Annotated in this window: 209 protein-coding genes, 3 tRNA genes, 1 other RNA gene and 5 pseudogenes (2 of these 218 only partly in view); 91 read left to right on the forward strand and 127 right to left on the reverse strand. The window is 69.4% G+C overall.

Going from position 1 to position 225,463, the window contains the following annotated elements; genetic code table 11:
• The 6 genes in view from glgB to glgA are tightly spaced (each overlapping or abutting the next) and all read left to right on the forward strand, a layout consistent with a single transcriptional unit that may run on beyond the window.
• Positions 1–244, forward strand: the final stretch of a protein-coding gene (gene glgB, locus ACPWT1_RS17150; protein WP_427912352.1) for a 1,4-alpha-glucan branching protein GlgB. It extends 1,715 nt beyond the left edge of the window; 244 of the gene's 1,959 nt are visible here — the last part of the coding sequence; its start codon lies off the left edge, out of view; the stop codon is at positions 242–244.
• Entirely contained in the window at positions 231–1,520 is a 1,290-nt protein-coding gene (locus tag ACPWT1_RS17155; protein ID WP_427912353.1) for a glucose-1-phosphate adenylyltransferase, read from the forward strand. The genes glgB and ACPWT1_RS17155 overlap by 14 nt, the downstream gene beginning before the upstream one ends.
• Positions 1,517–3,679 carry a glycogen debranching protein GlgX gene (gene glgX / locus ACPWT1_RS17160; protein ID WP_427912354.1) on the forward strand — a complete coding sequence of 721 codons (2,163 nt, stop codon included), beginning with the start codon at positions 1,517–1,519 and terminating at the stop codon, positions 3,677–3,679. The genes ACPWT1_RS17155 and glgX overlap by 4 nt, the downstream gene beginning before the upstream one ends.
• Complete coding sequence (treZ, locus tag ACPWT1_RS17165; protein ID WP_427912355.1) at positions 3,676–5,532, forward strand: malto-oligosyltrehalose trehalohydrolase; 1,857 nt, start codon at positions 3,676–3,678, stop codon at positions 5,530–5,532. The genes glgX and treZ overlap by 4 nt, the downstream gene beginning before the upstream one ends.
• Positions 5,529–10,580, forward strand: coding sequence for a malto-oligosyltrehalose synthase (locus tag ACPWT1_RS17170; RefSeq protein ID WP_427912356.1), 5,052 nt, complete (start codon positions 5,529–5,531; stop codon positions 10,578–10,580). The genes treZ and ACPWT1_RS17170 overlap by 4 nt, the downstream gene beginning before the upstream one ends.
• Positions 10,577–12,037 (forward strand): glycogen synthase GlgA, encoded by a 1,461-nt coding sequence (gene glgA / locus ACPWT1_RS17175; protein ID WP_427912357.1) that lies wholly within the window; start codon positions 10,577–10,579, stop codon positions 12,035–12,037. The genes ACPWT1_RS17170 and glgA overlap by 4 nt, the downstream gene beginning before the upstream one ends.
• Positions 12,038–12,054: 17 nt before the next feature.
• Here glgA and ACPWT1_RS17180 read toward each other — a convergent pair whose 3' ends face one another.
• On the reverse strand, positions 12,055–12,972 hold the full coding sequence (locus tag ACPWT1_RS17180) for a LysR substrate-binding domain-containing protein (RefSeq protein WP_427912358.1): 918 nt from the start codon (positions 12,970–12,972) through the stop codon (positions 12,055–12,057).
• A gap of 113 nt (positions 12,973–13,085) precedes the next feature.
• On the opposite strand from ACPWT1_RS17180, the gene ACPWT1_RS17185 reads away from it, so the two are divergent.
• Positions 13,086–13,721: an FMN-dependent NADH-azoreductase gene (locus ACPWT1_RS17185; RefSeq protein ID WP_427912359.1), complete on the forward strand. Its 636-nt coding sequence runs from the start codon at positions 13,086–13,088 to the stop codon at positions 13,719–13,721.
• Between the two features lie 97 nt (positions 13,722–13,818).
• Here the strand turns inward: ACPWT1_RS17185 and ACPWT1_RS17190 are convergent, their stop codons facing one another.
• Positions 13,819–14,376 carry an NADPH-dependent FMN reductase gene (locus ACPWT1_RS17190; RefSeq protein WP_427912360.1) on the reverse strand — a complete coding sequence of 186 codons (558 nt, stop codon included), beginning with the start codon at positions 14,374–14,376 and terminating at the stop codon, positions 13,819–13,821.
• Positions 14,377–14,559: 183 nt separating this feature from the next.
• Between ACPWT1_RS17190 and ACPWT1_RS17195 the strand changes: the two genes are divergently transcribed.
• Both ACPWT1_RS17195 and ACPWT1_RS17200 read left to right on the forward strand, forming a co-directional pair.
• On the forward strand, positions 14,560–15,435 hold the full coding sequence (locus tag ACPWT1_RS17195) for an EamA family transporter (protein ID WP_427912361.1): 876 nt from the start codon (positions 14,560–14,562) through the stop codon (positions 15,433–15,435).
• Complete coding sequence (locus tag ACPWT1_RS17200; RefSeq protein ID WP_427912362.1) at positions 15,432–16,166, forward strand: TSUP family transporter; 735 nt, start codon at positions 15,432–15,434, stop codon at positions 16,164–16,166. Before ACPWT1_RS17195 ends, ACPWT1_RS17200 begins: the two co-directional genes overlap by 4 nt.
• A 70-nt stretch (positions 16,167–16,236) precedes the next feature.
• On the opposite strand, the gene ACPWT1_RS17205 is transcribed toward ACPWT1_RS17200, so the two are convergent.
• Entirely contained in the window at positions 16,237–17,004 is a 768-nt protein-coding gene (locus tag ACPWT1_RS17205; RefSeq protein WP_427912363.1) for a class I SAM-dependent methyltransferase, read from the reverse strand.
• A gap of 251 nt (positions 17,005–17,255) precedes the next feature.
• Positions 17,256–18,275: a sulfate ABC transporter substrate-binding protein gene (locus tag ACPWT1_RS17210; RefSeq protein WP_427912364.1), complete on the reverse strand. Its 1,020-nt coding sequence runs from the start codon at positions 18,273–18,275 to the stop codon at positions 17,256–17,258.
• Between the two features lie 112 nt (positions 18,276–18,387).
• Here ACPWT1_RS17210 and ACPWT1_RS17215 point away from each other — a divergent pair, with 112 nt between their 5' ends.
• Both ACPWT1_RS17215 and mnmD read left to right on the forward strand, forming a co-directional pair.
• Positions 18,388–18,660, forward strand: a complete 273-nt coding sequence (locus ACPWT1_RS17215; RefSeq protein ID WP_427912365.1) for an oxidative damage protection protein — start codon at positions 18,388–18,390, stop codon at positions 18,658–18,660.
• A gap of 15 nt (positions 18,661–18,675) precedes the next feature.
• Positions 18,676–20,466 carry a tRNA (5-methylaminomethyl-2-thiouridine)(34)-methyltransferase MnmD gene (gene mnmD / locus ACPWT1_RS17220; RefSeq protein ID WP_427912366.1) on the forward strand — a complete coding sequence of 597 codons (1,791 nt, stop codon included), beginning with the start codon at positions 18,676–18,678 and terminating at the stop codon, positions 20,464–20,466.
• Positions 20,467–20,473: 7 nt separating this feature from the next.
• Here mnmD and ACPWT1_RS17225 read toward each other — a convergent pair whose 3' ends face one another.
• Positions 20,474–21,205 carry a response regulator gene (locus ACPWT1_RS17225; protein ID WP_427912367.1) on the reverse strand — a complete coding sequence of 244 codons (732 nt, stop codon included), beginning with the start codon at positions 21,203–21,205 and terminating at the stop codon, positions 20,474–20,476.
• Positions 21,206–21,386: 181 nt separating this feature from the next.
• Here ACPWT1_RS17225 and ACPWT1_RS17230 point away from each other — a divergent pair, with 181 nt between their 5' ends.
• The 10 genes from ACPWT1_RS17230 to ACPWT1_RS17275 all read left to right on the forward strand — a co-directional run bounded on the left by ACPWT1_RS17230 (position 21,387) and on the right by ACPWT1_RS17275 (position 29,411).
• On the forward strand, positions 21,387–21,713 hold the full coding sequence (locus ACPWT1_RS17230) for a hypothetical protein (RefSeq protein WP_427912368.1): 327 nt from the start codon (positions 21,387–21,389) through the stop codon (positions 21,711–21,713).
• On the forward strand, positions 21,680–23,215 hold the full coding sequence (locus ACPWT1_RS17235) for a nitrite/sulfite reductase (protein ID WP_427912369.1): 1,536 nt from the start codon (positions 21,680–21,682) through the stop codon (positions 23,213–23,215). Before ACPWT1_RS17230 ends, ACPWT1_RS17235 begins: the two co-directional genes overlap by 34 nt.
• Positions 23,215–23,601: a DUF934 domain-containing protein gene (locus ACPWT1_RS17240; protein WP_427912370.1), complete on the forward strand. Its 387-nt coding sequence runs from the start codon at positions 23,215–23,217 to the stop codon at positions 23,599–23,601. Before ACPWT1_RS17235 ends, ACPWT1_RS17240 begins: the two co-directional genes overlap by 1 nt.
• A 1-nt stretch (position 23,602) precedes the next feature.
• Positions 23,603–24,328 (forward strand): phosphoadenylyl-sulfate reductase, encoded by a 726-nt coding sequence (locus tag ACPWT1_RS17245; RefSeq protein WP_427912371.1) that lies wholly within the window; start codon positions 23,603–23,605, stop codon positions 24,326–24,328.
• Entirely contained in the window at positions 24,325–25,254 is a 930-nt protein-coding gene (cysD, locus tag ACPWT1_RS17250) for a sulfate adenylyltransferase subunit CysD (RefSeq protein WP_427912372.1), read from the forward strand. The genes ACPWT1_RS17245 and cysD overlap by 4 nt, the downstream gene beginning before the upstream one ends.
• A complete protein-coding gene (locus ACPWT1_RS17255; protein ID WP_427912373.1) occupies positions 25,254–26,570 on the forward strand; it encodes a sulfate adenylyltransferase subunit 1 in 1,317 nt (438 codons plus the stop codon). Before cysD ends, ACPWT1_RS17255 begins: the two co-directional genes overlap by 1 nt.
• Positions 26,571–26,662: 92 nt before the next feature.
• Positions 26,663–26,992 (forward strand): ferredoxin FdxA, encoded by a 330-nt coding sequence (gene fdxA / locus ACPWT1_RS17260; protein ID WP_427912374.1) that lies wholly within the window; start codon positions 26,663–26,665, stop codon positions 26,990–26,992.
• A gap of 15 nt (positions 26,993–27,007) precedes the next feature.
• On the forward strand, positions 27,008–28,111 hold the full coding sequence (locus tag ACPWT1_RS17265; RefSeq protein ID WP_427912375.1) for an NAD(P)/FAD-dependent oxidoreductase: 1,104 nt from the start codon (positions 27,008–27,010) through the stop codon (positions 28,109–28,111).
• Between the two features lie 78 nt (positions 28,112–28,189).
• Positions 28,190–28,265: transfer RNA gene (locus ACPWT1_RS17270), tRNA-Asn, on the forward strand.
• Between the two features lie 162 nt (positions 28,266–28,427).
• The gene (locus ACPWT1_RS17275; RefSeq protein WP_427912376.1) at positions 28,428–29,411 is read left to right on the forward strand and encodes a Bug family tripartite tricarboxylate transporter substrate binding protein; all 984 of its coding nucleotides are present in this window, start codon (positions 28,428–28,430) and stop codon (positions 29,409–29,411) included.
• 66 nt (positions 29,412–29,477) lie between these two features.
• Here ACPWT1_RS17275 and ACPWT1_RS17280 read toward each other — a convergent pair whose 3' ends face one another.
• The 4 genes from ACPWT1_RS17280 to ACPWT1_RS17295 form a co-directional block, all read right to left on the reverse strand.
• Entirely contained in the window at positions 29,478–29,639 is a 162-nt protein-coding gene (locus ACPWT1_RS17280) for a DUF1328 domain-containing protein (RefSeq protein ID WP_427912377.1), read from the reverse strand.
• Between the two features lie 129 nt (positions 29,640–29,768).
• On the reverse strand, positions 29,769–30,749 hold the full coding sequence (locus ACPWT1_RS17285) for an NAD(P)H-dependent flavin oxidoreductase (RefSeq protein ID WP_427912378.1): 981 nt from the start codon (positions 30,747–30,749) through the stop codon (positions 29,769–29,771).
• Positions 30,750–30,777: 28 nt separating this feature from the next.
• Positions 30,778–31,227: a PAS domain-containing protein gene (locus ACPWT1_RS17290; RefSeq protein WP_427912379.1), complete on the reverse strand. Its 450-nt coding sequence runs from the start codon at positions 31,225–31,227 to the stop codon at positions 30,778–30,780.
• Positions 31,224–31,646: a MarR family winged helix-turn-helix transcriptional regulator gene (locus ACPWT1_RS17295; RefSeq protein ID WP_427912380.1), complete on the reverse strand. Its 423-nt coding sequence runs from the start codon at positions 31,644–31,646 to the stop codon at positions 31,224–31,226. The genes ACPWT1_RS17290 and ACPWT1_RS17295 overlap by 4 nt, the downstream gene beginning before the upstream one ends.
• A 139-nt stretch (positions 31,647–31,785) precedes the next feature.
• Here ACPWT1_RS17295 and ACPWT1_RS17300 point away from each other — a divergent pair, with 139 nt between their 5' ends.
• On the forward strand, positions 31,786–32,850 hold the full coding sequence (locus ACPWT1_RS17300) for a tellurite resistance/C4-dicarboxylate transporter family protein (RefSeq protein WP_427912381.1): 1,065 nt from the start codon (positions 31,786–31,788) through the stop codon (positions 32,848–32,850).
• 61 nt (positions 32,851–32,911) lie between these two features.
• On the forward strand, positions 32,912–34,105 hold the full coding sequence (locus ACPWT1_RS17305) for an NnrS family protein (protein WP_427912382.1): 1,194 nt from the start codon (positions 32,912–32,914) through the stop codon (positions 34,103–34,105).
• Here the strand turns inward: ACPWT1_RS17305 and ACPWT1_RS17310 are convergent.
• The 7 genes from ACPWT1_RS17310 to ACPWT1_RS17340 all read right to left on the reverse strand — a co-directional run bounded on the left by ACPWT1_RS17310 (position 34,057) and on the right by ACPWT1_RS17340 (position 38,403).
• A complete protein-coding gene (locus tag ACPWT1_RS17310; protein ID WP_427912383.1) occupies positions 34,057–34,947 on the reverse strand; it encodes a 5'-3' exonuclease in 891 nt (296 codons plus the stop codon). The two genes, ACPWT1_RS17305 and ACPWT1_RS17310, sit on opposite strands and share 49 nt — an antisense overlap.
• Before the next feature lie 14 nt (positions 34,948–34,961).
• On the reverse strand, positions 34,962–35,660 hold the full coding sequence (locus ACPWT1_RS17315) for an RNA polymerase sigma factor (RefSeq protein ID WP_427912384.1): 699 nt from the start codon (positions 35,658–35,660) through the stop codon (positions 34,962–34,964).
• Positions 35,657–36,040, reverse strand: coding sequence for a cupredoxin domain-containing protein (locus tag ACPWT1_RS17320; RefSeq protein ID WP_427912385.1), 384 nt, complete (start codon positions 36,038–36,040; stop codon positions 35,657–35,659). The genes ACPWT1_RS17315 and ACPWT1_RS17320 overlap by 4 nt, the downstream gene beginning before the upstream one ends.
• A 1-nt stretch (position 36,041) precedes the next feature.
• Complete coding sequence (locus ACPWT1_RS17325) at positions 36,042–36,563, reverse strand: DUF4142 domain-containing protein (protein WP_427912386.1); 522 nt, start codon at positions 36,561–36,563, stop codon at positions 36,042–36,044.
• Positions 36,564–36,651: 88 nt separating this feature from the next.
• Positions 36,652–37,755, reverse strand: a complete 1,104-nt coding sequence (locus tag ACPWT1_RS17330) for a Rieske 2Fe-2S domain-containing protein (RefSeq protein WP_427912387.1) — start codon at positions 37,753–37,755, stop codon at positions 36,652–36,654.
• Positions 37,756–37,825: 70 nt separating this feature from the next.
• Positions 37,826–38,035 (reverse strand): hypothetical protein, encoded by a 210-nt coding sequence (locus ACPWT1_RS17335; protein WP_427912388.1) that lies wholly within the window; start codon positions 38,033–38,035, stop codon positions 37,826–37,828.
• Between the two features lie 101 nt (positions 38,036–38,136).
• Positions 38,137–38,403: a hypothetical protein gene (locus ACPWT1_RS17340; RefSeq protein ID WP_427912389.1), complete on the reverse strand. Its 267-nt coding sequence runs from the start codon at positions 38,401–38,403 to the stop codon at positions 38,137–38,139.
• A gap of 197 nt (positions 38,404–38,600) precedes the next feature.
• On the opposite strand from ACPWT1_RS17340, the gene ACPWT1_RS17345 reads away from it, so the two are divergent.
• The 4 genes from ACPWT1_RS17345 to ACPWT1_RS17360 all read left to right on the forward strand — a co-directional run bounded on the left by ACPWT1_RS17345 (position 38,601) and on the right by ACPWT1_RS17360 (position 41,688).
• The gene (locus ACPWT1_RS17345; protein ID WP_427912390.1) at positions 38,601–39,284 is read left to right on the forward strand and encodes an aspartate/glutamate racemase family protein; all 684 of its coding nucleotides are present in this window, start codon (positions 38,601–38,603) and stop codon (positions 39,282–39,284) included.
• Positions 39,277–40,332, forward strand: a complete 1,056-nt coding sequence (locus ACPWT1_RS17350; RefSeq protein ID WP_427912391.1) for an Ldh family oxidoreductase — start codon at positions 39,277–39,279, stop codon at positions 40,330–40,332. Before ACPWT1_RS17345 ends, ACPWT1_RS17350 begins: the two co-directional genes overlap by 8 nt.
• Positions 40,333–40,346: 14 nt before the next feature.
• On the forward strand, positions 40,347–41,327 hold the full coding sequence (locus ACPWT1_RS17355; RefSeq protein ID WP_427912392.1) for a Bug family tripartite tricarboxylate transporter substrate binding protein: 981 nt from the start codon (positions 40,347–40,349) through the stop codon (positions 41,325–41,327).
• Positions 41,328–41,439: 112 nt separating this feature from the next.
• Complete coding sequence (locus tag ACPWT1_RS17360) at positions 41,440–41,688, forward strand: hypothetical protein (protein ID WP_427912393.1); 249 nt, start codon at positions 41,440–41,442, stop codon at positions 41,686–41,688.
• Between the two features lie 24 nt (positions 41,689–41,712).
• Here ACPWT1_RS17360 and ACPWT1_RS17365 read toward each other — a convergent pair whose 3' ends face one another.
• Genes ACPWT1_RS17365 through ACPWT1_RS17400 form a run of 8 tightly spaced genes read right to left on the reverse strand, consistent with a single transcriptional unit; the run spans position 41,713 to position 50,225 of the window.
• Positions 41,713–43,533, reverse strand: a complete 1,821-nt coding sequence (locus ACPWT1_RS17365; protein WP_427912394.1) for an ATP-binding protein — start codon at positions 43,531–43,533, stop codon at positions 41,713–41,715.
• Positions 43,534–43,542: 9 nt separating this feature from the next.
• A complete protein-coding gene (locus tag ACPWT1_RS17370) occupies positions 43,543–44,751 on the reverse strand; it encodes an MFS transporter (protein WP_427912395.1) in 1,209 nt (402 codons plus the stop codon).
• A gap of 31 nt (positions 44,752–44,782) precedes the next feature.
• Complete coding sequence (locus tag ACPWT1_RS17375) at positions 44,783–46,756, reverse strand: response regulator (RefSeq protein ID WP_427912396.1); 1,974 nt, start codon at positions 46,754–46,756, stop codon at positions 44,783–44,785.
• Positions 46,753–47,592, reverse strand: a complete 840-nt coding sequence (locus ACPWT1_RS17380) for a sensor histidine kinase (RefSeq protein ID WP_427912397.1) — start codon at positions 47,590–47,592, stop codon at positions 46,753–46,755. Before ACPWT1_RS17380 ends, ACPWT1_RS17375 begins: the two co-directional genes overlap by 4 nt.
• A gap of 1 nt (position 47,593) precedes the next feature.
• Positions 47,594–48,610, reverse strand: coding sequence for an ATP-binding protein (locus ACPWT1_RS17385; protein ID WP_427912398.1), 1,017 nt, complete (start codon positions 48,608–48,610; stop codon positions 47,594–47,596).
• On the reverse strand, positions 48,601–49,005 hold the full coding sequence (locus ACPWT1_RS17390) for an anti-sigma regulatory factor (RefSeq protein ID WP_427912399.1): 405 nt from the start codon (positions 49,003–49,005) through the stop codon (positions 48,601–48,603). Before ACPWT1_RS17390 ends, ACPWT1_RS17385 begins: the two co-directional genes overlap by 10 nt.
• Entirely contained in the window at positions 48,995–49,369 is a 375-nt protein-coding gene (locus tag ACPWT1_RS17395; protein WP_427912400.1) for an STAS domain-containing protein, read from the reverse strand. Before ACPWT1_RS17395 ends, ACPWT1_RS17390 begins: the two co-directional genes overlap by 11 nt.
• 7 nt (positions 49,370–49,376) lie before the next feature.
• Positions 49,377–50,225 (reverse strand): STAS domain-containing protein, encoded by an 849-nt coding sequence (locus ACPWT1_RS17400; RefSeq protein ID WP_427912401.1) that lies wholly within the window; start codon positions 50,223–50,225, stop codon positions 49,377–49,379.
• Between the two features lie 206 nt (positions 50,226–50,431).
• On the opposite strand from ACPWT1_RS17400, the gene ACPWT1_RS17405 reads away from it, so the two are divergent.
• The 9 genes from ACPWT1_RS17405 (at position 50,432) to ACPWT1_RS17445 (ending at position 58,894) form a co-directional block, all read left to right on the forward strand.
• Positions 50,432–50,857, forward strand: coding sequence for a response regulator (locus ACPWT1_RS17405; RefSeq protein ID WP_427912402.1), 426 nt, complete (start codon positions 50,432–50,434; stop codon positions 50,855–50,857).
• A 97-nt stretch (positions 50,858–50,954) separates the two neighbouring features.
• Positions 50,955–51,359 carry a hypothetical protein gene (locus tag ACPWT1_RS17410; protein WP_427912403.1) on the forward strand — a complete coding sequence of 135 codons (405 nt, stop codon included), beginning with the start codon at positions 50,955–50,957 and terminating at the stop codon, positions 51,357–51,359.
• A 78-nt stretch (positions 51,360–51,437) separates the two neighbouring features.
• Positions 51,438–52,376, forward strand: a complete 939-nt coding sequence (locus tag ACPWT1_RS17415; protein ID WP_427912404.1) for a LysR family transcriptional regulator — start codon at positions 51,438–51,440, stop codon at positions 52,374–52,376.
• A gap of 57 nt (positions 52,377–52,433) precedes the next feature.
• Positions 52,434–53,837 carry an FAD-dependent tricarballylate dehydrogenase TcuA gene (gene tcuA / locus ACPWT1_RS17420; RefSeq protein ID WP_427912405.1) on the forward strand — a complete coding sequence of 468 codons (1,404 nt, stop codon included), beginning with the start codon at positions 52,434–52,436 and terminating at the stop codon, positions 53,835–53,837.
• Positions 53,824–55,020: a tricarballylate utilization 4Fe-4S protein TcuB gene (gene tcuB, locus ACPWT1_RS17425; protein ID WP_427912406.1), complete on the forward strand. Its 1,197-nt coding sequence runs from the start codon at positions 53,824–53,826 to the stop codon at positions 55,018–55,020. Before tcuA ends, tcuB begins: the two co-directional genes overlap by 14 nt.
• Positions 55,021–55,063: 43 nt before the next feature.
• The gene (locus ACPWT1_RS17430) at positions 55,064–56,050 is read left to right on the forward strand and encodes a Bug family tripartite tricarboxylate transporter substrate binding protein (RefSeq protein ID WP_427912407.1); all 987 of its coding nucleotides are present in this window, start codon (positions 55,064–55,066) and stop codon (positions 56,048–56,050) included.
• Positions 56,051–56,077: 27 nt separating this feature from the next.
• Positions 56,078–56,863, forward strand: coding sequence for a class II aldolase/adducin family protein (locus ACPWT1_RS17435; RefSeq protein WP_427912408.1), 786 nt, complete (start codon positions 56,078–56,080; stop codon positions 56,861–56,863).
• A gap of 49 nt (positions 56,864–56,912) precedes the next feature.
• Positions 56,913–57,890 (forward strand): Bug family tripartite tricarboxylate transporter substrate binding protein, encoded by a 978-nt coding sequence (locus ACPWT1_RS17440; RefSeq protein ID WP_427912409.1) that lies wholly within the window; start codon positions 56,913–56,915, stop codon positions 57,888–57,890.
• A complete protein-coding gene (locus ACPWT1_RS17445) occupies positions 57,887–58,894 on the forward strand; it encodes a D-2-hydroxyacid dehydrogenase (RefSeq protein ID WP_427912410.1) in 1,008 nt (335 codons plus the stop codon). Before ACPWT1_RS17440 ends, ACPWT1_RS17445 begins: the two co-directional genes overlap by 4 nt.
• Positions 58,895–58,970: 76 nt before the next feature.
• On the opposite strand, the gene ACPWT1_RS17450 is transcribed toward ACPWT1_RS17445, so the two are convergent.
• From ACPWT1_RS17450 to ACPWT1_RS17490, 9 genes are all read right to left on the reverse strand, one after another.
• Positions 58,971–59,711 (reverse strand): ABC transporter ATP-binding protein, encoded by a 741-nt coding sequence (locus tag ACPWT1_RS17450; protein WP_427912411.1) that lies wholly within the window; start codon positions 59,709–59,711, stop codon positions 58,971–58,973.
• Positions 59,708–60,460: an ABC transporter ATP-binding protein gene (locus tag ACPWT1_RS17455; RefSeq protein ID WP_427912412.1), complete on the reverse strand. Its 753-nt coding sequence runs from the start codon at positions 60,458–60,460 to the stop codon at positions 59,708–59,710. The genes ACPWT1_RS17450 and ACPWT1_RS17455 overlap by 4 nt, the downstream gene beginning before the upstream one ends.
• Complete coding sequence (locus tag ACPWT1_RS17460; protein ID WP_427912413.1) at positions 60,457–61,404, reverse strand: branched-chain amino acid ABC transporter permease; 948 nt, start codon at positions 61,402–61,404, stop codon at positions 60,457–60,459. The genes ACPWT1_RS17455 and ACPWT1_RS17460 overlap by 4 nt, the downstream gene beginning before the upstream one ends.
• On the reverse strand, positions 61,401–62,294 hold the full coding sequence (locus ACPWT1_RS17465; protein ID WP_427912414.1) for a branched-chain amino acid ABC transporter permease: 894 nt from the start codon (positions 62,292–62,294) through the stop codon (positions 61,401–61,403). Before ACPWT1_RS17465 ends, ACPWT1_RS17460 begins: the two co-directional genes overlap by 4 nt.
• Before the next feature lie 13 nt (positions 62,295–62,307).
• Positions 62,308–63,585 carry an ABC transporter substrate-binding protein gene (locus ACPWT1_RS17470; protein ID WP_427912415.1) on the reverse strand — a complete coding sequence of 426 codons (1,278 nt, stop codon included), beginning with the start codon at positions 63,583–63,585 and terminating at the stop codon, positions 62,308–62,310.
• A gap of 132 nt (positions 63,586–63,717) precedes the next feature.
• Entirely contained in the window at positions 63,718–64,086 is a 369-nt protein-coding gene (locus ACPWT1_RS17475) for a hypothetical protein (RefSeq protein ID WP_427912416.1), read from the reverse strand.
• Between the two features lie 79 nt (positions 64,087–64,165).
• Positions 64,166–65,497, reverse strand: a complete 1,332-nt coding sequence (locus ACPWT1_RS17480; RefSeq protein WP_427912417.1) for an ATP-binding protein — start codon at positions 65,495–65,497, stop codon at positions 64,166–64,168.
• Positions 65,494–66,165, reverse strand: a complete 672-nt coding sequence (locus ACPWT1_RS17485; protein WP_427912418.1) for a response regulator transcription factor — start codon at positions 66,163–66,165, stop codon at positions 65,494–65,496. The genes ACPWT1_RS17480 and ACPWT1_RS17485 overlap by 4 nt, the downstream gene beginning before the upstream one ends.
• A gap of 7 nt (positions 66,166–66,172) precedes the next feature.
• A complete protein-coding gene (locus ACPWT1_RS17490) occupies positions 66,173–66,409 on the reverse strand; it encodes a PepSY domain-containing protein (protein ID WP_427912419.1) in 237 nt (78 codons plus the stop codon).
• Between the two features lie 169 nt (positions 66,410–66,578).
• Here ACPWT1_RS17490 and aat point away from each other — a divergent pair, with 169 nt between their 5' ends.
• The 3 genes from aat to ACPWT1_RS17505 are packed head-to-tail and all read left to right on the forward strand — an operon-like array spanning position 66,579 to position 68,915.
• Positions 66,579–67,328 (forward strand): leucyl/phenylalanyl-tRNA--protein transferase, encoded by a 750-nt coding sequence (gene aat / locus ACPWT1_RS17495; RefSeq protein WP_427912420.1) that lies wholly within the window; start codon positions 66,579–66,581, stop codon positions 67,326–67,328.
• Complete coding sequence (locus ACPWT1_RS17500) at positions 67,325–68,077, forward strand: arginyltransferase (RefSeq protein ID WP_427912421.1); 753 nt, start codon at positions 67,325–67,327, stop codon at positions 68,075–68,077. Before aat ends, ACPWT1_RS17500 begins: the two co-directional genes overlap by 4 nt.
• A gap of 40 nt (positions 68,078–68,117) precedes the next feature.
• Complete coding sequence (locus ACPWT1_RS17505) at positions 68,118–68,915, forward strand: IclR family transcriptional regulator (protein ID WP_427912422.1); 798 nt, start codon at positions 68,118–68,120, stop codon at positions 68,913–68,915.
• Between the two features lie 69 nt (positions 68,916–68,984).
• Here the strand turns inward: ACPWT1_RS17505 and ACPWT1_RS17510 are convergent, their stop codons facing one another.
• From ACPWT1_RS17510 to ACPWT1_RS17540, 7 genes are all read right to left on the reverse strand, one after another.
• Positions 68,985–70,019, reverse strand: a complete 1,035-nt coding sequence (locus ACPWT1_RS17510; protein ID WP_427912423.1) for a serine hydrolase — start codon at positions 70,017–70,019, stop codon at positions 68,985–68,987.
• A 111-nt stretch (positions 70,020–70,130) separates the two neighbouring features.
• Positions 70,131–71,669 (reverse strand): 2-isopropylmalate synthase, encoded by a 1,539-nt coding sequence (locus ACPWT1_RS17515; protein WP_427912424.1) that lies wholly within the window; start codon positions 71,667–71,669, stop codon positions 70,131–70,133.
• Between the two features lie 10 nt (positions 71,670–71,679).
• Positions 71,680–73,362 carry a 2-isopropylmalate synthase gene (leuA, locus tag ACPWT1_RS17520; protein WP_427915581.1) on the reverse strand — a complete coding sequence of 561 codons (1,683 nt, stop codon included), beginning with the start codon at positions 73,360–73,362 and terminating at the stop codon, positions 71,680–71,682.
• A gap of 198 nt (positions 73,363–73,560) precedes the next feature.
• Positions 73,561–74,379 carry a CDP-diacylglycerol--serine O-phosphatidyltransferase gene (gene pssA, locus ACPWT1_RS17525; protein WP_427912425.1) on the reverse strand — a complete coding sequence of 273 codons (819 nt, stop codon included), beginning with the start codon at positions 74,377–74,379 and terminating at the stop codon, positions 73,561–73,563.
• 137 nt (positions 74,380–74,516) lie between these two features.
• Positions 74,517–75,533: a ketol-acid reductoisomerase gene (gene ilvC / locus ACPWT1_RS17530; RefSeq protein WP_427912426.1), complete on the reverse strand. Its 1,017-nt coding sequence runs from the start codon at positions 75,531–75,533 to the stop codon at positions 74,517–74,519.
• A gap of 137 nt (positions 75,534–75,670) precedes the next feature.
• Positions 75,671–76,162, reverse strand: coding sequence for an acetolactate synthase small subunit (gene ilvN / locus ACPWT1_RS17535; RefSeq protein WP_324999626.1), 492 nt, complete (start codon positions 76,160–76,162; stop codon positions 75,671–75,673).
• Positions 76,163–76,279: 117 nt separating this feature from the next.
• On the reverse strand, positions 76,280–78,070 hold the full coding sequence (locus ACPWT1_RS17540) for an acetolactate synthase 3 catalytic subunit (protein WP_427912427.1): 1,791 nt from the start codon (positions 78,068–78,070) through the stop codon (positions 76,280–76,282).
• Between the two features lie 270 nt (positions 78,071–78,340).
• Between ACPWT1_RS17540 and ACPWT1_RS17545 the strand changes: the two genes are divergently transcribed.
• Genes ACPWT1_RS17545 through ACPWT1_RS17570 form a run of 6 tightly spaced genes read left to right on the forward strand, consistent with a single transcriptional unit; the run spans position 78,341 to position 81,693 of the window.
• Positions 78,341–78,907: an RNA polymerase sigma factor gene (locus ACPWT1_RS17545; RefSeq protein WP_427912428.1), complete on the forward strand. Its 567-nt coding sequence runs from the start codon at positions 78,341–78,343 to the stop codon at positions 78,905–78,907.
• The gene (locus tag ACPWT1_RS17550) at positions 78,904–79,332 is read left to right on the forward strand and encodes a DUF3619 family protein (protein ID WP_427912429.1); all 429 of its coding nucleotides are present in this window, start codon (positions 78,904–78,906) and stop codon (positions 79,330–79,332) included. The genes ACPWT1_RS17545 and ACPWT1_RS17550 overlap by 4 nt, the downstream gene beginning before the upstream one ends.
• 12 nt (positions 79,333–79,344) lie before the next feature.
• Positions 79,345–80,127 (forward strand): DUF3106 domain-containing protein, encoded by a 783-nt coding sequence (locus ACPWT1_RS17555; RefSeq protein ID WP_427912430.1) that lies wholly within the window; start codon positions 79,345–79,347, stop codon positions 80,125–80,127.
• A gap of 57 nt (positions 80,128–80,184) precedes the next feature.
• Positions 80,185–80,673 carry an RDD family protein gene (locus tag ACPWT1_RS17560; protein WP_427915582.1) on the forward strand — a complete coding sequence of 163 codons (489 nt, stop codon included), beginning with the start codon at positions 80,185–80,187 and terminating at the stop codon, positions 80,671–80,673.
• Between the two features lie 31 nt (positions 80,674–80,704).
• On the forward strand, positions 80,705–81,112 hold the full coding sequence (locus ACPWT1_RS17565) for a diacylglycerol kinase (protein ID WP_427912431.1): 408 nt from the start codon (positions 80,705–80,707) through the stop codon (positions 81,110–81,112).
• Complete coding sequence (locus ACPWT1_RS17570) at positions 81,109–81,693, forward strand: TIGR00730 family Rossman fold protein (protein WP_427912432.1); 585 nt, start codon at positions 81,109–81,111, stop codon at positions 81,691–81,693. The genes ACPWT1_RS17565 and ACPWT1_RS17570 overlap by 4 nt, the downstream gene beginning before the upstream one ends.
• 19 nt (positions 81,694–81,712) lie before the next feature.
• Here the strand turns inward: ACPWT1_RS17570 and ACPWT1_RS17575 are convergent, their stop codons facing one another.
• Together ACPWT1_RS17575 and ACPWT1_RS17580 are read right to left on the reverse strand one after the other, a co-directional pair.
• Positions 81,713–82,051, reverse strand: a complete 339-nt coding sequence (locus tag ACPWT1_RS17575) for a P-II family nitrogen regulator (protein ID WP_427912433.1) — start codon at positions 82,049–82,051, stop codon at positions 81,713–81,715.
• A gap of 15 nt (positions 82,052–82,066) precedes the next feature.
• Positions 82,067–83,731 (reverse strand): NAD+ synthase, encoded by a 1,665-nt coding sequence (locus ACPWT1_RS17580; RefSeq protein ID WP_427912434.1) that lies wholly within the window; start codon positions 83,729–83,731, stop codon positions 82,067–82,069.
• A gap of 16 nt (positions 83,732–83,747) precedes the next feature.
• Between ACPWT1_RS17580 and ACPWT1_RS17585 the strand changes: the two genes are divergently transcribed.
• Positions 83,748–84,932: a GNAT family N-acetyltransferase gene (locus ACPWT1_RS17585; RefSeq protein ID WP_427912435.1), complete on the forward strand. Its 1,185-nt coding sequence runs from the start codon at positions 83,748–83,750 to the stop codon at positions 84,930–84,932.
• 46 nt (positions 84,933–84,978) lie between these two features.
• On the opposite strand, the gene ppa is transcribed toward ACPWT1_RS17585, so the two are convergent.
• Positions 84,979–85,521, reverse strand: coding sequence for an inorganic diphosphatase (gene ppa / locus ACPWT1_RS17590; protein WP_427912436.1), 543 nt, complete (start codon positions 85,519–85,521; stop codon positions 84,979–84,981).
• A gap of 232 nt (positions 85,522–85,753) precedes the next feature.
• On the opposite strand from ppa, the gene ACPWT1_RS17595 reads away from it, so the two are divergent.
• The gene (locus ACPWT1_RS17595; protein ID WP_427912437.1) at positions 85,754–87,916 is read left to right on the forward strand and encodes a sodium-translocating pyrophosphatase; all 2,163 of its coding nucleotides are present in this window, start codon (positions 85,754–85,756) and stop codon (positions 87,914–87,916) included.
• Between the two features lie 42 nt (positions 87,917–87,958).
• Here the strand turns inward: ACPWT1_RS17595 and ACPWT1_RS17600 are convergent, their stop codons facing one another.
• Positions 87,959–88,552 (reverse strand): TetR/AcrR family transcriptional regulator, encoded by a 594-nt coding sequence (locus tag ACPWT1_RS17600; protein WP_427912438.1) that lies wholly within the window; start codon positions 88,550–88,552, stop codon positions 87,959–87,961.
• Positions 88,553–88,667: 115 nt separating this feature from the next.
• Between ACPWT1_RS17600 and ACPWT1_RS17605 the strand changes: the two genes are divergently transcribed.
• Genes ACPWT1_RS17605 through ACPWT1_RS17640 form a run of 8 tightly spaced genes read left to right on the forward strand, consistent with a single transcriptional unit; the run spans position 88,668 to position 97,509 of the window.
• Entirely contained in the window at positions 88,668–89,486 is an 819-nt protein-coding gene (locus tag ACPWT1_RS17605; protein WP_427912439.1) for a metal-dependent hydrolase, read from the forward strand.
• A 45-nt stretch (positions 89,487–89,531) separates the two neighbouring features.
• Complete coding sequence (locus tag ACPWT1_RS17610; RefSeq protein WP_427912440.1) at positions 89,532–90,965, forward strand: aldehyde dehydrogenase family protein; 1,434 nt, start codon at positions 89,532–89,534, stop codon at positions 90,963–90,965.
• Positions 90,966–90,977: 12 nt separating this feature from the next.
• Positions 90,978–91,739, forward strand: a complete 762-nt coding sequence (locus tag ACPWT1_RS17615; protein WP_427912441.1) for an SDR family oxidoreductase — start codon at positions 90,978–90,980, stop codon at positions 91,737–91,739.
• A 7-nt stretch (positions 91,740–91,746) separates the two neighbouring features.
• Positions 91,747–92,295 (forward strand): hemerythrin domain-containing protein, encoded by a 549-nt coding sequence (locus tag ACPWT1_RS17620; RefSeq protein WP_427912442.1) that lies wholly within the window; start codon positions 91,747–91,749, stop codon positions 92,293–92,295.
• A 43-nt stretch (positions 92,296–92,338) separates the two neighbouring features.
• Positions 92,339–93,454, forward strand: coding sequence for a GTP 3',8-cyclase MoaA (gene moaA, locus ACPWT1_RS17625; protein ID WP_427912443.1), 1,116 nt, complete (start codon positions 92,339–92,341; stop codon positions 93,452–93,454).
• Positions 93,455–93,459: 5 nt separating this feature from the next.
• Positions 93,460–94,059, forward strand: a complete 600-nt coding sequence (gene mobA, locus ACPWT1_RS17630) for a molybdenum cofactor guanylyltransferase MobA (RefSeq protein WP_427912444.1) — start codon at positions 93,460–93,462, stop codon at positions 94,057–94,059.
• Positions 94,056–95,339 carry a molybdopterin molybdotransferase MoeA gene (gene moeA, locus ACPWT1_RS17635; RefSeq protein WP_427912445.1) on the forward strand — a complete coding sequence of 428 codons (1,284 nt, stop codon included), beginning with the start codon at positions 94,056–94,058 and terminating at the stop codon, positions 95,337–95,339. Before mobA ends, moeA begins: the two co-directional genes overlap by 4 nt.
• Before the next feature lie 7 nt (positions 95,340–95,346).
• Entirely contained in the window at positions 95,347–97,509 is a 2,163-nt protein-coding gene (locus tag ACPWT1_RS17640) for an FUSC family protein (RefSeq protein ID WP_427912446.1), read from the forward strand.
• Here the strand turns inward: ACPWT1_RS17640 and ACPWT1_RS17645 are convergent, their stop codons facing one another.
• The 10 genes from ACPWT1_RS17645 to ACPWT1_RS17690 form a co-directional block, all read right to left on the reverse strand.
• Entirely contained in the window at positions 97,510–99,183 is a 1,674-nt protein-coding gene (locus ACPWT1_RS17645) for an FAD-dependent oxidoreductase (RefSeq protein WP_427912447.1), read from the reverse strand.
• Positions 99,180–100,139: a Bug family tripartite tricarboxylate transporter substrate binding protein gene (locus tag ACPWT1_RS17650; RefSeq protein WP_427915583.1), complete on the reverse strand. Its 960-nt coding sequence runs from the start codon at positions 100,137–100,139 to the stop codon at positions 99,180–99,182. The genes ACPWT1_RS17645 and ACPWT1_RS17650 overlap by 4 nt, the downstream gene beginning before the upstream one ends.
• Complete coding sequence (locus ACPWT1_RS17655; protein WP_427912448.1) at positions 100,049–101,269, reverse strand: c-type cytochrome; 1,221 nt, start codon at positions 101,267–101,269, stop codon at positions 100,049–100,051. The genes ACPWT1_RS17650 and ACPWT1_RS17655 overlap by 91 nt, the downstream gene beginning before the upstream one ends.
• Positions 101,266–103,032, reverse strand: a complete 1,767-nt coding sequence (locus ACPWT1_RS17660; protein ID WP_427912449.1) for a GMC family oxidoreductase — start codon at positions 103,030–103,032, stop codon at positions 101,266–101,268. Before ACPWT1_RS17660 ends, ACPWT1_RS17655 begins: the two co-directional genes overlap by 4 nt.
• Positions 103,032–103,805: a gluconate 2-dehydrogenase subunit 3 family protein gene (locus ACPWT1_RS17665; protein WP_427912450.1), complete on the reverse strand. Its 774-nt coding sequence runs from the start codon at positions 103,803–103,805 to the stop codon at positions 103,032–103,034. Before ACPWT1_RS17665 ends, ACPWT1_RS17660 begins: the two co-directional genes overlap by 1 nt.
• 62 nt (positions 103,806–103,867) lie before the next feature.
• Complete coding sequence (locus tag ACPWT1_RS17670; protein ID WP_427912451.1) at positions 103,868–104,017, reverse strand: hypothetical protein; 150 nt, start codon at positions 104,015–104,017, stop codon at positions 103,868–103,870.
• A gap of 142 nt (positions 104,018–104,159) precedes the next feature.
• A complete protein-coding gene (locus ACPWT1_RS17675) occupies positions 104,160–107,291 on the reverse strand; it encodes an efflux RND transporter permease subunit (RefSeq protein ID WP_427912452.1) in 3,132 nt (1,043 codons plus the stop codon).
• An 18-nt stretch (positions 107,292–107,309) separates the two neighbouring features.
• Complete coding sequence (locus tag ACPWT1_RS17680; RefSeq protein ID WP_427912453.1) at positions 107,310–108,623, reverse strand: efflux RND transporter periplasmic adaptor subunit; 1,314 nt, start codon at positions 108,621–108,623, stop codon at positions 107,310–107,312.
• Positions 108,624–108,763: 140 nt separating this feature from the next.
• Positions 108,764–109,237, reverse strand: coding sequence for a ribonuclease HI (gene rnhA / locus ACPWT1_RS17685; RefSeq protein ID WP_427912454.1), 474 nt, complete (start codon positions 109,235–109,237; stop codon positions 108,764–108,766).
• The gene (locus ACPWT1_RS17690; RefSeq protein ID WP_427912455.1) at positions 109,234–109,998 is read right to left on the reverse strand and encodes a class I SAM-dependent methyltransferase; all 765 of its coding nucleotides are present in this window, start codon (positions 109,996–109,998) and stop codon (positions 109,234–109,236) included. The genes rnhA and ACPWT1_RS17690 overlap by 4 nt, the downstream gene beginning before the upstream one ends.
• A gap of 19 nt (positions 109,999–110,017) precedes the next feature.
• Here ACPWT1_RS17690 and gloB point away from each other — a divergent pair, with 19 nt between their 5' ends.
• Together gloB and ACPWT1_RS17700 are read left to right on the forward strand one after the other, a co-directional pair.
• Entirely contained in the window at positions 110,018–110,791 is a 774-nt protein-coding gene (gloB, locus tag ACPWT1_RS17695) for a hydroxyacylglutathione hydrolase (protein ID WP_427912456.1), read from the forward strand.
• Positions 110,788–112,323, forward strand: a complete 1,536-nt coding sequence (locus ACPWT1_RS17700; RefSeq protein WP_427912457.1) for a transglycosylase SLT domain-containing protein — start codon at positions 110,788–110,790, stop codon at positions 112,321–112,323. The genes gloB and ACPWT1_RS17700 overlap by 4 nt, the downstream gene beginning before the upstream one ends.
• On the opposite strand, the gene ACPWT1_RS17705 is transcribed toward ACPWT1_RS17700, so the two are convergent.
• The 5 genes from ACPWT1_RS17705 to ACPWT1_RS17725 all read right to left on the reverse strand — a co-directional run bounded on the left by ACPWT1_RS17705 (position 112,320) and on the right by ACPWT1_RS17725 (position 116,588).
• Positions 112,320–113,783, reverse strand: a complete 1,464-nt coding sequence (locus tag ACPWT1_RS17705) for an MFS transporter (RefSeq protein ID WP_427912458.1) — start codon at positions 113,781–113,783, stop codon at positions 112,320–112,322. The genes ACPWT1_RS17700 and ACPWT1_RS17705 overlap by 4 nt on opposite strands.
• A gap of 75 nt (positions 113,784–113,858) precedes the next feature.
• Positions 113,859–114,359: an NAD-dependent epimerase/dehydratase family protein gene (locus tag ACPWT1_RS17710; protein ID WP_427912459.1), complete on the reverse strand. Its 501-nt coding sequence runs from the start codon at positions 114,357–114,359 to the stop codon at positions 113,859–113,861.
• Positions 114,338–114,895 (reverse strand): NAD-dependent epimerase/dehydratase family protein, encoded by a 558-nt coding sequence (locus ACPWT1_RS17715; RefSeq protein WP_427912460.1) that lies wholly within the window; start codon positions 114,893–114,895, stop codon positions 114,338–114,340. The genes ACPWT1_RS17710 and ACPWT1_RS17715 overlap by 22 nt, the downstream gene beginning before the upstream one ends.
• Positions 114,892–115,458 (reverse strand): dTDP-4-dehydrorhamnose 3,5-epimerase, encoded by a 567-nt coding sequence (gene rfbC, locus ACPWT1_RS17720; protein ID WP_427912461.1) that lies wholly within the window; start codon positions 115,456–115,458, stop codon positions 114,892–114,894. Before rfbC ends, ACPWT1_RS17715 begins: the two co-directional genes overlap by 4 nt.
• Positions 115,455–116,588, reverse strand: coding sequence for a hypothetical protein (locus tag ACPWT1_RS17725; RefSeq protein ID WP_427912462.1), 1,134 nt, complete (start codon positions 116,586–116,588; stop codon positions 115,455–115,457). Before ACPWT1_RS17725 ends, rfbC begins: the two co-directional genes overlap by 4 nt.
• Positions 116,589–116,796: 208 nt before the next feature.
• On the opposite strand from ACPWT1_RS17725, the gene ACPWT1_RS17730 reads away from it, so the two are divergent.
• The 3 genes from ACPWT1_RS17730 to ACPWT1_RS17740 all read left to right on the forward strand — a co-directional run bounded on the left by ACPWT1_RS17730 (position 116,797) and on the right by ACPWT1_RS17740 (position 120,247).
• Positions 116,797–117,522 carry an SDR family NAD(P)-dependent oxidoreductase gene (locus ACPWT1_RS17730; RefSeq protein ID WP_427912463.1) on the forward strand — a complete coding sequence of 242 codons (726 nt, stop codon included), beginning with the start codon at positions 116,797–116,799 and terminating at the stop codon, positions 117,520–117,522.
• Positions 117,523–117,653: 131 nt separating this feature from the next.
• Positions 117,654–118,934 carry a methyltransferase domain-containing protein gene (locus tag ACPWT1_RS17735; protein WP_427912464.1) on the forward strand — a complete coding sequence of 427 codons (1,281 nt, stop codon included), beginning with the start codon at positions 117,654–117,656 and terminating at the stop codon, positions 118,932–118,934.
• Positions 118,931–120,247, forward strand: a complete 1,317-nt coding sequence (locus ACPWT1_RS17740; protein ID WP_427912465.1) for a DUF4910 domain-containing protein — start codon at positions 118,931–118,933, stop codon at positions 120,245–120,247. Before ACPWT1_RS17735 ends, ACPWT1_RS17740 begins: the two co-directional genes overlap by 4 nt.
• On the opposite strand, the gene ACPWT1_RS17745 is transcribed toward ACPWT1_RS17740, so the two are convergent.
• The 9 genes from ACPWT1_RS17745 to dnaX all read right to left on the reverse strand — a co-directional run bounded on the left by ACPWT1_RS17745 (position 120,244) and on the right by dnaX (position 127,964).
• The gene (locus ACPWT1_RS17745; RefSeq protein ID WP_427912466.1) at positions 120,244–120,930 is read right to left on the reverse strand and encodes a PIG-L deacetylase family protein; all 687 of its coding nucleotides are present in this window, start codon (positions 120,928–120,930) and stop codon (positions 120,244–120,246) included. The genes ACPWT1_RS17740 and ACPWT1_RS17745 overlap by 4 nt on opposite strands.
• Positions 120,920–121,702, reverse strand: coding sequence for a glucose-1-phosphate cytidylyltransferase (locus tag ACPWT1_RS17750; RefSeq protein WP_427912467.1), 783 nt, complete (start codon positions 121,700–121,702; stop codon positions 120,920–120,922). Before ACPWT1_RS17750 ends, ACPWT1_RS17745 begins: the two co-directional genes overlap by 11 nt.
• Positions 121,703–121,897: 195 nt before the next feature.
• On the reverse strand, positions 121,898–122,737 hold the full coding sequence (locus tag ACPWT1_RS17755; RefSeq protein ID WP_427912468.1) for an ABC transporter permease: 840 nt from the start codon (positions 122,735–122,737) through the stop codon (positions 121,898–121,900).
• Between the two features lie 2 nt (positions 122,738–122,739).
• The gene (locus ACPWT1_RS17760; protein WP_427912469.1) at positions 122,740–123,555 is read right to left on the reverse strand and encodes an ABC transporter ATP-binding protein; all 816 of its coding nucleotides are present in this window, start codon (positions 123,553–123,555) and stop codon (positions 122,740–122,742) included.
• Positions 123,552–124,598, reverse strand: coding sequence for an ABC transporter substrate-binding protein (locus tag ACPWT1_RS17765; protein WP_427912470.1), 1,047 nt, complete (start codon positions 124,596–124,598; stop codon positions 123,552–123,554). The genes ACPWT1_RS17760 and ACPWT1_RS17765 overlap by 4 nt, the downstream gene beginning before the upstream one ends.
• A 115-nt stretch (positions 124,599–124,713) precedes the next feature.
• The gene (locus tag ACPWT1_RS17770; RefSeq protein WP_427912471.1) at positions 124,714–125,130 is read right to left on the reverse strand and encodes an MAPEG family protein; all 417 of its coding nucleotides are present in this window, start codon (positions 125,128–125,130) and stop codon (positions 124,714–124,716) included.
• A gap of 34 nt (positions 125,131–125,164) precedes the next feature.
• Positions 125,165–125,752, reverse strand: a complete 588-nt coding sequence (recR, locus tag ACPWT1_RS17775; protein WP_427912472.1) for a recombination mediator RecR — start codon at positions 125,750–125,752, stop codon at positions 125,165–125,167.
• Positions 125,752–126,084: a YbaB/EbfC family nucleoid-associated protein gene (locus ACPWT1_RS17780; protein WP_427912473.1), complete on the reverse strand. Its 333-nt coding sequence runs from the start codon at positions 126,082–126,084 to the stop codon at positions 125,752–125,754. The genes recR and ACPWT1_RS17780 overlap by 1 nt, the downstream gene beginning before the upstream one ends.
• A gap of 62 nt (positions 126,085–126,146) precedes the next feature.
• Complete coding sequence (dnaX, locus tag ACPWT1_RS17785; RefSeq protein ID WP_427912474.1) at positions 126,147–127,964, reverse strand: DNA polymerase III subunit gamma/tau; 1,818 nt, start codon at positions 127,962–127,964, stop codon at positions 126,147–126,149.
• A 63-nt stretch (positions 127,965–128,027) separates the two neighbouring features.
• On the opposite strand from dnaX, the gene ffs reads away from it, so the two are divergent.
• Positions 128,028–128,124: signal recognition particle sRNA small type (ffs, locus tag ACPWT1_RS17790), an RNA gene on the forward strand.
• 149 nt (positions 128,125–128,273) lie between these two features.
• On the forward strand, positions 128,274–129,542 hold the full coding sequence (locus ACPWT1_RS17795) for an SGNH/GDSL hydrolase family protein (RefSeq protein ID WP_427912475.1): 1,269 nt from the start codon (positions 128,274–128,276) through the stop codon (positions 129,540–129,542).
• 22 nt (positions 129,543–129,564) lie between these two features.
• Here the strand turns inward: ACPWT1_RS17795 and ACPWT1_RS17800 are convergent, their stop codons facing one another.
• Complete coding sequence (locus ACPWT1_RS17800; RefSeq protein WP_427912476.1) at positions 129,565–131,859, reverse strand: ATP-binding protein; 2,295 nt, start codon at positions 131,857–131,859, stop codon at positions 129,565–129,567.
• A 152-nt stretch (positions 131,860–132,011) separates the two neighbouring features.
• Here ACPWT1_RS17800 and ACPWT1_RS17805 point away from each other — a divergent pair, with 152 nt between their 5' ends.
• Positions 132,012–132,509 carry a hypothetical protein gene (locus ACPWT1_RS17805; RefSeq protein WP_427912477.1) on the forward strand — a complete coding sequence of 166 codons (498 nt, stop codon included), beginning with the start codon at positions 132,012–132,014 and terminating at the stop codon, positions 132,507–132,509.
• Positions 132,510–132,533: 24 nt separating this feature from the next.
• Here the strand turns inward: ACPWT1_RS17805 and ACPWT1_RS17810 are convergent, their stop codons facing one another.
• Positions 132,534–135,779 carry a UvrD-helicase domain-containing protein gene (locus ACPWT1_RS17810; protein ID WP_427912478.1) on the reverse strand — a complete coding sequence of 1,082 codons (3,246 nt, stop codon included), beginning with the start codon at positions 135,777–135,779 and terminating at the stop codon, positions 132,534–132,536.
• Complete coding sequence (locus tag ACPWT1_RS17815) at positions 135,772–138,177, reverse strand: PD-(D/E)XK nuclease family protein (RefSeq protein ID WP_427912479.1); 2,406 nt, start codon at positions 138,175–138,177, stop codon at positions 135,772–135,774. Before ACPWT1_RS17815 ends, ACPWT1_RS17810 begins: the two co-directional genes overlap by 8 nt.
• A 204-nt stretch (positions 138,178–138,381) precedes the next feature.
• On the opposite strand from ACPWT1_RS17815, the gene trxA reads away from it, so the two are divergent.
• The 5 genes and pseudogenes from trxA to ACPWT1_RS17840 all read left to right on the forward strand — a co-directional run bounded on the left by trxA (position 138,382) and on the right by ACPWT1_RS17840 (position 143,821).
• A complete protein-coding gene (trxA, locus tag ACPWT1_RS17820) occupies positions 138,382–138,717 on the forward strand; it encodes a thioredoxin TrxA (RefSeq protein WP_427912480.1) in 336 nt (111 codons plus the stop codon).
• A 230-nt stretch (positions 138,718–138,947) separates the two neighbouring features.
• Positions 138,948–140,212, forward strand: a pseudogene (gene rho / locus ACPWT1_RS17825) (transcription termination factor Rho).
• Positions 140,213–140,437: 225 nt separating this feature from the next.
• Entirely contained in the window at positions 140,438–140,698 is a 261-nt protein-coding gene (locus ACPWT1_RS17830) for a type B 50S ribosomal protein L31 (protein WP_324999556.1), read from the forward strand.
• 85 nt (positions 140,699–140,783) lie between these two features.
• The gene (locus ACPWT1_RS17835) at positions 140,784–142,469 is read left to right on the forward strand and encodes a hypothetical protein (protein ID WP_427912481.1); all 1,686 of its coding nucleotides are present in this window, start codon (positions 140,784–140,786) and stop codon (positions 142,467–142,469) included.
• Entirely contained in the window at positions 142,469–143,821 is a 1,353-nt protein-coding gene (locus tag ACPWT1_RS17840) for an MATE family efflux transporter (RefSeq protein ID WP_427912482.1), read from the forward strand. The genes ACPWT1_RS17835 and ACPWT1_RS17840 overlap by 1 nt, the downstream gene beginning before the upstream one ends.
• Here the strand turns inward: ACPWT1_RS17840 and phoR are convergent.
• The 7 genes from phoR to pstS form a co-directional block, all read right to left on the reverse strand.
• Positions 143,769–145,124 (reverse strand): phosphate regulon sensor histidine kinase PhoR, encoded by a 1,356-nt coding sequence (phoR, locus tag ACPWT1_RS17845; RefSeq protein WP_427912483.1) that lies wholly within the window; start codon positions 145,122–145,124, stop codon positions 143,769–143,771. The genes ACPWT1_RS17840 and phoR overlap by 53 nt on opposite strands.
• Positions 145,125–145,156: 32 nt before the next feature.
• The gene (phoB, locus tag ACPWT1_RS17850) at positions 145,157–145,864 is read right to left on the reverse strand and encodes a phosphate regulon transcriptional regulator PhoB (protein ID WP_427912484.1); all 708 of its coding nucleotides are present in this window, start codon (positions 145,862–145,864) and stop codon (positions 145,157–145,159) included.
• Between the two features lie 4 nt (positions 145,865–145,868).
• On the reverse strand, positions 145,869–146,573 hold the full coding sequence (gene phoU / locus ACPWT1_RS17855) for a phosphate signaling complex protein PhoU (RefSeq protein WP_427912485.1): 705 nt from the start codon (positions 146,571–146,573) through the stop codon (positions 145,869–145,871).
• A gap of 16 nt (positions 146,574–146,589) precedes the next feature.
• Positions 146,590–147,363: a phosphate ABC transporter ATP-binding protein PstB gene (gene pstB, locus ACPWT1_RS17860; protein ID WP_427912486.1), complete on the reverse strand. Its 774-nt coding sequence runs from the start codon at positions 147,361–147,363 to the stop codon at positions 146,590–146,592.
• Between the two features lie 13 nt (positions 147,364–147,376).
• Positions 147,377–148,240, reverse strand: coding sequence for a phosphate ABC transporter permease PstA (pstA, locus tag ACPWT1_RS17865; RefSeq protein ID WP_427915584.1), 864 nt, complete (start codon positions 148,238–148,240; stop codon positions 147,377–147,379).
• 32 nt (positions 148,241–148,272) lie between these two features.
• Positions 148,273–149,238, reverse strand: coding sequence for a phosphate ABC transporter permease subunit PstC (gene pstC / locus ACPWT1_RS17870; protein ID WP_427915585.1), 966 nt, complete (start codon positions 149,236–149,238; stop codon positions 148,273–148,275).
• Between the two features lie 97 nt (positions 149,239–149,335).
• Complete coding sequence (gene pstS, locus ACPWT1_RS17875; RefSeq protein WP_427912487.1) at positions 149,336–150,373, reverse strand: phosphate ABC transporter substrate-binding protein PstS; 1,038 nt, start codon at positions 150,371–150,373, stop codon at positions 149,336–149,338.
• Between the two features lie 144 nt (positions 150,374–150,517).
• On the opposite strand from pstS, the gene ACPWT1_RS17880 reads away from it, so the two are divergent.
• Together ACPWT1_RS17880 and ACPWT1_RS17885 are read left to right on the forward strand one after the other, a co-directional pair.
• A complete protein-coding gene (locus ACPWT1_RS17880; RefSeq protein WP_427912488.1) occupies positions 150,518–152,005 on the forward strand; it encodes an exopolyphosphatase in 1,488 nt (495 codons plus the stop codon).
• A gap of 40 nt (positions 152,006–152,045) precedes the next feature.
• On the forward strand, positions 152,046–152,531 hold the full coding sequence (locus ACPWT1_RS17885) for a hypothetical protein (RefSeq protein WP_427912489.1): 486 nt from the start codon (positions 152,046–152,048) through the stop codon (positions 152,529–152,531).
• Between the two features lie 9 nt (positions 152,532–152,540).
• On the opposite strand, the gene ACPWT1_RS17890 is transcribed toward ACPWT1_RS17885, so the two are convergent.
• The 7 genes and pseudogenes from ACPWT1_RS17890 to ACPWT1_RS17920 all read right to left on the reverse strand — a co-directional run bounded on the left by ACPWT1_RS17890 (position 152,541) and on the right by ACPWT1_RS17920 (position 160,706).
• Positions 152,541–153,002, reverse strand: coding sequence for a SixA phosphatase family protein (locus tag ACPWT1_RS17890; protein WP_427912490.1), 462 nt, complete (start codon positions 153,000–153,002; stop codon positions 152,541–152,543).
• Positions 152,993–155,106: pseudogene (gene ppk1, locus ACPWT1_RS17895) on the reverse strand (polyphosphate kinase 1). The gene ACPWT1_RS17890 and the pseudogene ppk1 overlap by 10 nt, the downstream one beginning before the upstream one ends.
• A gap of 92 nt (positions 155,107–155,198) precedes the next feature.
• Positions 155,199–155,741, reverse strand: coding sequence for an MOSC domain-containing protein (locus tag ACPWT1_RS17900; protein ID WP_427912491.1), 543 nt, complete (start codon positions 155,739–155,741; stop codon positions 155,199–155,201).
• A complete protein-coding gene (glmM, locus tag ACPWT1_RS17905) occupies positions 155,741–157,075 on the reverse strand; it encodes a phosphoglucosamine mutase (RefSeq protein ID WP_427912492.1) in 1,335 nt (444 codons plus the stop codon). The genes ACPWT1_RS17900 and glmM overlap by 1 nt, the downstream gene beginning before the upstream one ends.
• Positions 157,072–157,929: a dihydropteroate synthase gene (gene folP, locus ACPWT1_RS17910; RefSeq protein ID WP_427912493.1), complete on the reverse strand. Its 858-nt coding sequence runs from the start codon at positions 157,927–157,929 to the stop codon at positions 157,072–157,074. The genes glmM and folP overlap by 4 nt, the downstream gene beginning before the upstream one ends.
• Positions 157,930–158,006: 77 nt before the next feature.
• Complete coding sequence (gene ftsH, locus ACPWT1_RS17915) at positions 158,007–159,917, reverse strand: ATP-dependent zinc metalloprotease FtsH (RefSeq protein ID WP_427912494.1); 1,911 nt, start codon at positions 159,915–159,917, stop codon at positions 158,007–158,009.
• A gap of 129 nt (positions 159,918–160,046) precedes the next feature.
• Complete coding sequence (locus ACPWT1_RS17920) at positions 160,047–160,706, reverse strand: RlmE family RNA methyltransferase (RefSeq protein ID WP_427912495.1); 660 nt, start codon at positions 160,704–160,706, stop codon at positions 160,047–160,049.
• A gap of 36 nt (positions 160,707–160,742) precedes the next feature.
• Between ACPWT1_RS17920 and ACPWT1_RS17925 the strand changes: the two genes are divergently transcribed.
• Positions 160,743–161,216: a YhbY family RNA-binding protein gene (locus ACPWT1_RS17925; RefSeq protein ID WP_427912496.1), complete on the forward strand. Its 474-nt coding sequence runs from the start codon at positions 160,743–160,745 to the stop codon at positions 161,214–161,216.
• Positions 161,217–161,304: 88 nt separating this feature from the next.
• Here the strand turns inward: ACPWT1_RS17925 and ACPWT1_RS17930 are convergent.
• The 21 genes and pseudogenes from ACPWT1_RS17930 to rpsB form a co-directional block, all read right to left on the reverse strand.
• Positions 161,305–161,697 (reverse strand): annotated as a pseudogene (locus ACPWT1_RS17930) (DUF4149 domain-containing protein); the annotation flags it as partial.
• A gap of 2 nt (positions 161,698–161,699) precedes the next feature.
• Positions 161,700–162,179 carry a transcription elongation factor GreA gene (greA, locus tag ACPWT1_RS17935; RefSeq protein WP_427912497.1) on the reverse strand — a complete coding sequence of 160 codons (480 nt, stop codon included), beginning with the start codon at positions 162,177–162,179 and terminating at the stop codon, positions 161,700–161,702.
• Between the two features lie 88 nt (positions 162,180–162,267).
• Positions 162,268–163,164 (reverse strand): Kdo hydroxylase family protein, encoded by an 897-nt coding sequence (locus ACPWT1_RS17940; protein ID WP_427912498.1) that lies wholly within the window; start codon positions 163,162–163,164, stop codon positions 162,268–162,270.
• A gap of 11 nt (positions 163,165–163,175) precedes the next feature.
• Complete coding sequence (carB, locus tag ACPWT1_RS17945) at positions 163,176–166,433, reverse strand: carbamoyl-phosphate synthase large subunit (RefSeq protein WP_427912499.1); 3,258 nt, start codon at positions 166,431–166,433, stop codon at positions 163,176–163,178.
• Between the two features lie 3 nt (positions 166,434–166,436).
• Positions 166,437–167,606, reverse strand: a complete 1,170-nt coding sequence (carA, locus tag ACPWT1_RS17950) for a glutamine-hydrolyzing carbamoyl-phosphate synthase small subunit (RefSeq protein WP_427912500.1) — start codon at positions 167,604–167,606, stop codon at positions 166,437–166,439.
• A 176-nt stretch (positions 167,607–167,782) separates the two neighbouring features.
• On the reverse strand, positions 167,783–168,547 hold the full coding sequence (locus ACPWT1_RS17955) for a TrmH family RNA methyltransferase (RefSeq protein ID WP_427912501.1): 765 nt from the start codon (positions 168,545–168,547) through the stop codon (positions 167,783–167,785).
• Entirely contained in the window at positions 168,544–169,197 is a 654-nt protein-coding gene (rnhB, locus tag ACPWT1_RS17960; protein ID WP_427912502.1) for a ribonuclease HII, read from the reverse strand. Before rnhB ends, ACPWT1_RS17955 begins: the two co-directional genes overlap by 4 nt.
• Positions 169,169–170,287: a lipid-A-disaccharide synthase gene (lpxB, locus tag ACPWT1_RS17965; RefSeq protein WP_427915586.1), complete on the reverse strand. Its 1,119-nt coding sequence runs from the start codon at positions 170,285–170,287 to the stop codon at positions 169,169–169,171. Before lpxB ends, rnhB begins: the two co-directional genes overlap by 29 nt.
• A gap of 29 nt (positions 170,288–170,316) precedes the next feature.
• Positions 170,317–171,102: an acyl-ACP--UDP-N-acetylglucosamine O-acyltransferase gene (gene lpxA, locus ACPWT1_RS17970; protein ID WP_427912503.1), complete on the reverse strand. Its 786-nt coding sequence runs from the start codon at positions 171,100–171,102 to the stop codon at positions 170,317–170,319.
• Between the two features lie 2 nt (positions 171,103–171,104).
• On the reverse strand, positions 171,105–171,545 hold the full coding sequence (gene fabZ / locus ACPWT1_RS17975; RefSeq protein ID WP_427912504.1) for a 3-hydroxyacyl-ACP dehydratase FabZ: 441 nt from the start codon (positions 171,543–171,545) through the stop codon (positions 171,105–171,107).
• On the reverse strand, positions 171,542–172,516 hold the full coding sequence (gene lpxD, locus ACPWT1_RS17980) for a UDP-3-O-(3-hydroxymyristoyl)glucosamine N-acyltransferase (RefSeq protein ID WP_427912505.1): 975 nt from the start codon (positions 172,514–172,516) through the stop codon (positions 171,542–171,544). Before lpxD ends, fabZ begins: the two co-directional genes overlap by 4 nt.
• Before the next feature lie 7 nt (positions 172,517–172,523).
• Positions 172,524–173,033, reverse strand: a complete 510-nt coding sequence (locus ACPWT1_RS17985) for an OmpH family outer membrane protein (RefSeq protein WP_427912506.1) — start codon at positions 173,031–173,033, stop codon at positions 172,524–172,526.
• Positions 173,033–175,326: pseudogene (gene bamA / locus ACPWT1_RS17990) on the reverse strand (outer membrane protein assembly factor BamA). The gene ACPWT1_RS17985 and the pseudogene bamA overlap by 1 nt, the downstream one beginning before the upstream one ends.
• Positions 175,327–175,384: 58 nt before the next feature.
• Positions 175,385–176,746, reverse strand: coding sequence for an RIP metalloprotease RseP (gene rseP / locus ACPWT1_RS17995; RefSeq protein WP_427912507.1), 1,362 nt, complete (start codon positions 176,744–176,746; stop codon positions 175,385–175,387).
• A 16-nt stretch (positions 176,747–176,762) separates the two neighbouring features.
• Positions 176,763–177,949: pseudogene (locus tag ACPWT1_RS18000) on the reverse strand (1-deoxy-D-xylulose-5-phosphate reductoisomerase).
• Complete coding sequence (locus tag ACPWT1_RS18005) at positions 177,946–178,800, reverse strand: phosphatidate cytidylyltransferase (RefSeq protein WP_427912508.1); 855 nt, start codon at positions 178,798–178,800, stop codon at positions 177,946–177,948. Before ACPWT1_RS18005 ends, ACPWT1_RS18000 begins: the two are co-directional and overlap by 4 nt.
• Before the next feature lie 29 nt (positions 178,801–178,829).
• Entirely contained in the window at positions 178,830–179,582 is a 753-nt protein-coding gene (uppS, locus tag ACPWT1_RS18010) for a polyprenyl diphosphate synthase (protein ID WP_427912509.1), read from the reverse strand.
• Positions 179,582–180,142 carry a ribosome recycling factor gene (gene frr / locus ACPWT1_RS18015; RefSeq protein WP_427912510.1) on the reverse strand — a complete coding sequence of 187 codons (561 nt, stop codon included), beginning with the start codon at positions 180,140–180,142 and terminating at the stop codon, positions 179,582–179,584. The genes uppS and frr overlap by 1 nt, the downstream gene beginning before the upstream one ends.
• 21 nt (positions 180,143–180,163) lie before the next feature.
• A complete protein-coding gene (pyrH, locus tag ACPWT1_RS18020) occupies positions 180,164–180,886 on the reverse strand; it encodes a UMP kinase (protein ID WP_427912511.1) in 723 nt (240 codons plus the stop codon).
• 88 nt (positions 180,887–180,974) lie between these two features.
• Complete coding sequence (tsf, locus tag ACPWT1_RS18025; RefSeq protein WP_427912512.1) at positions 180,975–181,895, reverse strand: translation elongation factor Ts; 921 nt, start codon at positions 181,893–181,895, stop codon at positions 180,975–180,977.
• Positions 181,896–182,012: 117 nt separating this feature from the next.
• Positions 182,013–182,765, reverse strand: a complete 753-nt coding sequence (gene rpsB / locus ACPWT1_RS18030) for a 30S ribosomal protein S2 (RefSeq protein ID WP_427912513.1) — start codon at positions 182,763–182,765, stop codon at positions 182,013–182,015.
• A 182-nt stretch (positions 182,766–182,947) separates the two neighbouring features.
• Here rpsB and ACPWT1_RS18035 point away from each other — a divergent pair, with 182 nt between their 5' ends.
• Genes ACPWT1_RS18035 through ACPWT1_RS18045 form a run of 3 tightly spaced genes read left to right on the forward strand, consistent with a single transcriptional unit; the run spans position 182,948 to position 187,071 of the window.
• Complete coding sequence (locus tag ACPWT1_RS18035; RefSeq protein WP_427912514.1) at positions 182,948–184,285, forward strand: amidase; 1,338 nt, start codon at positions 182,948–182,950, stop codon at positions 184,283–184,285.
• A gap of 28 nt (positions 184,286–184,313) precedes the next feature.
• The gene (locus tag ACPWT1_RS18040) at positions 184,314–185,585 is read left to right on the forward strand and encodes a D-amino acid dehydrogenase (protein ID WP_427912515.1); all 1,272 of its coding nucleotides are present in this window, start codon (positions 184,314–184,316) and stop codon (positions 185,583–185,585) included.
• Between the two features lie 16 nt (positions 185,586–185,601).
• Positions 185,602–187,071 carry an NAD(P)H-hydrate dehydratase gene (locus ACPWT1_RS18045; protein WP_427912516.1) on the forward strand — a complete coding sequence of 490 codons (1,470 nt, stop codon included), beginning with the start codon at positions 185,602–185,604 and terminating at the stop codon, positions 187,069–187,071.
• On the opposite strand, the gene ACPWT1_RS18050 is transcribed toward ACPWT1_RS18045, so the two are convergent.
• Together ACPWT1_RS18050 and rnr are read right to left on the reverse strand one after the other, a co-directional pair.
• Entirely contained in the window at positions 187,068–187,826 is a 759-nt protein-coding gene (locus ACPWT1_RS18050; protein WP_427912517.1) for an SDR family oxidoreductase, read from the reverse strand. The two genes, ACPWT1_RS18045 and ACPWT1_RS18050, sit on opposite strands and share 4 nt — an antisense overlap.
• Before the next feature lie 33 nt (positions 187,827–187,859).
• Positions 187,860–190,100, reverse strand: coding sequence for a ribonuclease R (gene rnr, locus ACPWT1_RS18055; RefSeq protein ID WP_427915587.1), 2,241 nt, complete (start codon positions 190,098–190,100; stop codon positions 187,860–187,862).
• 26 nt (positions 190,101–190,126) lie between these two features.
• On the opposite strand from rnr, the gene ACPWT1_RS18060 reads away from it, so the two are divergent.
• Positions 190,127–190,211, forward strand: a tRNA-Leu gene (locus tag ACPWT1_RS18060).
• Positions 190,212–190,354: 143 nt separating this feature from the next.
• On the opposite strand, the gene rimO is transcribed toward ACPWT1_RS18060, so the two are convergent.
• The 5 genes from rimO to ACPWT1_RS18085 form a co-directional block, all read right to left on the reverse strand.
• A complete protein-coding gene (gene rimO / locus ACPWT1_RS18065) occupies positions 190,355–191,731 on the reverse strand; it encodes a 30S ribosomal protein S12 methylthiotransferase RimO (RefSeq protein ID WP_427912518.1) in 1,377 nt (458 codons plus the stop codon).
• Positions 191,732–191,801: 70 nt separating this feature from the next.
• The gene (gene phaR / locus ACPWT1_RS18070; protein WP_427912519.1) at positions 191,802–192,317 is read right to left on the reverse strand and encodes a polyhydroxyalkanoate synthesis repressor PhaR; all 516 of its coding nucleotides are present in this window, start codon (positions 192,315–192,317) and stop codon (positions 191,802–191,804) included.
• A 123-nt stretch (positions 192,318–192,440) separates the two neighbouring features.
• Positions 192,441–192,517 (reverse strand) — tRNA-Val (locus tag ACPWT1_RS18075).
• 52 nt (positions 192,518–192,569) lie between these two features.
• Positions 192,570–194,765 carry a RelA/SpoT family protein gene (locus tag ACPWT1_RS18080; RefSeq protein ID WP_427912520.1) on the reverse strand — a complete coding sequence of 732 codons (2,196 nt, stop codon included), beginning with the start codon at positions 194,763–194,765 and terminating at the stop codon, positions 192,570–192,572.
• Positions 194,762–195,664, reverse strand: a complete 903-nt coding sequence (locus ACPWT1_RS18085) for an alpha/beta fold hydrolase (protein ID WP_427912521.1) — start codon at positions 195,662–195,664, stop codon at positions 194,762–194,764. The genes ACPWT1_RS18080 and ACPWT1_RS18085 overlap by 4 nt, the downstream gene beginning before the upstream one ends.
• An 81-nt stretch (positions 195,665–195,745) precedes the next feature.
• Between ACPWT1_RS18085 and ACPWT1_RS18090 the strand changes: the two genes are divergently transcribed.
• The gene (locus tag ACPWT1_RS18090) at positions 195,746–196,516 is read left to right on the forward strand and encodes a 3-hydroxybutyrate dehydrogenase (RefSeq protein WP_427912522.1); all 771 of its coding nucleotides are present in this window, start codon (positions 195,746–195,748) and stop codon (positions 196,514–196,516) included.
• A 12-nt stretch (positions 196,517–196,528) separates the two neighbouring features.
• Here ACPWT1_RS18090 and ACPWT1_RS18095 read toward each other — a convergent pair whose 3' ends face one another.
• Both ACPWT1_RS18095 and ACPWT1_RS18100 read right to left on the reverse strand, forming a co-directional pair.
• On the reverse strand, positions 196,529–197,341 hold the full coding sequence (locus tag ACPWT1_RS18095; protein ID WP_427912523.1) for a metallophosphoesterase family protein: 813 nt from the start codon (positions 197,339–197,341) through the stop codon (positions 196,529–196,531).
• A 47-nt stretch (positions 197,342–197,388) separates the two neighbouring features.
• Positions 197,389–198,084: an SIMPL domain-containing protein gene (locus ACPWT1_RS18100; RefSeq protein ID WP_427912524.1), complete on the reverse strand. Its 696-nt coding sequence runs from the start codon at positions 198,082–198,084 to the stop codon at positions 197,389–197,391.
• Positions 198,085–198,262: 178 nt separating this feature from the next.
• On the opposite strand from ACPWT1_RS18100, the gene ompR reads away from it, so the two are divergent.
• The 3 genes from ompR to ACPWT1_RS18115 all read left to right on the forward strand — a co-directional run bounded on the left by ompR (position 198,263) and on the right by ACPWT1_RS18115 (position 201,141).
• Positions 198,263–198,994 (forward strand): two-component system response regulator OmpR, encoded by a 732-nt coding sequence (gene ompR / locus ACPWT1_RS18105; protein ID WP_427912525.1) that lies wholly within the window; start codon positions 198,263–198,265, stop codon positions 198,992–198,994.
• A 116-nt stretch (positions 198,995–199,110) separates the two neighbouring features.
• Positions 199,111–200,571, forward strand: coding sequence for an ATP-binding protein (locus tag ACPWT1_RS18110; protein ID WP_427912526.1), 1,461 nt, complete (start codon positions 199,111–199,113; stop codon positions 200,569–200,571).
• 90 nt (positions 200,572–200,661) lie between these two features.
• Positions 200,662–201,141 carry a DUF6328 family protein gene (locus ACPWT1_RS18115; RefSeq protein WP_427912527.1) on the forward strand — a complete coding sequence of 160 codons (480 nt, stop codon included), beginning with the start codon at positions 200,662–200,664 and terminating at the stop codon, positions 201,139–201,141.
• Here the strand turns inward: ACPWT1_RS18115 and ispF are convergent.
• Positions 201,124–201,609, reverse strand: coding sequence for a 2-C-methyl-D-erythritol 2,4-cyclodiphosphate synthase (ispF, locus tag ACPWT1_RS18120; RefSeq protein WP_427912528.1), 486 nt, complete (start codon positions 201,607–201,609; stop codon positions 201,124–201,126). The two genes, ACPWT1_RS18115 and ispF, sit on opposite strands and share 18 nt — an antisense overlap.
• Complete coding sequence (gene ispD / locus ACPWT1_RS18125; protein ID WP_427912529.1) at positions 201,606–202,316, reverse strand: 2-C-methyl-D-erythritol 4-phosphate cytidylyltransferase; 711 nt, start codon at positions 202,314–202,316, stop codon at positions 201,606–201,608. The genes ispF and ispD overlap by 4 nt, the downstream gene beginning before the upstream one ends.
• A gap of 61 nt (positions 202,317–202,377) precedes the next feature.
• Here ispD and mfd point away from each other — a divergent pair, with 61 nt between their 5' ends.
• The gene (mfd, locus tag ACPWT1_RS18130) at positions 202,378–205,824 is read left to right on the forward strand and encodes a transcription-repair coupling factor (protein ID WP_427912530.1); all 3,447 of its coding nucleotides are present in this window, start codon (positions 202,378–202,380) and stop codon (positions 205,822–205,824) included.
• Positions 205,825–205,943: 119 nt separating this feature from the next.
• Positions 205,944–206,672, forward strand: coding sequence for a phosphoserine phosphatase SerB (serB, locus tag ACPWT1_RS18135; RefSeq protein WP_427912531.1), 729 nt, complete (start codon positions 205,944–205,946; stop codon positions 206,670–206,672).
• A gap of 12 nt (positions 206,673–206,684) precedes the next feature.
• Here the strand turns inward: serB and ACPWT1_RS18140 are convergent, their stop codons facing one another.
• The gene (locus tag ACPWT1_RS18140; protein ID WP_427912532.1) at positions 206,685–207,974 is read right to left on the reverse strand and encodes an MFS transporter; all 1,290 of its coding nucleotides are present in this window, start codon (positions 207,972–207,974) and stop codon (positions 206,685–206,687) included.
• A 111-nt stretch (positions 207,975–208,085) separates the two neighbouring features.
• Between ACPWT1_RS18140 and ACPWT1_RS18145 the strand changes: the two genes are divergently transcribed.
• The 4 genes from ACPWT1_RS18145 to ACPWT1_RS18160 all read left to right on the forward strand — a co-directional run bounded on the left by ACPWT1_RS18145 (position 208,086) and on the right by ACPWT1_RS18160 (position 211,535).
• Positions 208,086–208,712 (forward strand): CDP-alcohol phosphatidyltransferase family protein, encoded by a 627-nt coding sequence (locus ACPWT1_RS18145; RefSeq protein ID WP_427915588.1) that lies wholly within the window; start codon positions 208,086–208,088, stop codon positions 208,710–208,712.
• Entirely contained in the window at positions 208,709–209,251 is a 543-nt protein-coding gene (gene thpR, locus ACPWT1_RS18150; protein ID WP_427912533.1) for an RNA 2',3'-cyclic phosphodiesterase, read from the forward strand. The genes ACPWT1_RS18145 and thpR overlap by 4 nt, the downstream gene beginning before the upstream one ends.
• A 143-nt stretch (positions 209,252–209,394) precedes the next feature.
• On the forward strand, positions 209,395–210,201 hold the full coding sequence (locus tag ACPWT1_RS18155; RefSeq protein ID WP_427912534.1) for a DUF6502 family protein: 807 nt from the start codon (positions 209,395–209,397) through the stop codon (positions 210,199–210,201).
• The gene (locus ACPWT1_RS18160; protein WP_427912535.1) at positions 210,198–211,535 is read left to right on the forward strand and encodes a DUF5666 domain-containing protein; all 1,338 of its coding nucleotides are present in this window, start codon (positions 210,198–210,200) and stop codon (positions 211,533–211,535) included. The genes ACPWT1_RS18155 and ACPWT1_RS18160 overlap by 4 nt, the downstream gene beginning before the upstream one ends.
• 9 nt (positions 211,536–211,544) lie before the next feature.
• Here the strand turns inward: ACPWT1_RS18160 and ACPWT1_RS18165 are convergent, their stop codons facing one another.
• The 4 genes from ACPWT1_RS18165 to ACPWT1_RS18180 form a co-directional block, all read right to left on the reverse strand.
• Positions 211,545–212,210, reverse strand: a complete 666-nt coding sequence (locus ACPWT1_RS18165; RefSeq protein ID WP_427912536.1) for a hypothetical protein — start codon at positions 212,208–212,210, stop codon at positions 211,545–211,547.
• Between the two features lie 35 nt (positions 212,211–212,245).
• Entirely contained in the window at positions 212,246–212,563 is a 318-nt protein-coding gene (locus ACPWT1_RS18170; protein WP_427912537.1) for a PilZ domain-containing protein, read from the reverse strand.
• Positions 212,564–212,595: 32 nt separating this feature from the next.
• A complete protein-coding gene (locus ACPWT1_RS18175; RefSeq protein WP_427912538.1) occupies positions 212,596–212,910 on the reverse strand; it encodes a PilZ domain-containing protein in 315 nt (104 codons plus the stop codon).
• 150 nt (positions 212,911–213,060) lie between these two features.
• Positions 213,061–213,678 carry a YidB family protein gene (locus ACPWT1_RS18180; RefSeq protein WP_427912539.1) on the reverse strand — a complete coding sequence of 206 codons (618 nt, stop codon included), beginning with the start codon at positions 213,676–213,678 and terminating at the stop codon, positions 213,061–213,063.
• A gap of 537 nt (positions 213,679–214,215) precedes the next feature.
• Between ACPWT1_RS18180 and ACPWT1_RS18185 the strand changes: the two genes are divergently transcribed.
• From ACPWT1_RS18185 to ACPWT1_RS18195, 3 genes are all read left to right on the forward strand, one after another.
• The gene (locus ACPWT1_RS18185) at positions 214,216–215,553 is read left to right on the forward strand and encodes a WD40/YVTN/BNR-like repeat-containing protein (RefSeq protein ID WP_427912540.1); all 1,338 of its coding nucleotides are present in this window, start codon (positions 214,216–214,218) and stop codon (positions 215,551–215,553) included.
• 629 nt (positions 215,554–216,182) lie between these two features.
• Complete coding sequence (locus tag ACPWT1_RS18190) at positions 216,183–217,424, forward strand: hypothetical protein (protein WP_427912541.1); 1,242 nt, start codon at positions 216,183–216,185, stop codon at positions 217,422–217,424.
• 93 nt (positions 217,425–217,517) lie between these two features.
• Positions 217,518–217,802 carry a DUF4389 domain-containing protein gene (locus ACPWT1_RS18195; RefSeq protein WP_427912542.1) on the forward strand — a complete coding sequence of 95 codons (285 nt, stop codon included), beginning with the start codon at positions 217,518–217,520 and terminating at the stop codon, positions 217,800–217,802.
• A 4-nt stretch (positions 217,803–217,806) separates the two neighbouring features.
• Here ACPWT1_RS18195 and ACPWT1_RS18200 read toward each other — a convergent pair whose 3' ends face one another.
• Positions 217,807–219,831, reverse strand: coding sequence for a penicillin-binding protein 1A (locus ACPWT1_RS18200; RefSeq protein WP_427912543.1), 2,025 nt, complete (start codon positions 219,829–219,831; stop codon positions 217,807–217,809).
• A 160-nt stretch (positions 219,832–219,991) separates the two neighbouring features.
• On the opposite strand from ACPWT1_RS18200, the gene ACPWT1_RS18205 reads away from it, so the two are divergent.
• Complete coding sequence (locus ACPWT1_RS18205) at positions 219,992–220,648, forward strand: class I SAM-dependent methyltransferase (RefSeq protein ID WP_427912544.1); 657 nt, start codon at positions 219,992–219,994, stop codon at positions 220,646–220,648.
• Here ACPWT1_RS18205 and ACPWT1_RS18210 read toward each other — a convergent pair.
• The 3 genes from ACPWT1_RS18210 to ACPWT1_RS18220 form a co-directional block, all read right to left on the reverse strand.
• Entirely contained in the window at positions 220,608–221,213 is a 606-nt protein-coding gene (locus tag ACPWT1_RS18210; RefSeq protein ID WP_427912545.1) for a DUF2889 domain-containing protein, read from the reverse strand. The genes ACPWT1_RS18205 and ACPWT1_RS18210 overlap by 41 nt on opposite strands.
• Positions 221,214–221,259: 46 nt before the next feature.
• Entirely contained in the window at positions 221,260–221,694 is a 435-nt protein-coding gene (locus ACPWT1_RS18215) for a helix-turn-helix domain-containing protein (protein WP_427912546.1), read from the reverse strand.
• Positions 221,695–222,234: 540 nt separating this feature from the next.
• Positions 222,235–222,852 (reverse strand): DedA family protein, encoded by a 618-nt coding sequence (locus tag ACPWT1_RS18220; RefSeq protein WP_427912547.1) that lies wholly within the window; start codon positions 222,850–222,852, stop codon positions 222,235–222,237.
• A 73-nt stretch (positions 222,853–222,925) separates the two neighbouring features.
• Here ACPWT1_RS18220 and ACPWT1_RS18225 point away from each other — a divergent pair, with 73 nt between their 5' ends.
• Together ACPWT1_RS18225 and ACPWT1_RS18230 are read left to right on the forward strand one after the other, a co-directional pair.
• Positions 222,926–223,717, forward strand: coding sequence for a dioxygenase family protein (locus tag ACPWT1_RS18225; RefSeq protein WP_427912548.1), 792 nt, complete (start codon positions 222,926–222,928; stop codon positions 223,715–223,717).
• A 164-nt stretch (positions 223,718–223,881) separates the two neighbouring features.
• Positions 223,882–224,943, forward strand: a complete 1,062-nt coding sequence (locus tag ACPWT1_RS18230) for an extracellular catalytic domain type 1 short-chain-length polyhydroxyalkanoate depolymerase (protein ID WP_427912549.1) — start codon at positions 223,882–223,884, stop codon at positions 224,941–224,943.
• Positions 224,944–224,956: 13 nt separating this feature from the next.
• Here ACPWT1_RS18230 and ACPWT1_RS18235 read toward each other — a convergent pair whose 3' ends face one another.
• Positions 224,957–225,463, reverse strand: the 3' portion of a protein-coding gene (locus ACPWT1_RS18235; protein ID WP_427912550.1) for a cupredoxin domain-containing protein. Its footprint extends 153 nt past the window's final position; 507 of the gene's 660 nt are visible here — the last part of the coding sequence; its start codon lies beyond the right edge, outside the window; its stop codon occupies positions 224,957–224,959.

A 225,463-nucleotide genomic window follows, 5' to 3' on the forward strand; every position in this document is an offset into this window, starting at 1 on the left:
GCGCATCGCGCTGCGTGTCGGCCTGCCGCATGCCGGCAGCTGGCACGAACTGCTCAACAGCGATGCCACGTACTACGGCGGCAGCGGCATGGGCAACCTCGGACGCGTGCACGCGCACGACCAACCGCTGGCGGGACAGCCTGCCAGCGCCACGATCACATTGCCGCCCCTGGCAACCCTGGTGCTCATCGACCGGCCGATGGACGCACCGAATCAAGGAGGAGAAGCTGATGCCCGCTCATAGGAATGTCCTGGCTTTCGTCATGGCTGGTGGTGAAGGCGCGCGCCTCGGACCGCTGACCGCCAACCGATGCAAGCCTGCGGTGCCGTTCAACGGCAAGCACCGCATCGTGGACTTCGTGCTGTCGAACCTGGTGAACTCGGAGATCTACTCGATCTACATGCTGGTGCAGTACAAGTCGCAGTCGCTGATCGAGCACGTGCGGCAGACCTGGACCATGGCGCGCTTCATGCCGCAGCACTTCATCACCTGCGTGCCGCCGCAGATGACCAACGGGCCGCAGTGGTTCCAGGGCACCGCCGACGCGGTGTTCCAGAACATCCACCTGATCGAGAGCATGAAGCCCGACATCGTGGCCGTGTTCGGCGCCGACCACATCTACCGCATGGACGTGCAGCAGATGATCGACTTCCACATCCAGAGCGGTGCCGCCGCCAGCGTGGCCACCCTGCCCGTGCGTCTCTCGCAGTGCGACCAGTTCGGCATCGTCGACATCGACGACAGCAACCGCATCACCGAGTTCCAGGAGAAGCCGAAGACAGCGAAGCCGATGCCGGGCAGCACCACGCATGCGCTGGCCTCGATGGGCAACTACATCTTCAATGCCGACGTCCTGCTCGAGCAGCTGAAGAAGATGAAGGAAGACGGCACCAGCGACTTCGGCAAGCACATCCTGCCGGCGATGGTGAAGAGCCACAAGCTGGTGGCCTACGACTTCGACACCAACCACATCCCGGGCACCGAGCCGTACGAGGAGAACGGCTACTGGCGCGACGTGGGCACCATCGACGCCTACTTCGAGGCCCACTTCGACACGCTGGGCGCGGCGCCCAAGTTCCGCATGACCAACGAGAAGTGGCCGATCTACGCCAGCCCCGACCAGGCCGAGTCGGCCCAGATCGAGAACGGCGTCATCAACCGCTCGGTCGTCGGCTCGGGCAGCATCGTCGACGGCGCCGCCCTCGACCACGCCATGCTGCGCCGGTCGGTGCACGTGGACCGCGGCGCGCGCCTGGAGCACTGCATCGTGATGGAGCGCACGCGCATCGGCCGCGGCGCCCAGGTGCACCGCGCCATCATCGACCAGGACAACGACGTGCCCGCCGGCGAGCGCATCGGCCTGGACCTGGAGCACGACCGCCGCCGCTTCCACGTCACGCCCACGGGCATCGTGGTGGTGCCGGCCGGCTACTTCCATTCGGGCTCGCGCCACATGCCGCAATCCGCCTCGCGTCCCGCCCTGCGCACCGGTCGCGGCCGGCTGGAGGTGGTTGCATGACGGCGGCGGCCGTCGCCGAACTCGCCCCCGCCTCCAACGACGCCCAGCTGCCGGACCGCTGCGAGCCCGGCCGACCCTGGCCGCTCGGCGCCACGCTGGCCGAGGGCGGGGTCAACTTCGCGGTGTTCTCCAGCATCGCGGAGAAGGTCGAGATCTGCGTCTTCGACCGCAGCGGCACGCGCGAAGTCCGTCGCTACGAACTGCCCTGCCGCACCGATGACGTGTGGCACGGCTTCGTGCGCGGGCTGCCCGCAGGCACTCGCTACGGCCTGCGCGTGCACGGCCCCTACCATCCGCAGGACGGGCTCCGCTGCAATCCGAACAAGCTGCTCCTGGATCCGTATGCGAAGGCGCTCGACCGGCCGCTGCGCGGTGGCGCCTGGCAGTACGCGTACACGCTCGGCGGTCCAGCCCGCGATCTCGCCATGGACGCGAGCGACAACGCAGCGTCCGCAGCCAAGTGCGTGGTGCTGGACCCCACGTTCGACTGGGGCGACGACCGCCGGCCCGACGTTCCGCTGGAAGACACGGTCTTCTACGAAGTCCACGTGCGCGGCTTCACGAAGCAGATGGACGACGTGCCGCAGGCGCAGCGCGGCACCTTCGCCGGTCTTGGAAGCGACGCCGCCATCGCGCACTTCAAGCGGCTGGGGGTCACCTCGGTCGAGCTGCTTCCGGTGCACGCGTTCAACGACGAGCGCCGCCTGATCGACCTGGGCCTGGCCAACTACTGGGGCTACAACACGGTCGCGTTCTTCGCGCCGGAACCGCGCTACTGCGCGGGCAACGACCCCGACGACTTCAAGCGCATGGTCAAGGCGCTTCACGCGGCCGGCCTCGAGGTGATCCTCGACGTGGTCTACAACCACAGCTGCGAGGGCAACCACCTCGGGCCCACGCTGTTCCTCAAGGGCATCGACAACCCCGCGTACTACCGCCTCGTGCAGGAGGAGCGCCGCTACTACGCCGACGTCACCGGCACCGGCAACACGCTGGACATCAGCCATCCCGCCACGCTGCGGCTGATGATGGACAGCCTGCGGTACTGGGTCGAGGAGATGCACGTCGACGGCTTCCGGTTCGACCTCGCACCCGCCGTGGCGCGCAACGGCCAGTACGAGTTCGACCATCGCTCGCCGTTCCTCGCCGCCGTGGCGCAGGACCCGGTGCTGCGTCGCGTGAAGCTGGTCGCCGAGCCCTGGGACATCGGCGACAACGGCTACCAGGTCGGCGGCTTCCCGCCGGGCTGGTCGGAATGGAACGGCCGCTACCGCGACTCGGTGCGCGATTTCTGGCGTGGCACCGACGGCGCGGTGCAGGAGTTCGCCGCACGCCTGGCCGGCTCGGCCGACATCTTCGGCCCCTCGCGCCGCCGGCCTTCGGCCAGCATCAACCTGGTGACCGTGCACGACGGCTTCACGCTCAACGACCTGGTGAGCTTCAACGACAAGCACAACGAGGCCAACGCCGAGGACAACCGCGACGGCGAGAGCCACAACCGCAGCTGGAACTGCGGCGCCGAGGGCGACACCGACGACGAGGACATCCTGCAGCTGCGCGAGCGGCAGAAACGCAACTTCCTCACCACGCTCTTCGTGTCGCGCGGCGTGCCGCTGCTGCTGGGCGGCGACGAGATGAGCCGCACGCAGGGCGGCAACAACAACGCCTACTGCCAGGACAACCCGGTCAGCTGGTTCGACTGGGGGCCGGACCGCCGCAACGACCCGCTGATCGAATTCACCCACCACGTGATCGCGCTGCGGCGCGAGCTGCCGGTGCTGCGCGACAACCGCTGGCCCACGGGCCAGCCCGATGCCGACGGCCGCATCGATCTCGCGTGGTTCAGCGTCTGGGGCCTGCCGATGACTGAGGAGGAATGGACCAATCCCTCGGTGCGCTGCATCGCCGCGCTCTTCGATGGCCGCTTCACGCCGGTGGATGGCCAGCCCAGCCCGAGCGTGCTGCTGTTGTTCAATGCGTCGGATGAAGCGACGATCTTCACGCTGCCGGAAGCAGCGGGCGTGGCCGAATGGCGCGTGCGTATCGACACCGGCCAGGGCCACTTCGCGCACGACACGGCCGAGGCCGTGCAGCCGCAGGCCAAGATCGAGCTCGAATCGCACGCCATGGCGGTGCTGGTGGAAGGACGGAGCGCGTGAAGGTGGCCCATGAGATGCCGTTCGGCGCCACCGTGCGCCCGGGCGGCGGCACGGAGTTCAGGCTCTGGGCGCCCGGCGCGAAGCAGGTCGCGCTCGCGCTTTATGACGCGCCCGATGCGGCGCCACGCATGGTCTCGGCGACAAGCGACGCCGATGGCTGGTGGTCCTGTGTCGACGCCAAGGCCGGCGACGGACAGCTGTACCACTGGCGCATCGACGACGAGCTGATGGTCCCGGACCCGGCGTCGCGCCACAACCCGCATGGCGTGCACCAGCCCAGCCGCGTGGTCGACCCGCGTTCCTTCACCTGGGACGACGGCTGGACCGGCCGCCCCTGGCACGACGTGGTGCTCTACGAACTGCACGTGGGCGCGTTCACGCCCGAAGGCACGTTCGCGGCGGCCGCGCAGCGCCTGCAGGAGCTGAAGGACGTCGGCATCACCGCGGTGGAGCTGATGCCGCTGGCCGACTTCCCGGGCCGCTTCGGCTGGGGCTACGACGGCGTGCTGCCGTTCGCGCCACATGCGGCCTACGGCACGCCCGACGACCTGAAGCGCTTCATCCAGCAGGCGCACCGGCTCGGGCTGATGGTGTTCCTCGACGTGGTCTACAACCACTTCGGGCCGGAAGGCAACTACCTGCACCGGTACGCGCCGCAGTTCTTCTCGAAGACCCGCAGCAGCCCGTGGGGCGCGGCGATCAACTTCGACGGCGACGGCAGCCGGTGGGTGCGCGAGTTCTTCATCCAAAACGCCGTGTACTGGACCACCGAGTACCGCTTCGACGGGCTGCGCCTGGACGCCGTGCACGCCATCGCCGACGACAGCCGCCCGCACGTGCTGGAGGAACTCTCGCATCGCGTGCGCGAAGCCACCGCCGGCCGCCACGTGCACCTGGTGCTGGAGAACGAGAACAACAACCACGAGCGGCTGGCGACGGAGCCCGAGCCCGGCAGGTTCGACGCGCAGTGGAACGACGACTTCCACCACGCGCTGCACGTGGCGCTCACCGGCGAGACCGGCACCTACTACCACGACTACGGGCACGCGCCTGGCGAGACGCCGCTCGACCTGCTCGGGCGCTGCCTCACGCACGGCATGCTGTTCGAGGACAGCGCGCGCAAGCCCGGCGGCGCGCGCGAGACGCCCAGGGCGACGCCGCAGATCCCGCTGTCCGAGCTGGTGAACTTCGCGCACAACCACGACCAGGTGGGCAACCGCGCGTTCGGCGAACGGCTGGCAGTGCTCGCCGGACCGGATGCCGCGCCGCTCGCCACCCTGCTCGCCCTGCTCACGCCCGCCGTGCCCATGCTGTTCCTCGGCGAGGAGTTCGGCAGCACGCATCCCTGGCTCTACTTCGCCGACTGGGAAGGCGACCTGAAGAAGGCGGTGCAGGAAGGCCGCAAGCGCGAGTTCGGCCACGTCACCAAGACGGTGGACGGCAAGGCCCTCGAGCTGCCCGACCCGTGCAGTGCCGCCACCTTCGACGCCAGCCGTCCCGACGCCGCCGAGCGCGCGAGCGCCAATGGCCAGCGCTGGCTGGCGATGGTGCGCTCGGCCCTGGCAGCGCGCCGCCAGTTCATCGTGCCGCGCCACCACCAGCTGCTCACCGGCCAGCACACCTTCCAGCGCGTGGGCGACCGCGGGCTGTCCGTGCAATGGCGCTATGCCGACGGCCAGGTGCTGGAGCTCGACATCAACCTGGGATCGCAGCCCGTGGCAGCGGCCCCGCAACGCAGCGGCCCGGTGGAAACGCAGGACGTGTTCCGCCACCGCTGGCCCGACGACACCCCTGCCGATCACTGGCCCGCCTGGGCGGCCCGCTGGCGCATCGGCCCCGAAATCACTTTATGAGCGACGAGCGCGACCACGACGACCTGGTGCGGCAGGCCGAACGCCACGGCGTGGCGCTGCGGTACCACAGCTTCTGGGGCGAGGACAAGGAAGTCCCGCCCGCCGTTCTCGAACAGGCCCTCACCAGCATGCGGCTGCGCGAGTCGCCTCCCGCCGCCACCGGACTGCCGCCAGTGCACGTGGTGACGCAGGGCGAGCCGGTGCGCATCGCGTGGCGCGGCACGCCTTCCGCCGGACGCTGGCGGCTCACGCCGGAACCTCCCATGCCCGCCGAGGCGGGGCACCGCGGCACGATCGAGCGACAGGGCGAGGAAGCCGTGATCGCCCTGCCCCCGCAACTGGCGACCGGCTACTGGCAACTCACGCTCGAGGACGACCCCGCGACGACCTGCACGCTGGTCGTCGCGCCGCGCCGCTGCTGGGCGCCCGCCGCGCTGCTCGAAGGCCAGCGCTGGTGGGGCTGCACGATCCAGCTCTATGCGCTGCGCTCTGGCCGCAACTGGGGCATCGGCGACTTCGGCGACCTGCGGCGGCTGGTCGACACCGCCGCGCGCCAGGGCGCATCGTTCATCGGCCTGTCGCCGCTGCACGCGCTCTTTCCGCACCGGCCCGAGGTGGCGAGCCCCTACAGCCCGTCCAGCCGCACGGCGATGAACCCGATCTACCTCGACGTGCAGGCGCTGGCCGAGCTGTCGGGCTGCGACGAGGCACGGCGCAAGCTGCACAGCGAGGATTTCCAGGATCGCCTCCGCCGGCTGCGCGATGGGGAGCTGGTCGACTACCCGGCCGTCGCCGCTGCGAAGGACGAGATGCTGGCCATCCTGTGGCGGCATTTCGAGCAGCACGAGCTGCATCCCAACCGCTCGCAGGGCGCGCACTTCGCGAAGTTCATGCAGGAGCGCGAAGCCACGCTCGGCCGGCACGCGCTGTTCGAGGCGCTGCAGGGCCACCTGCATGCGCAGGACGCCAACGTGTGGGGCTGGCCGGCGTGGCCCGAGGCCTACAAGGATCCCGAAGGCGATGCGGTGCGCGAGTTCCGGCGCACGCACGCGTCGCTGATCCAGTTCCGCTTCTGGCTGCAGTGGCTGGCCGAGGTGCAGCTCGAGTCGGTGCAGCGCTATGCGAAATCGCGCGGGATGGGGCTGGGCCTGTACTGCGACCTCGCCGTCGGCGTCAACGAAGGCGGCGCCGAGACCTGGGTGCAGCCCTCGCTCTACGCGCTGGGAATGCACGTGGGTGCGCCGCCCGACCCGCTCAATGCCCTGGGCCAGGACTGGGGCCTGCCGCCGCTGAACCCCGTGCAGCTGAAAGCCGCGCGCTACCAGCCCTTCATCGAGACGCTGCGCGCCAACATGCGCCACAGCGGCGCGCTGCGCATGGACCACGTCATGGCGCTGATGCGCCTGTTCTGGATCGGCGCGCAGGGCGGCACCTACGTCACCTATCCCCTGCAGGACCTGCTGGGCATCCTGGCGCTGGAGAGCCACCGCCACCAGTGCCTCGTGATCGGCGAGGACCTGGGCAACGTGGCGCCCGCGATGCGCGACGCGATGCGCGACCGCTGCCTGCTCTCGTACCGGCCGCTGCTGTTCGAGCGCACCCAGGACGGCAGCTTCCGCCCGCCCGCCGAGTGGCAGCCGCAGGCGCTGGCCGTGGTCAGCACGCACGACCTGCCCACCCTGCGCGGCTTCTGGCTCGGCGAAGACCTGGAGCTGCTGGGCAAGCTCGGCCTCTTCCCCGACGACAACGCCCGCAGCCAGGCGGTGATCAACCGCTCGCAGGACCGCGCGCGGCTGCTGCTCGCATTGCAGCACCAGAACCTGCTGCCGCCCGAAGCCAACGTGCAGCCCACGTCGGTGCCGGATGCGACACCGGCCCTGGTGTCGGCCGTGTATTCGTATCTCGCCCGCACGCCATCCTGGCTGGTGGGCGTGCAGCTGGAAGACGTCACCGCACAGCTTCTGCAGGTGAACGTGCCCGGCACCACGGAGGACCGCTTTCCCAACTGGCGCCGCAAGCTGTCCGTGGCGGTGGAAGACCTCGCGGCGGATGAACGCTTCGCGGCCGTCGCCGCGGCCCTGCGCGCCGAACGCAGCGGCCCGGCGCCGGAGACCGCGCCGACCGAACTGCCGGACCTGGAGACCGCGCGCATCCCCGCGGCCACCTACCGCGTGCAGTTCCACGAAGGCTGCCGGTTCGCCGACGTGACCGAGGCGGTGCCGTACCTGCACGCACTCGGGATCAGCCACCTGTACAGCAGCCCGTTCCTGCGGGCGAGGCCGGGCAGCACGCACGGCTACGACATCATCGACCACACGGCGCTCAACCCCGAGGTCGGCGACGACCGCGACTTCGAGCGCATGTGCCGCGCACTGCGCCGCCACGGCATGGGCCAGATGCTGGACCTGGTGCCCAACCACATGGGCGTCCTGGAGGCCGACAACGCCTGGTGGCTGGAAGTGCTGGAACACGGACAGGCCTCGGCCCATGCGCAGACCTTCGACATCGAATGGTCGCCTGCTGCGCCCGAGATGGCCGGCCGCGTGCTGCTGCCGGTGCTGGGCGACCACTATGGGCGCGTGCTGGAGTCGGGCGAGCTGCAGCTGCACTTCTCCGCGGAAAGCGGCGAGTTCGGCCTGCGCTACTGGGACCACCGCTTCCCGATCGACCCGGCGACCTACCCCGACATCCTCGCCGTGCTGCCCGCGCCGCCGGCGCAGGACGAGAGCGAGAGCGACAGCCATGCGGTGGTCGAGTCGGTGCTGGCCTCGTTCCAGCGGCTGCCTGCGCGCGACAGCACCGACGACGAGCAGCGCCGCGCCCGGGTGCGCGATGCCGCGATCTACAAGCGCAACCTGGCACGGCTGGTTTCGCGCAACGACTGGCTCGCGCACTGGATCGACAACTGCGTGCAGCGCTTCAACGGCACGCCGGGCGAGCCGGCCAGCTTCGACCTGCTGGACAAGCTGGTGGCACGCCAGGCGTATCGCCTGGCCGACTGGCACACGGCCAGCGACGACGTCAACTACCGGCGCTTCTTCGACGTCAACACGCTGGCGGCGCTGCGCATGGAACGGCCCGAGGTGTTCGAGGCCACGCATGCACGCGTGCTCGACTGGCTGCAGGACGGCCACCTGGACGCGCTGCGCATCGACCATCCCGACGGCCTGTCGGATCCGCAGCAGTACTTCCAGCGCCTGCAATCGCGCTTCGCGCGGCAGGCGGAAGTCGCGGGCCGCGAACCGCGGGCGCTGTACCTCGTCGTCGAGAAGATCCTCGCCGAGCACGAGCCGCTGTCGCACCTGTGGCCGGTGCACGGCGACACGGGCTACCGCTTCGCGACGATGGTCAACAGCCTGTTCGTCGACACGCGGCAGGTCGGCGCGCTGGACCGGCAGTACCGCGCCTTCACCGACGAACACGAGGACTTCGCCGAGATCGCCTACCAGTGCAAGCGGCTGATCATCGGCACCTCGCTGTTCTCCGAACTGAACTGGCTGGTGGAGGCGATCTACCGCATCACGCGCACCAACCGCCGTCGCTGCGACTTCACGCGCAACCGGTTGCGCCTCGCGCTGGCCGAGATCGCGGCCGGCTTTCCGGTCTATCGCACCTACCTGCGGGTCGGTGAGCCGGCGAGTCCGGCCGACCGCCGCCACATCGACTGGGCCGTGGCGTCGGCCAAGCGCCGCCTGGGCGGCTCCGAGTCCGGCGTGCTGGACCACGTGCGCGAGGTGCTGCTGGGCGAAGGCGAGGCGTCCGATGTGCCGCCCGAACAGCGCGCGCGTTTCCTCGCCCGCTGGCAGCAGTTCACGGCACCGGTGATGGCCAAGGCCGTGGAGGACACGGCGTTCTACCGCTACGTGCGCCTCACGTCGCTCAACGACGTCGGCGGCGAGCCCGCGGGCTTCGGCATCTCGGTCGCGGCCTTCCACGGCGCCAACCAGGCGCGCGCGCGGCATCGCCCGCATTGCCTCCTGGCGACCTCCACCCATGACAGCAAGCGCGGCGAAGACCTGCGTGCGCGCATCGACGTGCTGTCGGAAGTGCCGCAGCTGTGGTTCGAATCCCTGATGCGCTGGGCCGGCTGGGCCGAGCTGTACCTGGGCGAGACCGAGAGCGGCCCGGCGCCGACGCGCAACGACATCTGGCTGCTGTTCCAGACCCTGGTCGGCCTGTGGCCCGCGCAGCAGCCGCATGCGCAGGAACGCGAGACGCTGCGCCAGCGGGTGCAGGACTACATGCGCAAGGCGGTGCGCGAGGCCAAGCAGAACACCAGCTGGGTGTGCCCCGAGCAGGCGTACGAGGATGCCCTCGCCCGCTACATCGATGCGGTGCTGCGGCCCGGCCAGCCCAATCCCTTCGTCGACGAGCTGCAGCGGTTCACCGGCCGCATCGCGTCCTGGGGCTTTCGCAACAGCCTGTCGCAGGTGGCGCTCAAGTTCACGGTGCCCGGCGTGCCCGACATCTACCAGGGCTGCGAGGAGTGGAACTTCAGCCTGGTCGATCCGGACAACCGCCGGCCCGTGGACTTCGGCCAGCTGGCGCGCTCGCTGGCCGACCTGCAGGCGCGCTGCCCCGACGGCCTTCCGCCGCCGCAGTTCTGGCAGACGCTCCACGCCAATGCCGCCGACGGTCGCATCAAGCAGCTGGTGACCTGGCGGTTGCTGCAGCTTCGCCAGCACTGGCCGACGCTGTTCCGCGACGGCAGCTACCAGGCGCTGCCGGTGGAAGGCCGCGCGGCCGACCATGCGCTCGCGTTCGCGCGGGTGCTCGACGGCCGGGCCGTGGTCGTGATCGCGGCGCGCCTCACCTGGACGCTGTGCAACGGCGAGGAATCGCGCTGGACGCCGGCGGCCTGGGAAGGCACCCGGCTGCGCGCCAGCGAAGGCGCCGCGCTGCGGCGCTGGCGCACCTGGCGCAACTGGCTCACGGGCGCCGAGCTGCAGCTGGGCGAGGACGATCCCATGGACCTGAGGGATGTGTTCGCGGGCGCGGCCGGCCTGCCCTTCGCGGTGCTCATCGCCGACGGCGAGGCGGGCGCATGAACATCCTCTTCGCCACGCCCGAGTGCGCGCCGTACGTGAAGACCGGCGGCCTGGGCGACGTCAGCGGCGCACTGCCCGCGGCGCTGGCCGCGCTCGGCCACGACGTGCGCGTGCTGCTGCCCGCGTACAAGGGCATGAAGGTCGCCGGCGACATCGGCGAGGGCATCGAGATCCCGGCGTATGGCCACTGGCCGGCCGCGCAGCTGCTGCCGGTGCGCGTGTCCTCCGGAGTCACCATGCTGCTGCTGGCCTGCCCGTCGCTGTACCAGCGCGATGGCGGCCCCTACGTCGACGCGAACGGCCGCGACTACGAGGACAACGTGGTGCGCTTCGGCCTGCTGTCGCGCGTGGCCGCGGACCTGGGCACGCGCGACTCGCCGATCCCGGGCTGGCGCGCCGACGTCGTGCATGCCAACGACTGGCCCACGGCGCTGGCGCCGATGAACCTGGCCCGCGCCCGCATGGGCGACCCGCAGCATCACGTCGCGGCCAGCGTGGTCACGATCCACAACATGGCGTTCCAGGGCGTGTTCCCCATGCACGACGCCGAGATGCTGGGCGTGCCGCATCACTGGCGCGGCATCGACGGCGTGGAGTTCTGGGGCCAGCTGTCGATGCTCAAGGCCGGGCTGCAGTTCGCGCAAGCGATCACCACCGTCAGCCCCACGTACGCACGCGAGATCCAGACACCCGAGTTCGGCGCGGGCCTCGACGGCGTGCTGCGCGCCCGGGCCGACCGGCTGAGCGGCATCCTCAACGGCATCGACGACCAGGTCTGGAACCCGGCGCACGACACGCAGCTGCTGCATCCCTACACGGTGACCGATCTCGCGGGCAAGGCGCGCAACAAGGCGGCGCTGCAGAAGCAGCTGGGCCTCAAGGTCAGTGCGAAGGCCATGCTGTTCGGCGTGGTGAGCCGCCTGACGCCGCAGAAGGGCATCGACCTGGTGCTGCAGCACCTGGACGCCCTGCTGGCCGATGGCGGCCAGCTGGTCGTCCTGGGCATGGGCGAGCCGGGGCTGCAGGAAGCGCTGGTCGACGCAGCCCAGCGCACGCCGAAGCAGGTGCATGTCACCGTGGGCTTCAACGAGCAGCTCGCGCACCGCATCGAGGCCGGCGCCGACTGTTTCCTCATGCCTTCGCGCTTCGAGCCCTGCGGCCTGAACCAGATGTACAGCCAGGCCTACGGCACGCCCCCGCTGGTGGCGCCCACCGGAGGTCTGGCCGATTCCGTCGTCGATGCGACCGCTGATGCTCGAAACGGCAGCGGCTTCGTGATGCGCGAGCCGGGCGCGAGCGGGTTCGCGGAAGCAGTGGCGCGGGCGCGGCAGGCCTTCGCCGACACCGCGGCGTGGCGCCGCATCCAGGCCAACGGCATGGCGCGCCCGTTCGGGTGGGCCGCCAGTGCAGCGCGCTACGTCGAGGTGTACGAGCGCGCCGTCGCTCTCGCCCGCTAGTCGCGCCGTCGCGATGCCTACGGGCAGCCGATCGCCAGCCCTTCGCTCTTCACCCGCTCGCCGAGGAAATCGAGCAGGCGCCGCACGGCGGGCACCATGCCGCGCCGCGACGAGAACACTGCATGCACGACGCCGGTCCGCGGCGCCCAGCCGGGCAGCGCGTCCACCAGCCGGCCGTCGCCCACCTCCCGCGCGCACAGGTAGTCCGGCAGCACGCCGATGCCGGTGCCTTCGAGCACCGCGAACTTCAGCGTGAGCATGTCGTCGGCGGTGTAGACCGGGTGGTGCTGCAGCTCGTACTCGCGACCGCCGGGGCCGCGCAGTCCCCAGCTCGCGCGGCCGTCGGCGGCCGACATCGCCACCGTGCTCAGGCGCGCCAGGTCCTCCACCGACTTCGGCTTGCCTTGCCGCTGCAGCAACGCGGGACTGGCCAGCAGCAGCGCCGACGTCGGCCCGAGGTTCTTGACGACCAGGCTGCCGCTGTCGTCCAGCGTGGGTCGAACGCGCAGCGCAATGTCCACGCCTTCCTGCACCACGTCGACCACGCGGTTGCTCACCTGCATGTCGATCCGCACCTCGGGATGCTGGCGCAGGAACAGCGGCAGCAAGGGACCGATGGTGCTCTGCGCCAGCGTCACCGGGCAGGTGATGCGCACGGTGCCGCGCGGCTCGCCGTGGACCAGCGCGACGGCCTCCTCGGCCGCATCGGCCTGCTCGCGCATCGCGACGCAGTGGCGGTGGTACTGCTGTCCCGCTTCGGTCAGCGACAGCTTGCGGGTCGTGCGCTGGAGCAGCCGCACGCCCAGCCGGGCTTCCAGCTCGGCGATGCGGCGCGACAGGCGCGACTTGGGAATGCCGAGCGAGCGGCCGGCCGCGGCGAAGCCGCCTTGGTCGACGACCTCGGCGAAATAGAGCATGTCGTTGAGGTCACGCATGAAGATCGTCCCAGTGATGGAACAATCTATCCCGGATTTGCTGGCTTATCAAACGATTGGGCAAGTTTCAGAATCAATCCCCACGGCACCTGGTGCCGGTCAGGAGAACGACCATGAAACTGCTTCACATCGATTCCAGCCCGCTCGCGGCCAACTCGGTCTCGCGCCAACTCACCCGTGCCATCGTGGCCCAGTGGGTGGCCTCGCATCCCGGCACCGCGGTCGAGCATCTCGACCTGGCCGTGAACGCCCCCAGCCACCTGGACCTGCAGTCGCTGGGCTTCAGGCTCGGCCCCAATCCCGCCGGGCTGGATGAAGCGCAGCAGCGCGAGAACCTCATCTCGGAACAGCTGGTGTCGCAGTTCCTCGCCGCCGACGTCGTGGTGGTGGGCGCGCCCATGTACAACTTCTCGGTGCCCACGCAGCTGAAGGCCTGGATCGACCGCATCGCGCAGGCCGGCCGCACCTTCCGCTACACCGCCACCGGCCCCGAGGGCCTGGCCAGGGGCAAGACCGTGATCATCGCGTCGACGCGTGGCGGCCTGTACGGGGACGAGGCCGTGGCCGACCACCAGGAAAGCTACCTGCTCACGGTGTTCGGCTTCCTGGGCGTGACCGACGTGCGCATCGTGCGCGCCGAGGGCCTGGCGATGGGCGACGCGCCGCGTGCCAAGGCAATTGCCGATGCGCAGCGCGCGATCGCGGAGCACACGTCGGCCGATGACACGGATGCCGTGCTGGTGAACTGAGGGACGCGCTCGGCCGACGTCCAGGGGCCGCCTTCGGGCGGCTTTGTCCTGTCCGGACTGCGCTCGGTTGCGGGTCGAGCCCGCAACGACAGGTCCCTCACATCTTCGAGTGCGCCTTCACCCATGCGGCGTACTTGTCCATCCACGTGCCGAGGAACTTGCGCGTGTCCTCCGGCCCGATGTGCCCCTTGGCGTCGAACAACCCCTCGCGGTTGGCGATGAAGGCCTCGGGCTGGCCCAGCGTGGGCATGTCGAGGTAGGCCAGCATGTTGCGCAAGTGCTGCTGCGCCAGCGCCGTGCCGATCGCGCCGACCGAGATGCCGATCACGCCCGCCGGCTTGCCGGCCCACGCGCTCTGCCCGTAGGGGCGCGAGGCATGGTCGATGGCGTTCTTCAGCACGCCGGGAATCGAGCGGTTGTATTCGGGCGTCACGAACAGGACGCCCTGGGCCCGCGCGATCTCCGTCTTCAGCCGCTTCACCGATTCGGGCGGCTGGCCCTCCAGGTCCTGGTTGTAGAGCGGAAGGTCATCGATGCGCACGTGCTCGAAGGTGAAGTCCTTCGGTCCCAGCGCGGCCAGCGCCAGTGCGAGCTTGCGATTGAGCGAATCCTTCCTGAGGCTGCCGATCACGACGGCGATGCGGTACGTGTCCACGGGGCTCTCCATGTCTGCGACTTGAAACGGCGATGATTCCAGACGCCCACCGGGCCATGTGGCCCGGCGGGGCCAACCATCAAGGCCGGCCTACAGAGGCCGCGGCTGCTGCGCTTGCTACAGTGCAGCCCAGCCTCCCATGCCGAGCCACGCCGTTCGCCCCACCCGACCGCCGCACCGCGAATGAGCGCCGGCTCCCTCGCCCTCGTCGTGCTGGCCGCGCTGATCCACGCGACGTGGAACCTCATCGCCAAGCGCGCCGCCAACGTCGGCGCACCCTTCGTCTTCGCGAACACGCTGCTCAGCGCCGTGCTGTATGCGCCCTGGGTGGGCTGGATCCTCTGGCACGAAGGCATGGCCTGGAGCTGGGCCATCGCGGCCTGCCTGTTGCTCACCGGGGGCCTGCACCTGGCCTACAGCCTGTGCCTGCAGAAGGGCTATCGCGTCGCCGACCTGTCGGTGGTCTATCCCGTTGCCCGCGGATCGGGACCTGCCTTGTCGTCGCTGGGGGCGTTGCTGCTGCTGCACGAAGTGCCGAGCCTGCAGGGCCTGGGCGGGCTCGCGCTGGTGGTCGGTGGCATCGGGCTGATCGCCGCCGGCGCCCCGAAGAAGGCGCCGTCGACCGCGCATGCCCCGGTGGCCACGGGTGTGCGCTGGGGTCTTGCGACGGGCGCGCTGATCGCCTGCTACACGGTGGTGGACGCCTGGGGCGTGAAGGTGCTGGCCCTCGCGCCGGTGCTGCTGGACTGGTTCGCGAACGCGGCGCGGGTCGGGATGATCACCCCGTGGGTGGTGCGCGACCGCCAGTGGCTGCGCGCGATGCGGGGCCACTGGCTGCTGGCCGCGGCGGTGGGTGCGCTGGCCCCCATGTCGTACATCCTCGTGCTGTCGGCCTACCGTGCCGGCGCGCCGGTCACGCTGGTGGCACCGGCGCGCGAGCTGTCGATGATGGTGGCCGCCGTGCTGGGCGTGCTGGTGCTGCGCGAGCCCGCGGGCCCGGCGCGCATCGCCGGCTGCGTGCTGCTCACCGTGGGCGTCGTGCTGCTGGGGCTGTCATGACCTTCGGCCTGGACTACCTGCTCGTGTTCGCCGTCGGCCTCGTCGCGGGCACCGTCGGTGGCGTCGTCGGCACGGGCTCCTCGATCATCCTGATGCCCGTGCTGATCCTGGCCTACGGCCCGCTGGAGGCGGTGCCGGTCATGGCCATCGCGTCCTTCATGGGCAACCTGGGACGCGTGGTCGCCTGGCGGCCGATGATCAACTGGCGGGCGGCCGGCGCGTACTGCCTGACGGCCATTCCCGGCGCAGCGCTGGGCGTGCGAACGCTGCTGGCCGTGCCGCCTGGCGTGATCGAGTCGGCGCTGGGCGTGTTCTTCCTCTCGATGATTCCGCTGCGCCGCTGGCTGGCGCGCAGGTCGATCCGCCTCAGCACGACACAGGTGATGCTGCTCGGCGCGCCGATGGGATTCCTCACCGGCATCGTCGTCTCGACGGGGCCGCTCACCGTGCCGCTGTTCACCGCCTACGGCCTGGACCAGGGCGGCCTGCTCGGCACCGAGGCCCTCGGCTCACTGGCGATCTACGGCACCAAGGTGCTCACGTTCCGCGGCTTCGGCGCCCTGCCCGCCAAGGTGCTGGTCGAAGGACTGATCGCCGGCGCGTCGCTGATGGCCGGCTCGTTCATCGGCAAGCTCGTCGTGTTGCGGCTCGCGCCGTCGACCTTCCGGCTGCTGATCGACGGGCTGATGGCGGTGTCGGGCTGCACGCTGTTGTGGGCGGCTGCACGATAAAGGGGGGCCAGCCGCCACGCGATCAGCCGCAGGACCGCGCCGGCAGTGCCGGGTCGACGACCCGGCAGGGTCACCGGCCGGCGGCGCCCTCGGCGACCGACTTGCGGCGGCCCACGACGATCATCGTCTGGGCGAAGCGGCCCGCGATCTTGGAAGCGACGGAGCCCACGCGATTCTTGAGCGAGTGTGCTTCCTCGTTCTCGGTGTAGTACGTGTGGATGTGGCGCAGGCCCGCCTTGTCCATGCAGGAAATGATTTCCGAAGGCAGGTACTCGCGTCTGTGGACGCCCTCGTTCTCGTAGCAGACGTCCCCGAACACGCGGCTCGCAGGCGGCATGATCGGCCGCATCATGGCCAGCTTGACGATGTTGCGCACGTTGCCGAAATTGGGCGTCGTCACCACCATGTACCCGCGCGGCGACGCTGGCGCGAGAAACCCGGCGAGCAACGAGATGTGCAACTGCGGATCGCGCGGGATGTGCTCGATGATCTCGCAGCTGAGCGCCAGGTCGAAGCGCGGGGGAATGTCCAGGGGGCGCGTGAGGTCAGCGGCCACGGTCCTGAACTCGCTGCGCGCGTACTCCTTCGCATGAGCCTGGATCGCTTCCGGGAAGTCGACCACGGTGACCTGCACCTTCTTCGCGCGATGCAGGGCGTGCTCGACGTAGGCGCTGCCCGCGCCGACCGAGATGATCGAATCGCCGGGCTGGAGCAGTTCCTCGCAGACCTTGAACGTGCTCCAGAGCCGCATGCGGTGCTCGTCGAGGTAGTCCCCGCCCTGGCGGCTGGCCTGGGGAACGCAGGTCGTGCACACCTCGAAGAATTCGGTCTTGTTCACGGATCCACCTTGCTCGGGCGTTGCGGGCGCATCCACTCTAGCGCCGCGGGCCGGCCCCGCTCATAGTCGAAGTGTCCCGACCTGCCTGGGAGGGCCCTCTCCCGTGCAACGGCGGTCGAGTTCCACGCCCGCCCTTCGCTCATCCGGAACAGCGGCCTCGGCGGCGCGCTGAGGCGGGGCCAGGCGCCACGCCAGCGCCGTGAGGCGCAGCACCCCGCCTGCCGCGTCGGTGGTCGGGCGCATGGCGGCGGTCACTTGCTGCGCGCGTAGATCTGGTCGAAGCTGCCGCCGTCGGCGAAGTGCTCCTTGTCCGCTTTGGTCCAGCCGCCGAAGCCCTGGTCGATGGTGAACAGCTGGATCTTCGGGAACTGCTTCGCGTACTTCGCCTGCGCCTTCTGCGAGACCGCGGGACGGTAGAAGTTCTTGCCGATGATGTCCTGCCCTTCCTCGGTGTACAGGTACTGCAGGTAGGCCTCGGCGACGGCGCGCGTGCCCTTGCGGTCGACGTTCCTGTCGACCACTGCGACAGCAGGCTCGGCCAGGATCGACAGCGACGGCGCGACCACGTCGAATTTCGCGCCGAACTCCTTCTCCAGCAGGAAGGCCTCGTTCTCCCACGCGATCAGCACGTCGCCCTGGCCGCGCTGGGCGAAGGTGATGGTGGACCCGCGCGCGCCGGTGTCCAGCACGGGCACGTTGCCATACAGCTTCGCGACGAACTCCTTGGCCTTCGCGTCGCCGCCGTACTTGCGCTTGGCGAATTCCCACGCCGCGAGGTAGTTCCAGCGCGCGCCGCCCGAGGTCTTCGGGTTGGGCGTGATCACGCTGACGCCCGGCTTCACGAGGTCATCCCAGTCCTTGATGCCCTTGGGATTGCCCTGGCGCACCACGAGCACGATGGTCGACGTGTACGGGGACGAGTTGTTCGGCAGGCGCTTTTGCCAGCCTTCCTTGACCCAGCCGCCGTGCTGCACCAGCGCGTCGGTGTCGCCGCCCAGGCCCAGCGTGGCCACGTCGGCATCGAGGCCGTCGATGATGGAGCGGGCCTGCTTGCCCGAGCCGCCGTGCGACTGCTTCACCGTGACGTCCTGCCCGGTCTTCGCCTTCCATGCCTTCGCGAACGCCTGGTTGAACTCGACGTAAAGCTCGCGCGTCGGGTCGTACGACACGTTGAGCAACGTCACGGCAGGACCCTGCGCGAAAGCGTTCGACAGGCCGCCCGCGAGGGCGAGGGCCAGGGGAATCTTGATAAAGTCGCGGCGAAGGCTCATGGAGATCGGCTCCCGTCTGTTGTGTGTGGAGCGCATTCTTCGAGGCCTTCCCGAAAACTGGAACGACCGAGTTCTCAGTTGTTTATCCGCATAAGCTAATCAGGAGCCGTTCGTGGCCCGCACCGTCCATTGCATCAAGCTCGGCCGCGACGCCGAGGGCCTCGACTTCCCGCCCTACCCCGGCGAGCTGGGCAAGCGCCTGTACGAGAACGTCAGCAAGGAAGCCTGGGCCGGGTGGCTGAAGCACCAGACCATGCTGGTGAACGAGAACCGCCTCAACCTCGCGGACCAGCGCGCGCGCGAGTACCTCAAGCGCCAGATGGAGCAGCACTTCTTCGGCACCGGCGCGGACGTCGCGCAGGGCTACGTGCCGCCCACCTCCTGATCGCGCGCCACCCCCGTGTCCGAGCCGGTCGCGTGGTCGCCTGAGGGCACGCCCCGCAGTTCACGCTTCGACGACATCTACCGCTCCGCCAGTGGTGGCCTCGCGCAGGCCCGCCACGTGTTCCTCGGCGGCTGCGGCCTTCCGCAGGCATGGGCGGGCCAGCGCTGCTGGCGCATCCTCGAGACGGGCTTCGGCCTCGGCCTGAACTTCCTCGCCGCGTGGCGCGCGTGGAAGGACGACGCGCAGCGGCCCGGCCTGCTGCACTTCGTTTCCGCCGAAGCGTTCCCCGTTGCAGCGGCCGACCTGGTGCGCAGCGCGCAGGCGCATCCCGAACTGCAGGAGCTCGCGGCAGACCTGGCCGCGCAATGGTGGGGACTCGTGCCCGGCGTGCATCGCCTGTCCTTCGACAGCGGCCGCGTCCTGCTGACGCTGTGCATCGGCGATGCACGCGCCATGTTGTCCGAGCAGGCGTTCGCCGCGGACGCGGTGTTCCTCGACGGCTTCGATCCCGCACGCAATCCGCAGATGTGGGAGCTGCCGTTGTTCAAGGCCGTTGCCCGCCTGTGCCGCCGCGGCACCGCGATCGCGACGTGGACCGTCGCCGGGCAAGTGCGGCGGGACCTGCAGCAGTGCGGGTTCGAGGTGGACAGGGTGCCGGGCCTTTCGCCCAAGCGCGAGTGCCTGGCCGGCCGCTTCGCGCCCGCATGGGCTTCCCGCGGCGATCCCGTCGCAACCCCGCTCACCCCCGGCCGCGCCATCGTCATCGGTGCGGGCCTTGCAGGCAGTGCTGCCGCGGCGTCGCTGGCGCAGCGTAGCTGGCAGGTGCAGGTGCTCGACGCCGCCGCGCAGCCCGCGACCGGAGCCTCGGGCCTGCCCGCAGGCTTGCTTGCACCGCACACGTCGTCGGACGATTCGCTGCTGTCGCGGCTGTCGCGCGCCGGCGTGCGCATGACGCTGCAGCAGGCGACACGGCACCTGCGCGCAGGCACCGATTGGGACTTCACCGGCGTGCTCGAGCGCCGCGCCCCCGATGCACGCGCGCCTGCGGATCTCGGTGACGAAGGTCGCGCCTGGCAGGAGCCGCGAGCCGACGGTGTGTGGCACTCGGCCGGTGGGTGGATCAAGCCAGCGGCGCTGGTGCAAGCGTGGTTGTCGACGCCCGGTGTGCAGTTCCGGGGGTCCGTCCGCATCGAGCGGATGCAGCGGACCGGGATCCATTGGCAGGCGCTCGATGTGCGCGGGCAGCTCGTGGCCGAAGCCGACCTCGTCGTCGTGGCTGCCGCACTTGGCAGCGGCACCCTGCTGCCGGACCTCGCGCTCATGCCCGTACGCGGCCAGGTCAGCTGGGCCACGCGCGACGACACCACGTCGATGCCCTCAGGGCCTGTGAATGGCAATGGCCACTTCCTGCCTTCGGTGCCGCTTGCGGAAGGTCCCGCGTGGCTCACCGGCTCGACTTATGGCCGCGGGGACACCTCGCTCGAGCCGCGCGACGCGGACCAGCTCGCCAACCTGGACCGCTTGCGAACGCTGGCCCCCGAAGTGGCTGCGGCGCTGGCGCCGGCGTTTGTCGATCGTGCGGTGCAGGCCTGGTGCGGCGTGCGCTGTGCTTCATCGGACCGTCGGCCACTGGTGGGCGAACTCGCGCCGGGACTGTGGGTCAGCACCGCGATGGGCTCACGCGGCCTGACCTTCGCGTGGCTCGCGGCCGAGTTGCTGGCCGCTCGCCTGCATGGCGAGCCGTTGCCGCTGCCGATGCGGCTCGCGTCGGCGTTGGACGTGGCGCGGCAGCGCGCCGCTGGGTGAACAGGCCCTAGACGCGCTGCAGCAGCGCGTGCAGCTGGACTGGGTCGATGCGATCGCCGGGCAGGTTGTGCGCCCCGGCGCGCCACGCCTGCATGCGATCGGCCGCCGTCGCACGGCCATTGGTGGCGATCAGGTGGGTGATCTTCGGACGGGCGGCCCCCAGCTGCCGCACGAATTTCCAGCCCTCGGCATCGGGCAGGTCCAGGTCGACCAGCGCGATGTCGTAGCGGTTGTGGCGCGCGTACTCCAGCGCCTCGGCCGGCGTCTGCGCTTCGTCGGCCTGCGTGATGTCGGCGAGGGCGAGCCGCGCCCGCAGGTAGAGCCGGTGGTCGCGATCGGCGCTGGCGATCAGCGCGCGCCGGCCGGGGAGGAGAAGATCGAGGGAGGCCGGCGCCGTGAGGTCGAAATCGACGTTGCTGGGCGGCTCGATCAGCTCGTCCATCGCCAGCACCACCTCGGCCCAGCGCACCGGACGGTCGAAGCAGCGGCGCGCCTGCGGCGGATTGCCCGGCCCGATCCACACCATCTTGAGCCCGGCGTTGCTGGGCGATTCGAGTTCCAGCACGGCCTCGTACGACTGGCTGTCGATCAGTACCAGGTCGGGCCGGGGCGCCGTGCCGCCGCCCTGCCACAGCTCGTAGGTGACCGCGCGGCCTTCCGAGAGACGCAGCAGGGTGTTGAGCGAATGCCGCTCTTCATCGGCGAAGCCGATCACCCATACCGAAGCCGTTCTCGTCATGCCAGGTCCATCCTCAGCAGCCGATGATAGTGCCCACTGCCGGGCTGTCGGCCCTTATCCGGCCTGACGTGTTTTCCCGGCGCAACGCCGCGCCGCGCTTGCGGAATATGCATATCCGCATAAGGCGAGAACAAGAAAATCGTTGGTGGCCATAAGGAGCGTCCGTAGAGTCGCGGCCCTTATGTACCAGTACACCGAGTTCGACAAGACTTTCGTTCGCGCGCGTGCGGCCCAGTTCCGCGACCAGCTGCAGCGCTGGCAGGCCGGCACGCTGAGCGATGAGGAGTTGCGGCCGCTGCGTCTGCAGAACGGCTGGTATATCCAGCGCTACGCGCCGATGGCCCGCATCTCGGTGCCCTATGGCGAACTGTCCAGCAAGCAGCTGCGCACGCTGGGCCAGGTGGCCCGCGAGTTCGACCGACCCGATCCGGCCCTGCTGCAGGACGCACAGGAGAAGCAACTCGCACTGGTCCCGTGCCGGTGCCCGGCACCAACCGCCAGGTGGTGACGAACCTGAAGTACGGCTACGGCCACTTCACCACGCGCACCAACGTGCAGTTCAACTGGATCCCGATCACGCGCGCCGCCGACGTGATGGAACTGCTGGCCAGCGTGAACATGCATGGCATCCAGACCAGCGGCAACGCCATCCGCAACATCACGACCGAGGCGCTCGCGGGCATTGCCGTCGACGAGATCGCCGATCCGCGGCCGTTCGCCGAAATCATCCGGCAGTGGGCGGCGCTCCATCCGGAGTTCGTCTTCCTGCCGCGCAAGTTCAAGATCGCGCTCAATGGCGCGACCGAAGATCGCGCCGCGCTGGGCTGGTACGACATCAGCCTGCAGGCGCTGAAGAACGAGGCCGGCGAGCTTGGCTTCAAGGTGCTGGTGGGCGGCGGCATGGGTCGCACGCCGGTGATCGGCACGGTGGTGCGCCAGTTCGTGCCGTGGCAGCACGTGCTGAGCTACCTGGAGGCCTGCATCCGCGTCTACAACCAGTACGGCCGCCGCGACAACATCTGGAAGGCACGCATCAAGATCCTCGTGAAGTCCGAGGGCCAGAAGTACATCGACAAGGTGGAAGAGGAATTCCGCCAGATCGTCGAGATCGACGGCGCCCCGCACACCATCACGCAGGCCGAGCTGGACCGCGTGGCCGGGCAGTTCGTCGCGCCCGAGATCAGGCGTTCGCACCGCGCGTCCGCCGACCAGCGCGTGCACGAGATCATCCGCGCCGACGCCGAGGCCGATCCGCTGTACGACCGCTGGCTGCAGCGCAACGTCCTTCCGCACCGCAACCCCGAGCTGCGCGCCGTGGTGCTGTCGTTCAAGCGCCTGGGCCAGAACCCCGGTGACTGCACGGCCGACCAGTTCGACGCCTGCGCCGAACTGGCCGAGCGTTTTTCCGCCGGCGAGGCACGCGTCACGCACGAGCAGAACCTGCTGCTGCCCTGGGTGCACCAGGACGACCTGCCGGAGCTGTGGGCAGCGGCCCGCAAGCTGGGCCTCGCGCGTCCCAACATCGGCCTGATCACGGACATGATCGCCTGCCCCGGCGGCGACTTCTGCTCGCTGGCCAACGCGCGCTCGCTGCCGATCGCCGAGGCGATCACCGAGCGCTTCCAGGACCTCGACGAGGAATACGACATCGGCGAGATCGACCTGAACTTCTCGGGCTGCATCAACTCGTGCGGCCACCACCATGCGGGCCACATCGGGATCCTCGGCGTCGACAAGGACGGCAAGGAGTGGTACCAGATCACGCTGGGTGGCTCCAACGGCTCTGACCTGTCGGGCCCCGCCACGCCGGGCAAGATCGTCGGCCCGTCCTTCGCGAAGGAAGAAGTGCCGGGCGTCATCGAGGCCCTGATCGACGCCTACCGCCAGCTGCGCCAGCCTGCCGGCGACGGCAAGTCCGAGACCTTCATCGCCACGCTGCGCCGCGTGGGTCACGACCCGTTCAAGGCCGCGGCCAACGCTGCCCGCTTCGTGGAAAGGGAGGTCGCCTGATGCAGCGCCTGATCGACATCCTGCCGGCCGCCGACGTGCAGCCCGAGCCGAACGTCAGCGTGCTGGCCGTCGCGAACGACGCCGACATCGCCGAGCTCTCGCTCGAGGGCGTGGACCGCATCGAGCTGAACTTCCCGAAGTTCACCGACGGCCGTGCCTACAGCCAGGCCTACCTGCTGCGCCGCCGCCGCAAGTTCACGGGCGACATCCGCGCCACGGGGGACGTCCTGATCGACCAGCTGGTGCAGATGCAGCGCACCGGTTTCTCGAGCGCCGTGCTCAAGGAAGGCAAGGACGTCGCCGAAGCCCAGCGCCAGTTCGACCGCTTCGCGGCCTTCTACCAGGCCGACCTCGTCGAGCAGAAGCCGCTGTTCGCCCGGAGCTGACATGGGCGCCATCGACCTCCACGCGCGGGCTTCCGCGGACTTCGAGCGCAAGCTCGCCGACACCCAGCAGTTGCTGATCCGCGCGGCCGCCGAGTTCTCGCCGCTGACCCAGGCCAACAGCCTCGGCGCGGAGGACATGGTGATCACGCACCTGATCAACGCGCTGGTGCTGGACATCCCTGTGTTCGTGCTCGAGACCGGCATGCTGCACGCCGAGACGCTGCAACTGCTGGATCGCCTGAAGGCGACCTCGCGCGCGCCCGTGCGCGTGTTCGAGCCGGTGGACGAGTCCGTGGTCCAGTTTGTCGGCCGCGAAGGCAAGGACGCGATGTACCGCAGCATCGAGCTGCGCAAGGCCTGCTGCCACATCCGCAAGGTGGAACCGCTGCAGCGTGCGCTCGAGGGCCACAAGGCCTGGATCACCGGCCTGCGCCGCGAGCAGTCGGCCGCGCGCGCCGAGGTGCCGCTGATCGATCGGACCGAGGCGCGTACGAAGTTCAACCCGCTGGCCGAGTGGACCTGGGGCGACGTCTGGCATTACATCGCGAGCAACGGCATGGACTACCACCCGCTGCACGACCAGTTCTATCCCAGCATTGGCTGCGCGCCCTGCACGCGCGCCATCAGCCTCGGCGAGGACTTCCGCGCCGGTCGCTGGTGGTGGGAGGACGAGAACGCCAAGGAGTGCGGATTGCACGTCAAGACCAACGAGGGAGTCGCCGCATGAACGCGCGCGTGGAACCGCAGCTGCTGTCGCAGCTGTCCAACCGTCACCTGGATGCGCTGGAGGAAGAGGCGATCTTCGTGCTGCGCGAAGTGGCCGGCGCCTTCGAGCGCCCCACCCTGCTGTTCTCGGGCGGCAAGGATTCGCTGGTGCTGCTCAAGTGCGCCGAGAAGGCGTTCGGCGGGCGGCTGCCGTACCCCCTGCTGATGATCGACACCGGGCACAACTTCCCCGAGGTGACGGCCTTCCGCGACTACCGCGCGAAGCAACTGGGCGCCGAGCTGGTGGTGCGCAGTGTCGAGGACTCGATGAAGCGCGGCACAGTCCGCCTGTCCCATCCGGGCGAGTCGCGCAACGTGCACCAGTCGGTGACGCTGCTGGAGGCGATCGAGGAATTCCGCTTCGACGCGTTGATCGGCGGCGCCCGCCGCGACGAGGAGAAGGCCCGCGCCAAGGAGCGCATCTTCTCACACCGCGACACCTTCGGGCAGTGGCAGCCGAAGGCCCAGCGGCCCGAGCTGTGGACGCTGTTCAACTCGCGCCTGCAGCCGGGCGAGCATTTCCGCGTGTTCCCGATCTCCAACTGGACCGAGCTGGACGTGTGGCAGTACATCGAGCGCGAGCGCATCGAGCTGCCCTCGATCTACTACGCGCATCGCCGCCAGGTGGTCGAGCGCAAGGGCCTGCTGGTGCCGGTGACCGAGCTCACCCCGCCGCGTGACGGCGAGACGCCGGTCACGCGCACCGTGCGCTTCCGCACCGTCGGCGACATCACCTGCACCTGCCCGGTGGCCAGCACGGCTTCGAATGCGAGCGAGGTGGTGGCCGAGACCGTGGTGGCCGACGTCAGCGAGCGCGGCGCCACCCGCATGGACGACAAGACCTCCGACGCCTCGATGGAGAAGCGCAAGAAGGACGGGTATTTCTGATGGACGTTGCAACCCTCACCAACGCCACGCTGGAAGCGGGAATCCGCCGTGACGACGACATCGACCGCGGCGCTGCCCTGCGCTTCATCACCTGCGGTTCCGTCGACGACGGCAAGAGCACGCTGATCGGCCGCCTGCTGGTGGACACCCAGGCCGTGCTGCAGGACCAGCTGGCGGGCGTGCAGCGCGCCGGCGCCACCGACCTGGCGCTGCTCACCGACGGCCTGACCGCCGAGCGCGAACAGGGCATCACGATCGACGTGGCGTACCGCTACTTCGCCACGCCCACCCGCAAGTTCATCATCGGCGACGCGCCGGGCCACGAGCAGTACACCCGCAACATGGTGACCGCCGCCTCCAGCGCCGACGCCGCCGTGGTGCTCGTCGACGCCACCAAGCTGCGCTGGGCCGATGCCGACCTGGACCTGCTGCCGCAGACCCGCCGCCATGCGCTGCTGGTGCACCTGCTGCGTGTGCCCTCCGTGGTGTTCGCCATCAACAAGCTGGACGCGATCGAGGATCCGGCACTGGCCTATCGCCACATCGCGGGCGCGCTGGCCGCGTTCTGCAAGGCCGCCGGCATCACGGCGCGCGCCGTGGTCCCGATGTCGGCGCTGCAGGGCCTGAACGTGGTCGAACAGTCCATCGGCTGGGCCGGCTATGTCGGCCCTTCGCTGCTGCAGTTGCTGGAGACCCTGCCTGTCACGCACGCCGAGACGGACGAGGCCCTCGCCTTCCCGGTGCAGTGGGTCGAGAAGTTCTCCGGCTCCGCCGACACGTCGCAGGGACGCCGGGTGTTCTGGGGCCGAGTGGCCACCGGCCACGTGCAGGCCGGCGACAGCGTGCGCGTGATGCCTTCGGGCCAGACCGCGGTCGTGGCGCAGGTGCTGGACGCCGTTCGCCGGCCACGCGCGATCGGCGCCGGCCACAGCGCGGGCCTGGTGCTCGATCGCGAGGTCGACGTTTCGCGCGGCGACTGGCTTCTCGCAGCCGACGCACCCGAGGCGACGCGCGAGATCACCGGCACCGTGGCGTGGCTCGATGACGAGCCGCTGGTGGCCGGCCGCCTCTACTGGGCGCTGCACGGACACCGCTGGGTGAAGGCGCGCATCAAGCGCATCGTGCACCGGCTCGACGTGCACACGCTGGCCGAGCAGGAGGCTTCGCAGCTGGAGCCCAACGCCATCGGCGTGGTGGAACTCGCACTGCAGGAGCCGCTGGCCACTCGGCCGTTCGCGCGCGCCCGCGTGCCCGGTTCGCTGGTGCTCGTGGATACCGCGACGCACAGGACTTCGGGGGCCGTGCTGGTGCGCTGAACGTTGACGGCAGGGCCATCCACCACCGCGCGGTGGACTGCGTGGCCCGCTGGCTAAAATTGGGGGTTTCCCCCAGCGCTCCTTCCTACAACATGACCCACGTCGTCACCGAACAATGTATCCGCTGCAAGTACACCGACTGCGTGGATGTCTGCCCCGTCGATTGCTTCCGGGAAGGCCCCAACATGCTGGTGATCGACCCGGATGAGTGCATCGACTGCGCGGTGTGCATCCCGGAGTGCCCGGTGAACGCGATCTACGCCGAGGAAGACGTGCCCGCCGACCAGGTGCAGTTCACCAAGATCAACGCCGAGCTGGCCCGCGCTCCGGGCTGGAAGAGCATCACCAAGCGCAAGCCCGCGCTGCCCGATGCCGAGGAATGGAAGGACAAGCCGGGCAAGCTCGGCGAACTGGTCCGCTGAAGACCGACAAAAGCAATGGAACCCAGACTCAGCCAAGAAGTGATCAAGACCGCCGCCGCGCATGACGGCCCGATCGAGACCGATGCCGTCATCGTGGGCGCAGGCCCCGTGGGCCTGTTCCAGGTGTTCGAGCTCGGCCTGCTGGAGATCAAGGCCCACGTGATCGATTCGCTCGCCTACCCCGGCGGGCAGCCGATCGAGCTGTACCCGGACAAGCCGATCTACGACATCCCGGCCATCCCGGTGTGCACCGGCAAGGAACTGACCGACGCACTGCTCAAGCAGATCGAGCCGTTCGGCGCCACCTTCCACCTGGGCCAGACCGTCACCGAAGTGACGAAGCAGGACGACGGCCGCTTCTTCGTGGCCACGTCCAAGGGCACGCAGTTCCTCACCAAGACCATCTTCATCGCGGCCGGCGTGGGCGCCTTCGAGCCGCGCGCGCTGAAGGTCGACGGCCTGGACAAGTTCACCGGGTCGCAGCTGCACTACCGCGTGCGCAACCCGGCCGACTTCGCGGGCAAGAACCTGGTCATCGTGGGTGGCGGCGATTCCGCGCTCGACTGGACGCTGAACTTCGTGGCCGAGGGCCCGAACAAGGCCGAGAGCGTGATCCTCGTGCACCGGCGCGACGGCTTCAAGGCCGCGCCTGCGTCGGTCGCCAAGATGCACGAGCTGTGCGAGCAGTACGAGATGCAGTTCATCGTCGGCCAGGTCACCGGCTACGACGAGAAGGACGGCCGACTCACCGGCGCCAAGGTCACCGGCTCCGACGGCGTCACGCGCGTGGTGCCGCTTGACATGCTGCTGGTGTTCTTCGGCCTGTCGCCCAAGCTCGGCCCGATCGCCGACTGGGGCCTGGACATCGAGCGGAAGCAGCTCGTGGTGGACACCGAGAAGTTCTCCACCAGCGTGCCCGGCATCTTCGCGGTGGGCGACATCAACACCTACCCCGGCAAGAAGAAGCTGATCCTCTCGGGCTTCCACGAGTGCGCGCTGGCGGCATTCGCCGCGGCACCGATCATCTTCCCCGAGAAGGGCAAGATCCACCTGCAGTACACGACCACGTCGCCGAAGCTGCACAAGGTGCTGGGCGTCGAGACGCCCGTGTTCGACTGAACGCGAGGGCGTCGTTTGCACGCCGTCACCGCAGAGGTGCGGAAAGCGGCTGAAATGACGCTATACTCGTGGGCTCATTCCCCGATAGCTCAGTCGGTAGAGCGCCGGACTGTTAATCCGTAGGTCCCTGGTTCGAGCCCAGGTCGGGGAGCCAAACACTGAAGGACCTAGCCGCAAGGCTAGGTCCTTTTCTTTGCCCACGCGAGCCACAGCGGTGGGCTCGTAGCGCTGTGCTGGCGTAAACCCCGACGCGATTCGACAGCCACTTGAAAGCGAGGCAGCCCACGATACGCAGCGGAACAACAGGAATCCCACCATGAAGACCTTCCCCGCACCTCGCCTCCTTGCGACGGCGTTCCTGGCGCTTGCCGCCGTTGGCGCGCATGCCCAGGACACGGCGAACTGGCCGAACAAGCCGCTGACCTTCGTCGTTCCCTACGCGCCCGGCGGCAGCTCCGACACGCGCGCCCGCATGCTGGCCGCCAAGATGACGGGGTATCTGGGCCAGCCCATCGTCGTCGAGAACAAGGCGGGTGCGGGCGGCAACATCGGAACGGACATGATCGCCAAGGCCGCGCCGGACGGCTACACGTTCGGCATCGGCAACTTCGCGCCGCTGTCGGTGAACAAGGCCATGATGGCCAAGGTCCCGTTCGATCCGGCCAAGGACCTGGCGCCGATCGTCCTCATCGAGCGCGGTCCGCTCGTGATGGTGGTCCCCGAGAAGTCGCAGTTCAAGACCTTCCAGGACCTGGTGAGCTATGGCAAGGCGCATCCGGACAAGATCACCTTCGCCTCCGCCGGGGTGGGCGGCGCCTACCACCTCGCGGGCGAACTGCTGTCGGAAGCCACGGGCGTGCCGATGGTGCACGTGCCCTACAAGGGCGGCGGCCCCGCCACCACGGACCTGCTCGGCGGCCAGGTGAGCTTCATGTTCGACATGGCGCCCGCAGTGCTGCCCCACATCAAGGAGCACAAGATGCGCGCGCTGGCCGTCGCGACCGACAAGCGCCTGCCGCAGCTGCCTGACGTTCCGACGCTGAGCGAGCTGGGACTGAAGGACATGAGCATGTCGAACTGGTTCGGCCTCGTGGCGCCGGCCAAGACACCCAAGGCCATCATCGCGAAGCTCAACGACGCGGCCAACCGCGCGCTGAAGGATCCGGTGGTCGTCGAGGCGATCCAGGGCCCCGGGAACATCATCGGCGGCGGCACCCCCGAGCAGTTCTCGACCTTCGTGGCCGGCGAAACCGCTCGCTGGTCGAAGGTGGTGAAGGACAAGCAGATCAAGGCCGACTGATCCGCGCGTCGCATGCGGGCACCCTGCCCGCATGCGACCGTTGCTTGCCGCTGGCTGCGCGGCCGCTCAGGGCCTGCGATTGCCGAGCACGAAGCCGATGAGTGCCAGGACGATGAAGACGAAGAAGAGGATCTTCGCGATCCCGACCGCGCTGGCGGCGATGCCGCCAAAGCCGAACACGGCGGCGATCAGCGCGATGACAAGACAGATGACGGCGTAGTGCAGCATGTTGACTCCTTGATGAGTGACGCATCCGGCAAGGGGATGGCCTGGGTCAACGTTAGGCTGGCCCGGCTGCACGGATGATCAGCCGCGGTTGTCTCTGCTTGTCCGTGGCATCGCGCGCGGTTTGTAGGATCAGGCCAGCCGCGCCCCACCCTGCGTGCGCAGCCGCGCGACCGCCTCGGTCGCCATGCGGTCGATGATGTCCGCGGCGGGCTCGATCGCGTGCACCAGGCCAGCCGCCTCTCCGAACCACACGGCAGTCTCTTCAGGATCGCCCGCCTCGAAGGCACGGACATAGCGCGGACCTTCCTCGGCCACCGCAGCCTTCAGCGCCTCCTCACGCCCGTGCCAGCGCTCGGTGAAAGCATTGCGGCGGATGCGCGCCGTGAACCCCGCCGGCCACGGCAGGCCACGCGCGATGTCCGGGATGCGCGTTCGCAGCGTCCCGTCGCCTGCCGTGGCCAGGATGGCGCGGTGATGTCCCTCCTTGACCAGCGCTTCGCGCGAGGCCCACAGGCGCGTGCCCACGAGCACGCCATCCGCGCCGAGCATCAGCGCGGCGGCGAGGCCGCGGCCATCGGCGATGCCGCCTGCAGCCAGCAGCACCGTGTCGGGCGCATGCCTAGCGAGATGGTCCGCCACTTCGGGCACCAGGCTCAGCGTGCCCCGTAGCGCCCCATGACCGCCCGCCTCGGACCCTTGGGCGACGATGACCCCCGCGCCCGCGGAGATCGCATCGCCCACGTGGCCGAGATCCTGGCACTGGCAGACCAGCACGGCGCCGGCGCGACGGATCTCGTCGCCGAACGGCCGCGGATCGCCGAAGGACAGCATCACCGCGGCGGGCTTGTGCCGCAGCACCTGCGTCAGGAGCGAAGGCGATTTCTGCAGCGACCAGGTGATGAAGCCCACGCCGACGCGCTCGCCGCCGGCGGCCGCGAACTCGCGCTCGAGCCACGCCGCATTGCCATAGCCGCCACCGATCAGTCCGAGTCCGCCCGCGCGGCTCACCGCAGCCGCAAGGGCACCTCCGGCGGCGAAGGCCATCGGTGCGGAGACGATGGGATAGCGCAGGTTGAGGGCGCCCGTCAGACGCGTCACGAGCGTGCTCATCGCATCCCCCTGCGAGAGGTATCGCCGCTCACGTCGCGCACAGCTGGGCCTCGCGCACCTTCTTCGCGATTTCCTCGAAATGCTCGGCCGTCACGTCGCGGCCGACGGCGATCACGCCCTGTACAGTGCCCCGCGCATCCTTGAGCAGACCGTACGAGAACGAGACGTACAGCCGGCAGCCGAACTTGTGGTTGCAGCGCGTGGTCACCGCCTGGCCCTCGTGGCGCAGGTACCCGCTGGCGATGGTGCGGCGATAGCCATCGGCGTGCGCACGGCGGAACCGCTCGGGCACGATCAGGTCGAGGCTGGAGCCGAGCGCTTCCTCGGGCGTGAAGCCGAACAGCACGCCCGCGCCGCGATTCCAGACGCGGATGATGCCTTCGCGGTCGGCCACCACGACGGCTTCGGACATGCCCTGCACGAGCGCCTGATAGAGGTCGGTGCCCAGCGGCATCGACGATGTCGGGAGCGGATTCATGCCGGTGCGAGCTCCGTGTTGTCGCCTTCCAGGCCGTGCAGCAGCTGCGAGAGGGCCTGGACCTCGTCACGATGCAGCAGGGCCAGCGCCTCCAGGAGCCGTTCGCCGGCGGCGGTGAGATGCACCTCCACGGAACGCAGGTCGCGTTCGCTGGCGCGCCGCCGCACCAGGTCCAGCTCCTCGCAGCGGCTCACCAGTGCCACCACGCCGTGGTGCTTGGATTGCAGGCGGTCCGCCAGCTCGGTGATGCTGGCGTGCGAGCGCCCCGGGAAGCCCTTGATCTGCAGCATCAGCTGGTACTGCAGCGGCGTGATGCCGTGCTCCTGCGCCACGTCCTCGCTGAAGCGCAGGAACTTGCGCAGGTGGTGGCGAAACCGGGCCATGGCCTCGTACTCGCCCTTCTTCATCGATCGACCCATGCCTGCTCCAACTGCAAGACTCCCATCCAGCGCGACCTGGTCGCACTCCGGTCTCGCGTCGGATCAATATATCATGGCATGACATACCGCCAAACGTGACCCCGGGCGCCCCGGGGTTGCAGGCCCCAGACCCGTCCGCATGCACCAGCACCGCCTCGCCGCCATCACAGACCGCTGTCCGCCCCCGATGTTCGCGCTGGTGATGGCGACCGGCATCGTGGGCATCGCCACGGGCCACGCCGGCCTGCGCGAGGTGGCGCTCGCGCTGCAGCTCCTGGCGACGGCGGCCCTGGCCTTCTGCTGGGCCGTTCTCGCCACCCGCGTTGCGATGCAGCCGCGCGCGCTGCTGGCCGACTTCGCGGACCATGCCCGCGCCCCGGGGCATTTCACCGCGGTCGCGGGCACCGCCGTGGTGGGCTCGGGCGCCATGGCCTTCCCCGGCACGCTGTCGTTCTCGATCGCGATGCTGTCCATCGCCACGACCGCCTGGCTGGTGCTGACATACGCGATCTTCGGTGCGCTCGTGATCGCGAGGGACAAGCCGCCACTCGCCCAATGCCTGCACGGAGGGTGGCTGCTGGCCGTCGTTGCCATCCAGTCGCTGTGCGTGCTCGCCACCCTGCTCGCGCCGGACCTCGACCCCGCCGCGCGCGCCCACCTGGAGTTGTTCGCCTTGTGCGCCTGGCTGGTCGGCATCGGCCTGTATGCGTGCCTCGCCACCCTGCTCCTGTACCGCGCCGTGTTCCTGCCCTTCGCGCCGGGGGATCTCACACCGGGTTGGTGGATCACCATGGGCGCGATGGCGATCTCCACGCTGGCCGGTGCCGGGCTCGTGGGCGCGGCCGGCAGCGTGCCGCTGCTGGCCGACATGCTCCCGGCCCTGCGCGCCGGCTCGCTCCTGTGCTGGGCCATCGGCACGTGGTGGATCCCGTTGCTGCTGGTGCTGCATGTATGGCGGCACGTGGTGCGCGGCATGCCGCTGCACTACGACTTCGGCCAGTGGAGCGCGGTGTTCCCGCTGGGCATGTACAGCGTGGCATCGGGGACGCTGGGTAGTGCGCTTCAGCTCGGCTTTCTGATGAAAGTTGCGACCGCATTCGCATGGATCGCATTGACTGCATGGTCGGCCACGGCCATCGGCTGGCTGCGCCGGCTGGTCGCCACGCAAGGTGCCGTGCGAACCACCGCCGAGGGTGGCCGCTGATGTGCGTCCCGGTTGATGCAGCTCAAGCGCGGCGGGCTGCCCGGTGCGAGCATCGGTCGCCATGACATCGATCCCTCGGCGCCAGGTCCCCCTTGCCACGGTCGCGCCGGCGGGCTCTGCGCTGCTCGCGCTGGGATTCCGCCCGTTCTACCTGCTGGCCAGCCTGTTCGCGGCGGTCTCGATCGGGCTGTGGGCGCTGCAGTTCAGCGGGCTGCTGCCGTTCGCGTACCTGCAGGGCCCGCTGTGGCATGCGCACGAGATGCTGTTCGGCTTCGCGCTTGCGGTGGTGGTCGGCTTCCTGTTCACGGCAGGCCGCAACTGGACCAACCAGCCGACGCCCACCGGGCCGCTGCTCGCAGCACTCGCGCTGCTCTGGCTCGCGGGCCGCGTGCTGGTGCTGACGCCGTTCGGCTGGGCCGCGGCCTGCGCCAACACGGCCTTTCCGCTCGCGGCGGCCGTGTCGCTCGGGGTGCCCTTCGTACGCGCGGGGAACCGCCGCAACTACTTCTTCATCGCCTTGCTGGTCCTGCTGGCGGGCGCAACGGCGGCGGTGCACCTGGCGCAGTTGCGGGTGCTGGAGTTGCCAGCCTGGGCCGGCATCCAGCTCGCACTCGACGTGCTGCTGTTCATCGTGTCGGTCATGGCGGGACGCGTGATCCCGATGTTCACCAACAACGGCGTGCCGGGCGCGCAGGCCCGCCGCGAGCCGGTGGTCGAGAAGGCGGCGCTGGGTGCCGTGCTGGCCCTGCTCGTGGCCGATGCGCTTCGGCTGCCGGCCAACGTCATCGGCGTCGTGTGTGCCGTGGCCGCAATCGCCCATCTCGCGCGCTGGCTGCTCTGGACGCCGTGGACCACGCGCCGCGTGCCCCTGGTCTGGGTGCTGCACGCGGCCTACGCGTGGATCCCGCTGCACCTGCTGCTGCGTGCACTGGCGGCCTGGGGCTGGGTGGCGCCCTCGATCGCCACGCATGCCCTCACGGCCGGCGCCATCGGCGGACTGGTGATCGGCATGATGACGCGCACGGCGCGCGGCCACACCGCCCGGCCGGTGCGCGCCGACGCGCGCGATGTGGCCTGCTACGTGCTGGTCCTCCTGGCGGGCGTCGTCCGCGTGGCCGTGCCCCTGCTGTGGCCGGAGCGCATGATGGCCGCGATCCTCGCCTCGGCCACGCTGTGGTCGGCCGGCTTCGGGCTGTACGCCGTGTGCTACTGGCCCGTTCTCACCCGGCCACGCCTGGACGGCAAACCGGGCTGAACGTCCGCCTCCGCCTGCACCTTCGCGTGCGCGGCGAGAGCCCGCTCGAGCAGCCGGGGCGCATCGATCCTGTGGGTCCACGCGGCGAACGCCTCCGTGGGACCGCGCCAGCGCAGCGCCTCGACGTCGGCGAACAGCGCCGCATCCGTCCTCAGCGTCGCCAGGTGCTTGAACAGCAGCGCACGTTCCCTCGCCTCGCCCAGCACGGCGGGAGGGAACGCCTCGATCGGTCCATGCCGGTTCAGGAGCTTGGCCGCGCCGACGGCGCCGATGCCTTCGATGCCCGGATAGCCGTCAGCGGTGTCGCCGACCAGCGCGAGGAAGTCCGGGATCAACCCGGGCTCGACGCCGAACTTCTCGCGCACGCCGGCCGCGGAGCGGATGGCCTTGGCGCGGCGATCGACCTGCAGCACGCGGTCGCCGCGCACGCACTGCGCCAGGTCCTTGTCCGGCGTCCACAGCAGCACCTTGTCGACACGCTCGTCCCGCTCGGCCAGGCAAGCCGCGGATGCCAGCGCGTCGTCCGCCTCCAGCTCGGTCATCGGCCAGACCACGACGCCCATCGCGGCCAGGCCCTCCTCCAGCGGATGGAACTGCGCCCACAGCGCGGGCTCGATGCCCTCGCCCGTCTTGTAGCCGGGCCACAGGCCGTTGCGGAACGACTCGATGACGTGGTCCGTCGCCACGCCGACGTGCGTGGTGCCGCGCTCGATCATCTCCAGCAGGCCGTTCAGCACGCCGGCCACGGCACCGAACGGACGGTCCTGCCCCTTGGTGAAGCGGCGCAGTCCGTGGAAGTGCCGGAACAGCTCGTAGGTGCCGTCGACGAGGTCGATGACCATGCAGCCGGCGATCCTCAACGCGCCTTCAGCACCTGCGCCACGATGCGGTCGCAGCGTTCGCCGTCGAAGTCGAACACGTCGCGCTCGGCGATCTCCAGGTCCTGCGCGATCGACTCGCGCAGCAGGCTGCGGGCACGGAAGTGGCGGGTGCGCACGGTGGCCTCCGCGATGCCGAGCGAGAGCGCGGTCTCCTCCACGCTCAGCTCCTCGACCGACCGCAGCACGAACACGGCGCGGAAGTCCTCGGGCAGGCCGTCGATGCGGCGTTCGAGCAGCGCGCGCAGTTCGGCGCGCGCCAGCGAACGCTCGGGGGTGTCCTGGTCACGGGGAGGAGGTGCCTGGTCCACGGTGTCGCTCTCCCCGAAGTCCGTGTCGCGCCCGGCGGCGATCGGCAGGATGTTGTTGCGGCGTGACTGGCGACGCAGGCGGGCCATGCACTCGTTGACCACGATGCGGGTGAGCCAGGTCGCCAGCGACGCATCGCCGCGGAATGCCGCGAGCGAGCGGTACGCGGCAAGGTAGGCCTCCTGCACGGCGTCCTCGGCTTCGGCCGCATCTCGCAGCAGCGACCGCGCCGCCCGGTACAGCCGTCGGTTGTGCCGCCGCATCAGGGTTTCGAACGCGGCGGGGTCGCCGCTTCGCACGCGCTCGACCAGGCCGGCCTCGTCGAGGGGCGGCAGCACCGGATCGCGGGCGAGCTGCACCTGCGTCATTGCACGACCACCGTTCCCTGCATGCCCGGATGGTAGGTGCAGACATAGGGCTGGCGGCCGGGCTTGCGCGCCGTCCACGACCACTGCTTGCCGGGGCCGATCTCCTTGGAGTCGAAAGTGCCGGCCGCGGTGGCCGTGTGCGGCACCAGGTCCTTGTTGTGCCAGACCACGGTGTCGCCAGCCCGCACCGTGACCTCCGCCGGCTCGAATTTCATGCCTTCGATCGTGACGTCGTGCGTTGCGGCCCAGCCGGCGCAGGGCGCTGCAGCCAAAGCAACGACGAAGAGCCCGGCGCGGGCCACCGCGGAACCGGCTTTGCCGGGCCGCTGGTGGCGCCCCCTTGAGGTGGAGGCGCCGAAGGCGCTTCGGGGAGCTTTCACTTCAGCTGCCCAGTTGCGACTGGAGATGCTTCGCGTGCTCCAGGTGCTGCTCCAGCGCGGGCCGCACCTTCTCCAGCAGCGCCTTCAGGTCGGCGTTCTTCGCCGACGGGATCAGCGTCTTGTCGACCGCGTCGATCACGGCCTGGTGGTAGGTGACCTCGTTGTCGACGTAGGCCTTGTCGAACGCGGCGCCCTTGAGCTTCTTCAGCTTCGCCATGTTCTCGTCGCCGCCCTTCTTCAGCGACTTGCTGGTGTCGCTCGGCTCGGGCTTGACGTGCAGCTTCGTGACCAGCTCGGTCGCGGACTTGTTGACGGCCGTGTGGTCCGTGACCATCTGCTTGCCGAATGCGCGCACGTCCTTGGACTTCGCCTGCTTCTCGGCCAGCTTGCCGGCGTCGATGTCGACCTGGTTGGCGGTGACGACGATCTGGGCGATCTGCGGATCGCTGGGACCGGACTGGGCCTGGGCGAGGCAGGTGCAGGTGGCGGCCAGCACGGCAATGAGGGTGGGAACGACGCGCATCGAGGTCTCCTTGGGTGGGTGGAGGCATGGATGTCGCGAGCCGTGCCGGCGTTCCCGCGGCCGACGGCTGGTGCGCGGGACCGGACGCTCAGGCGCTCAGGCCGGCCTGGTGCGGCTTGACCGCAACCGGCGTAGCGGCCTTGGTGGTCGCCTCGTCCGCGCGCTCGGCCGCCACCCGCTGCGAGAAGATGCGCCGGAAGTGCGACAGCGCCGCATCCGAGGCGATGGCCTGCAGCTCGAAGTCCGGGTCGGCGTCGATCACGACCTGCTGGGCCTCGATCAGGTGCTTGTCTTCCATGAAGCCTTCGATCAGGCTCTGGTGCAGCGAGCGCGACACGTTGTGGTCGCTGCCCTCCCAGTTGTTCAGGTAGGTCCAGAAGAAGTGCGTGGTGCGACGCGTCTCGGGCGTCATGAACTGGCAGTTGCGGTATTCGCGCGTGCCCTCGCGGTTGCCCTTCTCGCTGCCGCTGCCCGCCGGCGAGAACATCGACTCGAGGAAGAAGATGCCGGGAATGTGCATGTGGCCGATGTTGCGGCGGTCGACATGCTGGTCCTTCTCCGCGGCCGGCAGCACCTTGCGGTGGAATGGCGGCGGCGCTGCGTCCATGTGCCAGCGCTCGACGCGGAAGCCGTCTGGCAGCCGCTCGATCGCGACCGGCCTGGTCTTGTAGGCGTACTCCTCCGAGCCGCCCAGCGTCTTCGTGTGCACGAACGCCAGGTGCGCGAAATCGGACAGGTTGTCGACGATCAGCAGCCAGTTGGCGTCGTAGTGCATGTAGTCGGGGATGCCCTTCCACTGCGCATCGCGCAGGTAAGGGAAGTCGATGATCTGCGCCGGGTCGGCCCTGGCCGCATCGCCCGTCCAGATCCACACGAGGCCGTCCTTCTCCACGACCGGATAGCTCTTCACGCCCAGCTTCGCTGGAATGACGTCCTGGCCGGGAATCTGGATGCACTTGCCGCCGGGGTCGAACTTCAGGCCGTGGTACATGCAGCGCACGCAGTCACCTTCGCGGCGCCCCAGGTGCAGCGGCACGCCGCGATGGCAGCAGCGATCGCGCAGCGCGACCACCTTGCCGGTCTCGCTCTTGTAGAGCAGCACCGCCTCCTCGAGGATGGTGCGCGCCAGCATCTTCCCGTCGATGAGTTCGTGGGCCCAAGCGGCCACGTACCAGCAGTTCCGGAGGAACATCGTGCGTCTCCTGGCCCGGCGGCCACGTGCAGCCGGGATGAGACCATCGTACGACCAAAGCCGGCGGCGGCTAGGCTTTCTCGCGGTGGTGCAGCTCCCGGTACAGGAAGGTCACGCGCGAATGGCAGGCATCTGCCTCGCGCATCGCATGCTTCACGTCCTCGTAGGAGGCGGCGCGGGCCCTCAGGTTGCAGGCGCGCCGCAGTGCTTCGGCTTCTTCGGCACGGGCCAGTGTCAGCTCGTACTTCAGGCTGTTGTCTTGACCATGTTCATCTCGCATGGCGCGGGATGTTCTTCGTGAACGCCCGGTCAAGTCTGTACACGCGCGATGGGAAGGGTGACACATTGCAAGGTCATCGGTCGCCAGCCGGCTGTGCGACGTCAGCCGCCTCTCACGTGGCGTGGGGCTGTCGCTGAAGACGCTGGCATGGACGCCGCCGGTATGGCGATCGCGGCGAAGAAGACGATGTTGCGGTCCTCCAGGTCCGGCCGCGTCACGTAGCCGGCCTGCCAGTGCTTCACGCCGGGGTTGCCGAGCGGGTTGAACCGGATGCCTTCCAGTTCACCCGAGGCCGGCACCCCGGCCGCGCCGCCCTGCACGTCCAGGGGCTTGCTTACCGCGTCTTCGGGGGTCTTGCCGCTGGCCACGTCGAACTCCTAGCTCAAAGCGCAGCACCGATGGCGGTGCTGCCCAAGCCGTACCGGCAGGGCGAGCTGGCCGAGCGGGAGAAGCAGGCGCTGGCAGGCACGGGCCAGGCAGCGGCGCACTTCCATCGCGAGGGCTGAGCGGGCGTCAGCGGATACCCGCAGCGCCTTCGCGGCGCCCGCGCGTAGCATGGGCGCCCATGACCTCCCCCGGGCCGCGCATCGCGTTGATCCATGCCACGCCCCTCGCGGTCGAACCGATCCAGGCCGCGTTCCAGAGGCACTGGCCGGCGGCCGTGCGGATGAACCTGCTGGATGACAGCCTCTCGGCGGACCGCGCCGCGGCAGGCCGCCTCACGCAGCAGATGGTCGATCGGTTCCTCGCCCTCACGCGCTATGCCGTCGCCACCGGGTGCGAAGGCATCCTGTTCACGTGCTCCGCCTTCGGTCCGGCCATCGAGGCGGCTGCGCGCCTGGCGGGCCGTCCCACGCTGAAACCGAACGAGGCGATGTTCGAGCAGGCGCTCGCCCTGACGCCGCGCACCGGCACCTTGAAGGCCGGCCTGCTCGCCACCTTCGAGGCCTCCTTGCCGTCGATGTCGCACGAGCTGCAGGCGATGGCCGCGGCGCGCGGCGCGATCGTGGACCTGCACAGCGTGTTCGTGCCGGACGCGATGCGCGACCTGGCGCAGGGACGCGCGGCCGAGCACCATCGCAAGGTCGCCGAGTCCGCGCAGGCGCTGCAGGACTGCGACGTCGTGATGCTGGCCCAGTTCTCGATGGCGTCGGCGCGCGAGGAGGTGCAGCGACAGCTGCCCTGCCCCGTGCTGGCCAGCCCGGATTGCGCGGTGCTCGCGCTGCACGAAAGGATCCTGCATGCCTGACCGCATCGCGCCGGCGCGCCTCTGCGGCTTCATTACGCTGGCGCTGCAGCGCCTGGGGCTGCCGCCGGCCGATGCAGCCATCGTTGCAGGGCTCATGACCGAGGCCGAAGCGCAGGGTTCGGACGGCCATGGCGCGATCCGCCTCGCGCCCTATGCGCGCCGCATCCGCGAGGGCGGCTACAACCTGCGGCCGGACATCCGCGTGATCCAGGAGCGCCCCGCGATGGCGCTGCTCGATGGCGACAACGGGTTCGGCCACCTGGTGATGCACAAGGCCGCGCAGCTGGCGATCGACAAGGCACGCACATGCGGCGTGGGCTGGGTCGGCGCGCGGCTGTCCAACCACGCGGGACCAGCCTCGCTGTATGCGCGCATGCCGCTGGCGCACGACATGGTGGGCCTCTACTTCGCGGTCGGCAACGCCAACCACCTGCCGCCCTGGGGCGGGCTGGACATGCTGCTGTCGACGAACCCGGTGGCCGTCGCCGTGCCTGCCGGAGAAGAGCCGCCCGTGGTGCTGGACATGGCCACCACCGTGGCGGCCTACGGCAAGGTGAAGGCCAAGGCGCAGCGCGGCGAGCAGATGCCGGTGGGCTGGATGATCGATCGGCTCGGCCAGCCGCTCACCGACCCGAAGCGCGCGGACGAAGGCTTCCTGATGCCCATCGGCGGCTACAAGGGCTACGGGCTCGCGCTGGTCGTCGGCCTGCTGGCCGGCACGCTGAATGGCGCGGCGATGGGCCGCGAGGTGCTGGACTTCAACAAGGACTTCCGCAGCACGACGAACACAGGCCAGGCCATCCTCGCCATCGACCCTGCCGCCATCGGCGACGTGGCCGCGTTCAAGACGCGCGTCGACACGGTGATCCGCGAAATGCGGGGCAGCGAGCGCATGCCGGGCGTGGATCGCATCTGGCTGCCCGGCGAGCAGAGCCACCTGCGCCGGCAGCAGAGCGAGCGCGAAGGCCTCGCATTGCCGCCCGCGCTGCTCGCGCAGCTGGACACGGTGGCGCGCGAGCTGGACATCCCCACCCTGCAATCCGCCTGATTCCGGAGACCCGCATGCGCCTCACCCGACGCTCCCTCCTGCTCGCCGCGCCCGGCGGCACGCTGGCCCTCGCGGGCCTCGCGCACGCGCAGGCCGCGTGGCCCACCAAGCCGATCCGCATCATCGTGCCGCTCGCCGCGGGCAGCGCGGTGGACGCGGCCGCGCGCATCGTCGCGCAGCGCATGGGCCAGGAGCTCGGGCAGTCGCTGGTGATCGAGAACCAGCCCGGCGCCGCCGGCTTGGTCGGTGCAGGCAACGTCGCCAAGGCGGCCGCCGACGGCTACACGCTGGGCGGTTTCAACGACAGCATCATGACCATGGTGCCCCACCTGCACGCGACGATGCCGTGGGACATCCTGAAGGACTTCGAGCCGGTGTCGCTGGTCGCGACCGTCGAATGGGGCCTGGTGGTGCCGACGGAGTCCCCGGTGAAATCGGCCGCCGACCTGATCGCGGCGGCGAAGCGAACGCCCGGCGAGCTCACCTACGGCTCCGGCGGCAACGGCAGCCCGCAGCACATCGCGATGGCGCTGTTCGCGTCGCAGGCGGGCGTGCAGATGAAGCACGTGCCGTACAAGGGCGCGACGCAGGCGGCCATGGGCGTGGCGGGCCAGGAAGTGCAGGCCGCGTTCCAGGGCATCGCCACCGTGACCTCGCTGATCCGGGCCGGCAAGCTGCGGCTGGTCGGCGTGACCACGCCGAGGCGCATGCCGCAGTTTCCGGACGTGCCGACCGTGGCCGAATCGGGCCTGCCGGGCTTCGAGTTCAACTCATGGTTCACGCTCGTCGCACCGGCGGGCACGCCGAAGCCGATCGTGCAGTCCCTCCATGCCGCCGTGCAGAAGTCCCTGGCGGATCCCGACGTCCGCGACAAGCTCAATGCGCAGGGGCTGACGCCGCGCGGCTCCACGCCGGAAGAGCTCGGCGCGGCGATGCGCACGCAACTGGCCCGCTACGGCGCCCTCATCCGCCAGAACGGCATCACATCGGACTAGCTCGGCAGCGTGCCGACGCCGAGCTGGCGCGTTGTCCTACAGCGGCTGAGGCTGGGAGGAATGACCATCTCCCCATGAGCCTGGACCGGCCAACTGCAAGGGGAGCGACGACGTGAATTCGACCAGGATGGCTTACAGCGAATGGCTTGCCGCCCACGACGAACTGCACGCCGCGAATTCGCGCTTCGCCGACGGCGTGGCCGCGCAGCTGCCCGAGGGCCAGCTGCTCGACCTGGCGCACCGCGTCGCCGTGCTGCAGGAAAAGGAGCGCGACAGCCTCACGGTCCTGAGCCGGTTGCACATCTGGGCCCGTCGCGACGCCGTCGCACGTCCCTTCGTGGCCAGCTCGGTCGCTTCCTGACGCGCAGGCGGTCTTCCCGCTCCCTCAGCTTCCGTTGACCTCTGCCGCGGGCGCCCGCGGCAGGATGACTTCGAAGGCGCTTCCCTGTCCCAGTCCCTCGCTACGTGCCGCCACGCGGCCGCCGTGCGACTGCACGATGCTGCGCACGATCGACAGGCCCAGGCCCAGGCTGCCGCGCAACTCGTTCTGGTTGTCGCGCGACTGGTAGAACGGCGAGAACACCTTGCCCAGCGTGGCGTCGTCCATGCCGGTGCCGAAGTCGCGCACGGTGAGCCGCACTTCCGAGTCGCTGGCCGCCAGGTCCACGGACACCGGGCGGCCGTTCGCATGGCGGGCCGCGTTGCCCAGCAGGTTGTTGATGGCCTGCGTCATGCGGGCCTCGTCGCACAGCACCCACAGCGGCCCGTCCTCGTGCGCCGTGAACCCGATCTGCACCGGCTGCCGCGAGGCTTCGAGGCCCAGGCGCGCCTCGCCCACCACGCGTTCGGCCAGCTCGCGAAAGTCGAGCCGCCGCGGCGTGATGGCCATCTGGCCGCGGGTGAGCCGCGACACGTCGAGCAGGTCGTCCACCAGGCGGCTCAGCTGGTTGACCTGCCGGTGCATGATCCCGCGCTCCATCTGCGTCGAGCCATCCGACTTCATGTCCAGGATGTGCAGCGCCGCGACGATCGGCGACAGCGGATTGCGCAGCTCGTGGCTGGTGACCGCGATGAATTCGTCCTTCGCCTTGCCGGCCGCCTGCGCCTGGTCGACGGCGTCGCGCAACTGGTCCACCAGCACCACCAGCCTCGCGGACGTGTCCTCCATGGCATGGCCGATCTGGTCGACCTCGGTGATCACGCTGCCCGGCGCGGCCACGCGCTGCTCGCGGCCCATGTCGGTGGCGAGTTCGCGCACCCGGTGGATGTCGCGGCTGATCAGCCGCGAGAGCCAGGTGGCCAGCAGCACGCAGGCCGCCAGGGTGATGAGGGCGCCAGCGGTGTAGAAGCCCACGCCGCGCAGGAGCACACTGCGCACCGGCAGGGTCGACGCGCCGACGGCGACCACCCAGCCGTAGGTGGGCAGCCGCGCGAATCCGGTCACGACCTCGTCGCCTTCGAGCGTGCTCGTGCGCGTGACGCCTTCGGCGGGATAGCGCAGCAAGGCTTCGCGCAACGTCGGTGACGGCGATCCGCCGATGGTGCCGGCGTGGTCCCTGGACCGCGCCACGCGCGCGAGGTTGGCGTCGAACACGGCGATCACCCAGTTCTCCGGCACCTTCTGCATCCGGAAGATGCGCACGAAGCTCTCGGGCTTGATGGTCACCGTCAGCACGGCCACCACTTCGCCGCCGCGCAGCAGCGGCACGCGGACCGGGATGGCGGGACGGCCTCGCGGTCCCGTGCTCAGCTGGCCGACGACCGGGCGACGCGTGCGGATGGCGTCGTCGAGGCTGGCCCTGTCCACCACCTCGCTGCGCGTGCCGAACGGAACGGCCGTGCTGAACAGGATGTTCCTGGACGGGTCGGCCAGGATGATGTTGGCCCAGTCGGGTCGCTCCCGCAGGATGTGCTGCGCGATGTCGCGGAGGCGGTGGAAGTCGGCGGAGTCGGCATCGGCCGATTCGGCGTACACGCGCATGGCGGCCACCGCCGCATCGAGCTCGCCCTGGATCGCGATCGCGAGCGCGCGCGACAGGTCGAGAGTGGAGCGGCGGATCTCGTCTTCCTGCCGGTCGGCGGCATCCATCGCGGCCAGGGCGGCGAACAGGACGAAGGGCACGAGGCCCAGCCCGATGATGGCGAACAGCAGCTGCCCGATCGACCAGGACCGTTGCCGCAGCTTGGAGAGCCACCCGTTCGCCACGGCGTCGGTTCAGCCGGCGGCCCGGCCGGCTCGCGTGCGCAATGCCACGCTGAAGGCCCACCCGGCCAGCGGCAGCGCCAGCGCGGGACCCAGCAGCATCGGCACGCGTCCGAGGTGGTCGAACGCGAAGCCCGCCAGGCTGACGCCCAGCGCCTGGCCGAAGAACAGGCAGAAGGCGAACAGCGCCACGGCCGTGCCGCGCGCGCTGGGGGCCATCTGCGTGGCGTTGGTCTGCAGGGTGTTGTGGTACAGGTAGGTGCCGAAGCCGATCGCCAGCGCGACCGGGGCCACGGTCCAAGGCACTGGCGACACCAGCCAGAGCAGCTCGCCCAGGCCCATGATCCAGCCGCCCGCGAGCACCATGCGGCGCTCGCCCCAGGTGGTGACGATGCGGCGGGCGCAGATCGCATAGACCAGCCCGCCACCCGCGTACAGCGCGATCATGGCCGACGCTGCAGACAGCGAGACGCCGAAGCGCTGCTGCAGCAGCGAGGGCATGTAGGCCAGCGGCCCGAGCAGGAAGATGCCCTCGACCAGTGCGGCGGCCAGCACCTTGCGGCTCCACGGCGAGCCCAGCACCAGCTGCCACTGCCGCAGGATGTGCCGGCGCTCGGTGGCGACGTGTGCCGCCGCCGTCATCGTGCGCAGGCGCACCAGCAGCAGCGCGAACAGCGCGGTATAGCCGGATCCGAGGGTGGCGAACGCGCCGCGCCAGCCGGCGGCGCCCTCGCCGAAGAAGCCGCCGGCCAGCTGGCCCGCCATCATTCCCGACAGCGTGCCCGTGAGCAGGCGCGCGAGCGTCGCCTGCCGCTCCTCGTACGGCACGGCATCGCCGATCCACGCCATCGCGAGCGGTATCACGCCCGCTGCGGCCATGCCCCAGCCAACACGCGCAGCCAGCAGGGCGTCGAACCCCGGCGCCGCGGCCGCGGCGAACGAGAGCGCGGCACAGCCGAACAGCGCCGCCGCGATCAGGCGCACCTTGCCGAAGCGGTCGCCGAGCGGACCGAACACCAGCTGCATCACGCTGTAGGCGATGGAGAACACGATGACCACGCGCCCCGCCGCGCCGGTGGTCAGCGAGAAGTCGCGCGCGAGCCGCGGAATCAGGCCGTCGCAGATGCGCAGCGCGGCCCCGCTGAGGAAGGAAGCGCCCGACAGGATCAGCACGGCCGCGCGCACCCCGCGGACTGCATCGGGAGAGGCGGCCGTGGTCAAGAAGGGATGGCGGGCAGTGCCCTGCGAGCCGTCACGCACGGCTCCGGAGGGAGCGGATGGAGGCCACCAGGGCCAGCGCATCCAGCGGCTTTGGCAGGTGGTCGTCGAAGCCGGCCTCCAGCGCGTTGGCCTTGTCCTCGGGCCGTGCGAACGCCGTGAGGGCCACGGCGGCCAGCCGGTCGGCGGTGGCCGGCTGCAGCCTGCGCACCTCGCGGATCAACTCGTAGCCGTCGCGCATCGGCAGGCCGATGTCGCTGACCAGGATGTCGGGCCACTGGTCGCCCAGCGCGCGCAGCGCGGTGTCGTAGTCGACGGCCGTGCGGACCAGGGCGCCGCGGTCGCGCAGGATCACCGAGAGCATCTCGCTGGCGTCGGCGTCGTCCTCCACGACCAGCACCGACAGCCCCTCGAGCGGGCTCGCGTCGTGCAGTTCGTCGGCGGCGGACAGGCCGCCGAGCGTGGAGTCCTCTGCCTCTTCCCCGCCGGCGTGCTCGACCTCGAACTCCACCTCCATGGTGGTGCCGGTCCCGATGCCGTCGCTGGCCGCACGGGCCGTGCCGCCGTGCAGCTCGGCGATGTGGCGCACGATGGAGAGGCCCAGCCCGAGGCCGCCGTGGGTGCGCTCGCCCGGCGGGCTGCCCTGCGAGAAGCGCTCGAACAGCAGCGGCAGGAACTCGGGGGCGATGCCGCGGCCCACGTCCTGCACGCGCAGCAGCAGGCGCGAACCCGTGCGCGCCAGCGACACGCGGATCAGGCCGCCGTGCTCGGAGAACTTGACGGCGTTGGTCACCAGGTTCCACAGCACCTGCTGGAAGCGCGCCGGATCCAGCCATGCCGGCTGGTGCGCGCTGTCGACGTCCAGCGCCACGTGCAGGCCCTTCTCGTCGATGGCCGTGCGCAGCGAACCCAGCGCGCTCACGGCCAGCGCCACGGGATCGACCTCCTCGCGCTCGAGGCGCAGCTTGCCCGAGTTGATGCGCGAGACGTCCAGGATGTCCGAGATGATCCGCGCCTGCGTCTTCACGTTGCGCTCGATGGCCTTCAGGCCCAGCATGGCCTGCGGCGTCGGGTCGCGCCGCATCAGCACCGCGACCCAGCCGACGATGGCGTTCAGCGGCGTGCGCAACTCGTGCGACAGGACCGCGATGAAGTCGTCCTTGGTGCGGCTGTGCCGCTCGGCCACCGCGCGGGCCGCCTGCTCGCGCGCCAGCATCTCGCGCCGCTGCTGCTCCAGCTGCAGCCGTTCGGTGACGTCCGTGGCGATGGCGATGCGCACGCCGGGATCGACGTGGCTGGAGATGTGCCAGTCCAGGTGGATCTGGCGCCCGTCCGCATGCGCGAGTGGGAAGGCCCCGTGCCAGGGCCGGTCGCCGCCGCCCTGCGACTTGGCCTGCACCACCGCGCGCGCATCCTGCGGCGCCAGGTCGGCCAGCACGCGGCCCACGATCGCCTCTCGCGGAAGTCCGAGCAGCGCCGTCATGGCGGGATTGGCATCCACCACGACGCCGTCGCGATCGAGCAGCACGATGCTGCTGGGCGCATGGTCGTAGATCGCGCGGAACCGCAGTTCGCTGCGCCGCAGCTGGTCCTCGGCCGTGCGGGCGCGGATCAGCGCCTGCAGCGTGGCCACCAGGATGGCCGGCTCGACTGGATGAATCAGGTAGGCGTCGGCACCGGCGTCGAGGCCGGCCACGCGGTCCTCGTTGCGGGTGAACTCGGCCGACAGGTGCACCACCGGCATGGTGGCGGTGGCGCGCGCCGCGCGGAGCTGGCGGCAGACATCGAAGCCGCTCATGTCGGGCAGGTGCACGTCCAGCACCACGGCCGATACGCCCCGCTGTGCGTGGGCCAGCGCTTCGCTGCCGCTGCCCGCTTCGGCCGTGCGGAACCCCGCGGCGCGCAGGATGCGCGTGGTCGAGTACCGCGTGGCCGAGTTGTCGTCGACCACCAGCACGGTGTGCTGGCCGCGTTCGATCGTCGCGCTGATGGCCGAGCTGTCGATCATGGCCGGGGACGGTCCTCCGGCAGTTCCGCGGGAATCGTGACGGAGAAGGTGGAGCCCTTGCCGGGCTCGCTCTGCAGGGCGACCGTGCCGCCGAGCAGTTCCGCCAGGCGCTTGCTCAGCGACAGGCCGAGGCCGGTGCCGCGCAGGCGTTTCTGCAGCGCCGACTGCACCTGCGAGAAGTCCTGGAAGATGCTCTGGTGGTACTCGGGCGCGATGCCGATGCCGGTGTCGACCACGCTGAACTGGATCAGGCCGCTGTCCAGCCGCCGTGCGGCGACGCGCACCTCGCCCTTGGGCGTGAACTTGAGCGCGTTGGACACGAAGTTGCGCAGGATCTGCGACAGCTTGCGGTCGTCGGTGTACAGCTTGGGGATGTCGTGCGGCTCCTCGAACACCAGCACCACGTCGGGATTGGTGAGCACCGGCTTGAACATCCCGCGCAGCGCCGAGAAGAGGTCAACCATCTCGAACCAGGCCGGCGAGATCTCGACCCGGCCGGCTTCCACCTTCGCCAGGTCCAGCAGGTCGTCCACCATGTCGGCGAACTCGGCCGCCTGCTGCTGGATGAAGCCGACCTGGCGCTCCTGTTCCTCCGTGAGCGGGCCGTCCACGCGATCCATCAGCAGCCGCGCGATGCTGCGGATGGAGCTGATCGGGGTGCGGAACTCGTGGCTCATGTAGGCGAGGAAGCGGCTCTTGAGCTCGGTGGCTTCGCGCAGCTTCTCGGCCTGCGCGTCCAGCTCGGCGTACAGCGCGACCACGCCGCGGTTGGTCTCCTCCAGCTCCGCTCGCAGCGCGGCGATCTCGGTGGCGGCGTTGTTGTCGGTATCGGCCATGTCAGTGGGCGCGGCGGGCGACGACCACGGTGGCGTCGTCGCGTCCGCGGCTGTGGTCGCGCAGCAGCACGGCTGCCGCAAGCATGGGATCGCGCTGGAGCAGCGGCATCAGCCGCTGTGGCGTCCAGCGGCTCTCGAGGCCATCGCTGTGCACCGCCAGCAGCGCGTGCGGTGGCCACTCGAGCACCTGTTCGTCCGGCGAGCGCATCTGCAGCCCCACCGTGCCGTGCTGCGTGAGCACGGTCTTGTCCCTGTCGCCCGACACGATGCGCGCCGCCACGTTGCCCGCCCCGGAGGAGCGGATTGTGGACGCAGCGGCATCCAGCTGCAGCAGCGTGGCCGCGGCGCCGCGGGTGGAGCGCAGCCGGGCGTGCATGGCGCCCAGCATCGTGCGCGGGGCCGCGCGGGGGTCAGCGGCGAACACGTCCACCGCGGCTCGCGAGGCCTCGTGCGCGTCCGGCCCATGGCCCAGGCCGTCGGCGACCAGCACCGAGGCCGCATTGCCGTCGAAGGCCACGGCCCAGGCATCGCCGCACACGAGTTCGCCAGCCAGCGCCACCGACAGCCCGGCGGCCACGATCGGCCGCTCCTGCCGGTCCGGCGCAGCGTCCGCAGCCCGCACGCGCGCGACGACGATGGTGCCGTCCGGCACGGCCGAATGCAGGTGGAAGTCGGTGGCCAGGCGGCGCACCGCGCCCAGGCCCGTTCCGGGCGTGCCGCCGGTGGAAAAGCCGTCGCTGAGGCTGCGGCCCACGTCGGCGATGCCGGGCCCGCGGTCGATCGAGACGATCTCGACCTCGCGGCGCTCCTCGTACACCGCCAGGAGCAGCAAGCCGCGGGTGGCATGGCGCACCAGGTTGTTGCCCAGCTCGGTGACGATGATGGCCACCCGGCCAGCCTGCACCTCGTCCAGCTGGGCGCACGGCGACAGCAAGGCGGCGTGCCGGCGGGCCTCGCCGACGCGCGTGCCGTCGTCCATGGTGAACGCGACGTGCTGGGGCGCGCGGATCACTTCCATCGCGTGATGGTGACGCAAGTGCCCTGTCCGGGCGCGGAACGAAGGTCGAATTCGTGCACCAGCCGCTTGCTGCCCGGCAGCCCCAGGCCCATGCCGCCGCCGGAGGTCCAGCCATCGGTGAGCGCCAGGTTGAGATCGGGGATGCCCGGGCCCTCGTCCTGGAACTGCAGCTTCAGGCCGCGCTTGAGGCCGTCCTCGATGACGCTCCAGCGCATCTCGCCGCCGCCGCCGTGGACCAGGGTGTTGCGCGAGAGCTCGCTGGCCGCCGTGATCATCTTGGTCTGGTCGACCAGCGAGAACTTCAGCGACACGGCGAGCTGCCGCACCACCTGCCGGCTGGCCACGATGTCGGCTTCGCTGCGGAGGGGGACCGCGCCCTGCGATTCAGCGGCCAAGTAGCTGCCCCTTGCGCGTGCCCTGCAGCAGCTGCATGCCGCGCTCGACGTTCAGCGCCGTGCGCACACCTTCCAGCGACAGCCCGAGTTCCACGAGCGTGATGGCGACGGCGGGCTGCATGCCCACCACCACCGTCGTGGCATCGAGGATGCGCGCGATGCCGGAGATGCCGGCCAGCATGCGGCCGACGAACGAGTCGACGATCTCGAGCGCCGAGATGTCGATCAGCACGCCCTTCGCGCCGGAGCGCGAGATCTTCTCGGCGAGGTCGTCCTGCAGCGCCAGCGCGGTCTGGTCCTGCATGTCGACCTGGATGGTGACGAGCAGGTAGTTGCCCATCTGGAGGATCGGAATCCGGTACATGCGATCCTCAGGCTGCCGCGCGCTCGATGCGGAAGCCGGTCTGCTGCAGCGCCATCGCCAGCGCGTCGGCCAGGTTGGCCTTGGAGGCGATGCCCTGCAGGTCGATGCCCAGGTGCACGATGGTCTGCGCGATCTGCGGCCGGATGCCGCTGATGATGCATTCGGCGCCCATGAGGCGAATGGCGCTGACGGTCTTGAGCAGGTGCTGCGCCACCAGCGTGTCGACGGTCGGCACGCCGGTGATGTCGATGATGGCCAGCTGCGCGCCAGCCTCGACGATGCGCTGCAGCAGCGTCTCCATGACCAGCTGCGTGCGCGCCGAATCGAGGGTGCCGATCATGGGCACGGCGAGCACGCCTTCCCAGAGCTTGATCACCGGCGTCGAGAGCTCCAGCAGCTCCTGCTGCTGCCGGTTGATGACTTCCTCGCGCGTGCGCTGGTAGGACGACACGGTCCACTGCGCCATGCGGTCGACCAGCAGCGTGATGGCCCACATGGCGCTCATCGTCGCCTGGGGATCGGACGCCAACTTCTGCTGAAGCCCGTTGAACAGCGGACGCTTGAGGCCCAGCACGAACGCGCTGGTGTCCGCCGCGGTCTGGCCCTGCGCCACGCGGGAGCGCGAGAGCCCCTCGAGCGCGTCGCGCAGCGAGGCCCATGCGGGCGCGTCCAGCGCGTCGACATCGCCGCCCTGCTCCAGGCCGTGCCGCAGCGCCTGCAGCAGTTCCCCGGCCTCCGTCTCCATGGCACGCCGGGCGCCATCGCTCGCGGTGCCGCCGCTCTCCTTCACCCAGTCGCGTGCGACCGTGGGCTCCAGCAGCATGAGCATCGCGCTCGAGTTCTGGTTCGTTGCCATGGGTTCTCTCCTCCAGCCTTGTCGAAAGCAAAACCCGCGATTGTCCCGGTGCGCTCAGCATGCGTCTGTAGGACATATCCCACGAAGGGAAGGGACGCATGCCGGCGCAGCCGGTAAAATCAAAGTGATCGGACACGAGCAGGACGGGCATGGCGGATCAACCACGGGGCAGATCGGGCAGCGGCTCGGCAAGCATCCTGCAGCACATGGCACAGGAACGTGCGGCTGCGTCCAGCACCGATGCTGCTGCGCGGTCGGCACGCTCGCAGCACACCATCCTGGTGGTCGAAGACGACGCCGCCACGCGCTATGCCGCCGTGCGGCTGCTGCAGGCCGCGGGCTTCCGCACCATCGAGACCGCCTCCGGCTACGAGGCGCTGACGATGGCCGACAGGGCGTCCGCCGTGCTGCTGGACGTGAACCTGCCCGACGTGCACGGCATCGAGGTCTGCTCGCTGCTCAGGGCGCGCGAGACCACGGCCCGGCTGCCGGTGGTGCTGACCTCCGCCGTGTACGTGGACGAGCTGCACCGGGAAGCGGGCCTGTCCTGCGGTGCCCATGCGTACCTCGTGCCGCCGCTTGACCCGGTCTTCGTCACCACGACGCTCGACCGCCTGATCGCGGCCGGTTAGCCCTTTCAGGCTGTGCCGCGCCCCCCTGTGGCGCGATCGCTTGCGACGGCCTAGAGTGGGCGCGGGGCGGCAACGCTCGCCGCCCAGGAGGTCGCGAATGAAAGCGTTCCATCTCGAGCCCAGGATGATGTCCCTGATGGGGGACTTCTATCCCACGGGACACGTCTTCATGATGTTCCCGACCGAGGACCATGCGCGCAAGGCCGAAGCCCTGCTCTCGCAGGACGGCATCGACTGCGAGAGCATCTGCTTCCTCACGCCGAAGGACATCCTGGACCTGGTGCACATGTTCGACCTGCACGACGTGAAGCTGCCCACCGTGGGCTACGAGGAAAACACCGCGCGGCATTTCGGCGAACTGGCTCGCGAGGGCCATTACGCCCTGCTCGTGCCCTGCCGCAATGCGAAGGTCTGCGACCGGCTGATGGCGGACCTGCGCGAGGCCGGCATGTCCTGCGCGGTGCGCTACCGGCACTTCGTGATCGAGGACCTGGTCACCTGAGACGCGGGCGCCAGGCGCCCACGCGCGGTGCCCGCAGCAGCGGGCAAGTTGCTGCACGCACCGTGTACCCTCGGCCGCATGGAACTGCGGCAGATGCGCTACTTCGTGCGGGTGGTCGAACTTGGCAGCATGAGCCGGGCGGCGGTCGACCTCGACGTCGTCCAGTCGGCCCTGAGCCAGCAGATCGGCCGCCTCGAAGGCGAACTGGCCACGCGCCTGCTGCAGCGCAGTTCCAAGGGCGTGACGCCGACCGAGGCCGGCCTCGCCTTCTTCCAGCAGGCACAGCTCGCGCTGCGCCATGCCCAGGAGGCGGCACGCGCGGCGCAGCAGTCGCGGCTCTCCGGCACCGTGAGCGTGGGCCTCGCGCCCACCACCGCGTCGGTGCTGGGCCTTCCGTTGATGCAGGCGGTGCGCGAACGCTATCCCGACGTGCGGCTGCACATGGTGGAGAGCCTGTCGGGCCACCTGGGCGCCATGCTCAATGCGCGCCAGCTGGACCTGGCCGTGCTGTTCGACACCGACCCGGGCCGGCGCTGGAGCGTGACGCCGCTGCTGGAGGAGAAGCTGTTCCTGATCGGCGCTCGCGCCGAAGGTGCCAAGGCAATGCCGGCGAAGGTGAACCTGTCGGACGTGCGCTCCCTGCCCCTGATCCTGCCCAGCGGCTCGCATGGCCTGCGCCGCACGCTGGACGCCGCACTGGCCGGCAACCGGTTGCGGCGGCTGTCGCCGATCGAGATCGATTCCCTGTCCATGCTGATGGACGCCGTGCGGGCAGGCCTCGGCTACACGATCCAGCCTGGTGCCGCCCTCGCCCGCTTCGCCCATGCACCCGAGGCGTTCCAGCTCTCCGAGATCGCCGATCGGGGCGTGCGCCGCCTCAACTCGCTGTGCAGCCTGTCGGACGACGAGCTGTCGCCGGCCGCGCTCGCGGTGCGGGTGGTGCTGGCCGACTGCGCCCGCGCGCTGGTGGCAGAGCGCCGCTGGGCCGGCGCACGAGCCAGCCATCACGAACCGTGATACCCCCCTGAGGTTGCCAGCGTGGTCGTGGCGGCGCCCAGCCGCTACAGTCGACCGGTGCATGACGTTCTCGTGATCGGCGGCGGCAATGCCGCACTCTGCGCCGCGCTGATGGCGCGCGAGGCGGGCGCCTCGGTGCTCCTGCTGGAAGCGTCCCCGCGCGAGTGGCGCGGCGGCAATTCGCAGCACACGCGCAACCTGCGCTGCATGCACGACGAACCGCAGGACGTCTTGCTGGACGCCTATCCCGAAGAGGAGTTCTGGCAGGACCTGCTCAAGGTCACCGGCGGCAACACCGACGAACAGCTGGCGCGCCTCGTGATCCGCGCGTCCTCCAGCTGCCGGCCCTGGATGCGCAAGCACGGCGTGCGGTTCCAGCCGTCGCTGGCGGGCACCCTGCACCTGTCGCGCACCAACGCGTTCTTCATGGGCGGCGGCAAGGCGCTCGTCAATGCGTACTTCCGCAGCGCCGAGCGCCTGGGTGTCGAGGTGCGCTACGACGCACCGGTCGACCGCCTCGAACTGCGCGACGGCCGCTTCGTGGCCGCGTTCGTCAAGGGCCAGCGCATCGAGGCCCGCGCCTGCGTGCTGGCGGCCGGCGGCTTCGAATCCAACCGCGAGTGGCTGCGCGAGGCCTGGGGGCAGAACGAGCGCGGCGAGTGGCCGGCCGACAACTTCCTGATCCGCGGCACGCGCTTCAACCAGGGCGTGCTGATCCGGCACATGATGGACCAGGGCGCCGACATCATCGGCGACCCGACGCAGGCGCACTGCGTGGCCATCGACGCCCGCGCGCCCCTGTACGACGGCGGCATCGTCACACGCGTCGACGCGGTGTCGCTGGGCGTGATGGTCAACCGCGAGGGCCGCCGCTTCTACGACGAGGGCGAGGACTTCTGGCCCAAGCGCTACGCCATCTGGGGCCGCCTCGTCGCCATGCAGCCAGGCCAGATCGGGTACTGCATCATCGACAGCCAGGCCATCGGCCGCTTCATGCCGCCGGTGTTCCCCGCCGTCACGGCCGCCACGCTGCCCGAGCTGGCGCGCGCGCTGGGCCTGCCCGAATCCACCTTCATGGACACCTTGAACGCCTACAACGCGGCCTGCCGGCCGGGCACCTTCGACCACACCGTCCTGGACGACTGCCGCACAGAAGGCCTCACGCCCCCCAAGACGCACTGGGCGCGCCCGATCGCGCAGGGACCTTTCCACGGCTATGCGCTGCGACCCGGCGTGACCTTCACCTACCTGGGCCTGAAGTCGGACGCGCAGGCACGCGTGCATTTCGGCGGCGCGCCCAGCGAGAACCTGTTCGCCGCCGGCGAGATGATGGCCGGCAACGTGCTGGGCAAGGGCTACACCGCGGGCGTCGGCATGAGCATCGGCACGGCTTTCGGCCGCATCGCCGGCACGCAGGCCGCCGCCGCAGCCGGCAAGGGGGCGCCGCATGCAATCGCTTGAGGCGCTGGCCAGCGAAGCGATCGCGCTGGCGAACGGAGCGTTGCCGCTCACGGCGAACGAGGTCGAAGCCGCGCGCCAGCTGCAGATCTGCAACGCCTGCCGCTACTGCGAGGGCTTCTGTGCCGTGTTCCCGGCGATGACCCGGCGGCTGGAGTTCGGCCGGGCCGACCTGCACTACCTGGCCAACCTGTGCCACAACTGCGGGGCTTGCCTGCACGCCTGCCAGTACGCGCCGCCGCACGAATTCGCGGTGGCCTTCCCGCAGGCCATGGCCAGGGTGCGCGGCGAGAGCTACGAGTACTACGCCTGGCCTACGGCTTTCGGCGCGCTGTACCGCCGCAACGGCACGGTGGTGGCGCTCGCGCTCGCCGCGGCCCTCGCCCTGTTCCTGGTGCTGGCCGCGCGCATGGCGGGGCCAGCGTTCGGGCAGCCGCTGGCCGGCAACCTCTATGCGGTGCTCCCGCACAATTTCCTCGCCGCAGTGTTCGGGCTCGCCTTCGCGTTCGCGGTCTTCGCCCTGGGCATGGGCGTGCGGCGCTTCTGGCGCGACATCACGCCGGCCGCAGAGCTGCCGCGCGGACAGGAGCCGCTGCTGGCGCGAGCCCGTGCGCCAGCAGCAGCGGAGGCCACGCGCAGCGCCGCGACGCTGAAGTATCTCGATGGCGGCCACGGCGACGGCTGCACCAACGAGAGCGACCGCTACACGCTGGCCCGGCGGCGCTTCCACCACCTCACCTTCTACGGCTTCCTGCTGTGCTTCGCGGCGACCTGCGTGGCCACGGTCTACCACTACGTGCTGCACTGGGAGGCGCCCTATCCGCTCGGCAGCCTGCCCGTGGTGCTGGGCACCCTCGGCGGCCTGGGCCTTCTGGCCGGCCCGGCGGGCCTGCTGTGGCTGGGCGTGCGTCGCCACCCGCTGCAGGGCAACACCGCCCAGCGGCCCATGGACCGCGCGTTCATCGCGTTGCTGCTGCTGGTGAGCGCCACCGGCCTCGCGCTGCTCGCCGCGCGCGACAGCGCAGCCATGGGCAGCCTGCTGGCCGTGCACCTGGGTGTCGTCCTGGCCCTGTTCCTCACGCTACCCTACGGCAAGTTCGCGCACGGCGTGTTCCGCAGCGCGGCCCTGTTCAGGCACGCCATCGAGCGGCGCCTTCCCAGCCGCCTGCAGCTGGGCGCCGACTGAGCCGCAGCCTTCCGACCCGGTCCACCAAGCAGGAGACAAGACCATGACCATCTTTTCCCGAACCCGCCGCGTCCTCGTGGCCACGCTGGCAGCGGCCGGGCTCCTGGCCGGCGTCGGTGCGCAAGCGGCCGACGCCTGGCCGGCCAAGCCGATCACCCTGATCGTCCCCTTCGCCGCCGGCGGCACCACGGACATCCTGGGCCGCATCGTCGGCCAGAGGCTGTCCGAGGCGCTGAAGCAGCCGGTGGTGGTCGACAACCGCGCAGGCGCGGGGGGCACCCTGGGCGCCGGCGTGGCCGCGCGCGCGCCGGCCGACGGGTACACCTTCTTCCTGGCCACCATCGCCCACGCGATCGCCCCCGGCCTCTACAAGAGCCTGCCCTACGATTTCGAGAAGGACCTCGACCCTGTGGGCCTGGTCGCGACCACGCCCAACGTGCTGATCGTGCATCCCTCCGTGCCGGCAAAGAACGTGGCGGAACTGGTCGCGTACATCAAGGCGCATCCTGGCCAGGTGAACTACGGCTCGGCCGGCCCCGGAAGCACCGAGCACCTGGCGGGCGAGCTGTTCCGCTCCATGACCGGCACCCAGATGACGCACGTGCCTTACAAGGGCGGCGCGCCCATGATGACCGACCTCATTGCCGGCCAGATCCAGATGGCGCTCGAGACCAGTCCCTCGGCATCGCAGTACGTGCGCGCCGGCAAGGTGCGTGCGCTCGCCGTCACCAGTGCGAAGCCATCCCCGGCCTATCCCGGCGTGCCGACGCTGTCGGACGCCGGCGTCAACGGCTACGAGATGACCACCTGGTTTGCGCTGATGGCGCCGCACGGCACGCCCGCGCCCATCGTCCAGCGCGTTCACGCGGAACTGCAGAAGGCGCTGAAGCAGCCCGACGTGCAGGCCAGCTTCGAGAAGCTGGGCGTGGGCGCGGGCGACATGGCGCAGCCGCAGCTGGCCAGCTTCATCCGCAGCGAGACGGCCCGCTGGGGGCGGATCGTGAAGGAGTCCGGCGCGAAGGCCGAATGAGCCGGGGTCAGCGAGGGAGATGAAACGATGACACGACCCGGGGTGCTGCAAATCACTTCCATGCAGGACCGCTGCTCCCCCGAGGAGTGGCAGGCGCGCGTGGATTGCGCCGCGGTCTACCGCCTGGTGGACCTGTACGGCATGTCGGACATGATGGCCAACCACATCTCCGTGCGCGTGCCCGGCGAGGAGAGCTTCCTGATCAACCCGTACGGGATGATGTACGAGGAGATCACGGCCTCGTCGCTGATCAAGGTCGACCTCGCCGGCAACATCCTGGCCAAGCCGGACTTCGGCGCCCTGAACTACGGCATCAACAAGGCCGGGTACGTGATCCACAGCGCGGTGCACGAGGCGCGGCCCGAGGTCGGCTGCGTGATCCACACGCACAGCTGGGCGTCGATGGCCGTGTCGGCGCTCGACTGCGGCCTGCTCCCCATCACGCAGACCGCGATGCGGTTCCTCAAGATCGGCTACCACGAATACGAAGGCGTGGTGCTGAACGACAGCGAGAAGGCCTCGCTGGTGCGCGACCTGGGCCAGGGCGAAGCGGTGATCCTGCGCAACCACGGCGCGCTGGTGGTCGGCCGCACGCCGGGCGAGTGCTTCAACTGGACCCACCGCCTCGAGCTGGCCTGCCGCTCGCAGATCGGCGCGATGTCCTGCAACACGAAGCTGCGGCCAGTGCCGCAGAACGTGCTGGAGGAAACCTGGAACAACTACCAGCCCGGCACGCGGAGGCCCTACGGCCTGATGGAGTGGCCGGCGCTGCTGCGCAAGCTGGAACGGTTGGACCCGACGTTCCGCACCTGATCGCACCTGGCGCTTCGCATCCCGCAGAACAACGACACGGAGACAAACGATGACAAGCATGCAAGGCCTCACCCGCCGCACCCTCCTGCTGGCCGCAGGCGCGGCGGCGTCGCCGCTCGCGCTGGCCCAGGCGAGCGACTATCCGAACAAGGCGGTGAAGGTGATCGTCGCCTTCACCGCTGGCGGCACCACCGACATCCTCACGCGCGCGGTGAGCCAGAAGCTGTCGGAGCAGCTGAAGCAGCCCTTCATCGTCGACAACAAGCCCGGGGCCGGCGGCAACCTGGGCACGGAAGTGGCGGCGCGGTCGGCGCCCGACGGCTACACGCTGATCGTGAACTCGGTGGGCCCGATCGCGGTCAACCCCACGCTGTACAAGAAGCTGGCGGTCAATCCGCTCACGGACCTGGTGCCGATCGTGCAGATCGCCGACGTGCCCAACGTGCTGGTGGTCAACCCCGCCGTGCCCGCGAAGACCTTGAAGGAGTTCGTCGCCTTCGCGAAAGCCAATCCCGGCAAGCTGAATTACGGCTCCACCGGCATCGGCACGTCGTCGCACCTCTCAGGCTACATGCTGGGCAAGCGCACGGGCGCCGAGTACACGCACATCCCGTACAAGGGCGCCGAGGCGCTGAAAGACCTGCTGGCCGGCCGCATCGAGTTCATGTTCGCGACCATCCCGTCGGTCATCCAGCACATCAAGGCGGGTGGACTGCGCGCGCTGGCTGTCACGAGTGCGAAGCGCTCGCGCTCGCTGCCCGACGTCCCCACCGTGATCGAGAGCGGCTTCCCCAACTTCGAGGCCGGCTCGTGGTTCGGCTTCTTCGCCCCCAAGGGCACGCCGGAGGCGGTCATCGCCACCATCAACAAGGCGGTCAACGACGCGCTCCCCAGCCTCGAGACGCAGCTCGTGCGCGAAGGCGCGGACCCGGTGGGCGGATCGCCCGAGCAGTTCGCGAAGTTCATCCAGAAGGAATACGAGAAGTGGCGCGTCGTCGTGCGTGAGTCCGGCGCGGTCGCCGAGTGACGACGCAGGAGCCGCTGCGGGTGCTGGTGTCGCGCCAGGCGCGCGACAAGCTGGCTGCCGACATCGCTCGCGTGCTCGACACGCGCCCGCATGCGCTGCTCACGCCCGACGATCCGCGGGCCATCGACGCCGACGTCGCCTTCGTCTCGCGCGACATCACCGGGCTCTCGACCAAGCACCAGGTGCTGCCCGCCACGCAGCAGGTCTACGACCTGCTGCGCGCGGCACCTCGCCTGCGGTGGGTGCACATCCACTCGGCAGGCGCTGACCGGCCCGTGTACGTGGAGCTGCGCCAGCGCGGCGTGCAGGTCACCACGTCATCGGGCGCCAATGCGCCGGTGGTGGCGCAGACCGCGCTGCTCGGCCTGCTGGCGCTGGCGCGCCAATGGCCGCGGCTCATGGTGGCGCAGCGCGAGCGTCGCTGGGCGCCCCTCATCGCCACGGGCTTGCCGCGCGACCTGCAAGGCCAGACAGCGGTCATCGTCGGCTGGGGACCCGTGGGCCAGGAGATCGGACGGCTGCTGGGCGCGCTCGGGCTGAACGTCGTCGTGGTCCGGCGCCAGGCTGGAACCTCGGGACCCTCGGGCCTGCGCACCATCGCCACCGCGCAGCTGCCCGAGGTGCTGCCGGATGCGGACTGGCTGGTGCTGGCGTGTCCCCTCACGCAAGAGACGCGTGGCCTGGTGGACGCCAGGCTGCTGTCGCTGCTGCCCGCGCATGCCGGCCTGGTGAACGTCGCACGGGGCGAGGTCGTCGACGAGCAAGCGTTGATCGCCGCCCTGCAGCAGCATCGCCTGGGCGGTGCCTGTCTCGACGTCTTCGCCACCGAGCCGCTCGCCGCCGACTCGGCGCTGTGGGACCTGCCGAACGTGATCGTCACGCCGCACAGCGCGGGCTTTTCCGACGGCAACGAGGCGCGCGTGGCGGGCATGTTTCTCGACAACCTGGCGCGCTGGACCGCGGGCCAGCCGCTGCAGAACGTGGTGCCGCGCTCGCCGGCCTGAAGCGCGATCCTGTCATCCCCGCGAAGGCGGGAACGACAGATGTGGCAGCCGGGCGATGCCGCCCATCACCATCGGGTCAGAAGTGCAGCCCCAGCCACTGCTGCACCTGCTGGTGCAGGTCGCCCTGGAACTCGGAGGACGCGCCCTCGGCCGTGATCTTGCCCAGGCTGAGCACGCAGACGCGGTCGGACATGCGCACGACGCGCCGCACGTTGTGGTCGATCAGCAGGATGCCCATCTTCATCGCCGCGAAGCGCTCGATCCAGACGAACACTTCCTCGGAGATGCGCGGCGACAGGCCGATGCTGGGCTCGTCCACCAGGCACAGCCGCGGCTGCTGCAGCCACGCCTTGGCGAACTCCAGCTGCTTCTGCTGGCCACCGGACAGGCTGCCGGCCGCCTGCGAGCGCTTCTCGCGCAGCGCGGGGAAGACCTCGAACGCCTCCTGCAGGCGGTCGCGCGCGTCCTTGCCGAAGCGCCGCGGCCGGCCCAGCAGCGGGAGCATCAGGTTCTCCTGCACCGACAGGTGCGGGAACAGGCTGGACTCCTGCGGGATGCAGCAGATGCCCAGGTCGATCAGCTTGTGCGGCGCGATGCCGCCGATGTCCTGGCCATCGAACAGCACCTGGCCCGTCTTGGGCGGCAGGAAGCCGCAGATCGTCTTCACCAGCGTGGACTTGCCGGCGCCGTTCAGGCCGATCAGGCCGGTGATCTGGCCGGTGTCCACGCGCAGGCGGATGTCGCGCAGCACGTCGATGTCCTGCGCATAGCCGGCCGTGACGTCGCGCAGCTCGAGCAGCGGTTGCGGCTCGCTCATGACGGCACCTCCAGCGAGGCGGGCTCGTCGCCGGCGTGCGATTCGCCGAGGTAGGCCTCGATCACCTGGTGGTCCTTCAGCACCGTGTGGATGTCCCCCGCCGCGATCACCTTGCCGGCGTTCATGCAGACGGCGCGCTGGCACAGGTCGACGACGATGGGCATGTCGTGGCTCACGAGCAGGAAGGTGGCGCCCGCGGCATGGCGGCTGCGGATGAAACGCACCATCACCTCGCGCATGACGGGGTGCACGGCGGCGAAGGGTTCGTCGAGCATCGCCAGCGCGGGCGGCTCGATGAAGCACATGCCGAACTCCAGCAGCTTGCGCTGGCCGCCCGAGAGCTGGCTGGCATCGAGGTACTGCACGGGCCCGAGCGTGAGCTCCTCCACCAGCGCCGTGGCGCGGCGCCCGGCCTCTGCTTCAGCGAGTCCGCGCGCCATGCCGGCGGTCAGCAGGTTGTCGAACGCGGACATGCGGCCGAAGACGCGCGTCATCTGGAACATGCGCAGCACGCCGCGGCGCACCAGCTGCGCCGGTGGCATGCCGGTGATGTCCTGGCCGGACAGCCGCACGGTGCCCGCATGCGGCGCGATGAATCCCGACAGCAGGTTCAGCGCCGTGGTCTTGCCCGACCCGTTGGGGCCGATCAGGCCGAGGATTTCGCCTTGGCGCACCTCGAAGCCGACATCGTCGACGGCGGCCAGGCCGCCGAACCGCACCGACAGGTGCTCGATGGACAGCAGCGTCATGGCCGGCTCCTGCGCAGCCGTGCGGCGAGCGCGCCCCACAAGCCGCCCGGCACGTAGCGCGCGAACAGGATCACCAGCAGCGCGAACACGATCACCTGGATGTTGCCGAAGCCGCGCAGCCACTCGGAGCCGAGGTAGACCAGCACCGCACCGACGATCGCGCCCGTGAGCGAGCTCATGCCGCCGATGACGACCATCGAGAGCACCAGGCCGGTCTGCTGCAGCAGCCCCAGCTCGGGACTCACCAGCTGGCTGAAGGTGCCGTAGAGGGATCCGGCCAGGCCGCAGATCGCGCACGACAGGCAGAACGCGATGCGCTTGACGCCCACGACGTCGATGCCCCGGCTCTCGGCGCCCACGGGATCGTCGCGCACGGCCATCATGAAGCGCCCATGGCGGCCACGCAGCAGCAGGTAGAGCAGGACCAGCACGGCGAGCAGCGTGGCCAGGAAGATGTAGTAGTAGCCGAGGCGGCTCTCCGTCAGCGTGGCCACGTGCATGCCCTGGTCGCCCCGCGTGAAGTCGTACGAGTTGCCCACGACCACCCGCGCGATTTCGGCGAACGCCAGCGTGGTCAGCGACAGGTAGGGGCCACTCAGGTTGAGCACGAGCTTGCCGAGCACCAGGCCCAGGATCGCAGTCACGACGACCGCCGCCGGGATGCCCAGGGCCAGGGGCACGTGCAGGTAGTAGTCGAGGAGCGCCGTCGTGTAGCCGCCGAGCATCGCGAACGCGGCCGGTGCCAGCGAGAACTGGCCGGTGTAGCCGGCCAGCAGGTTCCAGGCGAGCGCCTGCACGGCAAAGTAGACGCTGACCAGGATGATGCCCAGCGTGTAGGGACCGGTGACCACGAGCGGCAGCAGGGCGATCACGCCGCAGACCACCAGGGCCGCCTGCATGTCGAAGCGCAGCCGCTGCTGCCAGAGGTTGGCCGCGCCCTTCACAGCTGCCGCCCTTTCTCGCCGAACAGGCCCTGGGGCCGCACGAGCAGCACGAGGACCAGCAGGATGAGGCCGAAGGCGTCGCGGTAGTCGTACGAGCCGTAGACCGAGAAGAAGGCTTCCGTCACGCCGAGGATCAGCGCCGCCACCATCGCGCCCCAGATCGAGCCCATGCCGCCGAGCACCACGATCACGTACGACTTGATGGCGGGAAAGGCGCCGACGTCCGGCGAAGGATTGACCATCGGCGCCAGCAACGCGCCCGAGAGCGCCGCGAGCATGCCCGACACCGCGAAGATCAGGCTCGTGGTGCGCGTGGCATCGATGCCCGCGAGCGAAGCGCCCAGCCGGTTCTGCGCCACAGCCTGGATCTGCAGGCCCCACACGGACTTCTTGATGAAGACCGCCAGGCCCACCATCAGCAGCACGGCGACCACCGCGGCGATGGCCTTCTGCCCGGTGAGCATGATCGGCCCGAGCGCGAAGCGCGTGACGTCCACCAGCGCCGGGCCGCGGAACGAATACGGGCCGACGCTCTTGTCCACCAGGTTCACCAGCAGCAGCGACAGCCCGAAGGTCACCACCACCGCGTACTCGTCCTTCATGAACCCCCAGCTGGCGTAGCCCTGGTACATGGGCCGCATCAGCAGGCGTTCGACGAGCCAGCCGAGCGCCGCGCCGGCGATGGCGGCTCCCGGCAATGCGATCCAGGGCGAGGCGCCAAGCTTCAGCGAGACGAGGACGTACGTGTACGCCCCCACCATGAAGAACTCGCCATGCGCGAAGTTCACGATCTTCAGCACGCCGAAGATCATGGCGAGCCCCACCGCCATCAGGGCGTAGAAGCAACCGTAGATGAGGCCATTGGCCAGGAGATCGAGCGCTAACAGCATGCGGGAACGCGGCTCACGAAAACGCCCGGCAGCGACTGCGACGTTGCCGGGCGGGACGGCGGCAAAGCCGCGCGCTTACTTGGTGGGGCGGACGATCTTCGACGGGTCGAATTTCTGTCCGGGCGCCTGGATCAGCACGGTCTGCGCGATCGGCTGCTTTTCGGCGGTGAGCTCGTAGTTCACGAACGGGATGTCCAGCCACTGCTGGAAGCTGTAGCCCGGCTTGGTGGAGAAGTTGGTGATGCCGCGGATGCTGTCGAACTTCATCGTCTGCATCGCGTGGATCAGCTTGTCGTGGTCCGTGCTCTTGGCGGTCTCGATGCCCTGCAGCACCAGCTGCAGCGAATCGGCGGCCTGCAGCACCAGGCGGTTGATGTCGCTGCCGGTGCGCTTCTTGTACTCGGCCGCGATCTCGGTCGCCAGCTTGGTCTGCTGCATCTGCGGGTGGTACAGCGCGAACGACAGCAGGTCCTTCCCGGTCCTCCTTCACGTTCTGCCAGAAGTCCGGGTAGTCGGCCAGGCCGCCGCCGTCGTACATCAGCGTCTTGCTGCTGGGCGCGACGCCCTGCTCGTACACCTGGTTCATCACCAGGTACGCCGCGGGCGGCAGCATCGACAGCACGATGACGTCCGGCGGGTTGGCGCGCAGCGGCAGCACCGCGGCCGTGAAGTCCTTGCTGGCGCGATCGAGCGTCTCGTACTTGTACTCGACGTTCGGGGCCACCTGCTTGAGCAGTTCGCCCGTGAGCTTGGCCTGGCCGATGCCGTAGTCGGTGTTCTCGGCGAAGGCGACGACGCGCTTGACCTTCATGGCCGACAGCGTCTGCGCCATCGTGGAGGACACCAGCGTGTTGTACGGCGAGGTGTTGAACACCTCCGGGTAGCCGCGCTTGCGCACGTCGTCGGACCAGCAGTTGGTGTTGACGTACGGCACCTTGTAGCGGTGCGCCACTTCGATCTCGGCCAGGCAGACCGAGCTCTGGTGCCCACCCGCGAGGGCCACGACCTTGTCGCTGGTGATCAGCTTCTCGGTCGCGGCGCGGCCCTTCTCCGGGATGCCCTGGTTGTCCTCGTACAGCAGCTTGATCTGGCGGCCGAGGACGCCACCCTTGGCGTTGACCATGTCCTTCAGGATTTCCATCCCGTCCTTGACCTGCGTGCCCTGCACCACCGAACCCGGTGGCGATTGCGTGAGGCTCACCCCGATCAGGATCGGGTCAGCGGCCAGCGCGGGCGCCGCGAACAGCGCCGCGCCGAGCACGCCGGCCACGTAGCGCAAGGACCTGGACATCATCGAATCTCCTTGAGTGCTTGTCGGACTGCGATGCATCGGCCGGAGCCGGCGCCCTTCGCAAGGGCGCAATGTATCTGCATCGCCGTCCCGCCGGAGCTTCGAGACGCCCGGGAAAACCCGCGACAGGCCTCAATGGCGACCGTGTTCGCGCCACTCGCGGCGGCGCCACTCCTCGCGCTCCCAGCGCTCGTGGCCCCAGCCGTAATACCTTGGACCGACGTACACGGGCTGCGGGCCATAGACCACGCGCGGCGCCATGTAGACAGGCGCGGGACGCACGACCACCGGCGCAGGCTGCACATAGACCGGGGCGGGTTGCGCATAGACCGGCTGCGGCTCGACGTACACGGGCGCGGGCTGCGCGTAGACCGGCACGGGCGCATTGACGCCGATGGAGAACGAGACGTCGCTGCGGACCTGGGCGGCGCCTGCAGCACCCAGCGCGGCGGCGCCGATCGCGGCGATCGCGAGGACCTTGGTGGAAATCGACAGCTGCATGATGGCTCCTTGGGTTGCAGTGAAGGCATCTTGCGGGTGCCCCCATGAACCGAAGCTGAACCGAATCGGGATTGTTCGATCAGGCCGCGGGCAGGACGATGTCGACCCGGGCGCCGCCCAGGTCGGACCTCTCCAGGCGCAGCTCGCCGTGGTGGCTGGCGACCAGGTCGTTGACCACGGCCAGCCCGACGCCGTGGCCGGGCACCTTCTCGTCGCCGCGCACGTGGATCTGCAGGATGGATGTCGTGTCGCTGAAGCCGGGACCGTCGTCGTCGACGCGGATGCGCAGGTTGCCGCCCTCGCGCCACAGGCGGACCGCCACCTGCCGCTTCGCCCACTTGGCGGCGTTGTCCATCAGGTTGCCCAGCAGCTCGAAGGCATCGCCCTCGTCGAGGCGCCAGCGCAGCTCGGGCGGGCAGTCGACGGTGATCGCCAGCTGCCTGTCGGCGTACACCTTCTCGAGCGAATCGCGCACGCGCTGCGGCACCGGCGCGAGCACGAGGTACGGTGCGAACCGTGCCGCGCCGCTGGCTGCACCGCGCCCGAGCTGGTGCTGCACGATGTCGTCCATCCGCTGCACCTGCTGCGCGACGGCGTCGGGCAGCGTGGCCGGCTCGCGCAGCGCGGTTCGCAGCACGGCGAGCGGCGTCTTCAGGCTGTGCGCCAGGAAGCTCAGGGCCTCGCGGTACCGGGTCTGGCGATCGCGCTCCTGCCGGATCAGCGTGTTCAGGTTGCCGGTCAGCGCGCTGATCTCGGCGGGATAGCGGCCCTGCACCTCGGCCTGCTCGCCATCCTCGATGCGCCGGATCTCGCGTGCCACGCGGCGCAGCGGCGCCAGGCCCCATTCCAGCAGCAGCGTCTGCGACAGGAGCAGCACCAGTCCCGCGCCGACCAGCCAGGTCCAGAGCGTGCGCTCGAACACGCGTACTTCGCGGTCGAACGCGGCCGTGTCCTCCAGCACCGAGAGCACCAGCGGCGCCGCGCGCGAGCCCTCCTCCCACTTCACGGTGGTCGTGACGGCCAGGTACTTGCGCCCGTTCCCCGGCACGGTGTCGAAGCGCCACTGCCCCACGTCGACGCCGAACTGGAACGGGGGCTGCACGCCGACCACGGACGCCGAGGTCCACGCCTGCGCATGCGTGACGTTGGTGATGCGGGCGTAGAGGCCCGAGCCCGGCAGCGAGAGTCGCGGCTCGGGGAACGCCGCCGGCATCACGAGCGTACCCTGCGGGTCGAGTTCGGCGGCCGCCAGCAGCAGGTACACCGTGCTTTGCAGGCGTGCGTAGCGGTCCGAGCGGCTGCTGTCCGCGTGCGCACGTTGCACCGCCAGCCCGACGCCGGCGAGGAAGGCCACCAGCATCAGCGCCGCGCCGAGAAAGAGGCGGAAGCGGAGCGAGCGGCCGGGCCTCATCCCAGCGTGAAGCGGTAGCCGCGCCCGCGCAGGGTTTCGATCGGAGACAGCTTGCCGTCCGGATCGAGCTTGCGCCGCAGGCGCCCGACCAGCACCTCCAGCACGTTGCTGTCGCGATCCTCGTCGTGCGGGTACAGGTAGTCGGACAGCTCCTGCTTGCTGGCCACGCCCGGCCGCTTGCGCACCAGGTACTCCAGCACGCGGTACTCGAACGCGGTGAGCTCGAGCGGCGCGCCGGCCAGGCGCACCGACTGGGCGGCGAAGTCGATCGCGATGGGACCGAGCGTCAGCACGTCGGAGGCTGCCTTGAGCGAGCGGCGCAGCAGCGCCTTGACGCGTGCCGCCAGCTCGCCGTACTCGAACGGCTTGACCAGGTAATCGTCGGCCCCTGCCTCGAGGCCCGTGACCTTGTCCTGCCAGCTCGAACGCGCGGTGAGCACGAGGATGGGCATCGTGCGGCCTTCGGCCCGCAGCCGTTGCACGACGGTCAGGCCATTCAGCTTCGGCAGGCCCAGGTCGACGATCGCCAGGTCCACCGGGTACTCGCGGGCCTGGAACAACCCGTCCTCGCCGTCGGCGGCCTGGTCCACGCGGTAGCCGTCGGCCTCGAGCTGGCGGGCCAGCCCCAGGCGGAGCGCGGCATCGTCCTCGATCAGCAGCAGGCGCATGCGGTCGTCAACCAGGGCGGCCCGTGGCGGCGTCGACGTAGATCACGCGCACTTCGCCGCGGCCGGTGAGCAGCTTGACGCGCCACACCGCACGCTGGCCCGACTGCACCCGGTCGACCGACAGCACGCGGCCGTCGGCCTGCTGCCGCGCGATGGCGGCGGCCTGATCGCGGCCCACGTCGGCCCAGGCCGGGACCGCAGCGGCGATCAGCAGGGCGCACAGCAGGCGGGCGAAGGTGGTCATGGCGGGCGGGGTTCTCCGTGTCGTGTCAGCAGCGGGCATCGTACTCTGGCGCCACGGGGTGGCAGCGCCCCATCGACAGGTGCCGGATGCCGATGGAGCCTGCATGGTGCAAGGGGCCGCATGAACGTTGCCTGAACGGCCTTCGCGAATCGGGCGACACTCTGTCCCGATGAAACTTCCCTGGCTCGACCCCGGAGACCCATTCCCGGACGCCTCCGAGGCATGGGGCGAGGATCAGCCCGCGCCGGGGCTGCTGGCGGCGGGCGGCGAGCTCGACGTCGCCACCCTCGAGCGGGCCTACAGCGGCGGCATCTTCCCGTGGTTCAGCGAAGGGCAGCCGATCCTGTGGTGGAGCACGGATCCGCGGATGGTGCTGTTCACCGCCGAATTCCGCCTGCACCGCTCGCTGCGCAAGACGCTGAAGCACTTCATCGCCGACCCACGCTGCGAGATCCGGATCGACAGCGCCTTCAGCCGCGTGATCCGCGCCTGCGCCACCAGTCCGCGCGAAGGACAGGCGGGCACCTGGATCGTGCCGGCGATGGTGCGTGCCTACGAGGCCTTCCATGCCGCCGGCCACGCACACAGCGTGGAGGCCTGGATCGACGGCGAACTGGCCGGCGGGCTGTACTGCGTCAACATGGGCCAGGCCGTGTTCGGCGAGTCGATGTTCACGCGCGTGCCCGACGCTTCGAAGATCGCGCTGGCTGCACTGGTGGCCTTCTGCCGCGCGAAGGGCATCGATTGCATCGATTGCCAGCAGAACACGCGCCACCTGGCGTCGCTCGGCGCGCGCGAGGTGCCGCGCCGCGACTTTGTCGCGGCGGTCGCACAACGCGCGACACGCCCTGCCCCGCGCTGGGAATTCGCGCCCGTATACTGGCGCGAACTCCAGCTGTTGCCGAAGCCCGCCGCGTGACGCTCCTCAAGGACCTCCCGCTCCAGACCCTGCAGTTCTATGCGACGGCGCCCTACCCGTGCAGCTACCTGCCGGGCAAGCAGGCCCGCTCGCAGGTGGCCACGCCGAGCCACCTGATCCACAACGACGCCTACTCGGACCTGGTCACCAGCGGGTTCCGCCGCAGCGGCATGTTCACGTACCGGCCGTACTGCGACGGCTGCCGCGCCTGCGTGCCGCTGCGCGTGCTGGCCCTGGCGTTCCGCCCGGATCGCAGCCAGCGCCGGGCCTGGGCGCGTCACCAGAACCTGCAGGCGCGCGTGCTCAAGCTGTGCTTCGTGCCGGAGCACTACCAGCTGTACCTGCGCTACCAGAGCGGTCGGCACGCCGGCGGCGGCATGGACCACGACAGCATCGACCAGTACACGCAGTTCCTGCTGCAGAGCCGGGTGAACTCGCGGCTGGTGGAATTCCGCGAGACCTTGCCCGACGGATCGGCAGGCGCGCTGCGCATGGTGTCGATCCTCGACGTGCTGGGCGACGGGCTGTCGGCGGTCTACACCTTCTACGAGCCGGACGCGTCGGCCAGCTATGGCACCTACAGCGTGCTGTGGCAGATCGACCAGGCCCGCAAGCTCAAGCTGCCGCATGTTTACCTGGGCTACTGGATCGCCCAGAGCTCCAAGATGAACTACAAGGCGCGGTTCCGGCCGCACCAGGTGCTGGCCGATGGCAGCTGGACCGACGGCAACGCCTCGCAGCCGCGCTGATCTTTTCACAAGATAAAATCGTGGGACCGAACAAGATCCCATGAGAAAGCCCGCCAGCGGCCAGGCCGCCACGCCCAACATCCAGGTCATCGAGCGCATGTTCGCGCTGATCGACGTGCTCGCCTCGCGCGAAGAGTCGATCTCGCTCAAGGAGATCAGCGAGAAGACGGGCCTGCATCCCTCGACCACGCACCGCATCCTGAACGACCTGGCGGTCGGTCGCTTCGTCGACCGCCCCGAGGCCGGCAGCTACCGGCTGGGCATGCGGCTGCTCGAACTGGGCAACCTGGTGAAGGCGCGGCTGAACGTGCGCGACGCCGCGCTGCCGCCAATGCGCGAGTTGCACCGGCTGATCCAGCAGCCGGTGAACCTCTCGATGCGCCAGGGCGACGAGATCGTCTACATCGAGCGAGCCTACAGCGAGCGCTCGGGCATGCAGGTGGTGCGCGCCATCGGCGGCCGCGCACCGCTGCACCTGACATCGACCGGCAAGCTGTTCCTCGCGGCCGACGACGCGCAGCGGGTGCGTGCGTACGCCACGCGCACCGGCCTGCCCGGCCACACCCGCAACAGCATCACGCAGTTGCAGGCGCTGGAGCGCGAGCTGGCCAAGGCGCGGCAATACGGCATCGCACGCGACAACGAGGAGCTGGAGCTGGGCGTTCGCTGCATGGCCGCCGGCATCTACGACGACCAGTCCAAGCTGGTGGCGGGCCTGTCGATCTCGGCGCCCGCGGACCGGCTGGACGAAGGCTGGCTCACCAAGCTGCAGGCCACCGCCGACGAGATCTCGGCATCGCTCGGCCACAAGCCCCCGACGGTGCGCGCGGCAGCCTGAGACTTCCTGGAGCGCTGAAATGCAGAACGGCCCTCGCGGGCCGTTCTGTTCATTGGCCTGAAGCCTCGATCAGCTGCTGGCCTGCGAGACGGCAGCCGTGCTGGTGGGCGGGGGCATCAGCGTCGAGGACGTGGAGGCCGGGGCATTGGTCTCGACCCACTTGCGCACGCGCTGCGCGTCGGCGATGCGGCTCAGCTTGCCCGCCGAATCCAGGAACACCATGATCAGCTTGCGGCCGGCGACGCGCGCCTGCATCACCAGGCACTGGCCAGCTTCGGTGATGTAGCCGGTCTTCTGCAGGCCGATGTCCCAGTCGGAGTGCCGCACCAGCAGGTTGGTGTTGTGGAAGCTCAGGGTGCGCTTGCCGACCGCGACGTCGTAGCTGGGCGAGGTGGTGAACTCGCGCAGTTGCGGATCCTGGTAAGCCACGTTGACGAGCGTCGCCAGGTCCTTGGCGCTGGACTGGTTGCGGCTGGACAGGCCCGTGGGTTCCACGTACTGCGTGTCCTTCATGCCGATCGCCTGCGCCTTCGCATTCATCAGCGGCACGAACGCCTGGAGCCCGCCCGGATAGGTGCGGCCGAGTGCGTGCGCGGCGCGGTTCTCGCTGGCCATCAGCGCCAGGTGCAGGGCTTCGCCACGGGTCAGCGACGTGCCCACGCGCAGGCGGGAGCTGCTGTTCTTCTCGGTGTCGACGTCGTCCTGGGTGATCGTGATCACCTCGTCCATCGGCAGCTTGGCCTCGCTGATGATGAGACCCGTCATCAGCTTGGTGAGCGACGCGATGGGCAGCACGGCCTGCTCGTTCTTGGAGAACAGCACTTCCTGCGTGTCCTGGTCGATCACGAGGGCGACCGACGAGCGCAGCGCCAGTTCGTCGCGCTTGGCATGCAGGCCAGCCAGCTGGCCGAACGACGGCTTGGCGGCGATGACGACGGAGCGGCGCTTGGCAGCGATGTAGGTCTTGCTGACGCGCGGCTTCTTGACCACCGAGCGGCGCTGGGCCGCCTCGGCCGTGGCGGGAACGGCGGCAGCGAAGATCGACACGGCAGCCAGCGCTGGCAGCAGTCGACTCACGGCTCGTGTCAAGGCATTCGGTCGCATCGAGGCCTCCTCCGGCCCAGAAACTCAGCAACGCTGAGCGTCAAATAGTTCGCAGCATCAAGGACTTAGATGAGTTTCCTAAGCCTTGGAGCGAATTATATGGACACAACCCTAACCTTGTGCAGCCACCCGCTCAGCTTTACTTTGTAATTTGTTGAGCGCGCTCAGATAAGCCTTGGCGGACGCGACCACGATGTCCGGGTCTGCCCCCACGCCGTTGACCACTCTCCCGGAGTTCTGCAGGCGAACGGTGACCTCGCCCTGGCTCTCGGTCGAGCCGCTGATCGCGTTGACGGAATACAACACCATTTCCGCGCCGCTGCGCACCAGGCTCTCGATGGCCTTGAGGGACGCGTCGACGGGACCGTTGCCATCCGACTCGCCCCGCACCTCCTTGCCATCGGCCGTGAACACGACCGTCGCATGCGGGCGCTCGCCCGTCTCGCTGCGCTGGGCCAGCGAGACGAGTCGATAGGTTTCCTGCTCGTGCGTGACGGCCTCGTCGCTGACCAGGGCCAGGATGTCCTCGTCGAAGATCTCGCTCTTGCGATCGGCCAGCTCCTTGAACTTGGCGAACGCGGCGTTGGCCTCCGATTCGCTGTCCAGCTGCACGCCCAGCTCCAGCAGGCGCTGCTTGAACGCATTGCGGCCCGACAGCTTGCCCAGCACGATCTTGTTGGCGGCCCAGCCCACGTCCTCGGCCCGCATGATCTCGTAGGTGTCGCGCGCCTTCAGCACGCCGTCCTGGTGGATGCCGCTGGCGTGGGCGAAGGCGTTGGCGCCGACCACGGCCTTGTTGGGCTGCACGACGAAGCCGGTCGTCTGGCTGACCATCCGGCTGGCGGCCACGATGTGCTTCGTGTCGATGCCCAGTTCCAGACCGAAGTAGTCCTTGCGGGTCTTCACCGCCATCACGATCTCTTCCAGCGAGCAGTTGCCGGTCCGCTCGCCCAAACCGTTGATCGTGCACTCGACCTGCCGCGCGCCGCCGATCTTCACGCCGGCCAGCGAGTTGGCCACCGCCATGCCGAGATCGTTGTGGCAATGGACGGACCAGATGGCCTTGTCGGAGTTCGGGATCCGCTCGCGAAGGGTGCGCAGGAACGTGCCGTACAGCTCCGGCACCGCGTAGCCGACCGTGTCCGGCACGTTGATGGTGGTGGCGCCCTCCGCGATGACCGCCTCAAGCACCCGGCAGAGGAAGTCGATGTCGCTACGGTAGCCGTCCTCCGGCGAGAACTCGATGTCGCCGCAGAGGTTGCGCGCGAACCGCACCGACAGCTTCGCCTGCTCGAGCACCTGCTCGGGCGACATCCGCAGCTTCTTCTCCATGTGCAGCGGCGACGTGGCGATGAAGGTGTGGATGCGCGAGCGCTGCGCGGCCTTGAGCGCCTCGGCCGCGCGCGAGATGTCGCGGTCGTTGGCGCGCGAGAGCGAGCACACCGTGGAGTCCTTGATCGCCGCGGCGATGGTCTGCACCGCCTCGAAATCTCCGTTCGAGCTGGCCGCGAAACCGGCCTCGATCACGTCGACCCGCAGTCGTTCGAGCTGGCGTGCGATGCGCAGCTTCTCGTCCTTGGTCATCGAGGCGCCGGGCGACTGCTCGCCGTCGCGCAACGTGGTGTCGAAGATGATCAGGCGGTCGGCCATTGGCGGGCTCCTACTTGGCGGGGATGGTGGCGGGCTGCGACTGCGGCACCGCATGCGCGCGCTGCAGGCCGGACAGGATGGCCTTCAGCGAAGCCGACACGATGTTCGCATCCATGCCGACACCGAACAACGTCCTGGCACCGACGCGCAGTTCCAGGTACGCCACGGCCTGCGCGTTGGCCCCGGCGCCGATGGCGTGCTCGTGGTAGTCCAGCACCCGCACGGTGTCGCCCAGCGCCGTGGAGACGCCATCGACGAAGGCATCGATCGGCCCGTTGCCGCGGCCCTGGATGGCCACGGTGCGGCCAGCCACCTGCACCTCGGCCTCCATGCGAACGCCGCCGGCCTGCTCGACCAGCTGGTGGCGCGGCGCGGCGATGCTGCCCAGGCCGTATTCGCGTTCGAACAGGGCGTGCAGCTCGCGCGCGGTGAGTTCCTTGCCGCTGGCATCCATCACCGCCTGCACGACCTGGCTGAACTCGATCTGCAGCCGCCGCGGCAACTCCAGCCCGAACTCGCTTTCGAGCAGGTACGAGATGCCGCCCTTGCCGGACTGGCTGTTGACGCGAATCACCGCCTCGTAGCTGCGGCCGAGATCCTTCGGGTCGATCGGCAGGTACGGCATCTCCCACACGTCGCCTTCCTTGCGGGCCGAGAACGCCTTCTTGATCGCGTCCTGGTGCGAGCCGGAGAACGAGGTGTAGACCAGGTCGCCGACGTAGGGATGGCGCGGGTGCACCGGCAGCTGGTTGCAGTGTTCGACGTCGCGGCGGATCTCGTCGACGTCGGAGAAGTCCAGGCCCGGGTCGACACCCTGCGTGTACAGGTTCAGGGCGACGTTCACCAGGTCGAGGTTGCCGGTGCGCTCGCCGTTGCCGAACAGGCAGCCTTCCAGGCGATCGGCGCCGGCCATCACGGCGAACTCGCCGGCGGCGGTGCCCGTGCCGCGGTCGTTGTGCGGATGGACCGACAGCACGATGGCGTCGCGCCGCGCGAGGTTGCGGTGCATCCACTCGATCATGTCGGCGAAGATGTTCGGCGTGGAATGCTCCACCGTCGACGGCAGGTTGACGATGCACTTGCGCTGCGGCGTCGGCTGCCACACCTCGGTCACGGCATCGACCACGCGCTTGGCGAAGGCCAGCTCGGTCCCGGAGAACATCTCGGGCGAGTACTGGAACACCCACTCGGTCTGCGGCTGCTGCGCGGCCAGTTCCCTGAACAGCCGCGCCTGGCTGGTCGCCAGGTCGACGATGCCATCCTCGTCCAGGCCCAGCACCACCTTGCGCATCACCGGCGCGGTGGCGTTGTACAGGTGGACGATGGCCCGACGCGCGCCCTGCAGCGCCTCGAACGTGCGCCGGATCAGCGGCTCCCGCGCCTGGGTCAGCACCTGGATGGTCACGTCGACCGGGATGAGGTCTTCGTCGATCAGCTTCCGCACGAACTCGAATTCAACCTGCGACGCCGACGGGAAGCCGACCTCGATCTCCTTGAAGCCGATCTTCACCAGCGTCTCGAACATGCGCAGCTTGCGGGCGATGTCCATGGGCTCGATCAGCGCCTGGTTGCCGTCGCGCAGGTCGACGCTGCACCAGATCGGCGCCCGCGTCAGCACGGCGTCGGGCCAGGTGCGGTCCTTCAGGCCGACGGGAGCGAACGCGCGGTACTTGCTGGCGGGGTTCTTCAACATGGACATGGGTGGTGTTCCGGTGGGTGGGACCAGCAGCCCCAAAGAAAAACGGCCCGCTGCTGGTGCAAACGGGCCGTCGAGGAAGTCGCTTCGATTGCGCGCGCTACCGTCTCCGCCCGTGGGTGGATAGCAGTAGAGCCAGCGAAATCAGGTTCATGGCAGGGCAATGTAGCACAAGTGATCCGCGGTCGTTCCGGATCATTTGTGCAGGCCGCTCTCCTCGGGTTCGTCGGTGGACGTGCTGATCACGCTGGCGCGCTGGCCGCTTGCCTTGCGCCATGCATACAGCGCGTAGCCGGAGAGGCCGTAGGTGCAGAACAGGACGAAGAGGACGACCGGCGGATCGATGTTGATGACGGCGATCGACAGCGCAATCAGCACGATGACCACGAACGGCACGCTCTTCTTCATCTTCACGTCCTTGAAGCTGTAGAACGGCACGTTGGTGACCATCGTCAGGCCGGCATACAGCGCGAACGCGAACATGACCCAGGCCACCTCGTAGCCCTTGATGCCATGGTCGGTCATCAGCCAGATGAAGCCCGTGACCAGCGCCGCCGCCGCGGGCGACGGCAGGCCCTGGAAGTAGCGCTTGTCGACGACGCCGGTGTTCACGTTGAAGCGGGCCAGGCGCAGCGCTGCGCAGGCGCAATACACGAAGGCGGCGAACCAGCCCCAGCGACCCAGGCCCTTGAGCGCCCATTCGTAGGCGATCAGGGCCGGCGCGGCGCCGAACGACACCATGTCGGAGAGCGAGTCCATCTGCTCGCCGAAGGCGCTCTGCGTGTTGGTCATGCGCGCCACGCGCCCGTCGAGGCTGTCGAGCACCATCGCCACGAACACGCCGGTGGCCGCCAGGTCGAAGCGCTGGTTCATCGCCATCACGACCGCGAAGAAGCCGCCGAACAGCGCTGCCAGCGTGAAGAGGTTGGGCAGGATGTAGATGCCCTTGCGGCGCTTGCGCACCACCACGCCCTCGTCGGGGACGCTGTCCGAATCCGTGCTGCCGTCGTGCATGTCCCGAGTGTAAAGGCGCGGAAGAGCTGGCTCTGCAGTGAAATGCTGCATGCCACGGGCGCAGGCAAACAAAAAGGCGGCCCTCAAGGCCGCCTTCCTGGAGTCCCGGCCTGCGCCGGGATGACATGCGTGGATGGTCAGTTCCGGGTCTGGTCGACCAGCTTGTTCTTCTTGATCCAGGGCATCATCGCGCGCAGCTTCTCGCCGACCACCTCGATCTGGTGTTCGGCCATCAGGCGGCGGCGCGATTGCAGCGTCGGGGCGCCGGCGCGGTTTTCCAGGATGAAGCTCTTGGCGTACTCGCCGGTCTGGATGTCCTTGAGCACCTGCTTCATCACGGCCTTGCTCTCGTCGTTGACGATGCGCGGGCCCGTCACGTACTCGCCGTACTCCGCGTTGTTGGAGATCGAGTAGTTCATGTTCGCGATGCCGCCTTCGTAGATCAGGTCGACGATCAGCTTCAGCTCGTGCAGGCACTCGAAGTAGGCCATCTCGGGCGCGTAGCCGGCTTCCACCAGCACCTCGAAGCCTGCCTTGATCAATTCGACGGTGCCGCCGCACAGCACGGCCTGCTCGCCGAACAGGTCGGTCTCGGTCTCCTCGCGGAAGTTGGTCTCGATGATGCCGGCCTTGCCGCCGCCGTTGGCCATCGCGTACGACAGCGCCAGGTCACGCGCCTTGCCGCTCTTGTCCTGGTGCACCGCCACCAGGTGCGGCACGCCGCCGCCCTGGGCGTAGGTGCTGCGCACGGTGTGGCCGGGGGCCTTGGGCGCCACCATCCAGACGTCGAGGTCGGCGCGCGGCACGACCTGGCCGTAGTGCACGTTGAAGCCGTGCGCGAACGCCAGCGAGGCGCCCTGCTTGATGTTCGGCTCGACGTCGTTCTTGTAGACGGCGGCGATCTGCTCGTCGGGCAGCAGGATCATCACGACGTCAGCCGACTTCACGGCTTCGGCCACTTCGGCGACCTTGAGGCCCGCCTTCTCGACCTTGGGCCAGGATGCGCCGCCCTTGCGCAGGCCGACGATGACCTTCACGCCGCTGTCATTGAGGTTCTGCGCGTGCGCATGGCCCTGCGAGCCGTAGCCGATGATGGCGACGGTCTTGCCCTTGATCAGGCTCAGGTCGCAGTCCTTGTCGTAAAAAACCTTCATGGTCGTTCTCTCTCGATGTGAATGACTCCCGTTCGTCCTGAGCCTGTCGAAGGGCTCAAGCAACCCCGGCGCGCGGCCGGGGCTTCGACAAGCTCAGCCCGAACGGGCGGTGGGCTGAGCCTCGATTCGGTGGATCGCTACACGCGCAGCACGCGCTCGCCGCGGCCGATGCCGCTGGCGCCGGTGCGCACGGTCTCCAGGATGGCGGTGCGGTCGATGGCCTCCAGGAAGGCGTCGTTCTTGCCCTGGTCGCCGGTGAGCTCGATCGTGTAGCTCTTCTCGGTCACGTCGATGATGCGGCCGCGGAAGATGTCCGCCATGCGCTTCATCTCCTCGCGCTCCTTGCCCACCGCGCGCACCTTCACCATCATGAGCTCGCGCTCCGTGTAGGCACCTTCGGTGAGGTCGACCACCTTCACGACCTCGATCAGGCGGTTCAGGTGCTTGGTGATCTGCTCGATCACGTCATCCGAGCCGGTGGTCTGGATCGTCATGCGCGACAGCGACGGATCCTCCGTCGGCGCCACGGTGAGCGATTCGATGTTGTAGCCGCGGGCCGAGAACAGCCCCACGACGCGGGAGAGTGCGCCGGGTTCGTTCTCCAGCAGCACCGCGATGATGTGTTTCATGATGTCGATTCCTCTTTTCGGTGCCCTCCCCTGCCCACGGTAATGGGCAGGCTCGGCAACCAATAGATTCGTCTTTGAAGGACGGGCGTCCGCGCAGCGGACCCCTCTGTCGTCCGCTTAAAGGTCCTCGGCCCCGAGCAGCATCTCCGTGATGCCCTTGCCGGCCTGCACCATCGGGTAGACGTTCTCCGTCGGGTCGGTGCGGAAGTCCATGAACACGGTGCGGTCCTTGAGCTTGCGCGCCTCGCGCAGCGCCGGTTCCACGTCCTGCGGCCGCTCGATCAACATGCCGACGTGGCCGTAGGCCTCGGCGAGCTTCACGAAGTCGGGCAGCGCGTCCATGTAGCTGTGGCTGTACCGCCCCTCGTAGTCGATCTGCTGCCACTGCCGCACCATGCCCAGGTAACGGTTGTTCAGCGAGATCACCTTGATCGGCGTCTTGTACTGCAGGCAGGTCGACAGCTCCTGGATGCACATCTGCACCGAGCCTTCGCCGGTGACGCAATACACCTCGGACTGCGGCTTGGCCAGCTTGATGCCCATCGCGTACGGAATGCCCACGCCCATGGTGCCGAGGCCGCCCGAGTTGATCCAGCGGCGCGGTTCGTCGAACTTGAAGTACTGCGCGGCCCACATCTGGTGCTGGCCGACGTCGGACGTGATGTACGTGTCCACGCCGCGCGTGAGCTTGTACAGCGTCTCGATCACGGCCTGCGGCTTGATGACGTTCGCGTTCGCGCGGTCGTACCGCAGGCAGTCACGGCTGCGCCAGTCGTCGATGGACTTCCACCAGGCCGCCATCGCACCAGCATCGGGACGTGCGCCGGACTCGCGGATCATCGCGATCAGCTCGCCCAGCACTTCCTTCACGTCGCCCACGATGGGGATGTCGACCTTCACCCGCTTGGAGATCGACGACGGGTCGATGTCGATGTGGATGATCTTGCGTTCGTTCTGCGCGAAGTGCTTCGGGTTGCCGATCACGCGATCGTCGAACCGCGCGCCCACCGCCAGCAGCACGTCGCAGTTCTGCATCGCGTTGTTGGCCTCGATGGTGCCGTGCATGCCCAGCATGCCGAGGAAACGCGGATCGCTGCCGGGGAAGGCGCCCAGGCCCATCAGGGTGTTGGTGCACGGTGCGCCCAGCAGGTCGACCAGCTGCCGCAGTTCGGCCTCCGCATGGCCCAGGATCACGCCACCGCCGGTGTAGATGTACGGCCGCCTGGCCGCCAACAGCAGCTGCAGCGCCTTGCGGATCTGGCCGCCGTGGCCCTTGCGCACCGGGTTGTACGAGCGCATCTCCACGCGGTCCGGGTAGCCGGTCCACGCGGTCTTGTTGAAGGAGACGTCCTTTGGGATGTCCACCACCACCGGGCCGGGACGGCCGCTGCGTGCGATGTGGAAGGCCTTGCGCATCACCTCGGCGAGCTGGCGCACGTCCTTGACCAGGAAGTTGTGCTTCACGATCGGGCGCGTGATGCCCACCGTGTCGCACTCCTGGAAGGCGTCGAGGCCGATTGCGGCCACCGGCACCTGGCCGGTGACGATCACCATCGGGATGCTGTCCATGTACGCGGTGGCGATGCCGGTGACCGCGTTGGTGACGCCGGGGCCGGAGGTGACAAGGGCCACGCCGACATCGCCTGTGGCGCGGGCGTAGCCGTCCGCCGCGTGCACGGCCGCCTGCTCGTGGCGCACCAGCACGTGCTGGATGGTGTCCTGGCGGTAGAAAGCGTCGTAGATGTGCAGGACTGCGCCGCCGGGATAACCCCAAACGTACTTGACGCCTTCGGCCTGCAGGGACTTGACCAGGATCTCGGCGCCGCGCAGTTCCTGCGTGCCGGCCCTGGAGGGCTGTGCGGCCGTGGCGGCCGCCGCGGAGGTGAGCTCCGCCTTGTTGATTTCCATCTTCAACCTTTCAGGTTTCGGGAACGAAACACCGTTTGGTGCCCCTTCACGCGCCCTCGTGAGGCTGTGTCGGGACTTAGAACCCTGGACCATGGGCGTGCAGATCGCACCGCCGGATCCGGACTCGTTTGCCGTGTCTTGCAGGCCGCATTATTGCACTGCGGCAGCGCAGCAAGCACGACAGCAAGGCCGCCGATGCGATAATCGCCGCCCGTCACAGGTCCCGCAGAGACAACGAACGGTACCGGCGCCCGCGCCGCCCTCGCCCACTTGGCCACAGAACAAGAACTCTCCGACTTCCTCAAGAGCGTCGAGAAGCGGGCTTTCAAGCGCTCGGTCTACCACGTCCGCGACGAGGAGGCGGCGCTCGACATCGTGCAGGAAAGCATGATGAAGCTGGCCGAGCACTACGGCGACAAGCCGCCCGGCGAGCTGCCGATGCTGTTCCAGCGCATCCTGTCCAACTGCACGCTGGACTGGTTCCGCCGGCAGAAGACGCGCAACGCGCTGTTTTCCAACCTCAGTGACTTCGAATCGGCGTCCGAGGACGGCGATTTCGACCTTCTGGAAACTTATGCCGCGCTCGAAGGCTCACAGCAGGCGGAGAGCGCGGAGGACGTGACCCGGCGGGCACAGATCCTGCGGGAAATCGAAACGGAGATCCAGGCGCTCCCGGCGCGTCAACGTGAAGCATTCCTGATGCGTTACTGGGAGGACATGGACGTGGCCGAAACGGCAGCGGCCATGGGCTGCTCGGAAGGCAGTGTCAAGACGCACTGCTCCCGGGCTGTCCAGGCCCTCAGCAAAGCACTGAAGGCAAAGGGAATACAAGGATGAATGCCGCCACCCGCGATCTGGCGCTTGCCCGCCAGGACCAGTTCGGCCGCCGCGTCGCGGCCCGGCTGGATGCCGCCACGCTCGAGTTGCCTCGTGACATCACGGAACGCCTGCGCGCGGCCCGTGTCCAGGCTCTGGCCAAACGCAAGGTGGCGGCCTTGGGTGAGGCCCGTTCCGTGCAGGTGTCGGGCGGCCAGGCCACGCTTGGTGGTGACGAAGCCCCGGGCTGGGCTTGGTGGCACCGCCTCGCCTCGGCGCTTCCGCTGGTCGTGCTCCTGGCGGGACTGGTGACCATCCACGTGGTGCAGAACGACACCCGCGCGCAGGAACTGGCCGAGGTCGATGCCGCCCTGCTCACCGATGACCTGCCGCCGTCGGCCTATGCCGACCCGGGCTTCGTCCAGTTCCTCAAGACGAGCGACTGAGCGGGGGACGGCATGCACGTCCGCCGCACGCTCCCAGCCTCGATCGACCGCCGCTTGCTGCGAGCAGGCCTGCTGGCCGCGCTGGTCGCCGGCATGCTGGCCGCCGGGGCCCAGCCTTCCGCGCAGCAACCCAAACCTTCCACGCCTGCCAAGGCCCAGGCCAAGCCGCCCCAACCCCCTGCGTCGCGCGTGCAGGGCAAGCCGCTCTGGGCCGAGCTCACGCCCGACCAGCAGCACGCCCTGCGGCCGCTGGCGCCGTCGTGGAACGGGATGTCGGAGGGACACAAGCGCAAGTGGCTGGCCATGTCGCAGAACTTCCGCAGCCTGTCGCCCGACGAGCAGGCCAAGCTGCAGACGCGCATGACGGAATGGTCCGCGCTCAGTCCGCAGCAGCGCACCCAGGCTAGGCTGAACTTCGCCGAAGCCAAGCGGCTGACAGCGGACGAGCGCAAGGCCAAGTGGGAGGCCTACCAGGCACTCTCGCCGGAGGAGAAGCGCAAGCTCGCCGCCGGCGCGCCGAAGAAGACGCCACCGACAGCCGCGGCCGTGCGCCCGATCCCGCCGCAGAAGCTCGCCAGGGTGCCGCATCCCAGTGCTGCCGCCCGGGAGCCGCGCATTGCGGCAGGCCCGGCCGTGCCCCAGCATGTCGCGCCGGCGCCGGCGCCGGTTCCGGCACCTGTCCCCACGTCCGTACCCACGACCAGCCCAGCCCCGGCAGCAGTACCGGTGCCGGTGCAGACGGTTCCGCAGGTCCCGTCCACGGCGCCGATGCAGCCGGTGACGCAGGAAAACTGAGCCGGCCCGCATGAGCGAAGTCCCCGCCGGCGAGGTCGGCAGCATTCCGCCTGCCGCATCCGGCCTGCTCGCCCCCCGCTAGCCCGCCGCATGGCCTGCTGGCTCTACGAAGGCATGCTGCTTTTCGCCGTGGTGTTCATGGCCGGCTGGCTGTTCAGCACCCTGGTCCAGATGCGCAGCGGCATCGATCCCCGCCGCTCGCTGCTGCAAGTCTTCATCTTCATCGTGTTCGGCATCTACTTCGCCTGGTTCTGGAGCCGTGGACGCCAGACCCTGGCGATGAAGACCTGGCACATCGCGCTCGTCGACAAGGACGGTCGGCCGCTCACACAACAACGCGCGGCCTGGCGCTACGTGTGCTGCTGGCTCTGGTTCCTGCCGCCGCTGGTGGCGCTGTCACCGTGGCATCTGGGCGGACGCTCCGACGCCGTCGCGATCGTCGGCTGGGTCGTGCTCTGGGCGCTGTCCAGCCGCCTCCACCCCCAGCGCCAGTTCTGGCACGACGTCCTGGCCGGCACCCGCCTGGTCGATCGACGGCCGTCCTGAGCGCGCCACTGGCGTCGTGGACAATCGCGGCATGTCATTGCTGCACACGGAAAGCCTCACGCACACCAATCCGCAGAAGCTGCGCACCGGCCTCAGCCGGATGTGGCACGCCACCGGCTATTCGTTGGCAGGCCTGCGCGCCGGCTGGGGCGAGACGGCATTCCGCCAGGAGGCGGTGGCTGCCATCGTGCTGCTGCCGCTTGCCTTCTGGCTCGGCGCGGGCTGGGTGCAGGTCGCAGTGCTGGCCGGCTCGGTGTTGCTGGTCCTGATCGTGGAGTTGCTCAACACGGGCATCGAGGCGGTTGTCGATCGCATCGGCCCGGAATGGCACGACCTCTCCAAGCGCGCCAAGGACATGGGCAGTGCCGCCGTGCTGCTGGCGCTGCTGCTGGCGCTGGGCATCTGGACCGCCGCCATCGTCGATCGGTTCACCGCATGACGGCGCCCTTCTCCATCTGCGTGTACTGCGGCTCGCGCGCCGGCGTGGCGGAGCCCTTCGTGCAGTCGGCCCGGGACGTGGGTCGCTGGGTCGGCGAGCGCGGCGGACAGCTGGTCTACGGGGGCGGCAACAAGGGCCTGATGGGCACGGTGGCGGACGCCACGCTGGCGGCCGGCGGCACGGTGGTCGGCGTCATTCCGCACGCGCTGGTCGAGAAGGAGTTCGCCAAGCGCGATTGCACCGAGTTGCACGTCGTGGACACCATGCACGACCGCAAGCAGAAGATGGCCGAGCGCGCCGGCGCGTTCCTCGCGCTGGCGGGCGGCATCGGCACGTTCGAGGAACTCTTCGAGGTCTGGACCTGGCGCCAGCTGGGCTACCACGACAAGCCGGTGGGCATCCTGAACACCACCGGCTACTACGACCCGCTGCTGCAGTTCCTGGCGGGCAGCGTGCGAGCCGGCTTCATGAACGACTGGCAGATGGACCTGGTGCGGGTAGGCACGGAGCCCGCGGCGCTGCTGGAAGCGCTGGTGGCCGGCAGCAAGCCGGCCGGTGCACAGGACCTCTCGAGGATCTAGGAGCCCAGGCTCCTGGGGCTCAGACCGCCGATTCGTCGGTCTCGCCGGTGCGGATGCGCACGACGCGTTCGACGCTGGTGATGAAGATCTTGCCGTCGCCGATCTTGCCGGTTCGCGCGGCCTTCACGATGGCGTCGACGCAGCGCTCCACGTCGTCGTCCTTGACCACCACCTCGATCTTCACCTTCGGCAGGAAGTCCACCACGTACTCGGCGCCGCGATAGAGCTCGGTGTGGCCCTTCTGGCGGCCGAAGCCCTTGACCTCGGTGACGGTCAGGCCGGTGACGCCGCATTCGGCGAGCCCCTCGCGGACCTCCTCCAGCTTGAACGGCTTGACGATGGCGGTGATCTGCTTCATGTGACTGGCTCTCCTCTAGGCCCTGAACTTCCCGGTTATAGGATAGCGCCAATCCTTGCCGAAGCCGCGGTACGAGACCCGGATTCCAACCGGCGCCTGCCGACGCTTGTATTCGTTGATGCGCACCAGGCGCGCTACCTTCTCCACCACGGCGCGATCGAACCCCGCGGCCACGATCTGCTCGATGCCCTCGTCGTCCTGCATGTAGCGAATGAGGATCGCGTCCAGCACCTCGTAAGGCGGCAGGCTGTCCTGGTCGACCTGGTCGGGCCGCAGTTCGGCGCTGGGCGGGCGCGTGATGATGCGTTCGGGAATCGGGTTGGCGCCGGTGCCGTACGGATCGTTCCGGTTGCGCCACTTCGCCAGCGAGAAGACGGTGGTCTTGAACAGGTCCTTGATCACCGCGAAGCCACCGGCCATGTCGCCATACAGCGTGCAGTATCCGGTGGCCATCTCGCTCTTGTTGCCGGTGGTCAGCACGATGCTGCCGAACTTGTTGGACAGCGCCATCAGCAGCACGCCGCGGATGCGGGCCTGGATGTTCTCCTCCGTCGTATCCTCCGGCAGGCCCTTGAACTCGCCGGCGAGAGATGCCTTGAAGGCCTCGAACTGCGGCGCGATGGAGATCTCGTCGTAGCGAACGCCCAGCCGCGCGGCCATGTCGCGGGCGTCGATCCACGAGATGTCCTGCGTGTACGGCGAGGGCATCATGACCGCGCGCACCTTGTCCTTGCCCAGCGCATCGACGGCGATGGCCAGCACCAGCGCCGAGTCGATGCCGCCCGACAGCCCCAGCAGAACGCCGGGGAAACCGTTCTTGCCGATGTAGTCGCGCACGCCCATCACCAGCGCGTCCCACAGGTCGGCATCCTGCTCGCGCGGGGGCGCGATCGTGGACGACAGCACCGGCCGGCCGCTGCTGTTGTCCGCAGTGACCATGAACAGGTCTTCGCGGAACGCGGGCGCTCGACCCACCAGCGTGCCTTCGGCGTCGACCGCGAACGAGCCGCCGTCGAACACCACCTCGTCCTGCCCACCCACGAAATGCGCATAGACCAGCGGCATGCCGACGGCCCGGGCGCGGTCGGCCATGCGCGACACGCGCTCGCCGCCCTTGCCGACGTGGAACGGCGAGGCGTTGATCACGGCCAGCACTTCGGCGCCGGTCTCCTGCGCCAGCAGCGCGGGCTCCTCGAACCAGGCGTCCTCGCAGATGAGCAGGCCGACGTTGACGCCGTCGACCTGGAACACGCAGGTGCCCTTGCCGGGCGTGAAGTAGCGGCGCTCGTCGAACACCTGGTAGTTCGGCAGTTCGCGCTTGGCGTACGTCTCGAGGACGCGGCCCTCGGACACCACGCTGGCGGCATTGAGACGCCGCTGCACCTGCACCGACTTGCTGCGCAGGTCGCCGCCGACCGGATGCCCGACCACGACATGCAGGCCCTTCAACCCCGCGAGAGCGCGGGCCACGGTCTTCAGGGCATCATCGCAGGCGGCGACGAAGGCCGGGCGCAGGAACAGGTCCTCGGCCGCATAGCCGCAGATCGAGAGCTCGGGAGTGAGCACCAGGCGCGCGCCCTGGTCATAGGCCCGGCGCGCTGCATCGATGATCTTCTGCGCGTTGCCCGGCATGTCGCCCACCACGAAGTTCAGCTGGGCAGTGCAGATTTGAAGGGCCATTGAGACCTTGTCAGCGGTGAGAAACGACCCGAACGATTATGTCATCCGTCTTTGCGAATCCCCGGCAGAGATCGATGCCCCGGCATGGAACGGACTGCTCGCGTCGCAGGATGCACCGACGCCGTTCATGCGCCATGAATACCTCGCCGCCCTGCACGACAGCGGCAGCGCGACCGCGAAGAGCGGTTGGACCACGCGACTGCTCACATTGTGGCGCGGTCGGCAGTTGCGCGGCGCCTGCGCGCTCTACCTGAAGGACCACTCGTACGGCGAATACGTCTTCGACTGGGCCTGGGCGAATGCGTACGAGCAGCATGGCCTCGCGTACTACCCAAAGGCGCTGGTCGCGGTGCCGTTCACGCCGGTGCCCGGCTCGCGCCTGCTCGCGGTGGACGCAGAAGCGCGACGGCTCCTGGTGGAGGGCCTGGTGGCCCTGTGCCGGCAGGAAAAGCTCTCGTCGCTGCACCTGCTGTTCCTCTCCGACGCCGATGTCGAGGCCTGCACCGCAGCAGGCCTGATGCAGCGCCACACCGTGCAGTTCCACTGGCTCGGCCAGGACTGGCCGACCTTCGACGCCTTCCTCGCCAGCCTGTCGCACGACAAACGCAAGAAGATCCGGCAGGAGCGCCGCAAGGTCGCGGACGCAGGCGTCACCTTCCGCGCGTCCCGGGGTGACGAGATCAGCGCGGCCGACTGGGACCTTTTCTACCGCTGCTACGAGCGCACCTACCGCGAGCACGGCAACCCGCCGTACCTGCGGCGCGACTTCTTCCGCCGCATGGCCGCGCACATGCCCGGCAACTGGCTGCTGTTCATCGGCAGCCGCAACGGCCGCGACATCGCGGCCAGCCTGATCGCCCTCTCCACCGATGAACACGGCGCTCCGACGGTGGCCTATGGCCGCTACTGGGGCGCGCTCGAGCGCGTCGACTGCCTGCATTTCGAGGCCTGCTACTACCAGCCGCTGCAGTGGTGCATCGAGCATGGCGTGGCGCGCTTCGAAGGCGGCGCGCAGGGCGAGCACAAGATGGCGCGTGCGCTGATGCCGGTGCGCACGCACAGCGCCCACTGGCTTGCGCACCCTGCGTTCGCGGACGCCATCGAACGCTTCCTGGAGCGCGAAGGCCAGGGCATCGAGAACTACCTCGAGCACCTCGAGGCGCGCTCGCCGTTCCGGCACCCGCCGCCGGACCAGGCATGAAAAAAGGCCGGGTCACCCCGGCCTTCGTTCACTGCGGCGATGCCTCTCAGGCGTTGCCCTGCTTCTTCTTGTACGCGTTGATGCCGTCGAGCACTTCCTTCCTCGCGCTCTCCGGCCCTTCCCAGCCCAGCACCTTGACCCACTTGTTCGGTTCCAGGTCCTTGTAGTGCTCGAAGAAGTGGGCGATGGTCTTCAGGCGCAGCGGGTTCAGGTCCTCGGGCTTCTGCCACTGCGTGTAGATCGACAGCACCTTGTCGACCGGCACCGCCAGCACCTTGGCGTCGTCGCCGGCCTCGTCCTGCATCTTCAGGATGCCGATCGGGCGGCAGCTGACCACCACGCCGGGGATCAGCGGCACCGGCGTGATCACCAGCACGTCGACCGGGTCGCCGTCGCCGCTGATGGTCTTGGGCACGTACCCGTAGTTGGTCGGGTAGTGCATCGAGGTGCTCATGAACCGGTCGACGAAGATCGCGCCGGTCTCCTTGTCCACCTCGTACTTCACGGGGTCCGCGTTCATCGGGATCTCGATGACCACGTTGAATGCATCGGGGACGTTCTTGCCGGGGGTGACGTTGTCGAGGGACATGGGCCTTGCTTGTGGATGGTGGGAAACGGATGACTCCGGATTAACCCTGATTTTACTTTCGCCACCCCCGCATTCCTGCCGGGCCGTGGCCGGCGCGTCACGCGAGGCCCTTATAGTCCGCCCGTTGGCCAATCGGGTCTCCGTGCACGGGGTGCGCCGAGGAAGCAACGCAGCGGGGGCACCGCTTGCGTGTCGCCTCCTCCAAGCAAAGCAACGAGCTGGAGATCAAGAAATGACTGGCAACTCGGCGCTCATCCTGGCGCTCGTCTGCGGCCTCCTGGCCGTGGGTTACGGCTTCTGGGCCCGCAGCTGGATCCTCTCGCAGGATGCCGGCAATCCCCGCATGCAGGAGATCGCCGCGGCGATCCAGACCGGCGCGGCGGCCTACCTGGCGCGGCAGTACAAGACCATCGGCATGGTCGGCATCGTCCTGGCGATCCTGATCGGCGTGTTCCTCGACGGGCAGACCGCCGTCGGCTTCATCATCGGCGCGGTGCTCTCGGGCGCCTGCGGCTTCATCGGCATGAACGTCTCGGTGCGCGCCAACGTACGCACCGCGCAGGCAGCCACGCACGGCATCGGCCCGGCGCTGAACGTCGCGTTCCGCGGCGGCGCCATCACCGGCATGCTGGTGGTGGGCCTGGGCCTGCTGGGCGTCACCGGCTTCTACTGGTTCCTGGCCGGCAATGGCCGCCTGACGCCCGACGCCCACCTGGCCACGCTGCTGAACCCGCTGATCGGGTTCGCGTTCGGCTCCTCGCTGATCTCCATCTTCGCGCGCCTGGGCGGCGGCATCTTCACCAAGGGCGCCGACGTCGGCGCCGACCTGGTGGGCAAGGTCGAGGCCGGCATCCCGGAAGATGACCCGCGCAACCCGGCCGTGATCGCCGACAACGTGGGCGACAACGTCGGCGACTGCGCCGGCATGGCGGCCGACCTGTTCGAGACCTACGCCGTCACGCTCATCGCCACCATGGTGCTGGGCGCCCTGCTGGTCGGCAACGCCGGCGAGTCCGCGGCGCTGTACCCGCTGGCACTGGGCGGCGTGTCCATCATCGCGTCCATCATCGGCTGCTTCATGGTCAAGGCCAAGCCGGGCATGAAGAACGTGATGCCCGCGCTATACATGGGCCTGGCCACGGCCGGCCTGCTGTCGCTGATCGCCTTCTTCTTCGTCACGAAGTGGCTGATGCCCGACAACGCGATCACCGCCACCGGCTCGCAGATGCGCCTCTTCGGTGCCTGCGCCGTCGGCCTGGTGCTCACCGGCGCGCTGGTGTGGATCACCGAGTTCTACACCGGCACGCAGTACAAGCCCGTGCGCCACATCGCGCAGGCGTCCACCACCGGCCACGGCACCAACATCATCGCGGGCCTGGGCGTCTCGATGCGCTCCACCGCGTGGCCGGTGCTGTTCGTCTGCATCGCGATCATCGTGTCGTACAGCCTGGCCGGCCTGTATGGCGTGGCCGTGGCCGCGACCTCCATGCTCAGCATGGCCGGCATCGTGGTGGCCCTGGACGCCTACGGCCCCATCACCGACAACGCCGGCGGCATCGCCGAGATGAGCGACCTGCCCGCCGCCGTGCGCGACATCACCGACCCGCTGGATGCCGTGGGCAACACGACAAAGGCCGTGACCAAGGGTTACGCCATCGGCTCGGCGGGCCTCGCCGCGCTGGTGCTGTTCGCCGACTACACGCACAAGCTGGAGGGCTACGGCCGCGCCATCACCTTCGACCTGTCGGACCCGATGGTGATCGTCGGCCTGTTCATCGGCGGCCTGGTGCCCTACCTGTTCGGCGCGATGGCGATGGAGGCGGTGGGCCGCGCGGCGGGCGCCGTGGTGGTCGAGGTGCGGCGCCAGTTCAGCACCATCCGCGGGATCATGGAAGGCACTGCGAAGCCCGAGTACGGCGTCGCGGTCGACATGCTGACCCGGGCCGCCATCAAGGAAATGATGATCCCCTCCTTGCTGCCGGTCGTCGTGCCGGTGCTGGTCGGCCTGCTGCTCGGCCCCAAGGCGCTGGGCGGCATGCTGATGGGCACCATCGTCACCGGCCTGTTCGTCGCCATCTCCATGTGCACCGGCGGCGGCGCCTGGGACAACGCGAAGAAGTACATCGAGGACGGCAACCACGGCGGCAAGGGCTCCGAAGCGCACAAGGCCGCGGTCACCGGCGACACCGTGGGCGATCCCTACAAGGACACCGCCGGTCCGGCCGTCAATCCGCTGATCAAGATCATCAACATCGTGGCGCTGCTCATCGTGCCGCTGGTGGTGAAGTTCCACGGCGCCGACGCGATCCCGACCCGGGCGGAAGCCACGCCTGCGGCAGTCACCGCGCCGGCCCCGGCCGCGGCACCGGCACCGGCATCCACCGTTTCGAAGTAGACCGCCGCGCGCGAGACAAGGCCCGCCGCGTGCGGGCCTTTTTCATGGCGACCGCGGATGCCCCGTGACGGCTCGCACCAGCTGCGCCGCCGGGGCCACCAGGTGCTTGATCGCGGGCACCCGGTCGCGCTCGACGCAATCCAGCACCAGCTCGTTGATGCCGCCCACGATCGCCGTCGCCATCTGCGGCGACAGCGGCTGCCTGCGCCCTCGCCCGCCGTTCACCACCTCGAGCACGAACCCGGCGATCTCGTCGTTGACGCGGCGCCGCGAGGCCAGCCCGGCCGGCCCCAGCCCGAGGATCTCGACATAGAGCGTGCGCATCAGCACGGGATTGGAGGCGAGGCAATCGAGGTAGGCGGACAGCGCCTGCTCCAGTTGCGTGTCCCAGGGCTGCCCCGGATCGAGCGCGCTCCGCAGGATCTTCAGCGCGTTGCGGCTGGCCGCCTCGTACAGCGCAACCAGGCACTCGGCCTTGCCGTCGAAGTGCTCGTAGAAGGTGCGTCGCGACACGCTGGCCTCGCGCACGATGTCGGCGATGGTGGTGGCCGCGTACCCGTGGGCCGCGACGGCGTGCGCCATCCCTTCCAGCAGGCGGCTGCGGTGGTCCGGCAGGTCGGCTTGTGGGTCGCTCATCGGGAATCCATTGTCGCCGCTCGCTCACGGCCACACATTGGTACTTGACAGTACCAGACGCAGCCCTCACCATGCGGCATTGGTACGACGCCGTACCACAGCACTTGTTCCGACCATGACCGACCTCGTCGTCCGCCGCCTGCTCGTCGACATGCAAGCGCCCATCGCACGGCACTGGTGCGCCGGCGATGCGTTCCGCACCGCCCTGTTCAACGCGTTGTCCATGAGCTTTCCGGTTGGCGAACAGTTCTTCATCGACTCGGTGCGTGGCGGATTCAAGGCACTGCCGGCCGAGCAGCAGGAGCGCTTCCGCGACGAAGTGCAGGGCTTCGTCGGCCAGGAGGCGACGCACCGCCGGCTGCACGCCCTGTACAACGGACACCTCGGGAGCCTCGGCCTCGTCAACGACTGGGAGTCGCGCGCGCGTGACCGCCTGAAGCTGATGGAGAACGTGGGCATCAGGCACTGGCTGGCCATCACCGCGGCCAACGAACACTTCACCGCCATCCTGGCCGACTGGATGCTGCACAACGCCGACCTGCTGGGCACCGACGATCCGCGCCTGGCCACCCTGTGGCTCTGGCACAGCGCCGAGGAGTCGGAGCACAAGAGCACCGCCTTCGACCTGTACCAGGCGCTGGGCGGCAACCACGAGTGGCGCATCCGCTGGTTTCGGCGCGTCACCACGGTCTTCCTGACGGACACGCTGCGCCAGACGATCAGCAACCTGCGCCACGACGGCACGTTGTGGAAGTGGAGCACGTGGAAGAGCGCCGCTTCCTACCTGTTCGGCCAGCGTGGCCTGGCGCGCCAGACCTTCCGCCCCTGGAAGGACTACCTGCGCCGCGACTTCCATCCCAGCCAGCACGACAGCTCGGCTTCGCGGCGCTGGCTGCGCGAGCACCAGCACCAGTTCGTTCCCGTGGGCGCCTGATCCGCCCCGGGCGAGGTGTCGCATGCCCGGCGCACAATGCCGGGCATGCAGCACCACTTCATCGCCAATGCGCCGGCACGCGCGTCGTCGGAGCGCACGATCCCGGTGATCGACCCCTCGGATGGGCAACCGTTCGACTCCCTGCAGCGCGGCACGGCCGAGGACATCGACGCGGCCGTGCAGGCGGCGCGCCGCTGCCTCGATTCGGTGTGGAGCAAGCTCAGCGCCGCCGAACGCGGCCGCCTGCTGATGCGCCTGTCGCACAAGGTGGCCGAGCATGCCGACGAACTGGCGGCCCTCGAGCAGCGCGACTGCGGCAAGCCGACGAAGCAGGCGCGCGCCGATGCCCTCGCGCTGGTGCGCTACTTCGAGTTCTATGCCGGCGCCTGCGACAAGCTGCACGGCGAAACGCTGCCTTACCAGGACGGCTACACCGTGCTCACGTGGCGCGAGCCGCACGGCGTCACGGGCCACATCATTCCGTGGAATTACCCGATGCAGATCTTCGGCCGCAGCGTCGGCGGCGCGCTGGCAGCGGGCAACGCCTGCGTGGTGAAGCCCTCCGAAGACGCGTGCCTGTCGCTGCTGCGCGTGGCGCAACTCGCGGCTGAATGCGGCTTCCCGGCCGGTGCGATCAACATCGTCACGGGCTTCGGCCACGAAGTCGGCGACGCCCTCGCCCGCCATCCTGGCATCGACCACATCAGCTTCACCGGCAGCCCGCGCGTGGGCACGCTGATCCAGCAGGCCGCCGCCGAGCGGCATTGCCCGGTGACGCTGGAGTTGGGCGGCAAGAGCCCGCAGATCGTGTTCGAGGATGCAGACCTCGATGCGGCTCTGCCCACGATCATCAACGCCATCGTGCAGAACGCCGGCCAGACCTGCTCGGCGGGCTCGCGCCTGCTGGTACAGCAATCGATCTACGAGCCGCTGCTCGAGCGCCTCGGGCAGGCGTTCGCCAACCTGCGCGTCGGCCCCGCGCGCATGGACCTCGACGTCGGCCCGCTGATCCGCGCCAGCCAGCAGCAGCGCGTCTGGGACTTCCTCTCCGATGCGCAGCACGCCAGCATCCCGATGGTCGCGCAGGGGCAGATCGTCGACGAGGCGCCCGACACCGGCTTCTACCAGGCGCCCACGCTGCTGCGCGACGTGCCGATCACGCACCGCCTCGCGCAGGAAGAAGTGTTCGGCCCCGTGCTAGCCGCGATGCCGTTCCAGGACGAGGACCAGGCCGTGCAGCTGGCCAACGCCACCCAGTTCGGCCTCGTGGCCGGCATCTGGACCCGTGACGGTGCGCGCCAGCTGCGCATGGCGCGGCGCGTGGAGAGCGGCCAGGTGTTCATCAACAACTACGGCGCGGGCGGCGGCGTCGAGCTGCCCTTCGGTGGCGTCAAGTCCTCGGGCTACGGCCGCGAGAAAGGCTTCGAGGCGCTGTACGGATTCACGACGCTCAAGACCGTGGCCATCCGGCACGGCTGAAGGAGACGACGCATGCGCGTTCAGGACAAGTCGATCATCGTCACCGGCGCCGGCCAGGGCATCGGCGAAGGCATCGCGAAGCGGCTGGCGCAGGAAGGCGCCCGGGTCATCGTCAACGACATCCAGCCGGCTCTCGGCGAGATGGTCGTGGCCGCAATCACGGCCGGCGGCGGGAAGGCGTCGTTCTTCCAGGCCGATGTCACCAAGTCGTCGGACATGAAGGCGCTGGTCCAGGCCGCGGTCGACCGCCACGGCCGCCTCGACGTGATGGTGAACAACGCCGGCTGGACGCACCGCAACCGGCCCGCGCTGGAAGTCAGCGAGGACGAGTTCGACCGCGTCTACGCCATCAACGTCAAGAGCATCTACCTCGCCACGATCCACGCGGTGCCTGTGTTCCGCGCCAACAAGGGCGGCGTGTTCATCAACATCGCCTCGACCGCAGGCATCCGCCCGCGGCCCGGGCTCGCCTGGTACAACGGCTCGAAAGGCGCGGTGATCACCACCAGCAAGTCGCTGGCCGCGGAATTCGGGCCCGACAACATCCGCGTCAACTGCATCAATCCCGTGTTCAACCCCGACACGGGCCTCTCGGCCGAATTCGCCGGCGGGCCGGTCGACGATGCGAGGCGCGCCAAGTTCCTCGCCACCATCCCGCTCGGCCGCTTCTCCACCGCGCTCGACGTCGCCAACGCGGCGCTTTACCTGGCCAGCGACGAAGCCGCCTTCATCTCCGGCGTCTGCATCGAAGTCGATGGCGCGCGCTGCGTCTGAGCATCCGATGTCACGGCCGCGTTCCCTGCACGAGCTGGTGCCTTCGCCGGCGGCCGGCTTCGACGAGCCGTTCGCCATGCTCGACGCCTGCCACGAGCGCATCCAGCGCACGCTGGAGCTGCTGCGGCGGTTGCGCGTCCACGTCGCCGCACGCGGAGCCGACGACCAGGCACGGCAGGCGGCGCGCGACGTGCTGCGCTACTTCGACATCGCCGCGCCCCAGCACCACCTCGACGAGGAGCGGCACGTGCTGCCCGCGCTGCGGGCCAGCGGCGACCCGGCGCTGACCGGGCTGGCGACGCGTCTGCACGACGACCATGGCCGCATGGAGGCCAGCTGGGCGCAGGCGCGAAGCATCCTCGAAGCGTTCGCGGATGGCCGCGTCGCCGGCTTCGACGCCAGCCAGGACGAGGTGCTGCAAACCTTCTCGGCCCTGTACGCGGGCCACCTCGAAGCGGAAGAGCGCATCGGCTTCCCCGCGGCGGCGGCCCGGCTCGACGCGAGTGCGCTAGGCGCCATGTCGAACGACATGCGCCAACGCCGCGGCGCCGCTTGAACCCGTCAGGCCGCGGACACCCGCGAGCAGGCAAAATCAGGGCGTGGCTGAACGCGTGATCCCCCTCGTCGACCAGCGGCTGGCGCCGCTGCGCGCTGCGCTGCCCGCGACGCCGGTCGCCGCAACCGGACAACTGGCCGATCGCCTGCAGCGCCCGTTGCGCGACCTGCGCATCAGCGTCACCGACCGCTGCAACTTCCGCTGCAGCTACTGCATGCCCAAGGAGGTGTTCCACAAGGACTACCCCTACCTGCCGCATGCGGACCTGCTGACCTTCGAGGAGATCACCCGGCTGGCGCGGCAGTTCGTCGCGCATGGCGTGCGCAAGATCCGCCTGACCGGTGGCGAGCCGCTGCTGCGCAAGAACATCGAGGTCCTCATCGAGCAACTGGCCCAGCTGCGCACGGTCGACGGTGAGCCGGTCGAACTGGCGCTGACCACCAACGGCTCGCTGCTCGCACGCAAGGCGCGCGCCCTGCGCGATGCCGGCCTGCGCCGCGTCACGGTCAGCCTCGACGGGCTCGACGACGCCGTGTTCCGCCGCATGAATGACGTCGACTTCCCCGTGGCCGAGGTGCTGGCCGGCATCGACGCCGCGCAGGCCGCGGGCCTGGCGCCGGTGAAGGTGAACATGGTGGTCAAGCGCGGCACCAACGAGCAGGAGATCCTGCCGATGGCGCGCCACTTCCACGGCACGGGCACGGTGCTGCGCTTCATCGAGTACATGGACGTGGGCGCCACCAACGGCTGGCGCATGGACGAAGTGCTGCCCTCGGCCGAGGTCGTGCAGCGCATCGATGCCGTGTATCCGCTGCGAGCGCTCGAAGCGTCCGCGCCTGGCGAGACCGCCGAGCGCTGGGCTTATGCCGACGGCGCCGGCGAGATAGGCGTCATCAGCAGCGTGACGCAGGCCTTCTGCGGCACTTGCAACCGCGCACGCCTGTCCACCGAGGGCCGCCTGTACCTGTGCCTGTTCGCCTCGAATGGCCACGACCTGCGCACGCTGCTGCGCGGCGGCGCGTCGGACGAGGAACTTGCATCGGCCATCGGCCACATCTGGCAGGGCCGCGGCGACCGCTATTCCGAGCTGCGCAGCCAGCTGCCGCCCGACACCGGCACCGGCGCACGCCGCGTCGAGATGAGCTACATCGGGGGCTGACCGGCATGCACGACATCACCGGCCTGATCCTTGCCGGCGGCCGCGGCTCCCGCATGGGTGGGGTCGACAAGGGCCTGCAGTCGTTCCGCGGCATGCCGCTGGCGCTGCACACGCTGATGCGCCTGCAGCTGCAGGTCGGCGAGGTGATGATCAACGCGAACCGCAACCTGGCCGCCTACGAATCGTTCGGCGTGCCGGTCTGGCCCGACGCCCTGCCCGACTTCGCCGGGCCGCTGGCGGGCTTCCTCACCGGGCTGGAACGCTGCGAGACGCCGTGGCTGGCCACCGTGCCGTGCGACACGCCGCTGTTCCCGCTGGACCTCGTGCCGCGCCTGCAGCAGGCCGCGCTCGAGGCCGATGCGGAGATCGCGATGGCCAGCGCGCCGGAGGATGGCCAGCTGCGGCCGCAACCGGTGTTCTGCCTGCTGCGCCGCGAGCTGCTCGACAGCCTGGTGCGGTTCACGCACGGCGGCGGCCGCAAGATCGACGCGTGGACCGCGCAGCAGCGCACGGTGCACGTGGCGTTCGACCAGCCCGGCGACGACGCGCGCGCCTTCTTCAACGCCAACACGCTGGGCGAACTGCGCGAGCTGGAGCAGCCGTGAAGTCGCTGGCCGACATCGCCGCGCAGCTGCAGGGCTACGACCCGCAGGCGCTCGCCGTCCCCCAGGTGGATGCCTTCCTCGCACAGCTGGTGCAACCGGTCACCGGGAACGAGACCGTCTCCATCGCCGACGCGCTGGGTCGCGTGACGGCCGACGACGTGGTGTCGCCGGTCGACGTGCCGCCGCACGACAACTCCGCGATGGATGGCTACGCCTTCGATGGAAGCCAGCTCGCTGCCGACGCGCCGCTGCAGCTGCAGGTCGTGGGCACCGCGCTCGCCGGCAAGGCCTGGCACGGCAGCGTGGCGCAGGGCCAGGCCGTGAAGATCATGACCGGCGCCATCATGCCGGCCGGCCTGGACACGGTGGTGCCGCAGGAGTTCACGCGCCCTGCGGGAGACGATCGCGTCGAGGTGCCCGCCGCCGTGCTGAAGCGAGGGGACAACCGGCGCCTCGCCGGCGAAGACCTGAAGGCGGGCCGACCTGCGCTGGCCCGAGGCGAACGTCTCGGACCGGCGGGCTGCGGCCTGCTGGCCAGCCTCGGCGTGCCAACCGTGCGCGTGGTGCGGCGCCTGAAGGTCGCCTACTTCTCCACCGGCGACGAGATCCTGAGCCTTGGCGAAGCGCCGCGCGAAGGCGCGGTCTACGACAGCAACCGCTACACGGTGCGCGCCATGCTCGCGCGCCTGGGCTGCGAGGTGATCGACCTGGGCGTGGTCCGCGACGAGCCCGCGCAACTGGAACAGGCGTTCCGCAGCGCCGCGTCGCAGGCCGACGCCATCATCACCAGCGGCGGCGTGAGCGTCGGCGAGGCCGACTTCACGAAGGCCATGATGCGGCAGCTGGGCGACGTCGCGTTCTGGAAGATCGCGATGCGCCCCGGCCGGCCGATGGCGGTGGGACGTATCGCCGAGGGCGACAAGGCCGCCGTGCTGTTCGGCCTGCCGGGCAATCCGGTCGCGGTGATGGTCACCTTCCTCGCGTTTGTCCGTCCCGCGCTGCTGCGCATGATGGGTTGCCGGGACACGGCGCCGCCGCCACTGCTGCGCGCGCGCAGCCTGGAAGCCCTGCGCAAGAAGCCGGGCCGCACCGAGTACCAGCGCGGCATCGTCGACACGGGTCCGGACGGATCGCTGCAGGTGCGCACCACTGGCAACCAGGGCTCGGGCGTGCTCAGCTCCATGGTGCAGGCCAACGGTCTGATCGTGCTGCACCACCAGCAGGGCAACATCGCCGTCGGCGACCCGGTCGACGTGATGATGTTCGAAGGCATCCTCTAGCCCCGCCTTGAACGACCCCGTCCGGCCAGCGCTGCGCGTCCTCCTGAGCTCGCATGTGGCCAACGGCGTGGCCGCGGGCGTCGGCCTGCTGCTGGTGTCGGCGCTGGCGCACCTGCTGTTCGGCGCTGCCGGCGCCGCCGCCGCGACGGTGGGCGTCATCGTCGTCACGCCGCCCGACCAGGTGGCGCCCCGCCGCGGCAAGTTCATCCAGCTGCTGCCAGCGGCCGTGGTCGCGGTCCCGCTGTTCCTGGTGACGCAGCTGGTGCACCAGCATCCGCTCGCGTTGTGGCTGTTGCTGGTGGCCGCCACCTTCGTCGCGTTCCTCGGCGCGGCCTGGGGCAAGCGCGGGCTGCCGATCGCGATCTCGGCGATGTTCGCGATGCTGTTCTCGCTGGCCACGCCCGGCACCGGCAGTCTCGACGCCGCCCTGCAGCAGACGCTGCATTTCACCTTCGGCGCCGTCCTCTACCTTGCGTGGGCCACCGCGGCCAACGCCATGCTCAATGCGCGCTACCGCACGCTGGCGCTGGTCGACACGCTGGCCGCGGTCGTGCGCCTGATGCGCACGCAGGCGCTGCAGCTGGCCGCGCCGCGGGGCGAGCTCAGCCAGCCGGTGGTGGGCCGCCTGATGCAGCTGCAGGCCGCGCTGGCGGACCAGCTGCAGTCCGCCCGCAACCTGCTGCTCGAGGCGCCGCGCACGCCGCAGCGCCAGCGCTGGGCCGGCATGCTGATGCAGGTGCTGGACATGCGCGACCACCTCGTGGCCTGCGCGCTCGATCTCGACGCGCTGGCCGCCGCGCCGGACCAGGAAGGCCTGCTGCTCGGCCTGGCTCGCGAGATCGCCGCGCTGGCCGACGACCTGCAGGCGCTGGCCGATGCCTTGCTGCTCGGGCGCACGCCGCCGCCGTTCACGCGCGAGCGGCCGCCGCTCCCGCCACTCTCGGCGGCTGATGCAGTCGTCGACGCCGACCAGCCGCCGTCGCCGCAGCTGCTGGCCCGGTCGATGGCGGGCCGCGTGGGCCACCTGCACGAGGAAGTGGGACGCATCGTGGCGCTGGCCCGCGGCGAGCGCGAGCCCGATCTCGACGTGGTGCGCGCGGCATGGCAGTTGTTCGTCAGTCCCACGGTCTGGTCGTGGCGGCCGTTTCTCGCGCTGTGGCGCTGGGACGCACCGCCGCTGCGCCACGCGATGCGGGCAGCGCTCGCCATCGGCTGCGGCCAGGCGCTCGCGATGGTGCTGCCCTGGGGATCGCATGCGTACTGGATCCTGCTGACCATCGTGGTGGTCCTGCGCGGCAGCCTCGCGCAGACGCTGGAGAGGCGCAATGCCCGCGTCGCCGGCACGCTGCTCGGCTGCCTGCTCGCCGGTGCGCTGCTGTCCAGCCATGCGCCCGAAGCGGTGCTCACGTTGACCGTGGTGCTGGGCCAGTCGATCGCACATGCCTTCGCGATCCGCCGCTACCTCGTCACCGCCGTGGCCGCCACCGTCCTGTCGCTGGTGCAGGCCCACCTGCTGAACGCCGGCGTCTCCACGGTGTTCGACGTGGCCGAGCGCATGGCCGACACCGGCATCGGCGTGGTGATCGCCTGGGTGTTCAGCTACGTGCTGCCGTCCTGGGAACGCTCGCAGATCGGGGCGCTGGTGGCACGCACCGTCGCCGCCCAGGCCAAGCACGCGAAGCTCGCGCTCGGTCTCGGCCAGCTGCAGGCCGTGGACAACGAAGCGGAACTCGCCTGGCGGCTCGCGCGCCGCGAGGCCTACGACAGCCTCTCGGCGCTGGTGCAGGCGGTGCAGCGCTCGATCTCCGAACCACGCGCCGTGCAGCCGCGCCTGAAGGACCTGGAGCGCCTGCTGGCCCACTGCTACCAGCTGCTGGCGCAGCTGACGGCGGTCAAGACCATGCTGCTGCAGCGCCGCGACCGCCTGGTGCTGGAGCAGCTGCGCGCGCCGCTGCAGCAGGGCGCCGAAGCCATCGCGGCCGCGCTGGCGGGCGGCCCGCGTCCCGATGCGGCGCCCGCGCAGGACGACCAGTCGACCATGCTGCAGCTGCCGGATCCCTACGTCGACGACCTCAGCCCGTGGCTGCTGCGGCGGCTGCGGCTGGCCGTGGGCATCGCGCACGACCTGCACGCCGAGGCGCAACGCGCGCTGGCGCCGCAAGGGTCGTAGTCACGCGGCCTGTTCCGACGCCCGGCGGCCCGCGCCGCACAGCGTCGCGACCATCGCCTGCACGTCGGCCGGCATTGCATCGCCACGCCAGGCCACATGCTGGTCGTCTCGCACCAGCAGCAGCTTGTGGCGGTAGGCCTGCGGCGCGCATGCACGGTCCACGTCCAGCACGGTGAGCGGCATGCGCTGCTCGCCCGCTGCAGCCGCGAGCGAGGCCACATCCACCGCCGGATCGAACCGCAGCAACGTGTAGCCCTGGCCGAACGTGTCGTACAGCGAGCGCCCATCCGGCAGCCAGAAGTGCGGCGCGCGGCAGCCGGGCACCGTGGACGGGGTGAAGTCGCCCATCGAGTACGCCGGCGGCGCCTCGCCGTCCTCGATCACGATGGGCGAGCCGCGGTAGAAGTAGCCGAAGTTCAGGCCCGCGCAGCAGAACTGCTGCACGTTCAGCTCGTACGACTCGCGGCCGATGCGCTCGCGGGCGGCCTGCCCTTCGGCATCCGCCGCCTCGATGTTCGGCGGCACGACGCTGCGCGCCTTGATCATCTTGGCCGCGTGGTCCATCGCGAAGTGCGACACCTGCTCGGTGATCGGCTGCCGCTCGGCCTCGTAGGCGTCGAGGATGCCCTCCCCGCCCCAGCCCTGCAGCCGCGCGGCCAGCAGCCACGAGAGGTTCAGCGCGTCGGCAATGCCCGCGTTCATGCCATAGCCGGCATACGGCACCCACAGGTGCGCCGCATCGCCGGCGATGAACACGTTGCGGTCGCGGAACCGCTCAGCCACCAGGCGGCGCCCCACCCAGTCTTCCTTGCTGATCACCTCGTAGGTGAAATCGGGCCCAACGCCGAGGATGTTGCGGATGGACTGGTCGCGGTCCACCGACTCGAACTCCGGCTCGTGCGGATTCAAGTGGTTGTGCACCAGCCAGGTGGCATGGCCATCGATCGCGAACATGGTGCCGCAGCGGCGCGGATTGACCGAGTAGTACGACCAGGCAGGCTTGCCCGGGATCATGGCGCGCAGCTGCGGCGCACGGATGTAGGTGGATTGCACGCGCTGGATCACCGCGGTGCCTTCCAGCTTCGCGCCGATCTGCTTGCGCACGGCGGAACTGCCGCCGTCGCAACCGACCAGGTAGCGCGCGCGGATGCCGCGCTCCTGCTGCGTGTCGAGATCCAGTGCCACGGCCTCGACCTGGCCCGGCGTTTGCGAGAACGTGGTCAGCTGCGTGCGATTGAGCAGCGTCACGCCGGGCAGCGCCGCCGTGTGCTCCAGCAGGATCGGCTCGAGGAACAGCTGGTTGATGCGGTGCGGCGGCTCGGGCGTCGGCCACCAGGTATCGGGCCCTTCCTTCGAGGTGTAGCGCTCCGCGCGACCCGGGATCGGGATGCGCGTGAGTTCCTGGCCGCACACGCTGGTGCGGAACGCCACGTCATTCGGATAGTCGGCCGGAAGCCCGGCATCCCTCAGCTTGCCGGCTACGCCCAGGCGGCGGAACCGCTCCATCGTGCGCGCAGCGACGTGGTTGCATTTCACGTTGGGCGGTTCGGTATAACGCCGCGTCTCGGCGATCACCACCTTCACGCCGCGCGATTGCAGGTCCATCGCGAGCGTCAGGCCCACCGGGCCGGCGCCCACCACCAGGACGTCGGTGTCCAGCGCTGGCAGGGTCATTGGTCGATGCGGATGTTGGCCTGCCGGATCACCTTCGCCCACTTCTGCGTCTCGCTGCGGATGTAGGCCTCGAAGGCTTCGGGCGTCGTCGGCGCGGGCTCCACGCCCAGGTTGCGCATGCTGGCGACGATCTGCTCGTCCTTCAGCGCCGCGGTGATCTCCGCATTGAGCTTCTGCACGATGGGCGTCGGCGTTCCAGCAGGCGCGACGACGCCGAACCAGCCAGTGGAGTCATAGCCCGGCAGGCCGACCTCGGCCACCGTGGGCACGTCGGGCAATTGCGGCAGGCGTTGCGGACTGGTGACCGCGTAGGCCACCAGCTTGCCCGCCTTGATCTGCTGCAGCGACGACGGCAGGTCCACCACCGCCAGCGGCACGTTGCCCGCCAGCGTGTCCAGCGCCGCCGGGCCCGAGCCCTTGTAGGGAACCTCGACCAGCTTCACGTCCGCCATCTGGCTGAAGAGGGCTGCCGACAGATGCATCGCCGTGCCGTTGCCGCCGTGCGCGATCGACAGCTTGCCGGGCTGCGACTTCGCGAGCGCGATCAGGTCCTTCTGCGTGCGCGCCGGCACCGAGGGATTGCCGACGATCACGAACGGGATCGCCGCCAGCATGCTCACCGGCCTGAAGTCCTTGGCGACATCGAACGGCATGTGCTCGTACAGGCTGCTGTTGGCGGACAGCGCGCCGGCCGCGCCCACGCCCAGCGTGTAGCCGTCGGCCGGCGCCTTGGCCACGAGCGACAGGCCGATGTTGCCGCCGGCACCGGGCCGGTTGTCGACCACCACCGACTGGCCGAGCTTGTCGTTCAGGCGCGGCACCAGCATGCGCACCACGGCGTCCGCACTCCCGCCGGGCGGGAACGTCACCACGACGCGGATCGGCTGCTTCGGGAAATCGCTGGAGGGGGCCGCGGGTTGTGCGGCCGCCGATGCGGCGAAGCCCGCAGCCAGCAGGGCCGCGAAGGCATGGACGAGTCTGCGCATGGTGTCTCCTGGAATCGGTCCATTGGACCGCGCCAGGAGCGCGCCGTCATGCGAAGAATCCCGGCCCGGCGCTCACGGCTTGCCGCTCGCGGATGACGGACTCGATGCGCCCGTGGCAGGCGCCTGTGTGTTGCCGCTGGGGTTCGATGTCCGCGCCTCGCTCTGGATCCGCCTGCCGGCGTCTGGCCCTGGGCGCCCCCTGCGAGGGCGCCCTGCTCCGTGCCCTGTCCCTGCGCCGGTGCCGTCGCACTGACCGGCCCCGACTGCACCGCCGTGCGTCCGCCGGGCAGCGCCGCCGCCGCGATCTGCGCATTGCGCGGACCCGGTGGCGTGAGGCTCGCGTAGTACTGCACCAGCGTCTTCACGTCGTCGTCGGTGAGCGTCTTGGCGATGCGGGGCATCTGGCCGCTCGGATCGTTGTTGCGATCGCCGCTCTTCCACTCCGCCAGTGCAGCGGTGAGATAGCTGGCGTGCTGCCCGGCCAGGTAGGGATTGAACGCTGCGTCACCGATGCCTTGCGGGGCGTGGCAGTTGGCGCAGGCCTGCAGCTCGCGCTTGTCGTCGCCGCGAACCGCCAGCACCGGCTCGCGCTGCGGCGCCTTGGCCGGCGTGCCCGGCGGCGTTCCCAGGCCGGCGTAGTACGCCGCGACCTGCTGTCGCTGCGTGTCGTTCAGCGCGGCCGCGATGGGTTGCATCACCTGGTTCTTGCGGCTGCCGTTGGCATAGCTTTCCAGCTGGTGCACCAGGTACAGCCGCCCCTGCCCCGCGAGGCGCGGGAATCCGGTCTGCGCGTTGCCCTCGCCATTCGCGCCGTGGCAGCCCACGCAGGCAGCTGCCGCGCCCGCGCCCTGCTGCGCGAGCTGCTGGCCCGCCTGCGCCTCCTGCGGGTTCACTGCACTGGCCGTGGCGACCTGGTCGGGGACCAGGGGCTGCGCGGCCGCAGCGGAGGCCGCCGACGCCGGTTGCGATGCGGCCGAAGCCGCGGGCTGTGCGGGCGCAGCAGCAGGCGCCGCCGCCTGCCTGGCGCTGTCGCCCTGCTTGCTGCAGGCGACCAGCAGCACGAGTGACGCGGCCGCCACGATGCCGATGCGCGCGCTCATGTGATCAGCCCCGGTTGCTTCAGGTACTTGCCCGTGATCGCATCGGCCGCCCAGTAGGCCAGTGCACCCAGCGTGTCGGTCGGGTTGTACGAGGCGTTCTGCGGGTAGTTGGACGCGCCGATCACGAACACGTTGGGCACGTCCCAGCTTTGCAGGTAGCGGTTCACCGTGCTGATGGCCGGGTCCGTGCCCATCACCGTGCCGCCCGTGTTGTGCGTGGTCTGGTACTGCGTGATCGTGTACGGGCCCTTGCGCGGGCTGGACGACACCTGCCGGCCGCCCATCGCGCGCCCGATCTGCGCCGCCTTGTCGGTGAGGAAGGCCGACATCTTGATGTCGTTCTCCGGGAAGTCGAAAGTCATGCGCAGCAGCGGCAGTCCCCACGCGTCCTTGTAGGTCGGGTCGAGGTCCAGGAAGTTCTGCGCATGCGCAATCGAGCTGCCGTGCACGCCGACCGAGCTGGTGTGGTTGTAGTGCTGCACCACGGCCTGCTTCCACTTGGAGCCCCAGGACGGCGTGCCGGGTGGCGTCGGGTGGAATTCGATCGGCCGCCCGTGCGACATGGTCTCGCCGATGAAGCCGCCGCCGAGGAATCCCAGCGGCCCGTGGTCGAAGTTGTCACTGACGAAATCGGCGATGACCGTGCCCGAGGCGCCCGAGCGCATGAACGGGTTGATGTTGACCTTCTCGTCGAAGAACACCGTCGCGCCGCTGGTGGTCTGGTAGGCGTAGTTGCGTCCCACCACGCCCTTGCCCGTCGCCGGGTCGTAGGGCTTGCCGATGCCGGACAGCAGCAGCAGCCGCACGTTGTTCAGCGCGAACATGCCGACGATGAACAGGTTGGCCGGCTGCTCGAACTCGCGGCCCTGCGCGTCGGCATAGGTGACGCTGATGGCCTTCTTCTTGTCCTTGTCCAGGTTCACGCGCAGCACCTGGCACTGCGTGCGCAGCTGGAACTTCGGGTCGGCCAGCAGCTTGGGCAGGAGGATGGTCTGCGGCGACGACTTGGCGTAGTGCTCGCAGCCGTAGCGCTCGCAGAACCCGCAGAACATGCACGTGCGCAGCTGCATGCCCTCGGGGTTGGTGTAGTTCTGGCTCAGGTTCGACGAGGGCTGCGTGAAGGGGTGGTAGCCCAGGCTCGTGGCTGCCTTGCGGAACAGCGCCGATCCGTACGGCTCCTTCTGCGGCGGCGTCGGGTACTCGCGCGATCGCGGGTCCTCGAACGGATTGCCGCCGGGCACCTTCTGGCCCTTCAGGTTGCCCGCCTTGCCGCTGGTGCCCAGCAGGTACTCGAAGCGGTCGTAGTACGGCTCGAGGTCGGCTGCCGTCACGCCCCAGTCCTGCACCAGCACGCCTTCCGGGATGAACTTCTCGCCGTAGCGCTGGATCGTGTGCGAGCGCATCTGGAAGTCGGTGTCCTGGAACCGGTAGGTCTGGCCGTTCCAGTGCACGAGTGCGCCGCCCAGCCCGGTGCCCGGGAGGAAGCTTTCGAAGCGCCGGATCGGCAGCGCGGTCTCGCTGGCCTTGTTGCGGAAGGTGAGCGTCTCGCGCGCGCTGTCCTGCATCAGGCCCTTGCGGATCGAGTACTTCAGCTCGTCGTGCATCGCAGGGCCCTGGAAGTCGGGCACCGTGAAACGCGGCTGGCCGCGTTCGAGGCCGACCACCTTGAGGCCGGCCTTGGTGAGTTCGCGTCCGAGCACCGTGCCCACCAGGCCCACGCCCAGCAGCACCGCGTCGACGGCAGGAAGCTTGGTGGCGGCCATCAGCGCCTCCCCTGCTGCTTGCGCGAGACGGGCATCGCGACCGGCATCTCGTGCACGTGGCCGGCGCCGTCCTCGGCGAGGCTGCGCGGCGGCAGGTCGAAATGGATGCCGTGCTTGTCGACCAGGTCGTAGTAATTGCCGTAAGCGCCCGGGAAACCGATCATGGTCCAGGCACGTCCGTCGCGATTGCCGCCATAGGCGGGGTCGCTGAAGAAACCCTCGACGGTCAGCGCGAGCAGCGACTCGAAGAACGTCTTGGCCGGCACGCCTTCCAGGTCGTCGGTGCCGTTCTGCAGGCGCGTGAGGAACGCGTCCTGCTCGTTGCCCGGCATCTTCTCGAACGGCGTGCCCTTCTGCCCCTGCTGCGCGATGCCGCGCAGCGCGTTGCGGAACAGCTCCGCCGGCGTGAAGGGCAGCTGGTAGCCCTGCTGCGGCGTGCCCTGGTGCCACGGGCCGCTGCGATAGAGCCGCTCGCCCGCGCCCCAGGCCCCGGCGAGCTGGCGGTCGATGTACGACACCACCCCCGCGTCGTTGGCGCCGGGACCGAGGTCATCGGGAGGAATCAGCCGGTCGACCGCGGCCTCCATGAACGCGGCCTCCGCGGCCGAGAAGAACAGGTACGTGGGCTTCTGGGTTCCCTGCTGCTGCCCCGGCGACGGGTGGCCGGCGGCATTCGGAGGATTGGGTGCGGCCGCGGCCACGCCCACTGCAGCAGGGATGACGGCGGCGGCGCTGCCAGCCTTGAGAAAGATCCGTCGCGAGACGCTGTCCATCAAGCGGTCCTTTGTTGTTGAAGGACCGTTCGCGGCAAGCCGCGTGCCGGGTCAGCGCAGCGTCAGGCGAACATGCGCCGGGCCTCGTCCGCCAGCTGCTGGCGTTTCATCACCAGCTGCGGCAGGTCCGGGTGCATGGGATCGATCTCGCGCAGCGCCCAGCCATAGAACGCCTGTGCGAACGACAGATGGATAAAGCGAATGATCTTCATGGAGAGGATGGTCGGTCGAATGGCAGAGCCAAACGGTCGGTTCCAGCCTGAACAATTTGTCGGCGCTGCGGAAGAGGCCGTGTCGGACGGCGGCGACCCTACCGTGGAGCCGCGCGATACAAGCGCTAACGCTACGGATCGGCTATTTGCCGATGAGCTCGCCGTGGCCTTGCTCCGGCCCGTTGTCAAGCGCCTCGGCCTTGTTGGCGCCAGGCACCGCCTTGCGCGCGAACAGCATGTACATCGTGGGCACGACGAACACCGTGAGTGAGGTGCCCAGCGCCATGCCGCCGACGATCACCCAGCCGATCTGGATGCGGCTCTCGGCGCCGGCGCCGTGGACCAGCGCCAGCGGGATCGCGCCCAGCACCATCGCGCCTGTCGTCATCAGGATCGGGCGCAGCCGCTGCGAGGCCGCCTTGACGACGGCGTCGACCAGGTCCAGCCCCTGCTCGCGCAGCTGGTTGGCGAATTCGACGATCAGGATGCCGTGCTTGGTGATCAGGCCCACCAGCGTGATCAGGCCGATCTGCGAGTACACGTTGAGCGAGCCGCCGCTCCACTTGAGGGCCAGCAGCGCGCCGATCATGGACAGCGGCACCGACAGCATGATCACCAGCGGGTCGATGAAGCTCTCGAACTGCGCGGCCAGCACCAGGAAGATGAACAGCAGCGCGAGCACGAACACGATGGCCAGCGCGCCCTGTGAGTTGCGGAATTCGCGCGAGGTGCCGTTCAGGTCGGTCGTGTAGCCCGGCTTGAGCACCCTGCCCGCGGTCTGGTCCATGAACTGCAGCGCCTGCCCCAGCGAATAGTCGGGCGCGAGGTTGGCGGTGATGGTGGCGGCGCGGCGCTGGCCGAAGTGGTTCAGCTCGCGCGGGCTCACGGTCTCGCGCACCTTCACCAGCGCGGACAGCGGGATCATGGTGTCGTTGCGGCCGCGCACGTAGATGCTGTCGATGTCCTCCGGCGTGGTGCGCCCGCTGGGACGGTTCTGGATGATCACGTCGTACTGCTCGGCGTCGCGCTTGTAGCGCGTCACCTGCCGGCCGCCCAGCGTGGTCTCCAGCGCGCGCGCCACCACGTCGACGCCCACGCCGAGATCGGCCGCGCGGTCGCGGTCGACGTCGATGCGCAGTTCCGGCTTGTTCAGGCGCAGGTCCACGTCCACCGCCTGGATGCCCGGATTCTTCGCCATCTCGTCGAGCAGCTGGCGCGTGACGCGGTTCAGGTTCTCGTAGCTGTCCGAGGTCTGGATGACGAAGTTCAGCGGCCGCTCACGGAAGCCCTGGCCGAGCGACGGCGGCGCGATCGGAAACGCCGAGACGCCCGGCAGCGCGTTGAACTTCGGCCCCATCTCGCGCGCGATCTCCAGCGTCGTGCGCTTGCGCTGCTCCCAGTCGACGGCGCGGTACACGACACTGCCCTGCGACACCGTGGGATTGCCGATGTTGGCGAAGATGCGGTCGAACTCCGGATAGTCCTGCCCGACCTTCTCCAGCACGCGCGCGTAGCGGTCGGTGTAGTCGATGGTGGCGCCGTCGGGCGCGTTGATGTTGGCGATGATGGTGCCGCGATCCTCCAGCGGCGACAGCTCCGACTTCATCGTCGGGAACACCAGGCCGATGGCGGCGGCGCTGGCGAGCATCACGCCGATCACGATCCAGCGCGCCTGCAGCACGCGCCCGCCGGCACCCGATGCACGCGCCGTCAACACCCAGCGCAGCAAGCGGCCGTAGCCGTCGGACAGCTGCGTCAGCCAGCGCTCCATGCTGCGGTCGAACCAGTTGGGCTTCGGGTTGTGGCGCAGCAGCTGCGAGCACATCATCGGCGTGAGGGTCAGCGCCACGAAGCCCGACACCAGCACCGAGCCGGCCAGGGCCAGCGCGAACTCCACGAACAGCCGGCCGGTGCGGCCCGGCGTGAACGCCAGCGGCGCATACACCGCCACCAGCGTGAACGTCATGGTGATCACCGCGAAGCCGATCTCGCGCGCGCCCTTGATGGCGGCCGAGAACGGGTCGAGGCCCTCCTCGATGTGCCGGAAGATGTTCTCCAGCATCACGATGGCATCGTCCACCACCAGGCCGATGGCCAGCACCAGCGCCAGCAGCGTGAGCGTGTTGATGCTGAATCCGGCCAGCGCCATCATCGCGAAGGTGCCGATCAGGCTGACGGGGATCGTGACGATCGGGATGATCGACGCACGCACCGTGCGCAGGAACACGAAGATCACCAGCGCCACCAGCACGATCGCCTCGAAGATCGTGTGGTAGACGTTCTGCACCGAGCGGTCGATGAACAGCGAGTTGTCGTTGGCGACGTCGATGTTGACGCCGGGCGGCAGGTCCTGCCTGAGCTTCGGGATCATGTCGCGCACGCCCTGCGACATGGTCAGCGGGTTGGCCGTGGCCTGGCGGATCACGCCGGCCGAGATGGCGATGCGGCCATTCAGCCGCGCGGTGCTGCGCTCGTCCGCGGCGGCTTCCTCGACCCGCGCGACGTCCCGGATCTTCACCGGGAAGCCGTTGACCGTCTTGACCACGATCTCCTCGAACTGGACCGGGCGCAGCAGGTCGGTCTGCGAGGTGACGCTGAACTCCCGCTGCTGCGATTCGATGCGGCCGGCAGGCACCTCGAGGTTGTTGCGGCGCACCGCGTCCTCGATGTCCTGCGTCGTGAGCCGGTAGCCGGCCATGCGGTCCGGGTCCAGCCACACGCGCATGGCATAGCGGCGCTCGCCGCCGATGCGCACGTCGGCCACGCCCGTGACGGTCTGCAGGCGCGGCTTGACGATGCGGTTGACCAGGTCGTTGATCTGCAGCGGCGTCAGCGTGTCGCTGGTGAAGGCCAGCCAGATCACCGGGAAGGCGTCGGCCTCGACCTTGGCGATCACCGGTTCGTCGATCGCCTGCGGCAGCTTGTTGCGCACGCGCGATGTGCGATCGCGCACCTCGGCCGCGGCGGCGTCCGCGTCCTTCTCGAGGCGAAAGCGCACCTGGATCTGGCTCTGCTCGGGACGGCTGATGGAGGTGAGCACGTCGACGGCGTCGATGCCGGCGATGGAATCTTCCAGCGGCTTGGTAACCTGCGACTCCATCACCTCGGCCGAGGCGCCGGCATAGCGCACGCTGACGGTGACGATCGGCTCGTCGATCTTCGGGTACTCGCGCACCGACAGGCGCGTGAAGCTCACGGCACCGACCAGCAGCACCAGCAGCGACAGGACCGTCGCGAAGACGGGGCGACGGATGGCGATCTCGGGCAACTGCATGGGCAGCCTGCGCTGGCTTTACTTCTTCGCGACGTTGCAGGGGTTGGGACCGGCGGCGACGTGCTCCGGTCTCGACCCCGACGCCACGGGCGGCGCAGCCTCGCTCACCTGCGAGGCCAGCACCCGGCGCGGCGCGGACGCCGCTCCGCTGGCAGGGTCCGCGGGCGCCGGACCCGCACCGGCCACCTGGCTCGCGCCGCTGCCGGGACGGCCCGAATCCATCATGCGCACCGGCATGCCATCGCGCTGGATGCGCTGCTGGCCCGCGGTGACGACCATGTCCCCCGCCTTCAGGCCCTGCACGATCTCGACCTGGCCCGGGCGGCGCAGGCCGACCTTGACCTCGACGCGCTGCGCGGTCTTGCTGTCCTGGTCGGGGCCGTCTGCGAGGCGATAGACGAACACCCGGTTGCCCTGCGGCACGATGGCCTCCTCGGGGACCACCATCGCGTGATCACGCTCGCCAAAGACGGCTGTCACGCGCGCGAACATCCCGGGACGCAGCTGCAGCTGGCGGTTGTCGATGCAGCCGCGGATGCCGATGGAGCGGCCATTGGCATCGACCAGCGGGTCGATGGCCTGCACCACCGCGGTCCACCGCCGGCCCGGCAGCGCATCGATCTGCACCAGCGCCTGCCGTCCCGGCTGCAGCTTGCCCTGGAAGCGCTCGGGCAGGCGGAAGTCGACGAACAGCGCATCGAGGTCCTCGATGTTCACGATGTCCGCGCCGTCCTTCAGGTAGTCGCCCACGTTCACGGTGCGGATGCCGGTGATGCCGTCGAACGGCGCCACGATCTTCAGTCGTGCGGCCGTGGCTTCGGCCAGGGCGAGCTTGGCCTCGGCGACCTGCAGGTTCGCGGCGCTCTCGTCCACCGAGCGCTGGCTGATGAACCCCTGGCCCACCAGGTCCTGGTTGCGCTTGTGGTTGGCGCGCGCGATGGACAGCTCGGCGCGGGCCTGCTGCACCTGGGCCAGCGGCAGCTGGTCATCCAGCTGCACCAGCAGCTGGCCGCGCCTCACGCGCTCGCCGTCACGGAAGTTGATGCGGGTGACGCGGCCGCTGACCTCGGGCCGCAGCATCACGCTCTGGCGCGAGCGCAGGCTGCCCACCGCCTGCGCGTCGTCGGTGAGACGGGTCATCTCCACGCGTGCCACTTCCACCACCGGTGCGCGGTTCGCGCCGCCCGAAGCGGAAGATGCCGGCGCCGACGTCGTCGATCCGCTGGTCGCATCGGGGGCTGTCGTGGGCCGGTGCTGGTACCACCAGGCGGCCGCCGAGGCCGCAGCGATGCCGGCCACCGCGATCACGACATAGAGGGGCTTGGAGGCCATGGACTTCTGTGCTTCTGGGGGCTCGCCAGCCCGATTGCATGCAAACACGTCAATGTAGCAGTGCGACACGGCGGCGACGTGGAATCCGGTGGCTGCCGAACCCGATCCGCCACACCGGCGCGGACGGGTTTACCTGGCCTTTACAACGGCTGGGCTTCGGGCGGCTTGCGGCGTCCCAGCGCGACCTCGACGCCCATGTTGGCCAGGGCGTCGGCGCGCTCGTTGCCGGCGTCGCCGTTGTGGCCCCGCACCCAGCGCCAGTCGATGGTGTGGCCGGACCCATGCACCAGCGCGTCGAGGCGCTGCCACAACTCGGCGTTCTTCACCGGCGCCTTGGCCGCGGTGCGCCAGCCCTTGGCCTTCCAGCCCGGCAGCCATTCGGTGATGCCCTTGAGCACGTACTGGCTGTCCAGGTACAGCGTCACCGCGCATGGGCGCTTGAGCGCCGAGAGGGCCTGGATCACGGCCGTCATTTCCATGCGGTTGTTGGTCGTGCCCGTCTCGCCGCCGTACAACTCCTTGGTGGTCGCGCCGGACTGCAGCAGCACGCCCCAGCCGCCGGGGCCGGGGTTGCCCTTGCAGGCACCGTCGGTGTAGATCACGACCTGGTTCAAAACGTCTCCTGGGTTGTTTCCATGTGCGGCTGGCGGTTGGCGAGCGGCACCGGCGCCGTGGCGCGAGCCTTCACCGGCTTCCACAGCTTTCCCATCAGCTTGATGCCGGGCACTCGCTTGGTGGCCACGATGAAGTACACCGAGCCCAGGATCGGCCACCAGCGTTCGCCGGCCTGGTCCATCCAGTCGAAGCGGTCCAGCCAGTGGTCGGTGGTGAGGGCCGGCCGGTAGCAGCCGAAGTTGCCGGTCTCGACCTCGAAATTGAGCAGCCGCAGCCAGTCGCGCAGCCGACGGTAGCCGATGAACTCGCCCGCATCGGGCAGGTACAGCTGGCCGAAGCCGAGGCGGCGGTACAAATGCGCGCGCCGCTGGCGCAGGCCCCACAGGCTGTGCGGATTGAGGCACGACACCACGACTTTTCCTTCGGGCACCAGCACGCGCTCGACCTCGCGCAGCGTGGCGTGCGGATCGGCATTGAGTTCCAGCGTGTGCGGCAGCACCACGAGGTCCAGGCTGTTGGCCTCGAACGGCAGCGCCGCGGCGTCGGTGTACAGGGCCACGCGGCGGCCGCCGTTGCACGGCTGCGGCTCGTGCAGCGCGAGCCACTTGTGCGGCATCCGGTTGGTGGCGAGCGTGTCGATCTCGGGCAGACCGAGCTGCAACGCGTGGTAGCCGAAGATGTCCTGCACCGCGCGGCCGAACTGGGCCCGCTCCCAGGCCAGCAGGTAGCGGCCAGGAGGGGTCTCCAACCACTCGTGCATTCCTATAATCGCAGCGCTCATGACATTGATTCCCGTGCCCGCCTTCCAGGACAACTACCTCTGGGTGTTGCACGACGGGCAGCGGGCGCTGGTGGTCGACCCGGGCGACGCGCAGCCGGTGCTGGACCTGCTCCGGCGCGACGGCTTGCAACTGGACACGATTCTAGTCACGCACCACCACGCGGACCACGTCGGCGGCGTCGATCGCCTGCGCAACGAGACCGGTGCGCGCGTCATCGGCACCGGGCGCGAGCGCATTCCGGAGCCGCTGCGGAAGGTGGTGGGCGGCGATGAAGTCGAGGCCCTCGGCATCCGCTTCCGCGTGATCGACGTGCCCGGCCACACGGCCGGCCACATCGCCTTCCTTGCCGACGACGTCGACGGCCGCCCGCTCCTCTTCTGCGGCGACACGCTGTTCTCCGGCGGCTGCGGCCGCCTGTTCGAAGGCACGCCGGCGCAGATGCTGGCGTCGCTCGATGCCCTGGCCGCGCTGCCCGCCTCCACGCGGGTGTGCTGCGCCCACGAATACACGCTGTCCAACCTGCGCTTCGCCCGCGCGGTGGAACCAGCCAACCAGGCGCTGCTGCAGTACCAGCAGCAGTGCGAGGCGCTGCGCCAACGCGGCCAACCCACGCTGCCCGCCGTCCTCGGCGAGGAACGCCGGATCAATCCATTCCTGCGCAGCCGCGAGCCCGACGTGGCCCGCGCCGCGCAGGCCTTCAACGGCGCCGATCCGCGCGACGCGGTGGCGGTGTTCGCCGCCATCCGCCAATGGAAGAACGACTTCAGATGAGACTGACCCTCGCCGGCCTCGCCCTCGCATTGCTGCTGGCCGGTTGCGCCAGCACTCCCCTCCCCACCGACGGCGACACCAGCGCCAGGGCCGGCCTTCCGGGCGCCCTTCCCGCGCCCACCCAGCCTCCCCCCGACCCGATCTACGCGCCCGCGGGCGCACCGCTCACGGCCGCCACGGCCTACCAGGCGGATGCGCGGACCGTGGTCGCGATCGAGCCGCCGCCGGACCTGTGGGCGCGCATCCGCGCCGGCTTCGGGATGCGCGAGCTCGACTCGCCCCTGGTGCACCAGCAGGAGCAGTGGTACGTGAGCCGGCCCGACTACATCCAGCGGATGACGGACCGCTCGCGCAAGTACCTGTTCCACATCGTCGAGGAACTGGAGCGCCGCGGCATGCCCAGCGAACTGGCCCTGCTGCCGTTCGTGGAGAGCGCGTTCAACCCTCAGGCGGTGTCCAGCGCGCGCGCGGCCGGCATGTGGCAGTTCATGCCCGGCACCGGCCGCGACTACGACCTGAAGCAGAACTTCTTCCGCGACGACCGCCGCGACGTGCTCGCGTCCACCCGCGCCGCACTGGACTACCTGCAGCGCCTGTACACGATGTTCGGCGACTGGCACCTGGCCCTGGCCGCGTACAACTGGGGCGAAGGCAACGTGAGCCGCGCCATCGCGCGCAACCAGCGCCTCGGCCTCGGGACGGCCTACACCGACCTGAAGATGCCCGACGAGACGCGCAACTACGTGCCCAAGCTGCAGGCGGTCAAGAACATCATCTCCAGGCCCGGCCTGTTCAACGCCGAGCTGCCGATCATCGAGAACCACCCGTACTTCGACATGGTCACGGTCGATCGCGACATCGACACCGCGCTGGCCGCCAAGCTCGCCGGCGTGGAGCTGGACGACTTCAAGGCGCTGAACCCGCAGCTCAATCGCCCCGTGATCCTGGCGGCCGGCACGCCGCAGATCCTGCTGCCCTGGGACAACGCCAAGGTGTTCCAGCGCAACCTCGCCGCCTACAGCGAGGGCCGGTTCGCGACGTGGACCGTGTGGACCGTGCCCGACACCATGAGCGCCTCGATCGCGGCACGCCGCGTCGGCATGAGCGAAGCCGAGCTGCGCAGCGTCAACACGATCCCGCCGCGCATGCTGATCAAGGCCGGCTCGGTGCTCGTCGTGCCGCGTCCGCCGAGCAAGCAGGACGACGTGGCCAGCCATGTGGTCGAGAACGGCCAGCTGAGCCTCGCGCCCGAACAACAGATGCGCCGCACCGTCATCAAGGCCGGCAAGCGCGAGTCGGTGGCCACCGTCGCGCGGCGCTATCGCGTGTCGACGGCGCAGGTGGCCGAATGGAACGAGGTCGGCGTGAACGCGGCCTTCCGCCACGGGCAGCAGGTGGTGGTGTACGTGCCGGTGCGCAGCAAGCCCGCCGTGCACGCGAAGAGCGCCCATCGCCCTGCCGCGAAGACGGTCGCCCGCGCACCGGCCCGGCGCTCGGCGGTCAAGCCCGTGGTGCAGAAGAAGAAGCGCTAGCGCCGCTTCAGGTCCATGCGCGGCGCCTTGATCGCCGCCAGCGCACCCAGCGCCGCACAGGCGGCCACCGCGCCGAACACCAGGTGGAAGGCATGCGTCACCTGAGCGGGTGACAGCGTGTCCACGTGCAGCGTGGCGCCCTCGCCGCCGCCCTGCACGTTCAGCAGCGTGAACGCCAGACCGCCGAAGGCTGCGGTGCCCAGCGCGGCGCCCGTCGAGCGGGTGAGCGAGAGCAGCGCCGCGGCCGCGCCCAGCCGCTCGCGGCCGGCCAGCATCTGGGTCGTGATCTGCGCGCTGGGCATCACGGTGCCGAAGCCCATGCCGCACACGGCCGAGGCGATGCTGATCACCAGGTGCGACGGCGGCAGCACGGCCAGCGAGAACAGCGCGAGCGCCGCCGCACCCAGGCCGAACGGCGGCAGCACGCCGCTGACCGCGGTCTTCGCACTGAAGCGGCCGTTGAGTGTCGAGCCCGCGACCATGCCGAGGGTCAGCGGCAACAGCTGCAGGCCGGCGGTGGCCGCGCTGCTGTGCTGCCCCACCTGCAGGTAGATCGGCAGCAGGAACACGAGCGCGAACATGGTCCCCGAGAAGCCGATCACCGAGAGGCAGACCCAGCCCACGCCGGGGATGCGCACGATGTCCAGCGGCAGGAAGGGAAACGGATGGCGCTTCTGCTGCCGCGCGAGCGCCATGCCGGTGCCGACCGCCAGCAGCGCGAGGCCGGCGCTCCAGGCCGACAGCACCGCGAAGCGGTGGCCGGCGAGGCTGAACCACAGCAGCGCGGATGCGGCGCACACCGCGAACAGCAGCACGCCTGCCGGGTCATAGGGTGCATCGCGCATCGCCGAAGGCCTCGGCCTGGGCAAGGTGCTGACGCGCCAGGCGGCCAGCAGGCCCAGCGGCAGGTTGACGAGGAACAGCCAGCGCCAGTCGCCATGGTTGACGACGAAGCCGCCGACGACGGGCCCGCCGACGCTGGAGACGGTGAACACCGCGGCGAAGTAGCCCTGGTAGCGCGGCCGCTCCGCAGGCGGCACCAGCTCGCCGATCAGCGCCTGCGACAACACCATCAGTCCGCCGCCGCCCAGGCCCTGCAGCACGCGCGCGGCGATCAGCGTCCACATCGTGGGCGCGAGTCCGCAGGCGAGCGAGCCCAGCACGAACACCGCCAGCGCACCCAGCAGCACGTTGCGGCGGCCGAAGCGGTCGCCCATGCGGCCATACAGCGGGGCGGTGATGGTCGCGGCCAGCAGGTAGCCGACGGCGATCCAGGAGGTGTCGGCCAGGCCGCCGAGGTCGCGCGCGATGCGCGGGGTCGCAGCCGCCAGCAGGGTCTGGTCGACGGCCGCCATGAACATCGGCAGCATCACGGCGCTGAACAGTGCGCCGAAGGTGGCGGGCGCGTGGTCGTCGGTGCGGTGCTCGGGCTCGTTCCCGGTCTTGACGGCAGCAGGCAAGGCAGGTCCTTTCGGACCGGGATCGTACGGGCCCGGCTCCGGGCGGCGTGTCAGCCGATCCCGCCGCGGGCCGCGTCAGTAACGCCAGAAGAAGCGATCGTCGATCTGCCGCGTGGCGCTCAGGTACTTCAGCTGCTGCAGGCGCGTGAACGGCCGGGCCGCGAAGCCGGCACGGTCCAGGCCGATGCGCTCGAACACGTCGTGCAACTGGCGCGCCCCCTTGCGCGCATCCCAGCTGCAGCGGAAGCCGGGGAGCCGGGCGTGGATCTTGGAGAAGTCGACGCGGTAGCTGCGGTTGTCACCTCCGCTGGGGCCGAAGGTCAGCTCGCAGCCTGGATACACCCCGGCCACGATCTGCGCGATGTCGCGCACCTGGTAGTTGTCGGCGTCGTGGCCGACGTTGAAGACCTCGCCCTGGATCGCATCCTGGGGTGCCTCGAGCGCGCAGGCGATCGCCTCGCAGATGTCCAGCACGTGCACCAGCGGACGCCATGGCGTGCCATCGCTGGTCATTGCGATCTTGCCGGTGGTGGCCGCGATGCCGCACAGGTTGTTCAGCACGATGTCGAAGCGCATGCGCGGCGATGCGCCGTAGGCGGTGGCGTTGCGCAGGAAGGTCGGCGCAAAGTCGGGGCGGCCATCGCGCCGACATCGCGCTCGACCAGCGTCTTGCACACCGCATACGCGGTCTGCGGGTTGACGGGCGATTGCTCCGTCATCGGCGCCTGGCCGTCCGCCACGCCGTACACGCTGCACGAGGACGTGTAGACGAAGCGCTTCACGCCGGCGGACCTGGCCAGTTCGGCCAGCCGCACCGAGGCGCGGTGGTTGATCTCGTGGGTCAGCGCCGGCACGTTCTCGCCCAGCGGGTCGTTGGACAGCTCGGCCAGGTGCACGACGGCGTCCATGCCGCGCACGTGCTCGGGCCGGACCTCCCGGATGTCGCCGTTGATCGTGCGCGGGAAGCCCGGCACCAGCCCGCGGTCGCTGAACAGCCAGCCATCGCGGTAGTAGCCGGTGTCGTAGCCGACCACCTCGTGGCCGCGCGCCTGCAGCAGCGGCGCCAGCAGGCAGCCGATGTATCCCTCCACACCTGTCACGAACAGCTTCATGGATGCTCCTTCAGTGGGTCGGATGCCGCGGTCGCGGCGATGAATTCCGGCCAGGCCCGGTCCTTGTCGGCGATCACCGCCACCGGCCGCGGCCAGGCGATGCCGAACGCGGGGTCGTCGTGGCGCGCGCCGCGCTCGGCCTGCGGCGCATGGAACTCCGACACCTGGTAGACGACCACGGCCTCGTCGGTCAGCGAGATGAATCCGTGCGCGAACCCCTTGGGCACGAGCAATGCCCGGCCGGTGGCTTCACCGAGTGCGACGCCCAGCCACCTGCAGAAGGTGGCCGAGCCCGGCCGGATGTCGACGATCGCGTCCCAGACCGCCCCGCGCACGCAGCGCACCAGCTTGTCTTCCTGGTGCGGCGCCGCCTGCCAGTGCATGCCGCGCAAGGTGCCGGCGCGGTGCGTCACCGAGACGTTGGACTGCACCATGCGCGTGGGCAGGCCGTGCGCCGCGAATTCACGCTCGCAGTACGTGCGGGCGAACCAGCCTCGCGCATCCGCACGCGGCTCCACGTCGACGAGCATCGCGCCGGGCAGCTCGGTCGGCACGAAGATCATCGGCCGAGCGCCCCGTCCCCGCGCGGCAAGGCGTCGCCGGTGCGCTGCGCCAGGCTGCCCACCGCAGCGCCCTGGCCGACCAGCCGATCGAGGGTGGGCGCCTGCGCCGCGTGCACGGCCGGCCGGGCTGCCGCGGCGCGGTCGTGCAGCGCGGGTTGCGGCCGCGTCGGCGCCGGCGTGCCGACGCGCGCAGGGACGACGCCCACCAGCTCGCCCAGCACACGCAGGCGCACAGGCGCCGCGGGGTCGTCGGGAAACTTGCGGGCGAACCAGGCTGTCGACTCGCGCAGCAGCGGCAGGTCGTCCTCGTCGAAGAAGCCGGGGTGGGCACCGTCGTACTTCTTGAGCAGGTGGTTCAGCGGCGCATGCTCCGGAGCCAGCTGCATCAGCATGGTCGGGAACAGGAACTCCTCGGCGATGCACAGGCGGCTGAAATAGTCGCGCACGCCGGGCTGCTCGAAGAACGCCACCATGCGCTCGACGATCTCGCGCCGCGCGCAGAACCAGGGGCTGCCGTAGTAGGGCCGCAGGCTCTCGTCGAACGGGTGGCGTCCGATCGCGGGCCGCCGCAGGGCTGCCATCAGCAGGGCCGCGGGCCAGGACCGCCATCCCTCGCCGCCCTGCGTGCGCAGCCAGATGCCGGCTTCGTCGCGGCGCGCCTGCGAGCGCGCGTAGTACAGGTCGGTGGCGCGCCGGGCGATGCGGTGAAGCAAGGAGCCTTGCGGCGTGAAGGCGCGGTAGCCCACGCTCATGAGGGCGTCGCGGTCGGCCAGCAGGTCGATGGCATCGAAATGCGCGGGCGCGCCCTGCCCGACCCACTCCTCGTAGCGGGCCATCGGCTTGATCGGCAGGCAGGTGGGACTGAGCAGCTGGAGGTAGTCGAAGTCCAGGTGCGCCAATGCGTACCGCAGCGAATGGAAGATGCCGTCGACGAAGCCGAAGAACGCCCAGCCCGTTCGGCGCGGGTCGGGCACGAAACGCACGTTGGGGGCCGTGAGGGGGAAATGGGGCGTCTGCGAATGGTCGTGGTGCACGAGCACCACGTGGGGGTCCAGCGTCCGCGCGAGCTGGTCCACCGTCTCCGGCCTGCTGACCGCGGACATCACGAGGAAGACCAGTCGTGGCTGCATCGACGCCTCCGTTCGGGTTCTGCTGCACAGCGCGTCCGATCCCGACGCGAATTCCCACCGCCGAGAGGCTAACGACAGCTGGACATGCCTTGTGCAACGACTCGACCTTTCGGGGCATCGTCCTACGCGCCGGCACTGCCGGTTCCGACATAACTCGACGGTCGCCTGGCGGGTGATGCGTCCACAGCCCGGCCTTCGGAGGGCCGCCATGAACCCCATCGAGCACTGCAACGCGATCGTGACCGGGGCCAGCAGCGGCATCGGCCAGGCGATCGCGCTCGGCCTGGCCGGCCCATCCGTCCGGCTCTCGCTGGTGGGCCGCGGCGCCGAGCGGCTGCAAAACGTCGCGACAGCCGCGCAGCAGAAAGGCGCGAACGTTCGGTGCCATCGAGCGGACCTGGCCGCCGATGCCGAGCTCGATGGGCTCGCCGCCGGGCTGGCCGCCGAAGGTCCCGTGCACGTGCTGGTGCACGCGGCCGGCGCGCTCTCCTGGGGGCCGCTGCAGGAGGCCAGCACGATCGACCTCGACCGGCAGTACCGCATCAACGTGCGGGCGCCCTTCGTCCTCACCCAGCGCCTGCTGCCGCAGTTGCGCTCGTGCCGCGGACAGGTGCTGTTCGTCAACTCCACCGCCGGCCTGGCCGCCGGCGCCAACGTCGGGCCGTACGCCGCCACCAAGCACGCGCTGAAGGCGCTCGCCGACTCGCTGCGCGAGGAAGTCAATCCAGACGGCGTGCGCGTGCTCAGCCTGTTCCTGGGACGCACCGCCAGTCCGATGCAGGCGGACGTGCATGCGCGGGAAGGGCGGCCCTACCGACCGGAGCTGTTGATGCAGCCTGACGACGTGGCCTGGGTCGCGCTGCAGGCACTGGCCGCGCCGCGCAGCGTCGAGATCACCGAGATCCGCATGCGTCCCATGGTGAAGTCGTACTGAACTCGCGACGCTCCTACACACCCGCACGGCGTCGTCCCACAGGAGAGGCATGGCCGAGGCCAGACCGGCTTCCCATAATGAAACTGCCCAGCCAGCGCGGGGGGCGCATTCGACCAGTGGAGGAGCTCTCGATGTCGATCGCGATCGATCAACCGGCTGCGGCCGGCCTGGGGACGATCACCCACGCCTCCTGCCGGTTCTGCGGCGCGCCGCTGCGCCACACGTTCACGGACCTGGGCATGTCGCCGCCGTGCGAGAGCTTCCTGGAGGCGCACCAGCTGAATTGCATGGAGGCGTTCTACCCGCTGCACGTCCACGTGTGCGAGCGCTGCTTCCTGGTGCAACTGGAGGAGTACATCAGCCCCGAGGAGATCTTCACCGAGTACGCGTACTTCTCCTCGTACTCGGACAGCTGGCTCGCCCATGCGAAGGCGTACACCGAGCGCATGATCGAGCGCTTCCACCTCGGCCCCGACAGCCTCGCGGTGGAGCTGGCGAGCAACGACGGCTACCTGCTGCAGTACTTCGTGCAGCGCGGCATTCCGGTCCTGGGCGTGGAGCCGGCTGCGAACGTCGCGCGCGAGGCGGTGAAGAAGGGCATCCCGACCCTGGTGCGGTTCTTCGGCCGCGAACTCGCCCAGCAGATGGTGCGCGACGGGACGCAGGCCGACCTGATTCTGGGCAACAACGTGTTCGCCCACGTGCCGGACGTGTGCAGTTTCACCGCCGGCATGAAGACGCTGCTGAAGCCCCAAGGCGTGATCACGCTGGAGTTTCCGCACCTGATGCGCCTGATGGAAGGCAACCAGTTCGACACCATCTACCACGAGCACTTCTCGTACTTCTCGTTCATCACGGCGACCCAGGTGCTCGCGAAGTTCGGCCTGACGGTGTTCGACGTGGAGGAGCTGCCCTCGCACGGCGGATCGCTGCGCGTCTATGCGCGCCACGCGGAAGACGATTCGAAGCCCGTCGGCGACCGCGTGCACGAGCTCACCCGGCGCGAAGAGCTGGCCGGCTTCACGCGGATGGAGACCTACCGCGCCTTCGACGAACGCGTGAAGGAGACCAAGCGCCGCATCCTCTCGTTCCTGATCGATGCACGGCGGCAAGGCAAGAGCGTGGTCGGCTACGGCGCACCGGGCAAGGGAAACACGCTCCTGAACTACTGCGGCATCCGCACCGACCTGCTGGACTACACCGTCGACCGCAACCCGTACAAGCACGGCAGGTTCCTGCCCGGCACGCACATCCCGGTGTTCGCGCCGGAGAAGATCCGGGAAACGAGGCCGGACTACGTCTTCATCCTGCCCTGGAACCTGAAGAAGGAGATTCGGGGGCAGCTGGCGTACATCCGCGAATGGGGCGGCAAGTTCGTGGTGCCCATTCCCGACGTGGAGGTCTTCGAGTGAGTGACGGCGCCGGGCCGGCGGACGAAGCTGCTTCCCCGGGCCCGGCGATGCACGCGCTGCTGCGCGAGCTGTATCCCATCTGCCGCAGCATCACCGGCGACGGCGTGCGGCAGACCCTCGCGCGTCTTGGGCAGGAGATCGCGCTCGAGGTGCACGAAGTGCCCAGCGGCACGCAGGTGTTCGACTGGACGGTTCCGCGCGAATGGAACATCCGTGACGCGTACGTCAAGAACGCCGCCGGCGAGCGCGTGATCGACTTCCGCCGCCACAACCTGCACGTGGTGAGCTACAGCGTCCCGGTGCGGCGCACGATGTCGCTCGCCGAGTTGCGGCCGCACCTGCACACGCTGCCGGACCAGCCCGACCTGATCCCCTACCGCACCTCCTACTACCGGGAGTCGTGGGGCTTCTGCCTCGCGCATCGCGACCTCGAGCGACTGCCCGATGGCGAGTACGAGGTGTGCATCGACGCCACGCTGGCGGACGGCCACCTCACCTACGGCGAATGCTTCCTGCCCGGCACCTCGCCGGACGAGGTGCTGGTGTCATGCCATGTCTGCCATCCTTCGCTGTGCGATGACAACCTGTCGGGCATCGTGGTCGCGACGTTCCTGGCCCGTCACCTGGCGCGCCAGTCGCGCCGGCTGTCGTACCGCTTCGTGTTCATTCCGGGAACGATCGGCGCCATCACCTGGCTCAGCCGAAACGAGGACCGCGCGCAGGCCATCCGGCATGGCCTGGTGCTCACCTGCATCGGTGACCGCGCGGGCTTCACGTACAAGCGCAGCCGCCGCGGCACGGCGACGATCGACCGCGCCGTGGAGCATGTCCTGGGGCACCTGCCGGAACGATCGACGACCATCGATTTCTCGCCCTACGGCTATGACGAGCGGCAGTACTGCTCGCCGGGCTTCGACCTGCCGGTGGGGTGCCTGATGCGAAGCCACCATGGCCGCTTCCCGCAGTACCACACGTCGGCCGACGACCCGGACTTCGTCGATCCCGCGCAGCTGGCCGGTGCGCTGGCGACGCTCCAGTCCGTCTTCGAGGTGCTCGAACACGACCGCGCCTGGCGGAACCTGAATCCCAGGTGCGAGCCGCAGCTGGGCAAGCGCGGGCTGTACGGCGCCGTGGGAGGCAGTGGGATCGCGCAGCTGGAGATGGCGATGTTGTGGGTGCTGAACCTGTCGGACGGACGCTTCACGCTGCTGGACATCGCGCAGCGGTCCGCCCTGCCCTTCGCCGTGATCCGGCACGCCGCGGACCTGCTGGCACGGCACGGCCTGCTCGCCCCGTGCGAGCCGGCGGGCTAGACGCCAAGCACCAGCTTGCGTCCGTGGAACGCCTCCGCGTAGCCCTCCGGGGCCGCGCATTCGATGCCGCGCAGGCGCGCCAGCGCGAGGAAGGTGTCCTCGGTCATCCACGCCTTGTTGCCCTCGGACTGGAACACCTCGCAGATGTGGCGCGCCTTGCGCTCGCAGACCGCCCGGGACAGCGGGCTGTAGACGTTCGGGCGCCCCAGGTCGCCGTCGTACTTGGGAATCTCGTACTCGAGGATTGCGTGGCGCCGCCAGGTGTTCCAGGTCAGGTCGCTCACGGTGCGGTGGTCCTGGTGGCGATCGTCGCGGCAGTGCGTGAACACGAGGTGCGGGTCGACTTCCTTCTTCAGCGCCTCGAAGAACTCCTTGATTCCGGCGCCTTCGTGCGGGAAGAAACCGTCTCGGAACCGGTTCACCATCACCTGGCTGTCGGGTGCCGCGTCCTGCAGGTAGAGCGCCGCGCTCGCCCGCGCCTCCTGCTCGCGCACCGGCGTGGAACTGAACACCACCCAGGTGACCTGCACGCCGGGTCGCGCGGCCAGCAGCTGCAGCACGGTGCCGCCGCAGCCGATCTCGATGTCGTCGCAATGCGCGCCGAGCAGCAGCAGCCGCAGCGGGACCGAAGGGTCGCGCGGAAGGCCGAACTGCAGCATCGCCAGGGTGCGCTCAGCGCACATCCTCCAGCTGCTGCGAGGCATCACGGTTCTTGCGCGCCGTCTTCCAGATCTCCCAGGGCGCGGCCCCCGTGGCATACAGCGTCTCCAGCTGCTGCTTGTCCTTGAGCGTGTCCATGCTCGCCCAGTACCCGTCGTACGAATAGCCAAGGAGCTGCCGCTCGCGCGCGAGCCGGCGGAACGGTTCCTCGACCAGTTCCTCCTTGTCGCGCATGTACTTGAAGATGTCCTTCTTGAAGATGAAGTAGCCGCCGTTGATGCGCAGGTCGCCGTTGTCGATGGGCCGGATGTCCGAGACCATCGGCCCCTGCATGGAGACGACGTGATAGCTCAAATTGGGCCGCACGCACAGGAAGCTGGCCACCTTGTCGTGCATGCGGAAGTGATCCAGCTGCTGCGGCAACGGCAGGTCGGTGAGGCCGTCGCTGTAGTTGGCGAGGAACACCTCCTCGCCCTCCAGGTACTTCTGCGCGGCCTTCAGGCGCTGCCCGATATTGGAGGAAATGCCGGTGTCCGCGAACGTGATGCGCCAGTCATCGATGTCGCGGCTCATCATCTCGAGCGTCTTGCCGCCACCCGACAGGACGAAGTCGTTCGAGACGCACTCGTTGTAGTTGAGAAAGTAGTTCTTGATGGCGTCGGCCCGGTAGCCGAGGCAGAGAACGAAGTCCTTGTGCCCGAAGTGCGCGTAGTACTTCATCACGTGCCACAGGAGCGGCCGATGCCCGATGTGCACCAGCGGCTTGGGCAGGTTCTCGGCATCGCGGATGCGCATTCCCAAACCACCACAAAACAAAACGACTTTCATCGGCGTGTCCTGTCGTCAGGCTGATCGGCACATCCGGGCTGGACGTGGTATCCGGAGTTTGTGGCAGCGCTGCCCGGCGACGCATGAGGCGTGCAGGCCGGTTTCCGCACTTACGTCTTGCCATCGGTTGAGGCGGAGCCTCTCACCGGGCGGGAGAAAGCGCTACAGCTTCTCCGTCTCGCCCTGGCGCGGCTGCCACTTCATCAGCCGGCGCTCGATGCCGCCAACCAGGCCGTCGAGCACGAGCGCGAACGCCGTGAGCACCACGATGCCGGCGAACACCGTGTTCACGTCGAACACACCTTCCGCCTGCAGGATCAGGTAGCCCACGCCGCGCGCCGATCCCAGGTATTCGCCGACCACGGCGCCGACGAAGGCCAGTCCCACCGAGGTGTGCAGGCTGGAGAACACCCAGCTGGTGGCGCTTGGCAGGTAGACCGTGCGCAGCAGTTGCCGGTGGCTGGCGCCCAGCATGCGCGCGTTGGCCAGCACCACGGGACTCACCTCCTTCACGCCCTGGTAGACGTTGAAGAAGACGATGAAGAACACCAGCGTGACCGCCAGTGCCACCTTGCTCCAGATGCCCAGGCCGAACCACAGCGCGAAGATCGGCGCCAGGATGACGCGCGGCATCGAGTTGGCGGCCTTGATGTACGGATCGAGGATCGCGCCGGCGGTCGGCGCCAGTGCGAGCCAGAGGCCGAACACCAGGCCCAGCAGCGTGCCGACGCCGAACGCGAGCACGGTCTCGAGCAGCGTCACGCCCAGGTGCAGGTAGATGTCGGCATTGCCTTGCAGGCCTTCGGGGAACAGCGCGTTGGCGGGCAGCGCGATCGGCATGAACCAGGTCCAGATGCGCCCGGCCACCTGCACCGGCTGGCCGAGGAAGAACGCGGTCTGCTCGTTGCGCGACAGCAGGTGCCAGGCGACCAGCAGCACGACCAGCAGCGCGACCTGCCAGGCGCGCAGGTTCTTCTCGTTGGGCCGCAGCGCGTTCCACATGGTCAGGCGGCCTTCTTCAACTGCTGCGCATAGCCCTTGAGCACCTCGTCGCGCAGCACGCCCCAGATGCGCGCGTGCAGTTCGACGAAGCGCGGATCGTTGCGCACCTCGGCGACGTCGCGCGGGCGCGGCAGGTCGATGGCGAACTCGCCGATCGGGCGCGTGGCCGGGCCGGCCGACAGCACCACCACGCGATCGCTCATCGCAATCGCTTCATCCAGGTCGTGCGTGATGAAGAGCACCGCCTTGCGCTTGGCGGCCCAGAGGTCCAGCACCTCGTTTTCCATCAGCTGGCGCGTCTGCACGTCCAGCGCGGAGAACGGTTCGTCCATGAGGATGATGTCCGGATCGAGCGCGAGCACCTGGGCCAGGGCCGTGCGCTTGCGCATGCCGCCCGACAGCTGGTGCGGGTAGTGGTGCTCGAAGCCGGCCAGGCCCACGCGTGCCAGCCAGGCCCTGGCCTGCTCGCGCGCCTGCGCGTCGGGCACGCCGCGGTACTGCAGGCCCACCAGCACGTTGTCGATGGTGCTGCGCCAGGGCATCAGCGCCTCGGCCTGGAACATGTAGCCGGCGCGCCGGTTGACGCCCTGCAGCGGCTTGCCGAACACCTGCACCTGGCCCGACGAGGGCTGCAGCAGCCCGGCCCCGACATTCAGCAGCGTCGACTTGCCGCAGCCGGTGGGGCCGACGACCGAGACGAACTCGCCGGCCGCGATCCGCAGCGTGGTGCCACCGACCGCTGTGTGGCGCTGGCGCGGATCGTCCTTGGACCGGAACGTGACGGTGATGTCCAGCAGCTCGAGCGCGTGGGACGTCACGCCTTGAACCGCTCCTTGGCACGGCGCGCGAACTCGTTGGTGTAGGTGCGGGCCAGGTCGATCTTCTCGGGCTTGATGCTGGGCTCGAAGCTGGCCAGCGCCTTCAGCGCGGTGCGCGCGCCGTCGTCGGGCAGCACGCCATCCAGGCCGATCGCCTCGCGCACCTTGTTGAACGACGCCAGGTAGAGGCCGCGGTCGCCGAGCAGGTACGACTCGGGCACGGTCTTGATGATGTCGCTGGGGCCCGCGGTCTGCAGCCACTTGAGGCCGTGCACGATGGCGTTGGCCAGCGCCTGGCAGGTGTTGGGATTGGCCTTGACGAAGTCGGCGTTGGTGTAGAGGCACGCCGCGGGCATCGGGCCGCCGAACACCTCCTGCGTGCCCTTCAGCGTGCGCGTGTCGCTGATGATCTTCACGTCGCCCTTCTGCTCGAGCATCGTCATGACCGGGTCGGTGTTGCTCATCGCATCGATCTGGCCCGAGCGCAGCGCGGCCAGCGCGCCCGACGACGTGCCCACGCCGACGAAGCTGACGTCGCTGGGCTGCAGGCCGGCGCGCGACAGCACCAGGTTGGCGATCATGTTGGTGGACGAGCCGGGCGCCGAGACGCCGATCTTCTTGCCCTTGAGATCCTTCAGGCTCTTGTAGCCCGGCATGGTCTTGTTGGACACGCCGATCGCGATCTGCGGGGCGCGCCCCATCAGCACGATCTCCTGGATGAACTGGTGCCGGGCCTGCATGTTGATGGTGTGCTCGTACGCACCGCTCACCACGTCGGCCGAGCCGCCCACCAGCGCCTGCAGCGCCTTGGCGCCGCCCGCGAAATCGGAGATCTCCACGTCCAGGCCCTCGGCCTTGAAGTAGCCCAGCTGCTCGGTGATGGTGAGCGGCAGGTAGTAGAAGGCCGCCTTGCCGCCCACGGCGAGCGACAGCTTCGGCTTCTCGATGCGGCCCTGCGCGCGCAGCGCGGGAACGGCCAGCGCTGCGGCGGTGACAGTGGCCCCGAGGGCGAAACCGCGGCGCGTCAGGCGGGGTTGGCTCATGGCGAATCCTCTCTGTTTTCCTTGTGCTGCGAGGGTAGCGAGCAGGCTTGTGCACCGCATCAGGACCATCCCGTGCGGGTTTTCACGTAAAGGGCGGAACGAGGTTCCGCAGGGGTCAGTACAGCGCGGTCAGGAGGATGCCGACATTGACCACGAACGCAGCGGCCCAGATCAGCGACCGCACCGTCGCGAGGCCCGCCACGTACATCGCGATGTAGATGATGCGCAGCGTGACGAACAGCACCGCGAGGATGTCCAGCATCGTCTGCGGCGCGCGCAGCTGGTGGGCGATGATCACCGCGCCGATGAAGAACGGCAGCGCCTCGAAGCTGTTGGCCTGGGCGGCATCGGCACGTGCGTGCCAGTCGGTCAGCTTGCGCAGCCACGCGCGCGGGTGGTCGTTGTCATAGCCGCCCTGCTTGCGCGGCTTGCCGAAGCCCGCGGACTTCGCCAGGTACGCGCAGACGTACGGCAGCAGCGCGGCCACCAGCACGCACCAATAGGCCACGGTGAATCGCAGCGTGGGTTCCAAGACTCCGTCCTCCTCGAAAATTCTCGTTGTGTTTTCAGCGTCGATCCACGAGCGCGTGGGCGATCGTGCCCAGGTCGACGTATTCCAGCTCGCTGCCCGCCGGCACCCCGCGCGCGAGCCTCGTGACCTTGAGGCCGCGCTGCTTGAGCGCCTCGCCGATCACGTGCGCCGTGGCCTCGCCCTCGGCGGTGAAGTTGGTGGCCAGGATCACTTCCTGCACCACGCCGTCGGTGGCGCGCTCGAACAGCTTGGCCAGGCCGATGTCACGCGGGCCGATGCCGTCCAGCGGGCTCAGCTTGCCCATGAGCACGAAGTAGCGGCCGCGGTAGGCATTGGTGCGCTCCAGCGCCGCCTGGTCGGCGGGCGTCTCGACGACGGCGAGCTTGGTGGCATCGCGCGCCGGATCGCGGCAGGTGCCGCACACCTCGTCCTCGGTGAAGGTGTGGCACAGGGTGCAATGGCGCACGCGCGCCGTCGCCTGCATCAGCGATTGCGCCAGCAGCTGCGCGCCTTCGCGATCGTGCTGCAGCAGGTGGAACGCCATCCGCGATGCGGACTTCACGCCCACGCCGGGCAGGCGGCGCAGCGCTTCGATCAGGGCGTTGAGGGAGGCGTCGGCCACTAAAAGGGCAGCTTCATGCCGCCCGGCAGACCGGGCATGCCGGCCGTGATCTTGCCGAGCTTCTCCTGCGAGGTTTCCTCGGCCTTGCGCACGGCGGCATTGAAGGCGGCCGCGACCAGGTCCTCGAGCATGTCCTTGTCGTCGGCCAGCAAGCTGGGATCGATGGCGACGCGCTTGACGTCGTGCTTGCAGGTCATGGTCACCTTGACCAGCCCCGCGCCCGACTCGCCCGTGACCTCGATGGTGGCGAGTTCGTCCTGGGCCTTCTTCAGGTTGTCCTGCATGGCCTGGACCTGCTTCATCAGGCCGGCGAGTTGTCCCTTGTTGAACATTGCGAATCCTTTGCTGTGGCGGGCCTTGCCGCCGTCGACGATCTCTCTTGCACCGGCACCCGCTACGCGGGCTTGATGCTGCCAGGCACGATTTTGGCCCCAAAGTCGCGCACCATCTGCTGCACGAACGGGTCGTTGTGGATCACGGCTTCGGCCTGCTTCTGCCGCTCCGCCGCCGCGGCAGCATTGCGCCGCGCGGGGCTGTCGATCACGGTGCCGATCTCGATCCCCAGGTCCACCGCGTGGCCCGCCGCACGCAGCGCGTTCTGCAGCCGCTCGCGCGAGGCACCCTGGTTGAGCGACTCGCGCTCCACGCGCAGCAGCCAGTGCCCGGTGTCGCGCGCCACCAGCTGCGACTGCAGCGCCAGTTCGCGCGAGAGCGCCGTGACCGCTTCGCTGGCCACCAGTTGCTGCACCGTGGCGTGCCAGAAGTCGCCCTCGTCGGTGCGCTCGAACTCGGTGGGCGGCCGCGATGGCTCGCGGGACGGCTCGGGCTGCACGCGCACCGGAACGCCGACCACGTCCTGCGCGGGCCGATCGCGCACCAGCATCGGCTCGCGCCGGCGTTGCTCGACGACGGGCAGCACCTGGCCGGGTGGTACCTCGCCAGCGGCGTTGCGCGCAGGTGCGGGGGTGGGAGCCGGTTGTGCCGCGACGGCGGGCGCCACTGCGGGCATCGGCGCAGGCTGCGGACGCGCCGGCGGCGGTGCCGCAGCGCGTTCAGGCGACGGTTGCGTCAGCCCTGGAGTTTTTTTTTCAGCCGGTGCCGTGGCGGCTGCTGTCGCACCGGGTTTGAAGGCCAGCAATCGCAGCAGCACCATCGTGAGCGCCGCGTATTCGTCCGGGGCCAGGCCCAGCTCGGCCCGGCCGTGCAGGCACATCGTGTAGAGCAGCTGGGTCTCGTCCGCCGGCAGCGCGGCCGCGAGGCGCGCGATCTCCGGCGCGTCGGGGTCGTCGGAGGATGCGGTGGGCACGGCCTGCACCACGGCCATGCGCTGCAGCACGGCCGCCATCTCCTCCAGCGCACCGGCGGCGCTGAGGCCCTGCATCCGCAGCGAGTCGGCGATCTGCACCACCGTGCCGCCGTCACCGGCCGCGAGTGCGTCGATCAGGCGGAACACGTAGCCGCGATCGACGCTGCCCAGCATCTGGCGCACGCCCGCTTCCTGCAGCTGGCCGCCGCCATAGGCGATCGCCTGGTCAGTGAGCGACAGGGCATCGCGCATCGAGCCGCGCGCGCCGCGGGCCAGCAAGCGCAGCGCCTGCACGTCCGCGTCGATGCCCTCGGCCTGCAGCACATGGCCCAGGTGCGACTGCACCGTCTCGGGTGCCATCGGCCGCAGGTTGAACTGCAGGCAGCGCGAGAGCACGGTGACCGGCACCTTCTGCGGGTCGGTGGTGGCCAGCACGAACTTGAGGTACTCGGGCGGCTCCTCCAGCGTCTTGAGCATTGCGTTGAACGCATGCCCGGTGAGCATGTGCACCTCGTCGATCATGAAGACCTTGAAGCGGCCCTGCACCGGCTTGTAGACCGCCTGCTCCAGCAGCGTCTGCACCTCGTCCACCCCCCGGTTGGAGGCGGCGTCCAGCTCGGTGTAGTCGACGAAGCGGCCGCCGTCGATCTCGGTGCAGGCCTGGCAGACGCCGCACGGCGTGGCGGTGATCCCGCCCTGCCCGTCCGGGTCCTGGCAGTTGAGCGACTTGGCGAGGATGCGCGACACCGTGGTCTTGCCCACGCCGCGCGTGCCGGTGAAGAGGTAGGCGTGGTGCAGCCGCTGCTGGGTGAGCGCGTTGGCCAGCGCCTGCACGACGTGCTCCTGCCCCACCATCTCGCCGAAATTCTTCGGCCGGTACTTGCGGGCGAGCACGACGTACGACATCGCGGCGATTCTAAAGGCGTGCGGGGGCGAGCTCTGCGGCGCGGCTCGCCTACAATCGGCAGTGACGGGCCTCCCCGCATGGTGAAGCGGCCAACCGGGTCAGGTGGGGAACCAAGCAGCCCTAACTGTGGAGCCAGTGCCGGGGGTAAGGCTCGTCAACCTCCCTTCTCGAATCGACCTCGCGCGAACCGTCGCGTGACCGCCTGCGCTCGTGCCCAGGTGAAACATTGGTTGCGGCGGCTGGACTCAACGGCGGCTTCTTCTATGGTGGACAGGCGTTCGTCCGCGTCCAACGAGGAGGAGACCGCCATGACGCCCACGCATTCCAGCCCGCTGCTGGCCGGCTGCCTCAGCGCGATGCTGCTCACCGCCTGCGGCGGGGGCGGCAGCAGCGATGCCACGCCAGGAGCCGCGAGCAACGCACCGCCCACGGAGTCGGCGCCCGTCGCGACTGGCGCCCCGCCTCCAGTCTCTGCCGCACCTCCCACAGCCGCCGCGCCCGGTGTCCCGGCCGCGGCCCTCACCTCCGCACCTCGCATCAGGCGCCTCATCGTCGCCGGTGACAGCCTCGCCGACGTCGGCACCTTCGGCTTCAAGTTCACCGTGCAGGACGCCGCCAATGCCGTCGGCTTTCCGGTGTTCCCCGAGCTGGTGGGTGCGGCGCATGGCCTGCCCGGCGGCTGCAGCTTCTACATGGACAACGGCGCGGGCGGCGTGGTGGCGCGCGGCGATCCGCGCTGCACGAACTTCGCTGTCGGCGGTGCCGTCATCCTGCGGGGCAGTGGCCCGCAAGGCATCCCGGCCCAGCTGGGTGACGTGGCCGCGACGCTCGGCGGTCACTTCGACCCCGGTGACCTGCTGCTGGTGGACGGTGGCGGCAACGACGCTTCCGAGCTCGCAGCGGCGTACGTCACCGGCGTCATAAGCCGCACCGGCCTGCTCGCCTACATCGCGTTCCTCGCGCGCGAGGTCAGCGTCGGCGACCTCCTGGGCACCATCCCGGGTTCGGACAGCCTGGCGCGCACGACGCTTCTCTACATGGAGAAGGCGGCCGACACGCTCGTCGAAGCCATCATCGGCCAGGCACTCGCCCGCGGTGCGACGCAGGTCGCCGTGCTGAACGTGCCCGACGTGACGCGCACGCCGCGCTTCACGACCGCCTACGCGAAGCTGGTGCAGGAGAAGGGCCTCGACGAAGCCGTGGCCGTGCTGGCCACCGTGCGCAAGGCGGTGGGCGCCTTCAATGCGCGCCTGCAGCAACGCCTGCAGGGCGACCCGCGCGTGGCGGTGGTCGACCTGCGCGCCGCCGTCGACGAGGAACTCACGCATGGCGCCACGTACGGGCTCACCGACGTGGCGCATGCGGCCTGCCCGGTCACGGGCCTGAGCAGCGCGGGGCTGCCCGAGTGGGACCTGCGGACCTGCACGTCCGCGGCGCTGGACAGCGCCTCCGCGGGCGCCGCCCCGGGCTGGTGGACCACCTGGGCGTTCTCGGACGGCTTCCATCCCACGCCTGCGGGCCATCGCCTGCTGGCAGCGACGGTGAACCGCGCCCTCGACACCGCGTGGTCGCCCTGAACGCGAAGTCCCAGGCGATCGCTCAGGCTGCCGAGGTCTGCAGCGGCAGCTCGAACCAGAACGCGGTGCGCACACCCGGCTCGGTGTCGAAGCCGATCGTGCCGCCGTGCGCCTCCACGATGCTGCGGCAGATGTTCAGGCCGAGGCCCGTGCCGCCCTTCTCGCGCCGGTCGCTGGCGTCGGCCTGCGCGAAGCGCTCGAAGATGCGCGCGCGGAAGTCAGCCGGGATGCCGGGCCCGTGGTCGACCACCGTCACGCGGGCTCGGCCGTCGCCCGTCTCGACGGTCACGCGCACCTCGTCGCCCCGCGGCGAGAACTTGGCGGCGTTGGACAGCAGGTTCACTACCACCTGCGTGACGCGATCCCCGTCGGCCACGACCTGCACCTGCGCAACGCTGGCCTCGTCCAGCAGCAGCCGCACGCCCAGGCCGTCGGCATAGCCGCGCGTGTCGTCCATGGCGCGGGTGACCAGGCCCCGCAGCTCCAGCGGCTCGGCACGCAGCGAGAACCGGCCCGAGGCGATGCGTTCGACATCCAGCACGTCGTTGATCAGGCGGATCAGGCGTTCGCAGCTGCGCGTGGACATCTCCAGCAGTTGGCGCCCTTGCGTCGACAGCTGCCCCGCGACGCCGCTGGCCAGCAGGCGCAGCGAGCCGTACACCGACGTGAGCGGGGTGCGCAGCTCGTGCGAGACGGTGGAGACGAACTCGGTCTTCAGGCGCTCGACCTCCTTGCGCTGCGAGATGTCATGCATGAAGGCGCACAGCAGCTGCACCTTGCCCGAATTCACGATGCCGACCCGCATCTCGATCTCGATCTCGCGCCCGGCGCGATCGACCACGATGCGCTCGATGGGCACGTCGGGCTGCGGCACGCGGCCCGTGGCCGCCAGGGTGCGCAGGGCCTTCTCGAAGGAGGCGCGGAACCGCTCGGGCACGAGCACCTGCACCAGCGGACGGCCGACCATCTCGTCGCGCTTCCAGCCGAACAGCGCCTCGGCCCGCGAGTTCCAGTCGGTGACGCAGCCGCCGAAGTCGACCGCGATGAAGGGATCGGGGGCCGATTCCAGGATGGTCTGGATGCGGCGTTCGCTCTCGCGCACGTGCTCGAAGGTCTCGCGCAGCGCCGCCGTGCGCTCCTCGACGCGGCGCTCCAGCGAGGCGTTCAGGTCGCGCAGCGCGGCTTCCTTCTGCTGCACGTTGCGCACCATCGACCGCAGCGCGCCGCCCAGCTGGGCCACTTCGCGGTACGGCTCGGACTGCACGTGCCGCAGCCGGCCGCCGGCCTCCAGTTCGCGCGCGTCCGCCGCCAGGTGGATCAGCGGACGCGTCACCAGCCGTGCGGCCAGCCAGCCGAGCAGCGAGAACAGCAGCGCCACGCCGAGACCCCAGGCCATGAGGTGGTGCTGCAGTTGGCGCACCGGCGCGAACGCGGTGTCCAGGTCCTGCCGCACCAGCACGCGCCAGCCGAGGCCTGGATAGGACAGGTAGCCGCGCGCATGGCTGTAGCCCACGAGGTACTCCTTGCCGTCCGGCCAGCGCTCGACGGTGTAGCCGTTCCCGCGGTCGGCTGCCACGAGGCTGTCGACCACCAGTGGACGTTCCTGCATCGCCTTGGGGCCGAGCAGCACGATGCCCTGTCGGCTGACGATCAGCGGCTCCACTTCGTGGCCCGGCGTGAGGGCGCCGAAGATGGCCTTCTCGATGTCGCGCGCCCACTGCCAGGACAGGTGCACGGCCAGCACCGGCGGCGACGCCTGGCCCGCGCGGCCCACCGGGTAGGCGATGTCGACGAACCGCATCGGCTCCGACTCGGCATGCGGCAGCAGGCCGGCGAGCAGCTCCGCCGGATGCATGTCGCCCACATAGGCTCCCCCCTCGCGGGCCGCCGCGAACCACGGGCGCGCCGACACGTTCTGGCCGGCCAGCAGGTTGTCGGTGGCCGCGAGAACGGTGCCCGCCGGATCGACCAATCCGATCCAGGCGTAGTTGGGATAGGTGCGCTGCAGGGACGCCACTTCGGCGCGGACGGTCGCCATGTCGGCGGCCGGGATGCGTTGCGACAGCAGGCCGACCTCGCGGTACCGCTCGTACATGGCTCGATCGAGCCGGCTGGTGGTCTGGTTGGCCAGCTCGGCGAGGTTGCCGCCGATGCTGGAGCGCACCTGCTCGCTGGCGATGTGCTCGGAGACGAGCACCAGCACGGCGGTGACCAGCACCGAGAGCAGCGAGAAGGCGAAGGCGAGATAGGTGCCGAGGCCGTGGCGCACCACAGGAACCGGTGCATCCCCGGCCTGGCGGTGGAAGACGAGGGACATCGGGCGGGATTGTCGGGCATTGCCGCGCGCGCCCTCGGAAGCCTTCGCACACCGGCCGGTCCGCGCTGCCGACAGCAGGCGACGGCGGCGTCCCACACGGCGGTCAAGCGCGGCTGGCCAGACTGCCGAGCAAGAAGACAGGGAGAGTCGTCATGCGTCAGGTGGCGTGCGGGAATCGGGCGGTGGTGGTGCGGCGCACCCGGCACTGGCGCTGCTTCCTCGCCGGTGCAAGCCTCGCGGCCGGCGCGGCGTGCGCGCAGGGGGAACCGCTGTCAGCGCCGTGGACCGGCGACCAGGCGGCCGAACGCCAGCGCCCCCAGCTCTCCATCAACGCGGCGCAACCGCTGGCCAGCAACTTCGCCGTCCCGGGCAGCGTCGACATCGGGCTGCAATGGCGCCAGCCGCTGTCGTCCCAGCGTTACGTCGACATCACCGCCTGGCGCCGCGTGACGCCCCCGCCCGATGCCATGAGCCTGATCCAGCAGCAGGACACCGTGTACGGCGCGCGGGTGGAGATGAAGCTGACGTCGCCAAGCCTGAAGCGGTTCCTGGCGGACAAGTTCATCGGCATGCAGCTGGACAGCGGTGCTCGCATCGGATTGAAGAAGAGCAACGGCAATCCGACCATTTACTACCGCAACCAGTTCTAGGAGCCGGGCCCCCGCTCCTCCGGACTAGTCCACGCGGACCAGCCGTCCTTCACCGGTCAGGAACGCTCCTTGCACGGGCTCGCCGGGGTGCAGCTGCATGATGGCCTGCACATAGCGTCGCAACTGCGCCTGCAGCGACGCATCGCGCTCGGGATGCGCGGCCGACTTGTGGTCCAGCACCCACCAGCGCCCGTCGCGGTGTCGCACCAGGCGATCGAGCCGGAGCACCTCGCCCTGGTGCACCAGTTCCACCTCGTCGCCGGCCCACGCGATCTGCGCCGCATCCCAGACCCAGGCGCCCTCGCCCGCGACGATGCGCGCCGCCATCGCGCGCGCCTGCGCCAGTTGCGCATCGTCGAGGCCATGCGCGCGCGCCATGCGTGCCAGCGCGCCCGCCGGCACGTCGATGCCGCCGCCATGCCATTCGAGCAGGCGGTGCACGGCTTCGCCGAAGCGCGAAGCCGCCGAGCCCTCGTCGCGCCGCCGGGGCGCTCCGGGCGCAGGCAACACCGGCGTGGGCACGACCGGCAGCGACACCAGCAGCGCTTCGGCGCCCCGGACCGCATCCGGCACCGCGATCTCGCCGGCCGGCTGGCAGAGCGGTGACAGCCGCTGCCACCAGCTGTCCGTCGACGCCGTGCGCGGCTGCACGCTGGAGACCACCAGTTCGCGCCGGGCTCGGGTCATCGCGACGTACAGCGCATTGAGCTCCTCGCGCTGGCGCGCCTCCTGCTCGGCGGCCAGGGCGGGCACGTTGCACGCCGGCGGCCGGCTCTCGCTGGCGAGGAAGGTGAAGCGGTGCGGACGCGACGATTCGCCAGGCCAGTCCACCAGCACACCCATGCTCTCGGGACGCGCCGGTGCCGCGTCCGTATCCAGCAGCAGCACGACGCGCGCTTCCAGCCCTTTGGCGCCGTGCACGGTGAGCAGGCGCACGGCGTCGGGCTGGGCGATCGCCGGGCCGGGCAGGTTGCCGGCCCTCAGCGCGCGGACGAAGGCATACGGCGTGGCATAGCGGCCGCCTTCCAGCTGCAGCGCCGCGCCGAGCAGCGCGCGCAGGTTCGCCAGCGCGCCGTCGCGCAGCGCCGGCGGCATGCAGGCCGCATAGCGCGCGAGCACGTCGCCCTCGTGGTAGATCGTGTTCAGCGCATCGTGCGGCGGCAGCTGGTCGACGCAGGCCTGCCAACGCGAGAGCGTGGCGCCGACTGCCACCAGCGGCGCCGGGAGATCCTCGCCCGCACGCAGCAGCGACAGCCAGCTGCGAGGCGTGCCGTCGGCGCGGCGGCGGCGCGCGAGCAGCGCGATCTCCACCAGGGCCTGCTCGTCCAGCCCGAAGATCGGCGACCTGAGCGCACGGGCCAGCGACAGGTCGTGCGCGGGGGACACCAGCGCATCGAGCAGCGCGACCACGTCCTGCACCTCCGGCACCTCGCACAGGTCGGTCTTCTCCGGCTGCCGGGCGGGGATGCGCAGTTCGCGCAGTTCGTCCTCCATCAGGCCCAGCCGCTCGCGCCGGCGCGCCAGCACCAGGATGTCCTCGGGCTTCAGCCCTTGCGCCAGGCGCCCCGCGATCCAGCGCGCGGCCTGCCGGCATTCGAGCACGGCGAGGTGCTCCTCCGGCAGTTCGCGCGGCGTGGTGAGGCTGTCGCGCCAGACCGCCGGCAGGTCCTCGTCACCCCCCGCCTGCGCCGCGGGCCGCTCGATCACGGGCAACTGCAGCAGGCAGCCGCTGGCGTCCGACGCCGTGCTGTGCGGCCGGAAGCCTTCGTACTGGCGGGCCTGCTGCGCCTGCAGCATCACCTGGTTGACCGCTTCGAGCACCTCGCGGGCATTGCGCCGCGTGTGGTCGCAGGCCAGGCGCGCGCCGCCCAGGCCCTCGGCGACGAAGCGCTGCGCGGCCGCGAACACCTGCGGCTCGGCGCGGCGGAAGCGGTAGATGCTCTGCTTGGGATCGCCCACCAGGAACACGCTGGGCGCCCTGCCCGCGCCTGCGTAGGCGCTCAACCAGGCGTGCAGTGCCTGCCACTGGAGCGGATTGGTGTCCTGGAATTCGTCGACCAGCAGGTGGCTCACGCGCGCATCCAGCCGCTCCTGCACCCAGCCGGACAGCACGGGATCGGACAGCAGCCGGTGCGCGGCCTGCTCGACGTCCGCCATGTCGACCCAGCCCTCGGCGCGCTTGAGGTCCGCGTATTCGGCGAGGAGCACGCGCGCGAGCCGTGCCATGCGGTGCTGGTGCAGCCAGGCCTCGTGCTGCGCGCGGGCACGGCAGATCTCCTGGGCGAGCTGCTGCGCCGACCGGACGTGCTCGATGCCGGCGAGCTTGTCGTTGAACTTGCGCGGCTCCTGCTTCTGCGTGAGCAGGGACTCGAGCGCCTGGTCGAGCGTCCCTTCGGCGAGCGCCCGCTCCAGCTGCACGCCCATCGCGGAGAACGTGGGCGCCGCCGCGCGTCCGAGGGCGCGCGCTGCGGCGAGCCAATGCTCCCGCACGACGCGATGCGCCAGCAGCTGCTCCGGATCGTCGGTTCCCTCGAAGTGCGGGAACAGCTCGTGCCAGTGCCGCACCGAGGCTTCGACCACGCCGTCGGCATCCGCAAGCGTGAACTCGACCCGCTTGTCCAGCGCCGAGCGCAGAGCCTTCTGGGTCTGGAAGCGACCGAACGCGGCCACGCTCGCTTCGTAGTCGGCGCGCGCGGCCGGGTCGGCGGCCACCGTCACGTGGAAGCGGCGCCAGACGCGATCGATGGCCTCGGCATCGTCCTCCAGCAGGGTGTGCCGCGCCGGCAGGCCGAGTTCCTCGAGCGTGGCGATCGGCGCATTGCGCAGCAGCGCGGCGAACCAGCTGTGGAAGGTGCGGATCTGCACGCCGCGGCCGTCGGCCAGCAGGCGCGCATGCAGCCCACGCAGCGGCTCGCGCAACGCCCCGACCTGGGCCGCCGGAACGCCGCGCGCCAGCAGTTGCTCGCCGAGTTGCTCCGGGCCTGCATGGGCGAACTCGGCCACCCACTCCTGCAGCCGCTGGCGCATCTCGCCGGCGGCCTTCTTGGTGAAGGTGATCGCCAGGATGCCGTGGGGCTCGGCTCCTTCGAGCAGCGCACGCACGATGCGCGAGACCAGCATCCAGGTCTTGCCCGCACCGGCGCACGCCTCGACGGCGACGCTGCGGCGCGGGTCGCAAGCCACGGCGTAGAAGGACGCGGCGTCGACCCTGCGGCCGTCCACCTCGTACGCGAGATCGCCCGCGCCAGCCATGCCAGAACCTTCAGCCATGCCAGGAATCCTTGCGGCACAGGCCGCGCGCGGCGCAGAACTCGCACGCGCGTCCTTCGCCGAGGGCGGGCAGCGCGGCGCCTTGCGCGATGCGTTCCAGGTCGCTGGTGATGCCCTCGACCAGCGCGTCGCGCGCGCCCACGACGTCGGGCTGCTCCACCGTCTTCGTCGCGCCGCGCTCGCCGACATTCACGTAGGCGGCGCGCAGCGTGTCGTCGTCCAGGAGCGCGGCGTAGAACGCGAGTTGCGTGTCCTCGTGGGCGAGCTTGACGCGCTCGGTCGTGGCGGTCAGCGACTCGGTCTTGTAGTCGATCACCATGCGGCGCCCGTCCCGGAGATCGTCGATGCGGTCGATGCGCCCGACCAGCCGCACGCTGCCGAGCGGCATCTCGTGCGCCGACTCGGAGCTGCTGAAGCGGGCGCCCTCGCCTTCGTGCCCGGCCAGCCATGCGAGATAGCCATCGCGCACCTGCGGCCAGGTGGCATGGAATGGCAGGAACTCGCCACCCGACAGCCGCTGCTGCGCGGTGACGTCGTCGGCGCACTGGTCCAGCAGCGCGGCGCGATCCGCGTCCGGCTGCTGCGACAGCGCCTCGTGGAAGCGGCCCAGCACGGCATGCAGCCAGGTGCCGAAGTCGCGCTTGTCCAGGTCGACGTCGATCTCGGAGGCTTCCTGCAATCCGAGCTGGCGCAGCGCGAAGAAGCGGTACGGGCAGCGCCGCAGGTCCTCGTAGGCGCTCGCGGACAGCTGCGAGACGGTGAGCGAGGGCGCGTGCGCTTCCGGGCGCACCACGGGTTGCATGACCAGTTCACGCGGCTCGCGCGGATCCGCTGCGAGCGACGGACCGTCCTCGAGGCGCAACGCCTGCACGAGCGGGCTGGGCAGGACCGGCTCGCCGCTGTCGTCGGCGCGCCGCCAGACGATGTCCACGTGCGGCACCTGCAGGGCCTGCTGCCAGGCGGCGGCCCGCTCGCGCGTGAGCGCCTCGCGCAAGGGCAGCCCGAGGGCCTGGCGCTGCGCCGGCGTCCACGTGCCCGGCGGCTCGGGCGCCGCGGGCAGGCGCACTTCGTCGCAACCGGGCAGCACCAGCGCCGCGAAATCGCGCGCGAGCAACTGGTGCATCGGCAGCACCACGACCTGCTCGGCCCCGGGTGCGGGCGGCGCGAACGTCGCCGCTTCGAGCGCCTCGTCGACCCAAGCCATGAACTCGGACAGCGTGAGCCGGCGCGCGGACTGCGGGATGCCGGCCCAATCGGCATGCGCGGCGTCCGACAACCCCAGCACGTCGAGCACCTGCGCGCCGGCGGCATCGCCGTCCAGCCGTTGCCAGGCGAGCGACTCGCGCAGCAGCTGGCCCAAGGAGGATTGCCAGTCGAGCAAGGTGCGTGCGGACTGCATCGGATCGCGCCAGCCATCGACCTGCTGCACCAGCCCGGCGACGGCTTCGTCGCGGGTCCGCTGCACGTCGGCCCATTCGCGCAGCGCATCGCGACGCATGCGGCGCTCGAGGGCGAGCACGGCACCCGCGGGTGCCCCGGGAAGGTTCTTCAACCAGTCGAGCACGTCGTCGCTGCCGGCCATGCGCTGGCAGGCGCGCAACGCCGCCATCACCTGCGCCGCCGCACGCGTGGTCGATAGCTTCCAGCCCGTCTCGTCACGCACGGCGATGCCGCGCACACCGAGCAAGGCGCGCACGCGCCGCGTGAGCATCCGGTCGATCGCGCCGAGCGCCACGGGGGCGCGCCCGGCTTCGAGGTGGCGCAGCACGCAGGCCGCCGCGATCTCCGCCTCGTGCGAAGGATCGTCCGCCTGGTGCAGCGCGAGCGCGCCGCGGGGAGCCTCCTGCTCCAGCGCGATGCGCACGGCCTTCTCGCCTGCGAGCGACGCCAGTGCGTCGCCCAGGGCATCGGCCTGCAGGCCCTCGCACAGCACGAGCAGGTCGATGGGCTCGAGCGCACTGGCTTGCAGGAGGGCGTCGGTGGCGTGGTGGCTGGCCGCGGCCCACTCGAGGGCGATGCGAGCGACGGCGGCTTCGAGCGCGAGCTGCGGCACGGCCAGTCCCGCGACGATGGACGCACGCGCGTCCCGCGCCCAGGCCTCGCGCGCGGATGGCGGGAGTGCGGCTGCGCAACCCGCGGCCTGCCACGTCGCGTCGACCAGCGTGCCGGCCAGCAACGCGGCGCGGCCGCCGAGCCCCGCACGCTCGAGCCATGCGCGCGCCGTGAGCAGGTCGCGGCCCCGGTCGAAGCTCACGTCGTCGGGCGCGGACACATGGCCGAGCCGCGACGCCCAGTTCATGCTGGTCTCGAAACGCGGCGCGAAACCTTGCGGGTACAGCCGCGCCCACTCGCGGCGCGCGAGCGGCATCAGCTGGGCATAGGGGAGCAGCACGACCACCCGCGAGGGATGGGCGCCGCGGCGTTGCGCGGCATCGTGGACCTGGCGAAGGATGCGGCCCCAAAGCTCGGCCGCGCGATGATCCGGCGCTATCACGTCCATAGCATCGGCCCACCCGCCCACTCCCGGTGAGGGCACTTTTCTTCTGTCACAATGCCCTCACTGTAGCGGCATCACCCACCGCTTCCCCCGAAAGGACCCCACATGGCCAGCGACCTGATCAAGCACATCTCCGACGCCAGCTTCGAATCCGACGTCCTGCAGTCCGACAAGCCCGTGCTCGTCGACTACTGGGCCGAGTGGTGCGGCCCGTGCAAGATGATCGCGCCCATCCTCGACGAGGTCTCGGCCACCTACAAGGACAAGCTGCAGATCGCGAAGATGAACGTCGACGAGAACCGCGACGTGCCGGCCAAGTTCGGCATCCGCGGCATTCCGACGCTGATGCTGTTCCAGGGCGGCCAGCTGAAGGCCACCAAGGTCGGCGCGATGAGCAAGGCGCAGCTGACGCAGTTCCTCGACCAGCAACTCAACGGATGAAAAAGCGGGCGCTGAAGGCGCCCCTGTCCTTGGGCGGGCTGCCGCCCGGCATCTCGGGGGCCTGCAGGGCCCCCGATTTATTGCATAATGCCCCGAATCGCTGACCTGCCCGTGTGACGCAGGCCAGTTCGAAACCCGGTCTGCAAGGCGCCTCCAGCCTCGCGCGACGACCTTCCCCCAGAACACCCAACAAAGCCCCACGCCGGGGTGCACCCACCGCAGTCGCAGCCATGCATCTGAACGAACTCAAGGCGCTCCACGTCTCCGAAGTCCTCAAGCAAGCCGAAGAGCTGGAGATCGAGAACACCGGCCGCATGCGCAAGCAGGAGCTGATGTTCGCGATCATCAAGAAGCGCGCCCGTGCCGGCGAGCAGGTGTTCGCGGACGGCGTGCTCGAGATCCTGCCGGACGGCTTCGGCTTCCTGCGCAGCCCAGACACCAGCTACACCGCCAGCACCGACGACATCTACATCTCGCCCTCGCAGGTGCGCCGCTTCAACCTGCACACCGGCGACATGATCGAAGGGGAAGTCAGGACGCCGAAGGACGGCGAGCGCTACTTCGCGCTGACCAAGCTGGACAAGGTCAACGACGGCCCGCCGGAGCAGAACAAGCACAAGGTGATGTTCGAGAACCTCACGCCGCTGTTCCCCAAGGAGCAGATGAAGCTGGAGCGCGATGCGTTCAAGGGCGAGGAGAACATCACCGGCCGCATCATCGACATCATCGCCCCCATCGGCAAAGGCCAGCGCGCCCTGCTGGTGGCGCCGCCCAAGAGCGGCAAGACGGTGATGATGCAGCACATGGCGCACGCCATCGCCGCCAACTACCCGGACAGCCACATGATGGTGCTGCTGGTGGACGAGCGCCCCGAGGAAGTGACCGAGATGCAGCGCTCGGTGAAGGCCGAAGTCATCGCCTCCACCTTTGACGAGCCCGCCGCCCGCCACGTGCACGTCGCCGAGATGGTGATCGAGCGCGCCAAGCGCCTGGTGGAATTGAAGAAGGACGTGGTCATCCTGCTGGACTCGATCACCCGCCTCGCCCGCGCCTACAACAACGTCGTGCCCTCCTCGGGCAAGGTGCTCACCGGCGGCGTCGACGCCAACGCGCTGCAGCGTCCCAAGCGTTTCCTGGGCGCGGCGCGCAACGTCGAGGAAGGCGGCTCGCTGACCATCATCGCCACCGCGCTGATCGACACCGGCTCGCGCATGGACGAAGTGATCTTCGAGGAGTTCAAGGGCACCGGCAACAGCGAGATCCATCTGGACCGCCGCCTATACGAGAAGCGCGTGTTCCCCTCGATCCAGCTCAATCGCTCGGGCACCCGCCGCGAGGAACTGCTGCTGACCCCGAGATCCTGCAGAAGACCCGCATCCTGCGCCAGTTCATGTACAACATGGACGAGATCGAGGCGATGGAGATGGTGCTGAAGTCGATGAAGGCCACCAAGACCAACGTCGAGTTCTTCGACATGATGCGCCGCGGCGGCTGAAAACCGGGGGCGGACAGCCGAACGCAAAGGACGCGAAAGATCGCAAAAGACGCAAAAAGGATCCGTGAATGGATCCTTTTCCTTTTCGCGCTTTTTGCGTTGGTTTTGCGTCTTTTGCGTTCGGCTGCCCGCGCCCGTGTTCACGCTATAATTTCAGGCTTCGCGGAAAGTAGCCCAGCCAGGTGGCTCGACCGGCTCCCGCACCGACTCCAAAGGAATCGCACCATGGCCAAAGAAGGCATTCACCCGAACTACCGCGACGTCCTGTTCGTGGACCTGTCCAACGGCTTCAAGTTCGTCACCCGCTCCTGCGTGAACACCAAGGAGATGGGCAAGGCCGACGACGGCCGCGAGCTGCCGCTGTTCAAGCTCGACACCTCGAGCGAATCGCACCCGTTCTACACGGGCACCCAGAAGTCGGTGAACGACATGGGCGGCCGCGTCGACAAGTTCTTCAAGAAGTTCGGCAAGACCGCGGCCAAGTAAGCCGCCTCTTGCGAGCGAGGGCAGCCCGGGCAACCGCGCTGCCCTTTCTTTTTGCCCGCAGCCACCCTGTGACACACTCGCGCGCGTGAACCAGCCCACCCCCGCCATCGTCGCCCAGAGCGCCGTGCGGCGGCTGCCGCGGGCCGCCCTGCTCCTGTTCTGCGTCGCGTACGTGCTCCCCGGCTTCGTCGGCCGCGAGCCCTGGAAGAACGCGGACATCACGGCATTCGGGTACATGTACGAGCTGGCCACCGGCCACACGTCCTGGCTCGCGCCCACGCTGCTCGGGCAGCCGCCCGAATTCGACGCCCTGCTGCCGTACTGGCTGGGCGCCTGGGCGATGCGCATCGCGCCGTCGTGGATCGCGCCCGACTTCGCCGCGCGAGTGCCGTTCATCGCGCTGCTGGCCGTGACGCTGCTCGCCACCTGGTACGCCGTCTACAACCTCGCGCGCTCGCCGAGCGCGCAACCGGTGCCGTTCGCCTTCGGTGGCGAGGCCCAGCCCAAGGACTACGCGCGCGCGATCGCCGATGGCGGCGTGCTGGCGCTGGTGGCCTGCCTGGGCCTCATGCAGCTGAGTCACGAGACCACGCCGGCGTTGTCGCAGCTGGGGTTCTCCACGCTCGCCTTTTACGGCCTGGCGGCCCTGCCGTTCCGCACCGTGCTGCCGCTGGCGGCCATCGTCATCGGCCTGCCGAGCCTCGCGCTGAGTGGTGCCCCTACCACGGCCGTGCTGCTCGCCGCCGGGGGCGCGGCATTGAGCGCGGCGGGCGAGTTGCCGGAAGGCCGCACGCGGCGCCACCAGTGGCTCTGGGCCCTCGCGCTCCTGGCCATCGGCGCCGGTGTCGCTGTGCTGGCCACGCACCTCGATCTGTGGCGGTGGCGGCTGCCGGCCGACGGGGAGCGCGACTGGCGTGGCGCCGGCAAGCTGCTGCTGTGGTTCACCTGGCCGGCCGGTCCGCTGGCGCTCTGGACGGTGTGGCGCTGGCGTCGGCAACTGGCCAGCCGGCACGTGGCCCTGCCGATCTGGTTCGCGCTGGTGTCCGTCGCGTCCACATTGCTCACGCCCTCGTCGGACCGTTCGCTGCTGCTGGGCTTGCCCGCCCTCGGCACGCTGGCAGTCTTCTCGCTGCCGACCTTGCGGCGCAGCGTCTCGGCGCTGATCGACTGGTTCACGCTGCTCTTCTTCACCGGCTGCGCCGTCGTGATCTGGGTGGTGTGGATCTCGCTGCAGACCGGCATCCCGCGCCAGCCGGCGGCCAACGTCGCGCGCCTGGCGGTCGGGTATGAACCGTCGTTCTCGCTGATCGCGTTCGGCGCCGCGTTCGCCGGCACGTTCGCCTGGGGCTGGCTGGTGCGCTGGCGGGTTGGCCGGCACCGCTCGGCGCTCTGGAAAAGCCTGGTGCTGCCCGCGGCCGGCGCTTCGCTGTGCTGGCTGCTGGCGATGACGCTCTGGCTGCCCGTCCTCGACTACGCGCGCAGCTATTCGACGGTGGTGCGCGGCATCGCGCAGGCGATCAGCACGCCGGGATGCGTCGAAGTGCTGGGGCTCAGTCGCGGACAGGTCGCGGCCATGCGGTACCACGGCCAGCTCGAACTGCGCAACGCCGGTCCGACGCCGTCGTGTCCCTGGCTGGTGGTCACGTCCGAATTCCAGCAGGTCGCCTCGATGGCGCTGGACATGAAGCAGTGGCAGCTGGTCGCCACGGTGCGGCGGCCCACCGATCCCAAGGACAACGTCCTGCTCTATCGCCTGCACAGGCGCCGCTGATGTCCGAGCTGCGGACGATCGCCAGGCACGCGGGCGCCGTGCTGGTCGGCCAGCTGGCCACGATGGCCTTCGGTGTCGCCGACACAGTCATCGCCGGCCGCTATGACGCGCAGGCACTCGCCGCCTTGTCGGTGGGCTCGGCGGTCTACGTGAGCATCTTCGTGGCCTTCGTCGGCATGGTGCAGGCGCAGCTGCCCATCTGGGCCGAACTACGCGGCGGCGGACATGGACATGCGCTCGGCCGCTCGGTGCGCCAGCTGCTGTACCTGTGCCTGGCCGGCACCATCGTCGGCATGGCCGCCCTGCTCTTTCCCGGGCCGCTGCTGCGGTGGGTGGACGTGCCGCCGGCCCTGGAGCGCAATGTGCTGGGCTACCTGGGCATCCTCGCCTTCGCGTTGCTGCCCTCGATGCTCTTCCGTGCCTATTCGACGCTGAACCAGGCGCTCGGCAAGCCGCTGCTGGTCACCTGGTTGCAGCTCGCGTCGCTGGCGGTGAAGGTGCCGCTGTCGATCTGGCTCACCTTCGGCGGCGCGGGCGTGCCGGCCATGGGCGTCGCAGGCTGCGCCTGGGCCACGCTGATCGTGCAGTACCTGCTGCTGGCACTGGCGCTCTGGATGCTGCGCACGCAGGACCTGTACCGCCCGTTCCGCGTGTGGGCGCGCCTCGAAGGGCCCGACTGGACCGAGCTGCGCCGCTTCGCCCGCCTGGGCATCCCCACGGCGCTGTCGGTGATGGTGGAAGCCACCTCGTTCACGTTCATGGCGCTCTTCATCGCGCGCCTGGGCACCGTGGCGGCAGCCAGCCACCAGATCACGGCCAACGTGGCGGCGCTGCTGTACATGATGCCGCTGTCACTGAGCCTGGCCACCAGTGCGCGCGTGAGCTACTGGCTCGGAGCCGCCGACGAGCGACGAGCCCGGCAGGCACTGCGTCTCGGACTGAAGCTGGCCCTGCTGCTCGCCTTCGCCAGCGCCTCGGTGGTGGCGCTGGGCCGCTTCGGCATCGCACGGCTCTATGCCGGCGAGCACGACGCGGTGGTGCAGCTGGCCGGTCACCTGCTGCTGTGGGCGGCCGTCTACCACGTGGCCGACTCGCTGCAGACGCTGGGCGTGTTCCTGCTGCGCAGCTATGGCGTCGCCACGCGGCCGCTGGTGGTCTACTGCGTGCTGCTGTGGGGCGTGGGCCTCGGGGGTGGCTACCTGCTCGCCTACGGCGGCGTCGGACCGTGGCTGCCGCTGCAATCGCCGTCGGCGTTCTGGGCCGCGGGGGCGGTGGCGCTGGCGCTCACCGCCGTCGCCTTCACGACGCTGCTGTGGCAGGTGGTGCAGGGACGTCGGCGCCGGTTTGCGTGAGCGCGCGCACGCGATTGGCGGGGAACACGATCGCGAACGTGGAGCCCGCCCCGGGGGTGCTGTCGATGCGCAGCTCCGCGCCGTGGCGCTGCACCACGTGCTTGACGATCGCCAGTCCGAGGCCGGTGCCGCCGGTCTCCCGCGAGCGGCTGCGATCGACGCGATAGAAGCGCTCGGTCAATCGAGGAATGTGCTCGGCCGCGATGCCCGGACCGCTGTCCTGCACCGCGAACTCGCCGCGGCCATCCGGCAGGTCGCGCCATCGCAGCTGGATCCGTCCTCCGCTGGGCGTGTAGCGCACCGCATTGCTCACGAGGTTGGACATGGCACTGAGCAGCTCAGAGGGCGCACCGGCCAGTTCGCAGGCTGCGGGCGCCTCGCTGTGGATCGCATGCGACTTGCCCAGCACCGCCGAGAGGGAGCGGCCTTCCTGCTCGCACTGCGCCAGCAGCGCCGCCACCGGCGTCCATTCGCCGGCGCCGGGCCACGGGCTGCCTTCGAGTCGCGACAGCGTCAGCAGGTCCTGCACCAGGGTCTGCATGCGATGGGCCTGCTGCGCCATCAGGTCCAGGTAACGCGCGCGATCGACTTCCTGCACCGGCAGTGTCTGCAGCGTCTCGATGAACCCCGCCAGGACCGTGAGCGGCGTGCGGATCTCGTGCGAGACGTTGGCGACGAAATCGCGCCGCATGGTCTCGGCCTGTTCGACCGCCGTGACATCGCGCGAGAGCAGCAGCTTGCGGCCCTGCCCGTACGGATGCAACTGCACCGACAGGCGCAGAGGCCGCATGGGCGAGCTGTCGCGCCCCTGGACGATCACCTCGCCCGAGTAGTCGCCGCGGACCTGGTAGGTGGCAAACGCCGGATCGCGCACCAGGTTGCCGATCCACTGCTGAAGGTCGCGCTGCGGATCGATGCCCAGGTGCGCGGCCGCGGTCTGGTTGCACCACTCGATGCGACCGCGTGGATCGAGCAGCACGACGCCGTTCGGCGAAGCCTGGATCGCGGCCAGAAACTCCTGCAAGCGCCCTTCGGCTTCGGCGATTTCCTTCTGGCCCGCGCGCTGCGAGCGGCGCACGCGTTCGGCGACTTCGCCCCAGAGGCCCGTCGTGAGTGGCGGAGCGTTGTCCGCACCGCGCCGCAACCACTCCAGCAGGCGGCGGCCTCTCAGCATGTCGACGAAGAACCAGCCGAAGGCTCCGCCGACGATGCCCAGGGCCGCACCGCGTTGCCCGGCGGCCAGCCAGCCGAGCACCCCGCCCACGAACTGGCAGAGGATGAATGTGGTGAGACGCCAGGCCATGAGGACGTGCGAGGGCGGCCGCTGCTAGCGGCTCAGCCTCCGTTGGCGGCAGCTGGCTGCGCCGCGAGGCGGTAGCCGGCTCCGCGCACCGTCTCGACCATCGCGCCGGCATCGCCCAGCGACTCGCGCAGACGCTTCACGTGCACGTCGACCGTGCGCTCCTCGATGAACACGTGGTCGCCCCAGACCTTGTCCAGCAGCTGCGAGCGGCTGTGCACGCGTTCCGGATTGCGCATCAGGTGCTGCAACAGCTTGAACTCGGTCGGGCCCAGCTTCAGCGCCTGGCCGCGCCACGTCACGCGGTGCGTGGACGCATCCAGCACCAGCTCGCCCACGGTGACCGCTTCGCTCTCGGGCTCGGGCGCGCGCCGGCGCAGCACCGCGCGGATGCGCGCCAGCAGTTCGTGGGTGGAGAACGGCTTGGTGATGTAGTCGTCCGCGCCGGCATCGAGGCCGGCCACCTTGTCCGGCTCGTCGCCACGTGCCGTGAGCATCAGGATCGGCACCGCCTTCGTCCGCGCGGCCGCGCGCCACTTGCGCGCGAGCGAGAGGCCACTCTGGCCCGGCAGCATCCAATCGAGCAGGATCACGTCGGGCACGGCCGCATCGAGCTCGCGTTCGGCCGCATCGCCGTCGGCCGCCCACACCGGCATGAAGCCGTTGTGGCGCAGGTTCACCGCGACCAGTTCGGCGATGGCGGGCTCGTCCTCGACGAGCAGGACGCGGGGCACTGCCTTCATCGCGTCAGGTTTTCAGCGCCGACTCGATCTCCTCGATCGAGGAGTGGCGCACGTCCGCGCCCTTGACGACGTAGATGATGAATTCGGCGATGTTGCCGGCGTGGTCGCCGATGCGCTCCAGCGCCTTGGCCAGGAACAGCAGGTCCAGGCTGGCAGAGATCGTGCGCGGGTCTTCCATCATGTAGGTGATCAGCTTGCGCACGAATCCGTCGAACTCGCGGTCGATCTGGTCGTCTTCCTTCAGGATCGCCAGCGCCGTCACGCAGTCCAGCCGCGCGAACGCATCCAGCGCCTTGCGCAGCAGGCCCGACGCCAGGTCGCACAGCACGCGCAGCTCCGACGCGGGCAGCATGCGGGCCGAGCCGCTGTCGATGATGGACCGCACCATGCGCGCGATCTTGGCGGCTTCGTCACCGACCCGTTCGAGGTTGGCGGTGGTCTTGGAAATGGCCATCAGGAGGCGCAGGTCGCGGGCGGTGGGTTGCCGGCGCGCGATGATCGACGAAAGCTCGCGATCGATCTCCACTTCCTTCTGGTTCACGCGCTCCTCGGTGGCCAGCACCTGCGAGGCGGCCTCGGCGTTGAACTGCGACAGCGCGTAGATCGCCTGCCGGATCTGCGCCTCGGCCAGGCCGCCCAGCTCCATCACGCGGGCCGAGACGCCATTGAGTTCGCTGTCGAACTGGGTGGAAAGGTGCTTGTCGACCATGAGACCTCCGTCCTCCTCAACCGAACCGGCCGGTGATGTAGTCCTCGGTTTCCTTGCGCGTGGGCTTGAAGAAGATCTGCTCCGTCTCGCCCACTTCCACCAGGTCGCCCAGGTACATGTACGCCGTGTAGTCGCTGCAGCGCGCGGCCTGCTGCATGTTGTGCGTGACGATCACCACCGTGTAGTCGTTCTTCAGCTCGGCGATCAGCTCCTCGATCTTGCCGGTGGAGATCGGGTCCAGCGCGGAGCATGGCTCGTCGAGCAGCAGCACTTCGGGCCGGATGGCGATGCCGCGGGCGATGCACAGGCGCTGCTGCTGGCCGCCGGAGAGGCCCGCGCCGCTCTGGTCCAGCTTGTCCTTGACCTCGGTCCACAGCGCTGCCTTGCGCAGCGCCCATTCCACGCGCTCGTCCATGTCGGTGGGGCTGAGCGACTCGAACAGCCGCACGCCGAAAGCGATGTTGTCGTAGATCGACATCGGGAACGGCGTCGGCTTCTGGAAGACCATGCCGATCCTGGCGCGGATCAGCGCCACGTCCTGCTTCGAGGTGAGCAGGTTCTCGCCGTCCAGCACGATCTGCCCTTCCGCGCGCTGCTCGGGATAGAGCTCGAACATCCGGTTGAAGGTGCGCAGCAGGGTCGACTTGCCGCAGCCCGACGGGCCGATGAAGGCGGTCACCTTGCGCTCGGGGATGTCGAGGTTGATGCCCTTCAGGGCGTGGAACTTGCCGTAGTAGAAGTTCAGGTCGCGCACCGAGATCTTCGGAGGCGCCTGCAGGGTTGCACTCATGGCCATTGCCTTGTCAGGTCTTGGCGCGGGTGAGTACCCGCGCGAGGATGTTGAGGCCGAGCACCGCGGCCGTGATCAGGAAGACGCCGGTCCACGCCAGCTGCTGCCAGTTCTCGTACGGGCTCATCGCGAACTTGAAGATCGTCACCGGCAGGCTGGCCATCGGCTGCGACAGGTCGGAGGTCCAGAACTGGTTGTTCAGCGCCGTGAACAGCAGCGGCGCGGTCTCGCCGGAGATGCGCGCCACCGCCAGCAGCACGCCCGTGACCACGCCCGCACGCGCCGCGCGCAGCGTGATGCTGGAGATCACGCGCCACTTGGGCGCCCCGAGTGCATAGGCCGCTTCGCGCAGGCCGGCAGGCACCAGCAGCAGCATGTTCTCGGTGGTGCGGATCACCACCGGCACCACGATCAGCGCCAGCGACAGCATGCCGGCCCAGCCGGAGAACTGCTTGTAGCGGGCCACGACGACCGAGTAGATGAACAGGCCGATCACGATCGACGGTGCGGACAACAGGATGTCGTTGACGAATCGCGTGGTCGCGCCGAGCCAGCCCTTGGGATCGTATTCCACCAGGTAGATGCCGGCCAGGATGCCGATCGGGGTGGCGACGCAGGTGGCCAGAAGCACCATCAGCACCGAGCCGTAGATCGCATTGGCCAGCCCACCTTCGTCGTTGGGCGCGGGCGTCATCTGCGAGAGCGTGGCCCACGTCAGGCCACCGATCCCCAGGTGCACGGTCTCCCAGAGGATCCAGACCAGCCAGAACACGCCGAAGGCCATCGCTGCGAGCGAGAGCGCCAGGGCCACGTGATTGACGCGCTTGCGCGCGCGGTAGCGCTGCTCGCGTTGACGCGCGACGTCGGCGGCGCGCATCAGCGATTCGCCGGTGCCAGGTTGAACAGCGCTCATGACTTGGTGCCCTCGCCACGACGCAGCCGGGCCAGCAGCAACTTGGACAGCGCCAGCACCACGAACGTGATGAAGAACAGCACCAGGCCCAGGTAGATCAAAGCGGCTTGGTGCAGGCCCGCGGACGCCTCGGCGAATTCGTTCGCCAGCGCGGAGGTGATGCTGTTGGCCGGCTGGAACAGCGACACCGAGTCGAGCTGGTTGAAGTTGCCGATGACGAACGTCACGGCCATTGTCTCCCCGAGCGCGCGTCCCAGGCCGAGCATCACGCCGCCGATGACGCCGGCCTTGGTGTACGGCAGCACGACGCGCGAGACCACTTCCCATGTGGTGGAGCCCAGCGCGTAGGCGGATTCCTTGAGCATCGGCGGCGTGACGTCGAACACGTCGCGCATCACGGCGGCGATGAAGGGGATGATCATGATCGCCAGGATGATCCCGGCCGACAGCAGGCCGATGCCTACGGGAGGGCCGGACACCAGCGCACCCACGTACGGCACCTTGCCCAGTGCGGCCTGCAGCGGCTGCTGCACGTAGACGGCCAGGAGCGGCCCGAACACCAGCAGGCCCCACATGCCATAGACGATCGAGGGAATCGCCGCGAGCAGCTCGATGGCGGTGCCCAGCGGGCGCTTGAGCCAGGACGGCGACAGCTCGGTGAGGAACAGGGCGATGCCGAAGCTGACCGGCACTGCGATCACCAGGGCGATGAGCGACGTGGCGAGGGTCCCGCAGATCATCACCAGGCCGCCGAACTCCTGGCCGACAGGATCCCAGACCGGACTGGCGAGGAAGGACAGGCCGTACTTCTCGATCGCCGGCCAGGCGCCCAGCACCAGCGACAGCAGGATGCCGGCGAGCAACGCCAGGGTCAGCAGTGCGCTGCCTTTCGCGGCCCAGCCGAACGCCTGGTCGGCCCACGCCCCGCCGCGCAGGGAACGCCGCTGCGGCTGCATGCTCATCGTGCGCGGCGCGTCAGTGGCAGGCGTGAGCGGGAAGCTGGCCTCATGGGCGGGAAGTCTAGAGGACACCGTCCCGTACCTTCGTTGGCCAGGTGGGTCACTGGGCCGCGATCGGCTTGCCCGACGCGTCCTTGATCTCGCTCTGCCACAGCTTGCCGACCTGCGCCTTCACGGCGGCCGGCATCGGCACGTAGTCCAGGCCCTCGGCGGTCTTGTCGCCGTTCTTGTAGGCCCAGTCGAAGAACTTCAGCGTGGCCGCGCCGTCCGCAGGCTTGTCCTGCACCTTGTGCATCAGGATGAAGGTGGCGTTGGTCAGCGGCCAGGCCTGTGCGCCAGGCTGGTTGGTGAGGATCTGGTGGAAGCTCTTCGACCAGTCCGCACCGGCGGCAGCCGCCTTGAACGAGCTGATGTCCGGGTTCACGAACTTGCCGTCGGCGTTCTGCACCAGCGCATACGTCATCCTGTTCTGCTTCACGTAGGCGTACTCGACATAGCCGATGGTGTTGGGCAGGCGCCCCACGAAGGCGGCGACGCCCTCGTTGCCCTTGCCGCCCGCACCTGTCGGCCAGTTGACGGCGGTGCCTTCACCGACCTTCGCCTTCCACTCGGCGTTGGTCTTGGACAGGTAGTTGGTGAAGATGAAGCTGGTGCCGGATCCGTCGGCGCGGCGCACGGGCGTGATGGTGGCGTCGGGCAGGTTCAGGCCGGGATTGAGCGACTTGATGGCCGCGTCGTTCCACTTCGTGATCTTGCCGAGGTAGATGTCGCCCAGCACCTGGCCGTTGAGGTGCAGCTGGCCGGCAGCGATGCCCTTGATGTTGACCACGGGGATCACGCCCCCGATCACGGTCGGGAACTGGATCTGGCCCTTCTTCGCCAGTTCATCGTCCTTCAGGGGCATGTCCGAAGCACCGAACGCCACCGTCTTCGCATCGATCTGCTTGATGCCGGCACCCGAGCCCACGGACTGGTAGTTCACCTTGGCGCCGGTCGCCTTGTTGTACTCGGCGGCCCACTTGGCGTAGAGCGGCGCGGGGAAGCTGGCGCCGGCACCGGTGATGTCCTGGGCGGCGGCGAGCCCGGCGAACGAGACAGCAGCAAGCCCGAAGGCGACGCGACGCAGGTTGATCTTCATGCTTTGGTTTCTCGTGATGTGGATGGGGGACGAGGCCGATTCTGCGAAGGTTCCGTGACAGTGCCGTGACACACGGCATTTGCCGCGTACGCAAGCGAACCCGCGGCCCTGCGACTGGCCTCGCTTTGCTATGCTGGACCGCGCATGGACCACGGAACGCCACTGGCCGCCGTCGACCTCGGGTCGAACTCCTTCCGGCTCGAGATCGGCCGCTTCGACCACGGACAGGTCCACCGCGTCGAATACATCAAGGAGACCGTGCGCCTCGGCGGTGGGCTCGACGACGCGCGCAACCTCACGACGGCAGCCATGCAGCGCGGCTGGGACTGCCTGGCTCGCTTCGGCGAGCGCCTCGCCGGATTCGGCCGGCCCCAGGTCCGTGCCGTCGGCACGCAGACTCTGCGCGAGGCGCGCAATTGCGATGTGTTCCTCGCGCGGGCCAATGCGGCACTGGGTTTTCCGATCGAGGTGATCTCGGGCCGCGAGGAGGCTCGCCTGATCTACCAGGGGGTGGCGCACCTGCTGCCGCAGTCGGACGAGCGCCGGCTGGTGGCCGACATCGGAGGCCGTTCCACGGAGCTGATCCTCGGCCGCCAGTTCGAGGCGCGTGTCACCGAGAGCTACCGCGTCGGCAGCGTGGCCTGGTCGATGCGCTACTTCCCGGAAGGCGAGTTCACCGCCGCGGCGTTCGAGCGTGCACAGGTCGCGGCGCAGGCCGTGCTCGACGACGCGGTGGGCCGCTACGGGCGCGGCCAGTGGGACGTGGCCTACGGTTCATCGGGAACCATCGGCGCGGTCGGCGACATCCTCGCGGCGGCCGGCTACCACGGCATCCCGCGCGAAGGCTTGCGTTGGCTGGTGCAGCAGCTGGTGGCAGCCCGGTCGGCCGACAAGGTGCGACTCGATGGCCTGAAGGACGATCGCCGCGCCGTGATCGGTGGCGGCCTGGCGGTGCTGCTGGCCCTGTTCGACCTGCTGGGCATCGCGACCATGCAGCCTGCCGACGGCGCCTTGCGGCAGGGCGTGCTGTTCGACCTGCTCGATCGCGAGCAGGCCACCACCGACGTGCGCTGGAGCACGGTGCAGCGGCTCGCCACCAAGTTCGGCGTCGACCTGGCGCAGGTCGGCCGCGTGGGCCGGATCGGCACGCAGCTGCTGCAGCAACTGCAGGCGGGCAACGCCACGCCCGAAGCGCTGGCCCGCCACCAGCGCGAATTGCAATGGGCCGCGACCCTGCACGAGGTCGGCAGCCACATCTCGCACAGCGATTACCACAAGCACGGCGCGTACATCCTCGAGCACGCCGACGCCGCGGGCTTCGCGCGCCATGAATTGCATCGACTCGGCCTGCTGGTGCTCGGGCATCGCGGCAAGCTGCGCAAGCTCGATGCCGATTTCGGCGATGAGGCCTTCATCGAGACGCTGCTGTGCCTGCGCCTGGCCGTGATCCTGTGTCACGCCCGCCGCAACCCCGACCTGGGCGGCTTGCGGTTGCAGCCGGGACGTGGCCCGTTCCGATTGGCGATGACCGCCGACTGGGCCCGGGCCTATCCGCAATCGGCCCACCTGCTGCGCGAGGAAGCCGTGGCGTGGCAGAAGACACCGAGGACGCTGGCTGTCACCGTCACCTGAGCCGCATCGCATCACACCGTTTCATCGAGGAGAGAGGACCATGGTCACCACCCGCAAACCCGCCGTCAGCAGCAGCGCGTCACCCGCCAAACCCGTGGTCGCGGTGAAGCCGAGCGTGAAGCTCGCGGCCACGCCGGCCGGTCGCAAGAACGCGTCCAAGGCCAAGCCCGCGAAGGACAAATCCGCCAAGACGGGAAAAAGCAAGCCCGCGGCGAAAGCCGGCAACGGCAACCCCGCCAAGCAGGTCAAGGCAGGCGCCAGGACGCTCAAAGCCGGCAAGAGCGCCAAGGCAGGCAAGGCCGCCAAGACCAAGCTCGTGCGTGACAGCTTCAGCTTCCCGAAGGCGGAATACGCGGTGCTGGATGTGCTGAAGGACCGCGCGGTGAAGGCCGGCAAGGCCGTGAAGAAGAGCGAGCTGCTGCGCGCCGGCCTCAAGGCGCTGGCGGCCCTGCCGGACCTCGCGTTCCATGCCGCGCTCGACGTGCTGCCGGCACGCAAGCCGGCCCGCAAGAGCAAGAAGGGCTGATCGCGGCGCTCAGAGCGCGTCGGGGGCCAGCACGGCGACCACGACGCATTCCAGGCCGGCCTCGCGCACGCGCGCCCGCAGCCACCACGCCGATCCCTTGCGCACGGCGCACTCGCCGCCCGTGATCGCCATCAGGTGCGCCACCACCTGCCCCAGGGTGGGCTGGTGCCCGACCACCATCACCGGATGGCGCGCCTCGGGCCACTGCGCTGCCGCCAGCACGTCGGCGGCGGTCGCGCCTGGGGCCAGCACGTCGCGCAGGCTGAACCTGCGCCCCAGCGCCTGCGCGGTCTGCTCGCAGCGACGGGCCGGACTGCAGAGGATGCGCGTGCCTTGGGGCAGCACGCGATCGAGCCAGGCACCCACGCGCGCGGCCTGCTTCTCGCCCTTGGCGGTCAGCACGCGCTGCAGGTCGCTCATGCCCTCGCGCGGGTCTTCGGCCTCGGCGTGTCGCCACAGGATCAGGTCCATGCCACCTCCTCGGCCGGTTCGCTGGCGGCATAGCGCCCCATCAGGGCCTGCTGTGCGCTGAGCCCCTTCGACGCGGAATCGAGGCGCAGCGAGGCGTAGTGGCCATCGGGCCGCAGCTCCCAGGCGTCGGCATCGTCGTGCAGGTAGGCCACCAGGCACTCGTCGATGAGCCGCTGCCGCAGCACCGGATCGGTGACCGGCCAGGCGATCTCGATCCGGCGCAGCATGTTGCGGTTCATCCAGTCCGCGCTGGAGAGGTACAGCTCCTCGGCCTCGGCAGCGCGGAAGTAGAACACCCGGGAATGCTCGAGAAAGCGGCCGACGACGGAGCGCACCCGGATGTTGTCGGTCAGTCCGGGCTTCTGCGCCGGCAGCATGCACGCGCCGCGCACGATCAGGTCGATGCGCACGCCCTGCTGGCCGGCGCGCACCAGGGCCAGCATCAGCTGCTCGTCGGTCAGGGCGTTCATCTTCACCACGATCCGTGCCGGCAATCCGCGCGCCGCGGCCTGGGCCACCAGCCCGATCTTCTCGATCAGCTTGCGGTGGAGCTGGAACGGCGCCATCAGGATCTTCTCGAGCTTGGGCAGCCGCGTCTGGCTCGCCAGGTGCACGAACACCGCCTCGACGTCGGCGGTGAGGCGCGGGTCCGCCGTGAGATAGCTGATGTCGGTGTACAGCCGCGCGGTGCGCGAGTTGTAGTTGCCCGTCGAAAGGTGCGCATACCGCACCAGCGCCCTGCCCTCGCGGCGCGTCACCAGCAGCATCTTGGCGTGCGTCTTCAGGCCCACCACGCCGTACACCACTTGCGCGCCGATGGACTCCAGCTGCTCGGCCCAGTTGATGTTGGCCTCCTCATCGAAGCGCGCCTTCAGCTCCACCACCGCCATCACTTCCTTGCCGCGGCGCACCGCTTCGCGCAGCAGCTCCATCAGGTCCGAGTCGCTGCCCGTGCGGTAGATGGTCTGCCGGATCGCCAGCACTGCGGGATCGTGGACGGCCTCGCGCAGGAACGCGATCACCGCATCGAAGCGCTCGAACGGCTGATGCACCAGCACGTCGCCCCGCCGCAATTGCTCGAACGCCGACTGGCCCGGCCGCAGGCCCGCCGGCGCGGAAGGAAGGAATGGGGGAACAGCAGGTGCGGCGCGTCGACCAGGTCGATCAGCTGCTGCAGCCGCACGAGATTCACCGGACCTTGCACGCGGTACAGCGAAGCGGCCGGCAGGTTGAACTGCAGCAGGAGGAAGTTGGCGAGGAAGTCCGAGCAGCCGGCCGACACTTCCAGCCGCACGGCCTGGCCGAAGTGGCGCTGCTGCAGTCCCAGCCGCAGGGCCGTTCGCAGGTTGCGCACGTCGTCGTCGTCCACGGCCAGGTCCGAATGGCGCGTGACCCGGAATTGCGAGAACTGGCTCACCTCGCGTCCGGGGAACAGGTCCTCCAGGTGCGCGCGGATCACGCTGGACAGCGACACGAACAGCGTCTTGCCGCCGGCCACGCGGTCCGGCATGCGGATCAGGCGCGGCAGCACGCGCGGCACCTTGACGATGGCGATCTCGTTGACGCGCCCGAACGCGTCCTTGCCGCCCAGCCGCACGATGAAATTGAGCGACTTGTTGGCCACCTGGGGGAACGGATGCGCGGGATCCAGCCCCACCGGCACCAGCAGCGGCCGCACTTCACGCATGAAGTAGTCGTCGACCCAGCGCCGCTGCGCCGGGTTGCGATCGCCGTGCGACACGATCTCGATGCCGTGCTTGGCGAAGGCGGGCGTCAACGCGTCGTTGAACAGCGCGTACTGCTGCTCCACCAGCCGGTGCGCGGCCGCCGCAAGCGCCTCGAACGTCTGGACCGTGTAGGTGCCCTTGCGCTCGCCGTTCTGCACGGCCGTGAGGTGCGGTGCGCCGCGCACCTCGAAGAACTCGTCGAGATTGGACGAGACGATGCACAGGTAGCGCAGGCGCTCCAGCAGCGGCACGTCGTCGCGCCGCGCCCAGTCGAGCACGCGCTCGTTGAAGGCGAGGATGCTGTGGTCGCGGTCGAGGAAGGGGACGGCCTCGCCGGGCGCTTCGGGGATGGGCAGGGTGATCGAGGACGACGGCAGCAACACGGCAGTGTCACGGGCCGGACGATGGCCGCGTGCATCTCGACACTAACACCGGGCCGCGACGCCATGGGGCGCGCGCCCTGCCCCGTTCAGACGGGTTCCAGCGGGTGCGGCGCGCCGGCGGGCAGCTCCAGCGCGACACCGTCGCCGGTCCGCACCTCACCGCCATGGACCACCACCGCCATCACGCCGGCCTTGCGCACGAGGGCGCCATGTGCATCGCGATCCAGGACGGCAGCCATCAATCCCTGTTGGAACTTGTCGATCTGCGAACACGGATTGCGCAGCCCGGTGAGTTCGACGACAGCCTCGGCCCCGAGTCGCAGGCGCGTGCCCGTCGGCAGCTGCAGCAAATCGACGCCGCGGGTCGTGACGTTCTCGCCCATGTCGCCGGGCCAGACCGCGTGCCCGCGCTCCATCAGCTCGTCGAACAGTTCGGCCTGCAGCAGGTGCACCTGGCGCAGGTTCGGTTGCGACGGATCGCGCTTCACCCGCGAGCGATGCTTCACGGTGGGGCCGGCATGCGCATCGCCTTCGACGCCAAGGCCGGCCACCAGTGTGATTGCGTCTTCGGCGATTTTGCTGAAGCTGTGGCTGCTGCTGCGGTGGACGGCGACGACTTGCGCCGCCATCAGCCCGCCCGGATCGCGTCGGCCAAGGACTGCGCGCCGCTCTTGGCGAGCTTGGCGTCCTGCGCCTCGACCATCACACGCACCACTGGCTCAGTGCCGCTCGGACGGATCAGGATGCGGCCGAGGCCGCCCAGCTGCTGCTCCAGTTCCATCTGCGCCTGCGCCAGGCCTCGGCTCTGCTTCCAGTCCTGGCCGGGCTGCAGCCGCACGTTGACCAGCGTCTGCGGGTAGAGCGTCACGCCCTCGAGCAGCTGCGCGAGGCTTCGGCCGCTGCGCACGCTGGCCTTGAGCACCTGCAGCGCGCTGATCAGGCCGTCGCCCGTGGTGTGGCGATCCAGCGCGAGCAGGTGGCCCGAGCCCTCGCCGCCCAGCAGCCAGCCGCGGCGTTCCAGTTCTTCCAGCACGTAGCGGTCACCGACCTTGGCCCGCACGAATTCGACATCGCGGGCGCGCAGCGCCAGTTCGACGGCCATGTTGGTCATCAGCGTGCCCACCGCGCCGGGCACGCGTTCGCCGTTGAACTGCCGGTCGGCCACCATCAGGTACAGCAGCTCGTCGCCGTTGTACAGCCGGCCGGTGTCGTCCACGACCTGCAGCCGGTCGGCGTCGCCATCCAGCGCGATGCCGAAGTCGGCGCCGTGCTCGCGCACCGCCTTCACCAGCGTCTCGGGATGGGTGGCGCCGCAGCCGCGGTTGATGTTCAGGCCGTCGGGCGAGCAGCCGATGCAGTGCACCTCGGCGCCCAGTTCGTGGAACACCTTGGGCGCGATCTGGTACGCGGCGCCATTGGCGGCGTCGACCACGATCGACAGGCCCCTGAGCGTGAGGTCGTTGGAGAACGTGCTCTTGCAGAACTCGATGTAGCGGCCCGATGCATCGTCCAGGCGCTTGGCCTTGCCCAGGTTGGCGGAATCGGCCCATGCCGGCGGCGCATCGAGCGCGGCCTCGACGGCCTGTTCCCACGAATCGGGCAGCTTGGTGCCCTGGGCGCTGAAGAACTTGATGCCGTTGTCGGCATACGGGTTGTGGCTGGCGCTGATCACCACGCCGAGGCTGGCACGTTGCGCGCGCGTGAGGTACGCGACACCGGGCGTCGGCAGCGGCCCGAGGAGAACGACATCGACGCCGGCCGAATTGAAGCCCGATTCGAGCGCGCTCTCCAGCATGTAGCCGGAGATGCGCGTGTCCTTGCCGATCAGGACCGTGGGGCGCTCCTCGGTGCGCTTGAGCACGTGGCCCACGGCATGCGCGAGGCGCAGCACGAAGTCGGGCGTGATCGGGGCTTCGCCGACCGTGCCACGGATGCCGTCGGTGCCGAAATAGCTTCTGCTCATGGTGTTGTTTCCCTTGTCTTGTCCCGGAGTTCCGGGCGTGCCGCCGACCAGACCTTCAGGGCGGCAACGGTGTCGCGCACGTCGTGCACGCGCACGATGCGAGCGCCGCGTTCAACGGCCAGCAGCGCCGCCGCCACGCTGGGCAGCAGGCGGTCCTGCACGTCGAGCCCGGTGACCTGCCCGAGCGACGACTTGCGCGACCAGCCCACCAGCAGCGGCAGGCCGAGGTCGAGGAGTTCGTCCTGGCGCGCCAGCAGCGCGAAGTTCTGGGCCACGCTCTTGCCGAAGCCCACGCCAGGATCCAGCACGATTCGATCGGCCGCCACGCCGTGGTCCTGGAGTGCCTGCGCCTGCTCGCGCAGGAACGCGCGGACCTGCGGCACCGCATCGCCCTGCATGGGCGCGAGCTGCATGGTGCGGGGCTCCCCGTGCATGTGCATGAGGCACGCGCCGCAGCTGGCGTGCGCAGCGACCACGTCGCGCGCGTCGGGTTGGCGCAGCGCCCAGATGTCATTGACGATGTCGGCGCCGAGATCCAGGCAGGCACGCATCACGTCGGGCTTGGACGTGTCGATGGAGATCGGCACGCCAAGCGTCACCGCACCGCGCACGACCGGCAGCAACCGCGCCAACTCCTCGTCGAGGTGAACCGGCGGCGAGCCGGGACGCGTGGATTCGGCGCCGAGGTCCAGGATGTCGGCACCTTCGGCCACCAGCCGCTCGCACTGCGCCAAGGCCGCACCGCTGCTGTGGAAGCGGCCGCCGTCCGAGAACGAATTGGGCGTGACGTTGACGATGCCCATCACGCGCGGCTGCGCGAGATCGATGCGGAATCGGGCCGTCTGCCAGTGCATGGGCTTGGATTGTGCGTCAGCTCCACAAAGCAGAAAGGGCCCGACCGGGCCCTTTCGTGCTGTGCCGACTGGCTCTTTCAGGCTGCCGACGGCGACGGGTCCGTCACCACCGGGCTGCCGCCCGAACCGCCTCCCGATGACGGCGAACGCGGCGTGAAGTCCTTGGGCGGACGCGGATCCTTGCCGGCCATGATGTCGTCGATCTGCTCCATGTCGATGGTCTCCCACTCGAGGAGGGCCTTGGCCATGGCGTGCATCTTGTCCTTGTTGTCCTCGATCAGCTTGCGGGCCAGGTTGTACTGGTCGTCGATGATGCGGCGAACCTCGCGGTCGACCGTCTGCATGGTTTGCTCGCTGATGTTGGTGGTCTTGGTGACCGAGCGGCCCAGGAACACCTCACCCTCGTTCTCGGCATAGACCATCGGGCCCAAGGCGTCGGTCATGCCGTAGCGCATGACCATGTCGCGGGCCAGGTGGGTGGCGCGCTCGAAGTCGTTGCTGGCGCCGGTGGTCATCTGGTTCATGAACACCTCTTCCGCGATGCGGCCGCCGAACAGCATGGAGATCTGGTTCAGCATGTACTCGCGGTCGTAGCTGTAGCGGTCCTGCGCCGGCAGGCTCATCGTCACGCCCAGCGCGCGGCCGCGCGGGATGATGGTGACCTTGTGGACCGGGTCGCACTTCGGGAGCATCTTGCCGATGAGGGCGTGCCCAGCCTCGTGGTAGGCCGTGTTGCGGCGCTCTTCCTCGGGCATGACCATGCTCTTGCGCTCGGGGCCCATCAGGATCTTGTCCTTGGCCTTCTCGAAGTCCTGCATCTCGACCACGCGCGCATTGCGGCGGGCGGCCATCAGCGCAGCCTCGTTGCACAGGTTGGCCAGGTCGGCGCCCGACATGCCCGGCGTGCCGCGGGCGATGATGCTGGCGTTGACGTCCTGGCCGATCGGCACCTTGCGCATGTGCACGTTGAGGATCTGCTCGCGGCCGCGGATGTCGGGCAGCGTCACGTAGACCTGGCGGTCGAAGCGGCCGGGACGCAGCAGCGCGGCATCCAGGATGTCCGGGCGGTTGGTGGCGGCCACCACGATCACGCCCAGGTTGGTCTCGAAGCCGTCCATCTCGACCAGCATCTGGTTGAGGGTCTGCTCGCGCTCGTCGTTGCCGCCGCCGAGGCCCGCGCCACGCTGGCGGCCCACCGCGTCGATTTCATCGATGAAGATGATGCAGGGCGCGTTCTTCTTGGCGTTCTCGAACATGTCGCGCACGCGGGCCGCGCCCACGCCAACGAACATCTCGACGAAATCGGAACCCGAGATCGAGAAGAACGGCACCTTGGCCTCGCCGGCGATGCCCTTGGCGAGCAGCGTCTTGCCGGTGCCCGGAGGGCCGACCAGCAGCAGGCCGCGCGGGATGCGGCCACCGAGCTTCTGGAACTTCTGCGGGTCCTTCAGGAAGTCGACAACTTCCTTCACTTCCTCTTTCGCTTCGTCACAGCCGGCAACGTCGGCGAAGGTGATCTGGTTGTTGTTCTCGTCGAGCATGCGCGCCTTGCTCTTGCCGAACGAGAACGCACCGCCCTTGCCGCCGCCCTGCATCTGCCGCATGAAATAGATCCACACGCCGATCAGCAGCAGCATGGGTCCCCAGCTGACGAGCAGCGTCATGAGGAGGGAGCCCTCCTCGCGCGGCTTGACGTCGAACTTGACGCCGTTGTTGATCAGGTCGCCCACGAGGCCCCGGTCGAGATAGGTGGCCGTGGTGCGGATCTTCCGGTCGTCGGTGGTCATCGCCACGATCTCCGTGCCGCCCTGGCCCTCCTGGATCACTGCGTTCTTGACGCGATGGTTGCGCACTTCCTCCAGGAAATCCGAATAGCCCATCACGCTGGCGCCGGCGGCACCACGAGTGTCGAACTGCTTGAAAACCGTGAAGAGAACGAGCGCGATGACGAGCCAGACGGCGATTTTGGAGAACCACTGATTGTTCAACTCAGACTCCGGGAGGGCGGGGACTCCGCCTAGGTACGGCCCATTCTAGGGGTTTCAAGTCGTGGAATGCGGCGGAGTGGCTACTCCGGCATAGCCCAAGGGTGACAGGGCGTCACCGGGTCAACCCAGTCACTGCTGCTTCAGGCCGATGCCCACGAGGAAGGTCTCGGACGACTTGTCGCGCGAGGCCTTCGGTTTCAGAGGCTTGACCACGCGGAAAGTTTCCTTGAACAACTTGACGAGCTGGCTGTAGCCGCTGCCGTGGAACACCTTTGCCACCAGGGCGCCGTCGGGCTTGAGGTGCGCCCGAGAGAAGTCGACGGCCAGTTCCACCAGGTGCTGGATGCGGGCGGAGTCGGCCGACTCCACCCCGGACAGGTTGGGCGCCATGTCCGACACGACGGCATCGGCCTTGCGCCCCTGCACCGCCGCTTCGAGCCGTGCCAGCACTTCGGGCTCGCGGAAATCGCCCTGGAGGAACACGACGCCTTCGACGGGTTCCATCGGCAGGATGTCCAGCGCGATGATCGTGCCATCCAGCGCCCCGACGGCCGCGCCCTGCGGCGACAGCTTGCGCCGCACGTACTGGCTCCAGGCACCGGGCGCGGAGCCCAGGTCGACCACGAGGTTGCCCGGCCGGATCAGGCCCAGGCTTTCGTCGATCTCCTTGAGCTTGTACGCAGCGCGGGCCCGGAAGCCTTCCTTCTGCGCGAGCTTCACGTAGGGATCGTTGACGTGGTCGTTCAGCCAGGCCTTGTTGACCTTCTTGCTCTTGGTCTTGACCTTCATCGCGAAGCTCCCGAATGGCGCGGGATAATCGGGCCCATGCCCGCCATCCAGCTCACCATCGCCGAACGCAAGGCGCACCGCGCCGAAGCCCACCATCTCGATCCGGTGGTGATGATCGGCAACGACGGCCTGACGCCGGCAGTGGTCAAGGAAACTGACGCGGCCCTCAACGCCCACGGCCTGATCAAGGTGCGCGTGCTCGGCGACGATCGCGAACAGCGCGAGGCCATGTACCAGCAGTTGGCCGACCAGCTCGGCGCCGCGCCCATCCAGCACATCGGCAAGCTGCTGGTGCTGTGGCGGCCAAAACCGGCCAAGGAACGTCCGGTCGACGAGGACCGCATGCGCGGCCCGAAGGACGTGAAGGTGCTCAAGTACAGCAAGCGCGGCGGCCAGCGCCCGGAGGTGAAGACCTTGCGCGTGCTGGGCAACCAGCGGCTGTCCGCGGGCGGCCAGGTGAAGCGGGCCAAGCCCAAGCAGAAGTCGGTCAAGAAGGGTCGCCTCGGTTGACAGGGGCTGGATCCCGGCCTTCGCCGGGATGACCGTCCCCGCCTCCGCGGGGATGACGAGCCTTGCCCTGCTCGCCGGTCATTTTCACCAGGACGACCAGCGCGCACACCCACTGCAACGCGTACAAGCCGCTGCCCAGCGAGTGCCACAGGCGCAGGTTCTCGCGCGCGACGATGCGCGGAGCGACCGCGAATTCGGACAGCAGCGCGAACAGCAGGCCCGCGAGCACGAAGGCCACGGCGCCGCGACCCCAGTCCATGGTCGGTGCTTCGCCGGGCGAACGCGACGCCAGCAGCGCCAGCAGGCCGCAAGCCAGGCTGATCCACGTCTGCGCCGTGAAGAGGCGTGCCGCCGTCTGGCCCGCCAGCGCCGGCGTGGGCAGGTGAACGAACAGCAGCGGCACCACCACGAACCCGAGGGCCGTCAGGCTGCCCCACCAGAGGGCCGCCGCGAGCACCGGGACACGCTGCCGCCAGGACATGGTCAACGGTAGTTCACCGCCACGATCTCGTAGTGCTTGATGCCGCCAGGGGCCTGCACTTCGGCCGTGTCGCCCTCTTCCTTGCCGATGAGGGCTCGCGCGATCGGGCTGGAGATGTTGATCAGCCCTTCCTTCAGGTCGGCCTCGTCCTCGCCCACGATCTGGTAGCGGACCCTCTCGCCCGTGTCTTCTTCCTCGAGTTCCACCGTGGCTCCGAACACCACCTTGCCGCCGGCATCCAGGCCGGACGGGTCGATGATCTGCGCCGCCGCGAGCTTGCCTTCCAGCTCGCGGATGCGGCCCTCGATGAAGCCCTGGCGGTCCTTGGCGGCGTCGTACTCGGCGTTCTCGGACAGGTCGCCCTGCGCACGCGCCTCCGCGATCGCGCTGATCACGGCGGGCCGTTGCACGGTCTTCAGCGCATGGAGCTCGGACTTGAGCTTCTCGGCGCCGCGCTTGGTGATGGGGATGGTGGTTGCCATATGCGTATTTCGTGGGTCCAAAGGAAAACCGCCGACCGTTGCCGACCGGCGGTGTTCAAGGGCTCCGATTATGCCCGCGGGCGCAGGCTCAGCCTCTCGCGGCCGGCAGGGGTGCACCTTGCAGCGGACGCCCCACGAGGCGGGTGAGGATGCCCAGGGGACTGGCCGCGGGGTCGTACTGGGCCGACACGGGCAGGTGGAACGTCTGCTCCATCATGTACTGGCCGCCCATCGCGGCATGCAGCGTGTGGTCGGAGAAGCAGACCCAGGTGGAGCCGGCGGCGAACTCGACCCGCTGTTGTGGAGCTTCGGCCTGGTAGCCGTCGTCCATCTTCATCGTGTCGTGCAGCTGCAGCATGAGATGGTCGTACTCGCTGCGCAGCGACTTGGTGACGCCGAGCGCGTTGAGCGCCTTCGCCTGCCACGGCGAGTAAGGCTTGATGCGCGGCAGGTAGCGCCCCGCCAAGTCCTCGAACGGCTCCCCGACGCGCCACACGCGCGGCTGCCCCTCGGGGTTGATGTTGGTGAACACGCGCAGGATGCGCTCACCGTAGTTGGGCCGCGTGGGGAACGCGTCGACATGCAGGCGGCGGTCATCGGCACGCACCGACTGCTTGCGGGTGGAGACGTCGGTCGGCCGCAGGCTCGTCGGTGCCGGGCGGAGGTTTGCGTCGTAGGCCGGGAAAAGGCCGCGCACCAGCGCGCGGGCCTGGGTGGCGAACCGGCCGACCAGGCCGGCCACCGTCGCCTGCACGGCTTGGTCGCCCGAAGCGCCCTTGAGCTGTCCCTTCACGTCGAGGCTGATGTTGCGCGAGCCTTCGGCCAGCAGTTGCGGGCGAAGCAGCGCAGCCTCGGGCGCTTCGAGCGCGAACGCGAGGCGCGGGAAGTACAGCACCTGCCCGGCCTCGACGGCCGCCACCGAAGCGGCGTCCGCGGTCGCCCCGAACCAGTCGGCCAGCGGGAGCACGACGATCGGATCGCGCATGGCCGGCAGGCTCAGGCAGCGGCGAGCTGCGCGTGCAGTTCCTGCACCGAGTAGACGTCCAGGTCGTCCATGTACTTCATGCCTTCGACGGCCGCTTCGGCGCCGGCGATGGTGGTGAACGTGGTGACGCGAGCCAGCAGCGACGAGGTTCGGATGGCGCGCGAATCGGAGATCGCGTTGCGGCGCTCCTCGACCGTGTTGATCACCATGCAGATCTCGTTGTTCTTGATCATGTCGACCACGTGCGGACGGCCTTCGGCGACCTTGTTCACCGACTGGCAGTCAATGCCCGCGGCGTTGATCGCAGCCGCGGTGCCCTTGGTGGCGACCAGCTCGAAGCCCTGGGCCGCGAGCTGGCGAGCAACGTCCACCGCGCGCGGCTTGTCGCTGTTCTTCACGGTGAGGAACACCTTCTTCACCGCGTCGGTCGGACGCGGCAGCTTGGTGCCGGCGCCGAGCTGGCTCTTGACGAAGGCCTCGCCGAAGGTGCGGCCCACGCCCATCACCTCGCCCGTGGACTTCATCTCGGGGCCGAGGATGGTGTCCACGCCCGGGAACTTCACGAACGGGAACACCGCTTCCTTGACGCTGAAGTACGGCGGGGTCACCTCGTCGCGGATGCCCTGCTCGTCGAGCGTCTTGCCCACCATGCAGCGGGCCGCGACCTTGGCCAGCTGGATGCCGGTGGCCTTGCTCACGTAGGGCACGGTGCGCGAAGCGCGCGGGTTCACTTCCAGCACGTAGATCACGTCCTGCCCGTCGATCTGCTGGATGGCGAACTGCACGTTCATCAGGCCGACCACGTTCAGCGCCTTGGCCATCGCGGACGTCTGGCGCTTCAGCTCGTCGACGGTGACCTGCGACAGCGAGTACGGCGGCAGCGAACAGGCCGAGTCGCCCGAATGCACGCCGGCCTGCTCGATGTGCTCCATCACGCCGCCGATGAACGTGCGCTTGCCGTCCGACAGGCAGTCGACATCGCACTCGATGGCGTCGTTGAGGAAGCGGTCCAGCAGCACGGGCGAGTCGTTGGAGACCTTCACCGCCTCGCGCATGTAGCGCTCCAGGTCACGCTGCTCGTGCACGATCTCCATCGCGCGGCCGCCCAGCACGTACGAGGGACGCACCACCAGCGGGTAGCCCAGCGCCTGCGCCTTCTCCAGCGCCTCGGGCTCGGTGCGCGCCGTCGCATTGGGCGGCTGGCGCAGCTTGAGCTCGGTCAGCAGCTTCTGGAACCGCTCGCGGTCCTCGGCGGCGTCGATCATGTCGGGGCTGGTGCCCACGATGGGCACGCCCTCGGCCTCCAGGCCCAGCGCCAGTTTCAGCGGGGTCTGGCCGCCGTACTGCACGATCACGCCGGCAGGCTTTTCCTTGTCGACGATCTCCAGCACGTCTTCCAGCGTCAGCGGCTCGAAGTACAGCCGGTCCGACGTGTCGTAGTCGGTGGACACCGTCTCGGGGTTGCAGTTGACCATGATGGTCTCGTAGCCGTCCTCGCGCAGGGCGAGCGCGGCGTGCACGCAGCAGTAGTCGAACTCGATGCCCTGGCCGATGCGGTTGGGACCGCCGCCCAGCACCATGATCTTCTTCCTGTTGGTCGGCTCGGCCTCGCACTCGTCCTCGTAGGTCGAGTACATGTAGGCGGTGTTGGTGGCGAACTCGGCCGCGCAGGTGTCCACGCGCTTGTAGACCGGGCGCACGCCCAGCGTCTTGCGCAGCTCGCGCACGGCCTTGTCGGTTGTCTTCAGCAACTTGGCCAGGCGGCGGTCGGAGAAGCCCTTGCGCTTCAGCGTGCGCAGCGTGCGCGCATCGATCGACTTCAGTGCGCCGTCACCCTTCTCGGCCGCCAGCTTGTCCAGCGCCAGCTCGATCTTGACGATCTCCTCGATCTGCACCAGGAACCACTTGTCGATCTTCGTGAGGTCGTGCACCTCGTCGACGGTCATCCCCTGGCCGAAGGCATCGCCCACGTACCAGATGCGCTCGGGGCCGGGTTCGCCCAGTTCCTTCTCCAGCACCTCACGGTCCTGCGTCTTCTCGTTCAGGCCGTCAACGCCGACCTCGAGGCCGCGCAGCGCCTTCTGGAACGATTCCTGGAAGGTGCGGCCCATGGCCATCACCTCGCCCACCGACTTCATCTGGGTGGTGAGGCGCGAGTCCGCGGCCGGGAACTTCTCGAACGCGAAGCGCGGGATCTTGGTGACGACGTAATCGATCGAGGGCTCGAAGCTCGCCGGCGTGGCACCGCCCGTGATGTCGTTGCGCAGCTCGTCGAGCGTGTAGCCGACGGCCAGCTTGGCCGCGACCTTGGCGATCGGGAAGCCCGTGGCCTTGGAGGCCAGCGCCGAGGACCGCGACACGCGCGGATTCATCTCGATGACGATCATGCGACCGTCCTTCGGGTTGATCGAGAACTGCACGTTCGACCCACCCGTGTCGACGCCGATCTCGCGCAGCACCGCCAGCGAGGCGTTGCGCATGATCTGGTATTCCTTGTCCGTCAGCGTCTGCGCCGGCGCGACCGTGATGGAGTCGCCGGTGTGCACGCCCATCGGGTCGAGGTTCTCGATCGAGCACACGATGATGCAGTTGTCCGCCTTGTCGCGGACCACTTCCATCTCGAACTCCTTCCAGCCGAGCAGCGATTCCTCGATCAGCAGCTCGTTGGTCGGCGAGGCTTCGAGGCCGCGCTTGCAGATGACCTCGAATTCCTCGGCGTTGTAGGCGATGCCACCACCTGTGCCGCCCAACGTGAAGCTGGGGCGGATGACGGTGGGGAAGCCCACGGTCTTCTGCACCGCCCACGCCTCGTCCATCGAATGGGCAATGCCGGAGCGAGCGGAGCCCAGGCCGATCTTGGTCATCGCCTCCTTGAACTTCTGCCGGTCCTCGGCCTTGTCGATGGCCTCGGGCGTGGCGCCGATCAGCTCCACGCCGTGCTTCTCGAGCACGCCATGGCGCCACAGATCGAGCGCGCAGTTCAGCGCGGTCTGGCCCCCCATGGTGGGCAGGATCGCATCGGGCTTTTCCTTGGCGATGATCTTCTCGACCGTCTGCCAGGTGATGGGCTCGATGTAGGTGACGTCGGCCGTGGCCGGGTCGGTCATGATCGTCGCGGGATTGCTGTTGATCAGGATGACCTTGTAGCCCTCCTCGCGCAGCGCCTTGCAGGCCTGCACGCCGGAGTAGTCGAACTCGCAGGCCTGGCCGATGATGATCGGGCCCGCGCCGATGATGAGGATGCTCTTGATGTCTGTGCGCTTGGCCATGGCTTACTTCTTGTTCTCGTCCATCAGGCCGGTGAACTTGTCGAACAGATAACCGATGTCGTGGGGACCGGGCGAGGCTTCCGGGTGGCCCTGGAAGCAGAACGCCGGCTTGTCGGTGCGGGCCAGGCCCTGCAGCGTGCCGTCGAACAGGCTCACGTGCGTGGCCCGCAGGTTCTTCGGCAACGTCTTCTCGTCGACCGCGAAGCCGTGGTTCTGGCTGGTGATTGACACGCGGCCGTTGTCCAGGTCCTTCACCGGGTGGTTCGCGCCGTGGTGGCCGAACTTCATCTTGAAGGTCTTGGCACCGGAAGCGAGCGCCAGGATCTGGTGACCCAGGCAGATGCCGAAGGTGGGGTACCCCTCTTCAACCAGCTCGCGCGTCGCGGCGATCGCGTAGTCGCAAGGTTCCGGATCACCGGGACCGTTGGAGAGGAACACGCCATCGGGCTTGAGCTTCTTCACCTCGGCCGCCGGCGTCTTCGCCGGCACCACGGTGACCTTGCAGCCGCGCTCGGCCAGCATGCGCAGGATGTTCTTCTTCACGCCGTAGTCGAAGGCGACCACGTGGTACTTCGGCTGGTCCAGCTGGCCATAGCCAGCGCCCAGTTTCCACTCGGTCTGCGCCCAGTCGTAGGGACGCTGGACGGAGACGTCCTTCGCCAGGTCCAGTCCGTTCATCGAGGGTGCCTTGCGCGCCTCGGCCACGGCCCTGTCGATGATCTCGGGCGTGACTTCCTGGCCCGCGCCCAGGGCGACGATGCAGCCGTTCTGGGCACCCTTGCTGCGCAGGTGCCGCGTGAGCTTGCGCGTGTCGATGTCGGCGATGCCGACGGTGTTCTCGCGCTGCAGGTACTGCGAGAGCGTCATGTCGGCGCGGAAACTGGAGGCGACCAGGGGCAGGTCGCGGATGATCAGCCCGGCGGCGTGGACCTTGGCGGCTTCGACGTCCTCGGCGTTCACCCCGTAGTTGCCGATGTGCGGGTACGTCAGGGTGACGATCTGCCGCTCATAGCTGGGGTCGGTGAGGATTTCCTGGTAGCCGGTGAGGGCCGTGTTGAACACGACCTCGCCGCTGGTGGAGCCGGTGGCTCCGATCGAAGTGCCGACAAAGACCGTGCCGTCTGCGAGCGCCAGGATGGCGGGGGGAAGGACTCCCTGTTGAGACAGAAGCACTGGGTTCTCCGAAAACGGTATCGGGTACGCCCAAACGCGGCCGGAAACTGCGGCTTCCGGTGTTGCTTTTGTTCAGGAGGAGGCTGTGGCGGCGCTAGGCGTACGGTTGCGGGAAAGCCCCCGATTATATCCCGCCGCGGTCGCGTTCCCTTCGAGAAGCGTGGGGCCGATCTGCCTCAGCCAGCCCGCGCCGCTGCACTGGCGTGCAGGCAGATCGCGGCGGCAGCGGCCACGTTGAGCGACTCCTCGCCACCGGGCTGCGCGATGCGCACGCGCTGCGCCGCGCGGGCCTCGATCGCGGCCGAGACTCCCTGCCCTTCGTGCCCCAGCACCCACGCGCAGGGCCATGGCAGCCTCGCGCGATGCAGGAACTCGCCGCCATGCGAGCTGGTGGCCAGCAGCGGCACGTGCAGGCCGTCGAGGACGGCGGGCTCGGCCGCATCGAACAGCGCCAGCCCGAAGTGCGCGCCCATGCCGGCGCGCATGACTTTCGGGGACCACAGCGCGGCCGTTCCCTTCAGGGCGACGACCTGCCGGAACCCGAACGCGGCGGCGCTGCGCAGGATCGCGCCCACGTTTCCGGCGTCCTGCACGCGATCGAGCACCACGGTGGCGGCATCGGGCGCGAGGGCGCCCACCTCGGGCACCGCAATCACGAAGCCCATGCGTGCGGGCGATTCCAGCGTGCTCAGGCTGGCGAACAGCGCGTCGTCCAGCACCAGCGTCGCCGGTGCGGGCAGCCTCTGCGCATCGGGGCAGGTCTCGGCATAGACCGAGGTCAGCGGCACGATGCCGCGGGACAGCGCCGCGCGGCAGAGATGGTCGCCTTCGAGCCAGATGCGGCCCTGCTTGCGCCAGGCGGTGTTGTCCTGCGCGAGCTGGCGCAAGGCCTTCAGCTGCGGGTTGGCGGCCGAGCGGATGACGGCCGCGGGCGCCGTCACAGCGGCGTGACCGTCACGCCGCCGCCGGGCGCCAGCGTCATCGTGGCGGCCACGGGCGCGAAGAAGCGGCGGTGGTGCCTGCACGCCCCGTGCGTGCGCAGCGCCTGCAGGTGCTCGGGCGTGCTGTAGCCCTTGTGGGCCGCGAACCCGTACTGCGGGAACTCGTCATGCAACTGCGTCAGCAGCCGGTCGCGATGCACCTTCGCGAGGATCGATGCAGCCGAGATGGACTTCACCTTGGCATCGCCGCCGACGATGGCCTCCGCCAGCACCTCGATGCGCGGCAGCGCGTTGCCGTCGACCAGCACCTTGGCCGGCTTCAGGCGCAGGCCCTCCACGGCGCGCTTCATCGCGAGCATGGTGGCGTGGTAGATGTTGAGCGTGTCGATCTCGTCGACCGTGGCCTCGGCCACCGAGCAGCACAGCGCCTTGTCCATGATCTGGTCGTACAGGCGCTCGCGCTGCAGCGGCGTGAGCTGCTTGGAATCGTTGAGCCCGCGGATCCGCTTGGTGTCATCGAGGATGACCGCGGCAGCGACCACCGGGCCGGCCAGCGGGCCGCGGCCCGCCTCGTCGACCCCGGCCATCAGGCCCAGCGGGTCCCAGGACAGGCGAGCCTGCTCACCCTTGGATAACTTTTTCGATGGCATCCGTCGCCAGCCTTGCCGTGTCGCGCCGCAACTGGTGGTGCAGCACCGCGAACCTCTCTTGAACGGCCGCCATTCTGGCAGGAGCATCGAGCCAATCCAACAGTGCCCGAGCGAGCGCCGAGGGGCTTGCGTCGTGCTGCAGCAACTCCGGCACGACGAACTCCTCGCACAGGATGTTCGGCAGGCCCACCCAGGGCTGCATCTGCTGGCGGCGCATCATGTGCCAGCTGATCGCGTTCATCTTGTAGGCGATCACCATCGGCCGCTTGAACAGCGCTGCCTCCAGCGTCGCGGTGCCGCTGGCGATGAGTGTCACGTCACAGGCTGCCAGCACCTCGTGCGAGCGGCCGTCGACGATGGCCAGGTGCTCGGCCAGGCCCGCGCGCCTCGCCGCGTCCTCGATGCGCGGCCGCAGCCTGGGAATCGCGGGCACGACGAAGCGCACGCGAGGTCGGCTCCTGCGCAGCAGCACCGCGGTCTCGAAGAACGTCTCCGCGAGCGCCTGCACCTCGGAGACGCGACTGCCGGGCAGGATGGCGATCACTTCCGCGTCCTGCGGAAGGCCGAGCGCCTGGCGCGCCGCCGCGCGATCCGGCTCCTGCGGGATCACGGCGGCGAGCGGGTGCCCCACGTAGGTGGCGGCGATGCCCCGCCCGCGCAGCAGGGCCGGCTCGAAGGGGAAGATGCACAGCACATGGTCGCAGGCGCGCTGGATCTTTTCGATGCGCTGCGGACGCCACGCCCAGATCGAGGGGCAGACGAAGTGCACCGTGCGGATCCCGGCTTCGCGCAGGTCGAGTTCCAGATCGAGGTTGAAGTCGGGCGCGTCGACACCGATGAAGGCCTGCGGCGGCTCGCGCAGCACGCGCGCCTTCAGCTGGCGGCGGATGCCGACGATCTCCCGGTAGTGCCGCAGCACCTCGACGTAGCCGCGCACGGCGAGCTTGTCGGAGGGCCACCAGGCCTGGAAGCCCTGCGCCGCCATCTGGACGCCGCCGATGCCCGCGGCCTGCAGCCCGGGCCAGCGCGCGCGCAGTCCGCCGAGCAGCAGGCCGGCCAGCAGGTCGCCGGACGCCTCGCCCGCGACCATCGAGAAGCGGGGCTCGGCGGCGGAGTCCACTAGCGCGCGATGCCGCGCGTGGCGGCGGCGAGGAAGTCGCCCATGAGCGCCACGTCCTGCCTGGCCTCGGGCATCGTCTCGGCGAGTTTCGCGATGGCGGCGCGGGCGTCGTCCAGCGTGCGGCCTTCGCGGTACAGCAGGCGGTGCATCTGCTTGACGGCCGCGATGCGCTCCGCGCTGAAGTCGCGCCGGCGCAGTCCCACGACATTGAAGCCGCGCACGGTCAACGGGTTGCCGTCGACCAGCATGAAGGGCGGCACGTCCTGCGACACCGCGCTCTGGAAGCCCAGCATCGCGTGGGCGCCGACCTTTACGAACTGGTGGATGCCCGTGAGGCCGCCGACGGTGACCCAGTCGCCCAGCTCCACGTGGCCGCCCAGCGTGCTGTTGTTCGCCAGGGTCGTGCGGTTGCCCACCACGCAGTCGTGCGCGATGTGGCTGTACGCCATGATCCAGTTGTCGTCGCCGATGCGCGTGACGCCCCTGTCCTGCACCGTGCCGACGTGCACCGTGACGAACTCGCGGATCGTGTTGCGGTCGCCGATCACGACCTCGGTCGGCTCGCCCTTGTACTTCTTGTCCTGGTTGGCCGCGCCGATGGAGGCGAACTGGAAGATGCGGTTGTCGCGTCCGATCGTGGTGTGACCTTCGATCACCGCGTGCGGGCCCACCGTGGTGCCGGCGCCGATGCGCACGTGCGGACCGATCACCGCGTACGGGCCGACCTGGACCGACGGATCGATCTGCGCCCCGCGCTCGACGATCGCGGTGGGATGGATCGCCATCGTCAGCCGACCGTCCGCATGGTGCACATCAGCTCGGCCTCGCAGGCGATCTCCTCGCCGACGCGGGCGACGCCCTTGAACTTGTAGATGCCGGCCTTGTTGCGCAGCACCTCGACGTCCATCACCAACTGGTCGCCCGGTTCCACGGGCCGCTTGAAGCGCGCGGCGTCGATGCCGGCGAAGTAGTAGACGGTCTTCTCGTCCGGGCTCACGCCCTGCGTGGCGAAGGACAGCAAGGCGGCGGTCTGTGCCATGGCTTCCAGCATCAGCACGCCGGGCATGACTGGGCGGTGCGGGAAGTGGCCGGTGAAGAACGGTTCGTTGATGGTGACGTTCTTGATCGCGCGGATGTTCTTGCCGAGCTCGACGTGCAGCACGCGGTCGACCAGGAGGATCGGGTACCGGTGCGGCAGCAGCTTCAGGATCTGGTGGATGTCGATCATTGGGGGGACTTTTTTTCGAGGGCCCGGACGCGTTCGCGCAGGGCGTGCAGCTGCTTGAGGGAGGCTGCGTTCTTCTCCCAGGTGGCATTGTCGTCGATGGGGAAGATGCCGGTGTAGTGGCCGGGGCGCGTGATGGATCGCGTGACCAGCGAGAACGACGAGATGTGCACGTGGTCCGCGATGGTCAGGTGCCCCAGGATGCCGGCGCTGCCGCCGATGGTGCAGTGTGCGCCGATGGTGGCGCTGCCGGCGATGCCCGCGCAGCCCGCGATGGCCGTGTGCCGGCCGATGCGAACGTTGTGGCCGACCTGGATCAGGTTGTCCAGCTTCACGCCATCCTCCAGCACCGTGTCGGCCAGGGCGCCGCGGTCGATGCAGGTGTTGGCGCCGATCTCGACGTCGTCGCCGATGCGCACCGCGCCCAGCTGTTCGATCTTCTCCCAGGCGCCCTGGTTGGGCGCGAAGCCGAAACCGTCGGCGCCGATCACCACGCCCGGATGCAGCACGCAGCGCGCACCGATGACGCAGCCCTCGCCCACGTGCACGCGCGCCTTCAGCACGGTACCGGCACCGATGCGCGCACCCCGCTCGACCACGCAGAGGGGGCCGATGCGCGCGCCGGCATCGACCTGCGCCTGCGAATCGACGACCGCGCTGGGATGGATGGCCGGACCGGCTGGCGCGGCCGTGCGCTGCTTCCACAGCTGCGTGACGCGCGCGAAATACAGGTAGGGGTCGGCGGCCACGATGGCCGCGCCGCGGGCCAGCGCCGCATCGCGCATGGCCGGGCCGACGATGACGCAGCCCGCCCTGGTGGTGGCCAGCTGCGAGCGGTAGCGCGGATTGCTCAGGAAGCTGAGCTGGCTGGCGGTGGCGGACTCGAGCGGTGCGAGGCCGTCGATGGGGAGGGCGCGATCCCCGTGGAGCTCGCCGCCGAGCGCATCGACCAGATCGCCCAGGCGCAGCTGCACCGCAGCCTCACTTGGCGGCGTTGAGCGCCTTGATCACCTTGTCGGTGATGTCGTGCTTGGGGTTGATGTAGACCGCTTCCTGCAGCACGAGGTCGTACTTTTCCTGCTCGGCCACCTGCTTGACGATGCGGTTGGCGCGCTCGAGGACCTGCTGGAGTTCCTCGTTCTTGCGCGCGGTGAGGTCTTCCTGGAATTCGCGGCGCTTGCGCTGGAACTCGCGATCCTGGTCGATCAGCTGCTTCTGGCGCTGCTGGCGCTGCGACTCCGACAGGGTTGGCGCCTCGCGCTCGAACTTGTCGGACATGGCCTTGAGCGAGTTGCCCAGGTCGTTGAGATCCTTCTCGCGCTTGGAGAACTCCTGCTCCAGCTTGGCTTGCGCCGCCTTGGCGCTGTTGGCTTCGCGGAACACGCGGTCGGTGTTGACGAAGCCCACGCGGAAGTCCTCCGCGAACGCGGGCATGGCCATCGCAAGCGACACCAGCAGGGCCCAGAGTGAAGGACGGCTCAGAGACTTCATTAGAAAGACGTTCCGATCTGGAATTGCAGACGCTGGATTCTATCGCCAGCGAATTTGCGGAAGGGCTGCGCGATCGCCAGCCGCAGCGGGCCGACCGGCGAGATCCAGGAGATGCCGACGCCCGCGGAGCCGCGCATGTCCTTGAAGCTCACCGGCTCCGAGCTGGCCCACACGTTGCCGAGGTCGGTGAAGCCGAACATGCGCAGCGTGCGGTCGTTGCCCGCACCCGGGAATGGCGTGAGGACCTCCGCGTTCAGCGTGACCTTGCGCGGACCGCCGACGATCGAGCCGGTGACGTCGCGCGGTCCAGCGTGCCGGGCTCGAAGCCGCGCACCGAACCGAGGCCGCCGGAATAGAAGTTCTTGAAGATCGGGTACGGGTAGCTGCCCAGTCCCGCCCCCCAGCCGAGTTCGCCGTTGAACGCGAACGTGAACTGCTTGGACAGCGGCACGAACTGCTGGTACTGGTAGTTGGCGCGCCAGTAGTGCGTGTCGCCGATCAGGCCCAGTTCGCCGTTGACGCGCTGCAGGCGGCCCGACGTGGGTGCCAGCACGCTGTCCCGGTTGTCGCGGCCCCAACCCAATGTGAACGGCAGCAAGTTGCTGGTGTAGCCCACCCGGTCCGCATACGCGAGGTAGTAGGCCGGGATGTTGGTGCCGGGCCGGATCTCAGTGCGCTCGGCGGTCATGCCGAAGAACACGGTGTCGAACTCGCTGAACGGCACGCCGAAGCGCAGGCCGGCGCCGGTGGTGGATAGCGAGTAGTTGCCGCCCTGCTGCTCGTACGGCTTGGAGCTGCGGTGGTACAGGTCGATGGTGCGCGAGATGCCGTCCTTGGTGAAGTACGGATCGGTGTTGCTGAACACCAGCGTCTTGTTGTACTTGCTGGTGTTGACCTCCACGCCCAGGTACTGGCCGGAGCCGAACGCGTTCTCCTGCTTGATCGAGAAGCCCAGCGCCAGCTTGTCGGCGCTGGAGAAGCCGGCCGACAGCTGCAGGCTGCCGGTGGGTTTCTCGACGACGGAGACGTTCAGGTCGACCTGGTCGGGTGCGCCCGGCACGTCGACGGTCTCGATGTTCACTTCCTTGAAGAAGCCCAGGCGGTCGACGCGGTCGCGCGAGAGCTTGATCTTGTCGCCGTCGTACCAGCCGGCCTCGAACTGGCGGAACTCGCGCCGCACCACTTCGTCGCGCGTGCGGTTGTTGCCGGCGATGTTGACGCGGCGCACGTAGGCGCGGCGCGAAGGGTCGGCCACCAGCGTGAGCGCGACGCGGTTGTTGGCGCGGTCGATCTCGGGCCGGGCCTCGACCTGCGCGAACGCGTAGCCGAAGCTGCCGAAGTAGTCGACGAAGGCCTTGGTGGTCTCGGTCACGCGGTCGGCGTTGTAGGCCTCGCCGGGCTGGATCTTCACGAGCGACTTGAACTCGTCCTCCTTGCCCAGGTAGTTGCCTTCAAGCTTGATACCGGTGACCACGAAGCGCTCGCCCTCGGTGACATTCACCGTGATCGTGATGTCCTGCTTGTCCGGCGAGATCGACACCTGCGTGGAATCGACGCGGAACTCCAGGTAGCCGCGGCTCAGGTAGTACGAGCGCAGCGTCTCCAGGTCGGCATTGAGCTTGGCGCGCGAGTAGCGATCGCTCTTGGTGTACCAGGAGAGCAGGCCGCCGGTGTCCAGGTCGAACAGCTTCCTCAGCGTGCTCTCGCTGAACGCCTTGTTGCCGACGATGCGGATGTCCTTGATGCGGGCCGGTTCGCCTTCGGTGACGGTGAACGTGAGGTTGACCCGGTTGCGCTCGACCGGCGTGACGGTGGTCACCACCTCGGCGCCGTACAGGCTCTTGTTGATGTACTGGCGGCGCAGTTCCTGCTCGGCGCGGTCGGCCAGCGACTGGTCGTAGGGGCGGCCTTCGGCCAGGCCCACGTCGCGCAGCGCCTTCTTCAGGGAGTCCTTGTCGAATTCGCGCGTGCCGGAGAAGTCGACCTCGGCGATCGTGGGCCGCTCCTCCACGACGACCACCAGCACGTCGTTCTGGACCTCGAGGCGCACGTCCTTGAACAGGCCCAGCCCGAACAGCGCGCGGATGGCGGCAAGGCCTTTCTCGTCGTTGTACTGGTCGCCGACCCGGAACGGCAGCGACGCGAACACGGTGCCCGGCTCGACACGCTGGAGGCCCTCGATCCGGATGTCCCGCACGGTGAAGGGATCCACCGCCCACGCATTGAGCGCGAAAGCCGCCGCCGCCATGCCCGCCACGGTGCGTGCGCGCATGCGCAAGAACTGTTTTTTCATCGAATCCAGGAGGTCCCCGCTCGCCCGGGGATGGCTGCGGCGAATGCCGTTGTTGTCGCTAACCGAAGAGACGCGTCACGTCGTTGAACAGGGCGATGGTCATCATCGCCAGCAGCACCGCCACTCCGCCGCGCTGCAATCTTTCCATCCATGCATCCGAGACACTGCGCCCCGTCACCGCCTCCCAAAGATAATACATCAGGTGTCCACCGTCCAAGACGGGCAGCGGCAGCAGGTTCAGCACCCCGAGGCTCACGCTGATCATGGCCAGGAACACCAGGTACTGCACCAGTCCCATGCTGGCCGACTTGCCCGCGTAATCGGCGATCGTGAGTGGTCCGCTCAGGTTCTTCAGCGAGGCCTGGCCGATCACCATCCGGCCCATCATCCGCACCGTCAGCAGCGACACGTCCCAGGTCTTCACGACCGCGCGCCGCAGGCCCTCGATCGGGCCGTGGCGCACTTCCACCAGCTCGGGCGGCGAGCCCACGTACGCACCCACGCGGCCGATGCTGCGGCCGTTGTCGGCCAGCGTGTCCGGCTTCACCGCGAGGTCCAGCGTGCGGCCCTCGCGCTCGACGCGCCAGGTGGCTTCGGCGCCGCCGTGCGAGCGGATCCATTCACGCAGCTGCTGGCCGTCGACGATGGACGTGTCGCCCACGCGGACGACAACGTCGCCCTTGCGCAGCCCGGCGCGGTCGGCCGCGCTGCCGACCACCACGTCGCCGAGCACCGGACGCGTCAGCGGCCCCAGGATGCCGATGCGCCGGAACAGGGAGGCGTCCGCCTCGCTGGGCCGCAGCTGCGCGAGCGGCAACGCCAGCTGGTGCGCATTGCGGCGGCCATCGTCGACCACCTCCAGCCGCACGTCGCGGCCATCGAGTGCGCCACGCGTGAGCAGCCAGCGCACGTCCTCGAACGACTTCACCGGCGCAAGGTCCTCGTCGTCGAACCCTGCGCGCAGCACGCGCTCGCCGCCCGTGATGCCGGCGCGCTCGGCCACCGAGCCGGGCACAGGCGATGCCAGCACGGGGCTGGGCTCCTGCACGCCCCACCAGCCCACGGCCGCATACAGCAGCACCGCCAGCAGCAGGTTGGCCAGCGGGCCGGCCGCGACGATCGCAGCGCGCGACCGCAGCGGCTGCGTGTTGAAGGCCCGGTGCCGCTCGCCCGCCGGCACGGGAGCCTCGCGCTCGTCGAGCATGCGCACGAAGCCGCCAAGCGGGAACATGCCGATCACGAACTCGGTGTCCTGACCGGGCCGCTGCCGGCGCGGCTTCCACGTGAACAGGGTCTTGCCGAAGCCGACCGAGAACCGCAGCACCTTCACGTTGCAGGCCACGGCCACGCGGTAGTGGCCCCACTCGTGCACCGCCACCAGCAGGCCGATGGCGACGATGAAAGCGACGATGGTGAGCATGCGAGTCCTCCTGGGCTCAGCCGAGCCGGACGATGCGTTCGCGGGCCGCCTGCCTTGCGCGCGCGTCGAGCGCCAGCAGGTCGGCCAGCGCTTCAGGCTTGGAGGGCACGACGGCCTCCAAAGTTGCAAGGTTCACGGCATGGATCTGGTCGAAGCGGATCCGGCGCTCCAGGAAGGCCGCGACCGCTTCCTCGTTGGCCGCGTTCAGGACCGCGGTGGTCCCCGCCGGGGCACGCAGCGCGTCCCAGGCCAGCTGCAGGCCCGGGAAGCGCTCGCGGTGGCCGCGGGTGTCCAGCGATTCGAAGGTCATGTCGGCCAGGCTGGCGAAGTCCAGTGCCGCCGCGCCCGATTCGATGCGTTCCGGCCAGGCGAGCCCGTAGGCAATCGGCACCCGCATGTCGGGCGTGCCCAGTTGCGCGACCACCGAATGGTCGCGGTACTGGACCATCGAGTGCACCACGCTCTGCGGATGGATGACCACCTCCAGGCGCTCGGGTGCCAGGCCGAAGAGGTAGCGCGCCTCGATCACCTCCAGCGCCTTGTTCATCATCGTCGCCGAGTCGACCGAGATCTTGCGGCCCATCACCCAGTTCGGGTGCGCGCAGGCCTGCTCCGGCGTCACCTCTCGCAGGCTGGCAGGCGAACGCTCACGGAACGGCCCCCCGAAGCGGTGAGGATGATCTTGTCGACCCGCGCGGGCCAACTGGCCGCATCCTCGGGCAGCGACTGGAAGATCGCCGAATGCTCGCTGTCGATCGGCAGCATGCGCGCGCCACCGGCTCGCACGGCGGCGAGGAACAGCTCGCCACCGACCACGAGCGCTTCCTTGTTGGCCAGCAGCAGGCGCTTGCCTGCACGCGCCGCGGCAAGGCACGACGACAGGCCGGCGGCGCCGACGATGGCGGCCATCACGGTGTCCACGTCCTCCCCCGACACCGCCTCGTCGAGGGCGCCGTTGCCGGCCAGCACGCGCGTGGGCAGGCCTTCGGCGCGCACGCGATCGGCCAGCTCGCGCGCTGCCGCGGCGTCGGCCATCACGGCCACGCGGGGACGGAAAGCGGCGCACTGCGCCAGCAGGGGCTCGACGCGGGAGCCGCCGCTCAGGACGGCGACGTCGAAGCGTTCGGGATGGCGCGCGATGACGTCGAGCGTGTTCGCACCGATCGAGCCGGTGGACCCGAGGACCGCGACACGCTGCTTCATGGCGTGGCCAGCGACGCCAGCATCATGGCCAGCGGCAGCGTGGGCAGCAGCGCGTCGACGCGATCGAGCACGCCACCATGCCCTGGCAGCAGGTTGCTGGAATCCTTGGCACCGGCACTGCGCTTCACGAGCGACTCCACGAGATCGCCGACCACGCTCATCGCGGCCAGGAACACGCAGCCCGCGACGACCAGCCACCACCCAACCGACGCCAGGCGGCTGTACAGGCTGGGCACGACGGCGTCCCACTGCCGGTCTCCGGCGATCCACCCCAGGGCGAGCAGCAGCACGCCCAGCATGCCGCCCCACACGCCCTCCCAGCTCTTGCCCGGGCTGATGGCCGGCGCGAGCTTGTTGCGCGTGAACTTGAGGCCGAACGCGCGGCCGGCGAAGTAGGCCCCGATGTCGGCCACCCAGACCAGCACTAGGACCGACAGCAGGAAATTGACGCCGGCCACCCGGGCTTGCGCGATCGCAAGCCACGCGAGCCAGAGCGCGGCGACGCCACCGGCAAGACGCAGCCGCCGCGGGATCGTCGGCCAGCCGCGCACGCCGAGCCGCAGCAGAAGCGCGCCGGCGAGCACCCAGGCGCCACCGACGAGGATCCAGAGGATCGGCAGCGGCCGATGGGTCCATCCGAGGGCCCAGGTGACGGCACAAGCCGCCACGCACAGCGCACCCAGCGACACGGCGGCGACAGGACGGCAGTTGTTCAGGCGCGCAAACTCCCAGGCCGAGGCGCCGACCAGCACGAGGGCAATGAGGATCAGGGGTTCCGGGCTGCGCCAGAACAGCGCCGGCAACAGGATGGCCAGCAGCACGACGGCCGTGATCACGCGCTGCTTGAGCATGGTGGGGCCGGAAGCTTGGCGGCGCCGGCTCAGGCGACCTTCTTGGTCGCCGGCTGCACCTGCTGCGAGGTCTTGCCGAAGCGCCGTTCCCGCTGCGCATAGTCGGCAATGGCCGCGTCGAGCGCCGCGGCGTCGAACTCGGGCCAGAGCTTGTCGCTGAAGTACAGCTCCGAGTACGCCGCCTGCCAGAGCAGGAAGTTGCTGATCCGCTTCTCGCCGCCGGTGCGGATCAGGAGGTCGGGATCCGGCTGCGGGGCCAGCGACATGGCGCGGTCCAGGCTCTGCTCGGTGATCGGCTCGCCGCGCGCGGCGAGCTTGGCCGCAGCCTGGGCGATGTCCCAGCGGCCGCCGTAGTTGAAGCAGATGTTGAACACCAGCCGCGTGTTCGCCGCCGTGGCGGCCTCGGCCTGCACCAGGCCGTTGCGCACCTTGTCGGACAGGGCCGAGCGGTCGCCGATGAACTGGATGCGCACACCCTCGGACTTCAGGTGCGGCACCTCGCGCGACAGCGCCACCGCCAGCAGTTCCATGAGCCCGGAGACTTCCTCCGGCGGCCGGTTCCAGTTCTCGGACGAGAACGCGAACACGGTCAGGATCTTCACGCCGCGCTCGCCGCAGTGGCGCACGCAGGCCCGCAGCGCGTCGACGCCCTTCTTGTGGCCGGCCACGCGCGGCAGGTAGCGCCGGGTGGCCCAACGCCCATTGCCATCCATGACGATGGCGATGTGGTGCGGGATGCTGGACACGGCGGGCGTCGGTGAAGCCTGGAACATCGCCACCATCAGACCGCCATGATCTCCTGCTCCTTGCCCTCGACCATCCGGTCGATCTCGGCGATGTGCCGGTCGGTGACCTTCTGGATGTCGGCCTCCGAGCGCTTCTGGTCATCCTCCGAGGCCTGCTTGTCCTTGACCAGCTTCTTCACGTGCTCGTTGGCGTCGCGGCGCAGGTTGCGCACGGCGATCTTGGCGGCCTCGCCCTCGTGGCGCACCAGCTTGGTCATCTCCTTGCGGCGCTCCTCGCTCATGGGCGGCATCGGCACGCGGATCAGGTCGCCCATCGATGCCGGATTCAGGCCCAGGTCGCTCTCGCGGATGGCCTTCTCGATCTTGGCGCCCATGCCCTTTTCCCAGGGCTGGACGCTGATGGTGCGCGCATCGAGCAGCGACACGTTGGCCACCTGGCTGATGGGCATCATCGAGCCGTAGTAGTCGACCTGCACCGCATCGAGCAGCGCCGGGTTGGCTCGGCCGGTGCGGATCTTGGTGAGGTTGTTCTTGAAGGCGGCGATGGACTGGTCCATCTTGCCTTCCATGGTCTTCTTGATGTCGGCGATCGTCATCGTCTCTGCTCCTCGTCGGGCTCAGGCGTACACCAGGGTGCCCTCGTCCTCGCCCATCACCACGCGCTTGAGCGCGCCGTGCTTGATGATCGAGAACACCTTGATCGGCAGCTTCTGGTCGCGGCACAGCGCGAACGCGGTGGCGTCCATGATGCCGAGGTTCTGCGCCATGGCGTCGTCGAACGTGATCTTGCCGTAGCGCGTGGCCTTCGGGTCCTTCTTGGGGTCGGCCGAGTACACGCCGTCGACCTTGGTCGCCTTGAGCACCAGCTCGGCGCCGATCTCGGCCCCGCGCAGCGCGGCGGCGGTGTCCGTCGTGAAGAAGGGGTTGCCGGTGCCCGCGGCGAAGATCACGACCTTGCCCTCTTCCAGGTACTGCAGCGCCTTCGGCCGCACGTACGGCTCGACCACCTGCTCGATGGCGATGGCCGACATCACCCGCGCGATGAGGCCCTGCTTGTTCATGGTGTCGGCCAGTGCCAGCGCGTTCATCACGGTGGCCAGCATGCCCATGTAGTCGGCCGTGGCGCGGTCCATGCCGACCGAGCCGCCGGCGACCCCGCGGAAGATGTTGCCGCCGCCGATCACGACGGCGACCTGGACGCCGCTGTGCACGACGTCGGCGATCTCCTCGACCATCCGCACGATGGTGCCGCGGTTGATGCCGAACGCGTCGTCGCCCATCAGCGCCTCGCCGGACAGCTTGAGCAGGATGCGCTTGTGGGCAGGCGACGCGGACGGCATTGCGGAGGGCTCCAGGGGTTGACGGAACTGATCGAGTTTAGCGGGACCGCCCTCCCCGGGGATCACCCGGGGGTGCGACGGCAGGGCGTCAGGCGCCCTTGGCGGCGGCGACCTGCGCGGCCACTTCGGCGGCGAAGTCGTCGACCTTCTTCTCGATGCCCTCGCCGACCACGTACAGGGTGAAGCCCTTCACGGTGGTGCCGGCGGCCTTGAGCATCTGCTCCACGGTCTGCTTGTCGTTCTTCACGAAGGGCTGGTTGAACAGCGAGACCTCCTTGAGGTACTTCTGCACGCCGCCTTCGATGCGCTTGTTCACGATCTCGTCGGACTGCACCGGCTTGCCGGCGGCTTCCGCGGCCTTGCGGTCCTCGGCGGCCTTGCCGATGGCGACCGCGCGTTCCTTCTCGATCAGTTCCTTGGGCACGTCGGCGCTGGTCAGCGCCACCGGCTTCATCGCCGCCACGTGCATGGCCACGTCCTTGGCCGCCGTGTCGTCGCCTTCGTACGCGACCACCACGCCGATGCGCGTGCCGTGCAGGTACGCGGCCAGCTTGTTGCTGCCCGAGAAGCGCTTGAAGCGGCGGAAGCTCATGTTCTCGCCGATCTTGCCGATCAGGCCCTTGCGCACGTCCTCCAGGGTCGGGCCGAAGCCGTCCTGGCTGTAGGGCAGCGCGCCCAGCGCGGCCACGTCGGCCGGGTTGCTCTTGGCCACCAGGTCCGCGGCGGCCTTGGCCAGCGCGATGAAGCTGTCGTTCTTGGTGACGAAGTCGGTCTCGCAGTTGACCTCGATCAGCGCACCCGTGGTGCCCTGGATGCTGGCGGCCACCACGCCTTCGGCGGTGATGCGGGCCGCGGCCTTGCCGGCCTTGTTGCCGAGCTTGACGCGCAGCAGCTCCTCGGCCTTGTCCATGTTGCCGTCGGCCTCGGTAAGCGCCTTCTTGCACTCCATCATCGGGGCGTCGGTCTTGGCGCGCAGTTCGGCGACCATGCTTGCGGTGATTGCTGCCATGTCAGTTTCCTTTCGGGGAGGAATTCGCGGGATTCGGGGACGGCCCGGGCACGTGCCCGGGGCGTGAGCGGACGGTAAAGGGGCTCGAGAGCCCCTTGGGTCAAGGCCGGTGGGCGATCAGGCGCCGGCGCCTTCCTCGACCTCGACGAACTCGTCGCTGCCTTCCTTGACGGCGCGGGCGACGTCATTGACGGCGTTGGCACGGCCTTCCAGCACGGCGTCGGCGATGCCGCGGGCGTACAGCGTCACGGCCTTGGCCGAGTCATCGTTGCCGGGGATGACGTAGTCGATGCCCTCGGGCGAATGGTTGGAGTCGACCACGCCCACCAGCGGGATGCCCAGCTTCTTGGCCTCGGACACGGCGATCTTGTGGAAGCCCACGTCGATCACGAAGATGGCGTCGGGCAGGCTGTTCATGTCCTGGATGCCGCCGATGTCCTTCTCGAGCTTGTCCATCTCGCGCTGGAACATCAGCTGTTCCTTCTTGCTCATCGACTCGAGGCCGGCTTCCTGCTGGGCCTTCATGTCCTTGAGGCGCTTGATCGAGGTCTTCACCGTCTTGAAGTTGGTGAGCATGCCGCCCAGCCAGCGCTGGTCGACGAAGGGCACGCCGGCGCGGCGGGCCTCGGTGGCGACGATCTCGCGAGCCTGGCGCTTCGTGCCCACCATGAGGATGGTGCCGCGGTTGGCCGACAGCTGCTTCACGAACTTCGTCGCGTCCTGGAACATCGGCAGCGACTTTTCCAGGTTGATGATGTGGATCTTGTTGCGATGGCCGAAGATGAACGGGGCCATCTTGGGGTTCCAGAAGCGGGTCTGGTGTCCGAAATGGACGCCGGCTTCCAGCATTTCGCGCATGGAGACTGCCATGAGAATTTCCTGAGGTTGGGTCTAAAATCCGCGCCGAAATCACGAGGCCCGGAAGGGCCGCCGCGACACCTGGATGGAACGGATTCGCGATTTGTCTTGCCGGTCAGGCCCCACGTGCGCCATGCGCGCAAGGCTCGGCAAAACCCAGAGATTCTAGCACGAACCCCTCTCCGTTCCCCTCGATGAACGACCTCTGCGCCACCCGCGACCTGCTGCTGCACGGCCGTACCGACCCCCGCGCCGAACTCGAGCGCGCCCTCGACGCCGCCCGCTCTGCGGCCAATGCACACACCTTCCTGGGCCTCGCGCCCGAGCGGGCGCTGCGCGAAGCGACCGCGCCCGGCGCGAAGACATTGCCATTGGCCGGTCTGCCCGTCTCGATCAAGGACCTGTTCGACATCGCCGGCGAGACCACGGCGGCAGGCTCCGCCGTGCTGGCCGACGCGCCGCCGGCACGGGCCGACAGCACGGCCGTGGCGCGGCTGCGTGCGGCCGGGGCCTCGCTCATCGGGCGGACCAACATGAGCGAGTTCGCGTTCTCCGGCGTCGGCGTCAATCCGCACCACGGCACGCCCGCGAACCCGGCCGATCCGGCGACTCCCCGCATCCCGGGTGGCTCGTCCTCGGGCGCGGCAGTCTCTGTCGCCACCGGGGCCGCGTTCATCGGGCTCGGCTCCGACACCGGCGGCTCCATCCGCATCCCGGCCGCGCTGTGCGGCATCGTCGGCTTCAAGAACACCGCGCGCCTCACACCGCTCGAAGGCGCGCTGCCGCTGTCCACCACGCTCGACACCGTCTGCGCGATGACGCACTCGGTGCGCGACGCCATCGTCGCGCACGAAGTGCTCGCCGCGCGCAAGGTCGCCCTGCGCGGCAAGCCGCTGAAGCAGGCCCGCTTTGCCGTCGCTCGCACGCAGATGCTCGACGGGCTCGAGCCTGCGGTGGCACAGGCGTTCGAAGCGGCCGTGGGCACGCTGCGCGACGCGGGCGCGCAAGTCGAGGAGATTGCGCTCGATGCCATCTCGGACCTCGGCACGATCCAGTCCACCGGCGGCTTCTCGGCCGCCGAGAGCTTCGCCTGGCATCGCCAGCTGCTGGCCGCCAAGGGCGACGGCTACGACCCCCGCGTGCGCTTTCGCATCGAACGAGGTGCGACCATGAAGGCCTGGGAGTACATCGACCTGGTGCGCGCCCGCGCCGACTGGATGGCCCGCGTCGCCGTGGCCATCGACCGCTTCGATGCCGTCTTGTCGCCCACCGTGCCGATCACCGCGCCTGCCATCGCCGACGTCGCGCCCGGTGCCGAGCGCGACGAAGCCTTCTTCCGCGTCAACGCCCTCCTGCTGCGCAACACCAGCGTGGTCAACATGCTGGACGGCTGCGCGATCTCCCTGCCCTGCCACGTTCCCGGCCAGCTGCCGGTCGGCCTGATGCTGTGGCACGGCGCCATGCACGACGACGCGCTGCTCGACATCTCGCTGGCGGCCGAAGCAGCCCTGAACGCCGCGCGGGCCGCATGACGCGCATCGCCACGGGGAGCCACCCGCGTTGAGAGTCGCCGTCATCGGCGCCGGGATCGTCGGCGTCACCACTGCGTATGAGCTGGCCGCCGACGGGCACGAGGTCACCGTGTTCGAGCGCCACGGCTCGGTCGCGGAGGAAACCAGCTTCGCCAACGCCGGCCTGGTGGCGCCGGGCTACGTCACGCCCTGGGCAGCACCCGGAATGCAGTCCAAGGTGCTGCGCAACCTCATGAGCCGGCACACGCCTGTCCGCATCTCGTGGCCGCTGAGCGCCGCCGAGATGGGCTGGATCATGCAGTGGCGCCGCGCATGCGAGCCGGCCACCTTCCGTGCCAACCGCGAGCGCATGCAGCGCCTGGCGTTCTACAGCCGCGAGCGGCTGCACTGGCTCACCGACTCGTTGCAGCTCGAATACGACCGCAGCCGCGGCTACCTCGTGCTGCTGCGATCCGAGAAGGACCATCGCCTGGTGCAGCCCGGCCTCGAGGTGCTGCGCGATGCGGGCGTGGCCTTCCACGAGATCGACGCCGCCACGGCGCGCGCGGTCGAGCCCGCCTTGAATCCGGACACGCCGTTTCTCGGCGCGGTGCATTTGCCCGACGATGAGGCCGCGAATTGCCGCCAGTTCGCCATCCTGCTCAAGCGCGCAGCGGCCGAGGCCGGGGCGCACTTCGAGTTCAACACCAGCGTGGAGCCGCTCAACCCGGCCTCGCCGGCCGCCCTGGTCGTGCGCAGGGGCGACGAGGCGCCACGCCAGCAGGCCTTCCACGCAGTGGTGGTCTGCGGCGGCATGGCGTCGACGCAGCTGCTGCGTCCGCTGGGCTTGCGGGTGCCGCTCGCGCCGGTCTGGGGCTACTCGATCAGCGCACCGATCCGCGAGCCGCTCAATGCACCGCGCAGCGCGCTGATGGACGAGCGCTACAAGGTCGCCGTCACCCGCCTCGGCCGGCGCGTGCGAGTGGCCGGCAGCGCGGAGCTCGGCGGCGATCCGCTGCGCAAGCGCAAGGCCTCGATCCAGACCCTCTACAAGGTGCTGCACGACTGGTTCCCCGGCGCCGTGCAGCTGTCCGACACCTGTACCGGCGTGCAGGAGTGGAAGGGCGCGCGGCCCATGCTGCCCGACGGCCCGCCGGTGCTCGGCGCCTCGGGCATCCCAGGGGTCTGGGTGAACCTCGGACATGGCTCCAGCGGCTGGGCCCTCGCCTGCGGCAGCGCGCGCGTCGTCGCCGACCTCATGTCCGGCCACGCGCCGCTGCTGGACATCGAGGGCCTGGGCATGGAACGCCTGCTCGCCTGAGCCGCACAATCGCGGCATGCATGCGGGCCGCATCCAGCCAGTCACGGGCGACCGCGCCTGGCCGCTCTTCGACGTGGCAACCACCCGTGCCATCGAGCGCGCGGCCGCCGCGGCGCTGCCACCGCACGCGCTGATGCAGCGCGCCGGCCTGGCTGCGTCGCGACTCGCTCTGGCCATTGCGCCCCATGCGCGTACCGTGTGGATCGCCTGCGGTCCGGGCAACAACGGCGGCGACGGCCTCGAGGCGGCCCTGCTCCTGCAGCGCTGGGGCAAGTCCGTCACGCTCACGCTCGAGGGGGATCCTGCGGCACTGCCAGCGGATGCGGCGGCCGCATGGGCTCGTTGCACGCAGGCGGGGCTGACCGTGTCGACCCAGCCGCCCACGCGGTGGGACCTGTGCATCGACGCGCTGCTGGGCATCGGCAGCGCACGCCCGCTGCAAGGCGCGATGGCGACGATGGCCACCCGCATGCAGGCGAGCGAGGCGCCGGTGCTCGCCATCGATGTCCCCAGCGGACTCGCCGCGGACACCGGCGCCGCCAAGGGCGTGCGCGCCACGCACACGCTGGCCCTGCTCACGCTCAAGCCGGGGCTCTTCACGGCGTCCGGCCGCGATGCGTCGGGCCAGGTCTGGTTCGACGACCTGGGCGTGGCGCCATCGCACGCCCCCGCGGCCTGGCTGGCCGGCCCGCCGCCGATGCAGCCGCGCGCCCACGCGTCGCACAAGGGCAGCTACGGCGACGTGGCCGTGCTGGGCGGCGCGCCCGGCATGTCAGGCGCCGCCGTGCTCGCCGCGAGCGGCGCCCTGCATGCAGGTGCCGGCCGTGTGTTCCTGTGCCCGCTCGATCCGTCCGCGCCCGCGCTGGTAGCGGGCCAGCCCGAGCTGATGGTGCGGGACTGGCGCGCATTGCCTCTGGAGAACCTGGTCGTTGCATGCGGGTGCGGCGGGGGCGATGCAGTCGCAGCTGTCCTGCCCGACGTCCTGCCACGCAGCGGCGCTCTGGTGCTGGACGCGGACGGCCTGAATGCGATCGCGGCGGATGCCGCGCTCCAGGCCGCTCTGCAGCAGCGCGGCGAGCGCGCGTTGCCGACCGTGCTCACGCCGCATCCGCTCGAAGCAGCACGGCTGCTGGGCACGACGACACCGCAGGTGCAGGCCGACAGGATCGACGCGGCGCGTGCACTGGCCGATCACTTCGGCTGCGCGGTGGTGCTGAAAGGATCGGGGTCGGTCGTGGCCGCACCCGGCGAGGTGCCACGCCTCAATCCGACCGGCAATGCGCGGCTTGCCACCGGCGGCACGGGCGACGTGCTGGCCGGGTTCACCGCAGCCTTGCTGGCAGGGGGAAGCGGTGCGTTCGCCGCTGCATGCGCCGCGGTGCATCGCCACGGCATGCTGGCGGACCGCTGGCCCGCCCACCTGCCACTCACCGCGGGCGCGCTGGCCAGGGCCTGGAGCGCCAACCCGGCCGAAGCGCCTCGCTAGCCGCGGCCCACGAACGGCATCTTGGTGGCCATCACCGTGTGGAACAGCACGTTGGCCTCCAGAGGCAGGTTGGCCATGTACAGCACCGACTGGCCAACGATGTTCACGTCCATCAGCGGTTCCACCGCGATCTCGCCGTTGGCCTGCGGCACGCCCTTGCCCATCCGCGCGGCCAGCTCGGTGAGCGCATTGCCGATGTCGATCTGGCCAACGGCGATGTCGTGCTTGCGGCCGTCCAGCGACGCGGTCTTGGTGAGGCCCGAGACCGCATGCTTGGTGGCCGTGTAGGCGATCGACATCGGGCGCGGCGCGTGCGCGGAGATCGAGCCGTTGTTGATGATGCGGCCGCCCTGCGGCGACTGTGCCTTCATCACGCGGAATGCCTCACGGAGCGCATAGAACATGCCGTTCAGGTTGGTGTCCACCACCGCCTTCCACTTGTCCAGCGGCAGTTCGTCGATCGGCACCGCGGGTGCGCCGATGCCGGCGTTGTTGAACAGGAGGTCGACGCGGCCCCACTTCTGCACCGTCGCATCGAACAGCGCCTTCACCGACGCCGGATCCGTCACGTCGGTCGGCACGGCCAGCCCCCGGTCACCCGCTTTCGATTCGGCGATGACGGCCTGCAGCGCGTCCTGGCGGCGGCCCGCGATGGCAACGCGCCAGCCGTCCGCCAGCAGCGCCAGCGCGGCGGCCTTGCCCACGCCCGAACCGCCGCCGGTGACGATGGCCACGCGGCCTTGTGTCTTGTCCATGCTTGTCTCCTCGTTGATTGCCGTGCCGGCGCGTCAGCGCCGGCCCTTGCGCGCCGACCGCTTGGCAGCCGACGCCTTCTTCACCGCCGCCTGCAGCGACTGCACCGCGCCGCGCTCGCCCTTGGCGGACTTGCGGGTGCGCTTGGCCGTGGCGCCGCTGGCTCCACCGGCCGCGCCCTTGTCCCGCATCGCACGCGTTTCGAGGTCGTCGCCCTCGCGCACCAGGCGGAAGTCGATGCGGCGCCCATCGAGGTCCACGCGGCTGACCTGCACCCGCACCCGCGTGCCGATCGCGTAGCGGATTCCGGTGCGCTCGCCGCGCAGTTCCTGCCGCGCCTCGTCGAACTTGAAGTACTCGCCGCCCAGCTCGGTGATGTGCACCAGGCCCTCGACGTACAGCGCGTCCAGCGTGACGAAGATGCCGAACGTGGTGGCCGCGCTGACCACGCCGCCGTATTCCTCCCCGAGGTGCTCGCGCATGTACTTGCACTTCAGCCATGCCTCGACGTCGCGGCTGGCCTCGTCGGCGCGGCGCTCGTTCGCGCTGCAATGCAGGCCCGCGGCCTCCCAGGCCTGGATCTCCTTGCTGGGCGGCGCGGCCGGCTTGCGCAGCTTCTGCGTCGGCGCCGCCACGCGGCTGGCCAGCCGGCGCGCCAGCTTCTCGTGCGCCTCGCCAGGCGTCGGCAGCACCGGCAGCGTGTAGTGCGTGTGCGTGAGGATCGCCTTGATCACGCGGTGCACCAGCAGGTCCGGATAGCGCCGGATCGGGCTGGTGAAGTGCGTGTACGCGTCGTAGGCCAGGCCGAAGTGGCCGCTGTTGATCGGCGTGTAGATCGCCTGCTGCATGGACCGCAGCAGCATGGTGTGGATCTGCTGCGCGTCGGGCCGCTCCTTCACCGCCTCGGCGATCTTCTGGAACTCGATCGGCATCGGGTCGTCGCTGATGGAGAGACCCACGCCCATGGCCTTGAGGTAGTTGCGCAGGATCTCCTTCTTCTCCGGCGTCGGGCCCTCGTGCACGCGGTACAGGCCCGGGTGCTTGCCCTGCTGGATGAAGTCGGCCGTGCACACGTTGGCCGCGAGCATCGCCTCCTCGATCAGCCGGTGCGCGTCGTTGCGGGTGCGCGGCACGATCTTCTCGATGCGGCCGTTCTCGTCGCACACGATCTGCGTCTCGGTGGTCTCGAAGTCCACCGCGCCGCGCATCTGCCGCGCCTTCAGCAGTGCGCGGTAGACGTCGTGCAGGTTCATCAGGTCGCCCACGCGCTCCTTGCGGCGCTGCGCCTCGGGGCCGCGCGTGTTGGCGAGGATGGCCGCGACTTCGGTGTACGTGAAGCGCGCATGGCTCCACATCACCGCCGGATAGAACTGGTAGGCCTGGATCTCGCCGTTGGCGGTGATCAGCATGTCGCAGACCATGCACAGGCGATCGACCTCGGGGTTCAGCGAGCACAGGCCGTTGGACAGCTTCTCCGGCAGCATCGGGATCACGCGGCGCGGGAAGTACACGCTGGTGGCGCGGTCGTAGGCGTCGATGTCGATCGCGCTGCCGGTCTCCACGTAGTGGCTCACGTCGGCGATGGCCACCAGCAGGCGCCAGCCCTTGCCGCGGCCCACCTTGGCCGGCTCGCAGTACACGGCGTCGTCGAAGTCGCGCGCATCCTCGCCGTCGATGGTGACCAGGGGGACGTCGGTGAGGTCGACCCGGTTCTTGCGGTCGGCCGGCCGCACCTTGTCGGGCAGCATGCGGGCCATCGCGATGCACGGTTCGGAGAACTCGTGCGGCACGCCGTACTTGCGCACCGCGATCTCGATCTCCATGCCGGGATCGTCGATCTCGCCCAGCACTTCCTTGATGCGGCCCACCGGCTGGCCATAGAGGCTGGGCGGCTCGGTGAGTTCGACCACCACGACCTGGCCCGGCTTGGCCGTGCCCGTCGCGCCCTTCGGAATGAGCACGTCCTGGCCATAGCGCTTGTCCTCGGGCGCCACCAGCCACACGTTGCTCTCGTGCAGCAGGCGGCCGATGATCGGCTGCGCCGGGCGCTCGATGATCTCCACCACGCGGCCCTCGGGCCGGCCCTTGCGGTCATGCCGGACGATGCGCGCGCGCACGCGGTCCTTGTGCAGCACCGCGCGCATTTCGTTGGGAGGCAGGTAGAGATCGGTCTCGCCGTCGTCGCGGACAACGTAGCCGTGTCCATCGCGATGGCCCTGGATCACGCCCTCGATTTCATCGAGGAGTCCGGTCGCGCGTTGTTCTGTATTTTTGATGCTAGAATCCTTTTCTTTCCTGAAATGCCCAGGTGGCGGAATTGGTAGACGCACTAGTTTCAGGTACTAGCGAGTAACATCGTGGGGGTTCGAGTCCCTTCCTGGGCACCAAACAAATGATAAGGCCGACGCAAGTCGGCTTTGTCTTTCAGAGCCGGCCTCGCGATATGCGAAGCCGGCTTTGTCGTTTCCGGGGGTATGAAGCCGACGCGAATGCCGCTGCGCTGCAGCGGCTTCGTGCGTCGGTGAAGCGCTCAGACCGGCAACCCGACGAGGTCGTGGCCCTCGGTCGCCACGATGCGGGCCCGGGTGAACTCGCCGACCTTCAGCTGCTTGCTGAGCTTCTCCGGCGGGAGCAAGCGCACCGTGCCGTCGATCTCTGGCGCGTCCGCATAGCTGCGTCCCACGCCACCCTTGCGGCCCAGTCCCGGCGCCGAGTCCACCAGCACCTGCATGGTCGCGCCGACGCGGCGGCGCAGCCGCTCGGCCGACACCTCTTCGGCCACCGCCATGAAACGCGCACGGCGCTCCTCGCGCACTTCGGCCGGCAGCATGCCTGGCAGCTCGTTGGCCGCGGCGCCTTCTACCGGGCTGTACGCAAAGCAACCGGCGCGGTCGATCTGCGCTTCCCGCACGAAGTCCAGCAGGTGCTGGAATTCGGCCTCGGTCTCGCCGGGGAAGCCGGCGATGAAGGTGCTGCGCACCACGAGCTCGGGGCACGCCTCGCGCCACTTCTGCAGCCGCTCGAGGTTGCGTTCTCCGCTGGCCGGACGCTTCATCCGGCGCAACACGTCGGGATGGCTGTGCTGGAAGGGCACATCCAGGTACGGCAGCACGGCGCCGGTGGCCATCAGCGGCAGCACCTCGTCGACGTGCGGATACGGGTAGACGTAGTGCAGGCGGACCCACGCGCCATGCGGCTGCGCCAGTGCGCCCAACGCCTGCACCAGTTCCAGCATCCGCGTCTTCACCGGCCGGCCGTCATGGAAGCCGGTGCGGTACTTGGTGTCCACGCCGTAGGCCGACGTGTCCTGGCTCACCACCAGCAGTTCCTTGACGCCGCTCTCGAACAGCGCCTTCGCCTCCTTCAGCACATCGCCGATCGGGCGGCTCACCAGGTCGCCGCGCATCGACGGGATGATGCAGAACGTGCACCGGTGGTTGCAGCCCTCGCTGATCTTCAGGTACGCGTAGTGCTTCGGCGTGAGCTTGATGCCGGCGGCCGGCACCAGGTCGATGAAGGGATCGTGCGGCTTGGGCAGGTGCGCGTGCACCGCATCCATCACCTCCTGCGTCGCATGCGGGCCCGTGACGGCCAGCACCGAGGGATGGATCTCGCGCACCATGTTGTCGGTCTTGTCGCCGGCGCGCGCACCGAGGCAGCCCGTGACGATGACCTTGCCGTTGCTGGACAGCGCCTCGCCGATGGTGTCGAGGCTCTCCTTGACGGCATCGTCGATGAAGCCGCAGGTGTTGACGATCACGAGGTCGGCACCCTCGAACGTCTTGGACGTGGTGTAACCCTCGGCCGAGAGCTGCGTGAGGATCAGCTCCGAATCGGTAAGGGCCTTGGGGCAGCCGAGGCTGACGAAGCCGACCTTGGGCGCGGCGGCGGCGGGGGAATCACTCATACGACTTCCGATTGTCCCAAATGGCGAAGGCCGGGGTCGACCCGGCCTTCGATGTCGCGGCAGCGCCGGGTCAGCGCTTGCCGAGGCCGAACGCCTTCTGCATCTGTTCCTGCATGGTGTCGAACATCGTCTTGGACTGCTCGACGTAGTTGCCCATGAGGCCCTGCATCATCGGGTTCTGCATGTTCATGAACTGCGCCCACATCTCGGGCGTCAGCGTCTTCGACTGGTCAGCCAGCTTGGCCTGGATCTCGGTGAACGCCTGCACGTTCTTCTCGATGTACGTTCCCATGAACGCCTGCGCCGCGTGGCCGTAGAACCGGATGATGTTGGCGAGGGCAGCCTCGCTGAACATCGGCGCGCCGCCCGCCTCTTCCTCCAGGATGATCTGCAGCAGGATGCTGCGGGTCAGGTCCTCGTTGGTCTTGGCGTCGCGCACCACGAACGGCGCGCTGTCCATCACCAGCCGCTTCACCTCGTTGAGCGTGATGTAGCTCGAGGTATTGGTGTCATAGAGCCGCCGGTTCGGGTACTTCTTGATGACACGCTGCGCCGGTTCGGCGGCGCTGGCCTTCTTGCTTTGCACGGGCGACTCCTGGGCTTGCTTGGGCGCCGGAGGCGCCGGTTTCCGCAGCGCAGCGGATTCTAGGAAGCCGGCCCATCGGCAGCGCCACAGGTTTACCCTGTGTCCTGTCGGTGAAGCGGAATTTGGTAGGCGCGATTGGACTCGAACCAACGACCCCCACCATGTCAAGGTGGTGCTCTAACCAGCTGAGCTACGCGCCTAAGGGTGTTCGAGAATCCGCGATTGTAGCAGAGGCCGCGAGGCTTTCCTCGCTCACCTGCGCCGCGCCGACAGCACGCCGGACACTTCGCGCACCAGGCCCAGCACCCGCCCGAGCCGCGCCGCGTCGCCGATCTCCACCGTGAACGTCATCCACGCGGTGCCGCGCACCGACTGCGTCTGCACCCCCACGACGTTCATCTTCTCCTTGGCGAACACCTCGGAGATGTCCCGCAGCAGCCCCTGCCGGTCCGTCGCCTCGACGGCGACGTCGACGGGATAGAGCGCCTGGCCTTCCTTGGGCCGATCCCACTCGACATCGATCACGCGCTCCGCATTGCGCGACGCGAGCTCGCGGAAGTTGCTGCAGTCGGTGCGGTGGATGCTCACGCCCTTGCCGCGAGTCACGAAGCCGGCGATGGCGTCGGGTGGCGCGGGCTTGCAGCAGCGCGCCAATTGCGTGAGCAGCGAGTCGATCCCCACCACCAGCACGCCGCCCTTGGGCGAGCGCTCCGGGGACCGCGCCTTCTTCAGCAGGAGGTAGTCATCCTGCGGCAGCGGCGCCTCGGGTGGATGCAGCAGCGTCTCGATGTTGCGCAGCGAGTACTCGTCCTTGCCGACGACGAAGAAGAGGTCCTCGGCCGACTTGAATCCCAGCTGGGTCGCAACATCGCCCTGGTTCACCGCCGTGCGGCCCACGCGCTGCAGCAGCTTCTCGACGGCTTCCCGGCCCCGCGCCACGGTTTCATGCCGCACCTGCTCGTTGAACCACGCGCGCGCCTTGGCCCTGGCGCGATGGCTGGCGAGGAACCCGAGCTCGGGATTGAGCCAGTCGCGCGAAGGGCCGCCCTCCTTCGCAGCCACAATCTCGACGGTCTGACCGTTCTGCAGCGGCGTGTTCAGCGGCACCATCGCGCCGTCGACGCGGGCGCCGCGGCAGCGGTGGCCCAAGCTCGTATGCACGCTGTACGCGAAGTCCACCGGCGTGGCACCGCGCGGCAGTTCCACCATCGAGCCCTGCGGCGTCAGCACGTAGATGCGGTCGTCGAACAGCCCATCGGCCGATCCGGCCAGGTCGCGCTCCCAGGCCAGCAGCTGCCGCAGCACGGCGATCTTGGCGTCGTACTCGCTGGCGGCGGCGATGCCCGCGTAGCCCTTGGCGCCAGCCTCCTTGTAGGCCCAGTGCGCGGCCACGCCGTGCTCGGCATGCTCGTGCATCGCAGCGGTGCGGATCTGGATCTCGATCGGCCGGCCGCCCTCGTCCCGCACCACCGTGTGCAGGGACTGGTACCCGTTCGGCTTCGGCTTGGCGATGTAGTCGTCGAACTCGGTCGCGATCGGTTCGTACCGCTCGTGCACCCACGACAGTGCCGCGTAGCAGTCGTCCACCCGCGGCACGATCACCCGCAGCGCGCGCACGTCGAACACGCGCTCGAAGTCGAGCGACTTCCCGCGCATCTTCTTGACGATGCTGTAGATGTGTTTTGGCCGGCCCTGCACCTGTGCCGCGATGCCCTGCGCCACCAGTTCGGCCTGCAGCCGGGCGCGCAGCCGCTCCACGTCGCCTTCGCGCTCGGCGCGCTTTTCGTCCAGCAGCCGTGCCACCTGCTTGTAGGTGTCGGGTTCGAGGAAGCGGAAGGCCAGGTCCTCCATCTCCCACTTGATCTGCCAGATGCCCAGGCGATTGGCCAGCGGCGCGAACACCTGCAGCGATTCGCGCGCCACCTCGGGCGGCGCGGGCGTCTTCTTGGCCGCGTGCCAGCGCAGCGTCTGCAGCCGCGAAGCCAGGCGCAGCATCACGACCCTCAGGTCGCGCGAGAACGCCAGCAGCATCTTGCGGATGGTCTCGGTCTGCTGGCGGGGATCGTCCAGCGCCGTGCCGGCCTGAGCATTGCGCGCCTGCCGCTGCACGCGCACCAGCTGCGTGGTCTCGACCGCCAGGGCCGCATAGCTCTCGCCGAAGGCCTTGGCGATCACCTCATGCGGCCGGTTCAGGTAGGTGCAGGCATACACGAGGTAGCTCGCGGCCTGCATGGCCTCCGAGCCGCCCATGGACTTCAGGATGCGAGCGACGGCGTCGGCGTGCTCCAGCGTGTTCTCGCCCGTGTCCAGCGTCTCGCCCGCGATCAGCGGCTCGGCGAACGCACGGGCGCGCGACAACGCGTCGGCCTGCCGCGGCAGCGACTGCTCCGCGGCGGCGACCAGGGGGACCGGCCCGCTGTCGACGACGCCGTCGGTGGCGGTCTTCATGGCGCGAACAGGAAGGAGGCGACCGCGTCCACCTGGTCGGCCGCCACCAGGGTCGGCGCATGGCCAACGCCCGGGAACTCCACGAGTTGCGCACGCGGGCCGCGCCGCGTCATCTCGTGCGCCGTGTCGCGCGACAACAGGTCGGAGTCAACGCCACGCAGCAGCAGCGTGCGGGCGGTGATCGCGTCGTACAGGGCCCAGATGGCCGCCTGCCCCTTGGCAGCGGACTCTTCGGTCACGTCGCGGAAGGGGACGGCGATCGCGGGGTCGTAGTGCAGCGTGTAGCCGCCTTCCGGCACCGGACGCACCATGGGCTCGGACAATGCCAGCCACTGCTCGGGCGTGTGCGGGCCGAAGCTGGTCGAGATCTGCCACATGGCATCCGCCGCCTGCTGCACGGTCGAGAACCGGCCGGTGTTGCCGATGTAGGTGCCGATGCGCTGCAGTGCCTGCCACTGAATGGCGGGGCCGACATCGTTCAGCACGAGACGTGTCATGGGGACGGGCAACGGCAGCTTCGGCGCGCCGGCCAGTGCCATCCCGATCAGCCCGCCCATGCTGGTGCCGACCCAGGACAGCTGGCGCACGGGCGCCTGCCCATGCAGCTGCGCCAGCATCGCGAGCATGTCCGCGGCATACGTCGGCAACTGGTAGCCCTGCGGGTCCTGCAACCACTCGCTGCGGCCGCGGCCGGCCACGTCGGGACACACCACGCGCAGCGGCGCCGGGCTGCGCGCCACGAGCGCGGCCGCGAGCGTGTCGAAGTCACGGCCCTGGCGCGACAGGCCATGCACGCAGACCACCACGTGCGGGGCCGTCGCGTCGCCCCAGGACCAGTACGCCATGCGATGTCCGCGGCCCTGGTCGGGACACGGTACGTAGTTCAGCGTAGGGGCCATGGCGAGGGAAACATCCGATACTTCGCGGGCTCGGCCCGCACCTGCTCGCGCATCGTACCAACCACGCACGGAGATTCACCCATGCTCACTGGCAAGACTGCCCTCGTCACCGGATCCACCAGCGGCATCGGCCTCGGCATCGCCAAGGCTCTCGCGAAGCAGGGCGCGAACATCGTGCTCAACGGGTTCGGCGATGCCGAAGGTCCGAAAGCCGAGGTGGCGAAGCTCGGCGTCAAGGTCGGCTACCACGGCGCCGACATGAGCAAGCCGGCCGAGATCGAGGACATGATGAAGTCGGCCGCCGCGCAGTTCGGCCGCGTCGACATCCTGGTCAACAACGCCGGCATCCAGCACGTCGCCAGGGTCGAGGATTTCCCGCCCGAGCGCTGGGACGCGATCATCGCCATCAACCTGTCGAGCGCGTTCCATGCGACGCGCCTGGCCCTTCCGGCGATGAAGGCCGCCAACTGGGGCCGCATCATCAACGTCGCATCCGTGCATGGCCTGGTCGCGTCCGCCGAGAAGTCGGCCTATGTCGCCGCCAAGCACGGCGTCGTCGGCCTGACCAAGGTCACCGCGCTCGAGAACGCCACCACCGGCGTGACCTGCAATGCCATCTGCCCCGGCTGGGTGCTGACGCCCCTCGTCCAGAAGCAGGTCGATGCCAAGGCCGCGGCCAACGGCTGGACCAACGAGCAGGCCACGAAGCAACTGCTCGGCGAAAAGGAACCTTCGCTGCAGTTCACCACGCCGGAAGAACTGGGCGAGCTGGCCGTGTTCTTCTGCTCGCCCGCCGCGAACAACGTGCGCGGCGTGGCCTGGAACATGGACGGCGGCTGGGCCGCACAGTGAGCCGCGCGGCCCTCACGCGGCCAGGCCGAGGACGCGCTCCTCGGCCAGTTCGAAGCGGTCGGTCGGGCCCGAGTAGTCCCACCGCTCCAGCATGCACTGCCTTGCGGCACCCGGCCGTGGCGCCCACACCAGCAGGTTGACCGAGTTGCACGTGCCATGCCGGATGCGGCTGGACACGGCCGTGCCGGCCTGCACGCACCACATCGGCCGCGGCGTCGGCGTGGGCCGTTTCAGCAGGTCCAGCACGTACGGCAGGTGGATATGGCCGCCCAGCACCAGGTCGGCTCCCGCTGCCGACCAGGCCTGCAAGGCCTGCTCGGCTCCGCGCAGCCGGTCATGCTCGTCCTCGGGGCGCAGCACGTCGGCGGGCTGGTGCGTCACCACCACGCGCAGCTGGTTGCCTCTTGCGGCGCGCAGTTGGGTCGCGACGCGTGCGATCTGTTCCTCCGACACTTCCCCATTCTTGTGCCGCGCCGCGCGCGTCGTGTTGACGCCCACCACCAGGATTCCGTCCATGTCCAGCACGGGATCCAGCCGCGGCCCGAACGCCTCGAGATAGCGCGCATACGGCCGGACCATGCGGTCGAACAGGTCCAGCAGCGGAAGGTCGTGGTTGCCGGGCAAGGCCAGCATGCGCGCTATGCCCAGCTGTTGGCAGAACGCGCGGCCCGCCTCGAACTCCGCGGGCTGGGCGCGCTGCGTGATGTCGCCGCTGAGCACCAGCAAATCTGGCTTGCGCTCGCGGGCCAGGGCGAGGAGCGCCGCGACGACCTTCGGCTTCTCGGTGCCGAAGTGCGTGTCGGAGACGTGGAGCAGCACGGCCATCGCCGCGACCTTAGAGGCCGCGCGTGGCCTGGCCCGTCGGACAGGGGCTACCGCAGCTGTACGGAACCCGACACGTTCACCGTGACCGCGGTCTTGCCCGCTTCCACCGGCAGTGCCGCGTCGCCCGGCGCGCTGGGGGCGGCGCTGGCCACCATGCGCATGCGCGGCAGGCCCGCGTCCTGGGCGTTCACGGAGATCTCGCGCAATCCATATCCGTTGAAGCCGAAGCTGCGCGCGATGTCGCTCGCCTTGGCCCGGAACTGGGCGATCGCCTGCGCCTGCACGTCGTGCTCGGCCCGCTCGCGACGCTCCCGGCTGAGCCGGAAGGAGGCGTCGACGACAACCAGGCCCGGCACCCGCCCCGCGGCTTCGCTCACGCGCGCGATGTCCGTCCCCTCCAGCACCAGCTCGGCCGTGCCCTGCCACCCGGTGATGCGGCGCTCGCGCGAGTAGCGCGGCAGTACGCTGAAGGTGCCGGTTCGCACGTCCAGGACGCCGGGCTGCGCCTCGCGACGCGCCTGGGCCAACGCAGCTTCGAGCACCGCCCTGAGATCGGCCTGCACCCGCGCCGGATCGGCGCCTTCGCGCGTCGCCTGCAGGTGGATCTCGAGCGTGTCCTGCGCGACCTCGACCGCCGCGGTGGAGGACAGCTGGACCACGTTTTCCGGCGGCGGTGCAACCTGCGCGGACGCTGCTCCGCACGCGAGCGCGACGATGAACATGAGAGGAGCGCGAAGGTTCATGATGGGATGGGTCATCGTTCGTCAACGGCCGAGCGCGTGCAGTGGTTCACCGGGAAAAGGGAGCCGTTCCCAGACGGGGCAACTTTTGTAACACTATGTCAGTGATGGGCGGAATCCCTGCACGGTCGCTGCGGCCGCGGCCAGAATCGGCGCGGTTACAAATACGTTTTGGAGCACCATGACACAAGCTGCAGCCCGCACTGACAAGATCCTGGTGGTCGATGACGATGCCCGCATCCGCGATCTGCTCAGGCGGTATCTCACGCAGGAGGGCTTCGAGGTCATCCTGGCGGAAGATGGCAAGGCGCTCAACCGCCTGATGCTGCGCGAGACCGCCGACCTGATCGTGCTGGACCTGATGATGCCCGGCGAAGACGGCCTCTCCATCTGCCGCCGGCTGCGCGCGGCCAACGACCGCACGCCGATCATCATGCTCACCGCCAAGGGCGAGGACGTCGACCGCATCGTCGGCCTGGAAGTCGGTGCCGACGATTACCTGGGCAAACCCTTCAATCCGCGCGAACTCCTCGCGCGCGTGCATGCGGTGCTGCGTCGCCGCCCCGCGCAGGAGGCACCTGGCGCACCGTCGAGCGAGAACGAAGTCGTCAACTTCGGTCCGTTCGCCTTCGACCTGGGCGCCCGCACGCTGCGCAAGAACGGTGAGGAACTGCCGCTCACCACCGGCGAATTCGCGATGCTCAAGGCGCTGGTGCGCCACCCGCGCCAGCCGCTGTCGCGCGAGAAGCTGGCGCAGCTGGCCCGCGGCCGCGAGTTCGAGCCGTTCGACCGCAGCCTGGACGTGCAGGTGTCGCGGCTCCGCAAGCTCGTCGAGCTGGACCCGGCTTCTCCGCGCTACATCCAGACGGTGTGGGGCGTGGGCTACGTCTTCGTGCCGGACGGCGCGGGTTGAGAGGCCACGCCAGCGCGGCAGTGCCAGAATGGGCTGCCGCCGCGCTGCGCTCCTTGCCATCCTGAACGACGCCTGCGGCACCGGCGCAAAGCGCGCGTTGCCACCAGCCTGAACACATGATCCGAGGGGTCTCGACCAGCATCCACGCCACCGGCCCCGTGCCGCTGGAGACCGCGCCTGCGCCGCTCGAAATGCGGCCTCCGCGCGTGGGACTGTCGCTGTTCTGGCGCACGTTCTTCCTGCTCTCGCTGCTGCTGATCGGCTCCATCGTCGCCTGGCTGCAGACGTTCCGGGCGCTCGAGTTCGAGCCGCGCGCCGTGCAGACGGCGCAGCAGATCGCGTCGCTCGTGAACCTCAGCCGCGCCGCGCTCCGCTACTCCGACGCCATCGCGCGCGTGTCGCTGATCAAGACCCTGGCCGAGCAGGAAGGCGTGCGCATCCTGCCGAGCAAGCCCACCGACGTGTACATGACCGTCGATGAGACCTCGCTGGACGAACGCGTGGCCGATGAACTGGTGTCGCGCCTCGGCCCGGGCACCGTGCTGGCCTCGGCCGTCAATGGCGAGAAGGGCTTCTGGGTCGGCTTCAAGATCGACTCCGACGCGTACTGGCTGCTGATGGACCGCAACCGCTTCACCAAGGTGGGCGGCCGCACCTGGCTGATCTGGCTGATCACGGCGGCCGGTCTCTCGCTCGCCGGCGCCGCGGTCATCGCGCGGCTGATCAACCGGCCGCTCAAGCAGTTGTCGTTCGCCGCCAGCCGGGTGCGCGACGGCGACTTCGACGCCAGCCGGCTCGACGAGAAGGCCGTCACCAGCGAGATTCGCGAGGTGAACATCGGCTTCAACCGCATGGCCCAGCAGCTGGCCAAGATCGAACAGGACCGGGCCGTGATGCTGGCCGGCATCTCGCACGACCTGCGCACGCCGCTGGCCCGCCTGCGCCTCGAGACCGAGATGAGCGTCACCGACGCCGACGCGCGCGACCACATGGCCGCCGACATCGACCAGCTCGACGCCATCATCGACAAGTTCCTCGACTACGCCCGGCCCGACCATGCCGAGCTCAAGCCGGTATGCCTGCGCGACGTCATTGACGCGTGCGTGTACGCCGTGCAGGACCAGGGCGACATGCGCATCAACGTCGACGTCGGCAAGTCGCTGTACGTGCTGGCCGACGAGGTCGAGCTGGCGCGCGTCGTGTCCAACCTGCTGGAGAACGCGCGTCGCTACGGCAAGACGCCGGAGACCGGCATCGCCGTGGTCGACATCGCGGCCAAGTCGCGCAGCGAATGGGTGCTGCTCAAGGTGCGCGACCACGGCATGGGCGTCGCCCCCGAAGCCCTGCCGAACCTGGTGAAGCCGTTCTTCCGTGGCGACGCGGCGCGCACGGCGGCCACGGGTGCCGGCCTGGGCCTGGCCATCGTCGACAAGACGGTGCAGCGCATGGGCGGCATCTTCGCCCTGGCCAACACCACCTCCGGTGGACTGGCTGCGCACATCAAGCTGCAGAAGCCACGCAGCGGCGGCGTGCACGACACGGCCGAGCCCTCCGAGTCGCCCGAGACGATCAGCTGATCGCGCGCGTCGCCGGCGCGGGCGATCACTGACGGCACGCGGCAAGCGCGTCCTACCGCTGGGCCAGTCCGGCCAATCCACCATTGAGCCATGGCACCGCAAGTCGAACAGGAATCGCTGAAGGACGAGATGCGCAACGTCGTCGAGGAGGCGCGCATGATCATCCCGGGCGTGCAGGCGCTGTTCGGCTTCCAGACGATGGCGGTGTTCAACAACCGCTTCGAGGACTTGCCTCAATCGGGCGTGGCGGCGTACGTGGCGGGGCTCGCGATGTTGGCCGTGGCCATCGCACTGCTGATGGCCCCCGCGGCCTGCCATCGCATGTCCGAGCGCGGCCAGGTGTCCCGCAGCCTGATCGACCTGTCCTCGCGGCTGATCACCTGGGGCATGCTGCCGCTGATGCTGGGCCTGTCGCTCGACATCTTCGTCGTCGTGCTGGCGACGATGGACGATCTGCGCGCAGCGCTCGTGGGCGGTGTCGCGGCGCTGCTGGTGTTCAGCAGCTTCTGGTACGTGATGCCAGCCGTGCGCCGGCGCAGGAACAGGACGGGATCAGTCCCCGGTCGCTGACAGCAGGACCACCGCGCGCGCCTCGATGCTCTGCCCCTGCCCCACGGGCCCGAGCTTCTCTGCGGTCTTGGCCTTCACGTTCACCTGCGCGGGCGCGAGCCCCAGCGCCTTGCCGATGCGCGCCCGCATCGCATCGATGTGCGGCGCGAGCTTGGGCGCCTGGGCCACCACGGTGCTGTCGATGTTCACGATGGACCAGCCGGCCTGGCCGACGCGACGCGCCGCCTCCTCCAGCAGCAGCACCGAGTCGGCGCCCTTGAAGCGCGCACCGGTGTCCGGGAAATGCCGCCCGATGTCGCCCAGCCCCGCCGCGCCGAGCAGCGCGTCGGTGATGGCGTGCAGCAACACGTCGGCATCCGAGTGCCCCAGCAGGCCACGGTCGTAGGGGATCGCAACGCCGCCAATCACGAGCGCACGGCCCGGCACCAGCGCGTGCACGTCCCAGCCCTCGCCGATGCGCATCGTCATGACCGGCTCCCCAGCACGGCGGCGGCCAGCGCGAAATCCTCGGGCCACGTCACCTTGATGTTCTGTGCGCTGCCTGTGACCAGCATCGGCCGCAGGCCCAACGCCTCGATCGCCGACGCCTCGTCGGTGACGTCCGCGCCTGCCTGCTCCAGAGCTCGCCGCAGTTCGCCCAGGCGGAACATCTGCGGCGTCTGCGCCAGCCACTTGCCACGCCGCGGCAGCGTGCCCTGCACGCGCCCGCCCTCCTCCTGCTTGAGCGTGTCGGTGAGCGGCTGCGCGAGCAGGCCACCGACGGCATCGTGCTCGCAGGTGTCGATCAGGGTCTCGATCCACTCGGGCCGGACCAGGCAGCGCGCGGCATCGTGCACCAGCACCCAGTCGTGGTCCGAAGCGCCGCGCGCGGCCAGTTGCTCCAGGTCGGCCCCGACGCTCGATGCCCGCGTCGGCCCGCCGCACGCCACGACCTCGTAGCCTTCACCGGAGGCCAGGCGATCGTCGCCCGGCGCGACCACAACCAGCACCGACGCGAGCCGGCGCACGCGCGTGAACGCGGCGAGGGTGTGCTGGATCAGGGGACGCCCGGCGAGCAGTTCGTACTGCTTGGGACCGGCGGTGCCGGCGCGGCTGCCCACGCCCGCGGCGGGGATGAGCGCATGCAGTCGCGCGGGGGAATTCGTTGGATGAGCAGGCGCCAAGATGGGGGCCATTCTAGAATCCGCGCACACCCCTCGTCCGCGCGCCGAGGGGTGTTTGCATTTGCCCCGCCCGATGGATCTTCCCAAGCTTTCTCCCGGCAAGCGCTTCGCGCTGCCCCGCCCGCCCGGCTCGGCGGATGCCTTGCTGCTGGCCCGCCTGGCCCTGCGCGAGAAGGCGGCGGGCCACCCGACCGCCATCGTCACCAGCGGCGCCGCCGACGCGCAGCGCCTGATGGACGAACTCGCGTTCTTCGGGCCCGACCTGCGCTGCTCGCTCTTTCCCGACTGGGAAACGCTGCCCTACGACACCTTCTCGCCGCACCAGGACCTGATCAGCGAGCGGCTGGCCACGCTGTGGCGCATCTCGCAGGGCGAGGCCGACGTGGTCATCGTGCCCGCGACCACCGCGCTGTATCGCGTCGCGCCGCCGTCGTTCCTGGCCGGCTACACGTTCCAGTTCGCGGTCAAGCAGAAGCTCGAGGAAAGCAAGCTGCGCGCGCAGCTCACGCTCGCGGGCTACAACCACGTGACGCAGGTTGTCAGCCCCGGCGAATACGCGGTGCGCGGCGGCCTGATCGACCTGTTCCCGATGGGGTCGGCCGTGCCGTACCGCGTCGACCTGTTCGACGACGAGATCGACTCGATCCGCACCTTCGACCCGGACAGCCAGCGCAGCCTGTACCCGGTGCCCGAGGTGCGGCTCCTGCCCGGCCGCGAGTTCCCGATGGACGACGCGGCGCGGGCGCGCTTCCGCAGCCGCTGGCGCGAGCTGCTCGAGGGCGATCCGACCAAGAGCCGCATCTACAAGGACATGGGCAACGGCGTTGCCACGTCCGGCATCGAGTACTACCTGCCGCTGTTCTTCGAGGAGACGGCGACGGTCTTCGACTACCTGGGAGCGCAGGCCACGCTGGTGCTGCACGGCGACCTGGAGCCCGCGTTCCAGCGCTTCTGGCAGGACACCAGGGACCGCCATCGGCTGCTGCAAGGCGACCCCGAGCGGCCGATCCTGCCGCCGGAGGCGCTGTTCCTCACCATCGAGCAGTTCTATGGCAAGGCGAACGAGCATGCCCAGCTGTCGCTGCGGCCGGGTGCGCAGGACGTCGCGGACAGCGCCCTGTTCCAGAAGCTGCCCGACCTCTCGGTCCTCCGCGGCGCCGAGGATCCGCTCGCCCGCCTGAAGCAGCACCTCGCCAAATCGCCGCACCGCGCGCTGGTGCTGGCCGAGAGCACAGGCCGGCGCGAGAGCCTGCTCGACTTCCTGCGCGCCAGCCAGCTGTCGCCACCGGCGTTCGACTCGCTCGAGGAATTCCAGGCCAGCGACGAGAAGCTGGGCATCGCCACCGGCGCGGTGAACGAGGGCTTCGCCTGGCCCGAAGAGGCGATCGACTTCATCACCGAGACCGAGCTGTTCGCGGCCGGCACCACCACGCGCCGGCGCAAGCGGCAGGAGCAGGTCAGCGACGTCGAGGCCCTGATCAAGGATCTCTCCGAGCTGAACGTCGGCGACCCGGTCGTGCATGCGCAGCACGGCATCGGCCGCTACCAGGGCCTGGTCAACCTGGACCTCGGCCAGGGCAACACCGAGTTCCTGCACCTCGTGTACGCCGACAAGGCCACGCTCTACGTCCCGGTGAGCCAGCTGCACCAGATCAGCCGCTACACGGGCGTGTCCGCGGACGAGGCGCCACTGCACAAGCTGGGCTCCGGCCAGTGGGAGAAGGCCAAGCGCCGCGCAGCCGAGCAGGTGCGCGACACGGCCGCCGAGCTGCTGAACATCTATGCGCGCCGCGCGGCGCGCGAAGGCCACGCCTTCCGCTTCTCGCCGCAGGACTACGAGACCTTCGCCAACGACTTTGGATTTGAAGAGACGGCCGACCAGAACGCGGCCATTCACGCGGTGATCCAGGACATGATCTCGCCGCAGCCCATGGACCGCCTGGTGTGCGGCGACGTCGGCTTCGGCAAGACCGAGGTGGCGCTGCGTGCCGCGTTCATCGCCGTCACGGGTGGCAAGCAGGTGGCCTTCCTCGCGCCCACCACGCTGCTGGCGGAGCAGCATTACCAGACGCTGGTCGACCGCTTCTCCAAGTGGCCGGTGAAAGTGGCCGAGATGAGCCGCTTCCGCTCGCAGAAGGAGATCACGGCGGCCGGCAAAGGCCTCGCCGACGGCAGCGTCGACATCGTGGTCGGCACGCACAAGCTGCTTTCCGGCACCGTGAAGTTCAAGAACCTGGGCCTGCTGATCATCGACGAGGAGCACCGCTTCGGCGTGCGCCACAAGGAGGCGATGAAGGCCCTGCGCGCCGAGGTGGACGTGCTCACGCTCACCGCGACGCCGATCCCGCGCACGTTGGGCATGGCGCTGGAGGGGCTACGCGACCTGTCGGTGATCGCCACCGCGCCGCAGCGACGCCTCGCGATCAAGACCTTCGTTCGCAACGAGGGCAACGGCGTGATCCGCGAAGCCGTGCTGCGCGAACTGAAGCGCGGCGGCCAGGTCTACTTCCTGCACAACGAGGTGGAGACGATCGAGAACCGGCGCGAGCGGCTGGAGGCGCTGCTGCCCGAGGCGCGCATCGCCGTCGCCCACGGCCAGATGCCCGAGCGCGACCTCGAGCGCGTGATGCGCGACTTCGTGCAGCAGCGCTTCAACGTCCTGCTCTGCTCCACCATCATCGAGACCGGCATCGACGTGCCGACCGCCAACACCATCGTCATCAGCCGCGCCGACAAGTTCGGCCTGGCGCAGCTGCACCAGCTGCGCGGGCGGGTCGGCCGCAGCCACCACCAGGCCTATGCCTACCTCATGGTGCCGGACATCGAGAGCCTCACGCGGCAGGCGGCGCAGCGGCTGGATGCGATCCAGCAGATGGAGGAACTGGGTTCGGGCTTCTACCTGGCGATGCACGACCTGGAGATTCGTGGCGCCGGCGAGGTGCTGGGGGAGAACCAGAGCGGCAACATGCTGGAGGTCGGCTTCCAGCTGTACAACGAGATGCTCGCCGAAGCCGTGCGCTCGCTGAAGGCCGGCAAGGAGCCGGACCTGTTGGCGCCGCTGTCCGTCACCACCGACATCAACCTGCATGCACCCGCCCTGCTGCCCGACGACTATTGCGGCGACGTGCACCTGCGGTTGTCGTTCTACAAGAAGCTGGCCAGCGCCAAGACGACGGACCAGATCGACGGGCTGCTGGAAGAGATCGTCGACCGCTTCGGCAAGCTGCCGCCGCAGGCGCAGACGCTGATCGACGTGCATCGGCTGCGCGTGCTGGCGCGGCCGTACGGCGTGGTGAAGGTGGATGCGGCGCCGGGCGTGACCAACATCACATTCAAGGCGAACCCGCCCGTGGACCCGCTCCGGATCATCGAGCTGGTGCAGAAGAACCGCCACATCAAGCTGGCCGGCAACGAGAAGCTGCGCATCGAGCGCGAGCTGAAGGATCCGAAGGACCGGGTGCTGATGGTGCGCGACGTGCTGAGGGCGCTGGGACAGCCGAAGGTGGCCGAGCCCGCGTGAGTCCCTTGTGTCATTCCCGCGAAGGCGGGAAACCAGGGCGTCCATCTTCACCGACATCGGAACGGAAGCCTTGGGTCCCCGCCTCCGCGGGGACGACAACGAGGCGCGACAATCTCCCCATGCCCTCCCGCACCGAATTCGCCCCTGGCCTCTCGATCCAGGGCTTCACGCCGCCGCTTCGCCTCTCCGACTTCAAGCTCGCCGCGTTCGACATGGACTCGACGCTGATCAACATCGAGTGCGTCGACGAGATCGCAGACGCTGTCGGGCTGAAGGAGGAAGTGGCGGCCATCACCGAAGCCACCATGCGCGGCGAGATCGCCGACTTCAAGGAAAGCCTGCGCCGCCGCGTGGCGCTGCTGCGCGGCGTCACGGTGGCCGACATGGAGCTGGTCTACACCTCGCGCCTGCAGCTCAATCCCGGCGCCGAGCGGCTCATCGCCGCCTGCAAGGCCGCCGGCATGAAGACGCTGCTGGTCTCCGGCGGCTTCACCTTCTTCGCGGATCGTGTGCGTGACCGCCTGGGCATCGACTACACGCGCTCCAACGTGCTCGAGATCGAATCGGGTCCCAACTGCGGCCAGCTCACCGGCCGCATGGTGAACCAGCCCTGGGGCGACATCTGCGACGGCGCGGAGAAACGCAAGATGCTGCTGGAGACCTGCTCGCAGCTGGGCATCAGCCCGAAGCAGGCGATTGCGGTGGGCGACGGTGCCAACGACCTGCCGATGATGGGCGAGGCCGGCCTCTCGGTCGCCTACCACGCCAAGCCGCGCGTGCGCGAGCAGGCGATGGTGGCGATCGACGAAGGTGGGCTCGACCGCGTGCTCGAGGTCGTTCGGCCCTAGGGCCTGTTCACCCTAGAGCGCGGGCGCGGCGGGCGAAGGCACGGCGCGCTGTCCGCGCAACCGCCACAGCAGGAACAGCACGATCGACAGGTTCAGGCCGTTCCATGCGATGCCGTTGACGAAGGCGGCGCGGTAGGAGCCGGTGAGGTCGAACACCGCGCCCGACATCCAGCCGCCCAGCGCCATGCCGAACAGCGTGGCCATGAGCACCGTGCCCACGCGCGCGCCGGCTTCGGCGGGCGAGAAGTGCTGGCGCACGATCAGCGCGTACGACGGCACGATGCCGCCCTGGAACAGGCCGAACAGCCCGGCCACGACGTACAGCGACACCAGGCCGTCGAACGGCAGGAACATCAGCAGCGCGACCCCCTGCAGCACCGACCCGAGCAGCAGGGTGCGCAGGCCGCCGATGCGGTCGGAGATCCAGCCCGACACGAGCCGGCTCACCACCCCGAGCCCCAGCATCAGGGACAGCATCTGGGCGCCCCGCGCAGCACCGAAGCCGAGGTCGGTGCAGTACGCCACGATGTGCACCTGCGGCATCGACATCGCGACGCAGCAGGCCACGCCGGCCACGGCCAGCAGCATCTGGGCGGTACCGGGCTGCAATCCCATGGGCCGCGGCACTGAAGTAGCGGATGCCGATGCAGATCCCGCGCCGGCAGGCGCAGCAACGAGCGGCGGGCGCGGCCGCAGCAGCAGCGCCAGCGGCAGCATCGTCGCCAGGCAAAAGATGCCCAGCCCCACGTAGGTCTGCCGCCAGCCCACCGAGTCGATGAAGTGCTGCAGTACCGGCGGCCACAACGCGCCTGCCGCGTAGTTGCCGCTCATGCAGATCGCCAGCGCCGTGCCGCGCCGGCGGTCGAACCATTGCGAGGTGTCGGCGACGAGAGGCGCGAAGGTCGCCGAGGTGCCGAGCAGCCCGACCAGGAGGCCCTGCGCGGCGCAGAACAACGTGAGCTGCGGCGCCAGGCCGGCCGCGATGAAGCCGCTGCCCAGGCCTACGGCGCCCAGCGCCACGGGCAGCACAACCCCGAAGCGATCGGCAAGCCGGCCCATGAGGATGCCGCCGAGGCCGAAGCCGATCATGGTGAGCGTGTAGGGCAACGACGCCGCCCCGCGATCGACGCCGAACTCGTGCTGGATTGCCGGCAGCACGACCGTCACCGAATACATGCCCGAGCCACCGAGGGTCATCAGCAGCAGCGACACGCATAGCCGCATCCACGCGTACGGCGACTCGATGGCGCTGGCGGGCGACGCGGCGCCGCTGCGCCAGGACACGGTGCTGGGACTGGACATGGCCGCATTGGAACACCGCGCCCGTCGGACACAGCCGACACGGGGCCGTGCCCGCAGACGACCCGTCCCGCGAGCCCACACGTTAAGGTGGACGACCTCGACGACGCCACCATGCAGAGCACCGCCTCCCGCCATTTCTCGATGCTGCGCGGCTTCCACCTGGCCGACTTCTTCACACTCGGCAACGCGGCCTGCGGCGTGGGCGCCGTCTTCCTCGCGATGCTGTTCGTCGCCAGCGGCGAGCCGGCGCACTTCTTCGCGGCGGCGGCACTGGCGCCCGCAGCGCTGGCCTTCGACGTCCTCGACGGCCGCATCGCGCGCGCCCGCCACCAGCACTCGCCGCTGGGGCGCGAGCTCGACTCGCTCTCCGACGTGATCTCCTTCGGCGTCGCGCCCGCCGCGCTGGCGTTCGCGGCCGGCATGCAGGGCGGCTGGGACGTGGCCGCCCTCGTCTACTTCGTCTGCTGCGGCGTGAGCCGGCTCGCCCGCTACAACGTGACCGCCGAGAGCATGGCCGGCGACACCGGGAAGGTGCGCTACTTCGAGGGCACGCCCATTCCCACGAGCGTGCTGCTCACGGGCGTGCTCGCCCTCGCCGGGTGGCAGGAGCGGCTCGGCGATGACCTGTGGGGCGGCGCGATCGGGCTGGGCCCCTGGCAGCTGCATCCGTTGGTGCTGCTGTTCGTGCTCTCGGGCAGCCTGATGATCAGCAAGACGTTGCGGATTCCCAAGCTGTGACGCACACGCCTGGCACGCCCCCTCCGCTGCGGCTGTTCACCGCGCTCTGGCCGCCGCCGGCGGTGCGCGATGCGCTGCTGGTCCTGCGTGACCGCTGGCAGTGGCCGCCGGGCGCCAGGCTTGCCGACGCATCGAAGCTGCACATCACCCTGCACTTTATCGGCTCTGTCGAGGCGTCGCGCCTGCCCGCGCTGGTGGACGGCCTGGCCGTGCCGATGGAGCGGACCGAGCTGCGCATCGACACGCGCCGGCAACGCGTGTGGCCGGGCGGGATCGCGGTCGTCGAGTTGCAGATGCCCGAGATGCTGCAGCGCATGCATGCGTTGCTGGCCCATGCACTGTCGCGCCTGGGGCTTGGCGTCGAAGCCCGGCCCTGGCGTCCCCATGTGACGTTCGCGCGCAAGGCCGCCGGTGCGGTGCCACCGGCCGCGGCCGATGGGATGCCAAGCTGGCCGGTGGACGGCTACGCGCTGGTTCGCAGTGCCGGCGGACGCTACGACATCCTGCAGCGCTACGCGGCTGCAAAGGTTGAGCCATGAACGCAATCCTGCCTCGGCAGTTCCGGGGCCAGCGGGGCCCGTTCGGACTATTCGCTGGCCCACAGGGGCCGGTCAGCTGGGAAAAACGCGCACGGTTACAGGACGTGGCGGAACAATCTCACGGAAGTTTCCGCCAACCTTCCATGCAAGACCGTCTCTCCTGGGCCCAAGCCGCATGTGCGCGCGTCTTGCGCCCCCTCGTCCGGCTGGCCCTCGGCATGGGGCTGAAGCATCCGCACCTCGAGAGCATGCTGCGCGACCTGCTGCTCGACGAGGCCACGCGGTTGTGGCAACGGCAGGGCGTGGGCTCTCCCAACATCAGCCAGCTCGCGGTGACCACCGGTCTCAATCGCAAGGACGTCACGGCCCGCGTGCGACGTCCTGCCGACCCGCTGCCGCACACCGAGCTGTCGGCTGCGGCCAAGACGTTCACCCGCTGGTTCCAGCTGGCCAGCCAGAACCCGTCGCTGCAGCGGCTGCCCGTGGCGTCCACCGGCCAAGGCCTGTCGTTCGAGGATGTCGCGCGCGAAGCCAGTCGCGGCGACGTGCACCATCGCGCCGTCCTCGACGAGCTGGTGCGCCTGGGCATGTGCGTGCGGGTGGATGCGAGCCAGGTGGAACTCACGTCCGAAGGCTTCGTGCCCACGGCCGACCTGCAAAGCACGCTGGCGTTCCTCGGCGACAACCTGCGCGACCACGCGAGCGCGGCGGTCTCCAATGCGCTGGGCGAAGGACCGCTGATGCTGGAGCGCGCGGTCTTCGCCGAGGGCCTGGCGGAGTCCGACTGCGAGGCGGTGCACCAGCTGATGCGCCAGCGATGGACCGCGATGCACCGTGAGCTGGTGGCGGTGCTGTCCGAAGCCATCACGCGCAATGGCGCGCAAGGCACCAAGCGGTTGCGCGTGGGCATCTACCTGTACCACGCCGACCGGGAGGGCACGTCGGAATGACGCTGTCGGCCAGCACCTTGCTGCGCCGGCTCGTGTTGCTGACGGCGCTGGCGCTCGGCAGCTGCGGTGGCGGCAGCGTGGGCGATGCGCCTGGCGCGTCTGGCGACGCCCTCGGCGGCGGCACCACCGTCGGCAGCGACATCGGCAGTGGCGGCACCGGGATCACCGGTGGCGGCACCGGCGTGGCATCCGGCGGCGTGGGTTCCGGCGGGACCGGGGTGTCAGGCGGCAGCGGAGGCGTGGGATCGGGTGGAACGGGCGCCACGGCCGACGCAGGCATCGGCTCCATCGACGGCTTCGGCAGCATCATCGTGAACGGGGTGCGGTACGACATCAGCACCGCGACCACCATGCTGAGCGACGTCAGCGCGCTCAAGCTGGGCATGACGGTGCGTGTCACGGGCAGCCTCAGCGCGGACCTCACGCAGGGCACGGCCACGCTGGTCACGTCCGCGGCCGACCTGCGAGGCAAGGTGTCCAACCTGTCCGCGGCCGGCGGCACGTTCACGGTGCTCGGCGTGCAGGTGAGCACCGATCCAGCGACGGTCTATGCCGGCGGCCTGATGGCGTTCAGCGGCCTCGCCAACGGCGTCAACGTGCAGGTGCACGGGCTGCCCGGTGCGGGCGGCCGCCTGCAGGCGACACGCATCGAACGGCTGGCAACGGCGCAGGACCCCGTGCTCACCGGCTACGTGCAGGACCTCGATCGCGCCGCTCACGTCTTCCGCATCGGCACGCAGAGCGTGAGCTATGCCACTGCCGATTTCCCCGGCGACTGGCCCTGGAGCCGGCTGGCCGAGGGGCAGGTGGTGCGCGTGCGAGCAGCCGCGGTGGCGTCCACGCTCGCGGCAACCGCCGTCGAGCCGTGGAATCCGGCGCCGCTCCGGGACGGCACGCGCCTGAGCCTGGGCGGGCTGGTCACCGACTACGAGGGCCTGCAGTCGCTGCGCATCGACGGCGTGCCGGCCGATCTGTCGGCCGTCAGGCTCACCAGCCTGGCCGGTGCGATGGCCAACGGAGCGCGCGTCGATGCGACGGGAACGATGCAGGGCGGCGTGCTGCAGGTGTCCACCGTCCGCGTGCGGCAGGCCGCGCCAACCACGACCGCCAGCGCGCCGCCGGCGGAGCAGACCAGCTTCACGGCGCGCGGCAGCGTGGGCGCCTACCGCTCGCCATCGAACTTCAAGGTGCAGGGACAGGACGTCGATGCGAGCGCTGCCACCTACGTCGGCGGCACGGCGGCGGACCTCGGACCTGGCCGCAAGGTGCTGGTCACCGGCTCACGCGTGCGCGACGACGTGCTGGCGGCCGACCAGGTGGAATTCCTCAACTGAGCACCAGGCTCAGCGCAGCTGGTCGGGGCCGGACGGAGTGAAGCCGGTGGGCTTGGTTTCTTCGAAGTCGGAATCGTGGTGCTTGTCGGGCGGGGACTTCAGCACCGCATCACGGATGGCGAACAGGGCCCGCAGGTCCTCGGCGATCTCGGGATCGTCCTCCTCCTCTTGCGCAGGCGGCGCCTCGGCCGGAACCGGCGAGGTGGCGGGCGCAAAGGGGTCGGAGGGTTTGGCCGTCCAGTCAGCGGCGCCAGGCATCACGCCGCCGCTGCTGGAGGTGATGCCGTCGAACTGCCAGGAGATGCTCAGCAACCAGTCCCAGGCGCGCGGATCGTATTTCTCGATCTCGGCCATCAGGCTGCTCTGGAACGGCGGGATGTAGTTCAGCAGGCGGGCCTGGCCCTGCTTGACGACCAGCTGCAGATGCACGCCGCTGCGGCGGCGGCTGTTGACGACCGGGAGGATGCGGCATTCGATCCAGTCGGAGGGCACTGCATGGCGGCGCATGCTCTCGCGCAGGACGAGCTTGATCAGCTCGCGCCGGCTGGCCTCCCGCTGGATGCTGTCGTCATCGTCGTGGCCTTCGCTTTCCTCGAAGCGGGTGCCGGTGGCTGCTGCCTCGGACTCCGGAGCCGCCTTGTCCGGTCCCTTGAAGATCTTGTTGAGCAGGCCCATGGGCGCATTATCGCCCCCGGTCCTGCTGCCGCCAGCTATTCCAGAAAGGCGGTTGCCAGGCGAACACCAACGGTGAAGCCGCCGCGGCATGCTTCACACCGCACCACGATCGCTTCGCAGTGCAACGGGAAGTTGTGCCCGTCCAACAGGTAGTCGACGGTGATCTCGATGCGCTGGCCGATGGCATGGGCATCGCGCGAGGTGAAGCACAACCCGCTGACGCTGACGTCGCGCGTCACGCCCGCCGAGCCCCCCTCGACGGTGAGAGGGACCTCCATCTCGAAGCGCTCGGCGCCGCGCTTTTCCTCCAGCCGTCCCAGCGGCACGACGACCCGGGGTTCCACCGTTGGCATGTTCATCTCCTGCCGGCACCGCCGGCGTTGGTTCAGCCGGTCCCGCCTTCCTGCGGCACCGAGTCGCGGAACAGCGGCTCGTCCAGCTGCACCGCGATGTTGAAGTTGTCCCCGTGCCGCTCCACGCGCACCACGCGCCCGCGGCAATCAAGATGGAACGCCGCGCCCTCGACGTCGTACTGGAGGCTCAGCGCCACCCTGGCGCCCAGCTCCTGGGCCTGCGAAGATTCCAGCAGCACGCCGGTCGCACTGATGTCGTGGCAGGCGCAGTCCTCGCCCTCCATCGTGATCGGCAGCGCCAGCCCGAACCTCTCGGCCGATCGCTGGCATGGCTGAACGTCCTGCATTCCTCGAGTCTCCCTTGGCGCGCGTACGGCACCTTGCAGCGCAGCGTAGGGGGGCCCAATCCCTGAGCTTGTAGGAGACGGACGTAACAACCTGTCGGGATCGGCAACGCGGCACTTCAACCGCAGCGCGGCGGCAGGCGCACCACAGGATCAGTGCGCGGCATGCAGCATGTGCTCGAGCGCCGACTGGCCCGCGTCCAGGGTGCGGTCCGCGTCGTCGGGGAGCTTGCCTTGCGGCGAGAGCTGGTCCACGACCTCGGGCAGGATCTCGGAGAAGCCGTCGGCGACCTCGTCCTCGCCCACGCCGAGCTGGCTCGAGAGGTTGGCGAGCTCGTCGTGCCCGAGCAGCTCGTGGGCCGCCTGCGGCGGCAGCGGCGCGTTCGCGCCGGTGCCAAGCCACGAATCCGCGTGGCCACCATACCCATGCTGGTTGACGCGCTGCAGGACATTGCCGATGCCGCCATTGCGCTGCACCCACTGCAGCACGAGCGGCAGCATGAGCGCGAGCATCGCGTTGCGGCCGCTGCCGCTGCCCACTCCCGCAGGTCGCATGCCGCCGGGCAGGCCTGCACTCCCGCCGCTCCCGACGCTCCCGCCGCTCTCGCCGCCGAGGCCGCCGAGAATCGCGCCGAGTCCACCGAGGCCACCCGGCAGCCCACTCCCGCCGCTCGCGCCCATGCCAGCTGCCGGGGAGCCGCCCGGTCCACCGCCACCCACAGCGCGTCCGAGCACGCTGCCGAGGATCTGCCCGATCAAGGGATTCGCCATCGCAGACTCCTTCTGGAAATCGAAGGACACGGTAGCGTCCGTGCAAGCCGGCGCGCGTAGGCAGAGGTCGCGCGCAGCGCTGCGACGTGCAGGCTTGGCGTGGACCCAGCCGCTGCAAAAAATTGCTTGGCAAAACTGCACGTTACGCGCGGCCGAGCCAGTCAATGGCCCTCCCGGGCCAGCAAACAACGCGACGTAGTTCTTTGCAGAGTTGCCGGGGAGCGGTTCTCCTACAACGAGACGCTCCAAACCGGCAAGCGGCTGTGGCTGGGAGAACGGACCATTCGCTTCGACGTGTATCGACCGCGTCATCAACGCAACTTGGAGGCTCAGAATATGGGAAGCAGATCTCGAGTTCACGTGACGGCCGCGCTGGCCGCACTGTGGCTCACAGCATGTGGTGGCGGTGGCGGCGGCGACACGCCCGTTCCGGCGCCCGTCCCCGCGCCGGCTCCTGGTCCTGGCCAGAGCCCGGCCCCGACTCCGGCACCGACTCCCGCCCCGACTCCGGCGCCGACTTCTGCTCCGGCGACGGCTGTGAAGCTCGTGACCGACACGCAGCTGGCTGTGAACCAGAGCTACGACGTGACTGCCACGACGGCGACGCCGCTGAAGCTCACGCTGCCCGCTACCGCGACCGCGAACGACACGATCAGCATCAAGGGCACCGGCACCACGCAGTGGTCGGTCGCGCAAGCCGCTGGCCAGTCGATCCTCACGAGCAACCTCGCGGGCAACAAGGCTCCTGGCGCAGTGTGGACTGCACCGGCGACGGCGGATCTCGCTGCCCACACGTGGCACTGGATCAGTTCCGATGTGAGTGGCCAGACGCTGCTCGCCGGAGCAGCCATCAATGGCCTGCTGTACACGTCCACCGATGGCGGCGTGACCTTCACGACTGGCAACAGCACTCCCGGCACCTGGATCTCGTCCGACATGTCGGCCAACGCCGAGCGCATGGTGGCCGTGAAGTACCAGGGTGATGGCATGTTCACCTCGGTCGACAAGGGCGCGACGTGGACGGCGGTGACTTCCCCGCTGTTCGCCGGCGCAAACCTGAGCTTCGAATCGGTCACCATCTCCGCGGACGGCCAGCACATCGTGGCCGTGAGCCAGGGCGGCAACCTCACGTACAGCAACGACGCTGGAGCCAACTTCTCTGTCGGTACCCTGCCGGGCGCCACCCAGACGTTCAACTGGCGTTCGGTGGACAACTCGGCCGACGGTTCGGTCATCGTCGCGGTCACCGAAGACTCGCACGTGTTCCTCTCGACGGACTCTGGTGCGCACTTCAGCGAGATCAGCGTCGCCGTTGGAACGCCGGCAGCTCCGGTGTTCGAGAACTGGTACCGCGTCAAGATGTCGGCCGACGGCCAGACCATCGCGGTGGTCGCGAACCAGTTCGGCGGGGGCTCGGGTACTGGCATCTACGTGTCGCATGACCGGGGTGCCACCTGGACCAAGGGCTTCTCGCTGACCGCTGACTACTCCGCACTGGCCATGTCCGCAGACGGCACCCGCATCGCAGCGACCGTGTCGAACGCGAACAATTCGACCAGCGGCGCTGCAGCCACCGGCGAAGTCGTGATGTCCACCGATGGCGGCGCGACGTTCACGCCGGTGACGATGCCCGGCACCGACACCGACTGGCGCGCGGTTGCCATGTCGGCCGACGGCAACAAGATGGCCGCCGCGACGGGCCGATTCACCGGCCCGACCGCAGGTCTCCTGTACACCTCGCAAGGCAACCGCACCTCGATCGGCACTGCCGGTTCGATCACCGGCGGCCAGGGCGCGAACGTGTCGCTGAAGTACCTGAGCAACAACGTGTGGAGCGTCACCAGCTCCTCCGGCGGCCCCTTCAGCATCAAGTAACCACAAGACAGGCATCCCTTCAGGGAGGGATGAGCCGGGCCGCAAGGCCCGGCTTTTTTTGTCCTCGCGCATCGCGACTGGCTCTTTCGGGCTCGGCGCGCCACCGACACGGCCGAGCCACGTCTTCCTACGGCCAATGGCTGAGATGGCGTACGCACTCGTGCCTCATGCATTCCAACAATCGCGCGGATTCACAAGCACGCCTTTCTGCAATGAACCAACAACAAACCCTGCGTGGCGACCATCGGCCGCGCGCTCTTGCCCTCTCCGCACTGGGCGCCCTCTTCCTCGCCGCATGCGGCGGCGGTGGCGGTGGCAGTTCATCGGTGGATCCGGCACCGGCGCCATCGCAAGTCATCAGCCAGGGTTCGGCGCCCGCACCGTTGCCGACCCCCGCGCCCGCAGCTGCCCCCGAGGCAGAAACGATTCCGGCGCCTGCGCCCTCGCCAACGTCCGCACCCGCGCCAGCGCCAGCGCCAACGCCAGCACCGACGCCGGCCCCCACACCGACACCGGCACCGACACCGGCACCAACGCCTGCGCCAGCCCCGGCGCCGACTCCCGCCCCCACGCCGGCGCCGCCCCCTGCCCCCGGCTCGCAACAGGCGGCGGCGAACGTCAGCTACACCGTGACGCCGAACGCGGGCGAAACCGTTGTCATCACGCTCCCGCCCAATGCCGCCCTGCAGGTCGGTGACCACGTGCGCGTCACCGGCGCGGGCAGCGGGCAATGGCGCCTCGCGCAGAACGCCGAACAGTACGTGGTGACCACCAACCTGCCCGGCAACGCGGTGCCCGGCACGGTGTGGACCGCACGCGATCCGGCGCCGACCCCGCAACCGTGGTTCACCTCCGCATCGTCGGCCAGCGGCAACCGCATCGCGGCGGTCGCCAGGCCGGGCGGGATCTTCATGTCCGCCGACGGTGGCGCGACCTGGTCCGCCAGCAATGCGCCGCAGGCACGCTGGGCCGGCATCGCGATGAACCGCGACGGCAGCCGTCTCGCCGCAGTCGTCGCGGGCGGCCTGCTCTACACCTCGACCAACTATGGCGCGACCTGGACTGCCCGCACGACCGCGGAGCAGCCCTGGAGCAGCGTGAGCATCTCGGAGGACGGCCAGCGAATCGTCGGGCTGGTGCAGGGTGGCAGCATCTACGCGTCCACCGACGGAGGTGCGACTTTCACCGCAGTCCCGGGTACCGGGAACACGGACTGGCGCTCCGTCGCCAGCTCGGCGGATGGCCAGCGGTTGCTCGCGGTCGCATCGAAGTACGTCGGGGCGGCCGCCAACGCAGGCGTGTACGTCTCCACCGACGGCGGCGCCACGTGGACCCGGCGCGCGGTGACCGGCCCGACGCCTCCGACGGACAACTGGAGCTACGCCTCGATGAGCGAGGACGGCCAGCGCATGGCCGCCATCGACAACGGCGGCAATCCGTGGATCAGCGACGACGGCGGCACGACCTGGACCATCCGCTTCAGCTTCAGCAACTGGTCCGGCCTCGCGGTCTCGCGCGATGGTGAGGTGGTGGCCGCCCTGGAGCCGCGCGACGACGCGGGCGGCCACACCGGCTACGTGTTCCTCAGCGCGCGCGGCGCCGGCGAGTGGAGCTTCCTCGGCGAGAACCGCTGGTACCGCGGCGTGAGCCTGTCCTCCGACGGCAACTGGATCGTGGTGGGCGACAACGGACTCGACGGCGCCGGCGGACGCCTCTACACCTCGCAGGGCAACCGCACCTCGGGCGGCACGCTGGGCTCGATCACGGGCGGCGCGGGCCAGATGGTGGAGGTCACGTACCAGGGCAACGGCCGCTTCACCATCGGCACGTACGACCGCGGCGGCGACAACGGCCAGTTCGCGATTCGTTGAGCGGCTGACCGTCCTTCGCCGCAAGCGAAGGACGGTGGACCCCGCGTCGGGCCGGTGGCACGATGGCTGTTCCCCGACCTCCAGGAGACCGCCATGGACGAATCGTTCGCACCGCCCGTCGCGCCGCAGCGCAACCTCGGGACCCGCTTCCTCTACATGCTGCTGATGGTCGTGGCCTGCTACGTGGCCCTGTGGGTGCTGGGCTTCGTCGCCATCCTGCAGTTCGCGCTGGCCGCCTTCGCCGACGGGCCCGCCCCGCGCGTGCAGGCATTCGGCGCGAGCCTCGGCCGCTACTTCGGCCAGGTCACGCGCTTCCTCGCGTTCGACAGCGAGGACCTGCCGTTCCCGTTCGCGGACTGGCCGCAGCCAGCCGCGTAGCGTCCTACTGGAAGATCTTGCCGATCCGGCCGAGCACGTCGTTGACGATCTGCTCGAGCGGATTCGGCGCCTCCTTCGGCTTGGGCTTGGGCCGCGGGATGTCGAACTCGGCCTGCGGGTCGATCCACCGCGCACGCAGGGCCTGCTGGAAAAAGTCGCCCACCATCGGCAGTGCGCTGCGCGCGCCGGGCCCCCAGCTGTCGGCCATGGTGATGTGCGGATCGTTGAAGCCCACCCACGCGCCGGCCACCAGTTGCCGGTGCATCAGGATGAACCAGCCGTCGCTGTTGTCCTGCGTGGTGCCGGTCTTGCCGGCCACGTCGGCCTGGATGCCGTAGCGGCTGCGGATCGCGGTGGCGGTGCCCTCGTCCACCACGGCCCGCATCGTGTCCACCAGCGTCAGGGCTGCCTGCCGCGGCATGGCCACGGCTGTCCGCCCGGGCAGGAAGCCTTCCAGCGTCTTGCCGGTCTTGTCCTCGATGCGCAGCACCAGCAGCGGCTCCATCCAGACCCCGCTGTTGGCGATGGAGCCATAGGCCGAGACCATCTCGCGCAACGTGACCGGGCTGGTCCCCAGCGCAAGGGAAGGCACCAGGTCGAGTCGGCTGTCGCGCACGCCCAGGGCCTGCGCGAGGTTGGCCACCTTGCCCGCACCCACGCGGCCCATCACCTGCGCCGTGATGCGGTTGCGCGATTGCGCGAGGCCCTCGCGCAGCGTCATCGGCTTGTTGGTCGGCGGCGCCTCGTCGCGCGGGCTCCAGATCTCGCCGGTGGGCCCGCGCAGCGACACAGCCTGGTCCATGAAGGTGTCGCCCGGCCGCATGCCGTCCATGAACGCGGCGCCGTACACGAACGGCTTGAACGTGGAGCCGGGCTGGCGCCGCGCCTGGCTGACGTGGTCGAACTGGTCCTTGCCGAAGTCGCTGCTGCCCACCCACGCGCGCACGTAGCCATTGCGCGGGTCCAATGCCATGAAGCCGGCCTGCAGCAGCGCGCGCTCCTCGTTGGCCTTGCGTCGGCGGTCGGCCAGCGGCTGCAGCTGCGCGAGCTGCCGCGCGACGGCTTCGTTGGCCGCGCGCTGCAGGCGGGCGTTGATCGTGCAGCGCACGACCAGGCCGTCCGAGTGCACGTCGAAGCCGTTGCGGTCGGCCCAGGCGATCAGCCATTTGCGAATCAGCAGCGCCAGGTGCGGCGCCGGGCCCACGGGCTCCTCCTGCCGCTCGAAGTCGATGCGCAGCGGCCGCTCCGCGAGCGCCTTCGCGCGCGCCGGCGCGAGCACGCCTTCCTTGGCCATCTGCGCCAGCACCACGTTGCGGCGCTGGCGCGCCCGCTCGGGATTGAGCACCGGGTTGTAGTAGCTGTTGCCCTTGAGCATGCCCACCAGCGTGGCGCTCTCCAGCACGTCGAGCTCGCCGGCCGATTTGTCGAAATAGGTGCGCGCGGCCATCTCGATGCCGAACGCGTTGTAGAGGAACGGGACCGTGTTGAGGTAGGTCTCCAGGATCTCCTTCTTGCTGTAGACCGCCTCGATCTTCAGGGCCGTGATCGCCTCCTTCATCTTGCGATGCACCGTCGGCGCGCGGCCGATCTCGTCGGGGTACAGGTTGCGTGCCAGCTGCTGCGTGATCGTGGAGCCGCCCTGGCGGTTGCCGGCCATCGTGTGCAGCAGGGAGGACACGGTGCGCCGCACGTCGATGCCGTGGTGCTGCCAGAAGCGACGGTCCTCGGTTGCGATCAGCGCCTGCACGACCGAGGGCGACACCTTGTCCAGCGGCACCCATTGCCGGTGCACGCGCTGGTAGGTGGCGAGCACCACGCCGTCGGCGGACACCAGCGTCGCCGGCGCCTCGACCTTGGCCTTGCGCAGGTCGCTGGTGGCGGGCGTGAACGGCAGCAGCACCAGCACGTACACCAGGCCGGCGGCCGGCAACGCGCTTGCCGACAGCCAGGGATGGCGGCGGACGGCGGCCCACGCCGCACGGAACGGGGCGGCCAGGAAGGCAAGGAACTGCTGGAGGATGTTTGTCATGCTCGCTCGCGGCCCGGAGGACCGCCCTTCGTCACTCTAGGCGCTCGCCGATCGCCATGGTGGCGCGGAACGCGACCACAGCCTTGTCGAAGCCGTCCGACACCGGCCCCCGCATGCCAACACCACAATCGCCGCAACCAACCACAAACCCAACCCTTCCATGGCATTCCAAGATCCCCGCGGAGGCCGCAGTGGCGGCCCTTTCGTGTCGGCGGCCAGCCTGCCGGCCGGGCCGCTGCGTGACAGCTTCGCCTTCCTGCAAGGGTTCCTGCGCAACCCCGCCCAGGTCGGATCGGTGATCCCAAGCTCGCGCCGCCTCGAGCAGCGGCTGGTGCGCAGCGCCGGCATCGCGCAGGCGCGCACCGTGGTCGAGCTGGGGCCGGGCACGGGCGGCACCACGGCCGCCTTCCTGCAGGCGATGCAGCCGGCGGCCCGCCTGCTGGCCATCGAGCTCGATCGCGATTTCCACCAGCACCTGTCGCAGTCGCTGCACGATCCGCGGCTTCTGCTGGAGCTGGGCAGTGCGGAACGCATCGAGGAGATCCTGGCCGCGCGCCGCCTTCCGGCGCCGGACGCGATCGTGTCGGGCATTCCGTTCTCGACCATGCCGCCGGAGGTGTCCGATCGCATCGCCGCGGCCATCTCGCGCGTGCTGCGTCCGGGCGGGCGCTTCGTCGCCTACCAGGTGCGCGCGCATGTCTCCGGCTTCGCGACGCCGTACCTCGGCCGTGCGGACAAGCATTGGGAGTGGATCAACATCCCGCCGGTGCGGGTGTTCACGTGGACGAAGGACCAGGATCCCTCGTCGTCTTCCTGACCAGCGGCCGCCCCGCGAACTGCGGGTAGTAGCGCGCGGCCACCGCGCCGTTCACGTCCCACGCGATGCAGCGGCCCAGGTGATAGGGCGGCTCGGTGTTCTGCGAAGGCGCGACGCCGGCCAGGCGCCTTTCCTGCTCGCGCCACGGGAACACGGTCTGGTAGGCCGCGGTGGCCATGTTGAACAGCAGCTCGCGCAGGTGCGTGCAGCCGCGCACGCCACCCAGCGCCTTCTCGATCGCCTGGCGCCAGCCAGGACCCAGCCGGGCGCCGACCATCTGCTGCATGGGATCGTTGCCCTGCTGGCATTCGCCGAAGGGCGTGTGGTCCATCGAGGTGGCAACCGCACGGATCGTCATCGTTTCGTCGACCGTGAGCCGGATGCGCATCGCATGGATCGGACGGCCGGGCGGCATGTCGGTGCCGTCGGAGCGCTCGAAGCCGTAGGTCTTGACGTCGGTCATCGCGCCTTCGATGTCCCAGAGGCCGTCGTCGCGGAGGAAGCCTTCGTAGGTGACGGCGCGCGTGTGCAGGTGGCGCCGCGGCGCCGGTTCGGGCAATGGCATGCGGGGAAGGGTACTGCGGTACTGCGGGGACTGCTGGAGCGAAGCCTCAGCCTTCGAGCCGGGCCTGTGCTTCGCGCTTGCCCATCTTGCGCAGCGAGGCGATGGCCTCCAGCTGGCGCGCACGCGGCCGCGTCTTGCCACTTTCCCACTTGTAGACCGAGAGGGCCGAGACGCCCAGGATCTTGGCCACCGAAGCGGCCGACAGGCCCAGCCGCTTGCGCTGCGTGGCCAGGCCCTTGGCGGAAAAGCGCAGCGACGGGCCGCTGTCCTCGTCCTGCGGTTCGGCAGCCGCCGCTGCGCGCCCGCCGCCACGGGATTGCCGGCGCACCTGCTGCTCCAGGACCTGCAGCCGGCGCTTGAGCTGCGCGATCTGGCTGCGGTACTGGCCCACGGTCTTCTTCAACTGCTGGGTCTCCGAACGCAGCTCCTTGCGGGCCACGCGCTGGATTTCGGACTTGAGCACCGAGGCGATATTGGGCATGACTTTGTATACCTGTGAACGGCCCGCGAACCCCGTTGTGACGCCGGTTTCGCTCGCAGGCAGGACCTTCCTTCCTGCCCGCATCTTAGCCGCAGCCCAGCCATGGCTGTTTGCAGTCGGCTGTCACGGCCTGAACCTCTCATTAACATCCTGTGCCTTCCCCGTCGCCACGGTCGCATGCTGCATCGGGCGGTCTTGGTGTCGGACGCATTCGTGCCGGCACACGGACGCCGGACGACAGACCGTAGGACGTGCGGCGCGCAGTCTCCCGCCCCATGTCCCGTGAATCGATCGAACACGCCCTCCCCCGGCGATTCGCCGCGCCGCCTCCGAACCTCCGCCGGCCACCGGTGACGGCTGGACGGTCTGCATCGTCACCGCGGAAGGACGGCATGAGCTGCGCCTGGCCGGGCAGGCCCAGGTGGCGCGGCTGGCGCTCGATCTCGAGCGCCTGGGCTTCGTGCTGCAGGTCGAGGACGGGGGCGAGGCCGACTTCGTGTTCGAACAGGCGTGCCTCACGGTCGACGCCTGAGGCACGCTTCACTCCAGACGCTGGCGACGTCGGCGCAGCCACAGCACGACGACCGCGGCAGCCGCAAACAGCAGCACCGCGGGCCACAGTACCGACTGCCAGCGCTGCACGGCCGCGAGGATGTCCTGCCAGCGGCCGCCCACCAGCCGCACCGCGACCACCAGGAGCGGCAGCTCGAGCAGCCCCGCGGCACCGTCGAAGAGCAGCAGGTGGCGGTACGGGATCTTGAGCGAGCCGGCCGCGAACAGCAGCGCAGTGCGCATGCCCGGCATGAAACGCACCAGGAACAGGTAGCCCGGTCCCCAGCGGCGCATGGTCGCCTGCACCGCGAGCATGCGCGCGGGCGGCAGCACGCGCGCGGCCCAGCGATGCTGCAGCAGCCGGGCGCCGAAGCGGTGGCCCCAGTGGAAGATCAGCATGTCCGCGCACAGCACGCCGCACCAGGCCACGACCACCAGCGGCACGGGATCCATCACGCCGCGCAGCGTGAGCGCGGCCGCCACCATCAGCAGGATGTCCTCGTTGATCGGCAGCCCCAGGCCGCTGGCGGCCAGCACGGCGTACACCAGGGCATAGGCCGGCGCGCCCTGCAGCGACTGCAGGAACGCCATCACGCTGTCCATCATGGCCGGCATTGTCCCCGGCGCCGCGCGGGCGCGGGCGGCGGACTACAGTGACAGGTCTCGAAGGAGCACCCCCATGGCCCGCCTGCCCGTCCTGTTCGTCTCGCATGGATCGCCGATGTTCGCGGTCGAACCGGACCAGGCCGGCCCCGAACTGAACCGGCTGGGCCGCACCCTGCCGCGGCCGCGCGCGGTGCTGGTGCTGTCGCCGCACTGGATGACGCCCGGCGTGCGCGTCACCACCTCGTCCGCGCCGGAGACCATCCACGACTTCGGCGGCTTCCCGCCCGAGCTGTACCGCATCCAGTACCCCGCGCCCGGTGCGCCCGACGTGGCGCAGCGCGCGCTCGACCTGCTGCAGGCCGCAGGGTGGCAGGCAGCCGCCGATCCGCAGCGCGGCCTCGACCATGGCGCCTGGGTGCCGGTGCGTCATCTCTATCCGCAGGCCGACGTGCCCGTGGTGCAGGTCTCCATGCCGCGTGACCTGGACGCCGCCGGCGCCGTGCGCCTGGGCCGTGCGCTGGCGCCGCTGGCGGACGAAGGCGTGCTGATCGTGGGCTCCGGCAGCATCACGCACAACCTGTTCGAGGTATTCCGTGCACCGGGCGCCGACGGCGCGTATGCCGAGCAGTTCGTCGACTGGGCGCGCAAGGCGGTCACGCAGCACGACGAGCAGGCCCTGGTCGATTACCTTCGCAGCGCGCCCCATGCGAGGCGCGCCCACCCCACGGCCGAACACTACCTGCCGCTGCCCTTCGCCTTCGGTGCGTCGTCGCCCGACGCGCCGGTGCACGTCATCGACGGCGGCATGACGCATGGCGTGCTGGCGATGGATGCCTACGTGTTCGGCGACGCGGCGATCGCCTGAACTGCCGCAAGCTGTCACGGTGCTGACGCGCCGCCGCACGGCCATGCAGCAATGCGCAGAACACATCCTGTTTCCCGCACCTGCCCTTGCGGGCCGCGTGACAGGGCCCAAGATGCCCGTGAAGCCGGAGGCGCCCATCGGCGGGCCGGCATGCAAAGGACCCGATGCGACCAGATTTCCAGCGCCTGATGAAGGAAGCGACCGCCCTCACCCGTGGGGGCCGCCTGCAGGACGCCACCGAACGCATCCACGCCGCACTGCGCGGCGACGCTCCCGAGACCGTGATCCCCGAGGACGACGTCATCGACGTGGAAGTCCGCGAAGTGGCCGATGCGAGCCAGCCTCGCGCGAGCGCGCGGCCGGCTGCCAACGAGACCCTGTCCCCCGAAGCCTTCCTGCACGGCCGCCATGGTGGCGTCGGCATCGCAGGCCGCGACTACCGCCTCTACGTGCCGCCCGGCGCGGGCCTGGAGGCGCGGCCGCTGGTGGTGATGCTGCATGGCTGCACGCAGGACGCCGACGATTTCGCCGCGGGCACGCGCATGAACGACGCCGCGCGCACGCAGGGCGTGTACGTGCTGTACCCGACGCAGGCGCACGAGGCCAATCCGCAGCGCTGCTGGAACTGGTTCAAGCACAGCCACCAGGAGCGCGAACGCGGCGAGCCGGCACTGCTGGCCGCGATGGTGCGCAGGCTGATGGCCAGCCATGCCATCGACCCTGCGCGCGTCTACGTGGCCGGCCTTTCCGCCGGCGGTGCGATGGCGGCGATCCTGGGCCGCACGCATCCCGACCTGTTCGCCGCAGTGGGCGTCCACTCGGGCCTGCCCGCCGGCGCGGCGCGCGACCTGCCGTCGGCGCTGGAGGCGATGAAGAACGGCGCGCCCGCACGCACGGCGGCCGAGGAGCCGCTGCCCACGATCGTGTTCCACGGGACCGCCGATCGCACCGTGCACCCGGCCAATGGCGAGCAGGTGGTTCGTCCATTCACGAACGAGGCTGCGACCGAATCGTCGCCGCGCGCACCCGGCCGCAGGCCCAGCACGCGTCGCGTGTGGCAGGACGCGAACGGCACCATCCGCGCCGAGCATTGGTCGGTGCAGGGCGCGCCGCACGCCTGGAGCGGCGGCAGCGCGCGCGGCACCTACACCGACCCGGCAGGCCCCGACGCCACCGCGGAGATGCTGCGGTTCTTCCTCGCGCACAGGAAGCCCGGGCGCGGCTGACCCGGGGCTCCCGTCAGACGCGCCGGCGGCGCGGCACCACGCTCAGCTGCATCGTCGCCTTCGCAGGCGCGGCGCCCAGCACGAGCTGTTGCGGCGGCAGGTCGATCAACTGGTCGGCCTGCCACACACGCACCTTCACCGGACCTTCAGGCACGGCTTCGAACGCCGCATGGCCATCGGCGCCCGTGAGCGCAGCCCATGGCGTGTCGCTGACGTACACGTGGCCACGCATCGAGGCATGCAGGTGGCATCCGAGCAGCACGGGCCCGGGCTTGTCGAAGCGCGCCTCGGCCGCCTTGCCGGGCTTGCCCTCGGACTTGCCATCGAGCCGCAGCTCGAAGCCACCGCTGCTGGCGGCCTCGAAGTTCTGCACGCCAGCGGCCGAAGCGCGCACGTGGTGCTCCCAGGGATCGTTGTTGACGAAGGTGGCCTGCGTGCCGACGCCCACCAGCGAGACCGCGGGGATGAAGCGCATCTTCTCCTGGGTGATCGTGAGCTTCGTCGGCAATGGAGTGCGCAC

This window comes from Ramlibacter sp. MMS24-I3-19, from assembly GCF_050320135.1.
Lineage (GTDB): Bacteria > Pseudomonadota > Gammaproteobacteria > Burkholderiales > Burkholderiaceae_C > Ramlibacter.

Coding starts and splice junctions, on each gene's coding strand:
- ACPWT1_RS17660 (WP_427912449.1), bottom strand. CDS start 103,032: ATGGCCGCCACCAAGCTTCCTGCCGTCGACGCGGTGCTGCTGGGCGTG.
- ACPWT1_RS17555 (WP_427912430.1), top strand. CDS start 79,345: ATGCACGTCCGCCGCACGCTCCCAGCCTCGATCGACCGCCGCTTGCTG.
- ACPWT1_RS17890 (WP_427912490.1), bottom strand. CDS start 153,002: ATGGACCTGATCCTGTGGCGACACGCCGAGGCCGAAGACCCGCGCGAG.
- ACPWT1_RS17745 (WP_427912466.1), bottom strand. CDS start 120,930: ATGTGCGCTGAGCGCACCCTGGCGATGCTGCAGTTCGGCCTTCCGCGC.
- ACPWT1_RS17780 (WP_427912473.1), bottom strand. CDS start 126,084: ATGTTCAACAAGGGACAACTCGCCGGCCTGATGAAGCAGGTCCAGGCC.
- ACPWT1_RS18100 (WP_427912524.1), bottom strand. CDS start 198,084: ATGAACCTTCGCGCTCCTCTCATGTTCATCGTCGCGCTCGCGTGCGGA.
- aat (WP_427912420.1), top strand. CDS start 66,579: ATGAAACTTCCCTGGCTCGACCCCGGAGACCCATTCCCGGACGCCTCC.
- ACPWT1_RS18215 (WP_427912546.1), bottom strand. CDS start 221,694: ATGCCCAATATCGCCTCGGTGCTCAAGTCCGAAATCCAGCGCGTGGCC.
- ACPWT1_RS17550 (WP_427912429.1), top strand. CDS start 78,904: ATGAATGCCGCCACCCGCGATCTGGCGCTTGCCCGCCAGGACCAGTTC.
- phoR (WP_427912483.1), bottom strand. CDS start 145,124: ATGGCCTGGCGTCTCACCACATTCATCCTCTGCCAGTTCGTGGGCGGG.
- ACPWT1_RS18165 (WP_427912536.1), bottom strand. CDS start 212,210: ATGGGCCTGCTCAACAAGATCTTCAAGGGACCGGACAAGGCGGCTCCG.
- ACPWT1_RS17185 (WP_427912359.1), top strand. CDS start 13,086: ATGAAACTGCTTCACATCGATTCCAGCCCGCTCGCGGCCAACTCGGTC.
- ACPWT1_RS18160 (WP_427912535.1), top strand. CDS start 210,198: ATGACGCTGTCGGCCAGCACCTTGCTGCGCCGGCTCGTGTTGCTGACG.
- glgA (WP_427912357.1), top strand. CDS start 10,577: ATGAACATCCTCTTCGCCACGCCCGAGTGCGCGCCGTACGTGAAGACC.
- ispF (WP_427912528.1), bottom strand. CDS start 201,609: ATGACGATGCGCATCGGCGAGGGCTGGGACGTGCACGCGCTGGTGCCG.
- ACPWT1_RS17330 (WP_427912387.1), bottom strand. CDS start 37,755: ATGTTCCTCCGGAACTGCTGGTACGTGGCCGCTTGGGCCCACGAACTC.
- ACPWT1_RS17615 (WP_427912441.1), top strand. CDS start 90,978: ATGCGCGTTCAGGACAAGTCGATCATCGTCACCGGCGCCGGCCAGGGC.
- ACPWT1_RS18005 (WP_427912508.1), bottom strand. CDS start 178,800: ATGCTCAAGCAGCGCGTGATCACGGCCGTCGTGCTGCTGGCCATCCTG.
- ACPWT1_RS17455 (WP_427912412.1), bottom strand. CDS start 60,460: ATGACGCTGCTGTCCATCGAGCACCTGTCGGTGCGGTTCGGCGGCCTG.
- ACPWT1_RS17680 (WP_427912453.1), bottom strand. CDS start 108,623: ATGGCCTCCAAGCCCCTCTATGTCGTGATCGCGGTGGCCGGCATCGCT.
- ACPWT1_RS17350 (WP_427912391.1), top strand. CDS start 39,277: ATGCCTGACCGCATCGCGCCGGCGCGCCTCTGCGGCTTCATTACGCTG.
- ACPWT1_RS17715 (WP_427912460.1), bottom strand. CDS start 114,895: ATGAAGCTGTTCGTGACAGGTGTGGAGGGATACATCGGCTGCCTGCTG.
- ACPWT1_RS17490 (WP_427912419.1), bottom strand. CDS start 66,409: ATGACCACCTTCGCCCGCCTGCTGTGCGCCCTGCTGATCGCCGCTGCG.
- ACPWT1_RS17575 (WP_427912433.1), bottom strand. CDS start 82,051: ATGAAGCAGATCACCGCCATCGTCAAGCCGTTCAAGCTGGAGGAGGTC.
- ACPWT1_RS18175 (WP_427912538.1), bottom strand. CDS start 212,910: ATGCAGGACGTTCAGCCATGCCAGCGATCGGCCGAGAGGTTCGGGCTG.
- rfbC (WP_427912461.1), bottom strand. CDS start 115,458: ATGATCTTCGTGCCGACCGAGCTGCCCGGCGCGATGCTCGTCGACGTG.
- lpxA (WP_427912503.1), bottom strand. CDS start 171,102: ATGGCGATCCATCCCACCGCGATCGTCGAGCGCGGGGCGCAGATCGAT.
- ACPWT1_RS17755 (WP_427912468.1), bottom strand. CDS start 122,737: ATGTGGAACGCGCTGCGGCCCAACGAGAAGAACCTGCGCGCCTGGCAG.
- rseP (WP_427912507.1), bottom strand. CDS start 176,746: ATGCTCACCATCGTCGCTTTCATCGTCGCCATCGGCCTGCTGGTGGCG.
- ACPWT1_RS18200 (WP_427912543.1), bottom strand. CDS start 219,831: ATGACAAACATCCTCCAGCAGTTCCTTGCCTTCCTGGCCGCCCCGTTC.
- ompR (WP_427912525.1), top strand. CDS start 198,263: ATGACACAAGCTGCAGCCCGCACTGACAAGATCCTGGTGGTCGATGAC.
- ACPWT1_RS17345 (WP_427912390.1), top strand. CDS start 38,601: ATGACCTCCCCCGGGCCGCGCATCGCGTTGATCCATGCCACGCCCCTC.
- tsf (WP_427912512.1), bottom strand. CDS start 181,895: ATGGCAGCAATCACCGCAAGCATGGTCGCCGAACTGCGCGCCAAGACC.
- ACPWT1_RS18090 (WP_427912522.1), top strand. CDS start 195,746: ATGCTCACTGGCAAGACTGCCCTCGTCACCGGATCCACCAGCGGCATC.
- pssA (WP_427912425.1), bottom strand. CDS start 74,379: ATGCACGACGGCAGCACGGATTCGGACAGCGTCCCCGACGAGGGCGTG.
- phoU (WP_427912485.1), bottom strand. CDS start 146,573: ATGGTCGACAAGCACCTTTCCACCCAGTTCGACAGCGAACTCAATGGC.
- ACPWT1_RS17830 (WP_324999556.1), top strand. CDS start 140,438: ATGGCCAAAGAAGGCATTCACCCGAACTACCGCGACGTCCTGTTCGTG.
- dnaX (WP_427912474.1), bottom strand. CDS start 127,964: ATGTCGTACGTCGTGCTCGCCCGCAAGTACCGGCCGAAGAATTTCGGC.
- ACPWT1_RS18205 (WP_427912544.1), top strand. CDS start 219,992: ATGGCATTCCAAGATCCCCGCGGAGGCCGCAGTGGCGGCCCTTTCGTG.
- ACPWT1_RS17515 (WP_427912424.1), bottom strand. CDS start 71,669: ATGGCCGACCGCCTGATCATCTTCGACACCACGTTGCGCGACGGCGAG.
- ACPWT1_RS17700 (WP_427912457.1), top strand. CDS start 110,788: ATGAGACTGACCCTCGCCGGCCTCGCCCTCGCATTGCTGCTGGCCGGT.
- ACPWT1_RS17400 (WP_427912401.1), bottom strand. CDS start 50,225: ATGGCAACGAACCAGAACTCGAGCGCGATGCTCATGCTGCTGGAGCCC.
- serB (WP_427912531.1), top strand. CDS start 205,944: ATGCCCTCCCGCACCGAATTCGCCCCTGGCCTCTCGATCCAGGGCTTC.
- ACPWT1_RS17475 (WP_427912416.1), bottom strand. CDS start 64,086: ATGCAGCTGTCGATTTCCACCAAGGTCCTCGCGATCGCCGCGATCGGC.
- frr (WP_427912510.1), bottom strand. CDS start 180,142: ATGACGATCGCCGACATCAAGAAGACCATGGAAGGCAAGATGGACCAG.
- ACPWT1_RS17265 (WP_427912375.1), top strand. CDS start 27,008: ATGGAACCCAGACTCAGCCAAGAAGTGATCAAGACCGCCGCCGCGCAT.
- ACPWT1_RS17375 (WP_427912396.1), bottom strand. CDS start 46,756: ATGATCGACAGCTCGGCCATCAGCGCGACGATCGAACGCGGCCAGCAC.
- ACPWT1_RS17295 (WP_427912380.1), bottom strand. CDS start 31,646: ATGGGTCGATCGATGAAGAAGGGCGAGTACGAGGCCATGGCCCGGTTT.
- glgX (WP_427912354.1), top strand. CDS start 1,517: ATGACGGCGGCGGCCGTCGCCGAACTCGCCCCCGCCTCCAACGACGCC.
- ACPWT1_RS17310 (WP_427912383.1), bottom strand. CDS start 34,947: ATGGTCATCGACCTCGTCGACGGCACCTACGAGCTGTTCCGGCACTTC.
- ACPWT1_RS17565 (WP_427912431.1), top strand. CDS start 80,705: ATGTCATTGCTGCACACGGAAAGCCTCACGCACACCAATCCGCAGAAG.
- ACPWT1_RS18140 (WP_427912532.1), bottom strand. CDS start 207,974: ATGTCCAGTCCCAGCACCGTGTCCTGGCGCAGCGGCGCCGCGTCGCCC.
- ACPWT1_RS17570 (WP_427912432.1), top strand. CDS start 81,109: ATGACGGCGCCCTTCTCCATCTGCGTGTACTGCGGCTCGCGCGCCGGC.
- ACPWT1_RS17315 (WP_427912384.1), bottom strand. CDS start 35,660: ATGACGCAGGTGCAGCTCGCCCGCGATCCGGTGCTGCCGCCCCTCGAC.
- ACPWT1_RS17485 (WP_427912418.1), bottom strand. CDS start 66,165: ATGCGCCTGCTGCTGATCGAGGACGATGCCGCGCTCCGCCTGGGGCTG.
- ACPWT1_RS17335 (WP_427912388.1), bottom strand. CDS start 38,035: ATGCGAGATGAACATGGTCAAGACAACAGCCTGAAGTACGAGCTGACA.
- ACPWT1_RS18210 (WP_427912545.1), bottom strand. CDS start 221,213: ATGCCATTGCCCGAACCGGCGCCGCGGCGCCACCTGCACACGCGCGCC.
- ACPWT1_RS17325 (WP_427912386.1), bottom strand. CDS start 36,563: ATGCGCGTCGTTCCCACCCTCATTGCCGTGCTGGCCGCCACCTGCACC.
- ACPWT1_RS17195 (WP_427912361.1), top strand. CDS start 14,560: ATGAGCGCCGGCTCCCTCGCCCTCGTCGTGCTGGCCGCGCTGATCCAC.
- ACPWT1_RS17750 (WP_427912467.1), bottom strand. CDS start 121,702: ATGCGCATCCGCGATGCCGAGAACCTGCCCAAGCCGCTGGTGCACATC.
- ACPWT1_RS17840 (WP_427912482.1), top strand. CDS start 142,469: ATGTCCGAGCTGCGGACGATCGCCAGGCACGCGGGCGCCGTGCTGGTC.
- ACPWT1_RS17480 (WP_427912417.1), bottom strand. CDS start 65,497: ATGAGGCCCGGCCGCTCGCTCCGCTTCCGCCTCTTTCTCGGCGCGGCG.
- ACPWT1_RS17470 (WP_427912415.1), bottom strand. CDS start 63,585: ATGTCCAGGTCCTTGCGCTACGTGGCCGGCGTGCTCGGCGCGGCGCTG.
- ACPWT1_RS17805 (WP_427912477.1), top strand. CDS start 132,012: ATGCGTCAGGTGGCGTGCGGGAATCGGGCGGTGGTGGTGCGGCGCACC.
- ACPWT1_RS18085 (WP_427912521.1), bottom strand. CDS start 195,664: ATGGCCCCTACGCTGAACTACGTACCGTGTCCCGACCAGGGCCGCGGA.
- ACPWT1_RS18220 (WP_427912547.1), bottom strand. CDS start 222,852: ATGATGGACAGCGTGATGGCGTTCCTGCAGTCGCTGCAGGGCGCGCCG.
- ACPWT1_RS17285 (WP_427912378.1), bottom strand. CDS start 30,749: ATGAGCACGCTCGTGACGCGTCTGACGGGCGCCCTCAACCTGCGCTAT.
- ACPWT1_RS17210 (WP_427912364.1), bottom strand. CDS start 18,275: ATGAGCCTTCGCCGCGACTTTATCAAGATTCCCCTGGCCCTCGCCCTC.
- ACPWT1_RS17410 (WP_427912403.1), top strand. CDS start 50,955: ATGAAAGCGTTCCATCTCGAGCCCAGGATGATGTCCCTGATGGGGGAC.
- phoB (WP_427912484.1), bottom strand. CDS start 145,864: ATGAAGGCAGTGCCCCGCGTCCTGCTCGTCGAGGACGAGCCCGCCATC.
- ACPWT1_RS17385 (WP_427912398.1), bottom strand. CDS start 48,610: ATGGAAGTGATCCGCGCGCCCCAGCACGTCGCGTTCACCATGGACGAC.
- ACPWT1_RS17355 (WP_427912392.1), top strand. CDS start 40,347: ATGCGCCTCACCCGACGCTCCCTCCTGCTCGCCGCGCCCGGCGGCACG.
- ACPWT1_RS17665 (WP_427912450.1), bottom strand. CDS start 103,805: ATGGACAGCGTCTCGCGACGGATCTTTCTCAAGGCTGGCAGCGCCGCC.
- leuA (WP_427915581.1), bottom strand. CDS start 73,362: ATGTTGAAGAACCCCGCCAGCAAGTACCGCGCGTTCGCTCCCGTCGGC.
- ACPWT1_RS17290 (WP_427912379.1), bottom strand. CDS start 31,227: ATGAATCCGCTCCCGACATCGTCGATGCCGCTGGGCACCGACCTCTAT.
- ACPWT1_RS17900 (WP_427912491.1), bottom strand. CDS start 155,741: ATGGCGGCGCAAGTCGTCGCCGTCCACCGCAGCAGCAGCCACAGCTTC.
- mfd (WP_427912530.1), top strand. CDS start 202,378: ATGGATCTTCCCAAGCTTTCTCCCGGCAAGCGCTTCGCGCTGCCCCGC.
- ACPWT1_RS17225 (WP_427912367.1), bottom strand. CDS start 21,205: ATGACGAGAACGGCTTCGGTATGGGTGATCGGCTTCGCCGATGAAGAG.
- pyrH (WP_427912511.1), bottom strand. CDS start 180,886: ATGCCGTCCGCGTCGCCTGCCCACAAGCGCATCCTGCTCAAGCTGTCC.
- ACPWT1_RS17245 (WP_427912371.1), top strand. CDS start 23,603: ATGGGCGCCATCGACCTCCACGCGCGGGCTTCCGCGGACTTCGAGCGC.
- pstA (WP_427915584.1), bottom strand. CDS start 148,240: ATGCGCGCCGCCGACGTCGCGCGTCAACGCGAGCAGCGCTACCGCGCG.
- ACPWT1_RS17610 (WP_427912440.1), top strand. CDS start 89,532: ATGCAGCACCACTTCATCGCCAATGCGCCGGCACGCGCGTCGTCGGAG.
- ilvC (WP_427912426.1), bottom strand. CDS start 75,533: ATGAAGGTTTTTTACGACAAGGACTGCGACCTGAGCCTGATCAAGGGC.
- ACPWT1_RS18170 (WP_427912537.1), bottom strand. CDS start 212,563: ATGCCAACGGTGGAACCCCGGGTCGTCGTGCCGCTGGGACGGCTGGAG.
- ACPWT1_RS17435 (WP_427912408.1), top strand. CDS start 56,078: ATGACACGACCCGGGGTGCTGCAAATCACTTCCATGCAGGACCGCTGC.
- ACPWT1_RS17645 (WP_427912447.1), bottom strand. CDS start 99,183: ATGACCCTGCCAGCGCTGGACACCGACGTCCTGGTGGTGGGCGCCGGC.
- ACPWT1_RS17415 (WP_427912404.1), top strand. CDS start 51,438: ATGGAACTGCGGCAGATGCGCTACTTCGTGCGGGTGGTCGAACTTGGC.
- tcuB (WP_427912406.1), top strand. CDS start 53,824: ATGCAATCGCTTGAGGCGCTGGCCAGCGAAGCGATCGCGCTGGCGAAC.
- glmM (WP_427912492.1), bottom strand. CDS start 157,075: ATGAGCAGAAGCTATTTCGGCACCGACGGCATCCGTGGCACGGTCGGC.
- ACPWT1_RS18050 (WP_427912517.1), bottom strand. CDS start 187,826: ATGGACAAGACACAAGGCCGCGTGGCCATCGTCACCGGCGGCGGTTCG.
- ACPWT1_RS17885 (WP_427912489.1), top strand. CDS start 152,046: ATGGTCACCACCCGCAAACCCGCCGTCAGCAGCAGCGCGTCACCCGCC.
- ACPWT1_RS18180 (WP_427912539.1), bottom strand. CDS start 213,678: ATGGCGAATCCCTTGATCGGGCAGATCCTCGGCAGCGTGCTCGGACGC.
- ACPWT1_RS17765 (WP_427912470.1), bottom strand. CDS start 124,598: ATGAGCCAACCCCGCCTGACGCGCCGCGGTTTCGCCCTCGGGGCCACT.
- ACPWT1_RS18045 (WP_427912516.1), top strand. CDS start 185,602: ATGCATGCGGGCCGCATCCAGCCAGTCACGGGCGACCGCGCCTGGCCG.
- ACPWT1_RS17280 (WP_427912377.1), bottom strand. CDS start 29,639: ATGCTGCACTACGCCGTCATCTGTCTTGTCATCGCGCTGATCGCCGCC.
- ACPWT1_RS17735 (WP_427912464.1), top strand. CDS start 117,654: ATGTCGATCGCGATCGATCAACCGGCTGCGGCCGGCCTGGGGACGATC.
- ACPWT1_RS17440 (WP_427912409.1), top strand. CDS start 56,913: ATGACAAGCATGCAAGGCCTCACCCGCCGCACCCTCCTGCTGGCCGCA.
- ppa (WP_427912436.1), bottom strand. CDS start 85,521: ATGTCCCTCGACAACGTCACCCCCGGCAAGAACGTCCCCGATGCATTC.
- fabZ (WP_427912504.1), bottom strand. CDS start 171,545: ATGATCGACATCCACCAGATCCTGAAGCTGCTGCCGCACCGGTACCCG.
- rimO (WP_427912518.1), bottom strand. CDS start 191,731: ATGAGTGATTCCCCCGCCGCCGCCGCGCCCAAGGTCGGCTTCGTCAGC.
- ACPWT1_RS17230 (WP_427912368.1), top strand. CDS start 21,387: ATGTACCAGTACACCGAGTTCGACAAGACTTTCGTTCGCGCGCGTGCG.
- ACPWT1_RS17305 (WP_427912382.1), top strand. CDS start 32,912: ATGACATCGATCCCTCGGCGCCAGGTCCCCCTTGCCACGGTCGCGCCG.
- mobA (WP_427912444.1), top strand. CDS start 93,460: ATGCACGACATCACCGGCCTGATCCTTGCCGGCGGCCGCGGCTCCCGC.
- ACPWT1_RS17430 (WP_427912407.1), top strand. CDS start 55,064: ATGACCATCTTTTCCCGAACCCGCCGCGTCCTCGTGGCCACGCTGGCA.
- rpsB (WP_427912513.1), bottom strand. CDS start 182,765: ATGGCAGTCTCCATGCGCGAAATGCTGGAAGCCGGCGTCCATTTCGGA.
- ACPWT1_RS18080 (WP_427912520.1), bottom strand. CDS start 194,765: ATGAAGACCGCCACCGACGGCGTCGTCGACAGCGGGCCGGTCCCCCTG.
- ACPWT1_RS18230 (WP_427912549.1), top strand. CDS start 223,882: ATGCGACCAGATTTCCAGCGCCTGATGAAGGAAGCGACCGCCCTCACC.
- ACPWT1_RS17395 (WP_427912400.1), bottom strand. CDS start 49,369: ATGTACCGGATTCCGATCCTCCAGATGGGCAACTACCTGCTCGTCACC.
- ACPWT1_RS18195 (WP_427912542.1), top strand. CDS start 217,518: ATGGACGAATCGTTCGCACCGCCCGTCGCGCCGCAGCGCAACCTCGGG.
- ACPWT1_RS17450 (WP_427912411.1), bottom strand. CDS start 59,711: ATGAGCGAGCCGCAACCGCTGCTCGAGCTGCGCGACGTCACGGCCGGC.
- ACPWT1_RS17800 (WP_427912476.1), bottom strand. CDS start 131,859: ATGTCCCTCGTCTTCCACCGCCAGGCCGGGGATGCACCGGTTCCTGTG.
- ACPWT1_RS17880 (WP_427912488.1), top strand. CDS start 150,518: ATGGACCACGGAACGCCACTGGCCGCCGTCGACCTCGGGTCGAACTCC.
- ACPWT1_RS17725 (WP_427912462.1), bottom strand. CDS start 116,588: ATGCAGCCACGACTGGTCTTCCTCGTGATGTCCGCGGTCAGCAGGCCG.
- trxA (WP_427912480.1), top strand. CDS start 138,382: ATGGCCAGCGACCTGATCAAGCACATCTCCGACGCCAGCTTCGAATCC.
- ACPWT1_RS17300 (WP_427912381.1), top strand. CDS start 31,786: ATGCACCAGCACCGCCTCGCCGCCATCACAGACCGCTGTCCGCCCCCG.
- ACPWT1_RS17710 (WP_427912459.1), bottom strand. CDS start 114,359: ATGCGCTTCGACATCGTGCTGAACAACCTGTGCGGCATCGCGGCCACC.
- cysD (WP_427912372.1), top strand. CDS start 24,325: ATGAACGCGCGCGTGGAACCGCAGCTGCTGTCGCAGCTGTCCAACCGT.
- ACPWT1_RS18115 (WP_427912527.1), top strand. CDS start 200,662: ATGGCACCGCAAGTCGAACAGGAATCGCTGAAGGACGAGATGCGCAAC.
- ACPWT1_RS17580 (WP_427912434.1), bottom strand. CDS start 83,731: ATGGCCCTTCAAATCTGCACTGCCCAGCTGAACTTCGTGGTGGGCGAC.
- pstC (WP_427915585.1), bottom strand. CDS start 149,238: ATGAGCATGCAGCCGCAGCGGCGTTCCCTGCGCGGCGGGGCGTGGGCC.
- ACPWT1_RS18035 (WP_427912514.1), top strand. CDS start 182,948: ATGAACGACCTCTGCGCCACCCGCGACCTGCTGCTGCACGGCCGTACC.
- ACPWT1_RS17240 (WP_427912370.1), top strand. CDS start 23,215: ATGCAGCGCCTGATCGACATCCTGCCGGCCGCCGACGTGCAGCCCGAG.
- ACPWT1_RS17255 (WP_427912373.1), top strand. CDS start 25,254: ATGGACGTTGCAACCCTCACCAACGCCACGCTGGAAGCGGGAATCCGC.
- ACPWT1_RS17690 (WP_427912455.1), bottom strand. CDS start 109,998: ATGCACGAGTGGTTGGAGACCCCTCCTGGCCGCTACCTGCTGGCCTGG.
- ACPWT1_RS17380 (WP_427912397.1), bottom strand. CDS start 47,592: ATGGCCGATACCGACAACAACGCCGCCACCGAGATCGCCGCGCTGCGA.
- folP (WP_427912493.1), bottom strand. CDS start 157,929: ATGCACTGGCAGACGGCCCGATTCCGCATCGATCTCGCGCAGCCGCGC.
- ACPWT1_RS17670 (WP_427912451.1), bottom strand. CDS start 104,017: ATGAAGATCATTCGCTTTATCCATCTGTCGTTCGCACAGGCGTTCTAT.
- ilvN (WP_324999626.1), bottom strand. CDS start 76,162: ATGAAACACATCATCGCGGTGCTGCTGGAGAACGAACCCGGCGCACTC.
- ACPWT1_RS17170 (WP_427912356.1), top strand. CDS start 5,529: ATGAGCGACGAGCGCGACCACGACGACCTGGTGCGGCAGGCCGAACGC.
- ACPWT1_RS17925 (WP_427912496.1), top strand. CDS start 160,743: ATGCCCGCCATCCAGCTCACCATCGCCGAACGCAAGGCGCACCGCGCC.
- ACPWT1_RS17200 (WP_427912362.1), top strand. CDS start 15,432: ATGACCTTCGGCCTGGACTACCTGCTCGTGTTCGCCGTCGGCCTCGTC.
- ACPWT1_RS17620 (WP_427912442.1), top strand. CDS start 91,747: ATGTCACGGCCGCGTTCCCTGCACGAGCTGGTGCCTTCGCCGGCGGCC.
- ACPWT1_RS17675 (WP_427912452.1), bottom strand. CDS start 107,291: ATGCAGTTGCCCGAGATCGCCATCCGTCGCCCCGTCTTCGCGACGGTC.
- uppS (WP_427912509.1), bottom strand. CDS start 179,582: ATGGTGGCGATGTTCCAGGCTTCACCGACGCCCGCCGTGTCCAGCATC.
- carB (WP_427912499.1), bottom strand. CDS start 166,433: ATGGCCAAGCGCACAGACATCAAGAGCATCCTCATCATCGGCGCGGGC.
- greA (WP_427912497.1), bottom strand. CDS start 162,179: ATGGCAACCACCATCCCCATCACCAAGCGCGGCGCCGAGAAGCTCAAG.
- ACPWT1_RS17180 (WP_427912358.1), bottom strand. CDS start 12,972: ATGCGTGACCTCAACGACATGCTCTATTTCGCCGAGGTCGTCGACCAA.
- ACPWT1_RS17985 (WP_427912506.1), bottom strand. CDS start 173,033: ATGAAGTCTCTGAGCCGTCCTTCACTCTGGGCCCTGCTGGTGTCGCTT.
- lpxB (WP_427915586.1), bottom strand. CDS start 170,287: ATGGTCGCGGGCGAGGCGTCCGGCGACCTGCTGGCCGGCCTGCTGCTC.
- ACPWT1_RS17655 (WP_427912448.1), bottom strand. CDS start 101,269: ATGAGCGCGCGCATCGGCATCGTGGCGGCCGCGTCACTCGTGCTGCTG.
- ACPWT1_RS17465 (WP_427912414.1), bottom strand. CDS start 62,294: ATGCTGTTAGCGCTCGATCTCCTGGCCAATGGCCTCATCTACGGTTGC.
- ACPWT1_RS17155 (WP_427912353.1), top strand. CDS start 231: ATGCCCGCTCATAGGAATGTCCTGGCTTTCGTCATGGCTGGTGGTGAA.
- ACPWT1_RS17940 (WP_427912498.1), bottom strand. CDS start 163,164: ATGCGCGATCCGATCGTCGTGCTCCCGCTGGCCGACTGGTTCGGGGCG.
- ACPWT1_RS17600 (WP_427912438.1), bottom strand. CDS start 88,552: ATGAGCGACCCACAAGCCGACCTGCCGGACCACCGCAGCCGCCTGCTG.
- fdxA (WP_427912374.1), top strand. CDS start 26,663: ATGACCCACGTCGTCACCGAACAATGTATCCGCTGCAAGTACACCGAC.
- ACPWT1_RS18095 (WP_427912523.1), bottom strand. CDS start 197,341: ATGGCCGTGCTGCTCCACGTCTCCGACACGCACTTCGGCACCGAGAAG.
- ispD (WP_427912529.1), bottom strand. CDS start 202,316: ATGGCCCCCATCTTGGCGCCTGCTCATCCAACGAATTCCCCCGCGCGA.
- ACPWT1_RS17505 (WP_427912422.1), top strand. CDS start 68,118: ATGAGAAAGCCCGCCAGCGGCCAGGCCGCCACGCCCAACATCCAGGTC.
- ACPWT1_RS18110 (WP_427912526.1), top strand. CDS start 199,111: ATGATCCGAGGGGTCTCGACCAGCATCCACGCCACCGGCCCCGTGCCG.
- gloB (WP_427912456.1), top strand. CDS start 110,018: ATGACATTGATTCCCGTGCCCGCCTTCCAGGACAACTACCTCTGGGTG.
- ACPWT1_RS17920 (WP_427912495.1), bottom strand. CDS start 160,706: ATGAAGGTCAAGACCAAGAGCAAGAAGGTCAACAAGGCCTGGCTGAAC.
- ACPWT1_RS18225 (WP_427912548.1), top strand. CDS start 222,926: ATGGCCCGCCTGCCCGTCCTGTTCGTCTCGCATGGATCGCCGATGTTC.
- ACPWT1_RS18145 (WP_427915588.1), top strand. CDS start 208,086: ATGCAGAGCACCGCCTCCCGCCATTTCTCGATGCTGCGCGGCTTCCAC.
- ACPWT1_RS17810 (WP_427912478.1), bottom strand. CDS start 135,779: ATGGCTGAAGGTTCTGGCATGGCTGGCGCGGGCGATCTCGCGTACGAG.
- rnhB (WP_427912502.1), bottom strand. CDS start 169,197: ATGCCATCGAAAAAGTTATCCAAGGGTGAGCAGGCTCGCCTGTCCTGG.
- pstB (WP_427912486.1), bottom strand. CDS start 147,363: ATGAGTGCAACCCTGCAGGCGCCTCCGAAGATCTCGGTGCGCGACCTG.
- ACPWT1_RS17605 (WP_427912439.1), top strand. CDS start 88,668: ATGACCGACCTCGTCGTCCGCCGCCTGCTCGTCGACATGCAAGCGCCC.
- ACPWT1_RS18155 (WP_427912534.1), top strand. CDS start 209,395: ATGCAAGACCGTCTCTCCTGGGCCCAAGCCGCATGTGCGCGCGTCTTG.
- ACPWT1_RS17730 (WP_427912463.1), top strand. CDS start 116,797: ATGAACCCCATCGAGCACTGCAACGCGATCGTGACCGGGGCCAGCAGC.
- pstS (WP_427912487.1), bottom strand. CDS start 150,373: ATGAAGATCAACCTGCGTCGCGTCGCCTTCGGGCTTGCTGCTGTCTCG.
- ACPWT1_RS17540 (WP_427912427.1), bottom strand. CDS start 78,070: ATGGAAATCAACAAGGCGGAGCTCACCTCCGCGGCGGCCGCCACGGCC.
- ACPWT1_RS17595 (WP_427912437.1), top strand. CDS start 85,754: ATGACTGGCAACTCGGCGCTCATCCTGGCGCTCGTCTGCGGCCTCCTG.
- ACPWT1_RS17795 (WP_427912475.1), top strand. CDS start 128,274: ATGACGCCCACGCATTCCAGCCCGCTGCTGGCCGGCTGCCTCAGCGCG.
- ACPWT1_RS17510 (WP_427912423.1), bottom strand. CDS start 70,019: ATGCGACCGAATGCCTTGACACGAGCCGTGAGTCGACTGCTGCCAGCG.
- ACPWT1_RS17275 (WP_427912376.1), top strand. CDS start 28,428: ATGAAGACCTTCCCCGCACCTCGCCTCCTTGCGACGGCGTTCCTGGCG.
- ACPWT1_RS17405 (WP_427912402.1), top strand. CDS start 50,432: ATGGCACAGGAACGTGCGGCTGCGTCCAGCACCGATGCTGCTGCGCGG.